General features: G+C 41.6%; 214 protein-coding genes, 1 tRNA gene, 3 pseudogenes and 1 CRISPR repeat array (1 of these 219 cut by a window edge). Of the genes and pseudogenes, 119 read left to right on the forward strand and 99 right to left on the reverse strand.

Annotation, left to right across the window (positions count from 1 at the left end; all coding sequences use genetic code 11):
• From WAE57_RS00005 to WAE57_RS00015, 3 genes are all read left to right on the forward strand, one after another.
• A partial coding sequence (locus WAE57_RS00005) for an FAD-binding protein (RefSeq protein ID WP_337707505.1) occupies positions 1-451 on the forward strand: 451 nt, incomplete at its 5' end.
• 576 nt (positions 452-1,027) lie between these two features.
• Complete coding sequence (gene gyrA / locus WAE57_RS00010; RefSeq protein WP_337707506.1) at positions 1,028-4,054, forward strand: DNA gyrase subunit A; 3,027 nt, start codon at positions 1,028-1,030, stop codon at positions 4,052-4,054.
• Positions 4,055-4,327: 273 nt separating this feature from the next.
• Positions 4,328-5,143 carry a hypothetical protein gene (locus WAE57_RS00015; RefSeq protein ID WP_337707507.1) on the forward strand — a complete coding sequence of 272 codons (816 nt, stop codon included), beginning with the start codon at positions 4,328-4,330 and terminating at the stop codon, positions 5,141-5,143.
• Between the two features lie 58 nt (positions 5,144-5,201).
• Here the strand turns inward: WAE57_RS00015 and gltP are convergent, their stop codons facing one another.
• The 5 genes from gltP to WAE57_RS00040 form a co-directional block, all read right to left on the reverse strand.
• On the reverse strand, positions 5,202-6,497 hold the full coding sequence (gene gltP / locus WAE57_RS00020) for a glutamate/aspartate:proton symporter GltP (protein ID WP_337707508.1): 1,296 nt from the start codon (positions 6,495-6,497) through the stop codon (positions 5,202-5,204).
• A 270-nt stretch (positions 6,498-6,767) separates the two neighbouring features.
• Positions 6,768-7,874 (reverse strand): ABC transporter permease, encoded by a 1,107-nt coding sequence (locus WAE57_RS00025; protein WP_337707509.1) that lies wholly within the window; start codon positions 7,872-7,874, stop codon positions 6,768-6,770.
• The gene (locus WAE57_RS00030; protein WP_337707510.1) at positions 7,871-9,001 is read right to left on the reverse strand and encodes an ABC transporter permease; all 1,131 of its coding nucleotides are present in this window, start codon (positions 8,999-9,001) and stop codon (positions 7,871-7,873) included. Before WAE57_RS00030 ends, WAE57_RS00025 begins: the two co-directional genes overlap by 4 nt.
• 2 nt (positions 9,002-9,003) lie before the next feature.
• On the reverse strand, positions 9,004-10,185 hold the full coding sequence (locus WAE57_RS00035; protein ID WP_337707511.1) for an efflux RND transporter periplasmic adaptor subunit: 1,182 nt from the start codon (positions 10,183-10,185) through the stop codon (positions 9,004-9,006).
• Between the two features lie 18 nt (positions 10,186-10,203).
• Positions 10,204-11,694: a TolC family protein gene (locus tag WAE57_RS00040; RefSeq protein ID WP_337707512.1), complete on the reverse strand. Its 1,491-nt coding sequence runs from the start codon at positions 11,692-11,694 to the stop codon at positions 10,204-10,206.
• A gap of 352 nt (positions 11,695-12,046) precedes the next feature.
• Here WAE57_RS00040 and serC point away from each other — a divergent pair, with 352 nt between their 5' ends.
• Both serC and WAE57_RS00050 read left to right on the forward strand, forming a co-directional pair.
• Positions 12,047-13,126 (forward strand): 3-phosphoserine/phosphohydroxythreonine transaminase, encoded by a 1,080-nt coding sequence (gene serC, locus WAE57_RS00045; RefSeq protein WP_337707513.1) that lies wholly within the window; start codon positions 12,047-12,049, stop codon positions 13,124-13,126.
• Positions 13,101-13,280 carry a hypothetical protein gene (locus WAE57_RS00050; RefSeq protein ID WP_337707695.1) on the forward strand — a complete coding sequence of 60 codons (180 nt, stop codon included), beginning with the start codon at positions 13,101-13,103 and terminating at the stop codon, positions 13,278-13,280. Before serC ends, WAE57_RS00050 begins: the two co-directional genes overlap by 26 nt.
• Positions 13,281-13,854: 574 nt before the next feature.
• Here WAE57_RS00050 and WAE57_RS00055 read toward each other — a convergent pair.
• Positions 13,855-14,784 (reverse strand): hypothetical protein, encoded by a 930-nt coding sequence (locus tag WAE57_RS00055; RefSeq protein ID WP_337707514.1) that lies wholly within the window; start codon positions 14,782-14,784, stop codon positions 13,855-13,857.
• 270 nt (positions 14,785-15,054) lie between these two features.
• Here WAE57_RS00055 and WAE57_RS00060 point away from each other — a divergent pair, with 270 nt between their 5' ends.
• Positions 15,055-15,525 carry a YaiI/YqxD family protein gene (locus tag WAE57_RS00060; RefSeq protein WP_337707515.1) on the forward strand — a complete coding sequence of 157 codons (471 nt, stop codon included), beginning with the start codon at positions 15,055-15,057 and terminating at the stop codon, positions 15,523-15,525.
• A 12-nt stretch (positions 15,526-15,537) separates the two neighbouring features.
• Positions 15,538-16,449, forward strand: a complete 912-nt coding sequence (locus WAE57_RS00065) for an EamA family transporter (protein WP_337707516.1) — start codon at positions 15,538-15,540, stop codon at positions 16,447-16,449.
• A gap of 5 nt (positions 16,450-16,454) precedes the next feature.
• On the opposite strand, the gene WAE57_RS00070 is transcribed toward WAE57_RS00065, so the two are convergent.
• The gene (locus WAE57_RS00070; protein ID WP_086175625.1) at positions 16,455-17,024 is read right to left on the reverse strand and encodes a PilZ domain-containing protein; all 570 of its coding nucleotides are present in this window, start codon (positions 17,022-17,024) and stop codon (positions 16,455-16,457) included.
• Positions 17,025-17,047: 23 nt separating this feature from the next.
• On the opposite strand from WAE57_RS00070, the gene WAE57_RS00075 reads away from it, so the two are divergent.
• The 3 genes from WAE57_RS00075 to WAE57_RS00085 all read left to right on the forward strand — a co-directional run bounded on the left by WAE57_RS00075 (position 17,048) and on the right by WAE57_RS00085 (position 21,773).
• The gene (locus WAE57_RS00075) at positions 17,048-18,283 is read left to right on the forward strand and encodes a lipoprotein-releasing ABC transporter permease subunit (RefSeq protein ID WP_301433725.1); all 1,236 of its coding nucleotides are present in this window, start codon (positions 17,048-17,050) and stop codon (positions 18,281-18,283) included.
• The gene (lolD, locus tag WAE57_RS00080) at positions 18,276-18,959 is read left to right on the forward strand and encodes a lipoprotein-releasing ABC transporter ATP-binding protein LolD (protein WP_337707517.1); all 684 of its coding nucleotides are present in this window, start codon (positions 18,276-18,278) and stop codon (positions 18,957-18,959) included. Before WAE57_RS00075 ends, lolD begins: the two co-directional genes overlap by 8 nt.
• A gap of 402 nt (positions 18,960-19,361) precedes the next feature.
• Entirely contained in the window at positions 19,362-21,773 is a 2,412-nt protein-coding gene (locus tag WAE57_RS00085) for a DNA internalization-related competence protein ComEC/Rec2 (RefSeq protein WP_337707518.1), read from the forward strand.
• A gap of 22 nt (positions 21,774-21,795) precedes the next feature.
• Here the strand turns inward: WAE57_RS00085 and WAE57_RS00090 are convergent, their stop codons facing one another.
• The gene (locus tag WAE57_RS00090; RefSeq protein ID WP_337707519.1) at positions 21,796-22,764 is read right to left on the reverse strand and encodes a lysophospholipid acyltransferase family protein; all 969 of its coding nucleotides are present in this window, start codon (positions 22,762-22,764) and stop codon (positions 21,796-21,798) included.
• Positions 22,765-22,895: 131 nt separating this feature from the next.
• Between WAE57_RS00090 and sppA the strand changes: the two genes are divergently transcribed.
• Complete coding sequence (gene sppA, locus WAE57_RS00095) at positions 22,896-23,921, forward strand: signal peptide peptidase SppA (protein ID WP_337707520.1); 1,026 nt, start codon at positions 22,896-22,898, stop codon at positions 23,919-23,921.
• Positions 23,918-24,721, forward strand: a complete 804-nt coding sequence (locus WAE57_RS00100; RefSeq protein ID WP_337707521.1) for an alpha/beta hydrolase — start codon at positions 23,918-23,920, stop codon at positions 24,719-24,721. Before sppA ends, WAE57_RS00100 begins: the two co-directional genes overlap by 4 nt.
• Positions 24,722-24,807: 86 nt before the next feature.
• Here WAE57_RS00100 and purN read toward each other — a convergent pair whose 3' ends face one another.
• Both purN and purM read right to left on the reverse strand, forming a co-directional pair.
• On the reverse strand, positions 24,808-25,437 hold the full coding sequence (gene purN / locus WAE57_RS00105; protein ID WP_337707522.1) for a phosphoribosylglycinamide formyltransferase: 630 nt from the start codon (positions 25,435-25,437) through the stop codon (positions 24,808-24,810).
• 9 nt (positions 25,438-25,446) lie between these two features.
• Positions 25,447-26,514 carry a phosphoribosylformylglycinamidine cyclo-ligase gene (gene purM / locus WAE57_RS00110; RefSeq protein WP_337707523.1) on the reverse strand — a complete coding sequence of 356 codons (1,068 nt, stop codon included), beginning with the start codon at positions 26,512-26,514 and terminating at the stop codon, positions 25,447-25,449.
• A gap of 134 nt (positions 26,515-26,648) precedes the next feature.
• Between purM and cxpE the strand changes: the two genes are divergently transcribed.
• The 4 genes from cxpE (at position 26,649) to WAE57_RS00130 (ending at position 32,945) form a co-directional block, all read left to right on the forward strand.
• Positions 26,649-27,875, forward strand: coding sequence for a chloramphenicol efflux transporter CxpE (gene cxpE, locus WAE57_RS00115; protein ID WP_337707524.1), 1,227 nt, complete (start codon positions 26,649-26,651; stop codon positions 27,873-27,875).
• 9 nt (positions 27,876-27,884) lie between these two features.
• Entirely contained in the window at positions 27,885-28,589 is a 705-nt protein-coding gene (gene hda / locus WAE57_RS00120; protein ID WP_086175617.1) for a DnaA regulatory inactivator Hda, read from the forward strand.
• 119 nt (positions 28,590-28,708) lie between these two features.
• Complete coding sequence (gene rbtA / locus WAE57_RS00125; RefSeq protein ID WP_337707525.1) at positions 28,709-30,523, forward strand: rhombotarget A; 1,815 nt, start codon at positions 28,709-28,711, stop codon at positions 30,521-30,523.
• 10 nt (positions 30,524-30,533) lie between these two features.
• Positions 30,534-32,945: a CSLREA domain-containing protein gene (locus WAE57_RS00130; RefSeq protein ID WP_337707526.1), complete on the forward strand. Its 2,412-nt coding sequence runs from the start codon at positions 30,534-30,536 to the stop codon at positions 32,943-32,945.
• 60 nt (positions 32,946-33,005) lie between these two features.
• On the opposite strand, the gene WAE57_RS00135 is transcribed toward WAE57_RS00130, so the two are convergent.
• The 5 genes from WAE57_RS00135 to WAE57_RS00155 all read right to left on the reverse strand — a co-directional run bounded on the left by WAE57_RS00135 (position 33,006) and on the right by WAE57_RS00155 (position 36,303).
• Entirely contained in the window at positions 33,006-33,410 is a 405-nt protein-coding gene (locus WAE57_RS00135; RefSeq protein ID WP_086175614.1) for a DUF3106 domain-containing protein, read from the reverse strand.
• Complete coding sequence (locus WAE57_RS00140) at positions 33,400-33,720, reverse strand: hypothetical protein (RefSeq protein ID WP_237786313.1); 321 nt, start codon at positions 33,718-33,720, stop codon at positions 33,400-33,402. The genes WAE57_RS00135 and WAE57_RS00140 overlap by 11 nt, the downstream gene beginning before the upstream one ends.
• Entirely contained in the window at positions 33,717-34,331 is a 615-nt protein-coding gene (locus tag WAE57_RS00145) for an RNA polymerase sigma factor (RefSeq protein WP_337707527.1), read from the reverse strand. The genes WAE57_RS00140 and WAE57_RS00145 overlap by 4 nt, the downstream gene beginning before the upstream one ends.
• 166 nt (positions 34,332-34,497) lie before the next feature.
• Entirely contained in the window at positions 34,498-35,274 is a 777-nt protein-coding gene (locus tag WAE57_RS00150) for an RNA methyltransferase (RefSeq protein ID WP_337707528.1), read from the reverse strand.
• A gap of 54 nt (positions 35,275-35,328) precedes the next feature.
• Positions 35,329-36,303 carry a class 1 fructose-bisphosphatase gene (locus tag WAE57_RS00155; protein WP_086175610.1) on the reverse strand — a complete coding sequence of 325 codons (975 nt, stop codon included), beginning with the start codon at positions 36,301-36,303 and terminating at the stop codon, positions 35,329-35,331.
• A 186-nt stretch (positions 36,304-36,489) separates the two neighbouring features.
• Between WAE57_RS00155 and WAE57_RS00160 the strand changes: the two genes are divergently transcribed.
• On the forward strand, positions 36,490-36,684 hold the full coding sequence (locus WAE57_RS00160) for an NF038105 family protein (protein WP_237786316.1): 195 nt from the start codon (positions 36,490-36,492) through the stop codon (positions 36,682-36,684).
• A gap of 38 nt (positions 36,685-36,722) precedes the next feature.
• On the opposite strand, the gene pal is transcribed toward WAE57_RS00160, so the two are convergent.
• The 7 genes from pal to WAE57_RS00195 form a co-directional block, all read right to left on the reverse strand.
• Positions 36,723-37,292, reverse strand: a complete 570-nt coding sequence (gene pal / locus WAE57_RS00165) for a peptidoglycan-associated lipoprotein Pal (RefSeq protein WP_337707529.1) — start codon at positions 37,290-37,292, stop codon at positions 36,723-36,725.
• Between the two features lie 47 nt (positions 37,293-37,339).
• Positions 37,340-38,623, reverse strand: a complete 1,284-nt coding sequence (gene tolB / locus WAE57_RS00170) for a Tol-Pal system beta propeller repeat protein TolB (protein ID WP_337707688.1) — start codon at positions 38,621-38,623, stop codon at positions 37,340-37,342.
• A 207-nt stretch (positions 38,624-38,830) separates the two neighbouring features.
• The gene (gene tolA, locus WAE57_RS00175; RefSeq protein WP_337707530.1) at positions 38,831-40,171 is read right to left on the reverse strand and encodes a cell envelope integrity protein TolA; all 1,341 of its coding nucleotides are present in this window, start codon (positions 40,169-40,171) and stop codon (positions 38,831-38,833) included.
• Positions 40,172-40,174: 3 nt separating this feature from the next.
• Positions 40,175-40,624, reverse strand: coding sequence for a protein TolR (tolR, locus tag WAE57_RS00180; RefSeq protein WP_237786318.1), 450 nt, complete (start codon positions 40,622-40,624; stop codon positions 40,175-40,177).
• Entirely contained in the window at positions 40,624-41,322 is a 699-nt protein-coding gene (gene tolQ, locus WAE57_RS00185) for a protein TolQ (RefSeq protein WP_086175604.1), read from the reverse strand. Before tolQ ends, tolR begins: the two co-directional genes overlap by 1 nt.
• A 25-nt stretch (positions 41,323-41,347) precedes the next feature.
• Positions 41,348-41,758 (reverse strand): tol-pal system-associated acyl-CoA thioesterase, encoded by a 411-nt coding sequence (gene ybgC / locus WAE57_RS00190; protein ID WP_086196177.1) that lies wholly within the window; start codon positions 41,756-41,758, stop codon positions 41,348-41,350.
• Between the two features lie 243 nt (positions 41,759-42,001).
• Positions 42,002-43,351 carry an amidohydrolase gene (locus tag WAE57_RS00195; RefSeq protein ID WP_337707532.1) on the reverse strand — a complete coding sequence of 450 codons (1,350 nt, stop codon included), beginning with the start codon at positions 43,349-43,351 and terminating at the stop codon, positions 42,002-42,004.
• Positions 43,352-43,664: 313 nt separating this feature from the next.
• Between WAE57_RS00195 and WAE57_RS00200 the strand changes: the two genes are divergently transcribed.
• A complete protein-coding gene (locus WAE57_RS00200; RefSeq protein ID WP_337707533.1) occupies positions 43,665-44,246 on the forward strand; it encodes a hypothetical protein in 582 nt (193 codons plus the stop codon).
• Positions 44,247-44,558: 312 nt separating this feature from the next.
• Here WAE57_RS00200 and ruvB read toward each other — a convergent pair whose 3' ends face one another.
• The 3 genes from ruvB to WAE57_RS00215 form a co-directional block, all read right to left on the reverse strand.
• Positions 44,559-45,560, reverse strand: coding sequence for a Holliday junction branch migration DNA helicase RuvB (gene ruvB, locus WAE57_RS00205; RefSeq protein WP_237786321.1), 1,002 nt, complete (start codon positions 45,558-45,560; stop codon positions 44,559-44,561).
• A gap of 247 nt (positions 45,561-45,807) precedes the next feature.
• Positions 45,808-46,410: a Holliday junction branch migration protein RuvA gene (gene ruvA / locus WAE57_RS00210; RefSeq protein ID WP_237786322.1), complete on the reverse strand. Its 603-nt coding sequence runs from the start codon at positions 46,408-46,410 to the stop codon at positions 45,808-45,810.
• A gap of 123 nt (positions 46,411-46,533) precedes the next feature.
• Positions 46,534-47,874, reverse strand: coding sequence for a deoxyguanosinetriphosphate triphosphohydrolase (locus WAE57_RS00215; RefSeq protein WP_337707534.1), 1,341 nt, complete (start codon positions 47,872-47,874; stop codon positions 46,534-46,536).
• Positions 47,875-48,322: 448 nt separating this feature from the next.
• Between WAE57_RS00215 and purL the strand changes: the two genes are divergently transcribed.
• Positions 48,323-52,156, forward strand: a complete 3,834-nt coding sequence (gene purL / locus WAE57_RS00220) for a phosphoribosylformylglycinamidine synthase (protein ID WP_337707535.1) — start codon at positions 48,323-48,325, stop codon at positions 52,154-52,156.
• Between the two features lie 212 nt (positions 52,157-52,368).
• The gene (locus tag WAE57_RS00225; RefSeq protein WP_269091506.1) at positions 52,369-52,500 is read left to right on the forward strand and encodes a KGW motif small protein; all 132 of its coding nucleotides are present in this window, start codon (positions 52,369-52,371) and stop codon (positions 52,498-52,500) included.
• Positions 52,501-52,732: 232 nt separating this feature from the next.
• Here the strand turns inward: WAE57_RS00225 and WAE57_RS00230 are convergent, their stop codons facing one another.
• A complete protein-coding gene (locus WAE57_RS00230) occupies positions 52,733-55,237 on the reverse strand; it encodes an acyl-CoA dehydrogenase (protein WP_337707536.1) in 2,505 nt (834 codons plus the stop codon).
• A 373-nt stretch (positions 55,238-55,610) separates the two neighbouring features.
• On the opposite strand from WAE57_RS00230, the gene WAE57_RS00235 reads away from it, so the two are divergent.
• Positions 55,611-55,928, forward strand: a complete 318-nt coding sequence (locus WAE57_RS00235) for a YqfO family protein (RefSeq protein ID WP_337707537.1) — start codon at positions 55,611-55,613, stop codon at positions 55,926-55,928.
• Between the two features lie 178 nt (positions 55,929-56,106).
• On the opposite strand, the gene WAE57_RS00240 is transcribed toward WAE57_RS00235, so the two are convergent.
• Entirely contained in the window at positions 56,107-56,874 is a 768-nt protein-coding gene (locus WAE57_RS00240) for a nitroreductase family protein (RefSeq protein ID WP_337707538.1), read from the reverse strand.
• A 104-nt stretch (positions 56,875-56,978) separates the two neighbouring features.
• Positions 56,979-57,779 carry an enoyl-CoA hydratase gene (locus WAE57_RS00245; protein WP_337707539.1) on the reverse strand — a complete coding sequence of 267 codons (801 nt, stop codon included), beginning with the start codon at positions 57,777-57,779 and terminating at the stop codon, positions 56,979-56,981.
• Between the two features lie 104 nt (positions 57,780-57,883).
• On the opposite strand from WAE57_RS00245, the gene WAE57_RS00250 reads away from it, so the two are divergent.
• The 4 genes and pseudogenes from WAE57_RS00250 to WAE57_RS00265 all read left to right on the forward strand — a co-directional run bounded on the left by WAE57_RS00250 (position 57,884) and on the right by WAE57_RS00265 (position 59,963).
• Positions 57,884-58,453: a nicotinate-nicotinamide nucleotide adenylyltransferase gene (locus tag WAE57_RS00250; protein ID WP_237786331.1), complete on the forward strand. Its 570-nt coding sequence runs from the start codon at positions 57,884-57,886 to the stop codon at positions 58,451-58,453.
• Between the two features lie 46 nt (positions 58,454-58,499).
• Positions 58,500-59,063 carry a YceI family protein gene (locus WAE57_RS00255; RefSeq protein ID WP_337707689.1) on the forward strand — a complete coding sequence of 188 codons (564 nt, stop codon included), beginning with the start codon at positions 58,500-58,502 and terminating at the stop codon, positions 59,061-59,063.
• Positions 59,064-59,111: 48 nt separating this feature from the next.
• Positions 59,112-59,327 (forward strand): annotated as a pseudogene (locus tag WAE57_RS00260) (nicotinamide-nucleotide adenylyltransferase); the annotation flags it as partial.
• A 57-nt stretch (positions 59,328-59,384) separates the two neighbouring features.
• Positions 59,385-59,963 (forward strand): YceI family protein, encoded by a 579-nt coding sequence (locus tag WAE57_RS00265; protein WP_337707540.1) that lies wholly within the window; start codon positions 59,385-59,387, stop codon positions 59,961-59,963.
• Between the two features lie 39 nt (positions 59,964-60,002).
• Here WAE57_RS00265 and WAE57_RS00270 read toward each other — a convergent pair whose 3' ends face one another.
• Entirely contained in the window at positions 60,003-60,899 is an 897-nt protein-coding gene (locus tag WAE57_RS00270) for a LysR family transcriptional regulator ArgP (protein WP_337707541.1), read from the reverse strand.
• A 118-nt stretch (positions 60,900-61,017) separates the two neighbouring features.
• Between WAE57_RS00270 and WAE57_RS00275 the strand changes: the two genes are divergently transcribed.
• Positions 61,018-61,617 carry a LysE/ArgO family amino acid transporter gene (locus WAE57_RS00275; RefSeq protein ID WP_337707542.1) on the forward strand — a complete coding sequence of 200 codons (600 nt, stop codon included), beginning with the start codon at positions 61,018-61,020 and terminating at the stop codon, positions 61,615-61,617.
• Positions 61,618-61,695: 78 nt separating this feature from the next.
• Here the strand turns inward: WAE57_RS00275 and WAE57_RS00280 are convergent, their stop codons facing one another.
• From WAE57_RS00280 to dapD, 5 genes are all read right to left on the reverse strand, one after another.
• Positions 61,696-62,154, reverse strand: a complete 459-nt coding sequence (locus tag WAE57_RS00280) for a peroxiredoxin (protein ID WP_337707543.1) — start codon at positions 62,152-62,154, stop codon at positions 61,696-61,698.
• A 154-nt stretch (positions 62,155-62,308) separates the two neighbouring features.
• Positions 62,309-62,722, reverse strand: a complete 414-nt coding sequence (locus WAE57_RS00285) for a hypothetical protein (RefSeq protein WP_086175586.1) — start codon at positions 62,720-62,722, stop codon at positions 62,309-62,311.
• Between the two features lie 13 nt (positions 62,723-62,735).
• Positions 62,736-63,407: a 7-cyano-7-deazaguanine synthase QueC gene (gene queC / locus WAE57_RS00290; protein WP_086175585.1), complete on the reverse strand. Its 672-nt coding sequence runs from the start codon at positions 63,405-63,407 to the stop codon at positions 62,736-62,738.
• A 45-nt stretch (positions 63,408-63,452) separates the two neighbouring features.
• Complete coding sequence (queE, locus tag WAE57_RS00295) at positions 63,453-64,163, reverse strand: 7-carboxy-7-deazaguanine synthase QueE (protein ID WP_237786337.1); 711 nt, start codon at positions 64,161-64,163, stop codon at positions 63,453-63,455.
• Positions 64,164-64,274: 111 nt separating this feature from the next.
• Positions 64,275-65,096 (reverse strand): 2,3,4,5-tetrahydropyridine-2,6-dicarboxylate N-succinyltransferase, encoded by an 822-nt coding sequence (dapD, locus tag WAE57_RS00300; protein WP_086175583.1) that lies wholly within the window; start codon positions 65,094-65,096, stop codon positions 64,275-64,277.
• Between the two features lie 298 nt (positions 65,097-65,394).
• Between dapD and carO the strand changes: the two genes are divergently transcribed.
• A complete protein-coding gene (gene carO, locus WAE57_RS00305; protein ID WP_337707544.1) occupies positions 65,395-66,150 on the forward strand; it encodes an ornithine uptake porin CarO in 756 nt (251 codons plus the stop codon).
• Between the two features lie 86 nt (positions 66,151-66,236).
• Here carO and WAE57_RS00310 read toward each other — a convergent pair whose 3' ends face one another.
• The 9 genes from WAE57_RS00310 to WAE57_RS00350 form a co-directional block, all read right to left on the reverse strand.
• Positions 66,237-66,620, reverse strand: coding sequence for a hypothetical protein (locus WAE57_RS00310; RefSeq protein WP_337707545.1), 384 nt, complete (start codon positions 66,618-66,620; stop codon positions 66,237-66,239).
• A complete protein-coding gene (locus WAE57_RS00315) occupies positions 66,605-66,931 on the reverse strand; it encodes a hypothetical protein (protein WP_337707546.1) in 327 nt (108 codons plus the stop codon). The genes WAE57_RS00310 and WAE57_RS00315 overlap by 16 nt, the downstream gene beginning before the upstream one ends.
• A 293-nt stretch (positions 66,932-67,224) precedes the next feature.
• The gene (locus WAE57_RS00320; RefSeq protein WP_237786339.1) at positions 67,225-68,148 is read right to left on the reverse strand and encodes a CysB family HTH-type transcriptional regulator; all 924 of its coding nucleotides are present in this window, start codon (positions 68,146-68,148) and stop codon (positions 67,225-67,227) included.
• 55 nt (positions 68,149-68,203) lie between these two features.
• Positions 68,204-69,265 (reverse strand): sulfate ABC transporter ATP-binding protein, encoded by a 1,062-nt coding sequence (locus tag WAE57_RS00325; RefSeq protein ID WP_237786340.1) that lies wholly within the window; start codon positions 69,263-69,265, stop codon positions 68,204-68,206.
• An 11-nt stretch (positions 69,266-69,276) separates the two neighbouring features.
• Positions 69,277-70,170, reverse strand: a complete 894-nt coding sequence (cysW, locus tag WAE57_RS00330) for a sulfate ABC transporter permease subunit CysW (protein WP_337707547.1) — start codon at positions 70,168-70,170, stop codon at positions 69,277-69,279.
• Positions 70,167-71,000 (reverse strand): sulfate ABC transporter permease subunit CysT, encoded by an 834-nt coding sequence (gene cysT / locus WAE57_RS00335; protein WP_237786341.1) that lies wholly within the window; start codon positions 70,998-71,000, stop codon positions 70,167-70,169. Before cysT ends, cysW begins: the two co-directional genes overlap by 4 nt.
• 85 nt (positions 71,001-71,085) lie before the next feature.
• Complete coding sequence (locus tag WAE57_RS00340; RefSeq protein ID WP_337707548.1) at positions 71,086-71,691, reverse strand: alpha/beta hydrolase; 606 nt, start codon at positions 71,689-71,691, stop codon at positions 71,086-71,088.
• A 27-nt stretch (positions 71,692-71,718) separates the two neighbouring features.
• The gene (locus WAE57_RS00345) at positions 71,719-72,732 is read right to left on the reverse strand and encodes a sulfate ABC transporter substrate-binding protein (RefSeq protein ID WP_337707549.1); all 1,014 of its coding nucleotides are present in this window, start codon (positions 72,730-72,732) and stop codon (positions 71,719-71,721) included.
• Between the two features lie 177 nt (positions 72,733-72,909).
• Positions 72,910-73,914 (reverse strand): sulfate ABC transporter substrate-binding protein, encoded by a 1,005-nt coding sequence (locus tag WAE57_RS00350; protein WP_237786344.1) that lies wholly within the window; start codon positions 73,912-73,914, stop codon positions 72,910-72,912.
• A gap of 167 nt (positions 73,915-74,081) precedes the next feature.
• Between WAE57_RS00350 and pabC the strand changes: the two genes are divergently transcribed.
• The 4 genes from pabC (at position 74,082) to WAE57_RS00370 (ending at position 77,049) form a co-directional block, all read left to right on the forward strand.
• Positions 74,082-74,894, forward strand: coding sequence for an aminodeoxychorismate lyase (pabC, locus tag WAE57_RS00355; RefSeq protein ID WP_337707550.1), 813 nt, complete (start codon positions 74,082-74,084; stop codon positions 74,892-74,894).
• A gap of 1 nt (position 74,895) precedes the next feature.
• Complete coding sequence (gene mltG, locus WAE57_RS00360; protein WP_337707551.1) at positions 74,896-75,942, forward strand: endolytic transglycosylase MltG; 1,047 nt, start codon at positions 74,896-74,898, stop codon at positions 75,940-75,942.
• A gap of 10 nt (positions 75,943-75,952) precedes the next feature.
• Positions 75,953-76,558 carry a dTMP kinase gene (gene tmk, locus WAE57_RS00365; RefSeq protein WP_337707552.1) on the forward strand — a complete coding sequence of 202 codons (606 nt, stop codon included), beginning with the start codon at positions 75,953-75,955 and terminating at the stop codon, positions 76,556-76,558.
• A gap of 74 nt (positions 76,559-76,632) precedes the next feature.
• Positions 76,633-77,049 (forward strand): PaaI family thioesterase, encoded by a 417-nt coding sequence (locus WAE57_RS00370; protein ID WP_337707553.1) that lies wholly within the window; start codon positions 76,633-76,635, stop codon positions 77,047-77,049.
• Positions 77,050-77,116: 67 nt separating this feature from the next.
• Here the strand turns inward: WAE57_RS00370 and nadB are convergent, their stop codons facing one another.
• A complete protein-coding gene (nadB, locus tag WAE57_RS00375; RefSeq protein WP_337707554.1) occupies positions 77,117-78,760 on the reverse strand; it encodes an L-aspartate oxidase in 1,644 nt (547 codons plus the stop codon).
• A gap of 226 nt (positions 78,761-78,986) precedes the next feature.
• On the opposite strand from nadB, the gene WAE57_RS00380 reads away from it, so the two are divergent.
• From WAE57_RS00380 to WAE57_RS00430, 11 genes are all read left to right on the forward strand, one after another.
• Positions 78,987-80,369 (forward strand): Do family serine endopeptidase, encoded by a 1,383-nt coding sequence (locus WAE57_RS00380; RefSeq protein ID WP_237786349.1) that lies wholly within the window; start codon positions 78,987-78,989, stop codon positions 80,367-80,369.
• Positions 80,370-80,504: 135 nt separating this feature from the next.
• Positions 80,505-80,966 carry a thioesterase family protein gene (locus WAE57_RS00385; RefSeq protein ID WP_237786350.1) on the forward strand — a complete coding sequence of 154 codons (462 nt, stop codon included), beginning with the start codon at positions 80,505-80,507 and terminating at the stop codon, positions 80,964-80,966.
• A 172-nt stretch (positions 80,967-81,138) separates the two neighbouring features.
• Complete coding sequence (gene lepA, locus WAE57_RS00390) at positions 81,139-82,956, forward strand: translation elongation factor 4 (RefSeq protein ID WP_237786351.1); 1,818 nt, start codon at positions 81,139-81,141, stop codon at positions 82,954-82,956.
• A gap of 20 nt (positions 82,957-82,976) precedes the next feature.
• The gene (lepB, locus tag WAE57_RS00395) at positions 82,977-83,804 is read left to right on the forward strand and encodes a signal peptidase I (protein ID WP_237786352.1); all 828 of its coding nucleotides are present in this window, start codon (positions 82,977-82,979) and stop codon (positions 83,802-83,804) included.
• Positions 83,805-83,826: 22 nt separating this feature from the next.
• Positions 83,827-84,201 carry a DUF4845 domain-containing protein gene (locus WAE57_RS00400; RefSeq protein ID WP_337707555.1) on the forward strand — a complete coding sequence of 125 codons (375 nt, stop codon included), beginning with the start codon at positions 83,827-83,829 and terminating at the stop codon, positions 84,199-84,201.
• Positions 84,173-84,871: a ribonuclease III gene (gene rnc / locus WAE57_RS00405; protein ID WP_337707556.1), complete on the forward strand. Its 699-nt coding sequence runs from the start codon at positions 84,173-84,175 to the stop codon at positions 84,869-84,871. Before WAE57_RS00400 ends, rnc begins: the two co-directional genes overlap by 29 nt.
• A complete protein-coding gene (era, locus tag WAE57_RS00410) occupies positions 84,871-85,899 on the forward strand; it encodes a GTPase Era (RefSeq protein WP_337707557.1) in 1,029 nt (342 codons plus the stop codon). Before rnc ends, era begins: the two co-directional genes overlap by 1 nt.
• A 23-nt stretch (positions 85,900-85,922) precedes the next feature.
• Positions 85,923-86,120: an NF038104 family lipoprotein gene (locus WAE57_RS00415; protein WP_337707558.1), complete on the forward strand. Its 198-nt coding sequence runs from the start codon at positions 85,923-85,925 to the stop codon at positions 86,118-86,120.
• A 12-nt stretch (positions 86,121-86,132) separates the two neighbouring features.
• Positions 86,133-86,843, forward strand: coding sequence for a DNA repair protein RecO (gene recO, locus WAE57_RS00420; RefSeq protein ID WP_337707559.1), 711 nt, complete (start codon positions 86,133-86,135; stop codon positions 86,841-86,843).
• A gap of 25 nt (positions 86,844-86,868) precedes the next feature.
• The gene (gene pdxJ, locus WAE57_RS00425) at positions 86,869-87,594 is read left to right on the forward strand and encodes a pyridoxine 5'-phosphate synthase (RefSeq protein WP_237786357.1); all 726 of its coding nucleotides are present in this window, start codon (positions 86,869-86,871) and stop codon (positions 87,592-87,594) included.
• A 12-nt stretch (positions 87,595-87,606) separates the two neighbouring features.
• On the forward strand, positions 87,607-88,260 hold the full coding sequence (locus WAE57_RS00430; protein ID WP_086175558.1) for a tRNA-(ms[2]io[6]A)-hydroxylase: 654 nt from the start codon (positions 87,607-87,609) through the stop codon (positions 88,258-88,260).
• Positions 88,261-88,404: 144 nt separating this feature from the next.
• Here the strand turns inward: WAE57_RS00430 and lipA are convergent, their stop codons facing one another.
• Positions 88,405-89,418, reverse strand: coding sequence for a lipoyl synthase (gene lipA / locus WAE57_RS00435; protein ID WP_337707560.1), 1,014 nt, complete (start codon positions 89,416-89,418; stop codon positions 88,405-88,407).
• Between the two features lie 209 nt (positions 89,419-89,627).
• Between lipA and sthA the strand changes: the two genes are divergently transcribed.
• Positions 89,628-91,043, forward strand: coding sequence for a Si-specific NAD(P)(+) transhydrogenase (sthA, locus tag WAE57_RS00440; protein ID WP_086175556.1), 1,416 nt, complete (start codon positions 89,628-89,630; stop codon positions 91,041-91,043).
• A 109-nt stretch (positions 91,044-91,152) separates the two neighbouring features.
• On the opposite strand, the gene WAE57_RS00445 is transcribed toward sthA, so the two are convergent.
• The 6 genes from WAE57_RS00445 to WAE57_RS00470 all read right to left on the reverse strand — a co-directional run bounded on the left by WAE57_RS00445 (position 91,153) and on the right by WAE57_RS00470 (position 97,087).
• Positions 91,153-91,482 carry a four-helix bundle copper-binding protein gene (locus WAE57_RS00445; protein ID WP_337707561.1) on the reverse strand — a complete coding sequence of 110 codons (330 nt, stop codon included), beginning with the start codon at positions 91,480-91,482 and terminating at the stop codon, positions 91,153-91,155.
• Between the two features lie 211 nt (positions 91,483-91,693).
• On the reverse strand, positions 91,694-92,917 hold the full coding sequence (chrA, locus tag WAE57_RS00450) for a chromate efflux transporter (RefSeq protein WP_337707562.1): 1,224 nt from the start codon (positions 92,915-92,917) through the stop codon (positions 91,694-91,696).
• Positions 92,918-93,356: 439 nt separating this feature from the next.
• Complete coding sequence (locus WAE57_RS00455) at positions 93,357-94,319, reverse strand: TauD/TfdA family dioxygenase (RefSeq protein ID WP_337707563.1); 963 nt, start codon at positions 94,317-94,319, stop codon at positions 93,357-93,359.
• Positions 94,320-94,508: 189 nt separating this feature from the next.
• Positions 94,509-94,643: a hypothetical protein gene (locus tag WAE57_RS00460; RefSeq protein WP_301432863.1), complete on the reverse strand. Its 135-nt coding sequence runs from the start codon at positions 94,641-94,643 to the stop codon at positions 94,509-94,511.
• Complete coding sequence (locus tag WAE57_RS00465) at positions 94,636-95,850, reverse strand: MFS transporter (protein ID WP_337707564.1); 1,215 nt, start codon at positions 95,848-95,850, stop codon at positions 94,636-94,638. Before WAE57_RS00465 ends, WAE57_RS00460 begins: the two co-directional genes overlap by 8 nt.
• A gap of 154 nt (positions 95,851-96,004) precedes the next feature.
• Positions 96,005-97,087 (reverse strand): OmpW family outer membrane protein, encoded by a 1,083-nt coding sequence (locus WAE57_RS00470; protein WP_337707565.1) that lies wholly within the window; start codon positions 97,085-97,087, stop codon positions 96,005-96,007.
• Between the two features lie 421 nt (positions 97,088-97,508).
• On the opposite strand from WAE57_RS00470, the gene WAE57_RS00475 reads away from it, so the two are divergent.
• A complete protein-coding gene (locus tag WAE57_RS00475; RefSeq protein WP_301432865.1) occupies positions 97,509-97,688 on the forward strand; it encodes a hypothetical protein in 180 nt (59 codons plus the stop codon).
• Between the two features lie 71 nt (positions 97,689-97,759).
• Here the strand turns inward: WAE57_RS00475 and WAE57_RS00480 are convergent, their stop codons facing one another.
• Together WAE57_RS00480 and WAE57_RS00485 are read right to left on the reverse strand one after the other, a co-directional pair.
• Positions 97,760-99,217: a sensor domain-containing diguanylate cyclase gene (locus tag WAE57_RS00480; protein ID WP_337707566.1), complete on the reverse strand. Its 1,458-nt coding sequence runs from the start codon at positions 99,215-99,217 to the stop codon at positions 97,760-97,762.
• A 194-nt stretch (positions 99,218-99,411) separates the two neighbouring features.
• The gene (locus tag WAE57_RS00485) at positions 99,412-100,200 is read right to left on the reverse strand and encodes a hypothetical protein (protein ID WP_337707690.1); all 789 of its coding nucleotides are present in this window, start codon (positions 100,198-100,200) and stop codon (positions 99,412-99,414) included.
• 182 nt (positions 100,201-100,382) lie between these two features.
• Here WAE57_RS00485 and uvrB point away from each other — a divergent pair, with 182 nt between their 5' ends.
• From uvrB to WAE57_RS00505, 4 genes are all read left to right on the forward strand, one after another.
• The gene (gene uvrB / locus WAE57_RS00490; RefSeq protein ID WP_337707567.1) at positions 100,383-102,407 is read left to right on the forward strand and encodes an excinuclease ABC subunit UvrB; all 2,025 of its coding nucleotides are present in this window, start codon (positions 100,383-100,385) and stop codon (positions 102,405-102,407) included.
• Positions 102,408-102,525: 118 nt separating this feature from the next.
• Positions 102,526-103,113, forward strand: a complete 588-nt coding sequence (locus WAE57_RS00495; RefSeq protein ID WP_337707568.1) for a lipocalin family protein — start codon at positions 102,526-102,528, stop codon at positions 103,111-103,113.
• A gap of 148 nt (positions 103,114-103,261) precedes the next feature.
• On the forward strand, positions 103,262-104,191 hold the full coding sequence (rarD, locus tag WAE57_RS00500; RefSeq protein ID WP_337707569.1) for an EamA family transporter RarD: 930 nt from the start codon (positions 103,262-103,264) through the stop codon (positions 104,189-104,191).
• 269 nt (positions 104,192-104,460) lie between these two features.
• Entirely contained in the window at positions 104,461-105,918 is a 1,458-nt protein-coding gene (locus WAE57_RS00505; protein WP_086175544.1) for a glyceraldehyde-3-phosphate dehydrogenase, read from the forward strand.
• 162 nt (positions 105,919-106,080) lie between these two features.
• On the opposite strand, the gene WAE57_RS00510 is transcribed toward WAE57_RS00505, so the two are convergent.
• Positions 106,081-106,932: an SDR family oxidoreductase gene (locus tag WAE57_RS00510; RefSeq protein WP_301432870.1), complete on the reverse strand. Its 852-nt coding sequence runs from the start codon at positions 106,930-106,932 to the stop codon at positions 106,081-106,083.
• A 118-nt stretch (positions 106,933-107,050) separates the two neighbouring features.
• On the opposite strand from WAE57_RS00510, the gene WAE57_RS00515 reads away from it, so the two are divergent.
• The 3 genes from WAE57_RS00515 to proB all read left to right on the forward strand — a co-directional run bounded on the left by WAE57_RS00515 (position 107,051) and on the right by proB (position 110,060).
• Entirely contained in the window at positions 107,051-107,425 is a 375-nt protein-coding gene (locus WAE57_RS00515; RefSeq protein WP_086175542.1) for a helix-turn-helix domain-containing protein, read from the forward strand.
• 257 nt (positions 107,426-107,682) lie between these two features.
• On the forward strand, positions 107,683-108,897 hold the full coding sequence (cgtA, locus tag WAE57_RS00520) for an Obg family GTPase CgtA (RefSeq protein ID WP_086175541.1): 1,215 nt from the start codon (positions 107,683-107,685) through the stop codon (positions 108,895-108,897).
• A gap of 29 nt (positions 108,898-108,926) precedes the next feature.
• Positions 108,927-110,060, forward strand: a complete 1,134-nt coding sequence (gene proB / locus WAE57_RS00525) for a glutamate 5-kinase (protein ID WP_301432872.1) — start codon at positions 108,927-108,929, stop codon at positions 110,058-110,060.
• Between the two features lie 59 nt (positions 110,061-110,119).
• On the opposite strand, the pseudogene WAE57_RS00530 reads toward proB, so the two are convergent.
• A pseudogene (locus WAE57_RS00530) lies at positions 110,120-110,464 on the reverse strand (phosphatase PAP2 family protein).
• 93 nt (positions 110,465-110,557) lie between these two features.
• Positions 110,558-111,262 (reverse strand): SIMPL domain-containing protein, encoded by a 705-nt coding sequence (locus tag WAE57_RS00535; protein WP_301432873.1) that lies wholly within the window; start codon positions 111,260-111,262, stop codon positions 110,558-110,560.
• A 479-nt stretch (positions 111,263-111,741) separates the two neighbouring features.
• On the opposite strand from WAE57_RS00535, the gene WAE57_RS00540 reads away from it, so the two are divergent.
• The 8 genes from WAE57_RS00540 (at position 111,742) to WAE57_RS00575 (ending at position 121,572) form a co-directional block, all read left to right on the forward strand.
• Entirely contained in the window at positions 111,742-113,115 is a 1,374-nt protein-coding gene (locus WAE57_RS00540; RefSeq protein WP_301432874.1) for a diaminobutyrate--2-oxoglutarate transaminase, read from the forward strand.
• Between the two features lies 1 nt (position 113,116).
• Positions 113,117-114,649 (forward strand): aspartate aminotransferase family protein, encoded by a 1,533-nt coding sequence (locus WAE57_RS00545; RefSeq protein WP_237786373.1) that lies wholly within the window; start codon positions 113,117-113,119, stop codon positions 114,647-114,649.
• A 370-nt stretch (positions 114,650-115,019) separates the two neighbouring features.
• The gene (locus WAE57_RS00550) at positions 115,020-116,045 is read left to right on the forward strand and encodes a substrate-binding domain-containing protein (protein ID WP_301435095.1); all 1,026 of its coding nucleotides are present in this window, start codon (positions 115,020-115,022) and stop codon (positions 116,043-116,045) included.
• 103 nt (positions 116,046-116,148) lie between these two features.
• Positions 116,149-117,528 carry a phosphate ABC transporter permease subunit PstC gene (gene pstC / locus WAE57_RS00555; RefSeq protein ID WP_337707570.1) on the forward strand — a complete coding sequence of 460 codons (1,380 nt, stop codon included), beginning with the start codon at positions 116,149-116,151 and terminating at the stop codon, positions 117,526-117,528.
• Positions 117,525-118,919: a phosphate ABC transporter permease PstA gene (pstA, locus tag WAE57_RS00560; protein ID WP_337707571.1), complete on the forward strand. Its 1,395-nt coding sequence runs from the start codon at positions 117,525-117,527 to the stop codon at positions 118,917-118,919. The genes pstC and pstA overlap by 4 nt, the downstream gene beginning before the upstream one ends.
• A gap of 13 nt (positions 118,920-118,932) precedes the next feature.
• Positions 118,933-119,859: a phosphate ABC transporter ATP-binding protein PstB gene (pstB, locus tag WAE57_RS00565; protein WP_237786376.1), complete on the forward strand. Its 927-nt coding sequence runs from the start codon at positions 118,933-118,935 to the stop codon at positions 119,857-119,859.
• A gap of 193 nt (positions 119,860-120,052) precedes the next feature.
• Positions 120,053-121,015 carry a protease SohB gene (gene sohB, locus WAE57_RS00570; protein WP_337707572.1) on the forward strand — a complete coding sequence of 321 codons (963 nt, stop codon included), beginning with the start codon at positions 120,053-120,055 and terminating at the stop codon, positions 121,013-121,015.
• Positions 121,016-121,125: 110 nt separating this feature from the next.
• Positions 121,126-121,572: a hypothetical protein gene (locus WAE57_RS00575; protein ID WP_237786378.1), complete on the forward strand. Its 447-nt coding sequence runs from the start codon at positions 121,126-121,128 to the stop codon at positions 121,570-121,572.
• A gap of 33 nt (positions 121,573-121,605) precedes the next feature.
• Here the strand turns inward: WAE57_RS00575 and WAE57_RS00580 are convergent, their stop codons facing one another.
• The 11 genes from WAE57_RS00580 to WAE57_RS00630 all read right to left on the reverse strand — a co-directional run bounded on the left by WAE57_RS00580 (position 121,606) and on the right by WAE57_RS00630 (position 131,104).
• Positions 121,606-122,238 (reverse strand): DUF2238 domain-containing protein, encoded by a 633-nt coding sequence (locus tag WAE57_RS00580; RefSeq protein WP_337707573.1) that lies wholly within the window; start codon positions 122,236-122,238, stop codon positions 121,606-121,608.
• A gap of 144 nt (positions 122,239-122,382) precedes the next feature.
• Positions 122,383-123,771, reverse strand: a complete 1,389-nt coding sequence (purB, locus tag WAE57_RS00585; RefSeq protein WP_337707574.1) for an adenylosuccinate lyase — start codon at positions 123,769-123,771, stop codon at positions 122,383-122,385.
• Positions 123,772-123,827: 56 nt separating this feature from the next.
• Positions 123,828-124,559, reverse strand: a complete 732-nt coding sequence (hflD, locus tag WAE57_RS00590; RefSeq protein WP_237786381.1) for a high frequency lysogenization protein HflD — start codon at positions 124,557-124,559, stop codon at positions 123,828-123,830.
• Positions 124,560-124,574: 15 nt separating this feature from the next.
• The gene (gene mnmA / locus WAE57_RS00595; RefSeq protein ID WP_337707575.1) at positions 124,575-125,708 is read right to left on the reverse strand and encodes a tRNA 2-thiouridine(34) synthase MnmA; all 1,134 of its coding nucleotides are present in this window, start codon (positions 125,706-125,708) and stop codon (positions 124,575-124,577) included.
• A gap of 4 nt (positions 125,709-125,712) precedes the next feature.
• Complete coding sequence (locus WAE57_RS00600; protein ID WP_337707576.1) at positions 125,713-126,198, reverse strand: NUDIX hydrolase; 486 nt, start codon at positions 126,196-126,198, stop codon at positions 125,713-125,715.
• Positions 126,199-126,540: 342 nt separating this feature from the next.
• Positions 126,541-127,092, reverse strand: a complete 552-nt coding sequence (locus WAE57_RS00605) for a hypothetical protein (protein ID WP_337707577.1) — start codon at positions 127,090-127,092, stop codon at positions 126,541-126,543.
• Positions 127,093-127,373: 281 nt separating this feature from the next.
• The gene (locus tag WAE57_RS00610) at positions 127,374-128,138 is read right to left on the reverse strand and encodes a DUF4262 domain-containing protein (RefSeq protein WP_337707578.1); all 765 of its coding nucleotides are present in this window, start codon (positions 128,136-128,138) and stop codon (positions 127,374-127,376) included.
• A 74-nt stretch (positions 128,139-128,212) separates the two neighbouring features.
• Positions 128,213-128,743, reverse strand: coding sequence for a gamma carbonic anhydrase family protein (locus tag WAE57_RS00615; protein WP_237788429.1), 531 nt, complete (start codon positions 128,741-128,743; stop codon positions 128,213-128,215).
• 97 nt (positions 128,744-128,840) lie between these two features.
• Positions 128,841-129,989: a D-alanyl-D-alanine carboxypeptidase PBP5/6 gene (gene dacC / locus WAE57_RS00620; protein ID WP_337707579.1), complete on the reverse strand. Its 1,149-nt coding sequence runs from the start codon at positions 129,987-129,989 to the stop codon at positions 128,841-128,843.
• 118 nt (positions 129,990-130,107) lie between these two features.
• Complete coding sequence (locus WAE57_RS00625; protein WP_237788443.1) at positions 130,108-130,443, reverse strand: hypothetical protein; 336 nt, start codon at positions 130,441-130,443, stop codon at positions 130,108-130,110.
• Between the two features lie 283 nt (positions 130,444-130,726).
• Positions 130,727-131,104 carry a hypothetical protein gene (locus tag WAE57_RS00630; protein WP_237788427.1) on the reverse strand — a complete coding sequence of 126 codons (378 nt, stop codon included), beginning with the start codon at positions 131,102-131,104 and terminating at the stop codon, positions 130,727-130,729.
• 110 nt (positions 131,105-131,214) lie between these two features.
• Between WAE57_RS00630 and surE the strand changes: the two genes are divergently transcribed.
• The 3 genes from surE to WAE57_RS00645 all read left to right on the forward strand — a co-directional run bounded on the left by surE (position 131,215) and on the right by WAE57_RS00645 (position 133,934).
• Positions 131,215-131,985: a 5'/3'-nucleotidase SurE gene (surE, locus tag WAE57_RS00635; RefSeq protein WP_237788426.1), complete on the forward strand. Its 771-nt coding sequence runs from the start codon at positions 131,215-131,217 to the stop codon at positions 131,983-131,985.
• A gap of 115 nt (positions 131,986-132,100) precedes the next feature.
• Positions 132,101-132,910, forward strand: coding sequence for a peptidoglycan DD-metalloendopeptidase family protein (locus WAE57_RS00640; protein WP_337707580.1), 810 nt, complete (start codon positions 132,101-132,103; stop codon positions 132,908-132,910).
• Positions 132,911-133,004: 94 nt separating this feature from the next.
• Positions 133,005-133,934 carry a LysR family transcriptional regulator gene (locus WAE57_RS00645; protein ID WP_337707581.1) on the forward strand — a complete coding sequence of 310 codons (930 nt, stop codon included), beginning with the start codon at positions 133,005-133,007 and terminating at the stop codon, positions 133,932-133,934.
• Positions 133,935-133,989: 55 nt separating this feature from the next.
• On the opposite strand, the gene WAE57_RS00650 is transcribed toward WAE57_RS00645, so the two are convergent.
• Positions 133,990-135,201, reverse strand: coding sequence for an aspartate aminotransferase family protein (locus WAE57_RS00650; protein WP_337707582.1), 1,212 nt, complete (start codon positions 135,199-135,201; stop codon positions 133,990-133,992).
• 163 nt (positions 135,202-135,364) lie between these two features.
• Between WAE57_RS00650 and grxD the strand changes: the two genes are divergently transcribed.
• Positions 135,365-135,706 carry a Grx4 family monothiol glutaredoxin gene (gene grxD, locus WAE57_RS00655; RefSeq protein WP_337707583.1) on the forward strand — a complete coding sequence of 114 codons (342 nt, stop codon included), beginning with the start codon at positions 135,365-135,367 and terminating at the stop codon, positions 135,704-135,706.
• 68 nt (positions 135,707-135,774) lie between these two features.
• On the opposite strand, the gene WAE57_RS00660 is transcribed toward grxD, so the two are convergent.
• Positions 135,775-138,426, reverse strand: a complete 2,652-nt coding sequence (locus WAE57_RS00660) for an ATP-binding protein (protein ID WP_337707584.1) — start codon at positions 138,424-138,426, stop codon at positions 135,775-135,777.
• Positions 138,427-138,610: 184 nt separating this feature from the next.
• Between WAE57_RS00660 and WAE57_RS00665 the strand changes: the two genes are divergently transcribed.
• From WAE57_RS00665 to rpmE, 5 genes are all read left to right on the forward strand, one after another.
• The gene (locus tag WAE57_RS00665) at positions 138,611-140,758 is read left to right on the forward strand and encodes an MFS transporter (RefSeq protein WP_337707585.1); all 2,148 of its coding nucleotides are present in this window, start codon (positions 138,611-138,613) and stop codon (positions 140,756-140,758) included.
• Between the two features lie 293 nt (positions 140,759-141,051).
• Positions 141,052-141,453 carry a lactoylglutathione lyase gene (gloA, locus tag WAE57_RS00670; protein ID WP_337707586.1) on the forward strand — a complete coding sequence of 134 codons (402 nt, stop codon included), beginning with the start codon at positions 141,052-141,054 and terminating at the stop codon, positions 141,451-141,453.
• A 225-nt stretch (positions 141,454-141,678) separates the two neighbouring features.
• On the forward strand, positions 141,679-142,650 hold the full coding sequence (locus WAE57_RS00675; RefSeq protein ID WP_337707587.1) for a bile acid:sodium symporter family protein: 972 nt from the start codon (positions 141,679-141,681) through the stop codon (positions 142,648-142,650).
• A 114-nt stretch (positions 142,651-142,764) separates the two neighbouring features.
• Complete coding sequence (locus WAE57_RS00680) at positions 142,765-143,253, forward strand: hypothetical protein (RefSeq protein WP_337707588.1); 489 nt, start codon at positions 142,765-142,767, stop codon at positions 143,251-143,253.
• A gap of 207 nt (positions 143,254-143,460) precedes the next feature.
• Positions 143,461-143,685 carry a 50S ribosomal protein L31 gene (gene rpmE / locus WAE57_RS00685; RefSeq protein ID WP_001200845.1) on the forward strand — a complete coding sequence of 75 codons (225 nt, stop codon included), beginning with the start codon at positions 143,461-143,463 and terminating at the stop codon, positions 143,683-143,685.
• An 87-nt stretch (positions 143,686-143,772) separates the two neighbouring features.
• On the opposite strand, the gene WAE57_RS00690 is transcribed toward rpmE, so the two are convergent.
• The 3 genes from WAE57_RS00690 to epmB are packed head-to-tail and all read right to left on the reverse strand — an operon-like array spanning position 143,773 to position 148,644.
• The gene (locus tag WAE57_RS00690; RefSeq protein WP_337707591.1) at positions 143,773-145,887 is read right to left on the reverse strand and encodes an EAL domain-containing protein; all 2,115 of its coding nucleotides are present in this window, start codon (positions 145,885-145,887) and stop codon (positions 143,773-143,775) included.
• The gene (locus WAE57_RS00695; RefSeq protein ID WP_337707592.1) at positions 145,869-147,614 is read right to left on the reverse strand and encodes a GTPase; all 1,746 of its coding nucleotides are present in this window, start codon (positions 147,612-147,614) and stop codon (positions 145,869-145,871) included. The genes WAE57_RS00690 and WAE57_RS00695 overlap by 19 nt, the downstream gene beginning before the upstream one ends.
• Positions 147,615-147,627: 13 nt before the next feature.
• Positions 147,628-148,644: an EF-P beta-lysylation protein EpmB gene (gene epmB / locus WAE57_RS00700; protein WP_337707593.1), complete on the reverse strand. Its 1,017-nt coding sequence runs from the start codon at positions 148,642-148,644 to the stop codon at positions 147,628-147,630.
• Between the two features lie 70 nt (positions 148,645-148,714).
• Between epmB and efp the strand changes: the two genes are divergently transcribed.
• The 8 genes from efp (at position 148,715) to WAE57_RS00740 (ending at position 157,158) form a co-directional block, all read left to right on the forward strand.
• Positions 148,715-149,284: an elongation factor P gene (efp, locus tag WAE57_RS00705; RefSeq protein ID WP_086175500.1), complete on the forward strand. Its 570-nt coding sequence runs from the start codon at positions 148,715-148,717 to the stop codon at positions 149,282-149,284.
• A 173-nt stretch (positions 149,285-149,457) separates the two neighbouring features.
• Positions 149,458-151,563 carry a carbon starvation CstA family protein gene (locus tag WAE57_RS00710; RefSeq protein ID WP_237788415.1) on the forward strand — a complete coding sequence of 702 codons (2,106 nt, stop codon included), beginning with the start codon at positions 149,458-149,460 and terminating at the stop codon, positions 151,561-151,563.
• Entirely contained in the window at positions 151,560-151,862 is a 303-nt protein-coding gene (locus tag WAE57_RS00715; protein WP_337707594.1) for a YbdD/YjiX family protein, read from the forward strand. Before WAE57_RS00710 ends, WAE57_RS00715 begins: the two co-directional genes overlap by 4 nt.
• Positions 151,863-152,015: 153 nt before the next feature.
• Positions 152,016-152,921, forward strand: a complete 906-nt coding sequence (locus WAE57_RS00720) for an AAA family ATPase (protein WP_337707691.1) — start codon at positions 152,016-152,018, stop codon at positions 152,919-152,921.
• Positions 152,922-152,945: 24 nt separating this feature from the next.
• Positions 152,946-153,851, forward strand: a complete 906-nt coding sequence (locus tag WAE57_RS00725; RefSeq protein WP_337707692.1) for a DUF58 domain-containing protein — start codon at positions 152,946-152,948, stop codon at positions 153,849-153,851.
• A gap of 3 nt (positions 153,852-153,854) precedes the next feature.
• Positions 153,855-155,864, forward strand: coding sequence for a DUF3488 and transglutaminase-like domain-containing protein (locus WAE57_RS00730; protein ID WP_337707595.1), 2,010 nt, complete (start codon positions 153,855-153,857; stop codon positions 155,862-155,864).
• 31 nt (positions 155,865-155,895) lie between these two features.
• A tRNA-Val gene (locus tag WAE57_RS00735) sits at positions 155,896-155,972 on the forward strand.
• A gap of 175 nt (positions 155,973-156,147) precedes the next feature.
• The gene (locus WAE57_RS00740; RefSeq protein WP_337707596.1) at positions 156,148-157,158 is read left to right on the forward strand and encodes a site-specific integrase; all 1,011 of its coding nucleotides are present in this window, start codon (positions 156,148-156,150) and stop codon (positions 157,156-157,158) included.
• A gap of 29 nt (positions 157,159-157,187) precedes the next feature.
• Here the strand turns inward: WAE57_RS00740 and WAE57_RS00745 are convergent, their stop codons facing one another.
• Genes WAE57_RS00745 through WAE57_RS00765 form a run of 5 tightly spaced genes read right to left on the reverse strand, consistent with a single transcriptional unit; the run spans position 157,188 to position 159,094 of the window.
• Positions 157,188-157,994, reverse strand: a complete 807-nt coding sequence (locus WAE57_RS00745) for an SPFH domain-containing protein (RefSeq protein WP_337707597.1) — start codon at positions 157,992-157,994, stop codon at positions 157,188-157,190.
• Positions 157,995-158,051: 57 nt separating this feature from the next.
• Complete coding sequence (locus WAE57_RS00750; protein ID WP_337707598.1) at positions 158,052-158,336, reverse strand: hypothetical protein; 285 nt, start codon at positions 158,334-158,336, stop codon at positions 158,052-158,054.
• Entirely contained in the window at positions 158,333-158,542 is a 210-nt protein-coding gene (locus WAE57_RS00755; RefSeq protein WP_337707599.1) for a hypothetical protein, read from the reverse strand. The genes WAE57_RS00750 and WAE57_RS00755 overlap by 4 nt, the downstream gene beginning before the upstream one ends.
• A complete protein-coding gene (locus WAE57_RS00760) occupies positions 158,535-158,945 on the reverse strand; it encodes a hypothetical protein (RefSeq protein WP_337707600.1) in 411 nt (136 codons plus the stop codon). Before WAE57_RS00760 ends, WAE57_RS00755 begins: the two co-directional genes overlap by 8 nt.
• Positions 158,942-159,094 carry a hypothetical protein gene (locus WAE57_RS00765; RefSeq protein WP_337707601.1) on the reverse strand — a complete coding sequence of 51 codons (153 nt, stop codon included), beginning with the start codon at positions 159,092-159,094 and terminating at the stop codon, positions 158,942-158,944. Before WAE57_RS00765 ends, WAE57_RS00760 begins: the two co-directional genes overlap by 4 nt.
• 6 nt (positions 159,095-159,100) lie before the next feature.
• A CRISPR array of direct repeats spans positions 159,101-159,549; the repeat unit is 28 nt; unit sequence GTTCACTGCCATATAGGCAGCTTAGAAA.
• A gap of 242 nt (positions 159,550-159,791) precedes the next feature.
• Between WAE57_RS00765 and WAE57_RS00770 the strand changes: the two genes are divergently transcribed.
• Complete coding sequence (locus WAE57_RS00770) at positions 159,792-160,250, forward strand: DUF2147 domain-containing protein (RefSeq protein WP_337707602.1); 459 nt, start codon at positions 159,792-159,794, stop codon at positions 160,248-160,250.
• Between the two features lie 564 nt (positions 160,251-160,814).
• Here the strand turns inward: WAE57_RS00770 and WAE57_RS00775 are convergent.
• Both WAE57_RS00775 and WAE57_RS00780 read right to left on the reverse strand, forming a co-directional pair.
• The gene (locus tag WAE57_RS00775; protein ID WP_337707603.1) at positions 160,815-161,285 is read right to left on the reverse strand and encodes a hypothetical protein; all 471 of its coding nucleotides are present in this window, start codon (positions 161,283-161,285) and stop codon (positions 160,815-160,817) included.
• An 83-nt stretch (positions 161,286-161,368) separates the two neighbouring features.
• On the reverse strand, positions 161,369-162,619 hold the full coding sequence (locus WAE57_RS00780) for a YncE family protein (RefSeq protein ID WP_337707604.1): 1,251 nt from the start codon (positions 162,617-162,619) through the stop codon (positions 161,369-161,371).
• A gap of 352 nt (positions 162,620-162,971) precedes the next feature.
• Between WAE57_RS00780 and WAE57_RS00785 the strand changes: the two genes are divergently transcribed.
• From WAE57_RS00785 to ahpF, 4 genes are all read left to right on the forward strand, one after another.
• On the forward strand, positions 162,972-163,760 hold the full coding sequence (locus WAE57_RS00785; RefSeq protein ID WP_337707605.1) for a tellurium resistance protein: 789 nt from the start codon (positions 162,972-162,974) through the stop codon (positions 163,758-163,760).
• Positions 163,761-163,780: 20 nt separating this feature from the next.
• Positions 163,781-164,914, forward strand: coding sequence for a toxic anion resistance protein (locus WAE57_RS00790; RefSeq protein WP_337707606.1), 1,134 nt, complete (start codon positions 163,781-163,783; stop codon positions 164,912-164,914).
• A gap of 41 nt (positions 164,915-164,955) precedes the next feature.
• The gene (locus WAE57_RS00795; RefSeq protein ID WP_337707607.1) at positions 164,956-165,873 is read left to right on the forward strand and encodes a hypothetical protein; all 918 of its coding nucleotides are present in this window, start codon (positions 164,956-164,958) and stop codon (positions 165,871-165,873) included.
• A gap of 252 nt (positions 165,874-166,125) precedes the next feature.
• Positions 166,126-167,691, forward strand: coding sequence for an alkyl hydroperoxide reductase subunit F (ahpF, locus tag WAE57_RS00800; protein WP_337707608.1), 1,566 nt, complete (start codon positions 166,126-166,128; stop codon positions 167,689-167,691).
• 236 nt (positions 167,692-167,927) lie between these two features.
• Here ahpF and WAE57_RS00805 read toward each other — a convergent pair whose 3' ends face one another.
• The 3 genes from WAE57_RS00805 to WAE57_RS00815 form a co-directional block, all read right to left on the reverse strand.
• A complete protein-coding gene (locus WAE57_RS00805) occupies positions 167,928-168,182 on the reverse strand; it encodes a YfhL family 4Fe-4S dicluster ferredoxin (protein ID WP_086176369.1) in 255 nt (84 codons plus the stop codon).
• 14 nt (positions 168,183-168,196) lie between these two features.
• The gene (gene yegQ, locus WAE57_RS00810; RefSeq protein ID WP_337707609.1) at positions 168,197-169,597 is read right to left on the reverse strand and encodes a tRNA 5-hydroxyuridine modification protein YegQ; all 1,401 of its coding nucleotides are present in this window, start codon (positions 169,595-169,597) and stop codon (positions 168,197-168,199) included.
• Positions 169,598-169,667: 70 nt separating this feature from the next.
• Positions 169,668-170,096, reverse strand: coding sequence for a Cd(II)/Pb(II)-responsive transcriptional regulator (locus WAE57_RS00815; RefSeq protein WP_337707610.1), 429 nt, complete (start codon positions 170,094-170,096; stop codon positions 169,668-169,670).
• A gap of 82 nt (positions 170,097-170,178) precedes the next feature.
• Between WAE57_RS00815 and WAE57_RS00820 the strand changes: the two genes are divergently transcribed.
• Positions 170,179-170,808: a cation transporter gene (locus WAE57_RS00820; RefSeq protein WP_337707611.1), complete on the forward strand. Its 630-nt coding sequence runs from the start codon at positions 170,179-170,181 to the stop codon at positions 170,806-170,808.
• A 44-nt stretch (positions 170,809-170,852) separates the two neighbouring features.
• Here the strand turns inward: WAE57_RS00820 and WAE57_RS00825 are convergent, their stop codons facing one another.
• Positions 170,853-171,641, reverse strand: coding sequence for a DUF2071 domain-containing protein (locus tag WAE57_RS00825; RefSeq protein ID WP_337707612.1), 789 nt, complete (start codon positions 171,639-171,641; stop codon positions 170,853-170,855).
• Between the two features lie 118 nt (positions 171,642-171,759).
• Positions 171,760-172,539, reverse strand: a complete 780-nt coding sequence (locus tag WAE57_RS00830) for a ferredoxin--NADP reductase (protein WP_086176364.1) — start codon at positions 172,537-172,539, stop codon at positions 171,760-171,762.
• Positions 172,540-172,644: 105 nt separating this feature from the next.
• Between WAE57_RS00830 and tsaA the strand changes: the two genes are divergently transcribed.
• Positions 172,645-173,355, forward strand: a complete 711-nt coding sequence (gene tsaA / locus WAE57_RS00835) for a tRNA (N6-threonylcarbamoyladenosine(37)-N6)-methyltransferase TrmO (RefSeq protein WP_337707613.1) — start codon at positions 172,645-172,647, stop codon at positions 173,353-173,355.
• 29 nt (positions 173,356-173,384) lie between these two features.
• On the opposite strand, the gene WAE57_RS00840 is transcribed toward tsaA, so the two are convergent.
• Entirely contained in the window at positions 173,385-174,632 is a 1,248-nt protein-coding gene (locus WAE57_RS00840; protein ID WP_337707614.1) for a DUF4010 domain-containing protein, read from the reverse strand.
• Between the two features lie 261 nt (positions 174,633-174,893).
• On the opposite strand from WAE57_RS00840, the gene WAE57_RS00845 reads away from it, so the two are divergent.
• From WAE57_RS00845 to WAE57_RS00860, 4 genes are all read left to right on the forward strand, one after another.
• The gene (locus tag WAE57_RS00845; protein WP_337707615.1) at positions 174,894-176,651 is read left to right on the forward strand and encodes a GspE/PulE family protein; all 1,758 of its coding nucleotides are present in this window, start codon (positions 174,894-174,896) and stop codon (positions 176,649-176,651) included.
• A 98-nt stretch (positions 176,652-176,749) separates the two neighbouring features.
• Entirely contained in the window at positions 176,750-177,112 is a 363-nt protein-coding gene (locus WAE57_RS00850) for a NirD/YgiW/YdeI family stress tolerance protein (RefSeq protein WP_337707616.1), read from the forward strand.
• Between the two features lie 121 nt (positions 177,113-177,233).
• Positions 177,234-177,893, forward strand: coding sequence for a response regulator transcription factor (locus WAE57_RS00855; RefSeq protein WP_337707617.1), 660 nt, complete (start codon positions 177,234-177,236; stop codon positions 177,891-177,893).
• A gap of 1 nt (position 177,894) precedes the next feature.
• Positions 177,895-179,238, forward strand: a complete 1,344-nt coding sequence (locus tag WAE57_RS00860; RefSeq protein ID WP_337707618.1) for a HAMP domain-containing sensor histidine kinase — start codon at positions 177,895-177,897, stop codon at positions 179,236-179,238.
• A 63-nt stretch (positions 179,239-179,301) separates the two neighbouring features.
• Here the strand turns inward: WAE57_RS00860 and WAE57_RS00865 are convergent, their stop codons facing one another.
• Positions 179,302-179,472, reverse strand: coding sequence for a hemin uptake protein HemP (locus WAE57_RS00865; RefSeq protein WP_086195624.1), 171 nt, complete (start codon positions 179,470-179,472; stop codon positions 179,302-179,304).
• Positions 179,473-179,610: 138 nt separating this feature from the next.
• On the opposite strand from WAE57_RS00865, the gene WAE57_RS00870 reads away from it, so the two are divergent.
• Positions 179,611-180,510, forward strand: coding sequence for a thiamine phosphate synthase (locus WAE57_RS00870; protein ID WP_337707620.1), 900 nt, complete (start codon positions 179,611-179,613; stop codon positions 180,508-180,510).
• A 78-nt stretch (positions 180,511-180,588) separates the two neighbouring features.
• Here WAE57_RS00870 and WAE57_RS00875 read toward each other — a convergent pair whose 3' ends face one another.
• Together WAE57_RS00875 and mrcB are read right to left on the reverse strand one after the other, a co-directional pair.
• Positions 180,589-181,158 carry a tetratricopeptide repeat protein gene (locus WAE57_RS00875; protein ID WP_337707621.1) on the reverse strand — a complete coding sequence of 190 codons (570 nt, stop codon included), beginning with the start codon at positions 181,156-181,158 and terminating at the stop codon, positions 180,589-180,591.
• A gap of 15 nt (positions 181,159-181,173) precedes the next feature.
• Entirely contained in the window at positions 181,174-183,567 is a 2,394-nt protein-coding gene (gene mrcB / locus WAE57_RS00880; RefSeq protein WP_337707693.1) for a penicillin-binding protein 1B, read from the reverse strand.
• 412 nt (positions 183,568-183,979) lie between these two features.
• On the opposite strand from mrcB, the gene WAE57_RS00885 reads away from it, so the two are divergent.
• Together WAE57_RS00885 and WAE57_RS00890 are read left to right on the forward strand one after the other, a co-directional pair.
• Positions 183,980-184,921 (forward strand): NAD(+) kinase, encoded by a 942-nt coding sequence (locus WAE57_RS00885; protein WP_237788058.1) that lies wholly within the window; start codon positions 183,980-183,982, stop codon positions 184,919-184,921.
• Between the two features lie 3 nt (positions 184,922-184,924).
• Positions 184,925-185,197 (forward strand): DUF1315 family protein, encoded by a 273-nt coding sequence (locus WAE57_RS00890; protein WP_086195677.1) that lies wholly within the window; start codon positions 184,925-184,927, stop codon positions 185,195-185,197.
• A gap of 319 nt (positions 185,198-185,516) precedes the next feature.
• Here the strand turns inward: WAE57_RS00890 and WAE57_RS00895 are convergent, their stop codons facing one another.
• Positions 185,517-186,521 (reverse strand): glycosyl transferase family protein, encoded by a 1,005-nt coding sequence (locus tag WAE57_RS00895; protein WP_337707622.1) that lies wholly within the window; start codon positions 186,519-186,521, stop codon positions 185,517-185,519.
• Between the two features lie 436 nt (positions 186,522-186,957).
• On the opposite strand from WAE57_RS00895, the gene WAE57_RS00900 reads away from it, so the two are divergent.
• Together WAE57_RS00900 and WAE57_RS00905 are read left to right on the forward strand one after the other, a co-directional pair.
• Positions 186,958-188,304, forward strand: coding sequence for a dicarboxylate/amino acid:cation symporter (locus WAE57_RS00900; RefSeq protein ID WP_337707623.1), 1,347 nt, complete (start codon positions 186,958-186,960; stop codon positions 188,302-188,304).
• 151 nt (positions 188,305-188,455) lie between these two features.
• On the forward strand, positions 188,456-189,598 hold the full coding sequence (locus WAE57_RS00905; protein ID WP_086176350.1) for an acyl-CoA dehydrogenase family protein: 1,143 nt from the start codon (positions 188,456-188,458) through the stop codon (positions 189,596-189,598).
• A gap of 92 nt (positions 189,599-189,690) precedes the next feature.
• Here WAE57_RS00905 and WAE57_RS00910 read toward each other — a convergent pair whose 3' ends face one another.
• Positions 189,691-190,209 carry a type 1 glutamine amidotransferase domain-containing protein gene (locus WAE57_RS00910; protein ID WP_237788062.1) on the reverse strand — a complete coding sequence of 173 codons (519 nt, stop codon included), beginning with the start codon at positions 190,207-190,209 and terminating at the stop codon, positions 189,691-189,693.
• A 759-nt stretch (positions 190,210-190,968) separates the two neighbouring features.
• On the opposite strand from WAE57_RS00910, the gene pheA reads away from it, so the two are divergent.
• From pheA to WAE57_RS00930, 4 genes are all read left to right on the forward strand, one after another.
• Positions 190,969-192,078 (forward strand): prephenate dehydratase, encoded by a 1,110-nt coding sequence (gene pheA, locus WAE57_RS00915; RefSeq protein WP_237788063.1) that lies wholly within the window; start codon positions 190,969-190,971, stop codon positions 192,076-192,078.
• A gap of 75 nt (positions 192,079-192,153) precedes the next feature.
• On the forward strand, positions 192,154-193,260 hold the full coding sequence (hisC, locus tag WAE57_RS00920) for a histidinol-phosphate transaminase (protein WP_337707624.1): 1,107 nt from the start codon (positions 192,154-192,156) through the stop codon (positions 193,258-193,260).
• Positions 193,261-193,263: 3 nt separating this feature from the next.
• Positions 193,264-195,510, forward strand: coding sequence for a bifunctional prephenate dehydrogenase/3-phosphoshikimate 1-carboxyvinyltransferase (locus WAE57_RS00925; RefSeq protein ID WP_337707625.1), 2,247 nt, complete (start codon positions 193,264-193,266; stop codon positions 195,508-195,510).
• A 109-nt stretch (positions 195,511-195,619) separates the two neighbouring features.
• Complete coding sequence (locus tag WAE57_RS00930) at positions 195,620-195,997, forward strand: hypothetical protein (RefSeq protein ID WP_337707626.1); 378 nt, start codon at positions 195,620-195,622, stop codon at positions 195,995-195,997.
• Positions 195,998-196,108: 111 nt separating this feature from the next.
• On the opposite strand, the gene WAE57_RS00935 is transcribed toward WAE57_RS00930, so the two are convergent.
• Positions 196,109-196,741: a CocE/NonD family hydrolase gene (locus tag WAE57_RS00935; protein WP_337707627.1), complete on the reverse strand. Its 633-nt coding sequence runs from the start codon at positions 196,739-196,741 to the stop codon at positions 196,109-196,111.
• A 125-nt stretch (positions 196,742-196,866) separates the two neighbouring features.
• Here WAE57_RS00935 and yaaA point away from each other — a divergent pair, with 125 nt between their 5' ends.
• The 5 genes from yaaA (at position 196,867) to WAE57_RS00960 (ending at position 201,251) form a co-directional block, all read left to right on the forward strand.
• A complete protein-coding gene (yaaA, locus tag WAE57_RS00940; RefSeq protein WP_337707628.1) occupies positions 196,867-197,649 on the forward strand; it encodes a peroxide stress protein YaaA in 783 nt (260 codons plus the stop codon).
• Positions 197,650-197,794: 145 nt separating this feature from the next.
• Entirely contained in the window at positions 197,795-198,025 is a 231-nt protein-coding gene (locus WAE57_RS00945) for a hypothetical protein (RefSeq protein WP_086176342.1), read from the forward strand.
• Positions 198,026-198,402: 377 nt separating this feature from the next.
• Positions 198,403-199,725 carry an NCS2 family permease gene (locus tag WAE57_RS00950; RefSeq protein ID WP_337707629.1) on the forward strand — a complete coding sequence of 441 codons (1,323 nt, stop codon included), beginning with the start codon at positions 198,403-198,405 and terminating at the stop codon, positions 199,723-199,725.
• A 79-nt stretch (positions 199,726-199,804) separates the two neighbouring features.
• Positions 199,805-200,806 carry an adenosine deaminase gene (locus WAE57_RS00955; RefSeq protein WP_337707630.1) on the forward strand — a complete coding sequence of 334 codons (1,002 nt, stop codon included), beginning with the start codon at positions 199,805-199,807 and terminating at the stop codon, positions 200,804-200,806.
• A gap of 85 nt (positions 200,807-200,891) precedes the next feature.
• Positions 200,892-201,251, forward strand: coding sequence for a hypothetical protein (locus WAE57_RS00960; RefSeq protein ID WP_337707632.1), 360 nt, complete (start codon positions 200,892-200,894; stop codon positions 201,249-201,251).
• 78 nt (positions 201,252-201,329) lie between these two features.
• Here the strand turns inward: WAE57_RS00960 and WAE57_RS00965 are convergent, their stop codons facing one another.
• Positions 201,330-201,884: a cytochrome b gene (locus WAE57_RS00965; protein ID WP_337707633.1), complete on the reverse strand. Its 555-nt coding sequence runs from the start codon at positions 201,882-201,884 to the stop codon at positions 201,330-201,332.
• A gap of 237 nt (positions 201,885-202,121) precedes the next feature.
• Between WAE57_RS00965 and WAE57_RS00970 the strand changes: the two genes are divergently transcribed.
• The gene (locus tag WAE57_RS00970) at positions 202,122-202,508 is read left to right on the forward strand and encodes a hypothetical protein (RefSeq protein WP_337707634.1); all 387 of its coding nucleotides are present in this window, start codon (positions 202,122-202,124) and stop codon (positions 202,506-202,508) included.
• A 75-nt stretch (positions 202,509-202,583) separates the two neighbouring features.
• Entirely contained in the window at positions 202,584-203,156 is a 573-nt protein-coding gene (gene rnhB / locus WAE57_RS00975; protein ID WP_086176377.1) for a ribonuclease HII, read from the forward strand.
• A gap of 63 nt (positions 203,157-203,219) precedes the next feature.
• Here the strand turns inward: rnhB and csrA are convergent, their stop codons facing one another.
• The 3 genes from csrA to alaS all read right to left on the reverse strand — a co-directional run bounded on the left by csrA (position 203,220) and on the right by alaS (position 207,770).
• The gene (gene csrA / locus WAE57_RS00980) at positions 203,220-203,483 is read right to left on the reverse strand and encodes a carbon storage regulator CsrA (protein ID WP_067723263.1); all 264 of its coding nucleotides are present in this window, start codon (positions 203,481-203,483) and stop codon (positions 203,220-203,222) included.
• A gap of 246 nt (positions 203,484-203,729) precedes the next feature.
• The gene (locus WAE57_RS00985) at positions 203,730-205,010 is read right to left on the reverse strand and encodes an aspartate kinase (RefSeq protein ID WP_086176336.1); all 1,281 of its coding nucleotides are present in this window, start codon (positions 205,008-205,010) and stop codon (positions 203,730-203,732) included.
• Between the two features lie 66 nt (positions 205,011-205,076).
• The gene (alaS, locus tag WAE57_RS00990) at positions 205,077-207,770 is read right to left on the reverse strand and encodes an alanine--tRNA ligase (RefSeq protein ID WP_337707635.1); all 2,694 of its coding nucleotides are present in this window, start codon (positions 207,768-207,770) and stop codon (positions 205,077-205,079) included.
• A 422-nt stretch (positions 207,771-208,192) separates the two neighbouring features.
• Here alaS and gap point away from each other — a divergent pair, with 422 nt between their 5' ends.
• Together gap and WAE57_RS01000 are read left to right on the forward strand one after the other, a co-directional pair.
• Positions 208,193-209,218: a type I glyceraldehyde-3-phosphate dehydrogenase gene (gene gap, locus WAE57_RS00995; protein WP_337707636.1), complete on the forward strand. Its 1,026-nt coding sequence runs from the start codon at positions 208,193-208,195 to the stop codon at positions 209,216-209,218.
• Positions 209,219-209,603: 385 nt separating this feature from the next.
• Positions 209,604-209,918, forward strand: coding sequence for a hypothetical protein (locus WAE57_RS01000; RefSeq protein WP_337707637.1), 315 nt, complete (start codon positions 209,604-209,606; stop codon positions 209,916-209,918).
• A 23-nt stretch (positions 209,919-209,941) separates the two neighbouring features.
• On the opposite strand, the pseudogene WAE57_RS01005 reads toward WAE57_RS01000, so the two are convergent.
• Positions 209,942-210,133: pseudogene (locus WAE57_RS01005) on the reverse strand (AzlD domain-containing protein); the annotation flags it as partial.
• A 250-nt stretch (positions 210,134-210,383) separates the two neighbouring features.
• On the opposite strand from WAE57_RS01005, the gene WAE57_RS01010 reads away from it, so the two are divergent.
• From WAE57_RS01010 to WAE57_RS01025, 4 genes are all read left to right on the forward strand, one after another.
• Positions 210,384-211,550: an ATP phosphoribosyltransferase regulatory subunit gene (locus WAE57_RS01010; protein ID WP_237788078.1), complete on the forward strand. Its 1,167-nt coding sequence runs from the start codon at positions 210,384-210,386 to the stop codon at positions 211,548-211,550.
• 70 nt (positions 211,551-211,620) lie between these two features.
• On the forward strand, positions 211,621-212,940 hold the full coding sequence (locus tag WAE57_RS01015) for an adenylosuccinate synthase (RefSeq protein ID WP_086176328.1): 1,320 nt from the start codon (positions 211,621-211,623) through the stop codon (positions 212,938-212,940).
• Positions 212,941-213,132: 192 nt separating this feature from the next.
• Positions 213,133-213,441: a hypothetical protein gene (locus WAE57_RS01020; RefSeq protein WP_237788080.1), complete on the forward strand. Its 309-nt coding sequence runs from the start codon at positions 213,133-213,135 to the stop codon at positions 213,439-213,441.
• Between the two features lie 113 nt (positions 213,442-213,554).
• Positions 213,555-214,331 carry a M48 family metallopeptidase gene (locus tag WAE57_RS01025; RefSeq protein ID WP_237788081.1) on the forward strand — a complete coding sequence of 259 codons (777 nt, stop codon included), beginning with the start codon at positions 213,555-213,557 and terminating at the stop codon, positions 214,329-214,331.
• Between the two features lie 230 nt (positions 214,332-214,561).
• On the opposite strand, the gene WAE57_RS01030 is transcribed toward WAE57_RS01025, so the two are convergent.
• Together WAE57_RS01030 and crp are read right to left on the reverse strand one after the other, a co-directional pair.
• On the reverse strand, positions 214,562-215,611 hold the full coding sequence (locus WAE57_RS01030) for an NADP(H)-dependent aldo-keto reductase (protein WP_337707639.1): 1,050 nt from the start codon (positions 215,609-215,611) through the stop codon (positions 214,562-214,564).
• Positions 215,612-215,799: 188 nt separating this feature from the next.
• Positions 215,800-216,507, reverse strand: coding sequence for a cAMP-activated global transcriptional regulator CRP (crp, locus tag WAE57_RS01035; RefSeq protein ID WP_237788083.1), 708 nt, complete (start codon positions 216,505-216,507; stop codon positions 215,800-215,802).
• Between the two features lie 147 nt (positions 216,508-216,654).
• Here crp and WAE57_RS01040 point away from each other — a divergent pair, with 147 nt between their 5' ends.
• From WAE57_RS01040 to WAE57_RS01050, 3 genes are all read left to right on the forward strand, one after another.
• Positions 216,655-217,077, forward strand: coding sequence for an OsmC family protein (locus WAE57_RS01040; protein WP_337707640.1), 423 nt, complete (start codon positions 216,655-216,657; stop codon positions 217,075-217,077).
• Between the two features lie 488 nt (positions 217,078-217,565).
• Positions 217,566-220,148, forward strand: coding sequence for an ATP-dependent chaperone ClpB (clpB, locus tag WAE57_RS01045; RefSeq protein WP_337707641.1), 2,583 nt, complete (start codon positions 217,566-217,568; stop codon positions 220,146-220,148).
• Positions 220,149-220,368: 220 nt separating this feature from the next.
• Positions 220,369-221,646: a hypothetical protein gene (locus WAE57_RS01050; protein ID WP_337707642.1), complete on the forward strand. Its 1,278-nt coding sequence runs from the start codon at positions 220,369-220,371 to the stop codon at positions 221,644-221,646.
• A 64-nt stretch (positions 221,647-221,710) separates the two neighbouring features.
• Here WAE57_RS01050 and rlmKL read toward each other — a convergent pair whose 3' ends face one another.
• Complete coding sequence (gene rlmKL, locus WAE57_RS01055) at positions 221,711-223,918, reverse strand: bifunctional 23S rRNA (guanine(2069)-N(7))-methyltransferase RlmK/23S rRNA (guanine(2445)-N(2))-methyltransferase RlmL (RefSeq protein WP_337707643.1); 2,208 nt, start codon at positions 223,916-223,918, stop codon at positions 221,711-221,713.
• A 234-nt stretch (positions 223,919-224,152) separates the two neighbouring features.
• On the opposite strand from rlmKL, the gene WAE57_RS01060 reads away from it, so the two are divergent.
• From WAE57_RS01060 to WAE57_RS01090, 7 genes are all read left to right on the forward strand, one after another.
• Positions 224,153-224,473, forward strand: coding sequence for a hypothetical protein (locus WAE57_RS01060; protein ID WP_337707644.1), 321 nt, complete (start codon positions 224,153-224,155; stop codon positions 224,471-224,473).
• Between the two features lie 155 nt (positions 224,474-224,628).
• Entirely contained in the window at positions 224,629-224,967 is a 339-nt protein-coding gene (locus WAE57_RS01065; RefSeq protein WP_237788089.1) for a hypothetical protein, read from the forward strand.
• 221 nt (positions 224,968-225,188) lie between these two features.
• On the forward strand, positions 225,189-226,205 hold the full coding sequence (locus WAE57_RS01070) for an aspartate carbamoyltransferase catalytic subunit (protein ID WP_337707645.1): 1,017 nt from the start codon (positions 225,189-225,191) through the stop codon (positions 226,203-226,205).
• Between the two features lie 9 nt (positions 226,206-226,214).
• The gene (locus tag WAE57_RS01075) at positions 226,215-227,450 is read left to right on the forward strand and encodes a dihydroorotase (protein WP_337707646.1); all 1,236 of its coding nucleotides are present in this window, start codon (positions 226,215-226,217) and stop codon (positions 227,448-227,450) included.
• Between the two features lie 160 nt (positions 227,451-227,610).
• On the forward strand, positions 227,611-229,098 hold the full coding sequence (locus WAE57_RS01080) for an OmpA family protein (RefSeq protein ID WP_337707647.1): 1,488 nt from the start codon (positions 227,611-227,613) through the stop codon (positions 229,096-229,098).
• A gap of 141 nt (positions 229,099-229,239) precedes the next feature.
• Entirely contained in the window at positions 229,240-230,022 is a 783-nt protein-coding gene (locus WAE57_RS01085) for a DUF2520 domain-containing protein (RefSeq protein ID WP_337707648.1), read from the forward strand.
• Positions 230,023-230,069: 47 nt separating this feature from the next.
• A protein-coding gene (locus tag WAE57_RS01090; RefSeq protein WP_337707649.1) for a class I SAM-dependent methyltransferase crosses the window boundary here: on the forward strand, positions 230,070-230,686 show its 5' portion. Its footprint extends 55 nt past the window's final position; 617 of the gene's 672 nt are visible here — the first part of the coding sequence; its start codon is at positions 230,070-230,072; its stop codon lies off the right edge, out of view.

The following is a 230,686-nucleotide window of genomic DNA, read 5'->3' on the forward strand; positions in this document are numbered from 1 at the left end:
GGCTGCTGTTGAAGCAGCTGCGTCACAAGGCGATGCTGGCATCTCTAAATTCGTTTCAGAAGAAATCGTTAAATCTGAACGTCCGGAATTAACCGCTGCACGCATCGTTGTTTCTGGTGGTCGTGGTGTGGGTTCAGGTGAAAACTATCACACTGTGCTTGATCCATTGGCTGATAAACTTGGTGCTGCGCAAGGTGCTTCACGTGCTGCAGTGGATGCTGGCTTCGTTCCTAACGACATGCAAGTGGGTCAAACGGGTAAAATCGTTGCGCCTGACCTGTACATCGCTGTAGGTATTTCTGGTGCGATCCAGCACTTGGCTGGTATGAAAGAATCTAAAGTGATCGTTGCGATCAACAAAGATGAAGAAGCGCCAATCAATGCAGTAGCTGACTACTGGTTAGTTGGTGACTTGAACACTGTAGTTCCGGAATTGGTTTCTAAAATCTAATTTCTGAACCCTGTTCGAAAAAAAAAACGCTCTTGCGCAAGCAGTTAAAGCAACGCTTTACTGCTTTGCTCAGGAGCGTTTTTTTATGCCTGGATGTTTGTAGCTCATTTATTTTTAGGGGGTGAATGTGGCCATTCTGACTCAAGAGATAGCATTTCAGGGGCAGCAAACAAATGTACATCTTTTATGGTTGTACAAGGTGATTCAGGTTTAATGCATTTGGACAGCTATGGTGGGACAGATTTAATCGATTTATATTTTTTTAAAGTCGAAAACCCAATTTTAACTGAATAAATAGCTTGAGAATTTAGGGTTAAAATTGGCCGTTGAACTCTAAATAAAATGAACTAAATCACATAAAATTCCGACAAATGAAAGTGCTGAAAAAATAAACGATAAATTATAGAAAATTAACAGGATTAACATACGTGATATGGCACAAAAACCACAGAATTTATGCTATAATTTACGGCTGTATTTAGACTTTAACTCAGCTTATTTTGAGTTAATTTTTTGCTAGATTGATTATATAAAACGAACAGTTTTAGCAATAGCTGTTTGTAATAAGGAGTATGCATGAGCGTATCGGAAATCCGACCGATTGCCATTGAGGATGAACTCAAAAGCTCATATCTCGACTATGCCATGAGCGTTATTGTTTCTCGTGCATTACCTGACGTGAGAGATGGCTTAAAGCCTGTTCATCGTCGTGTGCTTTTCGCTATGCACGAATTGGGCAACGACTACAATAAAGCATACAAAAAGTCAGCCCGTGTAGTCGGTGACGTGATCGGTAAATATCACCCGCATGGTGACTCTGCTGTGTATGAAACCATTGTTCGTATGGCTCAAGATTTTAGCTTGCGTTATCAATTGGTGGATGGTCAAGGTAACTTCGGTTCTGTCGATGGTGATAGCGCAGCAGCAATGCGTTATACCGAAGTCCGTATGCGTAAGCTCACCCATGAACTTTTGGCTGATCTGGAAAAAGACACAGTCGAGTGGGAAGACAACTACGACGGTTCTGAACGCATTCCACAAGTCATGCCTACACGTGTCCCTAACTTGCTGATTAACGGTGTAACCGGTATTGCAGTCGGTATGGCAACCAATATGGCACCGCATAACATGACTGAAGTTGTGAATGCATGTCTGGCTTATGCAAATAATCCCAATATCAGCATTGAAGGGTTGATGGAGCACATCTCTGGTCCAGATTTCCCTACCGGCGGTATTATTTATGGTAAATCAGGAATTGTAGATGCTTACCGTACCGGTAAAGGCCGTCTGCATATCCGTGGTAAATACCATATTGAAGAAGACCCGAAAAACGGCCGTAATACCATCGTATTCACAGAAATTCCTTATCAGGTCAATAAAGCAAAAACCATTGAGCGTATTGCCGAGTTGGTAAAAGAGAAAAAACTGGAAGGTATTTCTGAACTTCGTGATGAGTCTGACAAAGACGGCATGCGTATTGCAATTGACCTGAAGCGTGGTGAAAACGCTGAAGTGATTGTCAACAACCTGTTCTTGAATACCCAGTTAGAGAATTCATTCAGCATCAACATGGTCTGTCTGGACAACGGCCAGCCGAAGTTGATGAACCTGAAAGACATCATTGCTGCGTTTATTCGTCACCGTCAAGAAGTGGTAACCCGTCGTACCATGTTCGAACTGCGCAAAGCGCGTGAACGTGGTCATATCTTGGAAGGTTTGACTGTCGCACTTGCCAACATTGATGCCATCATTGAAACCATCAAGACTTCTGCCAACCCGGGTGAAGCGCGTGAGCGTTTACAGGCGGGTGAGTGGGCTGCGGGTGGCGTTGTTGCGTTGTTGGAAAAAGCAGGTTCGGTTTCTGTACGTCCAGACGAGATTGAAGGTGAAGATCCAAGCCGTCCGTTTGGTTTAGATGGCAATGTTTACCGTTTATCTCCAGCACAGGTTGGTGCAATTCTTGAATTGCGTTTACACCGTTTAACCGGTCTTGAACAAGACAAGTTACATGCTGAATATTCTGAAATCTTGGGTCAAATTGCTGAACTTACTGCAATTTTAAATGACTTCAATTTGTTGATGAATGTTATTCGTGAAGAGCTAGCCTTGATTCTGCAACAGTATGGCGATGCACGTCGTACCGCAATTGTTGAATCACGCATTGACTTCTCGCGTGAAGATCTGATTCCAGAAGAACAAGTCGTATTGACGGTTTCTAAAACAGGTTATGCGAAAACCCAGCCACTTTCTGACTACGCTGCACAGCGTCGCGGTGGTCGTGGTAAGTCTGCAACTTCAATGAAAGAAGATGATTATATCCAGCATCTGATCGTGACATCGAACCACGCAACGGTTCTATGCTTCACCGATGTCGGTAAAGTATATCGTCTGAAAGTATTTGAAGTACCGCAAGCATCACGTGGTGCAAAAGGTCGCCCAATGGTGAACCTGTTGCCGCTTGACGCAAACGAAACTATTACAGCGATTCTTCCGGTCATTGATGCACCGAAGAAATTTAAAGATCGTCTGGTGGATTTCAAGGCATTTGTGAAAGCCAATGCTGCGAAACTGCAAGAAAATGAAATCATCAATTCTCATTATGTTGAACTGGAAGCAGCGCTTGCTGAACTGGAAGATGGTGCAGATGACCTGTCGGACGCATTACGTATTCAGTTGAAACAGCTTGGTTTAGAGTTGTCGAGCACTGATCTGGATGATGACATCATCAATGACTTTGCACAGCAAGCTGAAGCAGTGCGTAAAAACTTCTATGTGTTTATGGCGACTGAATACGGTACGATTAAACGTGTAGAGCTTGAACAGTTCTCGAATGTGCGTTCAAACGGTTTACGTGCGATTGAATTGAATGGCGACGATACCTTGATTGGTGTGGCCATTACCGATGGCGAACAGCAAATCATGTTGTTCTCGAACGAAGGTAAAGCAATTCGTTTCGCAGAAACTGATGTCCGTTCAATGGGCCGTTCAGCGAAGGGTGTACGCGGTATGCGCGTGACCATTGGTGCAGCCGCACAACTGGAAGAAAACGACGAAGCTGATGTAGAGACTGATGATGAAGATGCTTCAGATTCAGCATTGATCAGCCGTATCGTTTCGTTGGTGGTTGTACCGGAAACTGGCGAAGTGTTATGTGCATGTGCCAACGGTTACGGTAAACGTACCCCGGTGGGCGAATTCCCGACCAAAAAACGTGGTGGTAAAGGTGTGATTGCAATTAAAACATCTGAACGTAACGGTGAATTGGTCGGTGCAGTCTCCATTGATGAAAGCAAAGAGCTGATGTTGATTTCTGATGGTGGTACGATGGTTCGTACCCGTGCTTCAGAAGTTGCTACCACAGGTCGTAATGCACAAGGTGTTCGCTTAATCCGTCTAGGTAACGAAGAGCTGCTCGTAGGTGTTGTTTCTGTTGAAGCTGTAGAAGAAGATGAGTTTATTGAAGCAGTGGAAGGCGAAGAAGTAGTTGCCTCTGAAACTTTAATTGATTCTGAAACTTTAATTGATTCTGAAACTTTGGTGGATGATGAAACTATTGCTGATGAAGCTGACACTGAATCAGATTTAAGAGATTCTGATGACTAAGTTTTGATATTAAAAAGAAGGGCGCTTAGGCGCTCTTTTTTTGTTTGTAATATATTGAAATAATTGATTAATTAGTAAGCGACATGTAGTGTCGCTAACCTATTGTGCTTCTCTATAAATTTAATAAAAATAATCACTTATTGTTTCTTATTAAAGAGTTTATATGAACGAAAATTTAGAGTACAAATTAATTCAAACTTGGGAGGAAATTAGTAATAGAGAAGCATTTCAAGAAAAGCTTGATATAAAAAAAGTGAAGATGCAAAAGGAAAAATGCAGCTCATAATTGCTCAATATCAATTGAAAGAAAAAGTAATATGTGGAATTAGTAGTTGTTGTACACCTCATAATTATGGCTATTTAGTAAGGTTAGAGGATGGAAATGAAATTATTATTGGAAATGTATGTGGGAAAAAATACTTTGGTGTTGAATTCACAAATCAGAAAAAAATAATTGATGTAAAAAGAGTTGAGTTTGAGAATTTTCAAAGACTAGAAGAAACCTATAAGAATTTGGCAGAAATGAAACAGAAGTATGAATCTGTAGTATTCGGTTACAACAGAAAATCATTTCATGTATTAAATAGAGAGATTCCAAAACTACTAGAGCATAACGAAGATATTAGTTATTGGATGATGAAGTTGTTAAAAAATGAATTAGGTACAAATGGAGAGATTTATGAAACTATATATAAAACCCAAAATGAAATAGATCTAGAAAAAGAGATCAAGGCAAATGGAGCTAATAATTATAATGGACATCATTATATAAGCCCCACAAAACAAATTATTGTTGATACGCTTGATGGTTATGATGTAGTAGCTAATTGGTACAAGTCTAGAGAGCTTTATCAGTATTTTGATCAAATTCTTAAGTTAATCAAACATCCAAACGAAATAGCAAATGCAAAAGAAGTCAAAAAAATTATTCGTGAGTTGCGTGGATATGATCAGAATATAATAGAGTTCAATGACTTTTGTAAGCGTGCTGATATCTTATTAAAGAAAGATAATTTACTAAAATTACTTCGAATCTTTAATGATCCTGATCATAAAGCTCAATTGCAAAAATGGGCTAATAAATTTTAGTGAATTGAATTTATAAATCAAAAAAGGAAGCCGAAGCTTCCTTTTTTGATTTTATAGATTATGCAGCTTCTTTCATTTCAATTTGATAATCTTTTTGCTTTTCAGCATCGAACTGGCCTTCCCATTTACTGATCACAAGCACAGCCAACGAGTTACCAATCACATTCAATACAGTACGTGCCATATCTAAAATACGGTCAATACCGGCAATAAATGCTAAACCTTCAAGCGGAATACCCACACTACCCAAAGTTGCCAACAGCACAACAAAAGACACGCCAGGAACGCCGGCAATACCTTTAGAAGTAATCATTAGGGTTAACACCAGAATGACTTGCTGGGTGATGCTCAAATCAATACCGTAAAGCTGTGCAATAAAGATGGCTGCAATACTTTGATATAAAGTCGAACCATCCAGGTTAAACGAATAACCGATTGGAATCACAAAACTGGTAATGGATTTAGGTGCACCATAAGCTTCCATTTTTTCCATAATACGCGGTAATACGGTTTCAGAGCTGGCGGTTGAATATGACAGAATCAGTTCATCTTTTAGAATTTTAATAATTTCCCAAATACTGAAACCACAGAATTTAGCAACCAGTCCTAAAATGACAAAGATGAAGAAGAAAATAGCACCATAAACCAAAACGGCCAACTTCACTAATGGAAGAAGCGAGCTAAAACCAAAGTTCGCAACGGTTACCGCAATCAGGCCAAATACACCAAAAGGTGCAAAAAGCATAATCATGTGCGTTACTTTGAACATGGTTTCAGAAACAGCATGCAATACATCAATGAGCGGTTTTCGGGTTTCTTTAGCTAAAGAGCCTAAACCTACACCAAAAATCACCGAGAAGAAGATGATTGGCAACATATGCCCATCAGTCAGTGATCCAAAAATATTGGAAGGGATCAAAGATAAAATGGTATTCACCAGACCATGAGAATGGCTACTCACTTCCTGTGTGGTTTGCTGATATTGAGAAATGTCAGTTTGCGTCAAACTCGACATATCAATACCGGCGCCCGGCTGGAACACATTGGCTGCAACCAGACCGACCAGAATGGCAACGGTGGTGATGACTTCAAAATAAACAATGGTTTTGAAACCGAGTTTACCCACATTTTGACCATGACTTGCATTGGCAATACCCAAAATAAGCATTGAAACGACAAGCGGAATAACGATCATCTTAATCAAATTAATAAAGATTGAACCCAAAGGACTCAGCAGATTATTAATCAGAGTTTCACGATATTCGGGAGAATAATGTAGAAAAGAGCCTACAAGCACACCTAAAATGAGCGCAATGACGATTTGCCAAGCAAGACTAATCTTAATCTTTTTCATGCTAAGCCCTTAAAATCAAATTTTTAATAAAAAAAGCTGCTATAACACTGTCGATATCACATCGGCATGTTACGGGGAGCGTGGGAATGAATCATATAAAAAATATTCATGAAATATGAACTGGGGGCTATTTTGCATCGATTAGTATATTCAATCTAACTTTTTTCTTCATAATTGATTTGAATGGTTAAAAAAAAACCAGTTTTAGTTTAAATAATAATCAAATTGTAAAGTTTTATTTAATAATCTTATAATGTCATACTTAAAAGATTATTTTTGAGCAGCTCTGGTCAGACGGAAATATCCCCATACCAGACAGATTCCGGCAAAAGTCACCAGATAAATCATTTTCGGAATGACCAGCTGGGTAGGCACGCCCATTTGGTTCAATTGAATAAACATCTGTATGCCTTGGGTGGAAGGCAAAATATTTCCCAACCATTGCATCCACTCAGGCATGGCTGCGTGTGGCCATGCTGTCCCTGATAGTAAAAATAGCGGAATGGAAGTAAAAACAATCACATGTCCTGCGCGTTCCGGCATATCCAGAAAAGATGCAATCATCAAGCTCAAGCCAATCACGCAACTTACAAATATAGGCACAGCAATCAACATACCGATGAAGTTGCCACCACGCGGATAATCATTCAGCCAAAAGGTAAATCCAAACAGGTATAAACAGCCCAGGAAGCCGATAGTCAAAATGGCACTGAATAATGCCCAGAATTCGGTTTGACTCGGTGTCCAGTTCTTTTCACGATAGCCTGCAATCAACATGCACAGGCCCAATAAGATGGTCTGATGGATAATCAGCGGTGCAACGGCAGGGAAAATATAACTGCCATAACCAGACAGAGTGTTGAATAAAGGAATTTGATGAACGGAAAGCGCAGGGGAGAAATGCGAAATATTGCCAAATTTCTGCGCCTGTTCGGCAAGCGCATGCTCAATAGAGGTCGCTAGACCCAAACCGATCTTTTGGGTTTTTAAAAAATTGGCCGCACTTAAATATAAACCGATGCCGCCCACTTCACCACGACGGATACTGCCGGATAAATTGTTCGGCAACAATAAAATAGCATCGGCCTGTTGCAGCTTGATCATCTGTTCCGCTTCGGCAAAATTACCTGTGACTGCCTTAATTTGTACATTCGGGCTTTTAGCCACTTCGCCAATAATGCTGGATGTCATCAGGCTTTGTTCTTCATCCACAATGATAATCGGCAAGGATTCGGCATGTTCTGCCTTGTAAGCTGTTGGATAGAAGAAACTATATACAAATACCGAGAGCACCAAAGTAGTCAAGATCGAGCTATTGGCGGCAATATCTTTAAAGGTTTTAAAATAAAAGTGTAGAAAGTTTTTGAGAGTTTTCATGCCTGTACTCCTTTTACATACTTTTTAAGAAAGAGATAGGCTGTACCCAGATAAAACAGGCAATAAACGGCTAAAACTGCAAGCGGTAGCATTGAAATGGATACGGGGCTACCTACCACCCATTGCTCCGTTTGTAACTTGGCATAAGGGGTATAGGGAATAATATTGGACCAAAATTGGGTGAATAAGGGTGCATTGTTCAGCGGTAAAGTCACGCCGGCAAAACTTAAAGAAGATCCGCCATAGACGGCAATAAAACCAAAACTTTTAGCCAGATTATGTGTGGCCAAAACCACGGTACTGCTGATAAAGGCATATGCGCTATAGAGAAGAAATTGTCCTAATAAAATAGGCCAGAGTTGTCCCTCTACAAACCAGCCACGAAATTCAATGAGCCAGAACATCCATAACCAGGTCCAGAAACTGAAAATCAGCACATAGGTCATATTCTTGGAAAGTAGGGCAAGCCATAAATTTTGACCATCGAGCCATGTTTTTGTCGTACCAAATTTCAATTCCTGTCCCACGGCAAAGGCCACGCAGCAACACAGTAATAGATGCAAAATCGCTGGAATCATGTACGGTTCTAAATAAAATTCATAACTTAAGCCCGGATTGAACAGTGGCGAAATTTTGACATTCGGCGTAGGTGCATTCAGATAAGGGATCTGGTTTTGCAAATAACTGTGTCCAGTAAAGTCGGCCAGTGCCTGCAAGGTGCTGAACAGCATGGCTGAAGAAATGCTATTGCCGACACTAAAATAACTTTGGTTATAGGCAATACTGATCTGGGCATCGTTGGTTTGTACCAGCCGTTGTTCTGCACCTTCGGGAATACTGATATAACCCCAAATTTTATTTTGATTCAGTAACTGTTCAACCTCATCCTGACTGCTGGAAATGCTGTTGATACTCAGGCTGTGATTCAGGTCGGCATGATGGACAATCGTCCGGCTCAGTTCACTGTGGTCCTGGTCAATAATAGCAATTGGCAGATGGCTGGGTTTGCCTTGGGCAAACATACTGGCGAACAGCACAATCATCAATGCCGGGGCAAGTGTGACCATACACAAGTCCCACTTATGCTTGAGCAAATAGCCAAGTTCACGCAGTATGCCATGCAGCATGATCAAGACTCTTTGATTTTAAACAGCACGCTCATGCCGACTTTTAAATCTGCAATCGGCTGGGCTGGAGTAAGCTGAATCTTGAAACTGCGAATATCATAACCACCAGTTTGACGCGTGGTTTTAATGGTGGCGAATTCACCTTCGGCATCAATCTTTTTGATCTTGAACAGGGCCTTTTTGTTCAATGCAGGAATAAAACCTTCAATCGATTTGGCCTGATAGACCTGTGCATACTGATCTTCACGAATATTTAGGCTGACCCAAAGATCATCATCCTGAAGCATACTGACCACAGGCACGCCCATAGCCACCAGTTCGGACACCTTGCCATAGGTTTTAGACACTGTGCCGTTGATCGGGGAAACCAGTTTGGTTTCGGCTTGCAGTGCATTGGCCTCTGCAACGGCGGCTTTGGCAATTTCCACCTGTGCATTTGCGGAGGACTTTTGTTCTGCTGTGCTGCCACGTTTGGCACGTGCATATTGCTGATAAGAAGCTTCGGTCATTTGCGCGGCAGATTGTGCGGCTGCATGCAGTTCATCACGGCGTTGACGTGAAATAACTCCTTCCTTAAACAGGTTGGCACCACGCTGATAGGTGGTTTGGGCTAAATCCTGCTGGACTTTCAGGCTTTGCCAGTTGGCATATAAACTGTCGATATTTTCCTGTTGTGAACCGCGGTCAGCTGTAGATTGCAACGCTTGAGCAGATTGCAGGCTGGCCAGAGCCTGTTGTTTTTTAGCTTCCACTTCCGGACTAAACAAGCGGACCAGTTGCTGGCCTTTAAGCACTTTCTGACCATCATGGATATACATTTCTTCAATGCGGCTCGGTACTTTGGTACTGATATGAATAGTTTCTGCTTCAACACGTCCTTGCAGCTCAACTTCCTTGGGCTGATAGCTTTTCCATAACCCAAATCCAATTAGGCCTAGAAGCAAGATCAGTATGATCAAGCCTGTAACTTTAATCAAGGCTGAGCATTTTGAATTTAAGGGCGTATCTTCAGGAGTTGGGGCTTGTTCTGAATAACTGAAAAATGCTGAATCTGTATGATTTGGCTGTTCTTGAGACTGCTCTACAGTATTCAATTCATTTTGCTGAGCTGAGGGATTGCTAGCAGCCTCTTCTGATGAGGTCTTTTCTGTATCTTGATCAGCTTTGTTTTGATCTTGAGTCATGTGGTTCCCCATCAAAAATTAACGAATATAACTGGTATTAGACTGACTGATGTAATTCTGGAATTGGTCAATCGAACCGTGGCTTTGTAATAAAGTGGCTAGAGACATGACATATTTATAGGCATTTAGCGCCATCTCACTTTTTAAAGCATTCAAGCTATTTTGTGCATCAATCACCTGGGTTGCCGTTCCCATATCTTCCTTAAAGGATAAAGTCTGAATACGCAAATTTTCCTGGGCAGCCTGGACATTTTGTTGCAGCAGTTGGTGGCTTTGCTGCGCAGCCGAAAGCTCATTGTAAGAGGTGTAAATAATATTTTCGACTTCCTGCTTGGTGCGCTCGGTTAACAGTTGCGATGCATAGCGTTGCAGTTCTGCAGCCTGAACATTTTTGTTTTTATCTATGCCGGAAAATAGGTTATAGCGTGCAACTACACCGACAATCCAGTTTTGCTTTTCATCTAGGCTGTATTCTCCAAAGGCAAACAGGTTGGGTTTTTTCGCTGCGCTTTGAGCTTTAACATTGGCATTGGCCAATTGGGTATCCATCTGCATTTTCTGGATCAGTGCAGATTGCTCCGGATAGCTTTTTAACAGCGCATTCAGGTTCTGATTTTGGCTGGAATTGACAAATAGGGGCGTGCTCAGTTCGGTAATCTGACTTTGCTGTAACAGGTTATTCAGCTGAAACAGGCTTGATCTTAAATTGGCTGCTGCATTTTGCGTACTACGTTCGGCATTGTTCTTTGCAACTTCAAACTGCATGCGCTGACCTTTGCTGATGAATCCCTGGCGTTCCAGTTTTAAGGCATTACCGTAATGGGTTTGCATGGCATTGAAATTGGACTGACTGGAGGCCAAAAGTTGCTTCTGCAATTGGGCATTAAAATAAGCCTGAATCAGTTCAAAGCGTTGTGTATCTTGCTGTTGCTTGCTATTCAATTGACTGCGCTGTGCCTTAATATCAGCCATTTCCTTGGCACTTGAGGTCAGGCCGCCGGTATATAAAGGCATTAATACTGAAACGGTAGGACGGATTACTTGATCTTCCAGTACTACATTGGCCGAGTCGGGAAATAAACCCATACCGCTATGAATGGTTTGATTAAGTCCTTGTTTTAAAGGATCAGAAATATTGGAAGGAAGGTTTTCTTGATTAATACGATCGTTGATGCCTTGAGAAAGCGTTTGTTCCAAATTGTTTTTAAAAGAATCCAGAGGAATATCGACTTCATTATGAAAGGCATAGGCACGCATATTTAAATCGACCCGGGGTAGACCTAAACCCTTGACCGCTTCAGCTTGTAATTGTGCGGATTGTTGTAAAGCCTGATTGGCCTGTGTGGTGTAAGAGTCTTTCAACAGGCTCTGTTCGGCCTGCACATAACTGATGCTTTCAGCAAAAACCTGCGCTGGGCCAAGCAGGCTGGCCGTACACACTCCAAGACGAAAACCATGTTGTATGAGGAGTGCAATTTTCTTGGCTTGTGCAGGTACATGCAGTGACATTGCTCAGATTCTCAATTTCTTTGTAACAATTATATTGCATAGATTGAATTGTATGTCTAATCAATAAGTTGTTGTATTGTTTAATATGCATTTGTATATCAATCACGTGATTAGATTTTTATTACCGCCTATTGTGGGAGCAATTTTGAAAAGATTAGAAATAAGATGCAGTTGCACCTTTAAGCCTACTGGCAGGGAATGCAAAAGGACTTATTAAAACCAATCTTTATTGAGATTTTGATTTTAAATGTCCGACAGCATTGAAATATTTTCAGGATAATTTACTGCAAGTACCGGCTATCTGTGGTTAAATGCCATCATTTTATTGTGTTTCACTCTGAAAGGAAAAATCATGCGCGCGTACAATTTCTGTGCTGGCCCTGCTGCATTACCGACTGCCGTTTTAGAAAAAGCTCAAGCTGAATTGCTCGATTGGCATGGCAAGGGTCTTTCGATCATGGAAATGAGTCACCGTAGCAGTGACTATGTGGCTGTGGCAGAAAAAGCAGAAGCAGATTTGCGCAAATTGATGAACATCCCTGAGAACTACAAAGTATTGTTCTTGCAAGGTGGTGCTTCATTACAATTCTCTGCCATTCCTTTGAACCTGTTGGGTAAAAACAACAAGGCTGATTATATTCATACCGGAATCTGGTCTGAAAAAGCGTTAAAAGAAGCACAACGTTATGGCGACATCAATGTTGTAGAAGCGGGTACAAGCATTAATGGTAAATTGGCGATTACTGAGCAAAGCACCTGGAACTTGTCTGACGATGCTGCTTATGTACATTATGCAGATAACGAAACCATCGGTGGCCTTCAGTTTGCAGGCATTCCTGAAGTGAACGCACCACTTGTATCTGATTTATCTTCAAGCATTCTTTCAGCACCAATTGATGTGTCTAAATTTGGTTTAATTTATGCCGGCGCTCAAAAGAATATTGGTCCTGCTGGCTTAACTTTAGTGATTGTGCGTGAAGACTTGCTTGATCAAGCGAAACCTGAAATTCCAAGCATTTTGAAATATTCTGCGCAAGCGAAGAATGATTCAATGGTGAATACGCCATCAACTTATGCTTGGTACTTGTCTGGTCTGGTATTTGAATGGTTACTTGAAAATGGTGGCGTGGATGCCATTCACAAAGTAAATCTTGAAAAAGCAAAATTACTTTATGGTTATATCGACTCTAGCGATTTCTATGCTAACCCGATTGCTGAACAAAACCGTTCAATCATGAATGTGCCATTTACCTTGGCCAATGCTGACTTGGATAAATTGTTCCTGAAAGAAGCTGAGCAAAACCATTTGCTTAACTTGGCAGGTCACCGTTCAGTGGGTGGTATGCGTGCAAGTATTTACAATGCTGTACCATTAGAAGGTGTACAGGCATTGGTGAACTTTATGGATGACTTTGCAAAACGCAACGGTTAAAGCCTTAAAGCTAAAAAGCCCATCACATGATGGGCTTTTTTATGTATTGAATAAATGTGCGGGTATTAAGATGAGCTTTGAAACAGGATTAAAGAATAAAGTGATGCAAAATATAGGCAGACATAAACATGCCCAGTACAAAAAACAGGCATGAGACAGTGTCTAATTCAAAGCTTTTACTCAGGTGATGCTCAACTGAGGGTATATTTTCTTCTTGCACGATTTTCATGGAAATTCTATTCCGATTTATTTATCGTTAATTTATATGGATAGTTTTTATTTTTATCATAAAAAATTGATTAAATAAAGTACTAAATAAAAATATGTAATTAAAATATTGAGTTTATCCGCTGGAATATCCGAGGTTTTGCCAGATTGTTGTCACTGCAAGCTTGTTGTGGAGAAAAGACTTAAAAAGTGTTCATAAAAATATAATAGCTGTAGTAGTTAGTTAAAATAAAATTTTGAATTTAAAATTGTGGATAAGTTATTTTAACTTGAATTTAAAATCGTTAAATATAATGTGTATCTGTGGATAAAATTTAATCAATTTGTGAGTAGAGATAATAAAATTTAGACTTCTTTTATAAATTCCTTTTATTTATCCCAGAGGGAGAAAAATAAAGAGGGGATGAATAATGATGAAAGAAGAGTATTAAAGAAATAAAAAAAGCAGTACCATAACCTGAGAGGATAATCCTGTTGTGGTGCTGCTATGGTTAGAAGATTTATTTTTTAGCGTAAATATTCACTTGAATCCATAAATTGCCTCGAATAAATTGACCAATCTGAAAGTCTTTATTCGCTTCATTCTTGGTTGCAATACGAATCAAGGTGGCTTCCTGATTTTCATCATGAATCAAGGCAACGTCATAAAGCGTATATTCCTGCTGCATAAATGACATGGAGGTTTTACCGACAATATTGCCTTGGAACCAGGCTTCATCTTCCTGCCCCATATTTTCACCATACAGATAGGCCACCATTCTGGAAAAATCGACGGTGACCGGTTCTTTGTCATCCTCCGATTTGGGTTCCCAGGCATCAATCTGTTCTTGTAAATTGGCAGGTGCCACGCCGTTATTGGCGGCAAGAATGTCATTCAAGGCACGGTGATGTTTAATGGATGCCGGATCATCCACCACCAGTTGCTCATGGTCGGAAACAGCTTCCAGTTCATAGGCCCAGGCATTGAGCTGTGCAAGATAAGGTTGATCTTTTTCATAATGGTCATGATTGACGCTATACAGCGTATCGAAGGCGTACACAATGGTATTGGCCCCCAAGTTTAGGCGCAGTACCGCCTGGGTGTTGGATTTACACGTAATAATCCGTTCAATGGTGGCATTTACTTTGTAGGGACTTTCAAAACTTGGAAAGGCTGTTTTGACCGCTTGGGGTTTGTTGTTTTCAACGGCAATGACCTGGGTCATTTGCACGGTTGCCTGTTTAGGCCCCTGAATAAGCCAGGCGGATGCGTCCATTTCGCATTCTTCTTTACATAAACCCATTGGCATCACTGGTGCATCAAGTGCCAGGCCTAACCACTTGGGCACATCGGTACATGGGTGATCTGTGAGCAGATTCCAATGTTCGACATGACTGCCAAAGTTCTGGTCTTCAATGGTGATCAGTTCTGGTCTATTTTGATTTTTCATATTCACAATTGATGTTGGGCTGTATTTATCTATTAAATCGAGGGTTATTGTTAAATTTCAAGTCAAGGGACTAAATTTAACCATTAAAGTCGTTAAAATAGAGTCAAAATCCTGTATCTGGATGCGATGAAGCCTGCAAATGTGTCATGGAAAGCATGACCATGTGAATTAAATCTAAAAACAGCAAATGAGCTGAATCAATTTAGCCATCCTCCTGTCGTATGGAATTTGCTAAACTACAGGCTATTCTTTTTTGACTATGGATGTGGTGTGCTGCCATTTAAACTTTGGGTCGATGCCGATGCATTGCCTAAAATCCTGCGTGAGGTGATCATTCGCGCTTCTGACCGTTATCAGCTGGAAGTCACTTTTGTCGCCAATCAAAATGTGGGTATTACCCCGTCAGTACGGATTAATTCCATTCAGGTGATGAGTGGCGCAGATGCTGCGGATAAAGAAATTATCGAGCGCATGAAAGAGCATGATATCGTCATGACCCAGGATATTCCCTTGGCTGCTCAAGTGATTGAAAAAGGGGGAATTGCCATTCATCCTCGTGGTGAAATCTATACCACTGCCAATGTAAAAGCACGTCTGCATTTACGTGATTTCATGGATTCTTTACGCGGAGCAGGTGTCAATACGGGTGGTCCACCCCCGATTTCTGAACGGGACAAGCGCGAATTTTCCAGTTCACTGGATCAAACCATCCAGAAACAGAAACGTAAAACTGCACTGTAATTTGAGTCCGTCATGCCGTCAAAAAGCAACATCATGTCCACATATGCCTTATTGGTGTTTATTTGGGCTACCACGCCACTGGCAATTGTCTGGAGTGTTTCGGACATCCATAGTTTGTGGGCGTTGGCACTGCGCTTTTTCATTGCCTTGCCTTTAGCATTGGGCTTGTTGGTGGTACTGAAAATCAAGTTACCGACCAATGCCATTTCCTTGCATAGTTATGTCGCTGGTGCCTGTAGTTTTATTGGTTCGCAAATCTTTACTTATTTGGCCACGGCCTATTTAAGCTCAGGCATTATTGCCTTGATGTTCGGTTTGGCACCGATTATGACTGGATTAATCGGTCGTTTTGTTTTTAACATTCATCTGCAACGGGTGCAGTGGCTGGGGATGTGCATTGCGGTCTTCGGATTGGGTATTATCTGTCTGGGTGGCAGTGAGCATCATGTCCAGCCCATGGGCATAGGGCTAATGCTGATCAGTGTTTTTGTCTATTGCGCATCCATTTTCTGGGTCAAAAAAGTCAATGCACCGCTAAAACCCATGGCTCAGGCAACCGGATCGATTCTGGTCTCTAGTTTGTTCGCACTGTGTATGCTGCCGTTTATCTGGCAGCATGCGCCAGATCATATGCCTAATACCAAGGCATTAATCGGTTTGTTTTATGCGGTGATTATGGCTTCACTATTGGCGATGTTCTGTTATTTCAAACTGGTACAGAATATTAAGGCAACCACCTTATCGTTGACCACTGTATTGACGCCTATGTTGGCCATGCTGTTTGGAGCACTGCTGAATGATGAAAAATTATCGGTGATGGTTTTTGTCGGCGCGTTTATTTTGTTGTTCGGCCTGTTTGTTTATTTTTACCGTGATCTTAAGGCGAGCCAAAATCTCGCCACCAAGATCAAGTCTAATCCCTAAATTTTTTAATCTTTAGGTTTGCTTACCGTAATACATTCAGCAAGCTTTACCCGGTCTTGTGGGTGTAAGGTAATAAAATAAGCCCCGGTACGGAATTTACCGTTCTCTTCTGCACGGCTATAGACTACCTGAGCAGTCGCGGCAATATGGAAAAAATTCTCAGGGTGGCTGAGCGTGACATGAATATACGTTCCTTCCTGAATAGGGCGCTCGCTAAAGAAGCTGAAACCTGTTTCGGAAAAATTAACATGTTCCGGTATTGGTAACATGGATTGTACAATTGCATCGTACAAAGAGCCGGTAATAAGGTTTAATTTTTGATTGAATAAGGATAATATTCTAGCAATTTGTTGATCTTTTTCAGTTAATTGTTCTAATTCGTAGTTTACTGCGTGATCAAATTGATCTAATTCTGCGAGTAGTAGAAAATAGCGGGGCAGCACAAAGTTAGGATCATAAGGGTCATTAAGCGCGACATCATCAGAAATAATCTGATAATTAACTCGCAAGGCAGCATCTATACGCGACATAACGCGGCGTTCCATATTGGCGCTTTGATGCTGTAAATTTTCCATAATTATTCCTCGGACTAAATGGTATGTTTAAACCAATCTCGCTGTACATAGGGTTGAGATATACTCGCGCACGGCGTAGTAACCACTTTATTTCTTTTATTGCTCTGGTTTCTATGATCGGTCTCACCTTAGGTGTGGCTGTATTAATTACAGTCTTATCCGTAATGAATGGCTTTGACCGGGAACTGAAAAACCGTGTATTGGGAATGATACCTCAAGCTACTGTTTCTTCAACACAAATATTAACAAATTGGCCAGAACTTGCAAAAAAAGTTCAACAGCATGAGCATGTCAGGGGTGTAGCGCCCTTTACCCAACTGCAGGGAATGCTGACTGCGCAAGGGCAAGTCGCAGGAATCATGGTCACAGGGATCGAACCCGAATACGAAAAGAAAGTTTCGATTATCCAAAATCATATGGTTGCAGGCAGTATTGACAGTCTGAAAAAAGGTGAATTCGGCATTGTTTTAGGTAAACAAATGACCGATTCACTGGGTTTGGGATTAAACGACAATATTACTTTGGTGCTGCCTGAAGCAACGCCATCTCCTGCTGGGGTTGTGCCACGCTTTAAGCGCTTTAAAATTGTCGGTATTTTCAGTATCGGAGCGGAAGTGGATTCCATGATGGGCTATATCGCCCTGAATGATGCTTCAACTTTATTGCGCTTACCTGATGGTGCCCAAGGGGTACGTTTAAAACTGGATGATATTTTCCGAGCGCCTGAAGTGGCTGATGATATTGTTAAGGATCTGCCAAACAATTTCTATGCATCAAACTGGACCTATACCCACGGTAATCTATTCAGCGCCATCCAGATGGAAAAAGCCATGGTGAGCTTGCTACTGTTCCTGATTGTACTGGTGGCTGTATTTAATATTGTATCGTCACTGGTGATGGTCGTCACCGACAAGAAATCCGACATCGCGATTTTGCGTACCTTGGGTGCTTCACCTGCAACCATTACCCGAATTTTTATGGTACAGGGTACTATCATTGGCGTGATCGGTACGGTTTCAGGTGCCATTCTGGGGATTATTTTTGCTTCAAGTATTAGCAATGTAATTGGCTGGTTGAATACCGCATTTGGATGGAACCTGTTTGATGCTTATTTCATTAATTATTTGCCGTCTTATTTACGTTGGCAAGATGTGCTGGTGATTGTGAGCCTGTCTTTAGTTTTAAGTTTCCTTGCCACGATTTATCCGGCATTACGTGCTGCAAAAACTCAACCAGCAGAGGCCTTACGTTATGAGTAATATTGTCCTCGAAGCCAAAAATATCTCGAAAAGCTTTACCGATGGCAAAACCACGGTCGAGGTGATTAAAAACTTGTCTTTACAGGTTAAAGCGGGTGAGTTTGTTTCTATTGTCGGTTCGAGCGGTTCCGGTAAAAGTACCTTGCTGCATGTGTTGGGTGGGCTGGATGGTCCAACAGAAGGACAGGTGTTTTTAAACGGCAAGCGCTTTGATACGTTGGGTGAAGCTGAACGCGGTTATTTACGTAATCAGCATCTGGGTTTCGTCTATCAATTCCATCATTTGTTGCCTGAATTTACTGCACTGGAAAATGTGGCCATGCCGCTAATGCTTCGTGCAGGCACTAACTACAAGCAATCTAAGGAGCAGGCAGAATACCTGCTCAATCGGGTGGGATTGTCGCACCGTATGACCCATAAACCCGGTGAGCTGTCTGGTGGTGAACGCCAGCGTGTGGCATTGGCACGTGCTTTGGTCGCAAAGCCAGAACTGATGCTGGCCGATGAACCGACAGGTAATTTGGACCGTAAAACGGCAGTGAAAATTTTTGAACTGCTTAGTGAATTACGCAATGAATTCAATATGGCGATGCTGATTGTGACCCATGATGAACAGCTGGCGCAGACTGCCGATTCTATTTTGCATATGCAGGATGGTGTCTGGATTGATGATTAAGGGTTTGTTGATATTTCATAAATGGTTTGCGTTGTAAGCTCCAATTAAACAATGAGATGTATACAGCGTAAAAAATGAAATGCAAAGAAGGGCGTATGTTTAAATTGGATGATAAGGTTTAAGATAATCTTCGCTTTCAACCCTTCGGGACGCGAGTATTTTTTGATGCTATATCGTTGTGAACTACTCATTTAGAATGACTAAATTTCGTATTCCACGCCTTGTATCATCTAAAAAATACTCGTCGTCGCAAACATAGACGAAGTGTCAACCAACCCTAGACGCTGATCGATAAATTAAAAAATCAATTGAAGCTCACTTCGGTGGGCTTTAATATTGCACAAAATAAAAAAATTATAATAACAATGATTCAAATGATCTGTATCGGCTGGGTGCTGGGCATTGCAACAATGGGGGAAAACTTTTCCACTGTTGCAGTTATGGCTTGTTCCCAGTATTGCTCTGTTTATCCTGACTTTGCTGTTAAAGCTGACAGTGCTCAAACATGTCCAGCGCTTGTATTTTGAGTTTTTACAGTTTTGCATCGCCTTCTCTCTGGGCATAACACTAGGCTATCACTATGCTGAACTTCAATTAAATGAGCGCTTGCAGTTTCGGGAACAACAGACTGAAGCGGTGGAGGTGATTGGCTATATTAAAAACCTGAATGAATTAGGCGATCATTCAATACAACAAAAAATCCAGATACTGAATCGGCATACAGAAGTGGTGCAATGGCAGGCATTTTTAAAAAATGCGGCAGATGCAGATTCATCTACCGTACTTGAATTAGGTCAATATTATCGTTTACATGGCCAGATTCTGCCAGCGCACAGCTATGCAACTGAAGGTGCTTTTGATCAAGAGCAATGGTATATCCAGCAAAATATCATGTCTGGATTTAGAGTTTCTGCAATAGAAAAGCTGTCACAACAGCAAGTAGCTGCTTTGGGCTATGGTAGACATCTTAGGCAACAAGGTTCTGTTTCCAATCAGATTCAACTCTGGGTCGAACAACAGCGTTTAGCATTGCGCAATTTTATCAATCAGCAGCCGGTGCAGCATAAAGGTTTAATGCTGGCTTTATTGACCGGGGATAAAAGTTTACTTGACTCTGAAACAGAACAGTTATTTCAGCGTTTTGGCATGAGTCATTTACTGGCGATCTCTGGACCGCATGTGCTGATTTTTGCTGTACTACTGTGTTGGAGCCTGCATCAGTTAATCAGCCGATATCGGCCGCAGATTTATTTAAAATGGCCCAAGCAATATCTGCTGATCTGGCCTTTTTGCGCGAGTGTAGCACTGTACTGTGCATTTGTCAGTTTTGAAATTCCGGCGTTAAGAACGCTGTTTAGCTGTATATTGATCAGTCTATTTATCTTATTCAAACAAAAGGTTCGACCGCTTAATATTTTGCTGTTCAGTGTATCTATTTTATTAATTTTTGATCCCTTCAGTATTTTATCGGCCGCATTTTGGCTGTCTTATGGTGCATGCTTTGTATTGTTACGCATTTATCAAACCGTTCAGCAGCAAAGTGGTACGGATGAGCTAAAGAGCAGAATTCAAAGCATCAAAATGCAGCTGAAACTTTTGATTGAATCACAGTGGAAAATATTTCTGGCTTTATTTCCCTTGATGATGCTGTTTTTTAAGCAGATTGCATGGATTACGCCACTGAGTAATCTGTTTGCCATTCCCTGGATTGGTCTGGTGATTGTGCCTTTAGATCTGCTTGCAGCGCTGTGCTATTTCATTGCTGAACCTTTGGGCAGTCTGGTTTTTCAACTCAATGACCTGGGTCTTGCAGCTTTGCTGTGGTTATTGCAACTTCTAGACTGGCTGTTTGCTCCGACATTACAGCCCATTGCCATGAATTTTGCTGTGTGGCTCAGTCTATGTTTAGGCTTAATGATTCTGTTTTTACCGCGAGCCGTGTTGCCTAAAGCCTGGGCGGTATTGTGTTTTATTCCTTTGATTACCCTGGATGCCAGTAAAAATGAGTTTGAATTAAATGTATTGGATGTAGGGCAAGGACAAGCAATTTTTATCCGCGATCAAGATCAGACCCTGATGATTGACATGGGAGGCAACTATGATGAGGCTAAATTTAGTATCGGCAAGCAAATCATTTTGCCCTTTTTATCGGTGAAGGGCGTGGATCAATTGGATCAACTGATTTTGACCCATCTCGATCTGGATCATTATGGCGCTTATCAGTCGATTAAACACGACTTGGCGATCAAGCAGGTCTATTCCAATGAACAAATTGAAATCCCGAGTTCAAGCCGGTTTGATTATTGCCGGCAGGGCCTGCAATGGCATTGGAAAAACCATGTGGATATGACCGTGTTGTCACCCAAAGCCGAGAATTTGGCCTATGCCAAAGCTGAGAAAAATGAAATGTCCTGTGTGATTTATTTACAGGTGAAAAATGCCCAACCTTATCAGAATTTTTTACTGATGGCAGATGCCGGCTGGCAAGCCGAATATCAAATTTTACAGGATTATCCTGATTTAAAAGTGGATGTACTGATTTTGGGGCATCATGGTAGTCAACATAGCTCGGCCTATGCTTTTTTAAAGCAATTAAAACCGAAACTTGCGATCGCATCGGCAGGATTTAATAATCGTTATGGACATCCAAGTAAAATGACATTGCAACGTTTACGGCAGCTGGATATTCCTTTATTGACCACAGTTCAGCAGGGCAGTATTCAATTTACTCAACAGTCCGATGGACAAATGCAATTACATTATGCACGCGAACACAGGCAATGGTTAAATCGTACAACGCCAAGGCTTCAATAAAATGCCCAATTCTAGCGCCTACTTATCCTTCCAAGCTAATTGTAGCTTGAGCTGCAGTCTCGGTACGGATTTTATCTACCAAGGCTAAAGCCTCTGTTTTATTGAGGTGATACAGTGCATTCAATTCGGGACTGGCTTTAAAGCGTTTATAGCTCCAATGGTAATGTTCAGGATAACGACGGATCAGGTTTTCGATGGCTTGAAAAATAATGCCTGTGCCTTGATTGGTATCAACGTTATAGATGCGTTCATCAATTGCTTCAATATATAAATCAAAACCTTGATCATCATTACGTAATGTATATAAAAATAACGTTTTGGCTTTGGTTTTTTGGATCAGTTTGGCACTTAAGTTACTGGTGGCCAAAGGCAGTCCAAAATAAGGAATCATTTCACCACCAACGTTTGGAGTATGGTCTGGCAAAATCACCGTCGTTCCACCTTGTTTTAAGGCCTTAAAAATCTGGCGAACGCCGGATTCATCGGTAGGTACTAAAGTTGCCTGTTCGCGGCTACGGGCATTACGGACAAACAGATCGGCCGCTTCATTTTTCACCGGTTTGTACATGATGGTCATTTTGGTAAATTGGGCAAGAAAGGCATTCATGATTTCCCAAGTACCAAAATGAGGAACAATTAAAACCACACCTTTATTTTCGGCAAGTGCATCCAGTAACAGCTGTTTGCCATGTACGTTGTGAATGCGTGCAAGATTGGCTTTATTGCTGGAGCCCCAGATACTGAAGAATTCAAAATAAGACATCAGTTCATTGCGAATGGCTTGAGCAGTAATTTTTTCCCGTTCTGTATCGCTCAGTTCAGGCAAGGCAATATTTAAATTCAGTCGAATGGTTTCTGAGGTTTTAGAAATTTTAAGAGCATTGACCAGACCAGCTAAACCACGAGCTATAAATCGAGAAATTTGAATAGGTTGTCGGCTAATAAACTGCAAAAGACGATAGGTTGTATTCTGGGAGCTTCGATCGGTCATTGTTGTATTGTCAATTGCATCATAAATGGAAAAGATAAATTTATTATAAGGGAAAACAGATAATTTAGACAGATTTACCCGGATCAGTGTATATAATGAGTGCAATTTAACTCAACAGTGGATCGTTTTCCATGTCCGATTGGCCGCCAAAACCAGAAAATGAAATTCAGAACACACAACATAATAGTCAAAATATATCTGGAAAAGAATGGCATATTTTAGAAAAAGCCGTTTTAGCTTCTGTAGAAGAACAGCGCCGTGCACGTCGTTGGGGAATCTTCTTTAAATGTCTAACTTTTGCTTATATTCTTTTTATTTTAGTACTACTGGCTAAAAGCTGTAGTACATCTACTGCAGATCCAACAGCAACCACCAGTTCTCATATTGCAGTGGTCGATATTATTGGCACTATTGCTGCAGATAAGCAATCCGTAAATAGTACCGATACAGTCAAAGCGCTAAAGAAAGCCTTTGAAAACAAGCAAAGCAAAGCCGTGGTTTTAAATATTAATTCACCAGGCGGTTCACCAGTTCAATCGGATGAAATCTGGCAGGAAATTCAATATTTGAAGAAAGCCCATAGCGATAAAAAACTGTATGCAATCATTGGTGATACTGGTGCCTCAGGGGCATATTATATTGCCTCTGCTGCCGATGAAATTATTGTTAATCCATCAAGCCTTGTGGGATCGATTGGTGTGATCATGCCGAATTATGGCGTGAATGGTTTAATGCAGAAATTAGGCGTTGAAGACCGCACCATGACTTCAGGTGAAAATAAAGCCATCTTGTCGATGACTCAGCCGGTGGATGCTGCGCAAAAAGCTCATGTGCAAGGGGTGCTGGATAATGTACATGAACACTTTATCAATGCCGTGAAACAGGGCCGTGGTAAAAAACTGAAATCGACTGATCCTGCAATATTCTCAGGTCTGTTCTGGACCGGTGAGCAAGCAGTGAAATTGGGCATTGCAGACCGTACTGGCAGTTTGAATAGCTTAAAACGAGAACTGAAGCTTGAAAAAGCAGTCAATTACACCATTGAATATAGTCCTTTCGATTCTGTACTCGGGCGTGTAGGCAGTTCAATGGGGCAGGGTTTTGCCAGCTCAATTTCACAGCAAGTCCAATCTGAACAAACAACAAAATTGCAATGAAACCAGTAATCCACTTTGCGCACGCCAATGGCGTGCCATCGAAGGTTTATCAAAAATTGTTTGATGGGCTGAAAGATGAATATGACATTATTTATGTACCATTGCTTGGGCCGGACAAGCGTTATCCCATAGACAATCACTGGAACAGTCTGACCAACCAAGTCATTGATAGCATTGTGCGCCAAGCCCAGGGCAGACCTGTGATTGGTTTGGGACATTCCTTGGGTTCAGTGCTGACTTTTCAAGCTGCACTGAAACGTCCGGAATTGTTTAGGCAAGTGATTATGCTCGACCCGCCACTGATCATGGGTAAAGAATCCTTGGTGTTACATTTTGCTAAACTTTTCAAGTTAAAAGCACTGGATAAAATGTCACCTGCCGAATTGTCCAAGCGTCGTCGTGATCATTGGGAGAGTCGTGAACAGGCGGCAGAGTTACTTAGACCCAAGGGTTTTTATCAAGACTTTGATGCTGATTGCTTTCAAGCCTATATCGATTATGCATTGACCGAAGATAAAGCTCGCGGTGGCGTAGAGCTGACCATTCCCAAGCAGGATGAAGTAGAGATCTTCCAGACTAATCCTTCGCTTTGGTGGTTGCCCCAATCCAAACCTAAGCTACCGGTACATCTGGTGGTGGCTGAAAAAGGGCCTTTTCTAGCACGCAAGTTTCCACAACAGGTGCAGAAGAAATTCGGTATTCCTTTTGAGGTATTTAAAGGCGGACATATGTTCCCTTTGGAACATCCAATAGACGTTGCAGAATTAATCAAGCAATTAATTCAACAGCAGTCGGCATAATTTCTCTGATTGTGAAATAAGAAAAATTGAAGCAATAAAAAACGCATCCGAGGATGCGTTTTTTATGAGATAAGAATCTTTAAAACTTACAGTTTACAGAATTGTACTGGTTCTTTCATTGCCTGACCGTGATACAGCACACCTTGCGCAGTATGCTGAATTGCTCCAGTACAAATCCATTCCACCACTTGTGGGTAGATCACATGCTCAAGCACATGCACACGATTTGCTAAAGAAACAGCATTATCATGCAAATTCACCTTCAGCACACCTTGCGCCAATGCCTGACCTGCATCCAGTTCAGCAGTAACATAATGAACCGTACAGCCATGCAGCACATCACCTGTGTTGAGTACACGTTGATGGGTATGCATGCCTTTATAGTAAGGCAGTAGGGAAGGGTGAATATTGAGCATTTTCCCTTCCCAGGCTTTGACAAACTTGGCACTTAAGATGCGCATGAAGCCTGCAAGAATCACCAGATCAACACCCCAATCCAGCAATTGTTGATGCATCACATCATCAAAGGCTTCACGATTTGGATATTGCTTATGTTCAATAACCGCAGTTTGAATCCCGGCTTTTGCAGCACGTTCCAAAGCATAAGCTTCAGGTTTATTGGAAATAACCCCGACAATTTGGCCTGAGAGATTGGCATCAATCAGGGCTTGCAGGTTACTTCCACTTCCTGAAACAAGGACAGCAATTTTAATCATGCGAAGTACTTATGCAAAAACCACACGGATTTTTTCGTCTGCACCTTCCACTGATTCAGCATTTTCTTGGATATGACCAATTTTCCAAGCTTTTTCGCCTTGAGCAGTTAAAACTTCAATGGTTTTTTCAGCATTAGCAGCGTCGACAGCAATGACCATGCCTACACCACAGTTGAATGCACGATACATCTCGAACTGTTCAACACCACCTTCTTTTTGAAGAAGTTTAAACAATTCTGGCCATTGCCATGAAGATTCGTTAATTACAGCTTGAGCACCATTTGGAAGTACGCGAGGTAAGTTACCTGGTAAACCGCCACCAGTGATGTGCGCCATGGCATGAACATCAACTTCTTTAAGCAATTGAAGAATAGATTTAACATAAATACGTGTTGGTTCCATTGCAGTGTCTGCTAATGGTCGACCATCCACGATTTGTGTTAAATCAACATTTTTTACATCAAAGATTTTACGAAGTAGAGAGTATCCGTTTGAATGAGCACCTGATGAAGCAACTCCAATCAAAACATCTCCAGCTTTAACTTTAGAGCCATCAATAATCTTGCTTTGCTCAACAACACCTACACAAAAGCCTGCTAGGTCATAGTCTTCGCCTTCATACATGCCTGGCATTTCAGCAGTTTCACCACCGACTAATGCACAGCCTGCAAGCTCACAACCTTTACCAATACCAGTCACTACGTTTGCTGCTACGTCAACATTCAGATGACCAGTTGCATAGTAATCAAGGAAGAATAATGGTTCAGCACCACATACAATAAGATCGTTGACACACATTGCAACTAGGTCCTGACCAATTGTGTCATGACGGTTCAAATTCAATGCCAAACGTAATTTTGTACCAACACCATCTGTGCCAGATACGAGAACAGGTTCTTCATAACCTTTAGGGATTTTACAAAGTGCACCGAAACCGCCTAGTCCGCCCATGACTTCAGGGCGAGAAGTACGTTTTGCGACAGATTTGATACGATCGACGAGTAAGTCGCCCGCCTCAATGTCGACACCTGCATCTTTATAGCTTAAACCAGTGTTAGGGGAAGTTGAGTTGCTCATAATGAAGTCTCCGCATTCGCGCCGCGATTATACCCGAATATACGAAACTCTTATGTTATTTATGCGCTAAAATGCTATCTTTATTAAAATATTTTACTGTCTAGAACAAATAAACCGAAAAAAGGCGAGTTTCTATGGTCGACCGCACTTCACGACGCATTTTTATACTTGCAGCAATCGCATTTATCCTTTGGGTTCTGTATTTGCTTAAACCGGTGGTATTGCCTTTCATAGGGGCATTTTTAATTGCTTATTTATTCAGTCCATTGGTGGATAAATTACATAAAATTGGCTTGCCAAGATGGCTAGCAATTAGTGTGGTTTTTATAGGGATTGGGGTCGTAGTGACTTGGGCAATGTGGTATCTGGCTCCATTGGTCTGGAAACAGCTGATGTATGCTAAAACCAGCATTCCCGCAGGCATTCACTGGGTGAACTATACCGTCCTGCCTTGGTTGTCTCATACATTTAACCTCGCACCGATGGAAATCGATACCGAGCAGATGTCCTTAGCAATTATGGACTATATTCAAACCAATTATAGCGCAGACAGTGTTCAAGCACTGGTGCTAAAAGTCGCCCAGTCTGGCCTGAATTTTATTCAAATTGGTGGAACCATCATATTAATTCCAATCATTGCCTTTTATTTTTTGCTGGATTGGGACCGCATGCTGGACAGTTTCCACAGATTGATTCCCCGCCCATATGAAAAGGCAACCTTAAATATTGTAAGTGAATGTCACAGTGTTTTAGGTGCTTTTGTCAAAGGTCAATTTCTGGTGATGCTTTTGCTTGGCGTGGTCTATGCAGGGGGCTTGCAAATGATTGGACTTGAAGTCGGTCTGATTATAGGCATGGTTGCAGGTCTAGCCAGTATTATTCCTTATCTGGGTTTTGCTGTGGGTATTATTGCGGCAGTTATTGCGACAATGTTCCAATTTGGACTGGACTGGATGCAATTGCTCTTGGTCGGTGTAGTATTTATGATCGGTCAGGCTGTTGAAGGGTATATTCTGCAACCTTTCTTATTGGGCGATAAAATTGGTCTGTCTCCTGTTGCTGTGGTGTTTGCTGTATTGGCTGGTGCCCAGCTTGCGGGTTTTTTGGGCATGTTGATTGCTTTGCCCGTAGCCGCAATTATTGTTGTACTGTTACGTCATGCGCGTGAGTGCTATGAAAAGAGTCGTATTTATGGGCAACCTCAAGTGGTGATACAGAATGCAGATATCGGATCGGTTTCAATTGAAAGCGAGCAGGTGAATGTTGATGTAGAGCTAAAAGATCAGCCTGTAAAAAATCTGCAAGATGCTGAAAAATCGAGTAAGATTGGATTGATAGATAATAAAGAATCTGAAGGTTAAAGCTCATATATGCGTCAACTGCAATTAGATATTGAACCTCAACTGGATGCCAGAATCAGCGATTTTTCTGGGCCGGGATGGGGACATGTTATTGATGCAGTTCGACAATTACATGCGGGTTTAATGAACCGCTTTTATGTATATGGTGGTGCAGGATCTGGCAAGAGCCATTTACTTTCTGCTATTTGTGATTCTTATCTGGAAATTGGCAAGTCAGCAATTCAGGTTTCACTGCTTGAATTGCTGGATGCACCCACTGAAGCGATTACTTCATTAGATCAATATGATCTGGTGGCATTAGATGATATTGAGGCGATTAGTGGTGTTCCACATTGGCAAAAAGCAGTCTTTCATTTAATTAATTACAATAATGAAGGCGGTGGGCAGTTGGTCTTTTCCTCCCGTGTGGCACCGATTGAATTAAAACTTGAACTGCCAGATTTACAGTCACGTTTGACCCAGGCAGTCAGTGTTAAAGTACCATCGGGAAGTTTATATGCTGACCGCTATGCATTGGTCACTTCAGTATTATCACGTCGTGGAATTCATATAGATCAACAAATTATCGATTATTTACTGGTGCATGGGCCTCATCAGACTTCTATTTTATTGCAAACTTTAGAACAACTGATTCAACTGTTAAAAGGTGAGAAGACCAAAATTAGTCATGCAAATTTGAGACAAATTTATGCCTTGATTGATGAATATCGGTAAACAATAAAAAATCTTGAGAAATTATTCAAGCTGTGACAAAGTACAGCAAAATAGTTCGATGTTGCAGGGAATGTGCAACTTAAGAATAAAAATATATAAAAGAATACAAGGAGAAAGGTATGCTCAAACGGAGCATAGGTATAGGGATGTTATGCGTTGCAGGACATGCTTATAGTGCCGATATTATCGTGAATACTACAGAAGATATTACCAAAGATGACAAGGAATGCTCATTACGTGAAGCAATAGAATACGTTAATCGGGGAATGCCTAAGGAAGGTTATGATGGTTGTGGTGGGGAAAATTCTACCTCATCAATTCTTTTGGAAAAGAAAGCTAATTATAAAATTACTTCAAAGTTACCTATTAAAGCCGAATTAACAATTAAAACCACTTATGAAACGAATGTGAATGAAGATGCTATTCCGGGTTTAAATAATGCAACTATTCAGATGACTGGGAAAGATCAAATCTTTTATATAGATGATGCCGATGCTGAGAAAAGATTTACTGTTAATTTAAAAGAAGTAAATTTAGCAGGTTGTACTGACCAAAATTGTGCTCAAAATGGCGGTTTAATTTATAACAATGAAAGCTTGTACTTAGATTATGTCAAATTATCAGGTGGTTATGCTGAACAAGGTGGTGCGATTTATAATGTAGCTATAAATACTGCTCATCCAGCATTTGCCAGTTATATAGAAATCAGTAATAGTTTAATCGTAAACAATCACGCAGATGAAGGTGGAATCATTTACAGTCAAAAGCCTGGGTTTAAAATTATGAACACAGTCTTTTCCGGGAATGAAACACGTTCTAATACTTCTGCGAATATTTATTCAGCTCAGCAACTTGAAGATGCAGAAATTGCTGCATTTCCATTAGTTAAATACACTATATCAAACAGTACTTTTTTTAAGAATATAGGTACTGTGGCGAATGTAATTGATGGTATGGGATTAAATAACTTAACGATTGTCGCAAATACTGCTGGTTTAATATTTAATGCATCGCGAGAAAAAGCTTATTTAAGTAATAGTATCCTTTTAGGAAACCCATACCCGGTTACTGGGGTGCGTTCAGACTGTCGTTTTAATAATGATCATAGTTTTTTATTAAATAATGTTGTTTCCCAAGATTGTGGTAGTGGGGCAGCAAATTATCAGAATGAATTTTGGACAGGTACTCAATTATTTGCAGAAAATGACATAGAAGGAAATTGTTTATCATTGAAAGATGATGATCAGTCAATTTTATGTCCATATAAACAGTCTGAAAATAGTTTCCTGGGTTATTTCCGTCCACGTATTTTACTTTCCTATTCAAGTCTTGCTAATTCTTTAATCGTGAATAAAGGGCGAGCACGAGTAACAAGTTCAGATGTATATATCGGATGCGAAGGTTCTGATCAACGTGGTAAAAGCAGAGATGTAGAAGCAGAAAATTGCGATCGTGGTGCTATTGAAATTGTTGTACCCGCCACAATTGGTTTGGTAGGTAAAGATTTGTTGATTGGGCAAGTTGCTAAAATTTCTATTGCCGATATGTTGGGAGATAGTGATCCTATACCCAAAGAAGAATGTGACAAAATTTACCCGGAAAATCAAACTGGTGAGCCATGGAAAGATGGATGTTTAATGATTGTGCAAACACAGACTCCTTCTAAAGGAAAACTCACCATTGATTTGGAGGGGAATCTGGTATATACCCCAAATGGTGCATGGCGTGGTGCTGATATTTTCACGATTCGAGTTGTAACTTCCTCTACTCGCTTTAATAAAAGTAAACCTTATATGGAAGTAAATGTACAAATTGTGCAGGAAGCTGAAAATAACATGGAAGATAAATCAGTTAAAACTTCCGGCGGTTCATTTGGAATTTTTAGCGTAATAGCGGTCTTTGGTTTATTTGGATTGCGTCGCTTTAAAAAATAAGGATATAGCCATGAAAAATTATAAGAAAGGATTACTATGCATAATGGTTTTGTCTGCGATGCCATTAATTGCAGCAGAGAATAAGACAATTTATGTGAATACATTTGATGATGAAGATAATATAAACTCTGATAAATGTTCATTGCGTGAGGCAGTTCAAGCTGCAAGTTTAAATAAAGCTTATGGTGGTTGTAGTGCTGGAAACACACTAAATGGTCAAAAAGATATTATTCAACTAGAAGCTGGAGAATATAAATTAGAAAAAGAAATTAGTCCCACAAGCCAAATCATTATACAAGGAAAATCTCCAGCAGATTGGGGTAAAAAGAGTCCTTTAACAAATGATTATCCACTTATGGGGAAATTAGTAAGTAAAATTAGCGGGCAAAATAAGACCCGTCTCTTTAATACGTTAGGAAGTGAATCTACATTAACACTTCTGGATGTAGAGCTAACAAAAGGCTATTCTAAAGGGGATGGGGGAGCTTTATATGTGGCTGGTCCATTATTTATGGATAATAGTGCAATTACAGCATCTAAATCAGAAAAAAGTGGTGGGGCAGTTTATTTTGTTGCGCAAAATTCTGAAAAGTCTCTATCACTTAATCACACTTTAGTAGAAGGAAATAACGCTATTACTGGCAGTGTTCTGGCTATGGACTGTACAGCAAATTTAATTAAAACCAAAGCTAAAATCAGTATTACCAATAGCAGTATTGTCAAAAATGGCAATTTGAATAATAGTTCAAGTACTTTAGATTTTTGTGGTTATGTTGTGGCAAATTTAAGTGCAAATACTATCGCAAAAAATATTGCTAGTAGTAGCAATAGTTCAATTATTAATAATGTAGACTCTACTGGGCATCCTTTAAGCTTATTATCCTCTTTGATTTTAAACAGTAATACGATAGTAGAAAACACAGCAAATAATATATTGTATTATGATGAAAATGGTAATAAAAATTTAAATTTTAATGTACTTGCTTATAATGTAGGAGAGTCTTGTAGTTATACAAGTGCTAAAAATATAGCTCTAAATAATATAGATATGACTGCAGTTAATAATGCAGTAGAATTAAATGGAGTGAGTAAATGTACTTTACCTGATCCGGCTAGCAATAATGGAAGCACAAGAAATATTGCCAATAATATCGACGTTTCAAACATTAGTATGACTTCAATATTATCAAGTTATCAGGAAGGTTCAGACTATAATTTGTATTTACCGTTATATTATCCAAAAGATAATAAAACAAATACTGATCTAGTGGATGTTTTAGCAACAGGGTGTAGTGAAGTTGATCAAAGAGCAATTGAACGTGTTACTAGTTCAACTTTAGTATTTAATCCTACGTTAACCAATAGCTGTGATATTGGTTCTGTAGAAATGATGCATCTTACTGCAGCCGATATTGGAGATTTAATTAATAGCTCAGCGGTAAAAACAATTGATGATTTACAAAAAGATATAGATTGGATAAAAGCCTTGATGAATAACAAGGATAGGGATCCCGATTATTCAATCATGGATAAGGATAATTTAAAGAAGGCAGAAGATTTACTTAAATATACAAAACAATATCAGGAATATCGTACTATTTATGTTGATCCTTTTAAGCTTGCACTACCAGATGAAGTAGAAGTTACAGGGGCTGGTGCTAGACAACTTAAAGCCCTAAATAGTGATAATTATGAAATAACTGCAGAAGCTCAAGGGGTAGGTGACCTTAATGGCTCACAAAGTGGTATAGATTTATCAAGTATTAAAGTTGATACAAATTTAAAATGTGAATGGAAGCCAGACCTAAAAAGAATCATTATGTACCGTTTAGATGGTAAAGAAACTGTAGCTTCAAAGGCAGAATATTGTAAGTATACGATTCTAAATAAAGCAACAGGTATTTCATCTTCAGGGATTTTACAGGCACGATTTACTAACATTGCACCTATTGCAAATGATGATACTTATTCTATTAGTCCAAGTTCTAACTTAGAAATTACTGTTAATCCTTTGGAAAATGATAGCGATGATGGAGATGGTTCAACAACTCATTTATCAACTGCTAAAAAATCATTTTATTCTGATAAAGAAATTGGTGAAATTCCGATTCATATTGAGAAATTACCAGCAGGCTTAACCTTAACTGCAGAACGACAAGGTCCTTGTCCTGGTAGTCATGCTGGCGAGATATGTTATGGTGGAAAATTACATTTCGCAGTTAAAAATAATTTAAGTCGATTTGATTATCCGGTGACTTATAAAATATATGATGCTGAGGAACTGGGATCAAATACTGCTACTATCTTTTTGATGAACACTGCTGAAAATACCAATACATCATCAGGTGGTGGTTCATTTGGAATTTATGGGATATTTGTTCTAGCAAGCTTAGGTTTATATCGACGTTATCGAATGAAATAATAAAAAGCCGCTGATTTCAGCGGCTTTTTTATGAGTTTAATCTTTTTCAATAATATCAAATTAATGATGGGTTACAGTTTGGGGCAAATATTTACTGATATATTCAGCGCGAATCAGAGGTCGTTCTTCGGGTGTAGCCTTTTGCATACGGATACCCAACTCTTTACGTTCTTGGCTGCTCATTTTTTGCCAGGTTTCACGCATTTTTTGTTTTTCTTGCTCTGGAAGCTGGGTAAACCAATCCATACGTTGCTGTAAGGTTGTGCCTTGTGCTTCAGGTATTTCTTTGAGTGATTGGTAGCGTTGAATAAGTGCGCGCTGTTCACTATCCGATAATGTATCCCAGGTTTCTGCTATTTGTGTGTCAGCATCTTTGGAAAAAATCCAAAAACGTTCGAAGCCAGCAAAGCTGGTTTGTAAAAATCCGAGAGCACAAAAAGCAAATGCTAATTTTTTAGCTGCCATGTGGAACCTTATCCTCACCTAAAACCATGAGCATCTCCAAATCTTCAACCATTTGCGGAGAGAGTTTCGGAGTCACCACAACCTGATTTTGAGGTTTTGTTGCCATTTCAATGGAATCTGGGAACACCACGAATCCTGCAATTGCAGCGGCAAGAGCAAAACCTGACATTTTCCAAAGTCCATAACGGGATGTTTCTCGCGCTTGAATTTCTTCAATCACATGATTCATCACAGCAGGTTTGGCTTTGTGATGTTGTGCGAGTCCATCGAGTTTGGAAGTAACTTGTTTTAAGAAATCATCTTGCTTCATTCTGATGACCCTCCACGATATGGATTCAAATGTGCTAAAGAAGCTCGGAGACCTTGAATAGCACGGTGATAATGGGTTTTTACACTCCCTTCACTGCATTCCATAATTTGTGCAGTCGTGTGTGTATCAAAACCTTCCCAAGCACGCAGCATAAAAGCTTGTTGCTGACGAACAGGAAGCTGAGCGATAGCTTCCTGTATTTCTTCGGCAGTTACGGCTTGATCAAGAAAATCGAATGGACTAGGTGTATTTTCATCAACAATATCATTCAGTTCGATATCGTCATCATCTAGGCTTACCTTTTTAAAAAAAGAAAAAGGTTGTGCTCGACGGACTTCTTTTCTACGCCAGTCTTGGAGTTTATGATTCAAAATGGTGTAAAACAGGGGATACCACTCATCGGTCGACTTATCGGCATATGCCTTATGCAAGGAAATAAATGCTTCCTGCACGAGATCCATTGCAATGCCTTGTTGACCTTGGGTTGCACTCTCCATCATGACTAAAGCACGTCCAGTCACATCCTGCATAAAAATTTTCAGGCGTTGCTCAGCCGTACTCTTCAGAGTACTCAAATTTTCCGACTGAGACTGTCTCGGTGCTGAATCCATAGAGATGGAAAATCCTGTCATTGGATACCCACCATTATTTCCATATTCATATACCTATAACGCTGGAAATAATGGTTTGGTTGACAAAAAAATTATTATTTTTCTAGTGTAATCTATTTTTAAACATTGACGAGGGATGTTTAAAATAAAGTAACGAATGAGACGTTTATAAACGTTGACGAACCATTTCAAAGAAGCAGACAGAACCGGCAATGGCAACGTTTAGAGACTCTTGTCCACCAGGTTGGGGAATCGAAACTGCCTGTGCATGTGCAAGGGCGTATTCAGAAACACCTTGACCTTCATTGCCTAAAATCCAGACACAGGATTTGGTTAAATCCTTGGAATATAAGCTCTCTGATTCATGTGAACTGGTCACGTAAACAGGAATCTTGAATTGATCCAAAATATCTTCAAGTGTCACATTTTCATAAGTGTGTAAGGAAAAATGTGCACCCATTCCGGCACGCAGTACCCGTGGCGACCACAGTGAAGCTGAACCTTTGGTACAGACAATTTGCTGAATACCTGCTGCAGCTGCAGAGCGGAGCAAAGTGCCGACATTGCCCGGATCTTGGATATTTTCCAGAATCAAGGTGTCAGCCGTGAAATCTAGGGCATGGCGTGAACTGGGTAAATCGACAATGGCAAGACAAGCAAGTGTGGTACCCAAGGTACTTAAATCCTTGTACAAGGATTCACTAATGACAAAGATTGCGCCCTGATATTGTTCAGCAATTCGGTCAAAATCAGGATGGTTTAAAGCCTGTTCGGTGGTAAAAATAGATTTGATTTTTCTATCTTCTGCTAACCAGGCCAAACACAAATGGGTACCTTCAAGTACGGTTTGACCTTGTTTTTTACGATATGAATTTTGCTCAATTAAGCCGCGTAAATGCTTAATTTTAGGATTATCTTTTGATTCTAGAAAAATAGTAGGCATGGGAGATCAAATCCACGGAAGCAAGTCATCAGGACTTACTTCCGCTATAAAAAATTAATTATGGTAGTGCGTTACGAGGTCAACTTCATTTTTAGAACCAATCACCACAGGTACACGTTGATGAAGTTCAGTCGGCTGAATCTCTAGAATACGTACACGACCAGTTGTAGATGCGCCGCCTGCCTGTTCCATCAGCATACTCATCGGGTTTGCTTCATACATTAAACGTAAACGGCCGGCTTTTTTCGGATCTTTAGTGTCATATGGGTACATAAAGATACCGCTACGGCAAAGAATGCGGTGGATATCACCCACCATACAAGCCACCCAACGCATGTTAAAGTCTTTTTCACGCGGGCCTGTTTTACCTGCAAGCAATTCTTCGATATAACGTTTTACCGGTGCTTCCCAGTGACGTTGATTCGATGCATTGATGGCATACTCTTTAGTATCGGCAGCTACAGTAATCGCATCTTTAGTGAGCAAGAATTCTTTGGTTTCAGGGTCGAAAGTAAAGAATACAACGCCAGCACCGACAGTAAGTGCCATCATGGTTGAGGGGCCATAGAGTACATAACCTGCTGCAACCTGGTTGGTACCTGCTTGCAAGAAGTCTTCAGCTTGTGTTACCGCATGTTTTGCAGGAAGAATTGAGAAAATAGTACCTACACACATGTTGATGTCGATGTTGCTAGAACCATCCAATGGATCAAACAATACAAGATATTTACCATTTTCTTGCGCAGGCGTGAATTCATCCAATTCTTCAGATGCTAAACCGCCAACTTCAGCATGTACTTTTAACGCATCAATTAAATAATCATTTGAAATAACGTCAAGTTTCTTTTGTTCTTCACCTTGAACATTTTCGTGTTGTGCACTACCTAGAACGCCAGCTAAAGCACCTTTTTGCAATAATTGATCGATGTCCTTACATGTATTACCAATCGTTTCAATAACTTGAGCCAGTTCAGGCGTTAGATTCCCGTTTTGTTGTTGTAAATATTGGGAAAGGCTGAGGTATGACATGACAGGAAAACTCCAATTAAAAAATGATAAAAAATTATCAAGAGAATATGGGCAACCATTTTAGATGAGAACGTAGCAAAAGAACAATTAAACTCGACTATTTGTCGTGATTTTACTCTTGTAAGTTCTGTAAAAAATGCTATGTTGAGGTCTATAGGTTATGGAAAACGTGATAGGAGCACAGTTATGACAACGCAAAAGTTTGATGCGACTCCAACGCCAAATGAAGCTATGAATTTAGAAGATATTTCTGCCGAAAAAGTGAAAGAAGCCTGGAAAGGTTATGAAGCGAAAGCGGAATATAAAAAATTCAACAAGCATGATCTGATAGAATCTATGCAAAGCCCGAAACAGGATTCCGAAGAATCTGAAAAAGCTTAAAAAAAGCGCTCAAGATTGAGCGCTTTTTTTGGAACCCCTTATTTTAATAAGGGAGGAACTGCTTCGTAGTTAAGTTCTACACGACGGTTCTCTTTCCATGCATTCTCATCATGACCTGCATTAATTGGCATTTCCTTACCATAGCTCACTGCTTCTAATTGAGTTGCAGCGACACCGTTGGTAATGAGGAAGCTTTCTACCGCTTTGGCGCGACGTTCACCCAAAGCCATGTTGTATTCGCGTGTTCCACGTTCATCAGTATGGCCAGTTAAAGCCACTTTAGAATTGGCATTGGCGACAAGGAATTGTGCATGTGCCTGAAGGGTTTGATAGTCGTCATTTGAAAGTTCACTGCTGTCATAGTCAAAGTGAACCACACGTTTCGCTAAAAATGCTTTATTTGCCGTAGTAACACCTTTAGATGACGCACCTGCCAGGTTTTGTGCATTCAAGGCTGCATCTTCACTTAGACCTTCAGTACTGACGGTAGTGGCTCCGCTCGGATTTTGTCCTGCCTGAATTTCAGCAGCAGGCTTGCGGCTGGCACATCCAGTCATCACCAATGCTGTAGCAAGAACAGGAAGTACTAATAATTGAACTGCTTTCATCTTTATCTCCATGATTATCATTACTTTAGATTAATAAAATTAAATTGTTATTTTGGTGCCCAAGCCGGTTCGCGAACCTCGCCCTGTTCACTTGGCAAGTTCATGCGGAAACGGCCATCCAATGACATGATGGACAATAAGCCACGGTTGCCTTCACGTGTGGCATAGACCACCATCTGACCATTTGGCGAGAAACTTGGTGACTCATCCAGACTGGTCGGGGTGAGGATATTGGTAATGCCGGTATTGATGTCCTGAATGGCAACCTTGTAGTTACTACCGCTTGGACGATGTACCAGTGCAACTTTTTTACCATCAGCACTTAAAGTACCACGTGCATTGAATGCACCGCGGAAAGTCAGGCGTTTACTTGTGCTATTTGCAAAATTATAGCTATAAATTTGCGGTGAACCGCCTCGGTCTGAGGTAAAAATAAAGGATTTACCATCTGGAGCGTAACGTGCTTCGGTATCGATCGCACTGTCATTGGTCATACGTTGTAGTTCACGCGTATCCAGGTTCATCTGATAAATTTCTGGATTGCCATGCAGGGAAGCAGTAAACAGCATGCTCTTGCCATCCGGCGAGAAACTTGGTGCACCATTCAAACCACGGAAGCTGGCCAGTTTTTCACGTTTTCCAGTCGCCAGGTCCTGTACATAAATGGCCGGGCGTTTGGTCTCAAATGAAACGTAGGCAATTTTTTTGGCATCTGGTGTCCAGGCCGGTGACAAGATCGGATCGCGTGAGGTCAAAATAGTTTTTGGCTGTTCACCATCGGTATCGGCAATTTGCAAGGTATAGCGCTGTTCAGGGGTTGCCGGGTTGCGCAGTACATAGGCAATACGTCCGCTAAAGTCCCCCGTAATACCCGTTAATGCCTGATAAATTGCATCACTAATCATGTGTCCAGCTTGGCGGATACGTGACGCAGGGACAGTCAATAATTCATTTAATAGATACTGCTGTTTTTCGATATCGTAGAGCTGGTAATGAACTTCAAAACTACCATTGTCGGTAGTTTTTACCGTACCGGTCACCACATAAGGTACACCGGCAGATTTCCAGGCTTCGGCATTTGGATTATTCATACTCGCTGTTGCAGGGAGATTCTTGGAAGCGCTGGAAAATTTGCCGGAACGGTTCAGGTCATTTTCGACAATAGGATAGATGCTTTGATCATTATTAAACGGAATAATGGCAATTTTTGGTGCTTCTTCTGGTGCTTTAGCAATTTCCAAATGCAATTGTGCATAAGACTGTGTCGCTAAAACTGGGCTTAAAGCTGTTAAAATGGTTAGGCAAAGTAGATGTTTACGCGTCATTTCCATCATCCGCTACGTACTCTAAAAGATGTAAATTATTGTGAATTTGCTTGTGTGACATAATGGCATGATTTTGAATGATTGGAAGCACATCATGAGGACTAAACTGTTATTAGACTGTGAAAAGTGAATAAAATTTCAGCTATTTTTTCAATTCCATAGTTTAAAGATCAAAAAAAACCGCATCAATCGAAAATTGATGCGATTTTAGCTTTATTTTGCTGTAAAGGTTGAAGTAAATGTTCTTGCTTCACGTCGTGCATCTGGGTCAGAAGGCATTGGGTAGGGAGCTGCTGCCCGAACAGCTGCTTCTACACTGGCTTTCATGTCTGGATCACTAGAGTTAACAATCACGGATTGAACCGAACCGCTATCACTTAAAGTAACGCGGGCAGTGGCTTTTTGACCTGATGAACCACTCGGAATATCCCACGCACGTTTGATTTTATTTTCAAAGTCACGTTTTGCAGTTGAGGCAATTTTCTTTGCTTCCGCTTTTTTGGTCGCGGCTTCTTCAGCAGCTTGTTTAGCAGATGATGCTTTGGCCTCTTTAGCTGCACGTTCACGCGCTTCTGCATCAGCTTTAGCTTTTGCAGCGGCATCTGCTTTGGCTTTGTTAGCAGCGTCAGTTTTAGCTTTATTGGCTGCATCGGCCTTAGCTTTTGCAGCGGCATCTGCTTTGGCTTTGTTAGCAGCGTCAGTTTTAGCTTTATTGGCTGCATCGGCCTTAGCTTTTGCAGCGGCATCAGCCTTGGCTTTATTCGCTGCATCGGTTTTCGCTTTTGCAGCCGCTTCAGCCTTGGCTTTATTTGCAGCATCAGTTTTGGCTTTTGCGGCCGCTTCAGCCTTGGCTTTATTTGCAGCATCAGTTTTGGCTTTTGCGGCGGCTTCAGCACGCTGTTTATCCGCTTCTGCCTTTCTTAAAGCATCCGCTTTTACTTTTTCTGCTTTCGCACGTTCAGCCTGATCTGCTTTACGTTTGGCATCTGCTTCCGCTTTTGCAGCAGCATCAGCTTTAGCTTGAGCCGCAGCTTTTACATTGGCTTTTTCGGCTGCCTCAGCTTGCGCTTTTAGTTTATTGGCCGCAGCAATTTTTGCATTTTCAACAGCTTGTTTTTCGGCTTTTTGCATGGCTTCAGCAGCGGCTTTGGCTTGCTCTGCTGCTTTATTTGTATCAGGTTTAGCTGGAGCTGGAGCTGGAGCTGGAGCTGGAGCTGGAGCTGGAGCTGGAGCTGGAGCTGGAGCTGGTGTTGGTGTTGGTGGGGCAACTGGTATTACAGGAGCGGGCTCAACACTTGGTTCTGCTGTTTGTTGAACCTGTTTTGCTACTTTTTCATGGGTAGTTTCTGCTGAATTGGTTTGTTCCACAGGTACGGGTTCAGCTGGCAATAAATCTTCAGGTTTAACTAAAACCGTCGTGATCTTTTTAGGAGGCTCAGGTGGTTTACTCATGCCTAAAAAAAGTAAGCCAGTCATTGCCACCACATGGACACCGATGGTAAATCCAAGCGCAATCGTTTTTTCTTTAGATTGTGGCTTTGTGAAATCTTTCATAAATTATTTTAATGGCTCAGTCAGTAAACCTACTTGAGTTAATCCTGCATCCTGTAGGGCAGACATGAGTTTCATGACTTCACCATAAGGACGAGATTCACTGCCGTTAATCAGTACGCTCATTTGTTTTTTCTGTTCTGACGCTTCACGTTGCGATTCAGTCAGCACGGCTTTTAATTCATCGAGTGTGAGCACATCATTACTATGTGATTTATCTTCAAGTTTAATGGTGCCATCTGATTCAAGCGTGACAATGGCAGGGCGGTCTTCGGCCTGCATGGGGGTGCCATTGGCTTGAGGCAAATCAACTTTTACACCGGTCGTAATCATGGGTGCAGTGACCATGAAAATCACCAGAAGCACCAGCATGACGTCGATATAAGGGACGACATTCATGTCACTTTTTAACGGTTTTTTGATACGCTCAAAGCGTCCGGAACGTTGAATCGCCATTAGTCATTTTCCTGTGTAGAACCCACAGTTTGACGTTGTAATAGCGCCACCATTTCTTCGGCAAACAAAGCACGGTCTGAATAGACAGCTTCACCTTTAGCAGTGAAATGGTTAAATGCCAAAACAGCCGGAATGGCTGCAAACAGACCAATAGCAGTGGCAATCAATGCTTCGGCAATACCCGGAGCAACAGTGGCCAGTGTTACCTGGTCAACATCTGCCAGACCAATAAAGGCATTCATAATGCCCCAAACGGTACCGAACAAGCCCACATAAGGCGCAACTGAACCAATACTTGCCAATACACCCAAACCTTGTTCCAGATTGCCCTGGTCACGGCTTAAGCCGACGCGTAACAGGCGTTCTGTACCTTCAATGCTTTGCTGTGCCGGTGCATTGCGTTTTGTCAGCTTTAAAAATTCACCCAAGCCCTGATAGAAGATATCTTCCAGACCGACACGTTTGGAATTGAGCTGGGCATTGTTGTAAAGAGTGTTTAATTCGGCACCCGACCAGAAGATTTTTTGGAAATGTTCATCATCTGCCTGGGCTTTTTTATAACTCATATGTAACTTGGCAATCAGATACCAACTGTATAATGATGCCAGAAGTAGCAGCAGCATTACCAGTTGAACGACAGGACTTGCTTGTAAAATAAGATCTGATACGTGTAGTGAAGATTCTAGTTGTGTTGCCATAGTTACAATGTGCCAATAAATTTTTTTAGTCTTGTCCTAACTCTTTCAGAATTAGTGTACGGATTTCTTCAGGAAGTCGTGTTGGACGCATGCCGTCTACACTGATACATGCCAACTCAACCTCACCAGATGCAAGCATGATTTCACCACGATAAATATTTTGTTGCAATACAAAAGATGTCGCTTTACACGAAACTACACTTGCAGTAACGGTAATCAGATCATCCATAAGGATAGGGCGTGAATATTTCACGTTAATTTTATGTACCACAAAGTTGTAATCTTTTTGGTGCCAGTAGTGGTCAACGCCTGAGGCACGCAACCATTCAGTACGCGTACGTTCCATAAAACGAATATGGTTTGCATGATAGACAATGCCGCCTGCATCAGTGTCTTCAATATATACACGAATGTTGAATTCGAATTTATTCGCCATGATGGTATCCCGCTTTATGATTCAATTTTGCATTTTGAGCTTGGCTTTTAGTAAATATGGCGTCTGTGAATGCGACGCTATTATTGCCAAGAGTCAAGCTGTGTAATGCGTTGCAGTTTAGCATCATGAAATTTGAGTCCAATGGCACAAGGTTTCAAATGGAATCTATTCTACAGGCAATCAACAAAACTTTGAGATATAAAAAAGTGAGCACAGGATGCTCACTTTTATAACAAATGTCATTTATTTTTTTGCAGTTTGGCTCTTTTTCCAGTCTGCCTGTACTTGTTCGGCAACCTTTGGATAATCCAGAATAAAGCGCACATGGCTTTCTACCCCGGTTTTTAAAGTCGCATTATCAACAATAAATAACGGGTTATGGTTAGGTGCGGCTTTGGCCATGTCCTGATCGGCAGGCGTTGCGCCTACAAAGACAAACAAAGACGGCATGAGCTGACCATAATAAGAAAAATCTTCACTGGCACTGGCATTGTTGTCCAGTACATGCAGTTTATCTTCTCCATTCACCTGAGCAAGTGTAGGCTGCATCAGCTTGGTTAAGGTTTTGTCATTGGTGGTCACAGGCGCATATGGCGCAATTTCCACTTTTGCAGTGACATCATTTGCAGCGGCATTATGCTCAATCATTTTCGGTAGGTCTTTTAATATTCCTTGGCGCACATCTTCATTATTGGAACGGATTGTACCCACCATATTGACTTGATCTGGAATAACGTTACCTGTTGTACCACCGTGAATGCTACCAATACTCACCACGCCCATACCTTTGGTCAAGTCCGCCTTCCTGCTGACTAAACTTTGCATATTGTTGATCATTTGCGAAGAAGCATAAATTGGATCACGACCAAGCCAAGGCATGGAACCATGTACCTGTTTACCATTTACTTGAATGCGTAAATGATCAGCACTGTTCAGAATCGCGCCATCTTTATATAAAATATTACCGCTTGGCATACCCGCCATCACGTGCATGCCGAAAATGACTTCCGGTTTAGGATTGTTCAATGCACCATCGGCAATCATTTTACGTGAACCGATTAAATGGCCTTGGCTAAAGTTATCGACATCGGCTCCGCCTTCTTCAGCAGGTTGGAATACGAATACCACGATGCCTGCAATTTTATCTTTATTCGCCGCTAGGGCTTTGGCTGCGCCCAATAACATGGCTATATGCGCATCATGACCACAGCCATGCATGACATGCGTTTCTGCACCTTGATACATGGCTTTGGCTTTACTTGCAAAAGGAAGTCCTGTTTTTTCTTCAATGGGTAATGCATCCATATCTGCACGGAGTGCCATGACTGGACCGGGTTTAGCGCCTTTCAGTACACCAATTACACCGGTTTTGGCATAACCTTTACGCACTTCAATGCCATAGGATTTCAACTCTTTTTGTACCAGCTCAGAAGTTTTGAATTCCATGTTGCCAAGTTCAGGATGCTGATGAATATGTTCCCGCAGCTTAATGGTGTGGGCTTCTACATTTTTAATGGAATCATCAATCCAGTCAGCAAGGCTGAGTTGGCTACAAAAGATAAATGGAAGGCAAAGGGAGATCTGCTTGTACATGTTCATATCTTGGGAGAACCTTAAGAGTTTGAAATAGTTAAAGTGACTTTTTAGAATTGCATATTGTTTTAAATTTAATCAAAACTCTGTAGGTATCTTAAATATACTTTTAAGGTATAATTTATTTTAGTGATTGGAATATAAGGTTTTTATTGATACTTTTACTTTGTAAATTTATGTATCTTACTTTGGAATTAGCTTTTATAAATTGTGGTTGTTGTAAAAGTTAATTTTCGGATCTGTGACCCCGAGATTTAATCCGATTCCATTTATTATTAAGTTATTACAGCATAACTAAACATACGAGATTTAGATGAGTCGCTTTTTGAAATACATAATTATTTTAGCCTTGGGGTTTGCACTGTGGAATTACTGGCTGAAACCGGATAAAGGTATTTCAGAGGCTGCTGATTATCAATCTGCTCAAGGAATCCATCAGTTTCAGGGGTATCGTATAAACAATCTGGAAGCTTATACGGGCGAGTTTCGGGTTTTATCAAGAGAAGACTATAGTTTTGGGCGAGAGGCGGAACTTAGTCCAGTTGATTTTGCTTTGGGATGGGGCAGCATGACCAATCCTGCTGTTTATAAGCAGTTGTCGATTAGTCAGAGCAACCGCTGGTATTACTGGCGTTATGAAAATGCTCCACCCATTCCAGTCAATGAAATTTCAACGCATAGTGCCAATACGCATTTAATTCCTGCCTCGAAACAGATTGCAAAGCAGCTGAAAGCTATTGATCAGGACGATTTGATTTATTTAAAAGGGCAATTGGTTGAAGTCACGGCTGCTGATGGCTGGAAGTGGCGCAGTTCTTTAAGTCGTGAAGATACAGGGAATGGTGCGTGTGAGTTGATGCTGGTAGAAGAGGTGAGGGTAATTTCTAAGTCTTAGATCTTTTTTAAGTACGGATATGATTTTGTAAGGAAAATAAGTTAATAGAACTAGGTTGTATGCACATCTTCAAATATTATACTTGGTTTATTTTTTATTTGCGTAAGGTTTACTTACTTTTGGCGGGACAAAAGTAATAAAATCCCTTTGTTGGATTGAAGGTATGTCCTGAGCCAGTTTTAAGCACTGCTTTAAAACGCGGCGCAATGGATGGCTAATGTGTGGCATCCCTGCCACACTCGTATATCCAAAGCTTCCTTAAAATAGGCTATGAAATACTAATGAACCTAAGCTGCCTTTTCAAATTACTTATCACTTCGGCTCTGGTGGTGTCATTCCAAACTGCAAATACGCCATATTAGTGGCAATACGACCACGTGCTGTACGCATGGTATAACCTTGCTGAATCAGATAAGGCTCAATTACATCTTCCAGAGTACCTGAATCTTCTGCCATTGCCGCTGCCAAAGCTTCCACACCGGCAGGCCCACCATCAAAACGTTCTAACAGCATGCTTAAGTAACGACGGTCTAATGTATCTAAGCCATCTTTATCGACATTCAACATGTCCAATGCACGTTGCGCCATATCCTGAGTGACTTCACCCGTACCTTTGACTTGAGCATAGTCACGCACGCGACGTAATAAACGGTTGGCAATACGTGGTGTACCACGTGCACGACGGGCAATTTCTTGTGCACCATCAGCGGTCATCGGAACGTCCATTAAGCTGGCTGAACGTGAAACAATGTGCGTCAGGTCTGCAACTGAATAAAATTCTAAACGCTGCACAATACCAAAACGGTCACGTAGCGGTGAGGTGAGCAAGCCTGCACGAGTTGTTGCTGCCACCAAGGTAAATGGCGGTAAATCCAGCTTAATGGAACGTGCACCGGGTCCTTCACCAATCATGATATCCAGCTGGTAATCTTCCATGGCCGGATAAAGAATTTCTTCAATCACTGGAGAAAGACGATGAATTTCATCAATAAATAAAACGTCGCCCTCTTCCAGATTGGTCAGCATGGCAGCCAGATCGCCGGCACGTTCCAGTACCGGGCCGGAAGTTGACTTTAAATTACCGCCCATCTCGCGGGCAATAATATTGGCCAGTGTGGTTTTACCTAAACCCGGTGGGCCAAAAATTAAAGTATGGTCGAGTGCTTCACCACGTCCGCGTGCGGCGCCAATAAAGATTTCCATTTGCTCGCGTACCACCGGTTGACCAATGTAGTCATCGAGGGAAGTGGGGCGAATGGCACGATCAAAATGATCTTCGGGTTTTTCAGAACCACTGATGAGACGGTCTTGCATATTAAGTCAGTTCTATTTTCGTGAATTCGATTGTCGCGTTATGGTCATACATAGCACATTTAGTTGCACGGCCGCGAATGATGAAAGATATTCACTGCTTTCGCGTAGGCGATGCCTTACTTTTGACAGGGCAAAAGTAACAAAACCCTTTGCAGAAATATGGCATGTCCATATGCCATATTTCTGCGGCAGCATCCATGCTGCCTTTCATTGCATCTATTTACACCTATAACTTCAAATTATGAGGTTATTTATTCATCGATTTTAATGCGGCGCGAATAATATCAGAGGCCTCGGTGAAGTCACCTTTGGCTGCATTCACCAGTTTCTGTGCTTCTAAAGGTTTATAACCTAAAGATTGCAAGGCAGCTTCGGCTTCAGCAACAGCCGAGTTACCACTAAACTGGATTTGCTGTGCTGATGCAGGATTATTGGCAGTGCCGGCAGACATCGCTTTAAAACGGTCACGCAGTTCAATCATCAAGCGTTCAGCGGTTTTCTTGCCTACACCCGGAACTTTCACCAAGCTGTTGATATCTTCATGTTCAACGGTATGAATCAGCATTTCTACACTTAAGGTCGATAAAATGCCGAGTGCCATTTTAGGCCCCACACCGTTGACTTTCAGCAGGGTACGGAAAATGATTTTCTCTTGAGCATTCAAGAAGCCATATAAAAGCTGAGCATCTTCACGAACGGCAAGATGCGTCCATAAGGTGACTTTTTGGCCTTTCTGTAACTGGCAAAATGTAGAAAGCGGAGTATCCACTTCATAGCCCACACCATTTACATTTAACAGTACTGTCGGTGCTTCTAAAGCCAGTACTTCACCAATGAGACATCCAATCATTTTGAGTTTTTCACTTATCTATCGTTGGTTGCATAGTAGTGAGCATTTGCATGAAAGGCAAAATGCACACGTCATAATTCTTTAAAATAAGCAGAAATTTCAGCCAAAATATCTGCAAAATCTTTATATCAAGCCTGCCTTATTGCCTTGTAGCTCTTGTGACAGGTTATAGGCCTGATGGTCAGAGAACTTCGAAATAATATCTAGCACCTGCATAATATTTTCATAGTGGTTACTTTGAAAATTCACCCCTGCACGCTGCAACATCGACATCAGGCGTTGTTCTTTAAAGCTCAGGGTTTTATGCGGTGTGGTCAGGGGAATAAAAGCATCTAAAATATTTTGCAGGCTTTGATGCGCAATAATTTCCAGTCCGGCCTTTTGCGGATGTTCAAAGATTTTTTCACGGGCCAGATTTTTTGCCCGTTCAATGCCGCGTTCAATATCTTGAGAGCAGTATTGCAATAAGCTACCTTTAAGTTGGCCTGACAAAATCTCATAGTGATGTCTGGCAAAGGCACTCGTGACTTCATCTACCAGTCGTTTCATCACACGACCACGTAAAGCGGCAATTTTTTGCTGCCATGTGGTGGTTGGCATAGACAGTTCTTGAGGTGTTCCATAATCAGCAATCAGGTCAAGGAAAATGGGTTCCACTTCTTCATAAGATAGCATGTTTAAAATAATGCCATCTTCCAGATCAATCAGGGCATAGCAGATATCATCTGCAGCTTCTAATAAATAGGTCAGTGGATGACGGCAATAATGATATTCACCCAACTGAATTAAACCCAGCTGTTCAGCAATTTGCTTCAAAATCTCTTTTTCGGACTGATAACAACCGAATTTTGCCCGCTGACTGGCCGGACGGTCGCCTTGTGAGGCAATTGTTTTAGACAGCCACGGATATTTAAGATAAGCGCCTAAAGTTGCATAGGTCAGGCGCATACCGCCATCATTTGGGTGGTAGTCAATTTTAGTCAGCAAACGTAAACCTTGGGCATTGCCTTCAAATTGACGTACATCGGCTTGTTCTTCAGGCGAGAGCTTTGCTAAAAAGTTGCCATGTGAAGCATCATCAAACCATTCGCGAATCGCATATTCACCGGCATGCCCAAAAGGTGGATTGCCAATATCATGCGCCAAACATGCGGCCTGAATAATGGCACCGACATCGGCAGGGGAAATCCAAACCGGGAGTTGATCTTTGATTTTTTCCGCGGCCAGCATGCCCAGGGAACGTCCAATACACGACACTTCAAGCGAATGGGTTAAACGGGTGTGAATGCCATCGTGTTGAGTTAGCGGGTGAACCTGGGTTTTACGGTTCAGCTGGCGGAAACTTTGTGAGAAGATAATGCGGTCATAATCTTTATGAAATGGGCTACGTGCCTGTTCTGAACTTTGTTTTTTGCTACCCATACGAACTGTCGAAAGCAGTTCTAACCAACGCATTTGTTCCATTTATCATTATTCAGTGAAGACCTGAATTCATCATGCCAAAAAAAAGTGCCACAGACTAGAGCAGCACGACATGATTTGTCTCGCTAATCAAATGCAGAACAAATCGTGCTCATTGCAGCTTATGCGGGTGAGTCGACAAGAGAGCATATAAGCAGATAAAAACAAGATTCAAACGTGATGCGGTAACTATAATTGAAAATAGGGATTCAGAATAAACTCAAGTCGTTGCGATAATATTTAGAAACAAGATATTAATGGCTCAAATTTAGATAAAATTCAAAAAAATTATCTGAAAAATAAAATATTCTTGCGTGTTCTTGAGTGAATTGATGGCACATTCGTGAATTTCTATCTAGCTGATTTTGCCAATACACAGTAGAATATGCGCTCTCTCTAAGTCACATTGGCGGTATGGTCCAAAAGACCTGCCCGTGGAGCCAAAATCAGCATGTTTATCGTGGCCGGTGCACCAGCACACTCTTCTTTTAAGAAAACTCAACTCTTAAACCGTCTCGCGTCAATGAGTTCTGTTCAATCAATTGAAAGTCAATGGATTTATCTGTTTGATCAAGCGCTCAACGAGCAGCAGCATCAATCTGCATTACAATTATTAAACGATGGTGCTTCTTTTGAAGTTCGCCAAGCGGCAAATGATGAAATTCAAATTTTAGTTACACCGCGTTTAGGAACAATCTCGCCGTGGTCTTCTAAAGCGACTGATATTTTTGCCAACTGTAATACCCCGATACACCGCCTAGAACGCGGTGTTTTGTTTACTTTAAAGGGTATTTCCGAAGTATCTGATGAAGTTAAACAAGTTTTGCATGACCGCATGACTGAAAGTGTGTTTCATCAAATTGAAGATGCTGCGGCATTATTCTCTGAGACTGCACCAAAGCCTTTAAATAGCATCGATATTTTAGGTCAGGGCAAACAAGCACTGGTTAAGGCCAACTCTGAATTTGGTTTTGCACTTTCTGATGAAGAAATTGATTATCTAACCGAAGCCTTTATCAAGATGGGTCGTAACCCGCATGACATCGAACTGATGATGTTTGCGCAAGCGAACTCAGAGCATTGCCGTCATAAAATCTTTGGTTCTGAATGGACAATCGATGGTGAAAAACAGCCATTGTCATTGTTCCAGATGATTAAAAATACCTATAAAGAATCTCCTACAGACGTTTTATCTGCCTATAAAGATAACGCTTCTGTAATCGTGGGCTTTGATACGCAGCGCTTCTATCCTAAAAAAGACGAAGCAACCGGTCACCACATTTATAAATACAAGAGCCAGGCCGCTCACATCTTAATGAAAGTGGAAACGCATAACCATCCAACAGCGATTGCACCATTTGCCGGTGCTGCGACTGGTTCAGGCGGTGAGATTCGTGACGAGGGTGCAACAGGGCGTGGTGGTAAACCAAAAGCAGGTTTAACCGGCTTTACTGTTTCAAACTTGAACATTCCAGGTTTTGAACAGCCGTGGGAAGAAAACTACGGCAAGCCATCACGTATGGCATCTCCACTTCAAATCATGATTGAAGGCCCATTGGGCGGTGCTGCATTTAACAACGAATTTGGTCGTCCAGCCTTAAATGGTTACTTCCGTACCTTCGAACAAAACGTAAATGGCGAAGTGAAAGGCTTCCATAAGCCAATCATGATTGCTGGTGGTTACGGTAACATCCGTCCTGACCATGTGGAAAAAGATGCGATTCAACCGGGCGATTTACTGATCGTGCTTGGTGGTCCAGCGATGCTGATCGGCTTAGGCGGTGGTGCTGCATCTTCAGTAGATAGCGGTAAGCTGGGTGAAAACCTGGACTTCGCTTCTGTACAGCGTGAAAATCCGGAAATGGAACGCCGTTGCCAGGAAGTGATTGATGCCTGCTGGCGCATGGAAGATTACAACCCGATCGTATCTGTACATGACGTGGGTGCGGGCGGTGTATCCAATGCGATGCCTGAGCTGGTCAACGATCATGAATTAGGTGCAGTCCTTAACCTGCGTAAGATTCCATCGCTTGAGCCAGGCATGTCTCCAATGGAGATCTGGTCGAACGAAGCGCAAGAACGTTATGTATTGGCAATTCGTCCAAGTTCTTTAAGCCTGTTTGAATCACTTTGTGCACGTGAGCGTTGTCCGTTTGCAGTGTTGGGTGAAGCGACTGAAGCTCGTCACTTAACCGTTGAAGATCCATTATTTGAAAACAAAGCCGTGGATATGCCAATGCAAGTGATGCTTGGCGGTACACCACGCATGAGCCGTTCATATGAAACGATTGAATGCAAAGGCGATGACTTTGATGCCACTCAAGTGGATTTGAAAGATGCGATTTTCCGTGTACTTAAAAACCCAACTGTTGCGTCTAAATCATTCTTGATCACTATCGGTGACCGCTCAATTACCGGTATGGTTGCGCGTGACCAGATGGTCGGTCGTTGGCAAGTTCCTGTAGCAGATGCTGCAGTCACTACAACCAGCCTGGTCGGTTACACAGGTGAAGCCATGGCGATGGGCGAACGTCCACCGGTTGCATTGCTCAATCCAGCGGCTTCTGCACGTTTGGCTGTAGCTGAATCAATCAGTAACATTATGTCTGCAAAAATCGACCAGATCAGCGACATTAAATTGTCTGCAAACTGGATGGCTGCAGCAGGTCAAAAAGGTGAAGACCAGGCGTTGTTCGAAGGTGTGAAAGCCATTGGTATGGAAATGTGTCCTGCTTTAGGAATTGCCATTCCTGTAGGTAAAGACTCATTGTCTATGCGTACCACCTGGAATGACGAAGGCGAAAATAAAGCAGTAACTTCTCCAATGTCAGGTGTAATCACTGCATTTGCTCCTGTGACTGACGTACGTCAAACATTGACTCCTGAACTGAAAAATGAAGATTCAGTACTGGTACGTATCGACTTGTCTAAAGGTCAGTTCCGTCTAGGTGGTTCGATCCTGGCTCAGGTGTATAAAGCCATTGGTTCAGTAACGCCTGATGTAGACAGCTTCGAAGATTTCAAAGCATTTTTTGCATTGGTGCAGGACTGGAACAACCGTGGCTTGATCAAGGCTTACCATGACATCGGTGATGGCGGCTTGTTAGCTACTGTTGCAGAAATGATGTTCGCTTCACGTCTGGGTGTGGCTTTAGAAGATCAATCTACTGCAAGCCTGTTCGCTGAAGAAATTGGTGCAGTTCTGCAAATCACTACTGCTGATTGGGAAGCGTTACAGGCAGAAATCGCTGAATCTTCACTTAAAGATGCAATCACTGTAGTAGGTAAAGTGAACAATACTGACCAATTGACTATCAATGGTCTGGTACTTGAACGTGCTGATCTACAAGTAGCATGGACTGAAGTTTCGCATCAAATCCAGCGTCTACGTGACAACGTGGAAACTGCGGATTCAGAGTTTGCCTTAATTACAGACAAGAATCACAAAGGTATTATCGCTCAGCCTACATTTGACTTGAACGAACCTGTAGAAGCACCGTATATCAATTCACGCCGTCCAAACATGGTGATTTTACGTGAACAAGGCGTAAACGGTCATGTGGAAATGGCTGCGGCATTTGACAAAGTTGGCTTCAACACTGTTGACGTACATATGAGCGACTTGCTTGCTGGTCGTATCAGCCTGGACGACTTTGAAGGTATTGTGGCTTGTGGCGGTTTCTCTTACGGTGACGTAATGGGCGCAGGTGGTGGTTGGGCTAAATCGGTTCTATTCAACCCTAAACTGCGTGACCAGTTCGAGAAATTCTTCCATCGTCAAGAAACCTTCTCTTTGGGTATCTGTAACGGTTGTCAAATGTTGTCACAATTGGCTCCACTGATTCCGGGTGCAGAAAACTGGCCGCGTTTCCACCGTAACACTTCTGAAGTGTTTGAAGCGCGTGCAGTCAACGTTCGTGTAGAGAAATCTCACTCGATCTTGTTAGACGGTATGGAAGGTTCGATTCTTCCAATCGCTGTAGCACACGGTGAAGGTCGTGTAGTTGCAACTGAAGACAAGATTGCTGCATTAAATGCAGGCAACCAAGTCAGCCTACGTTATGTAGATAGCTTGGGTAATGCTACACAGCAATATCCATTGAACCCGAACGGTTCACCAGAAGCGATTACCGGTGTGACTTCGAAAGACGGTCGTGCAACAATTATGATGCCGCACCCTGAACGTAACTTCCGTGCAATTCAGCATTCTTGGAAACCTGAAGAATGGACTGAAGATGGTGCATGGTTACGTATGTTCCGTAATGCTCGTAAGTTTATTGGTTAATATTTCCCGAATTTAAAAAGCCACCTTCGGGTGGCTTTTTTATTTTTAATTTTTTTAATTTTTATTTCTCCTGCTGGACTTGGTTTGGATTTTGCTTTTATATTGGTGTGAAAGATAATTTGTGTGTTTTATGCACAATGACGATGCAATATGGAAGAAAGATGGTTCACTAAATATAAGTTCAGAATTGAATCTCTAAGCGAGGTGACACAATGCTAAAAACTGCAACCTATACAAATGTTGATAAAGCGACTTTACGTAAGAAAGGCTGGATGTTTTTTATGGCAGTCGTAGGGTTACAAATGCTGTTTTTGATCGGTAGCTATTTGCTTCAAAGTTCTTAATTTTTAGATTGAAAAAGCCACCGTGAGGTGGTTTTTTTGTGCTGGCTATTTTAATAAAGTCATAGCTTCGCTGATTGTGCAAAGTTTTAATGAATAACGCGTAAGCAATGTTTTACTTTTGAAAGGTCAAAAGTAACAAAACCCTTTTATTTGGCAGAAGATACATCCTTGTATCTCTGCCAAATGTGCGACATCCATGTCGCTAGTCATGTGATTTAGTCTTTGAGAGTTCTTAAGGAGATAACGGTTCCTGCTGCTTCGGATCAGGCATAGGCGCCGTTTCTTCTTCCTTGTTATAAGGATTTTCCAGTGCTAATGGCTGCTCAAGTTCAGAATCAAATACATCAGTCAGCATACTGTCGTAACGTTTAGCATTATAGGTTGCCAATTTTGATGCTTCATCTTCAGTTATAAAACCGATTTCTACGGCATCTGCAAGACGTTCATCAAAAGTTAAGCCTTTAAATTGACCTTTAGATTCTGCTTTCTTGAATTTATCCCACAGTGGTTCTATTTCCAGCAACATGTTAAATGTTGATTCCATACGACCAGTCACATCATTTTCCGCAGTGGTGTAAAACACGTGTTTTTTCAATTCCTCGCGGAAAGCATTGTCCTGCATAATGATATCACCAGCCTGTTGTTTCAAAGCATCACTTGGTTTTTTCAAAGGTCGGCCCAACGGAAAACAGATAAATTTGATCAGACCGGCTGCCATACCTACCGGGAAGTTTTCAAACAAGCCATAGAATGCTTCTTGAGCATTGTAAAGTGATTTTTCCAGCGCCAGTTTGGCATGAACCTGTTCAGCCTCAGTTTTTTTGCCATGTTCATAATATTTAATTATCGCCGTGCTAATAAAAAGATTGGCATGAATATCGGCCAGGCGGCCGGACAGCATTTCTTTGCGCTTAATATCACCGGCGAGCAGTCCCAGACACATATCGGCAGTGACTGAAAAGTCGGCACTTAAACGGTTAATAATCTTGTAATAGGGACGGCTAAACTCATCTACACTTTTCGGTGCATCGGATGAGCCACCGATATATCCATAAGCGAATGCACGTGCAGTACGATTCAAAGTATAGCCTAAGTGTTTAAACAGCATATCGTTAAAAGTGGTCAGGGCAGTATCTTTATCCTTGGCTTGTAGCAATTGTAATTCCTCAAACAAATAAGGATGGCAGCGCATTGAACCCTGACCAAAAATCATTAGGGAACGACTTAAAATGTTTGCACCTTCCACGGTAATTGACACAGGTATGGTCTGATACATTAATGCCAGAAAATTGCGCGGACCCATTTGTACCGCACGACCGCCGACCACGTCCATGCCATGATTGACCACATGGCGCATGGTTTCAGTGGCGTAGTATTTGGCCATTGCTGTCATGACAGCAGGTTTGCCGCCCTGATTCAGTCCACAGGTGACTAGGTAACGAAAGGCTTCCAGCATATAAGTTTCGCTGGCAATATCACTGGTTGCCTCCTGTACACCTTCGAATTTACCGATAGAAATTTTGAATTGCTGGCGGATTTTGGCGAAAGCACCTACGTTTAGATAGGTCATTTCACTTGCGGCAGTGGATAGCGCAGGAAGGGAAATACCGCGACCTACTGCTAGACATTCCATGAGCATACGCCAGCCTTTGCCAATATTTTTTCTGCCTCCAATAATCCAGTCCAGTGGAATAAAGACATCTTTACCATCCACCGTTCCATTCATGAAGGGTACGCCCGGATTGTGTCTTGGCCCTACTTTTACACCCTCATGGCTGGCAGGAATCAGCGCACAGGTGATGCCATATTCCATTTTGCTTTTATCACCCAACAAACCTTCCGGATCGTACAGCTTAAAAGCCAAACCTATGACGGTGGCAATTGGGGCTAGGGTAATCCAGCGTTTGGAGAAATTCATTCGTAGGCCAAGTACTTGCCGACCATCAAACTCGCCATAACACACCACGCCGGTATCGGGAATGGAACCAGCATCTGAACCTGCCTCAGGGCTGGTGAGGCCAAAGCAGGGGATTTCTTTCCCTTTGGCCAAGCCCGGTAAATAACGGTTCTTTTGTTCTTCGGTTCCGTAATGAAGGAGTAACTCGCCCGGCCCTAAAGAGTTAGGCACCATACAACTGACCGCTGCTGTTAAGGAGCGCGAAGCGATTTTGCTCATAATGCGGCTTTGGGCAAATGAACTAAACTCGCGACCGCCGTATTCTTTGGGAATAATCAGGCCTAAAAAGCCATTGTCGCGAATATAAGTCCATGCTTCGGGAGGTAGGTCTTTATAATTATGGCGAATTTCCCAGTCATTCAGCATCGAGCATAATTGTTCTACTTCATGATCTAAAAAAGACTGTTCTTCTTCTGAAAGGGTGGGATAAGGATAACTTTCGAATTTAGACCAGTCGGGTGCGCCCATAAACAGGTCTTTTTCCCACCAGCTGGTACCTGCATCCAAAGCTTCGCGCTCAGTGGTGCTCATTGTCGGCATGGCATTGGCCAGCATCTTATAGGCAGGTTTGGTGATGAATGCCATTCGTAATGAATCAATCATCACAATTAAACTGATGAGGATGAGCGGAATACCAAAAATCAGCGACCAGGGACTGATAAATGTAGTAATGACAGCCACAATAATAGTTGTAATAGCACCGGTATTTCGACTCAATCCAAAAAAGAAGATGGCCCATACTGTAAAAAATTGAATAAGCAGACTGATGATGAATAGCATTTATTGTCTCCAGTTGCTTACACCAGTACAAAGCCAGAGAAACAGTAAAGGATATCTGGAAATCGCAAGATAACTTATTGCACTGTTTTATTAGAATGACTTTGGGTGTAATAAAAATATTGTTGTTAAGATCGGGAGGCGAATGAAAAACTTCTATCCCGAATTTATAAAATTAAATCTTGTTTTTAACATAGAGTGTTTTTTGAGTAGTGTAAAAGATTGAACTGTAAGATAAATGTCACGAAAAGTAAGGGAATATTGTATATGCAGGTGTTTAGATTTTCATTTTTTGTATGGCTTCATAAATAATGTAAAACGATTCATCGACATGAAGCCTTATTATAAGATTCAATTTATTTAAAGGATGAGTTGCATGCTGAAACTGATTTATTACGTCCCTGAATCTCATTTGGAATCGACAAAACTGGCAGTGTTTGCAGCAGGTGCAGGTGGAGTAGGCAATTATGAACACTGTGCCTGGCAGGTATTAGGTACAGGGCAATTTAAGCCGCTAAAAGGTGCAGATCCTTTTATTGGTGAGGTCGGAGAACTGGAACAGGTAGAGGAATGGCGGGTGGAAACCATTGTGCCTGAAAATCAAGCATCCAATGTGGCAAAAGCACTCAAGGCTAGCCATCCGTATGAAGAGCCTGCGTTTGAGTTTATTCAGATGGTGGATATAAATTATTGATGATATTTGATTGGTGAAAGGGTGACATGGATGTCACCCGCTAGCCAGAGGTTCAGGGATGAACCTTCTGGCTAGCAAAGATTTTGGTTACTTTGATCTTTCAAAGTAACGTAAATGCCTATGCAAATTTAAACTGAGTTATGACAGCATATGAGGCTGTGCCAATTGATTATTCAAATCAAACCTTTTGAACAAATAACTCACGATCAAAACGGTATTGCGGGAAGAACACGCCGTCTTTAGCCCGTTCACCGGCAGCAATCACCATCACAGGATATTCCTCATCATTGAGATTTAAAATTTTATTGACCATAGGCTCATCAAAACCTTCCATCATGCAACTGTCAAAACCATAAGCCCTTAAAGCCAAAACCAGATTTTCACAAGCTAAAGCTGTGGTTTTGCTTGCCCAAAGTTTTGCATCTGCCGGGTTAAAAGCAGTTACTGGCAATTGCTTATCCAGTGTACGTGCAATTTTGAAAGCAACTTTCTTAAAGTTACCCAGAGCATTGAAATAACCCGTTTTATAATTATATGGAATAAACTTGTAATACTTCTGCACAGCAGCAGGTGTTTCCGGAAATGGGAACTCGGAAATATTCATCTTTGCCATTTCATCAATACGGTCGGTACGTGCCACACAAACAATTAATTCCGAAGCTGTTTTTGCTGCAAGCTGGCTTAAACAGGCTTTGACCAGCTGTTTCTTTTTGGAAGAGTTCTGCACCACATAAAAAGTCCAAGGCTGTAAATTGGATGAGTTTGGGGCAAGCAAGGCAAGATCTAAACAGTCATCCAGTACTTCTGCAGGAATGGGTTTTTTCGTAAATTTACGTACAGAACGACGGCTTTGTACGACTTTTTTAAAGTTTTCAACATCAATATCTGTTGGGGCTGGCTCAAAATAACGTTTCTTTTCAGTTTGGGTTTCGCTTGATTGGGTCATCTTTGTTTACTCAGCTTTTAAAGCTTGAAATTTAGATCTATTAAAACGCATAAAGCCACCGAACAATGTCATTATTCAGTGGCTTTTCATTTAACTATAAAAAATTAGTTAAATTGTGCAAAATCTGGTTTACGCTTCTGCATAAATGCAGCAACAGCTTCAGCCATTTCAGGTGAAGATACACGCTTCATAAAGATTTCAGCTTCATCATCAATACAGCCAATAATTTCTTCAAGATTGTGCTTCATTAAGGCTTTGGTCTGTTTGATCGACGCTAGAGGAAGTGCAGCCAGAGTTTGTGCCTGTTTCAGTGCAGTAGCATAAACGTCATCTTCAATGCTATTTACAATTCCAGCACTCAAGGCTTTTTCGCTGTTAATTTTTTGTGCGGTGAATAGCAACTCTGCTGCTTTATGATAACCCGCTTGCTGGATTAACAGTTTGCTTGAAGCACCTTCAGGAGAAAGCCCAAGGCTGACAAATGGAATCTGGAACAGGGCAGTGTTATCACTATAGACCAGGTCAGCATGTAACAGAATCGTTACCCCAATGCCAATCGCTACACCGCGTACAGCGGCAATCAAAGGCTTGGAAAATTTTGCAGCTGATTTCAAAACCACGAATGGAGGTGCATCACCGGCTTTACCTGCAAGAGGGGTCTGGATAAACTTCATGAAATCCTGCATGTCGTTACCGGCACTGAAGTCGGCATCCGCACCACGCAAAATCACCACGCGAACCTCTTTATCCTGATCGGCTTCATCCAGTGCCTGGGCAATTTTTAGATACAGCTCGCCGTACAAGGCATTTTTAGCTTCAGGACGATTAATGGCTAAGGTAAGCACCCCATGCTCTAAATTCGCATTCAAATGTTGATGTGGTTGTTGAATACAGCTCAGTGTCATCGTACTATCCTTGCTTTAAAATTTAATTTGATTTTATGGCGTTTATTATGTCGCATATTTATTTTAGCGGCACAACTCACGAGTCATAAAAAATTTGAACCGTTATGAACTATACATTTGATTATCTGGTTTTCATTGGTCGCTTTCAGCCCTTTCATCTGGCACATATGCAAACCATTAAAATTGCATTGCAGCAAAGCCAGAATGTGATTCTGGCTTTGGGCTCGGCACAGAATGAACGCAATATTAAAAATCCATTTAGTGCTTCCGAGCGTGAACAGATGATTTTGTCCAACTTTTCAGAAGCAGATCAACAGCGGATCAAGTTTGTGCATGTGATTGATGTGTATGACGATCAAAAATGGCAACAACTGGTGCAATCTTTGGTAACTGGCGTAGTCGAGCCCGAAGCGAAAGTCGGATTAATTGGTCACTTTAAAGATGAATCTTCCTATTATCTGAAGCTGTTCCCGGAATGGCAGATGGTAGAACTGGACAGCCTGGTCGGGGCAATTTCAGCAACGCCACTACGTGAAGCTTATTATCGTGGTGAAATTATCGAATCGGCTTTTCCGCTCGGAACCAGCGAGTTTTTACATAAGTTTAAAAATACTGAGACTTATCAACAATTGGCACATAAGTTTGCAATGAACGATAAAACAAATCTGAGCTGAAGCTGTTTTAAGTATTGAGTTCATTTAATTGTTAGGCAGCAACATGATGAATCTATTCTTAAAAAATATTGTTTATGCAGGATGTCTCTCAGCTGTTTGTATGTCGGCAGTTTATGCCAAGAGCTGGAGCTTGACGCCAAAAAGTGATGTAGGCTTTAGCATTAACTCATTGGGCTTGACTGTAGTGAAGGGGAGTTTCCAGCAATTTAAGGCAACAATGCAGTTTGATCCGCAAACACTGCAACAGGCATCAACAGAATTTACCATGCAAGTCGATAGCCTGAATGTTTCCAAACCAGGTTTAAAAAATATGATTATGGGTGAGGACCTGTTTTATACCTCACGCTATAAAACAGTGAATTTTAAAAGTACCCAGTTTAAACCGCATGCTACCAACAGATATCGGATTCGGGGAAATCTAACCTTGCGTGGTGTCACCCGTCCAGTTGTGTTTGATACCATCTTAACGCCCAACAACAACAATCCAAATCTGCTCGATGTGAAATCAACTACCGTGATTAACCGCTCGGATTTTGGCATGAAAAAAGCGAGTACTGGTGTGGGTGAAAAGGTGAGTATTCATCTGATTGGGCAATGGAAAGCTATATAATTCAAATACATTTTTAATTGGACCATTTTAAGAAAATTGTCTTAAGATCTAAAATTCTTCCCGGAATGGGAGATGGTGGAACTTGATAACCAGATCGGCGCAATTTCAGCGACCCCGCTGCGTGAAGCCTATTATCGTGGTGAAATTATCGAATCTGTTTTTCTACTCGGAACCAGCAAGTTTTTACACAAATTTCAAAAAATGCCCATTTACCAACAATTGCAGGACAAATACCTGACCCAAGATAAAACCAATCTTGCATAATCTTCAGTAAGCTACTAGGTCGAGGCAAGCCATTGCAGCGATTCAGGAGTGGGTAAGATGAACCTCAACACAAGCTTGAAATGTATCTTCATTATGGGTGTCCTCAGCTTAAATATTAACGCGATCAACGCGTATGCCAATACCCAGCAGTGGTCGCTCACGCCAGCAACTTATGTCGGTTTTGATATCAAGTCGATGGGCTTTTCGATCGTAAAAGGCAAATTTGAGCAGGTTCAGTCCAGTATGAGCTTTGATCCCGCAGTCCCACAAAATGCCTCTGCCCAGTTTGTATTGAATGTGAATAGCTTGAGTCTGACAATGCCATCGCTCAGAAATTTAATTTTAGGTGAAGATTTCTTTTATGCTGAAAAATACCAGACCGCAACATTTACCAGTCATCAATTCATCGCTTTAGGCAATAATCACTACAGCATAAAAGGGGATTTATCCTTGCGTGGCGTGACCCAGCCGGTAGTTCTGGATACCCTTTTAAAACCCAATCCGACCAATCCCCAGCTGCTGGATGTTGAAGCTAAAACAGTGGTTAAACGCAGTGACTTTGGTATGAAAAAAGCATTCGGCGGCATAGGGGAAAAAGTCAATATTGAGGTCTTTGGCCAGTGGCAGCCCAAATAACGCAGCATATCCATCTGAAACCAGTTTTTGTGGATCGGGTTATTGCTCATTCATGTGATGTGGTGCATTTTCCAGCAAGTCTAGCGTCAATTGTTGTAATAGTGCAGATTGCTGCTTCCAGTGATGCCAATACAGTTTCATCTCGGTTTTGGCATCCGGAATCACTTCAATCAATTTTCCTGTTTGAAGATCATCACCCATTTGATATTGCGGTACTAAACCAAAGCCTAAACCCAAATGTACTGCTTCTACAAAGGCAGTCGAGGAGGGAATAAAATAATGCGGATAACTTTGCTGGTTCAGACCAAACAAGTTCAGGATCACCTGATGATGCATTAAATCTTTACCATTAAAAATAATGGCTGGAGCATGTCTTAAAGCATCGCGGTGAATTCCATCTTTAAACCACTTTTCTACAAAAGAAGCTGTTGCCACCATGTGGTAAGTCATCTGTCCCAAGTAATGCACTTCACAGCCTTTCATGGCAGTGGATTCTGTCGAGATGCAGGCATTGACCAAACCGGTTTCAAGCAGTTGATGGGTTTGGGTCTGGTCATCCAGAGACAGTTTTAGCGCAATCTTTTGCTCAATCAATGTGCTTTGCAGGACTTTAAGTAGCCAGGTCGATAAAGAGTCGGCATTGGTGGCAATACTGAATTGATGAAACTCATGCTGGCTGGATTGCCCCATGAACTGTTGTAACAGATTCTGTTCACGTAGGCGTTGATGCTGTAAATGTTCTAACAGCTTTTGACCGGCTTGCGTCACCCGGCAGGGACGTTCGCGCAGCAATAAAATCTTTCCCAAATCTTTTTCTAAAGCCTGCACCCGTAATGTGACCGCAGAAGCGGTAATACACAGCCGCTGTGCAGCTTCGTCAAAACTGCCGGATTCCGCAACGGCAAGAAAAGCTTCACAGGATTTACTTGAGAGCATGGTAATAACCTAAGAAAAATTTAGTAAGATTGATATTTTCTTAATCATACTTAATTTAGGCTTTGAGCTGGGATAATTCACTACAGGATTTTTGAATTATTTTTAAGATTTAGTACGTATGTTAAATAGTGCTTTACACGGTTTTGCCATGGCTTTAAGCCTGATTGTGGTGATTGGTGCACAAAATGCTTTTGTATTGAAACAAGGGATAAAACAGCAACATGTTTTTGCCATTTGCCTATGTTGTGCCTTGTCTGATGCAATATTGATTTCAGTAGGAGTACTGGGATTTTCAGAACTGGTTTTGTTGCATCCGGATTGGCTGAATATTGCCAAGTATTTGGGTGCGACTTTCCTGTTGATATATGGGGCACAACATTTTTATCAGGCCTGGAAAGGGGAGCAGCGTTTAGACCTTACTCAAGACGAAGTACCTTGTTTATGGAAGGTCCTGTTGATTTGTTTAGGCTTAACTTGGCTGAACCCACATGTGTACCTGGATACAGTGGTGTTACTCGGCTCAGTCTCGACCCAATATCCCAACACGCAACTGTATTTTGCCCTAGGGGCAATCAGTGCATCATTCCTGTTCTTTTTTAGCTTGGGCTATGCAGCACGTTATTTGCAACCGATGTTTCAACGCCCACAAGCCTGGAAAATACTGGATCTAATAATTGGCTGCGTGATGTGGTCTATTGTCATTTCCTTATTGAAATAAGTAGATGCACAACACAAAAGAAAAAGGCATGAGCAATACTATTTCTAGTTAAAATCATGCCTTTTTTATAGGGGGAAATTAAGCGGCTTGCAGAGCTTTCAAGTCTTCAAGCACTTGTTCTGCATGCCCTGCGGCTTTGACCTTACGGTATTCTTTTAGCAGTTCGCCGTTATGGAAAATAAAGGTTGAACGCTCAATACCCATGACTTTTTTGCCATACATATTTTTTTCTTTAATCACATCAAAAAGATTGCACAGAACTTCTTCTTTATCGCTAATCAGGTTAATGCTCAGATTTTGTTTTTCGGTAAAGTTTTGATGGGCTTTTACCGAGTCACGTGAAATACCCAGAATTGTAGTATTCAAGGCATCAAACTGGTCTTTCAGGCAGGAAAAACCGATCGCCTGTGTAGTACAGCCCGGGGTAGAATCTTTAGGATAAAAATACACAATCAGCCATTCGGTCGGTATTTCAGTCAGGTTAATTTCACCGCTTGTGGTTGGGAAGGTTTGATTGGGCAGCGTAATAGCAGACATGTGTGGATCCTTATAAAGTCGAATTTATCATATTGATCTTAAGTTTATGCTGACATGATAGCGAATTTAGTCCTGCTTATGCTGAAGTTGGGATATAAATTTCAACCATAAAAAAGCCTGCAACGATGCAGGCTTTTATTCAATCTAAATCAACTTATTTTTTAGGTTGTTGAGCAGATTTCATTGCTTCTTCAGTCAGGCTTTTAAGTTTTCCGGTCAATTGTGGGCCGAAACAAGCTTGTAAGTCTTTATTTTGTTTTTGTACAAAAGCTAAAGTCGCAGGGCTTTTCTTTTGGTTAATGGTACTTTGGATTTCCCATTTTTGTGCATTGGTTAAGCGACCATCGGCTTCAACTGCACAAGTACAGTATTTGCTTACTTCAGATGAGCTAAGTTTTTTACTTTTACCAGTTTCTTCTTTACAAACATTAATTAAAGCAGATTTTACATTAGTGCTTTTATAAGCTTCTTGAAGCTTATTTGTTTCAGCTGCATTTGAAGCAGTAGCCATTAATGCAACCGCAGAAACCAATGTAGAAAGAATAATGTTTGACTTCAAATTTTTCATGTACTGTACCCTGTTATGACGGTATATAACGTGTCGGATCGGCGATACCCGCATCAGCAAAACCTTGTTTACGTAAGCGGCAGCTATCGCATTTACCACAAGCACGTCCTTGGTCGTCTGCTTGGTAGCAAGACACCGTTTGACTATAGTCTACGCCATGTTCTATACCTAAGCGAATGATATTTCCTTTAGATAAATGTAACAAAGGTGTTTCAAATTTAAGAGGTTTTCCTTCTACACCCACCTTGGTTGCCAGGCGCGCCATGTTGGCAAAAGCCTCAATAAATTCAGGGCGACAGTCAGGATAACCTGAATAATCAACGGCATTAATCCCAATTACAATCGCTTCTGCACCAAAAACTTCCGCTGCAGCGAGCGCATAAGACAGAAATATGGTGTTACGTGCTGGAACATAAGTTACAGGAATACCTTCTTGTTCATGTTCCGGCACATCAATGCTGTGGTCTGTTAACGCAGAGCCGCCGAGGTTACCTAAATCAATATTAATGACACGATGTTCTACACCAGCACGTTGTGTTAATGCTCTAGCCGCATCCAGTTCAGTGGTGGAACGCTGACCATACATGAAACTTAAAGCAATACATTCATAACGTGCTTGCGCCCAAGCCAAACAGGTTGTTGAGTCTAAGCCGCCAGATAACAAAACTATGGCACGAGGGCGCATATTCAAATCTCCAAACAAATATAGGTATTCAAGAACAGAAATAAATTAACGACCAGTTTCATCATTCCAGAGCAATTTATGCAATTGTAACTGGAAACGAACAGGGAGATGGTCTTCTAAAATCCATTGTGCTAAATCACGGGCAAGTTGAGGCAAACGTACTGCACCTTTTTCCACCGCAAAAGCAGGCGAGAACCAAACGGTACTCACTTTATCGGCGAGTTGGTATTGTTCAACCTGCTGTTTTGACCATTCATAATCTTCCCGATTGCAAATCACGAACTTGATTTGGTCATGCTGGGTTAAATGATCGAGATTACTAAGCAAATTTCGTGCAACTTCACCGGAAGTCGGGGTTTTTAAATCGAGTACTTTAGAAACGCGCGGGTCGACTTTAGACACATCTAAAGCACCACTGGTCTCAAGTGAGACTTCACAGCCCAAGTCGGCTAAACGCTGCATCAAAGGCAGGGCGTTAGGCTGTGCCAGTGGTTCACCACCAGTCACACAAATATAAGGGGTTTTAAAATCGAGCGTGGTTTGAATAATATCTTCTAGTGATTGTCGCTCGCCACCTTCAAAAGAATAGGTGGTATCACAATAGGTGCAGCGTAAAGGACAACCGGTTAAACGAATAAAAACCGTAGGCAAACCCGCAGCATTGGCTTCACCTTGCAATGAATAAAAAATCTCCGTGATGCGTAAACCCGCAGACGGATCAGAAACAGGAATAGCGGAAGATCGAAGAGTATTCATAACAAAAAATTACCACACCAAAAAATGACAGAGCACAAAAACAAAAATCCCTACGATCATTGCTGACCGTAGAGATGAGGAGCGATCGCTCCGCAACAGACTTAAGAAATCTTAGTCTTCGCGTAATAAATCGTTCAAGCTGGTTTTTGCACGGGTTTTCGCATCTACTTTTTTCACGATGATTGCAGCATACAGGTTGCAAGTACCATCTTTAGATGGAAGGCTACCTGAAACCACAACCGAACCTGCAGGAACGCGGCCGTAATGGATTTCGCCAGTTTCACGGTCAAAGATTTTAGTTGATTGACCAATAAACACGCCCATAGAAATCACAGAACCTTCTTCTACGATTACGCCTTCAACGATTTCAGAACGTGCACCGATGAAGCAGTTGTCTTCAATAATGGTTGGATTCGCTTGAAGTGGTTCAAGAACACCACCAATACCCACGCCACCAGACAAGTGAACATTTTTACCAATTTGCGCACATGAACCTACAGTTGCCCATGTGTCAACCATGGTACCTTCATCCACATAAGCACCGATGTTCACGTATGAAGGCATCAATACCACGTTTTTCGCCTGGAAAGAACCTTTACGGGCAACAGCAGGTGGTACTACACGTACGCCTGCAGCTTTAAACTGTTCTTCAGTCCAATTAGAAAATTTAGTTTCTACCTTGTCGTAGAAACGAAGATCACCAGACTCGATTGGTTTGTTGTCATTTAATTTAAAAGATAACAAAACAGCTTTTTTAAGCCATTGGTGAACAACCCATTCACCGTCGATTTTTTCAGCCACACGAAGTGTACCGTTATCTAGGCCAGCAATAGCTTCTTCTACAGCGCTACGAATTTCAGCGGAGCAGTCTGCCGCAGTGAAATTTGCACGGTCTTCAAAAGCTTGTTCAATGATTGTTGAAAGCTGAGACATGATCTTCCATTTCCAAAAAAAATTTTCAAGATTTTACACTATATTGAGACAGAAATAGATGAAAAAGTGGCTTTGGATCGGAATTAATTATGAAAGAGGCGAAAAATAAGATAAAAAATCAGCGATGAATAGTAAGTAAACAAAAAATGATTTAATAATCAAAAGCAAACAGAAAATGTATCAAAAAATAACAAAAACTCAGCAAATTTCGAATAAAAGTTGAGCAATTAATATTTTATAGTTTTAATGATCAGAAAAGCACTAATGATGAAAATAGAAATTTTTGAGGAGATCTATCATGAAAACTTTAGCTACGATTTTAGCAGCATCTGTATTAACTGCTATTGCAGGAACAGCTATGGCAGCTGATGATGCAGTAGTGCAAGATGGCTATACATTTGAGCGTAACCAGCTTATTCCTACCGGTGTTCGTGCTGAAGTAGGGACAACTGGTTATGGTGGTGCCTTGCTTTGGACTGCAAACCCGTATGTCGGTTTAGCCCTAGGTTATAACGGCGGTGATATTTCTTGGACAGATGATGTATCAGTAAATGGTACAAAATATGACTTGGACATGGATAATAAGCTGGCTTATTTGAATGCAGAAATTCGTCCTTGGGGTGCAAGTACAAACCGTTGGGCACAAGGCTTATACATGGCTGCGGGTGTAGGTTATCTGGATAACCAATATGATTTACAAAAACGTATTGGAGATGGGGAAACCTTAAGCATTAACGGCAATAACTATCAATTAGCTGTTGCAGGTCAAGAAGGTAATGTACGTGGTCAAATGTCCTACGAAAACGACATTGCTCCTTATGTAGGCTTTGGTTTCGCACCAAAAATTAATAAGAACTGGGGATTATTTGGTGAAGTAGGTGCTTACTACACAGGTAACCCAAAGGTTCAATTAACACAAAATAATCTAGCACCAGTAGCAGGTAATACCATATCCGCTCAAGTTGCAGTAGATCAAGAAGCGAATGAAATCGCAAATGATGATAAATATCAATGGTTGCCAGTGGGTAAAGTAGGCGTAAGCTTCAACTGGTAATCAAAGATTGCCCCATTAAAAAAACGAGCTTCGGCTCGTTTTTTATTTTTTCAAAATTAAATTATGCAAAATTAAGCTGGTTTTAGTTAAAAGCGATAACCGACCTTAAGGCCATAAGCAATAGCTTTGTTATTGTTTACTGAAGATAACACGCCAAATAAATTGCCTGCACCTTCTTGATCAGTCTCAATTTTGGCTTTGTTTAGCTTGAAATATTTAATGCCACCAGCAATAAATAAATTAGACTGCACATTATAAAACCCGCCAACTCCAAAACTATAATAACCATCCGAAGGGCTTAAGGTAGAGGCTGGATTGCTAATACCTGAATCCATCCCTATATCTAGGGCCGATGTCCAGTGCTCATTGAAGATATGGGCAAGTCCCAAGGTGGCTGAAAGCTGATTTTTTTGATAATCCACCAAGTTGACCGGTGTAGCTTTACCCCGGCTCATCAGGGGAGAAACCATTTTAAAATTTTCCAATTGACCCAACGCAAAGAGGTATAGATAACATTGCGAGGCGTGATCCCGGATTGAAACTCGAGATTTAGCGACTGCGGTGTGTCGATGCTGATGTGCTGTGCAGAGCTTAAACTCAAGACTGGAATTGCAGGAATGGATGAAGTCTGCTCATAAAATTGTGGCGTATGTTGAATTTTAGAACGATAGGTGAGAGAGGTTTTTAGTGCATATTCAGGAATTTGATAGCTGATACCTGCCAACCAGCCCAAGGCCGAGTCTTTATCCATATTTGCAATATAATCAGCCTGTATTCCCATCGATTGCCCTGAAATTTTCAGTTGAGTGTCTAGGGTCTGATAACTTAAACCGCCATAAAAATTCCAAGCCGAATTGGGTTGATAGCCTAAAAGCGTGGTCAGATTGTGAGTGTCTATTTTAAAACGTACTGCATTGACTAAATTTACCGGGCTGCTGCTGACTGGTTCGAAGGCATAGCCTACATCTGTAACAAAGTGAATTATTTATTTGATTGATAAGTAAAATAATAAAAAATTTGAATTAAAATTAAAAAAAGGGATATTTAATATCCCTTTCTTAATCAATCAAATTTTTAATCTTCGGGATAAGCCAATTTTTTCAGTGCCTTGATATCTGCTTCTGGCGAGCAGAGTGAAATAAACTCATAGCCATAACCGCGCAACAAATGTCCTTTACGTACCGCAATCCAGGTGGTATTTACACCAAAGATATCGGTTGGAATCTGTTTAAGGCGATAATCCCGTTCTGCATCATAAGCGACATTGTTAACAATACCGACGCCCATATTCAATTCCACATAGGTTTTGATCACATCGGCATCCAGCGCTGACATCACAATATCAACATCAATGCCGGCATCTTCAAAAGCCTTGTCAATTTTAGAACGCCCTGTGAAACCGCCGTGGTAAGTAATAATCGGAAATTGTGCCAAATCTTCCAGCGAAATATCTGTTTTGTTGGCAAGTGCATGGTTTTGCGGTGTAATAATACTGTGTTGCCAATTATAGTAAGGTACGCTAGCCAGATTTTCTTCAGTGGTTAAAGATTCGGTGGCAATACCAATATCTGCTTCGCCTTGCAGCAACATTTCGGTAATTTCAACCGGACTGGCTTGTTGCAAAATCAAATGAACTTTCGGAAATTCTTTTTTGAACTGGTTGACAATCGGTGGCAACACATAACGCGCCTGGGTATGCGTGGTTGCAATGGTCAGGGTGCCTTCATCGACACGGTTAAAATCATCTGCAAGACGTTTGATATTGTCTGCATCCACCAGCATGCGTTCTACAATGCCCAGTAAAGATTGACCCGGTTCAGTCAGGCCCAGTAAACGTTTGCCTTTACGAATAAATAGTTGTACGCCCAGCTCATCTTCTAAATCTTTAATATGCTTACTTACTCCAGACTGTGAGGTATAAAGCGCCGCTGAAGCTTCAGTTAAATTAAAGTTCTGTCTAACGGTTTCTCGAATAATTCTTAATTGTTGGAAATTCATAATGCTGTATACCTTAAAAGGGATGGGGGCTGTTTTTGGCCCCATCTATTTGTTATTAAGCGACGTCATTGGCAAACAAATGCAATGCCGTTGGGCTTAACCACACTGTTTGATTTGGCTTAAATTGATGTAGTTTCGCTTCTTCCGAGTTAAGCGAAATTTCAATTAAATTGCCTTGGCGGTCTTGCAGCTCAGCAAGGACTTTGCCGGCAATCCATATTTCACGTAAGAAAGTGGCTTGAATGGCATTTTCTTGCGGAGCGGCATGAATACGCAGTTCGCTTGGACGCGCAAAGGCAATAATTTCACCTTGCGGCGCATCTTTGGCTTGTGGCAATTGCAGACGGTCATCACCAATCTGAATAATGCCTTGCTGGTGTTGGCCTTCGAATCGGTTGGCCTGACCCAGGAAGTCGAATACAAACGGGGTTGCCGGTTTTTCATAAACTTCACGCGGCGAACCGATTTGCTCGACATTTCCTTTGTTCATGACCACGATCTGGTCAGCAACTTCGAGTGCTTCTTCCTGGTCATGGGTGACGAAAATCGAGGTGATATGCAATTCATCATGCAGGGTACGTAACCAGCGACGCAATTCTTTACGCACTTTGGCATCCAGTGCACCAAAGGGTTCATCCAGCAATAATACGCGCGGTTCAACCGCCAATGCACGTGCTAAAGCAATACGCTGACGTTGACCCCCCGAGAGTTGTGCAGGATAACGGTCTGCCAAAAAGCCCAATTGAACCAGATCAAGTAAACGGGAAACACGTTTTTTAATTTCGGCTTCAGATGGTCGGGTAGAGCGCGGGCGCACACGTAAACCGAAGGCGATGTTGTCAAATACGGTCATATGACGGAACAGGGCATAGTGCTGGAATACAAAACCCACTTCACGTTCGCGCACGTGAACATTGGTTGCATCTTCACCTTCTAAAATGACCCGACCGCCATCAGCCGATTCCAGACCCGCAATAATACGCAGTAGAGTGGTTTTACCACAGCCTGAGGGACCGAGTAATGCTACCAACTGACCATCTGGAAAATCGAGTGAGATGTTTTTAAGTGCATGGAATGCACCAAAGTGTTTTTCAATATTTTTAACTTGAATACTCATGATGTCATTCCTTAAGAAACTGTTGAATCGTCATTACGTTTGTTTTGTCGTTCTTGGCGTATCTCTACCCATGTTTTTAAAATCAGGGTCACAATAGCCAGTAAAGCCAAGAGTGAGGACACGGCAAACGCAGCACTAAAGGTATATTCGTTGTAAAGGATTTCTACATGCAGCGGTAAGGTGTTAGTTTCACCACGAATGTGACCAGACACCACCGATACTGCACCGAATTCACCCATGGCACGGGCATTACACAGAATGACACCGTAAATCAGACCCCATTTAATATTGGGTAAGGTCACTTTCCAGAAAGTTTGCCAACCTGAAGCACCCAGTACAATTGCGGCTTCTTCTTCTTCTGTACCTTGTGCTTCCATTAACGGAATCAATTCACGAGCCACAAAAGGAACGGTAATAAAGATGGTCGCAAGCACAATGGCAGGAACGGCATACAAGATTTTAATGTCATGATCCATCAACCAGCCACCAAACCAGCCTTGGGTACCGAAAATCAGTACTAACATCATGCCGGCGATCACAGGTGAAACAGAGAAAGGTAAATCAATAATAGTGGTCAAAATGGATTTGCCACGGAAATTAAATTTCGCTACCGACCATGCAGCTGCTACACCAAACACCACGTTTAATGGAACGGCAATCACGGCTGTCAGTAAAGTCAGTTTCACCGCAGACAAGGTATCAGGATGCACCAGTGCCTGAAAATAAACCCCGACACCTTGTTTAAACGCTTCAACAAAGACCAGAATTAAAGGCAGAATCAAGCAGCTTAAAAAGAAAATCAGGGCAATGGTGATGAGCAGATAGCGAATCCAGGTGGGTTCACGGGTAGCATCGCGGGACTGCAATTTCTCGGCCAAAGCATTGCTGTTGGTGATTAAACTCATCGTGCAGTTCTCCCGGTACGTTTGCTTGCCCATGCTTGTAACAGGTTAATCAGGAACAAGATGGCAAAGGACAGTACCAGCATTACGACTGCAATGGTGGTTGCACCGGCATAGTCATATTCTTCCAGACGGGAAATAATCATCAGCGGCGCAATTTCAGTCTCGAAGGGCTGGTTACCGGCAATAAAGATGACCGAGCCGTATTCACCTACACCACGTGCAAATGCCAAGGCAAAACCGGTTAGTAGCGCAGGAAACAGAATCGGTAGAATGATTTTGCTGATAATCTGAAAACGGTTCGCACCCAATGCCGATGCTGCTTCTTCCAGTTCGGTTTCCAGATCACTTAAAACCGGTTGTACGGTACGGACTACAAATGGAATACCAATAAAAATCAAAGCCAGAGTAATCCCGATTGGGGTATATGCCACTTTAATGCCTAAAGGCTCTAAATACTGACCGATCCAGCCTGTAGGGGCATATAAAGATGTGAGTGCAATACCGGCAACGGCTGTAGGCAAGGCAAAAGGCAAATCGACCAAAGCATCCACAATACGCTTGCCAGGGAAGCTATAACGGACCAAGCACCACGCCAGCAGTAAACCAAAGACCACATTGACTAAGGCTGCAAGCAGGGCAGCACTAAAACTTAACTGCAAAGATTTTAAGATACGTTCTGAACTTAAAATTTCCCATAAACCGTCCCATCCAATTCCCAGTGATTTAATAAACACTGCCGAAAGTGGAATAAGCACGACTAATGACAAATACGCTAGGGTAAAGCCTAGAGAAAGACCAAATCCTGGCAGCACTCGGGATCGCTGCGACATGATGACTCCTCAAAAAGAGCGAATGCTGACTAATAAAGTCAGCGAAAATAAAAGTTTAAATCGGCACAAGCATAATTTGCAGGGTTCAAATTGCAAATTTAAAAAAGCACTTGTTATCATCAGTAAAATTGATGTGTTGCAACACATTTTCTGAAATCAAATAATCATAAATTTCAGGAAAAGATCCAAAACCGGAAGCAACATTAATATGTCCAACTTGACCCAGGTTAATTGGATTGAGTTTCCATGCTTTGGCCAGGAATTGCGCATCCTCAAAATTTAACCAGGGATCATTTTCACTAATCAGCATTGTGGTTGGTACAGCAATTTTAAGCTGATGAAAATAGCGTTGATAATCTTGCTGGCTATCTCGCGAAAAACCGGCTTCACCAAAACGGGCAGGATTGGCCGGTGCAACCAGAATCAAATTTTTAATTTTTTGATTTAATTCCGGATGCTGGGCTAAAGCTGCCACAGTGGTTAAACAACCAAAACTATGTGCAACAATCTGGACACTGCCTTGAATAGGCGCCACGGTCTTTACAAACTCGGCAATCCAGTTTTGTAACACCGGCGTGTTCCAGTCCTGTTGCTGCACACGCGAGCATGACATGAGTTGTCGTTGTAACCAAGACTGCCAGTGCGCAGATTCACTGTCACCTACACCCGGAACAATTACGGTATGAATCATGTCGATGCTCCTGTCTATCGAACGCTATTATTTTGCACTATTGGCTTTAACTATTTGGTCAAATACGCCGCCATTTTCAAAGTGCGCTTTTTGAACTTTGCTCCAGCCACCAAATTCTTGATTGATGGTGACCAGTTTTAATGGCTTAAATACTTTGCTGTATTGCGCCAGTGTTTGTGCGTTGCGTGGACGGTAGAAGTTTTCAGCCGCAATTTGCTGGCCGCGTGGCGAGTAAAGGAAATTTAAGTAGCCTTTGGCCAGATATTGGTTGCCTTTTTTCTCTGCATTTTTTTCGACAATCGCCACAGGTGGCTCAGCCAAAATTGAAAGAGAAGGGGTCACAATTTCAAACTTGCCCGGTTGTTCACGAAGGGCTAAGTGAGCTTCGTTTTCCCAGGCCAACAGCACATCACCAATGCCACGTTCTGCAAATGTTGTGGTTGAACCACGTGCGCCAGAATCGAGAACCTTGGTGTTTTTATAAATTTTACGCACAAATTCCTGTGCAGTTTTGTCATTGCCACCCGCCTGGTGTTTTGCCCAAGCCCATGCCGCTAAATAGTTCCAGCGTGCACCACCAGAAGTTTTAGGGTTTGGGGTAATAATGCCTACACCCGGTTTAACCAGATCGCCCCAATCTTTAATCTGTTTCGGGTTGCCTTTGCGTACTAAAAATACGATGGTAGAAGTATAGGGGGTTGAGTTTTGTGGAAGTTTCTTTTGCCAGTTGGCGGGTAAAAGTTTGGTTTTTCCCGCAATCACGTCAATGTCGGCAGAAAGTGCTAAAGTTACAACATCGGCATCCAGGCCATCAATGACCGCACGAGCTTGCTTACCTGAACCGCCGTGTGACTGTTTGAAGTTAATTTTCTGTCCAGTACGGCTTTCCCAGTATTTGCTGAAATCTTTATTCACGTTTTCATACAGTTCGCGTGTTGGATCGTATGAGACGTTAAGGAAATCTTTCGCTGCAGCACCCAGAGAAAAGGTGGAAACGACTGCTGCTAAAACCCCAAGTTTCAATTTTGCTGAAATGCTCATGCGAACCTCAATATTTTCAAATGTTTCATCACATGGATGCAGAATAGCGCTATTCTTTATGCATAAAAAATAATAAAAAATGAATTTTATATGAATAAAAAAGATAAATGGGGCTGGGTTCATAAAATAAGCACCAGTCTTATGAATAAAACTGATGCTTTGTTTACTTGATTGAGATTATTTGGTGTTATTGGCTTTTACGATCTGGTCAAATACACCGCCATTTTCAAAATGCTGCTTTTGAACTTTGGTCCAGCCGCCAAATTCTTTATTAATGGTGACCAGTTTCAATGGTTTGAATACGGATTTATGTTTTGCCAGTATTGCTGCATTGCGCGGACGGTAGAAGTTATTGGCAGCAATGGTTTGACCTGCAGGTGAATACAGATAGTTGAGATAAGCTTTGGCTAAATTCAGGTTGCCGTCTTTCTGTGCATTCTTCTCTACAATCGCCACAGGGGGTTCGGCCAAAATAGACAACGACGGTGTGATAATTTCGAACTTGCCCGGTTGTTCACGAATCGCTAAATGAGCTTCGTTTTCCCAGGCCAGCAATACATCTCCAATGCCACGTTCAGCAAATGTAGTGGTTGCACCACGTGCACCCGAGTCAAGTACTTTGGTGTTTTTATAGATTTGACGTACGAATTCCTGTGCTTTGGCATCGTTACCGCCTGGCTGATGTTTTGCCCAAGCCCATGCCGCCAGGTAGTTCCAGCGTGCACCGCCAGAAGTTTTAGGGTTTGGGGTAATAATGCCGACATTATTTTTCACTAAATCGCCCCAGTCTTTAATGCCTTTCGGATTACCTTTATGTACCAAAAATACGATGGTAGAAGTATAGGGTGTTGAATTATTCGGGAACTGTTTCTGCCAGTTTTTTGGCAGCAGATTCGAGTTTTCTGCAATGGCATCAATATCTGCTGCAAGTGCCAAGGTCACCACATCGGCACCCAGACCATCAATCACTGAACGTGCCTGTTTGCCAGAACCGCCGTGTGACTGTTTAAAATTAATATCTTGGCCGGTGGTTTTCTTCCAATATGCGCCAAACTCTTTGTTGTAGTTTTCATATAATTCACGCGTTGGATCATAGGAAACGTTTAAAAAGTCTTTTGCCAGTGCAGTAAAAGATGTTGCTGAAATAAGAGCTGCTAAAACCCCGATTTTTAGTGAGCGCATTTTGCTATCCTTTGAATTTGAATTATTAATGTTTCGTAACGGAGCCAAGCATAGCCTTATCTTTTTTGTTGAAAAAATAATAAGAAACGAATTTGATATGAATAAAAAAGCTATTAATTTAAGGCGGCTGTTCTTAAACTAAGTCATCATTTACAGGATATTTGCCTATGCCATGTTTTAAAAATGCACAGCAAATCAACGAAATTTCATTACTAGATCGTGCCTTCCATTATGGTGATGGTTGTTTTACCACTGCGCGTGTGCGACATGGCAAGATTGAACTTGAAAGCCTGCATCGGGCACGGCTACAGTTAAGTTGTGAACGGCTGATGTTGCAGGCAGATTTAAGCTGCATTGGAAAAACTTTGGCTCTACTGCAACAGCAGTTTCTTGAATTAAATGGCACATTAAAAATCATCATCAGTCGCGGTGAGGGACAACGTGGTTATAGCCTGCCTGATCATCCGGCAGATGTCTGGGTGTTTTTTTATCCCCAAGCAGTCGATGATTTTCACATTGAAAAAATTAAATCCGGTGTATTGCAACAAGCATTGGGGCTGAGCATGCCCAATCTGGTCGGTTTGAAAAGTCTGAACCGTCTGGAACAGGTATTGTTAAAACATGAAGCTGATCAGCACGGATGGGCAGAAGCTTTGGTGACCGATGTACAAGGCACTGTTGTTGAAGGCGTAAGCAGTAATTGTTTCATTCGTTTAAACAATACCTGGGTTACGCCAGAACTCCGTTATAATGGCGTGCATGGGGTGATGCGGGCCAAAATTTTGTCCCGGATGCAGCAGCAGGGCATTCATTGTGAACAGCGTTTTATTGAAATGGAAGATATTTCAAAATTTGAAAGCCTGTTTTTCTGTAATGCCTTAAGTCCCATGAAAGCTGTGACTGAACTTAACCGGCAACCGTTGAATATTCAGCCGTGTATTGAACTCTTTAATATCCTTCAATTGAATCAGATTCATTAATATGTCTAGCAAAAAGCAAAAATCGAAAAATAAAACTGCATCAGGATTTCCTTTAAAAGGCATCCTTATTTTAATTGCAGGTCTGACGGTATTATTTGCAGTCATCTTGGCTGCCAGCTTGTTCAAGTCGTATCCGGTGCAAGGTGAAAAGCAGATGCTGGCGATTGGAGATGGTGACAGTTATTCAGGCTTTATTGACCGTCTAGCTCAGCAAGATAAGGTTAGTTTTCCTATTATCTTGAAGCTTTATCAAAAAATCATGATTCATGACAGCATGAAAGCTGGTGTTTATGAAATTCGTCAAGGCATGTCGGTACGTGAAGTGCTGGAACTGGTCTCGAATGCTGAAAATGCACAGATGAACCGCATTCTGGTGATTGAAGGTACGACCTTTAAACAGTTAATTGAACTTCTAAAGAAAGATGATTTGGTCACTAAAGAAGTGTTGAATCTTCCGCAAGATCAAATGTTAAAAGCCTTGAATATTCCATTTAACCATCCTGAAGGGCTGTTTGCGCCAGATACCTATTTCTTTGCCAAAGGTGAAACCGATAAAAAGATTTTGACCGATCTATATAAACGTCAAATGAAGGCTTTGGATGCGGCATGGGCCAATCGTGCCAGCGGTTTACCTTATAAGGATAAATATGAAGCGCTGATTATGGCTTCAATTGTGGAAAAAGAAACCAGCCTGGATAGTGAGTTAAATCAGGTATCAGGAGTATTTATCCGTCGCTTGCAACAAGGCATGCGTCTGCAAACTGATCCAACCGTGATTTATGGCATGGGCGATCGTTATACAGGTAATATCACCCGCACCGATTTGCGTACGCCAACAGCTTATAATACTTATACCAACAATGGCTTACCGCCGACACCGATTGCTTTGCCAAGTCAAAAGGCGATTGAAGCCGCCATGCATCCAGATAACTCTAATAACGTTTATTTTGTTGCAACAGGGAATGGGGGGCATAAATTCACTAGTAATTTGCAAGACCATAATCGTGCTGTGCAAGAATATTTAACTGTAATTCGTTCAAAAAATTAAGGAGTGGGGGATGTTTATTAGTTTTGAAGGCACTGAAGGTGTCGGGAAAACCACACTCATTGGTAAAATTTATGATTATCTGCAACAGCAAGGTCATGAGGTTGTACTGACGCGTGAGCCGGGTGGTACGCCGATGGCAGAACAAATCCGTTCCCTGCTGTTGTCAGTCAACCATGAAGAAAGCATGTCGAATGACACAGAACTGCTTTTAATGTATGCGGCACGTGCACAGCATTTACAGCAGGTGATTGTTCCGGCATTGAAGGCAGGTAAAACAGTACTGTGTGACCGTTTTACCGATGCAAGTTTTGCTTATCAGTGTGCAGGGCGTGGCTTAAGCAAAGAAAAACTGGCTTTATTAAATGCAAATTTTGTTTCGCATATGCCTGATATCACTTTTTGGCTGGATGCGCCGACTGAGCTGGGGATGTCACGCGCACGTGCACGGGGTGCGCTAGATCGCTTTGAGCAGGAGAAAGCCACGTTCTTTGAGAAAGTACGTTCAGGCTATCAGCAGCTTTGGCAACAGCAGGGGGAACGGATTAAACGTCTGGATGCCACCCAAACACCAGAACAGGTATTCACTCAGGCACTCGCGTGTTTGCAATCGGTGTAGTCATCCCTAGCAATTGGGTTTAAATGAAAAATCTTCTATAGTGGCTAACATTATGGAAGATTTTTTTATAAACAATGAAAAGTAATAAAGTCGAAATTATTGAATTTTTGCAACGTGAATTTCCGCAAAGCCTGGAAAAATGTGAAATAGAAACAGTCACTGAAAAAGGAGCCACCATCTTATATCATGTGGATGAAGCCGATTTAAGACCGGGTGGAACGGTGTCTGGCCCGACCATGATGACCGCTGCTGATTATGCGCTTTATATTGCCATACTGGGTGAAATCGGTATTGTTGCCTTGGCTGTCACGACCAGTTTATCCATCAATTTTTTAAGAAAACCGACGGCAGCACAGGATATTCGTGCAGTTTGCCAATTAATGAAAGTGGGTAAGGCCCTCATTGTCGGTGATGTATGGTTATATTCCATCAATTTAGATGAACCCATTGCACATGCAGTGGGTACTTATTCCATCCCACCCCGACAATAAAGAGATATCATGCACATTGAAAAAGCCGAACAAAGATGTTCGGCTTTTTTATTTAGACTAGACGGGTTTAAGCATCTACATTGACCAACGGAGTTTCCACCTGGAAGTTGGGTGGAGTCAGTACCGTTTTACGCAATTCAGGCCCAAGCTCCGGATAATCCAGAGTGTAATGCAAACCGCGTGATTCCTTGCGTGCCATGGCACAGCGCACAATCATCTCTGAAACCAGTACCAGGTTACGCAGTTCAATCAGGTTTTTGCTGACATGGTAATCCTGATAATATTCAGTGATTTCACGCTTCAACATTTCGATACGATGTAAGGCACGTTGTAGACGTTTAGTCGTTCGTACAATCCCCACGTAGTTCCACATAGTCTGACGCAGTTCATCCCAGTTTTGCAGAATAACGACATTTTCATCCGGATTCATAACTTGGGAGTCATCCCAGCTTGGCGCATCAGGAGAAACATAATCCGGATTGAACAGGCTTTCTATATGTTTTGCTGCACTCATGCCGTAGACGAAACATTCTAAAAGTGAGTTACTGGCCATTCGGTTAGCACCATGTAAGCCGGTATAAGAAGTTTCACCAATGGCATATAAACCTTCGATGTCGGTCTGGCTATTTTCATCAACCACCACGCCGCCACAGGTATAGTGGGCTGCAGGAACCACTGGAATCATTTCTTTGGTAATGTCGATTCCTAGTTCAAGTAACCGTGCATAGAGGGTCGGGAAGTGCTCTTTAATAAACGCTTCATCTTTATGGGTAATGTCCAGCCAGACATGACGGATACCCAAACGCTTGATTTCATAGTCAATGGCACGTGCCACGATATCACGCGGTGCCAGTTCCGCACGTTCATCAAAACGCAGCATGAAACGTTCACCGTCAGGCAAGCGTAAATAAGCCCCTTCACCACGCATGGCTTCGGTAATTAAAAAGGAACGTGCTTGCGGATGATACAGGCAGGTTGGATGGAACTGGTTAAATTCCATATTGGCAACCCGGCAACCGGCACGATAGGCCATGGCAATACCATCACCAGTCGCAATATCCGGATTAGAGGTATACAGATAGGCTTTCATGGCCCCGCCACAGGCCAAGGCGGTAGAGGGTGCAAAGAAGGTATGGACTTTTTCAGTCTTTTCATCGAGCGCGTATAAGCCAAGGGCACGATTAGTTTGATCTTTCAGACCGAGTTTTTTTGAAGTAATTAAATCAATGGCAATATAGTTTTCAAAAATCGTGATGTTTTGCTTTTCACGGGCACGTTGCACCAGAGTGGTTGAAATGGCACGACCGGTCGCATCTGCAGCATGGATGATACGGCGCTGTGAATGTCCACCTTCACGGGTTAAATGCAGTTGTTCCTGTTCATCTAAGGTAAATTGCACGCCATGCTTTAACAGAAAATCGACCGAAGGTTTGCCGCCTTCTACAGTCTGCTTGACGGCTTCACGTTCGCATAACTGTGCACCTGCAATCATGGTGTCATCAATATGCTGTGCAATGGAATCGGTTTCATCTAAAACCGCAGCAACGCCGCCTTGCGCATAAAAAGTACTGGCTTCGGTGAGTGTCGATTTGGCCAAAACAGCAATATTGAAATGATCGGGTAATGATAAGGCCAGACTCAAACCTGCGCCACCACTACCCACAATGATCACGTCAAAATGATGTGTTGTATTTAAATTAGACATGTCCATCAGCTAATTCGAAAAAAGTTTGCTAATAACACCGCTTTTTTGATCAAAAGACAAGGGCTAATATGCTAATGTATGATGAGAAAAAGTAATAAAGCAACAAACTTTTAAGAAAGATTTAAGCTGTTGTTTATACAAATATAATCAAACATATTATTACCCAAGACAGATATATTTTATGCTAAATACTGTCTCTGCATACTTATAATGAATGGAGTGCATGCTTTATATGAACAATCGCGATATAAAAAAAGGAATGTATGCTGCTGTATTTACAATGGCGGCTATGCAAACACAAGCAGCTTCTTCGGTAGACTTTTCTAATCTGGTTGAACAAGTCAGTCCGGCGGTGGTCAGTGTAAATGTCGTCAAAAAAATGACTCAGGAAGAGCTGATCCAGCAACAGATCCCTGAAATTTTAAAACGTTTTTTTGGTAATCAAGTGATTGTTCCGCAGCAACAAAATCAGCAGGATAAAACAGCTTATGGCAGTGCATTCTTTATCAGTAAGGATGGTTATCTGTTAACCAATCATCATGTGATTGAAGATGCTTCTAAAGTAACTATTATGTTGAATGATCGCCGTGAAATTGATGCGACGGTGGTCGGAAGCGATGCACGTACCGATGTGGCATTACTAAAAGTCAATGGTTCCAATTTCCCTGAATTACGTACCGGTAATGTCGATCGGCTCAGAGTGGGAGAGCCGGTACTGGCCATTGGTTCACCTTTCGGTTTTGATTATTCTGCATCAGCAGGCATTGTCAGCGCGAAAATGCGTAACATGATGGGGGAAACCTCGGTGCCATTTATTCAAACCGATGTGGCTTTAAACCCGGGTAACTCAGGCGGTCCTTTGTTTAACCAGAATGGTGAAGTGGTTGGGGTAAACTCGCGGATTTTTAGTGGTACTGGCGGATATATGGGCCTATCGTTCTCCATTCCGATTGATGTAGCTATGGATGTGGCGGAGCAGCTGAAAAAGAATGGCAAGGTGACACGTTCTTATTTAGGTGTCATGTTGCAAGACATCGATCGTACCCTTGCAGAATCTTATAACCTGTCCAAACCTGAAGGCTCACTGGTCACTCAGGTTGCACCTAATTCCCCGGCAGCCAAAGCAGGCTTTAAGTCGGGCGATGTGATCTTGAAATATAATGGTTCACCCATTTCAAGAACTTCGGATTTGCTTAATTACTTAAACCGAACTACACCAAATCAAAACATTCAATTGCAAGTTTTACGCGATGATAAAACCCGTAATATCTCAGCAACACTCACCACTGCTCCAGATGATACCCCGGCGAAAGTGGAACAAGTTGCTGAACAAAAAGGTCCTGTTATAGGAGTTAGCATTCGTAACTTAACGGCTGCAGAACAAACGCAGTTGAATATTAAAGGTGGTATTTTGGTACAGGAAGTGAAGCGCGGGGGAATTGCTTCGCAATCACGTTTGATTGCAGGCGATATTATTACTCAAATCAATAATGAAACCATTTTGAATAGTAATGATTTTATTAAATCTGTGTCTGAATTGAAAAAAGGCTCAATTGCACGGGTTTCAATTATTCGTCAAGATCAGCGCGCAATTTTAGGCATGCGTATTGAATAATCTTAGACTATCAAATGAAAACCACTCTCTCGAGGAGTGGTTTTTTATATTTTGCAATTTTACTGCCATCCAAAATTACGTAGACTGTCTGGCCTTGAAGGTAATGTTTGCACAGCGTAAGGATCAGTGAAATAGATGAGCACAGTTTTTGATTTGGAAATCACCGTTCAAGCAAAAGATATTGACCGTTTGGGACATGTCAATAATGTGGTGTATATGCACTGGATGCAGGATGTAGCCACTGCACACATTGATGCCTTGGGTTTGGGCTTAAATGAATATCTGGAACTGAAACATGCCATGGTCGCAGTAGAGCATCATGTGCAATACCGTAAGGCGGCATTTGCAGGCGAAAAGATCATTCTGCGTACCTGGCTGGATGATATCAATGCCTTGTATTCTTTCCGCCAATATGTGTTTTACCGTCCGCACGACCAAGCGGTTCTGTTTATGGGAAATACGAAATGGGCCTGTGTGGAAATTGCTACTGGCCGACCAAAACGCATGTCTCCGACATTTATCCAAGCCTATCAGCCGATATCGGAACAGGTGAATCCTCTAGATTTTACCCAATACGATAAGATGGTTTCAAATTGAATAAATGAGTTCAATCCAGCTTTGCTTTGAAAATGACTGCACAAAGCGAAAAGGAACTCATTATTTAGAATACATTGAAAAATCCATCTGCTATAATCCTACGCAATTTCTATTCGGCTTTTGCCATGCATTAATTATTGGTTGCATGGCGTGTTTTTTCTCAAGGTAGCCCATGGCGCAAGCTAAAAAATCTGTTGATATTAAAAACATTCGTAACTTTTCGATTATTGCGCATATCGATCATGGTAAATCGACACTGGCAGATCGCTTTATTCAAACCTGTGGTGGTTTGCAAGATCGCGAAATGCAGGCTCAGGTTCTGGATTCTATGGAACTTGAACGTGAGCGCGGTATTACCATTAAAGCGGCATCGGTGACGTTGTACTATACGCATCCAAATGGTCAAGAATACCAATTAAACTTTATTGACACACCAGGACACGTGGACTTTTCCTACGAAGTATCACGTTCGCTTGCGGCATGTGAAGGCGCTCTTTTAGTTGTCGATGCTGCGCAAGGTGTTGAAGCACAGTCGGTCGCAAACTGTTATACCGCGATTGAGCAAGGCCTGGAAGTTTTGCCTGTACTTAACAAAATTGACTTGCCACAAGCTGAACCTGAGCGTGTGATTCAGGAAATTGAAGACATTATCGGGATTGAAGCGACTGAAGCACCAACCTGTTCAGCGAAAACAGGCCTCGGCATTGAAGGGGTGCTTGAAACTCTGGTCAATGTTATTCCTGCGCCTACTGGTGACCGTGATGCACCGCTACAAGCTTTGATTATTGACTCATGGTTCGATAATTATCTGGGCGTTGTGTCTTTGGTGCGTATCAAACAGGGGCGTGTGCGTAAAGGCGACAAAATGTTGATTAAGTCAACAGGTCAAGCGCACATCATTACCTCTGTAGGTATCTTCAATCCTAAACATACTGAAACAGGCATGCTTGAAGCTGGTGAAGTAGGCTTTATTATTGCAGGGATCAAAGATATTTTTGGTGCGCCAGTGGGCGATACCATTACGCTTGCGACTACACCAGACGTGGCAATCTTGCCTGGTTTTAAAAAGGTCAAACCGCAGGTCTATGCCGGTTTGTTCCCGATTGATTCAAGTGATTTTGAACCGTTCCGTGAAGCATTGCATAAGCTGCAAATCAACGACTCGGCATTATTCTTTGAACCAGAAAGTTCAGATGCTTTAGGTTTTGGTTTCCGCTGTGGCTTCCTGGGTATGCTGCATATGGAAATCGTACAAGAGCGTTTAGAGCGTGAGTACGATCTTGACCTCATTTCTTCTGCACCAACCGTAATTTATGAAGCGGTGATGAAGAATGGCGATACAGTTTATATCGACAGTCCATCAAAAATGCCTGATGGTTCAACGGTTGAAGATTTGCGTGAACCTATTGCTGAGTGTCATATCCTAGTACCACAAGAGTATCTAGGCAATGTGATGACTTTATGTGTAGAGCGCCGTGGTGTGCAAAAAGACATGAAGTTTATGGCGAATCAGGTTTCGATTACTTTTGAAATTCCAATGGCTGAAGTGGTCATGGATTTCTTTGATAAATTGAAATCATGTTCACGCGGTTTTGCATCACTCGATTATAACTTTGTCCGTTTTGAGAGTTCATCTCTGGTTAAGGTTGATGTGTTAATTAATGGTGAGAAAGTTGATGCTTTAGCAATGATTTGTCACCGTCAGGATGCACGTCATCGTGGTATTGCACTGGTTGAAAAAATGAAAGAGCTGATTCCGCGTCAAATGTTTGATGTGGCTATTCAGGCTGCGATTGGGGCGCAAATTATTGCCCGTTCTACTGTAAAAGCGATGCGTAAAAACGTATTGGCAAAATGTTATGGTGGTGACGTGTCGCGTAAGAAGAAACTTCTGTCGAAACAAAAAGAAGGTAAGAAACGTATGAAGCAGGTGGGGAGTGTTGAAATCCCACAAGAAGCGTTCCTTGCCGTATTAAAAGTAGAAAGATAATAAAAGAGGTCATTTAGCTCATGGATTTTGATTTTAATTTAATCCTTGTACCCGTCACACTGATTTTCTTTTTGGTGTGGCTACTGGATAAGTTTGTATTTAAACAAAGACAAACGCTAGGCAAGGGTAATGAAAATTTCATCATTACTTGGGCATATGACTTCTGGCCAGTTCTGGCAGTGGTTCTGGTGCTACGTTCATTCCTGTATGAACCATTTAATATTCCTTCCGATTCCATGGTTCCGACTTTAGAAACGGGTGATTTTATTTTGGTCAACAAATTTAACTATGGTATTCGCTTGCCAATTGTGAATACCAAAGTCATTGATGTGGGTGAACCAGAACGTGGTGACGTGATCGTGTTCCGTTATCCGCCACAACCGACCATCAGTTATATTAAACGTGTGGTCGGTTTGCCAGGTGATCACATTGTTTATGATCATGGACAACTGAGTATTAATGGACAAAAAGTGGCGAAAGTTCCGGTGGAATTTAGTCGCGAAAAAGATATTCTGGATACGCCTACTTCAATTTATCATCAAGAAACATTGGGTAAACACACATTTAAGATGCGTGAGCTTGAAGGTGTAAATGTTGCACGTCAGGCGCCATTTATTAACTATATTGAAAATGGTAAATATTCATCTGAAAATGGTTTATATTGGGAGGTAAAAGTTCCCAAAGGTCATTACTTCGCGATGGGGGATAATCGCGATCAAAGTGCTGACAGTCGTTTTTGGGGCTTTGTACCAGAGCAAAACCTAACAGGTCGTGCATTCTATAAGTGGATGCATAAAGAACCTGGATTTAAATTGCCGTCGTTTAATCGCAACGGTGTAATTGATTAAGCATGATTGGAAAAAATAACAAATGCGTAAAAATCAACAAGGGGCATCCTATATTGGAATTTTAATTACAGTGATTGGTTTTGCTTTTTTAGCAAAAATTGCAATTGCTGTTTGGGGGGCGTATTGGGATGATCGAGTAGTTGACAGCCAGATTATAGAACTGTTGCAAAGTAGCCCCGCCAATACTGCTCCTTCAAAATTCTCAGATCAGATGAATCAGCGTTTGGATATGAATAACGTTCGCGATCTTAGATTTAATGAAATTGCGAAAGTAGTGAATGTTGATGGTTTGCAAGTGAAAAAAGATTATGAGATAAGAAAGCCATTCTTGCTCAATATAGATTTAGTGTTAAAGTTCGAGAAAAGTTTTGATCAAAGGTCAACCCAAACTAAGTGATATGCGCTTAGTCCACCGTATCGGTTATCAGTTCAAACAGCCTGAATTATTGCAGCTTGCACTGACACACCGATCGGTTAGTCACAAAACTAACTATGAGCGTCTGGAGTTTCTAGGCGATTCATTGTTAGGGATGATCATTGCCCATTATTTGTATCAAGCCTACCCTCATGAAAATGAAGGGCGTTTAACGCGTATGCGTGCCACATTGGTTCGTCAAGAAGCATTAGGCAAAATTGCAAACGATTTGAAACTCGGCCCATGTTTAATTCTGAGCACGGGTGAGTTGAAATCGGGTGGACATCATCGGGAATCTATTCTTGCTGATACTGTAGAAGCGATTATTGGTGCAATTTATGTCGATTGTAATGATTTAAAAGTCTTACAAGACATCGTATTAAAGTGGTACACGCCATATTTAGACTATATCGAGCCTACAGACCAACTCAAAGATCCTAAATCACGCTTACAGGAATATTTACAGGCACGTAAAAAACCTCTCCCTGTTTACGATGTGGTGGATATTCAAGGTGATGCTCCCAATCAGCATTTCAAGGTGGAATGTATTATTGAGGGCTTGCCTGTGTTGTATGGTGAAGGTTCAAGTCGTCGCTTTGCTGAACAGGCAGTTGCGGCAGATATTTTAAAACAATTGGAGCAAAAGTCTTAATGACTACTCATTCCGATCACATCGATGCTGATCACGAGCCGCAAGAGAGCGGTAACGATTTAATTAATCAATTCTTTAGTTCACAAGGAACCACCATTCCTTCTGATTTTAAAAGTGGTTTTGTCGCTATTGTTGGACGCCCGAATGTGGGTAAATCTACATTGATGAACCATTTACTGGGTCAAAAACTTTCAATCACTTCACGTAAACCACAAACCACGCGTCATAAGATTGTCGGGATTGATAGCCGTGAAAAATCTCAGGCCGTATTCGTAGATACGCCGGGGATGCATAAGAAAGAAGTACGTGCCATCAATAAAATGATGAACCGTGCTGCACATTCGGCACTACGAGACGTCAATCTGGTACTGTTTGTGGTGGATGCGCAAAAGTGGACCCAAAATGATGAACTAGTTTTGGAAAAGCTGAAAAATGCTGAAATGCCGGTGATCCTGGTCATCAATAAGCTGGATACTTTTGAGAACAAAAATCAGGCGCTTCCATTAATTCAGGAACGTGCCAAGCTGATGAACTTTGCTGAGATTGTTCCTGTATCGGCTTTACGTGGTGCCAACCTTGAGCATTTGCGTAATACCATTGAAAAATATTTGCCGTTCCAGCCGCCACTTTATTCACTGGATCAAATCACCGACCGTTCAGAACGTTTCTTGGCTTCTGAAGTGATTCGTGAAAAAATCATGCGTCAGTTAGGTGAAGAGTTGCCTTATGATTTAACTGTGCAAATTGAGTCATTCAAGACTGAAGAAGCGACTATTAATACGAAAACTGGTCGTCCGAAAGCAGCCTGTACCTATATCGATGCGACTATTTTTGTTGATCGTCCAGGGCAAAAGGCGATCGTGATTGGTGAAAAAGGTTCAAAATTGAAGAAAATCGGGATGGATGCGCGTGCCGATATGGAAAAAATGTTCGAACAGAAAATCATGCTGACGCTTTGGGTGAAAGTCAAAGGCGGATGGTCTGATGATGAACGTGCATTAAAAAGCTTAGGTTATAGCGATATCTAAGTTTACACTTGAAAGGAACTGTAATGATTAAAGTGCTGTCTGTAGTCGCCTGTATGTTGTTTCTGCAAGGCTGTATTTATAAGGTAGTTACGGTTCCTGTCAAAGTGGCTTATAAAACCACTAAAGGCGTAGTCAAAGGTACCGCTGCCGTTGTGGGGGCAGTCATTCCAGATGGGGATGATGAAGAAAGTGATACTGATAATAAAAAGAACAAAGACTAGATTTAATTTGTCATGCGCAATGAACTCTTGCATGGTTATTTAATCCATCATCGTAAATACCGGGAGCGCAGTCACATTGTGCATCTGTTTACCCAAGAGTATGGCCGCATTGATGGAATCTTAAGGCAAACTCCACCTCCGCAATATCAACCCATTTGCTTGCAGGCTTCGGGTAAATCTGATCTTAAAAATTTTACCAAGCTGGAAATTGTCAATCAGCCGGTTTTTTTCTTTGGAGATGCCTTCTTTTCTGGCTTCTATTTGAATGAAATTATCCTTCGGTTATGTCCGGTCGAAGTAGAAATGCCGCAAACCTTTGTGCAATACCATCAAACTTTACAACAGCTTCAGCAGTTGGCACAGCATGAACAGCCCAATCTTTTTTTAAGGCAAATTTTGCGACAGTTTGAACATGTCCTGCTGGAAGAGTTAGGCTATGCACTGGATTTTACAGTGGATGCTCATCAACAGGAAATTCAGGAAAACCAGCATTATATATTCCAACTTAACGATGGTTTTATTGCCACCGCACAACAATCACGTTCGACTTTATTGGGACAGCAAATTCTGTCGATGCGTGAATATGAAAAAGGTAGGGATTTTAATCCTGAGCAGTTACAATTATTGTCACAACTGTATCGGCAAATGATCACCTCTCTTTTGGGAGACCGACCGCTGAAAAGCCGTCAATTGTGGATTCAAAATACTCAATCTCAATCTTAATTTAGAACCTAGTTAGGAAATTGTTATGGCTGCATTGCTTGGTGTAAATATTGATCATGTGGCGACATTGCGACAGGCGCGCGGAACCACTTATCCAGACCCGGTCAATGCTGCACTGATTTGTGAACAGGCGGGTGCAGAAGGCATTACCCTGCATTTACGTGAAGATCGTCGCCACATTCAGGATGACGATGTCCGCCGCATGCGTCCAGTACTAAAAACGCACATGAATCTGGAAATGGCAGTGACTCCTGAAATGGTTGAATTTGCCAAAGAAATCAAGCCGCATCATGTCTGTTTTGTGCCAGAAAAACGTCAGGAAGTGACCACTGAAGGTGGTCTGGATGTAGTCGGCCATTTTGAAGATGTCAAAGCCGCAACTCAGGCCTTGTCTGCCATTGGTTGTGACGTTTCGTTATTTATTGATGCCGACTTTGCCCAGATTGATGCAGCAGTGGCTTGTGGTGCTCCAACCATCGAGTTACATACAGGTGCCTATGCCGATGCCGAAACTGAAGAAACTCAGCAGCATGAATTAGAACGCATTGTCAAAGGTGCAGAATACGCGGCGTCTAAAGGTTTAGTGGTCAATGCAGGGCATGGTCTGAACCTTGAAAATGTCACCCCGATTGCCGCCATTCCGCAAATTCATGAACTCAATATCGGTCATTCTATTATTGCCGATGCTGTATTTGTCGGTTTAGCTCAAGCGGTTCAACAAATGAAAGCTGTCATTAAATCAGCAAGATAAGTTTTTAGAATTATGTCGTTAATAAATTATGATGATCTTATGAAGCCCGTTTTGGGCTTCTTGGGATGTGAAACGCCAAAAGCATGGTTAGATGAAGCCATGAATAACCTCGAGTTACTCATGCAAGATCATGCCAATTGTGAAAAAAAAGCAGCAGGTACGGCCATGAACCTGATGTTTCGCTACACCTTCTTTACCGATTTACAGGTCAAGTTGGCACAGTTGGTGCGTGAAGAAATGCTGCACTATGAACAAGTACTTGAACTGATGACCAAGCGCGGTCAGGAGTGGCAATCGATTAGTGCCGGTCGTTATGCAGGTGGCTTGCGTAAAGAAGTACGCACGTATGAGCCTGAAGCTTTAATCGACATTATGATTATTGGTGCTTTTGTTGAAGCACGCTCATGTGAGCGTTTTTATGCGCTTGCACCGCTTGTAGATGAAGATTTGGGTAAATACTACCGCTATTTGCTGAAGTCTGAATCGCGGCATTTTGAGGATTATTTGGCTTTGGCATTGGATGTTGCTCAAACCTCGAAGTTAAAAAATCCTAAAGAAGATATTCAGCAGCGTATTGCACACTTTCGTGAAGTTGAAAAAAACCTGATTTTAAGTCCGGATGATTTATTCCGCTTTCATAGCGGTGTACCTAATAAAGCGGCTTAATGGTTTTTCTGTTTTAAAAATCCTCTATTTGAATAGAGGATTTTTTTATCTCTTTGGACTAATAAAAAGAGATAAACAAAAATACCAATCTAAATGGATTAGATTGGCATCATTCAATCATACTAAATTTATATTCAAGATAAATTAAGCTTCAATGGTTTGTACTGCAATTTTCTTTGCTGGATCAGTTTTACGGCGTACTGCTGGTACAGGTTCGCCGTAGTATTGACGGTCTGCAAAGTAGCTTGAACGTACCATCGGGGCAGCCCAAATATTTTTGAAACCGAGTTTTTGGCCATGTGCGGTGTAACGTTCGAATTCTTCAGGTGTTACAAAGCGGTCAATCGGCGCATGCTCTTTAGAAGGTTGCAAATACTGGCCAATGGTCACATAGTCCACGCCATGTGCATGCAAGTCATCCAGCAGTGCAATCACTTCTTCTTCAGTTTCACCAATACCGACCATCAAGCCACATTTGGTTGGAACATCTGGGCAATATTCTTTAAACATTTTCAGCAGGTTTAAAGAGTGCTGGTAATCTGAACCTGGACGCATGGCTTTGTATAAACGCGGCACAGTTTCAATATTGTGGTTAAAAACGTCCGGTGGGCATTCAGTCATAATGCGAAGTGCCACATCCATACGGCCACGAAAATCGGGAACCAGAATTTCTAATAATGTTTTTGGGCTTAAGCTGCGAGCTTCTTTAATACAATCAACGAAATGCTGTGCACCGCCATCTCTTAAATCATCACGGTCAACTGAGGTAATCACGGCATATTTTAAACCCAAGTTGGCAATGGTTTCTGCCATGTGACGAGGTTCGTCAGGGTCAAGTGCGTTTGGACGGCCATGGGCCACGTCGCAGAAAGGGCAGCGACGGGTACAGATATCACCCATAATCATAAAGGTTGCCGTACCGCCACCAAAACATTCTGGCAAGTTCGGACAGGCAGCTTCTTCACATACTGTATGCAGTTTTTGTGCACGCAGGGTGGTTTTGATGCGTTGAACTTCATCTGGAGCCGCCATTTTCACACGAATCCAATCCGGTTTACGTGGCGTTTCGACCGTAGGTACAACTTTTACAGGAATACGAGCGACTTTCTCTGCGCCACGAAGTTTGACACCCTGTTCAGGTTTACGGTTTTCAGACATATTCAACTTTTCCACTGTTTTTTGACGGGGGAGATACTAGATATATTAGTGGTTTTATTATAACGGACTTGAATCTAAATGGGGCAAAAACGATATTCATTTAATAAATGTAGTCATCACTTAATATATGTGAGGTAAATACAGCAAATTGCTACTAATTACGTCATAATATAATGAAGATAGATCAGGATTAAATATAGGAGCGTTGAATGCCACGTAAGAAAGAGGTCGTTAGTGGAACTTTCGTCAAGTACGATGCGGTAGTTCTCGGTTCAGGCCCTGCGGGTGAAGGCGCGGCAATGAAACTTGCCAAATCTGGCAAGCGTGTTGCAATTATTGATGTGCGTGAACAGTTAGGTGGTAACTGTACACATGTAGGCACCATTCCAAGTAAAGCATTGCGTCAGACCGTATCAAGCATTTTGCGTTATCAGCGTGACCCGATGTTCCAAAAAGTGGGCGACTGGAAACAGTTCACCATGAAACAGGTGCTGCGTAATGCACATAAAGTAATTCAACAACAGGTTGAAACGCACTCCCGTTTCTATGACCGCAATAAAATTGATATTTATCACGGTCGTGCGTACATCCAAGATAAAAATACCGTATTGATATTCAGCCCTGAAGGCGTAACAGAAACGATCGTTTTTCAGCAATTGGTGATTGCGACGGGTTCACGTCCATACCGTCCAGCGGCGCTTGATTTTAATCATCCACGTGTCTTTGATTCAGACAAAATTTTGGATCTGGATTTCTCCATCCAAAAAATCATCATCTATGGTGCTGGTGTAATTGGTTGTGAATATGCATCCATTTTCATTGGTCTGGACCATAAAGTCGATTTGATCAATACCCAGCCTAAATTGCTCAGCTACCTGGATGATGAAATTTCTGATGCCTTGTCTTACCGTTTACGTGAGCAGGGTGTATTGATTCGTCATAATGAACAACTAGATCATCTGGAAACATTTGATGATCATGTGGTGATGTATTTACAAAGCGGCAAGAAAATTAAAGCTGATGCCATTTTGTGGTGTAATGGCCGTTCGGGAAATACTGACGGTTTAGGTCTGGAAAATGTGGGTATTACACCAAACAGTCGTGGTCAGCTCACAGTGAATGATCAGTACCAGACTGAAGTGGAAAATATCTACGCTGCCGGTGACGTGATTGGTTGGCCATCATTGGCTTCTGCTGCATATGACCAGGGTCGTTGCGCTGGTTCAAACATGAGTGGTGAAGAGAATGTTAAACCTGTAACGGATATTCCGACAGGTATTTACACCATTCCGGAAATTTCTTCAATTGGTAAGACTGAACAGCAGTTGACTGAAGAAAAAATTCCTTATGAAGTTGGGCAGGCATCTTTCCGTCATTTGGCACGTGCACAAATTACCGGTGATACCGTGGGTGAATTGAAAATTTTATTCCACCGTGACACTCTGGAAATTTTAGGTGTGCATTGTTTTGGTAATAATGCCTCAGAGATTATCCACATTGGTCAAGCCGTGATGAACAGTCCAAACAATACCATCAAGTATTTTGTTGAAACCACGTTCAACTATCCGACCATGGCGGAAGCATACCGTGTAGCAACATTAAATGGTATGAACCGTTTGTTCTAAGATTTTTTAAATTTTAGATAGAAAACCCGTGAGTGAATACTTGCGGGTTTTTTGTTTATGGGGAGGAATAAAAACATCATGCTTGGGTAGGGGTGATTATATCTTGATTCTAGGCAGCCATCTTTCGGCACTCAGCAGCACAGCGACGGCAGGCTTCAGCACATTGCTGACAATGTTCATGCTTATGATGACCGCATTCTTCTACACAATATTCGCAAGCCTGAGCACAAAGCTCACAGATTTCTTTTAGAAAAGGAGATTGCTTTTGTTGCATGCGGGCACAGAGCTGACAGATATCCGCACAGTCCAAACAACGTTGTATACATTCCCGCATCATCTCCAGCTCCTGTTCTTTTAAACAGGAGCTGGCACAGTGGGTACAGGCTAGGGAGCAAGTCATGCAAGCCTGAACGCAATCCGAAAACTGGATCTCATTCATCCTTTTCTCCTTTATACGCATATTGTTATTGCAATTTTTTAATACGCTAAGCAGAAAAAGGAAAATACACTAGTGATATTCAGTGAGTAAAAGTAAAAAGTGTCCTGTTTCAGTAAGATCTAGCTCAGAATATAAAATTGATTCTGCCTGGACATATGATGGGTGATTGGAATTCTAAATGCAAAAAAAGCATGCTTGTTTACATGATTGTTTAATAGAAAGAATGGTTCAAGATAAGCAGCACAGCATAATAAACCAAGAAACTGCCAATAATGCTGAGCCAGACTGGAATTTTGCTTTTAAGTAATGCAATGACACCAATAACAAAAACAATATCTAAGCCAGAGAGTAAATATTTTTGCCCCATCTGCACCACCAGACACAATAACAAGCCAACCACTGCGGCATTAATTCCTGCCAAAGCATGATATAAGCGCGGCAATTGCATTAAACGTGACCAGTAGGGTAAAGCACCAAATATGAGTAAAAAAGAAGGTAAAAAAATCACCACGGTGGCAAAAGCCGCGTTCAATACAGTAGATGAACTTAAGGGCAATAATGCACCTAAATAACTGGCAAAACTAAATAAGGGTCCCGGCATCAGCTGGGCAATAGCATAGCCCAAGTCAAAATGCTGGTTCGAGATTAAACCAGTAGCAACAAAATCTTGCTGTAAAAACGGCAAGATAATATGACCACCCCCAAAGACTAAAGATGCGGTACGGTATAAACCTGAAAAAGTTTCTAACCAGAGACTAGGGAAAAAATGTTGTAATGGTGGTACCAATACAAAAGGTAAGGCAAATAAAATAAGCCAGAGATAAGCAAAAGATTTTTTAGCTGTGATTGATTCCTTGGCAACAGGTTTAAGCGTATTTTGTTGCGGGAAATAATGGTGATAAATCAGTCCTGCGAATGCCCCGAATAGGATGGCTAAAACCTGATTGATTCCTAGCGGTACAACATAAACCAGTAATCCGGCCAAAAACATCAAGAGATATTGCCATTTGGCTTTACAAAAAGTAGTCAACATTTGCCAAAAAGCCCATGCCACCACACTAAACACAATCAGCTGAATCACATGAAAAAAATCGGCAGAAAAATAGTTGGAAAATTGAATTCCGATCATTGCGGCAAGGGTCATGAGCAGGGCGGACGGTAAAGTAAAGCCGAGCCATGCCAGCAGCGCACCAGGATAACCTTTCAGCTGATAGCCAATCGCGATGCCCATTTGACTACTGGTGGGCCCGGGTAAAATTTGTGCCAAGGCCAAGAGATGGGCATATTGCTGTTCATCCAGATATTTAAGTTGTTGCACAAAACGCTGATAAAAAAACACCAGATGAGCTGCTGGGCCGCCAAATGCCGTACAGCCTAATTTAAGGAATATTTTAAATAAACTGAAATTTGACAAGATGGGAACAGAGGGCAACATAATGATCCAAAAAATATTTGAGTTTTAGCCGGAGCAAGATTAACAGGCCAGATTTAATTTGTTATGTATTTTTCCTACAATACATATTTCTAGCATGAAAAAGCCCATTTCAAGTGATTACTTTTGATGGGCTTTTATTTTTTAATTTAACCTGGAAATATTTAAATAAAATGACCATCTTGAAAATAATCAACGATTTTATGGGTTTGTGTACGCTATGAAAGGATCGTAGACTCAACAATCGCTGCATTCCATGATACAGCAGTTAAAATCAACAGCCTTTTTCAGTCAATGTATGAGAGCCGAACAGTAAAAAAGCAGCATCATGGCTACACCTGGATTTACGATTTTGCGCATTCGTAAATCTAGTGGCCATGATGCTGTGGAGTAATCTTATGAGGTATTGTTTATTGTTATTATTTCAGATCGATGACATTGATTAATAAGGTCGACCGCCTGCCAGACTGATGCGTTTCAGTAAACGGCGCTGATCGGATGGGAAGGGACGACGAGAGTGTAGCGTGGCCTGGTTATCCCAGAATACGATATCGCCTGGTTCCCATTGATGTTCATAGCGGAATTCAGGTTTTAACAGATGTTCGCGCAATGAAGCAATCAATTCACTGCCAGCCTGATCATCATAATTGACCAGTTCCACCTCGGAATGGGTATTTAACCAAAGTGCTTTACGACCACTCTCAGGATGGGTGCGCACCAGTGGATGTGGGTAGGCATGACCAATAATCGGTTGATCTTTAAAACGATATAAAGGACTGCTGCCATAACCATTACTGTCATTGTCTTTAAGGTGTTGTCGACGGACAAAGGGGTTATAGGTAATCAGTTGTAATTGATCGATATGCTGTTTGGTTGTTTCTTCTAAAGCGTCATAAGCCTTGATGGTATTAAACCAGGATGTTTGTCCGCCATCCTTTGGTAATTCAATGGCATATAGCAATGAACCAAAAGAAGGTTGTGGCGTCCATTGGTGATCAGCATGTGGTGAAAGCTCACCATAGCCGGTGTAATCACCCTGTCCCACAGCATTGGAAACAGGAACGACATCGGGTGGTGTGCCGGTATCTGTTTGGGTGGCAAGTACAGGATTATCTGCACTTGGGTGGAAAATGGAACCAAAATAGCTGGCAAAGGCCAAATACTGTAAATCATCCAGATGCTGATTTTTGAAAATCAAAATGAGATGTTCGGCCAGTGCCTGTTTTAGACGGTAAATAGTTTCACCTGCTTGGGCTTTACGCGCATCCAGGCCAAAAATTACAGCGCCTAAAGCTTCACCCTCTAAGGGCACAATAGTAATGTCCCCCGGGTTTTGAAATTGCTCTGCCTGATGCCAGCGCGGTGCATCATGAATGGCTTGTGAAAGTTGGGTTAATGCGGTCATTGTTATTGCTCAGACTGTTTTTTGTTACCACTCAATCTAAGAAAAAATGCACTGGCTGAAAAATCAGAAATTATTCTAAGTTTATGAAAAAACGCATAAATTTAACTAATATGTTGAAAATACAGCTTTTAATAAAAACTGTATTTTTTAGTGTAAAAATAGCTGTTGCTGTGTTTAAAAATCAGCAGTTTAGTGGGCACAGAAAGCTTGATTGAAATACTCAAACAGTTCAGGTGTCTTGAGCCATAAGAAGATTGCCAAGGTGAATAAAAGCAATAAGGCAGCTATAATCGCCAGTCTTAGTCCAAGGGTAGAATCAGTCATGAATGACATGCTCCTCATTGACAAAGAAATGCACCAATACACCAAATATGCTCAGTAGAATGGAAAAAATCCACACCATATTGTAGTCACCGGTGATGTCATGATTGACACCACCCAGCCATCCGCCAAAGAAGGAACCGACTTGGTGGGTAAAAAATACAATGCCGCTTAACATGCTGAGGTATTTTATCCCAAACATATTGGCCACAATACCATTGGTTAGCGGTACGGTAGATAACCACAATAAACCCATGATGATGCCGAAGCTGTAAATTGTCCAGGTACTCAAAGGCAGCAATAAAAAGCCAATAATGGCAATGCCACGTAGGCCATATAAGCCCATGAGCAAATAAGGTTTTGAATATTTTCCACCCAGCCAGCCTGCGGTATAGGTGCCGACAATATTAAATAAACCGACCAAGGCCAGGAAAATCGTGCCTGTGGTGGCATCAAAACCATGATCAATCAGATAACCCGGTAAATGAATACCAATAAACACCACCTGAAAACCACAGACAAAAAAGCCTAAAGACAGGAACCAGAACGGTTTGTGATTTCTGACAATCACCAGAATTTCTTTGACGCTTAATGCGGATTTATTGGCTTGGGCAAGAGCATGAGGGGCTACATACATCGGTGCCTTGAGTAGCCATGCCAGAGGAATGATCAGAGCTATCAGAATGGCACTGACGATTAATGCTGCTGACCAGCCTACACTTTGTAAAAGGAGCAAGGTGGACGGCAGCATAATAAATTGGCCAAAAGAACCTGCTGCACTGGCAATGCCCATGGCAAGACTGCGCTTTTCCGGATGTGCGGCACGCCCCACGGCAGAAAGCAGCACAGGAAAAGAAGTCGCAGAAAGCGCCAGGCCCAGAATTAAACCGACACTTAGATTCAGCAGCAAGCCACTTGAGCTGACCGCCATCAGCAACAGGCCCAGGGTATAGAGCGCGCCCCCAACCGCAACCACAATTTTACTGCCATATTTATCGGCAAAAGCACCGGTAATCGGTTGTACCGCACCCCAAATCAGGTTTTGCATGGCGATAGCAAGACTAAAAATATTATGTCCCCAGCCAAATTCATGGCTCATGGGAACAAGATACAAGCCAAATGCATGACGAACACCCAATGACAAAGCCAGAATAATGGCACTTCCAATTAACATATAAATCAGAGGTTTGGAAAAACGGGTGTCTGACATAATTCATCCATGCGGGGTTGTGTTGTGGCTATGTTATTCGATTATAAAGAGCGAGGCGATTAAATAAAATTTAAACAAAAGATAAAATTAAGTTATAGAAAGTTTTATAAATACAAAAAAGACGACATAAAGCCGCCTTTTGATGATTGAAAATTTAGAAACGCATACCGATCCCTGCATAAGCCAGTATCGGGTTGACTTCAATATCTGCTTTAGAGGTAATTAATTTACCCAGCCTGTCATCAGATACGGTAATGGTGGTTTCATTTTTAAGATGTGCATAAGACACTGAACCCACCGCAAACCAGCGCTCATTAAAATCATAGGTGAAACCGACAGTGGCAATTGGAGCAAAAGCGTCGGTGGCTTCGAGGTCTACTTTAGGATTGGCTTTACTTGGTTTGCCTTCCAGTGAAGCTCCGGCATTGCCTTGTTTGATATTGGCAATCATATGACCAGCTGCAATCAAATCCTGTTCAGTACGCGGATTAATTTCCAGTTCATTAAAGTAAGCATACATCACCCCTAAACCGACATAAGGGCGGAACTTATTGATACCAGTTTTACCAAAGTGATATTGGAATTCAAAGGCAGGCGTCCAGGCACGTGCCGACGCAGCAGGCCCATGGGCTTCTAAATCGGTAATAAAAATATCATTTTGCAGATCAATATTGAGGAATTCTAAAGGCAAGTTGCCAATTTGCGGTGTTGCCACAGCAGAGAAGGGCGCATAAATTTTTCCTTTGCCCTGTAAGTCCACTTTGGGGGGAATGCCTGCCTTCATTTCAAAAGAAACATGATCGGTAAAGAAGTAATTGGTCATGATCCCCAGTGTAGTGACATCATCTGCCTCCAGACCTGTACCCGGATTGTTCCATTGTTCTAAACCCTGAATCTTTGAACTTCCGCTCAGTCCACTACTGAGTTGACCACCACTAAGATAGCCTAATCCTTTTAATGCTGCCGCGAGTGCAGTTTGATTCATCTTTGGATTGAGATTGTTGAGTACGGTATCGACTTGAATATCACCATTCTTGGCGACTTCACCATTTTTAACCGTAGTATTGACCTGAAAAGGCTGAGCTTTACCTTGAGGCATAACATGCAGTGCACCTACAGAAACAGCAAAGCGTTTAAAGCCATCCCCATCTTTTAAACTAAAATAAGGGGAATCGGCATGGCTCAGGGCAGGTAAGGCAGCAATAGACGACATCATACAAAGTAATGTTTTTTTCATTCAGGGACTCCATGTCCATGTTGCGTTTATTCGTTTTATTCGTTCACTTTTCTTATTCTATGTTTAGAGAAAAATCATTCTGTTATTAAAAAACATTAATCTGGTAGTATTCATGTAAAAATTTAGCTGTTTTGTTTCAATAACATGGAGAAAAATAATTTTATGTAACATGTTATTTTTACTGTTTGATGAGGTTTTAGCGAGTTGAAAATAAACTAGAAGTGAGAAGATATTTATATATTTTTAACGCATTTATAGCGGTGATATGAGGGTTCCAGGTGATCAATTGTTGTTACTATGCGGTGAAAAATAGCGGATTGCTGGCATGAATAAAGTGCTTGCGCAATGAGCTAAAATCCAATCCTCGCACTGCGAGGTATTTTTCCGTACAATATGTCGCAGAAATCCTTGAGTGAATCATATGAGCACCCAAAATACTCCCAAGAAAAAGCCCCCTGTGAATTTGCCTTTTCCAATTAAAAAGGCAGATGAAAATTCTTCCGATGAAGTATTAGAAGATTTACGCCCTAAACCCCAGCGCTATGCTGATCGTACCTGGATGCCGCCACGTGGTACGCGCCGATCTATGGGCAAGCGTTAAGTTGTTCATATAAAAAAACCATGGTCTGACCATGGTTTTTTTATTGCCGTATAACCCTGTGTTTTGAATGTTTAACTCGAGCTAGAACGCTGGCTGCGTCTATCATGGTTCTGATAGTAATTCTTTTTCTGACGATACATGTCCAGGTCAGCACGCTTAAGCATATCTTCAATCCGTTCGTGCTCAAAATTTGTCGCATGACCTATAGACAGGCTGATCGGCTGATTGGCATAAAATTGATTATCGACCAATAAAAGCTCATGCAGACTTTGCAAACAATTTTGTAAGGCGGCTTCATCTGCACCCGGTAAAAGGACTACAAACTCATCTCCGCCAATGCGTGAAGCTGAATAGCGGGTATGCTGAATCAGCTGGGTAAGAATGTTACCCATACGCCGTAATAGACTGTCACCTGCATCATGTCCCTCGCTGTCATTCAGCTGTTTTAATCCATTTAAATCCATAAAAATACACGAGACTGGACGTAATAGATTGCGTTCAAGCCGGTTCAGTTCTGCCACATAAAAAGAACGGTTGTACAGTTTGGTGAGTACATCGTGTTTGCCTAAATATTCCAGATAATGTTCAGCCTTTTTGCGTGCCGTAATATCAGTCAGGGCAACCTGTACAATGCTCCAGTCATCCAGATAATCTGGAAATACTGTAAATTGCAGCAGCACATGGCGAATGCTGCCATCAATCGCGTAATTGACCGCTTCACGTTGATGATGCAGATGACCGTTCCACAATTCAATCAATTGTTCCCGAAAAGTTCGAACCATTTCCTCAGCAAAAACAATATGAAGATTTTTTAATAAAATATCTTTGCTCGGGGCACCAAACAGGTCGAGTGTGGCTTGATTGACATCAATGACTTTAATTTCCTTGATGCATTCAATGACAAATTCATTATGCACATCCAGAAAAGTTGCAAAATCTTCAATGCCTAATTTACGTAATTGATCCAATTTAATTTTAATACGACTGAAATCTTCTATCCAAAGTGAGGTTGGAGAATAAGTAAAGCGTGCCTCTGCCATATGACGGCTTCGTTCTTCCCTACGGCAGGCTTCAGTGTAATGAGTGATATCTTCTGTGGTAATTAATACCAAGGATAAATCCTGTTCATGTTGCGGCAGTACAAGGCCTTTGAGCTGGATATCCAGGCGCTTTCCAGTCAAGGTATAGTTTACTGCGGGATTGGAAAAACGGATTTCACCATTCCACAACGCAACAAGTTCGTGGATATGGGTTTTTGTCATGTCTTCTTTAAAGACTAATTGCAGGCTTTGCGATAAATGTTCAAAGTCTTGGGCTTGATAAAGTTCAAGGGTTTTAGAATTGACCTTTAATAATTTAATTTTTTTTGCGCATTCAAGAATACGCGATTCATCTTCTTGCAGGAAACTGAACAGATCTTGCACGCCCTGACTACGCCAAAGATCAAATTGTTTTTTGATTTCACTATAGTCTTCCAGCCACATGGCAACGGGAGAGAGTTCAAAAAAGGGGGAGTTCAGGATGTCCATTCAAGACGCTCATTATTTTTTAGAATTTAAGTATCAAGTATATGATGTAAAAAATGATTTTAAAATAATATGATAAGTAAAATAATATGTATTTTTAATGAGCAGGGTGTCTCAAAATAAAAAAAGTAAGGCTGATAAAAAAGCCAATTCAGGAATTGGCTTTTATGATCGGTTCTATGAAATAGGATTAAAGCTTAGCGGCTGGCTCTACGGGCCTTGTTTTCTGGCTTGGGCGGAGAAATTTCACGTTCACCTTGCCAGACATCCATAAAGTCTTTTTCATTGATATTGTAGAGTTCAAGCAAGGCCAGAATGACTCCGCCAAACATCATTGAACCTTCTGAATGCTCTTGCCAGTCAAAAATCTTGCCGTTTAGCCCATGCAAAATGTCTGAAATTTCAAAACTACGATCACGGCCATTGCTATCGGTTGGGTAGATTTGGGTATTGAGAATAATACGGGCGGCACTTTTTTCATTTTCTGACAAATCTAAACAGGCAGTAATATCTTCATCTGGAGAGGAAAAAATAACCTCATCAGTAAATACCGTTCTGAGAAAATGTCGGGTCAGTTTGGGTAAGGCTCTTTCTACAAAAGGGCGGAAAGAAATGGGAAAAATCACATTATGCGAAATACCTTTGAACATGGGTGCAATTTCTTCGGTTTTATAGCCGGCAATGCCGCAACCCACCGAGGTAATGAAATAGGTCATTTTCGGATGGTTTTTGGTATAAATTTTAAAGTCATCTATATAGTGCTGAATTTGCGACAAGGGCATTTGTTGCAAATGCTCATTCATGGTCGGAATGGCATAGCTTTGACCCGACCAGCCACGTCCTACGCCTTGCATTGCACCAAAATGTTGCAGGGCAGTACGCGCAGCCCCACCTGCATGGTTTCCTGCCATGTTGCTGCCAAAAACAAAAACGCTATCTTCCGGTAGATTTTTGACAATACTTTCGTCATGGTAATGGTAAGTCATAGGCTTTATTGTGATCACGATGCTTTGTTTCATGTTGCTATTGAATGCGCATGCGGTCAAGACAAAAATGCTGCAATTTTCTCAATATAAGGACAGCACTAAATATCGGAACATTGATATTGAATGTTGAGCTTTAACCCTCATATTATTCAAACTGCATTATTGTATAGAAGCTGAAAAATATGTCGGATAGTCATCAACCTTTTGAATTAGTGACCAGCTATCAGCCCGCGGGTGATCAGCCACAAGCCATTGAAAAATTAGTCAAGGGCATTCAAAAAGGCTATCACGACCAGCTGTTGTTAGGAGTAACCGGTTCGGGTAAAACCTATACCATGGCCAATGTGATTTCCCAGTTACAGCGTCCAACCATCGTCATGGCGCATAACAAGACTTTGGCTGCACAGCTGTATGGCGAGTTCAAGTCATTTTTCCCGAATAATGCGGTTGAATATTTTGTCAGTTATTATGACTATTATCAGCCTGAAGCTTATGTGCCTTCTTCCGATACCTTTATTGAAAAAGACTCCGCCATTAATGATCATATTGACCAGATGCGGCTTTCGGCAACACGGTCATTACTAGAACGTCGTGATGCCATTATCGTGGCTTCGGTTTCTGCCATTTATGGTCTGGGTGATCCGAATGCCTACATGAGCATGTTGCTGCATATTGTGCAGGGTGACCGGATCAGCCGTGATGACATCATTCGCCGTCTGGTGGAAATGCAATATACCCGTAACGAGCTGGAGTTCTTGCGCGGTACCTACCGTATCCGCGGCGAAATTATTGATATTTTCCCGGCCGAGTCGGATCAGGATGCCATTCGGATTGAACTTTTTGATGATGAAGTTGATTCCATTCGCTGGTTTGATCCTTTAACCGGAAAAATGGTGCGTAAAGTACCACGGGTCACGATTTATCCTAAAAGTCATTATGTCACTCCAAAAGACAATCTGACCCGTGCTATTGGCACCATTCGCGAAGAACTTCAGGAGCGTTTAGGTTTCTTTCGGGCCAATGACAAATTGCTGGAAGCACAGCGTATTGAACAGCGTACCCGCTATGATCTGGAAATGATGCAACAATTGGGCTATACCAACGGTATCGAAAACTATTCACGTCATTTGTCCGGCCGTCCGGCAGGCGAGGCACCACCGACTTTATTTGATTATATTCCCGATGATGCCTTGCTGATTATCGATGAATCGCATGTCACCGTTCCGCAAATCGGTGCCATGTATAAGGGCGACCGTTCGCGTAAGGAAAATCTGGTCAATTATGGTTTCCGTTTACCGAGTGCGCTGGATAACCGTCCCATGCAGTTTGAAGAATGGGAACGTATTATTCCATCAACGATTTATGTCAGTGCAACACCGGCAAAATATGAACTGGAAAAATCGGAACAAATTGCCGAACAGGTGGTTCGTCCAACTGGGCTGTTGGATCCTGAAATTGAAATTCGCCCAGTGCTGACTCAGGTGGATGACGTGCTGTCGGAAATCAATATCCGTAAGGAACTGGATGAACGTGTTCTGGTCACGACCTTGACCAAACGGATGGCGGAAGACTTAACCTCGTATTTGAAAGAATACGGCGTTAAGGTGGCTTATCTGCATTCAGACATTGATACCGTAGAACGTACCAAAATTATTCATGAGCTGCGTAGCGGTGTGCATGACGTACTGGTCGGTATTAACCTGCTGCGGGAGGGTCTGGATATGCCGGAAGTGTCACTGGTGGCAATTCTGGATGCCGATAAAGAAGGTTTCTTGCGTTCGGAGCGTTCACTGATTCAAACCATTGGTCGTGCCGCGCGTAATGTGAAAGGTAAAGCGATTTTGTATGCCGACCGGATCACTGATTCCATGCAAAAGGCGATTGATGAAACTGATCGGCGCCGTGCCAAACAGATTGAGTTTAATACCCTGCATGGTATTACACCACGAAGTACCAAGCGTCAGAATAACCAGGATATTGATACTGGTGAAGTACTGAATGATGATCAAATTGACGAGAAAATTTCGGATCAGGCCCGTGCTTTAAGTGCCGATGAACGCCACATTTTGGCAGACCCTAAATTGCTAGCAAAACATTTGTCCAAACTGGAAAAAGAGATGCTCAAAGCCTCGAAAGAATTGCAGTTTGAACAGGCAGCGCGACTACGTGACGAGATTGTCCGCTTGAAAGCTCAAATGCTCAGTTAGTTGGATGATTTTTATTGCAAAATCATTACATAACGCTACAGTATGGTTGGGTTGGAGTCGTTATTTTTAAATGTATAAGCATTTTAAGAATTTAAAATTTTGACTGAAAGGTATTTTTATGACATCCAATAATCTTCCAAAAGCAAGTTATAAACTGGCGAAAATTGCTGTGGGTGGAGCAGTATTGCTCGGTCTGGGTATGGCTACCATGGCCTATGCACAAACCAAGCCATTACAAACAGTGGAAAAGCTCGAGCTGGATAAATATCTGGGTGTCTGGTATGAAGTGGCACGTAAACCTTTATATTTCCAGAACAAGTGTGATCGTGATGTCACTGCGACTTATACCTTGAACGAGAATGGCAATGTTGCTGTAGACAACCGATGTTACAGCAAAGATGGCAGCCTAAACCAGTCTATTGGTGAGGCTTTTGTGCAAAATGCACCGTTTAATAGCAAATTAAAAGTGAGTTTCTTGCCTGATGCAATTCGCTGGTTGCCTGTGGGTCGTGGCGATTATTGGGTGCTTAAAATAGATGACGATTATCAAACTGTATTAGTCGGTGAGCCGCGACGCAAATACATGTGGGTATTGTCACGTAGCCCGCAACCCGATCAGGCAGTTGTCAACGAATATTTGGAATATGCCAAGTCGGTGGGTTATGACGTGGGCGATGTGATTCATACCAAGCAGACAATGAAATAGCAGACTGAATATTTAATAAAAGTTCAAAACCATGCTTAGGCATGGTTTTTTATTTGCTACTATAGCCTGACTTAAAAAAGATGAATGATCCATTATTCTGGGATCATTCGGTATGCGCATGAAATGGATAATATCCTTGAGGTAAAAGATGTATAAAGGCTTGGCTTTGTCGATATTGGCATCTGTTACTTTTGGGGTGTTGTATTTTTATAGCCAGTTTCTGAAACCCTTTGATAGCGAACAAACTTTTGCCTGGCGGATGCTGGTGACGCTGCCTTTTTTAACCCTGTTTATGTACTGGTCTGGGGATTTGCAGCATATTTCCCAGATTTTTAAACGTATTGTTAAACAGCCTGTATTGTTGATCTGGCTGATTTTTAGTTCCATTTTGTGTACCACACAGTTATGGCTGTTTCTGTGGGGGCCCATCAATGGCCGTGGCTTGCAAGTTTCACTCGGTTATTTCTTATTGCCTTTGGTGATGGTGCTGGTCGGTTGTGTACTTTATAAAGAAAAACTATCGAAATGGCAGCTGGCAGCTGTGATCTTGGCCATTTTAGGGGTAGGACATGAAATCTGGCGTATCGGCAGTATCGCCTGGGAAACGGTTTATGTCGCTTTAGCTTACCCCTTATATTTCTTTTTACGCCGTGTCTTTAAAACGGATCATCTGGGTGGTTTCTGGTGGGATTTATGCCTCATTTTGCCGGTGGCTTTTTATTTGGGCTTTATTCACAGTGACACCTTGGGTGTGATGGGATCTTTTCCTCATCTGATCTGGGCCATTATCGGTTTGGGCTTTTTAAGCGCACTTGGACTGGGCAGTTATATTTTGGCCAGCCGTTATCTGCCTTTTGTAATTTTTGGCTTACTCAGTTATCTGGAACCGGTGCTTTTGGCCTTTGCTTCAATTGTGCTGGGTGAGCGGGTTGAAGCAGGGGAATGGCTAACGTATATTCCCATCTGGATTGCCGTTTTATTGTTGGTGGTAGAAGGTACAATTCATATCACCAAACAAAAGCGTAAACAGCAGGCGCTGAATCAAAATGTAGAAAACTATCAGGATCGTTTGAAATAGACTCCATTGGGTAAATTGAATAAAAACTTAGGTTGTTTGATTAAACAACATGTAACAAAAAAGTTTTTAAAACCGCAAAAATTGCGGTTTTAAAATTTCAAAAGCAAAATCATTATAATAATTACAACTATTTTGTAAATTTATAGTGAATATATCGTAAAAAGCGCATTGAAAATTCAGCTTTCGATTCAAAGTTGCTGATAATTCCTTTACAATTGCCGGGTTTTGAAATTTATGCCTAGATATACAATTAATTAGAGGACGTATCTGTGAGCAAAGACACTATCATCGCCCTACATGCAGAGCACCAAGGTCGCTGGAAAAACCGTGAAGAAATCGCGGAACGTATGATTGCACTTATTGGTCAATTATATCGTGAAAAAAATATCGTGACTTCTGTATACGGTCGTTCTTTAGTTAACCGTTCAGTAATCCAAATTTTAAAAGCTCATCGCCGTACACGTGTGATGGATGTTGAGCTTTCAGTGGTTCACACTTTCCCGATTTTAGAAGCTTTAGCTAAAATTGAAAATATTGGTTCAGCAGAAATTGATCTAGGTAAACTTGCTGTTGAATTCAAAGAAAAAGGCGGCGATGTAGACGCTTTTGTTGCTGATGCAGTGAAATCTTTAGCAGGTAGTGCGAAGGCTGTAGAAGGCAAAGATGTTGTTCTTTACGGTTTTGGTCGTATCGGTCGTATTCTTGCTCGTTTAATCATTGGCCAATCAGGTTTGGGTCGTGGTTTAAACCTTAAAGCAATTGTAGTGCGTAAATCATCTGATGGCGATTTGGAAAAACGTGCTTCATTGTTGCGTCGTGATTCAATTCACGGTCCGTTCCAAGGTACAATCTCAGTTGATGAAGAAAACGAAGCAATCATTGCAAACGGTAACTTCATTAAAGTGATCTATGCATCTAGCCCAGCTGAAGTGGATTACACTGCTTATGGTATTAACAATGCATTGGTGATTGATAACACGGGTAAATGGCGTGATGCAGAAGGTCTTGCTCAACATCTTCAATGCCCAGGCGCTGCACGTGTAATCTTGACTGCTCCTGGTAAAGGTGACATGAAGAACGTTGTATTTGGTGTGAACCAAGCCGACATTCTTGATGAAGACACCATCATCTCTGCTGCAAGCTGTACAACGAACGCCATCACTCCGACACTTAAAGTGTTAGAAGACAAATACAAAGTGCTGAATGGTCACGTTGAAACAGTTCACTCATTCACGAATGACCAGAACTTGATCGACAATTACCATAAAGCTGACCGTCGTGGCCGTGCTGCGACTTTGAACATGGTTATTACTGAAACTGGTGCTGCTAAAGCTGTTGCTAAAGCGCTTCCTGCACTTAAAGGTAAGTTGACTGGTAACTCTGTACGTGTTCCTACTCCAAACGTATCACTTGCTATTCTTAACTTAACGCTTGAGAAAGAAGTAGATCGTGAAGAAGTGAATGAATACATTCGTCAAATCTCGATCAACTCAAACCTTCAAGGTCAAATCGGTTATACCAACTCGACTGAAGTTGTATCTTCTGACTTTATCGGTTCACGTACTGCAGGTGTATTTGATGCGCAAGCAACAATCACTTCAGGCAACCGTTTAACTTGCTACGTTTGGTACGATAACGAAGTGGGTTATAGCTGCCAGGTATTACGTATTGCGGAACAAATGGGCGGCGTAAGCTATCCTAAGATTCCTACTGAAACAAATGCATAATTTGTAAAGTAGTACGAAAAAGAGCCTTATTTGAGGCTCTTTTTTTTGCATTGAAAAAAATTGGCAGATGGTTTTCTTTGTTGAAGATTTATAAGGTCTCTCGACATCACTATAAAAATCCCCCTGAGCATACAGAGGGATAAAGATAAAGTGCAGTGAAATTTAAAGCATTGCCTTAACTGAGGCTTGTATTGGCGTTGTTGGATGGTTGAGCAGCTGTTCCAAATCTTTGCGATCGCTAAACATTGCACCTTTTGCGGTTTGTACATCTGCATCTACAATCACTTCGACCAAGCCTGAGGGCAAACCAGCCTGAATCAGGGCTTGTGTGTATTCTTCAGCACTGAGGTTTTGGTAGTTCACCGTTTTACCCGAGGTTACCGAAATATAGCCCGCTAAATCCGCAAGGCTAAAACTGCTTGAGCCTGCAAGTTCATAGGTTTTGTTTTCATGCTCTGAACTTGTTAATACTTTGGCTGCTGCCTCTGCATAGTCTGCCCGAGCTGCGGAACTGATTAAACCATTTTGTGCTGCGCCGAATAAAGTTCCGGTTTCAATAGTATGGGCTAAGCCAGCCAGGTAGTTTTCGCTATACCAGTTATTGCGTAAAAAAGTATAGTTTATACCGCTCGCCTTAATCAGGCTTTCGGTTTCACGGTGTTCCTGTGCTAAACCTAAAGGAGAAGTATCTGCATTGAGTAGACTGGTATAGGCAATATAAGGAATGTCTGCTTGTTTCGCTGCTTCAATCACGGCTTGATGCTGTGGGGTGCGACGGCCAATCTCATTGGCTGAAATCAGTAAAAGTTTATCAATGCCATGTAAAGCCGGTTCTAATGTTTCTGGCTGATCATAATCAAAATGACGCACTTCAACCCCTTGATCTGTCAAAGCCTGGGCTTTGGAGGGTGTACGAACCAAGGCGACAATATTTTGTGCAGCGGTATTTTTTAATAAAAACTCAATGACGAGTTGACCAAGCTGACCTGTTGCGCCTGTGACTGCAATTTTCATAACATGAACCTCTGAATGTTGCTGAATAAATGTACTTGATGGCTAAATCTTAATCTGTTAACTTACTAAATGTAAGTACGTACCAAAAAGTAAGCCTATTACTCCCAGGAGAGAATTGATGACAGCCTACGCAACCAGTAAATTATTAGGTCAAGTTTTATCCACAGCATGTCCATCACGAGAAATATTGGAACATCTGGCGAACAAATGGTCGGTATTGGTTTTACGCTGTTTAAGTGATGGGGTACATCGTTTTAGTGAGCTGAAACAGCGCATTGAAGGGGTGAGTGAAAAGATGCTGTCGCAGACGCTGAAAATGCTGGAACAGGATGGTTTTATTTTACGTACGGTCTATCCAGTGGTACCACCCAAAGTGGAATATCAGTTGACCATTTTAGGTTCGCAAGCTGCAGAAAAAATGAATTATCTGATTGGCTGGATTGAAAAAAGTTTGCCTGAGATTCTGGAGAATCAGCAACGCGTGGCAAAATAAGTTAACTGGGGTTTTGGCTAGGCTGCTGTCAATGAAATTGCGATGCCCGATATTTAATTTGGGTGATCTCAATAGTAACGATCACTCAATTTTATAAATGCTCTGATGCTCCTCAATTTTATCTATAGAGTTAAGCTATTCTTCCAGAAAAACAATAAGCTGAACGAAATTTATAGTATTGCTGAATAATTCTATTCGAGAAATCCTTTAAAATATGGCAGAATATGGGGTTTTAAAGTTTTTAGAGGATTGGCAGCATGCGCTTTGTTGATGAAGCAGTCATTACCGTAGAGGCTGGCGACGGTGGCAATGGCGTAGCCAGTTTTCGCCGTGAAAAGTTCGTACCATTTGGTGGTCCAGATGGTGGTGATGGTGGTCGTGGCGGCAGCATTTATATTCAAGCCGACGACAATACAAGCACCCTTGTAGATTATCGTTATACACGTAAATTCCGTGCAGAACGTGCAAAAAATGGTCGCGGTGCAAACTGTGCAGGCCGTGGCGGTGAAGACACCGTATTATTGGTTCCAGTTGGAACCACCATTGTAGATACAGAATCTGGCGATATTATCGGTGACTTGGTCTCTAATGGCCAGCGTGTAATGGTGGCAGCAGGTGGTGAAGGTGGTTTGGGTAATACTCACTTCAAATCTTCTACCAACCGTTCACCGCGTAAATGTACCCACGGCGCCAAAGGTGAATACCGTGAAGTACGTTTAGAACTTAAAGTATTGGCGGATGTTGGCTTGCTAGGGATGCCTAACGCAGGTAAATCGACCTTTATTCGTGCAGTTTCTGCTGCAAAACCAAAAGTTGCAGATTATCCATTTACCACCATGGTGCCTAACCTGGGTGTAGTGGATGCCGATAGCCATCGCTCATTCGTGATGGCAGATATTCCAGGACTGATTGAAGGTGCCTCTGAAGGTGCGGGTCTGGGTATTCGTTTCTTAAAACATTTGGCACGTACCCGTATTTTGTTGCACATTGTCGATGTTCAGCCGATTGACGGTTCAGACCCTGCGCACAATGCAAAAGCAATTTTGAATGAGTTGAAAAAATTCTCCCCAACACTTTCCAAATTGCCAGTGGTACTGGTGCTGAACAAGGTTGACCAGTTGGCCGAAGACACTCGTGAAGAATGGTGTAACCATCTGCTTGAAGAAATGCAGTGGAATGGTCCAGTCTTTAAAACTTCGGGCCTTATGTCTGAAGGAACTAAAGATGTTGTGTATTACCTGATGGATGAAATCGAGAAACAGCGTGAACTCGAAGCTGAAGATCCAGAATACGCAGCACAATTAAAAGCATTCCGTGACCAGCTTGAAGCTGAAACACGTGAACAAACCATCGCAGCAAAAGAAGCGTATCGCGAGATGCGTCGTCAACAACGTCTTGCCGGTATTTTGGGTGATGACGATGATGATGAAGACGGTGATGATGGTGAAATGGAAGTGTACTACGTACGTTAAGCTCTGAAATATGAGTAACTGAGGACAAGATGATAGAAGTGGTAGATGGGCAACGTCAGCTCAAGGCTTGTAAACGAATCGTTGTTAAAATCGGATCATCTTTACTCACAGCAAACGGAACAGGGTTAGATCTGGATGCAATTTCGCATTGGGCGAAACAGATTGCAGATCTGCACAATGCAGGACATGAGATTATTCTGGTGTCTTCCGGTGCTGTGGCTGAAGGTATGGTGCGAATGAAACTTGAGAATCGACCCACCGATCTACCCAGTCTTCAGGCCTGTGCTGCCATTGGTCAAATGGGGCTGATTCAAACCTGGTCGAGTGTTTTGGAAAATCATTCCATTCAAACTGCTCAGGTTTTATTGACCCACGATGACCTGGCAGACCGACGTCGCTATCTCAATTCATGTGATGCCTTGCAGAATTTGATTGACTGGCACGTGATTCCGGTGATCAATGAAAATGACACGGTATCCACAGATGAAATCCGCTTTGGTGATAACGATACTTTAGCTGCTATGGTGGCAGGTCAGGTGCATGCCGATTTGCTGATTATCCTGACTGATCAGCAAGGCATGTTTGATTCAGATCCACGTTCTAATCCAAATGCCAAACTGTTCCATACCGTGCGTGCATTGGATGAGAGCCTGTTTGACATGGCAGGCGGTGGCGGCAAGTTTGGTCGTGGTGGTATGCTGACCAAAGTCCGTGCGGCGCGTTTGGCGGCAAAATCGGGTTGTCCAACGCTGATTGCCAGTGGTGAAAGTGACAATGTGCTTGCTCGCTTAATGTCGGGTGAATTGTTAGGAACCTTGTTTATTACTGACAATGACCGTATTACTGCACATCAGCAATGGTTGGCGGCACATCTACAAACGGCTGGCCGTTTGGTGCTGGATGATGGCGCAGTCAAAGCGATTAAAGAAAACCATCGCAGTTTGCTTCCAGTGGGGGTAAAAGCGGTGGAAGGTCACTTTGAGCGTGGTGATGTGGTGGAGTGCGTGGATCAAGAAGGTCATCGCATTGCTGTCGGTCGTGTCAACTTCAGTTCGCGTTCAGCTGAAATCGTAAAAGGTTTGGCATCTGATAAAGTGCATCAGGTTTTGGGTGAAGCACGTTCACTTGAGATGATTCATCGCAATCATATGGCGATCTATTAAGTTTTATAGATTCAAAAATCCCGCTTTAGAGCGGGATTTTTTATATGCTTTTAAGGGGTTTATTTCATTAAATTTCGCTGAATTAGCGGACTGAATAATTTTTGATACATCCACATCACCCAAGCCAGTAGTTTTGCCTAGTAGTGATTCCATAATTTTAAACCAGCAAGATTCACAGCCCACGACAAAATAAAGGCACCGGCCATATCAACCGGGAAATGTACACCCACATAAACCCGTGACCATGCCACCAGCCAGGCAACTGCCAGCAAAAATCTGCCAATATCCCGTCGTGGGGAAAAATAATAGGCAAAGGCAATACTGCTAAAAATGGTCATGTGACAGTGAGGGGAGATAAAACCCGAAAGATGGGATGATTTTACAAGAAAAATAAAATGAAACATTCGACAGGATTGTCGCTATATTGTTGTAATTAGCCTATTTAGCGCATAAAAAAACCGTGTATGTACACGGTTTTTATTTAAATCAGCATTTGATTATTTAAACTGAATTGAACCATTGGCATTCACAGTAATTTTTGATTCGCCAGCAGCAACATTTTGCGCATCGGCGGCTTCAGCACCTGCAAATTTCGCCATGTTGGCACGCATCATCACCGGTTGTGGATAATAGTTATTGGTATTCAGATTTAAATTGACCAATTGATAACCTGATTTATTCCATGCCGAAGTCAACATTTGTGCACGTTGCTGAAAGTTTTTAGAGGCTTCCACCATCAATTCATTTTCAACATTTTTACGTTTTGTATCGGAAACTGTAAATTCGATCGACTGGGTCTGGAAGTTTTGCTGCAATTCGCTGATCAACTGGCTAACGGCTTTAAAGTCGGTACTTTCTAAACGAATTTCTGCCCGACCACGCCATTCTTTCAATTTTTGGCTGTCATTGTCATAAACAGGATAAGTGCTTTGAGCACCCGTTTCGACTTTTACTTGCGGATATTTTTTTGATGCTGCTATGGCTTGGTTCATTAATTGTGTGATGAGTGCAGAAAGTTCGGCTGGCTGTTTCTTGCTTCTTTCAATATATAAAACCGCATGCATTTCATCATTGGAAATTTGACGTGTTGCTTCAGCTTGCACATTGACTAAATTATAATTCAGCTGTTCTGTGGGCTGCGCAAAGGTAGCTGTTGAAAGTAGGCTAGTAAGCACCAGAGAGGAGAGAGTTAAATATCGCATTATTTTTACCTGTTTTTTTGTAAAGAAAGGTTCAGCTTTTAGTATGCATGGTATCGCTACTTCATGAGGATTTTTTGTAGACTTTGTGTCAAGATTGTAAATGGTTTGATCGATCTTACAAAAAAGGCCTTTCAAATAAAATATTTAAAAATTAATCACTTAGATTAATTTAACTTGAGCGGTTACGTTCATTCAATCTTTTGCATAAAAAAAGTATAAAAATAAGGTTTTCTTTAACCTGTCACACTGTAAGATGATAATTCAATCTAAGATTTGGCTTGATATATTTTTTTCGATCGGTTTTGGACAGATAAAGTTATAAAACTTGTTTATTTTATTGAAAAATTCTGTATCATCCGCCGTTTAGTTATGATGTAAAAAATCAAGTCGTCAAACTAGATTCTATAAAGCACCGAGTCAAAGGACCACAAGTCACCCGACTTATTTCTTTCAACCCATATCAGAGATGGTAATTCGATATGAGCGTTTCTTCTGTAAATCCTGCCACTAAGTCTACTAACGAATACTATTTGACTCGCCAAAGCCAGATGGAATCCAATGTTCGTAGCTATCCACGTAAATTGCCGTTAGCGATAGCAAAAGCCTTAGGTTGTTGGGTTACTGATGTTGAAGGTACAGAGTACCTCGATTGTTTAGCTGGGGCAGGAACATTGGCTTTGGGCCATAATCATCCTGCGGTAATTCAAAGTATTCAGGACACTCTTGCGAGTGGTTTGCCATTACATACTTTAGATTTAACGACACCTTTAAAAGATGCATTTACTGAAGCATTACTTGAACAGCTCCCTGGTGGGAAGGAAGAGTATTGCCTACAGTTCTGTGGCCCGTCTGGTGCAGACGGTACAGAAGCAGCAATTAAATTAGCAAAAACCTATACCGGTCGTAGCTCAGTGATCAGCTTCTCAGGTGGCTATCACGGTATGACTCACGGTTCTTTGGCCATGACAGGTAACCTGTCTGCGAAGAATGCTGTGAATGGCTTAATGCCAGGCGTACAGTTTATGCCATATCCGCATGAATACCGTTGCCCATTGGGTATCGGTGGTGAAGCGGGTGTTGATGCCTTGACTTATTATTTCGAAAACTTCATTGAAGATGTAGAAAGTGGTGTAACCAAGCCAGCAGCGGTGATTCTTGAAGCGATTCAAGGTGAAGGTGGCGTGGTGACTGCACCTGTAAAATGGTTGAAAAAAATCCGTGAAGTGACTGAAAAACACAACATTGTGTTGATTCTTGACGAAGTTCAAGCAGGCTTTGCGCGTTCAGGCAAAATGTTTGCATTCGAACACGCAGGTATTGAACCTGATGTGGTTGTAATGTCTAAAGCAGTAGGTGGTAGCTTGCCGCTTGCAGTACTCGGTATTAAGCGTAAGTTTGATGCTTGGCAGCCAGCGGGTCACACCGGTACTTTCCGTGGTAATCAGTTGGCAATGGGTACAGGTCTTGCGACCATCAAAACCATCAAAGAACAAAACTTGGCACAAAATGCGCAAGAGCGTGGTGATTTCTTACAAGCTGAATTGAAAAAATTAGCTGTTGAATTCCCATGTATTGGTAACGTGCGTGGCCGTGGTTTGATGATTGGTGTTGAAATTGTTGATGAACGTCAAAAAGCAGATCATATGGGTGCTTTCCCTGGTGATTCTCAATTGGCAGCAGCAATCCAGGCCGCATGTTTTGACAACAAATTGTTGTTAGAAAAAGGTGGTCGTAACGGTACGGTCATTCGTTTACTTTGCCCGCTTATCATCAATCAAGCTGAATGTGAAGAAGTGATCGTTCGCTTTAAGAAAGCACTTGCTGAAGCACTAGTTGCAACTCGAGGCGCGTAACATGGTTGATTTTGCAGAACATCGTAAAGCGTTATTCTGCAATGATGCACAATCTATTGCTGACTATCAGTCGGCAATGGATGAAGCGGTAAAAGCCGTTTCAGCATGGTTGCAAAACGACAAAATGTATACCGGCGGTAGCATTAAAGAGCTCCGTAACGCAATTGCGTTTCATCCTTCAAAAGAAGGCATGGGTTTACATAAATCTCTTGAGCGTATGGTTGAGCTTTTCTTAAATAAAAGCTTGAAAGTGCATCATCCACACTCGTTAGCACATTTGCATTGCCCGACCATGGTGGCTAGTCAAATTGCAGAAGTGTTGATTAATGCAACCAACCAGTCAATGGACTCATGGGATCAAAGCCCGGCAGGTTCTTTGATGGAAGTGCAGCTGATTGACTGGCTACGTCAAAAAGTCGGCTACGGGTCAGGTCAGGCTGGTGTATTCACCTCTGGTGGTACGCAATCTAACTTGATGGGTGTACTGCTTGCACGTGATGCCTGCATCGCGAAAAACTGGAAAGACGAAAACGGCAATCCGTGGTCGGTTCAGCGCGATGGTATCCCTGCAGATGCTATGCGTAATGTCAAAGTCATTTGTTCTGAAAATGCACACTTCTCTGTGCAAAAGAACATGGCGATGATGGGTATGGGCTTCCAGTCTGTGGTCACTGTTCCTGTGAATGAAAATGCACAGATGGACGTAGACGCACTGGAAAAAACCATGGCTCACCTTCAGGCTGAAGGCAAAATCGTGGCATGTGTGGTGGCAACCGCAGGTACGACCGATGCGGGTGCGATCGATCCATTAAAAGCGATTCGTGACATCACCAACAAGTATGGCGCGTGGATGCATATCGATGCGGCATGGGGTGGTGCATTGATTCTGTCAAATGACTATCGTTCTATGCTTGATGGTATTGAATTGTCTGATTCTGTGACACTCGATTTCCACAAACATTACTTCCAGACTATTTCTTGTGGCGCGTTTTTGTTGAAAGACGAAGCGAACTACCGTTTCATGCATTATGAAGCTGAGTACTTAAACTCTGCTTATGATGAAGAACATGGTGTGCCGAATCTGGTGTCTAAGTCATTACAAACCACACGTCGTTTTGATGCGTTGAAATTGTGGATGACAGTTGAAGCATTGGGTGAAGAGCTTTATGGTTCGATGATCGACCATGGTGTGAAGTTGACGCGTGAAGTGGCTGACTACATCAATGCAACTGCTGGTTTAGAGATGCTGGTTGATCCACAATTTGCTTCTGTATTGTTCCGTGTGGTACCAGCAGGCTATCCAGCTGAATTGTTAGATACATTAAACCAGAACGTTGCAGACGAGTTGTTTGCACGTGGTGAAGCGAATATTGGTGTAACTAAAGTGGGCGATGTTCAATCATTGAAAATGACCACTTTAAGCCCGGTAGCAACACTTGAAAACGTGAAGAACTTGCTTGCACTTGTGCTTGCAGAAGCTGACCGTATTAAAGATGCGATTGCTGATGGTACATATACACCTGCGATTGATTAATCGATGTAGTTGTATTGAGTATTGAAAAAAGGAGATCAATGGATCTCCTTTTTTTTTGTATATATTTTCAATTTCAGGATTTTCTAAAAAAACATACAGGGTTTAGATCATATAAAAATGACAGATATAAGAATTATTACAAATTAGCCGTTAAACAGCTTATTTTTATTATCATTGAAAGAATCTTTTACATATTGAATTTAAAGGAAAATTTTATAAATCAAAGTTGATAGAACAATTATCATCAAAGCGTCACAATGCTGTAACTTCTTTGTCATATTCTAAAATCAAAATGCAATGGACGAAATAAGTACAAAACTGAATAAAAAGTGGCGTACTTCAAAATTGCATCTAATGAAGAGAGAAAAGAATGCGCTTAAATCACATCGCACTTGCTTTAGCAGTTTCAGGGGCAGCTGTAGCAACCACAGCAAATGCAGCTCGTGACACTATTCAAATCGCTGGTTCTTCAACCGTTTTACCATACGCAAGTATTGTAGCTGAAGAGTTTGGCAATACTTTCCCGCAGTTTAAAACACCAGTTGTTGGTTCAGGTGGTACTTCAGGCGGTCTGAAACAATTCTGTCAGGGTGTAGGTGATAATACCATCGACATCGCCAATGCATCGCGCAAGATTAAAGATTCTGAATTGGCTGCATGTAAAAAAGCCGGTGTGAATCAGGTGATTGAAGTTAAAGTAGGTTATGACGGTATTGTATTCGCATCTAATGCGAAGAAGGCGACCTATAAATTACGTCCACAACATGTATTTGCAGCACTGGCAGCAGAATTACCATCTAACGGTAAATTGGTAGCCAACCCTTATACACGTTGGAACCAGATTGATAAAGCATTGCCTAATGAACCGATTACTTTGGTGATTCCAGCTTCTAACCATGGTACGCGTGAAGTGTTCCAGGAAAAAATGGTTGAAGCCGGTTGTGAATCTTATGATTATTTCAAAAAATTAGACAAAGATGCACAGAAGAAAGCATGCGCTAATTTCCGTAAAGACGGTAAAGTGATTGAAATCGCAGGTGATTATACTGAAACGCTGGCTCGCTTAAAAACTTCTCCAAGTGCAATTGGGGTATTTGGTTTAGGTTTCTATGACCAGAACCGTGACAAATTGCGTGTGGCTAGCGTGAACAATGTAACGCCATCAGAGAAAACCATTCTGAATGGTTCTTATCCTGTATCACGTCCATTGTTCTTCTATGTGAAAGGTGAACACCTTAAATCAATCAAAGGTTTACAACAGTACTCTGAATACTTCATCAATAAAAAAGTATCTGGTAAAGGTTCTAAGCTAGAAAAAGCTGGTCTAATTTCAATGTCTGATAAAGAACGTGCAAAAGTTCTTGCAGCATTAAAAGCTGGTAAAGCGGTTAAGTAATCGTAATGAAAGAAGCTGGTGCTAGGATGATTCCTAGCACCAGCATTTTTGCACTGACAAGGATTTTTCAAAACATGAAAATTGAAAAAATGCCGGAGAATACATGAATCTGCTACTCATAGGTGTGTTATTGGCCTTGATTGCCGTAGCTTATCAAATCGGATTATCTAAAAGCCGTAAGCTGGCAGGTAAGGGAAATAATACTGCGAATCTGCACTCTCGTCCGGGATATTATGGTGCATTGGTGGCTTTATGGTGTGGTATCCCTGCGCTTTTAATTTTACTTGTTTGGAACATTGTCGAACCGAATATCTTGCGGCATGTGGTATTAAATAATGTTCCTGCAAATATTGCAGCCACATTAGATAGCGCCGGAGTGGAAGTTTTAATTGACCGGGTGCAAGCCATTGCTTCTGGTTTTGGAGTGAGTGACCAGGCAGCTGCTTATGAAATTGCAGCAGCACAACAGTTAGCTAAAATTGAAACTATTAGTAATTTTGCTAAATTTGCAGTGGTGATCTGTGCGGCTTTAGTTGGGCTGGTTTGGGCGAAAAAACATGTATCCCAGCAATATCGTGCACGTAACCAGGTCGAAAAAACCATCAATATTGCGTTGGCTTTGTGTTCAGGCGTGGCGATTTTAACCACGATTGGCATTGTTATGTCGATGTTCAGCGAAGCTATGCGCTTCTTTAGTTTCGTCAGTCCATTCGATTTCTTCTTTGGCACCGAATGGAACCCGGGTTTCAGTACAACAGGTAATGCTGAAGGAAGTTATGGTTTGCTACCCTTGCTATGGGGTACGTTCATGGTCAGCGGTATTGCTTTGTTGGTCGCAGTACCAGTGGGGCTGATGATTGCGATCTATTTAGCTGAATATGCATCATCGGGCTTTCGCTCTTGGGTCAAGCCGACGATCGAAGTTTTGGCAGGTATTCCCACCATTGTATATGGTGTTTTTGCCATGATGGTGATGGGCCCATTCTTCAAGATGCTGGGAGATAATATAGGCCTGGAAATTAATGCAACAAGTGCATTAACCGCTGGTTTTGTAATGGGGATTATGATTATCCCATTTGTGTCTTCCTTGTCGGATGACATCATTACCCAGGTGCCTCGTGCATTGCGTGATGGTTCTCTAGGCTTAGGTGCCACTAAATCGGAAACCATTCGTCAGGTGGTCTTACCCGCCGCGTTACCAGGGATTACCGGTGCGTTCCTGTTAGCTGTTTCACGTGCAGTTGGTGAAACCATGATTGTGGTTCTGGCCGCAGGTAATAGTCCATTACTGCATGCCAATCCGCTAGAAGCTGTGTCAACTGTGACCGTGACGATTGTGAAACAATTAACCGGCGATACTGACTTTGCCAGCCCGCAAGCATTGGTGGCATTTGCGTTGGGTCTTACGTTATTCGTGATTACCCTAGGTTTGAACATCATCGCACTTTACATTGTGCGTAAATACCGCGAGCAATACGAATGAGTACATCCAATACATCTCCTATGGATCAAAAAGACTTTGATCCTCAAGAAGCGGCTAACATGCGTACAGAACGTAAGGATAGAATTTCAAAAACTTTGGCAAAGCGCCATCGTAAGGAAAAAACCTTCCGTTTAGCTGGTCTGTCTGCAGTTGTGGTTGGCTTATTTTTTGTTGCTTTGCTGTTTGGTAGTATTCTATCGAAAGGTTTACCTGCATTCTGGCAGGCGAGCATCACTGTTCCGGTTTATTTTGATCCACATTTGATTAATGCCGGACCACAGCCAACCCAAAAAACCAATGAAAGCCCAGCGCAATATCAGACACGGTATGTCGAATGGCAAACCCAAATGGGTATGGTGGATTGGGATGCCTTAATCGTGAATGGCATGATTGCCAAAGATCCAAGCCTTGAAGCTCAACGTGACTACCTCAACAGTATTTACACCAGCTCAGAAGCTTACCGTTTACGTGATATGGTGTTTGCCGATCCAGCTTTGATTGGTCAAAAGAAAGAAATGACTTTCTTGGCTGATGCAAACGTGGATGTCTGGATGAGTGGTAAAATTGACCGTTCTCTACCAGATGAACAGCAACAATTGGATACTGAAACACGTAAGCTTGTAGATGATCTGCAAGCGAAAGATATTCTTGAAAGAAAATTCAATACCAATATCTTTACCAATCCAGACTCACGTAGTTCGCCTGCAACTTCAGGGTTGGCGGGTGCGTTCATGGGCTCATTATTCATGATGTTGATTGTCATCTTGATTTCGATTCCAATCGGGGTAGCAAGTGCGATCTATCTAGAAGAATTTGCACCAAAAAATATCTGGACCGATATTATTGAAGTAAACATTAACAACCTTGCAGCTGTACCTTCCATTGTATTTGGTTTGCTTGGTGCTGCAATTTTTATCGGCTGGATGCATTTACCATTATCCGCTCCAGTGGTCGGTGGTTTGGTATTGAGTTTATTGACGCTGCCAACGGTTATCATTACCACTCGTGCTTCACTTAAAGCAGTACCACCTTCGATTCGTCAGGCGGCATTGGGGTTAGGTGCTTCCAAAGTGCAAACGGTATTCCATCATGTTTTACCTTTAGCACTTCCAGGGATCATGACTGGTGCTATTATTGGTGTCGCTCATGCGCTGGGTGAAACTGCACCTCTACTATTGATTGGTATGAGCGCATTCGTTGCGAGCATTCCGGCAACACCATTAGATCAGGCAACTGCGTTACCAGTACAGATTTACTTGTGGCAAGGTAATGAATTGCGTAACTTCTTTGAAGGACGTACTGCTGCTGCCATTATTGTGTTACTTGCACTGTTGATTGGATTAAATAGCCTTGCAATTTGGTTACGTAAAAAATTCGAAGTGCGTTGGTAATTGAGGACAATATATGAATACTGTAACCGCTACATCAAAAACAAATTCCTTAGAACAGGATGAATCCGTGAATCCAGAACAGAAACAGTTTACCGCTCCTGAAGTAGACAAAAAATCTCAGGGTACTGCATTTGTTTCTCAATTCGATACGCATACTTCTAGCAAAAAAGAAAATGAGACCTCTAATGTTAAATTGAGCACTTCAGATGTCCATGTTTACTATGGCGAAGCAGAAGCCATTAAAGGTATTGACATCAATATCTATGAAAATGAAGTGATTGCCTTTATCGGTCCATCGGGATGTGGTAAGTCAACCTTCCTGCGTACCTTAAACCGTATGAACGACACCATTGATAGCTGTCGCGTGACCGGTAAGGTGATGCTGGATAATCAGGATATCTATGACCCGAATCTTGATGTGGTTTTACTGCGTGCACAAGTCGGTATGGTATTCCAGAAACCGAACCCATTCCCGAAATCAATTTTTGATAACGTGGCGTATGGCCCTAAACTGCATGGTTTGGCGCGCGATAAATACGACCTGGAAGAAATTGTGGAAAATAGCCTGCATAAAGCAGGGCTGTGGGATGAAGTCAAAGACCGTTTAAACCAGCCGGGTACAGGTCTTTCAGGTGGTCAGCAGCAGCGTTTATGTATTGCGCGTACCATTGCGGTGAGTCCGGAAGTGATTTTGATGGATGAACCTTGTTCTGCACTGGATCCGATTGCAACGGCGAAGATTGAAGAGCTGATTTCAGAGCTTTCAACTCAATATACCATTGCCATTGTCACTCACTCGATGCAACAGGCAGCACGTGTATCAGACCGTACCGCCTATTTCCATTTGGGTGACTTGATCGAAGTCAATTCAACTGAAAAAGTCTTCACTCAGCCGGATCATCAATTGACGGAAGCTTATATTACCGGTCGCTTTGGTTAATCTTTATGTGTATAAAAAAAGGGCCGTCAGGCTCTTTTTTTATCGTTATGCTGAAGTATGGATTTATACAGCTAGAGCTATTTTATTGTCGTTTTTAATCAATGATAATTATTTGCAAAATATAAATTGAATTTTTGCATCAATGCCCACATCTAATTCAATATAAATATGAATTAAATGAGCTTATATCTGTATGTTATTTCACAACCCTAAATTGCCTGCTGAAATCCGAATCAGCCATTTAAATGTCCGTGTAAATGAACAGCGTAAAAAAATTGCACAAGTTACCGCATCTAAATTTGAACTATTGCAATTGACTCAACAGCTTTCCAAAGAAGCACGTTTACGTAAAAAAAATAATCAAAAAATTTATGTACTCGACTTTAAAGGTGATACTGCTGCATCTGCAGTAGAAAATCTACGTGAAGAAATTACCCTGATCTTGTCCACTGCAAAAGCAGGCCGTGACCGCGTAGTGGTTCGTTTGGAAAGTCCGGGTGGCATGGTACATGGTTATGGTCTGGCTGCGGCACAACTGGTGCGTTTGCGTGATGCTGGTTTTAACCTGACCATTTGTGTCGATAAGGTTGCAGCCAGTGGCGGCTATATGATGGCGTGTATTGCCAATGAAATTGTCTCTGCACCTTTTGCTGTGGTCGGTTCAATTGGCGTGGTTGCGCAAGTGCCGAACTTTAACCGCTTGCTCAAAGAAAAGCACATCGACTTTGAACTTTATACTGCAGGTCAGTTTAAACGTACCGTGACCATGTTTGGTGAAAATACCGCAGAAGGTAAAGCCAAGTTTGAAGAAGAGTTGCAACAAACCCATGAACTGTTTAAGCACTTTGTTGAAAAATACCGCCCGCAACTGAATATTGAAAAAGTGGCAACCGGGGAGCATTGGTATGGTAAAGATGCGCTTGAATTGAACTTGGTCGATCAGTTAAAAACCTCTGATGAATATCTGTTGGGTTTATTGGCACAGCATGATGTATATGTGATTGAAACTCGCCGTAAACCAACTTTAGGTGAGAAACTGGGTTTACAGGCAGCTCAAATGGCTGATGGTTTAGTACCTGCAGTCATGAATAAAATCATGGAAACTTTAGCGAGTAGCAACTCAAGTTTAGTGCAAATGCGTGATCCGAAACTTTAATCATAAAGTTTGATTATGCTTTTTAAAGCACACTTCGGTGTGCTTTTTTTAGCTATATTAAATACTTATGCTAGTATTATTTCATAACTACTTGATTGTTTATCTATAAAATGGCGACGTTTCTTATTGTTTTGGGGTTAATGTGCATTGTCGGATTGCCAGTCTATGCCATTCTTTACATTGTTCCTAAGGTCAAGCCAGATGATTGGAAAGCGGGTGCTCCATTTTTATTGATGCTTCCTGGATTTTTAATTTTTGGCTATGGACTGCATTTAAATAATAATAAGTCGATAACAGTGTCAACTGCTTGTGGTACGGTGCAGTATTATAAAAAATATTCTACAGGTGGACGTCATAGCAGGCATGAAAGTTTTGAGCGAATTACGCTACAACTAGATGATTCTCAATATTTCCGCCATTTTCGGTTTGTTGAAAACTTGGCGCGTAAGAATAAAGACGATCATATTTGTTTTGAATTTCATGATCGTCAGAAAAATTCACAGTTATCCGAATCGATAATTTTAAAATGGATGGAGCCGACCCTAATTCAGCAATAAAAAAATTGATGTAGAAGCTTTGTTATTTCGGTATTAGCTAGGTTTGGACGTTTTCATTAAGCAGATCACGCCAGAAATAATCGCGCCAATGGTTGCAAGCAGCATATCTTTATGTGCATCCCATATATCTCCCTGCTGCCCATTATAATTTTCTGCTTCCTCTGGGGATAAACCAATGGCAATCCACCATTCAAGCCATTCATAAATTAAACTGGTGGCCATAATAAACTGCACCACCAATAAAAACAGCATGAAAGGTTTAGCCTCAGGCAGCCATACATGAAACAGCCGCAGTAGCACAGGGAAGAGCAGTACACCACAGGCAAGATGCACCAAACGGTCATACATATTGCGTGACCAGCCCATTGATTGATTAAGGTCAAAATTAAACAGCTGAATGAGCAATTCGTTATAGGGCACATAGGAATACAGGTAATGTGCCCCTACAATATGAATCAGTAAAAAAACCAGATAAAGCGCAAAACTGTAAAAACTCAGGCCAATTTTCTTTTGGGTAAGCAATAACAGCACAAACATAAACACTGTACCTGCTTGATGCATTAAATATGCTTCAAATTCTAAAGGACGAATACTGGCGATGATTACCGCAATCGCCATAACTGCAAGTGCAAGCCAGTGTTTGATGTTCAATTGATATTCAATCATTATTTCTTGTATTGGCAAAGTTTTATGGGGAGTGCTGAAATTTTATCAATGGCTTATGTGGTTACAAACATAGATGAATTATCAACAGATTCTATTCTAATAAAAAAGCGAAGCCGAAGCTTCGCTTTTTAGATTTATTTCGAATTAAATTTTAGAAATTAAATCTTTAACCTGTTTCGCTTGAGTTGAAGCATTACCTGTATAAGTTGCAGGTGTCATTGTCGCAAGACGTGCACGTTCAGCAGCAGGAACAGCTTCAAGTTCGTTACCGTTTACGAAATCAACCATCATCTCACGAGTCATTGCTTGACCACGAGTCAGGGCTTTTAATTTTTCGTATGGCTTTTCAACTGCATAACGACGCATTACAGTTTGAATTGGCTCTGCAAGAACTTCTTGAGCATGGTCAAGATCTTCAAGAATGCGTGCAGCATTCAGTTCAAGTTTACCAATACCTTTAGAGCAAGCTTCAAAAGCGATCAAGCTTTGTGCAAAACCAACACCCATGTTACGAAGCACAGTCGAGTCGGTTAAGTCACGTTGCCAGCGAGATACAGGAAGTTTTTCGCCTAAGTGTGCAAGTACCGCGTTTGCAATACCCAAGTTACCTTCTGAGTTTTCGAAGTCGATTGGGTTTACTTTGTGCGGCATAGTTGAAGAACCAACTTCGCCTTCTTTCAAACGTTGTTTGAAGAAACCAAGAGAGATATAACCCCAAACGTCACGGTTAAAGTCGATCAGGATGGTGTTGAAACGACGTAAGGCATCAAAAAGTTCCGCCATGTAGTCATGTGGTTCGATTTGAGTGGTGTACGGGTTGAACTGTAAACCTAAAGATTCAACAAATGCTTGTGAATGCGCAGGCCAGTTGATTTCTGGGTAAGCAGAGTAGTGAGCGTTGTAGTTACCTACCGCACCGTTGATTTTACCTAGAAGCTCAACTTGTTTGAACTGTTTGATTTGGCGAGCTAAACGGTAAGCCACGTTCGCCATTTCTTTACCCAAAGTTGTTGGGCTTGCAGTTTGACCGTGAGTACGAGACAACATTGGTTGTTCAGCGTGTTGTTCAGCCAATGCAACGATTGAATCGATGATTTGTTGCATAGCTGCAACTAAAACTTCACGACCATTTTTCAACATTAATGCATGAGACAAGTTGTTGATGTCTTCAGATGTACAAGCAAAGTGAATGAACTCACCGGCATTTTTAAGTTCATCAATGTGAGCAATTTGTTCTTTCAGGAAGTACTCAACCGCTTTTACATCGTGGTTGGTGGTACGTTCAATTTCTTTAATACGGTTTGCATTGTCTTCAGAGAAGTTAGCCACAATTGCATCAAGCGCTGCATTGGTTTCTGCGCTAAACGCTGGAACTTCAGTGATTTCTGGACGGTTTGCAAGCGCTTGTAACCAACGCACTTCAACAGTCACACGAGCATGGATTAAACCAAACTCAGAGAGGAAAGGACGTAGAGCATCACATTTGCTAGCGTAACGTCCATCTAATGGAGAAAGTGCGGTTAAAGCGTTCATAGCGATTCCTTAAACTTTGGAATTAAACGTAAAACAGAAAGCTCGAACAACATCAGTTAAACCACCTGATACTGTAAACGAGCAAGATCTTGAATATCTTGGAGCAGCTTACGCTTACTGAAAATCATACCCCATGAGCTACCACCCAACTGACGCCATAAGTGCGCCAGTTGCAGGCCAGTAAACAGGGAAGCGCGAATTCGGTTGGTATGGGCACTATCTTTAAAAGCTTCGGCATTGCCCTTGACCATAATCCGCGGATTAATTTGTCCCGCGGTGTCGATATAGGTTTGGGCAAGGTTGGCAATAATGCTGGGATGCAGATAGTTATTATCGAAAAAAGACAGCTGTTTTAGAATTTTTTGTTGAGATTGTTCAATGATTTCAACAAATTTGGGAGTGCTATAGACTTTTTTCTCTAACTGTAACAATGCCATGGCATAGCTCATCGGCAGTTTGGCGTTAGAGAGTTTGGGTAAGCGAGATTTAGGAGAGCTATTAAAGGGCTGGGTAATACTGCTTTCTAAGGTTTTTAAACCGAGGGAAATATCGGCAAGTTGATTAAAGAAGTCTAAGGTTTGACAGGATTCATTGGCGGTAGGGCGGATGTTCAGGCTGGCTTTAATCAGTTGCTCCAGATAGAAGCTCCCATTTTCGCCAATACTCTGCTGTCCAGACATGGCCGTCATATGGGTCAGCTGTGTCGATTGAAACACAGCTGCCAACGCCAAAGCACGGTTCTGACGTACATTCAAAGTCTGAGGCTGTTGAAAGGGTAACTCAGCCATGCCTGTCGCTTCCTTTTAAATAAAATCAGGTTTAGGGGCATTGGTATGATGAATCACACCACCACCTAAACAAACTTCATCTGCGTAGAACACTACACTTTGTCCTGGAGTCACCGCACGTTGCGGTTCATCAAATTCAACGCGTACACCATTTGGCATATCGCTGTCTTTATAAATGATACAACCTTGATCGGGCTGGCGATAACGGGTTTTGGCGGTACAGCGGAAACCTGTTTCCAGAATATCCTGCTCACCCGCCACCCAGTCAATCGCTTCACTCCAAAGTATAGTACTTTGCATCAGTGGATGTTCATGACCCTGACCAATCACCAGGCGGTTGTTTTCAATATCTTTATAAAGCACAAACCAGGCACCTTCGGCTGCGCCTTTAAGGCCACCCAAACCGATACCACCGCGTTGACCGAGCGTATAGTACATTAAGCCGTGATGTTCACCAACCTCTTTACCGTTATCCAGCAGGATTTTTCCGGGTTGGGCAGGTAAATATTGCTTTAAGAAGTCATTAAAACGACGTTCACCAATAAAACAGATCCCGGTTGAGTCTTTTTTCTTTGCAGTCGCTAAACCCAGTTCTTCAGCAATACGACGAACTTCAGGTTTTTCAATTTCACCCACAGGGAACAAGGTCTTGTTAATTTCACGACCATGGACTGCATGCAGGAAATAAGTTTGGTCTTTGTTATTGTCAAATCCGCGGAGTAAAGGTGCGTATTGTTCACCACGCGAATTGGTTTTAGTTTCACCGCGACGGCAATAATGACCGGTGGCAATAAAGTCTGCACCCAGATGAATTGCATGATCTAAAAAGGCACGGAATTTGATTTCTTTATTACATAAAATGTCTGGGTTTGGTGTACGGCCAGCCGCATATTCCTGTAAGAAATGCTCAAATACACGATCCCAATATTCCATGGCAAAATTGGCGGTATGCAGTTTAATGCCAATCTTGTCACAAACGGCTTGGGCATCGGCTAGATCTTCCATTGCCGTGCAGTATTCCGTGCCATCATCTTCTTCCCAGTTCTTCATGAAAAGCCCTTCAACCTGATAACCCTGTTGAAGAAGAAGTGCTGCAGAAACAGAAGAATCTACACCACCAGACATACCGACGATGACACGTTGTTGCATAGGATTAAGCATCCAAAGTTGTAAATAGGGGAGAATTTTGGTGCTCATAAACGAGCGATAAAGGATATTTTTGACCAGATAGGGCATCTTCGACGGCTTTAATGACCAAGGGACTGCGTGCACGACCAGTTTCGAGCAATTCACCCAGCGTCATCCATTGTGGGCCGACAATGCCTTTGTCCAGTCCAGCTTCTGGAAAGTATTCCAGTACATGTGCTAAAAAGCAAAATCTAAAATAGGTGCGGTCTGGAAACATGGGCGGGGTATAGGTATAGATGCCAAGCAGGGAATCTACTGCTATGGCATGTCCTGTTTCTTCCATGGTTTCACGAATAGCCGCTTGAATGAGGGTTTCCCCACACTCGACATGACCCGCAGGCTGATTGAACACGGTATGTGTTACGCCTTCCGTATATTCTTCAACAAAAAGGAATTTACCGTTTTTTTCGACAACGGTGGCTACGGTAACGTGAGCTGTCCAAGCGGTCATTGAAAAGCACCAAGGAATAAAAGGGCTATTCTACAAAATTTAGGGCGTGGTGGCTATGCGGTAGGAGTTTTTCTTTGATTGTTTAAAAAAATGTTTATGACTTTATATTGCTGTTAAAAAATTATAATTATTGAATTTTAATTCTATTGGCTCAAACGTTATTAATATGAGCTTATCAAAATTGTGGAACAGTGCTTAAATAATGAGCGTGGAACATGATAAATCATTAAAAAAGCCCAGATCGGTAGATCTGGGCTTTTTATTACACGTTAAGAATATGATTTAAAAGGAATAAAAAAATAGGATTTCGTATAAGGTGTATTATGTTAATTTTATAAATACTTAATAGCGATACTTATCTCTCGCCTGTCTTAGTAATTCACTTTTAATCGTGTCATATGTTTCTACTAAAGCTACATGTTTTTCATGAAACTCATAAAAATCAGCTATCACTTGATCATCTGGACTAAAATACGTGGTAGTAAAGGTCGTATCATCATTAATACAATAATAAAGCATTTCATCATTTTGATTGTAATATAGACCTTTTGAAAAAGGTTTTTCTTTCGATGATGGTTTATAGATCATCCAGCTTATTTTTTTAAATTCACCATTTATGCTTTTATAATCAGTACAACCAGATCTTTTATCTGATCTTTGATTTGCATCAGTATGAAACACATCTCTGTACGCAATAGCCTCATAATTATTTCCTATGAATAAAACAAATTGAGAAGTGCCTTTTGATTCACTAAATTCGTTCATGTCATCCAAAATTAAATTATTGTCTTGGTCATAATAAGATTCTCGAATTAGTTTGCCTTTAGAATCTTTAAAACATATATATTTTAAAGGATCTTCTTGAGTTGCTTCGCAAATTTGTACTGTTATCATAATTATTACATCGCATAATCAGGTTTTGTAGGTGCAGGTATTTTTTCCATATAGCCACTTTAGCTGTTTCAGGACAACCAGCAAAAAGAGCATCAATAATCTTTTGATTTAATAGTTATCTCTTTATTTAACATAAAATCTCTTATACGAAATTTAAGTGTAAGCCCCAAATAGAAATGTCCGGTTTCTCCAAAGTAAAAATGTCCGCTTTTAGAATATGTACTTTTCCTTTTTCGTCAATGGACTGGCTTTCTTGAGGATACTGTTTTTTAAAAACTTACTTAGTCATCCTCCAATTCAGTAATCACCCATTCATCACCGATAAATTTCCGATCAGCCGCTTGGCCATATTGCAGATCAAACATTTCATTCAAAGTCGGATCTCGATCAATCAAATGCTTTAAGCCAATCAGCTTATAATCATCATCAACTAAAGGTTCTTCAGTTAAAAATTGCCAATCGCCATTTTTTTCATGAAGCACTGTTAATATTGGCTGTTGTGACTCAATCCATTGTCTTGTTGTGAATATACCTAGATTGGTGGGCTCCCGAAATTTAAAATTCATATTACGGTCGAGTAAAGGTTGATCATATAAAAATTCTGCTTGAAAACCCGCTTCCCATGGAAACTTATCGTTGCGATCTGTCCATATCAGTTGAAGTGCAGGGAATTCGCCATTTGTATAATAACTTTGAGCAATCCCAAAATAATTATTCATATTTTCAGCATCAACTTTAATAAATTGACAGCGACTATCTTTAAAAAAGATATCTGAATATTCATGCTCTAATTGAATCACTTCACCGCTTTGAATCACTTCAGCAATGTGATTGAGGATGGTGTGACAGAGTTTTGCAGACAAGCCGAAACAAATAATTTCAGGATGCTCATAACTTTGGTAAAGACCAATGCTATAGCTAAAAGGTGGTGAATAATCAGTGTGATCAATCGACATCACCTGCAAGCCGAATTTTTCGATATTTATTTTTGTTCGCTTTAATAATTCACTTCGATCAGGGCATTGATGATCTTCTGTATATTGCATAGGAATTCATTATTGATATTTTTAACATCCTAAAATACAGAAGATTCAATCGAGGGACAAACCTGATTTTGGGATTATTTATAATTCCCAGAAACCTTCACATAATTCTGTGCTGAATAGGGCAAAAACGCCATTTCCTTTTCAGTCAGAGGACGGGCTTTTTTCGCAGGACTACCAACATACAACCAGCCACTTTCCAGAACTTTTCCGGGTGGAACAAGCGTACCTGCACCAATCATCACATCATCTGGAATTACGACATCATCCAGAATAATGCTGTTGATGCCGATCAAAACACGGTTGCCAATAGTACAACCATGTAAAGTTACATGATGGCCAATGGTGACATCCTCGCCAATAATCAGTGGCGAGCCTTCGGGTTTATCCGCCTTTTTATGGCTGACATGTAGCATGGCATGATCCTGAACATTGGAGTTCTTGCCAATACGGATATGATTCACATCGCCACGAATCACGGCAAAAGGCCATACCGAAACATTTTCCGCTAAACTGACTTCACCAATCACTATGGACATCTCATCAACGTAGCAAGTGGCATCAATTTTAGGATGCTGATTTAAATAAGGGCGAATGTTCTTTTTCATATCGGGTATGCAGTGCTCAAGGTTTGTAGGAATTATAAAATAAAAAAGCATCCAAACCGAGGTAGGGATGCTTTGGTCTAATTTAAAAAAACTAAACTTAGAACAAGTTAGCGAAGAATTGTTTAATGTGGTCGATCATTTTTGCAAAGAAACCCGCTTCTTCAACGGCCTGAAGGGCAACAAGTGGTTTTTCAGCAATCACTTTACCATTTAAAGTGGCAACATATTTACCGACCACTTGACCTTTTTTAAGTGGTGCAGTCAGTTTAGGTTGTACAACCAATTGAGTTTTAATGGCATTGGCTTCGCCTTTAGGCATGGTCACGTTAAAGTTTTCAGGTAGGCCAATTTGAACATCATTACTTTTACCGTACCAAACTTTTGATTTAGCCAAAACCTGGTTTGCAGGTTGAACTTTTACGGTTTCAAAGCTTGCATAACCCCAAGCTAAAAGTTCACGTGTTTGTGATGCACGCTCGTTCATACTTGGTGCACCAAAAATCACTGAAATTAAACGCATTGGACCACGTTTAGCTGAAGTCGTTAAGCAATAACCGGCTTCTTCAGTATGACCTGTTTTTAAACCATCCACACTTGGGTCGGTATAAAGTAATGCATTACGGTTACCTTGCTTAATACCGTTAAAAGTGAATTCTTTTTCAGAATAGATTGGATAGTACTTTGAGCTGTCATGAATGATATGTTGCGCAAGAGTCGCCATATCTTTAGCAGTAGAGTAGTGACCTTCAGCAGGCATACCTGTTGCATTGATAAAGCTGGTATTGGTCATGCCAATACGTTTTGCTTCTTCATTCATCATGTGGGCAAAAGTGCCTTCATTGCCGGCAATATGTTCTGCCATGGCTTTAGATGCATCATTACCCGACTGAATGATAATTCCGCGTAGCATTTCCAAGGCTGTTGCAGTGCCGTTCAGTGGTACATACATACATGATTCTGTACTGCTACCACGACACCACGCAGATTCGTTCATACGAACTTTTTCATTTTCAGTGAGATCGCCACTCAATAACTTTTGTTCGACGAGGTAACTGGTCATCATCTTGGTCATTGAAGCAGGAGCAAGTTTTTCATTTTCATTTTTTGATGCGAGGATTTGCCCTGTCTCATAATCCATTAAAACATAAGATTTATTATTGAGTTCTGGTGGTGCAGATAAGACAGTTGCTGCGTATGTGAAGCTCGGCAATAGTAATAATGCAGCAAGGGCGCTTTTGTGGGTCATTCTGGGTGGTTCCAATATCTTAATAATAAGCACAAAGAGCTTTGCATTTTAGGACAAAGCAAAGCTGACTTCTATGGGGGAAATCAGCTTATTTCAAAAGTATTGTAACCAATTTGTGTTATTTGCTATATGTGGTGAGTTCCTGGCAAATTTCCAGGTTTTTTGCGTCTCCCGCTTTTTTCGCATCTGTGCGTGCTTCAGTTAAAATAGACTTAAATTTTTTCTCTTTACTGAGTTTGGCCAGGCTGGAAACTGCATTTTTTTCTGCCGGTAAATATTCTTGGGCCAGCTTTGCATAACCTTGTTCAAATTTAGCCTGATCTTTCACTAATCCTGGGCATACTTCTGAAAGTACATAAATAGCTGCCAGTTCCTGCTGGGTGACTTTTTGTAGCGGAGTAACTTCAATATTTTCATCTTTTTGCGTGGCTGCATGGGTCACAGAAAGTGTCATGAGTACAGTAGTGAATAGACCGAAACAAGCAGATTTGAATAGAGATAATTTCATTGAAACAGACCTAAATTATTTATAAACATCACAATAAAAATAAGCTTAACCATATTTTTGGTAATTGTAAGTACACAAATGTATTGAAGCTGTTGAAAATGATGCTAATCCTCAAAAACTTGCAGATAAGAAAGGATTAAAAAAGCATAAAGAACAGTCTTCTTTATGCCTATCATCATTATAAGATACTTCTTAATATTTTAAGTATCTTATATAAAGTCAGAGCGATTTATTCAGGCTGATAAGCCAGGACTTCTTCGCAAACCGATTTTTGTTCATCATTACTGGTTTCTTTTGCAGCCTGACGGGCCTCATTCAGTACAGATTTATATTCTGAATCTGCCTGAATTTTATCAAAAGTCATCGATTTGTCTGAATAATCTTGCAGATAAGACTGAATCAAGAGCTGAATTTTTTGATCAAATTTTGCATTTTTCCCTATAATTGCCGGGCATACTTCAGTCATCACTTGAGTTGAAGCAAGATCTTCTTTCACAATCGTATTGGCTTCTTCCTGAGATAAGCCTTCATTGGCTAAAACAGTGGAAGATAACAATGCCGCAATGCCGAACCCTAATAAGCCACGAAATGATAAAGTTTTAATCATTTTAAAGTCACACTTTTTGAATAAATGTTGAGCGTCAAATATATATAATTTTCTATATAATTCAATCAAATGTTGTGATTAGTCATTTTTAACCATTACGAGATATTTAAGTGAATATATTAATTGCCAATGATGATGGTGTTTTTGCTCCCGGGCTTCAGGCATTGGCTCAAGCCTTGGCTCCCCTTGGTCGTGTGGTTATTGTTGCTCCTGAAAGTGAACGCAGTGGTTTTTCCAGTGCCCTTACTTTAGACCGTCCCTTACGACCGATTCAGATTGCAGCCGATGTTTGGGCAGTCAATGGAACACCTGCAGATTGTGTCTATCTGTCCATGAATGGTTTATTCGATTTTGAATTTGATCTGGTGGTCAGCGGAATTAATAGCGGGGCAAATCTGGGCGATGATGTGCTTTATTCAGGAACTGTCGGCGCAGCATTTGAGGGGCGGCTAATGAAACAGCCTGCCATTGCTGTATCTATGGCTGGGCCAAATGTACGTTCTTATGACAGTCCGAACGATTATGCAGTCGCAGCACAATGGGTGCATGATTTTATTGCTCAGGGTTTGCCAGCGTTACCACCACGCCATATTTTTAATGTGAATATTCCAGATATATCTGAATTGCAAGGTTCAAAAATTACTTATCAGGGACGTCGTAGTCAATCTAAGCCCATCACTAGTCATGTAGACCCACGTGGACGTCAAGTGTACTGGATTGGCCTGTCAGGTGAGGCTGTGGCTGAACCTAAAAAGGGTTTAACTGAAATAGAGTCGGACTTTTTTGCTGTGGCAAATGGTTATGTCAGTATTACTCCGATTCAAATGGATGCCACAAATTATGAGATTTTGCACACATTACATGCACAGTTTTCTAAATAGTGCCGAATAGTGTTATAACTTTGTGAAAAAGCAGAATTGAACATATTTTTCAGGTACTTTTTTGCTAATCTTAACGTAAATCAATAAATACATTTATGTGTAAAGAGGAAGATTAATGCACTTGGTGTCACAATATCGCTTATTTGCTGCGCCTACAGCATTGTTGAAGACCATTGTGTTGTCTACAGCTGTTGTTTCAATTGCTATTTTGAGTGGCTGTGCGTCAAAACCGCAAATTCAAAATGCAACACGTTATATGACTGCACCGGATTACTATACGGTTCGTTCGGGGGATACCTTAAGCGGGATCGCTGCACGTTATGGTTTAAGTTATCTTAGCGTTGCCGGGATGAACGATATAGATGTCCCGTACCGTATTTATGTCGGGCAATCTTTACGTTTAAAAAATTCCGGATCACGCCGTACCACAACAACACAAGCCGTGGCACAAGCTGCACCTATTCAGCGTCAAACAGTTCAACTGCCGACTACACCGGCTAAAACCACTGCTCCAGTAACCACCACGACTGCACCTGTGGCATCCTCTAAGGTTTCTGCCTTGCGCTGGGTAAAACCAAGTAATGGGGCAGTCATTGCAAACTTTAATGTTGCTGCAAATGTGAAGGGTATTCGCTATAGCGGTAATACTGGCGATGCAATTTTTGCTGCTGCGGATGGGCAAGTGGTGTATGCAGCAGATGGTTTGAAAGAATATGGTAATTTAATTCTGATCAAACATATCGATGGTTACATTACTGCTTATGCTCATAATAGCAAAATGAATGTGAGTAGCGGTCAGAATGTGACAGCAGGACAGAAAATTGCTGAAATGGGTTCAACAGGCACCAATCGCACCATGCTCGAGTTTCAGGTACGCCTAAATGGCAAACCAATCAATCCGACTAATGTTTTACCAATAAATTAAATTTTTCAAATACAAAAAATAAATTTCACCGTATAATACAATGAGTTGCTTTTATCAAAAAGATAAGAGCACTCATAAGTTCAGAGGGAAATTTATGTTAGATCAACTTCGAGCAATGGGTGTATTTGCTTGTGTTGTTGAAAAAAGCTCGTTTAGCGGTGCTGCACGTGAGTTAGGAATCACCACCAGTGCCGTGAGTCAGCAAATTCGTTCATTAGAAAATGAAATGGAAGTTACACTTCTACATCGATCTACTAGAAAATTAAGTCTGACTGAAGCTGGACAAGCTTTTTTCCACAGCTGTCAAGAAATGCTTGCCGCTGCTGAGCGTGGGAAAATCCGTATCAACGAGTTGCGTGATGACTTGGTGGGGGATTTACGCATTGCCACAACCCCGGAACTTGGTGCTAATCATGTGATTCCTGCATTGTCTCACTGGATGCAGGCACATCGTCGGCTCGCTGTACATATAGAAGCACATAATCAATACACCGATTTAATCGAGGGTCGTATTGATATTGCCTTACACATGAGTCCAAAAATCGAAGATCATAATTTGAATGTCGTGCCACTGGCTCTGGTGGAGCAGGTTTTAGTGGCGTCACCGAGTTATTTGAATCAGTCTGCGCCTGTGTCAAGACCTGAAGATCTAAACCATCATGATCTGATTCCGGTCAATATTATGAAAAATTATCAGCATTTTTCATTTCAACACGCAGGGCTGGGCGAAACAGTAAATCTGGAAATGAAATCACGTTTCAGTACCAATAACGTTTTGGTTGCGAAATCTTTATGTTTGCAAGGGCATGGTATTGCACGAATTTTATATCTGGATGCAAAAAAAGACTTAGTCAATGGCTCTCTGATGGAAGTTTTACCCGAGTGGAAACTATCTCATTTCACTTTATATGCCGTCACGGCAAAAAAAGATCAGCAACCAACGCAAGTTCATCGTTGTTTGGATGCCTTAAAACAATACTTCAGCCAATTACCGGGTGGAAGAATTTATCAAGTAGCTTTATAACATGAGCGAATAAAAAAGCCGCATAGAGCGGCTTTTTTATTCGGGATTAAAATAATTAAGCTAAATAAGCCTTGATCATTTTAACCAAACGCTCAATCAATTGATCAGCCTGTTGTTGGCTAATGTTGAGTGGCGGTAATAAACGGATTACAGAACCTGCAGTCACATTGATAATTAAATGATATTCATCACGTGCCACATTGACCAATTCGCCACACGCTTTTGGCAACTCAATACCAATCATCAGACCAAAACCACGAACGCTAACGTTTCGATCAGCCAGTTGCTGGGTTAACTGCTCAACGATATAACTTCCCATTTTTGCGGCATTTTCAACCAGATTTTCTTTTTGAATGGTATCAATAACCGTATAAACCACACGTGAACCCAGGGCAGTACCACTATAAGTTGAACCATGGTTGCCGGCAGTTAAAACACCAACGCCACGGCCTTGAGTCATCACGGCACCAATCGGGAAGCCATTACCTAAACCTTTGGCAGTGGTGAGTACATCTGGAACAATATTGGTATGTTGGTAAGCAAAGTATTTACCGGTACGGCCATTACCTGTTTGAACTTCGTCCAGCATCATCAACCAGTTATGTTGATTACAGATTTGACGAATGTCTTCAAGATAGCTAAAGCCTTGAGGTGCAGTATTTACACCACCTTCACCCTGAATTGGTTCAACCAGAATTGCCACGATGTCTGGGTGGTTGATGGCAGCTTCTTCAATCGCTTCAATGTCGCCAAATGGCACACGAATAAAACCTTCTACCAAAGGTGCAAAACCTTCCTGAACTTTTTTGTTACCGGTCGCGGAAAGAGTCGCCAGGGTACGGCCATGGAAAGAATGATCTGCGACAATGATTTTTGGGGTCTTAATACCTTGCATATGGCCAAATTTACGGGCAATTTTAATTGCACCTTCATTTGATTCTGCACCACTATTCGAGAAGAAAATTTCTTCCATGCCGGAAACTTCAGCAAGTTTTTGTGCAGCAGCTATTTGCCAAGGCACTTCAAAAATGTTGCTGGTATGAATCAGGGTAGCTGCCTGTTCGGCAATCGCTTCAGTCACCGCTGGGTGTGAATGACCCAAACCACATACAGCAATCCCTGTTAATGCATCTAGGTATTCAGTACCATCTTCAGTATAAAGATAAGAACCTCGTCCTCGGACAAAGCTGATCGGCTGACGGCCAAATACTGGCATCAAATGAGATGGTTGATCAGTTTGCACAGGAGCAAGGGTAATATTATTCATGACTAACTCTTATCTGTTAGGAGGAAAAAATAAAAGTTTATATAAGCAAAATCCAGGGCAGATTAAAAGCCCAAATGTAAATAAAAATGGAATTATTGCTTTAGACATACTGTTTCCTCCAGTTTTGGGTATAATGCGAGGCAGATTAGTTGAGGATTTATCAATGACTGAACAAGCACGCGATACTGAAGCGTTAATTCGTGACCAAATTGCTAAACATGCAGTGTTACTTTACATGAAAGGTACACCACAATTTCCACAATGTGGTTTCTCTGCACGTGCGGTAGAAGCTCTCAGTCAAATTGGTCGTCCATTTGCTTATGTAAACATTTTGGAAAATCCAGATATTCGTGCAACTTTACCGAAAATTGCAAATTGGCCTACATTCCCACAATTGTGGATCAATGGCGAATTAATCGGTGGTAGCGATATCATGCTCGATATGTTCCAAAAAGGTGAGTTAAAACCTTTGGTAGAACAGTACAGCCCAGCGCCTGAAGCTTAATTCAGTGTGATGATGTTGTATGAAAAAAAGCGCCTTGAAGGGGCGCTTTTTTTATGTCTCAGAAAATGTCAGACATCTTCGGGGTTGCTGTCTTGATTATGCGCTACAGCTTCAACGGATGTTGCTGTTTCAGCTTCATTAGAAGTTGTCTCAGTTACCGCTTCAGCTTTGGCCTTTTTTTTGTCTTTCTTCTTTTTTTTCTTTTTCTTTGGTTCTTCTTCAAGTTCGGCACCATCTTCCAGCGCCTGCCAATATTCTAATTGTTCCATGACTGCCGCAAAGATAGAACCTTTACTGTAACGACCTTTTTTATTCAGTGTCCCCACAGGACGTGCCATTAACAGTTCAAGAGCCTGGTCAATGGTTGCAATGGCATGAATATGGAACTGACCTTTGGCTACCGCTTCAATCACATCATGGCGTAACATCAGGTGTTCCATATTTTGGCGTGGAATAATCACCCCTTGTTTTCCAGTCAAGCCTTGTAACTTGCAGGCATCATAGAAACCTTCAATTTTGGCATTGACCCCGCCAATCGGTTGAACCTGACCCAATTGGTTCATGGAGCCGGTAATGGCCCAGGACTGGTCAATAGGTAACTGGCTAATCGCAGAAATAAGCGCAGAAAGTTCAGCTACGGTTGCACTGTCACCATCGATTTGGCCATAACTTTGTTCAAAGGCGAGGGCAGCCGAGAAATGCAGCATTTGTTCGCGGCCAAAGTGAGCTTTCAGGAAGCTCGACATCAGTAATACGCCTTTGGCATGCAATGAGCCGCCCAATTCGACACTACGTTCGATATCCAGAATATCACCGCCGCCCTGATACACCGATGCCGTTAAACGTGAAGGTAAGCCAAATTCAACATCGGCATATTGAATTACCGACAGGGCATTGATCTGACCTAAACGGTGACCTTTGGTCTCGATTAACTGTGTGCCACGGGTTAAATCTTGCCAGTACAATTCACGTAAATAACCTAAACGATATTTGCGATGATCAAGCGCGGTATTGATATGCTTTTCTGAAACGGATTTATCACCGGCTTGGGCGGCATGATGATGCGCTTCCCGGATTAGATCACCCAAAGTGAGGGCATGTAATGACAAGGAACTTTGGTCTTCAGCCTGGCGGCTTGAATCGGTAAGTAATGCAGCCAGCGCAGAGCGGTCAAAAGGCAATAGTTTATCGGCCTGAACATAGTCCGCAATCAATTGCATATAGGCTTGTTCATTAATGTCATTACGTTGTAATGTGTCGGTGAAATCGGCGCGAATTTTAAACACGCTGCCGAGTTCAGGTTCCAGTTCTAAAATTTCATAATAAATTTCAGGTTCTGCAAGCAAAATCACTTTAATATTTAATGGAATCGCCTGTGGTTCTATAGAGATGCTGCCGGTTAAGGTCAGCATATGTTCCAGCGAGGACAGCTTTAATTTTCCAGATTTCAATGCACGTTTTAAACCTTGCCATGCATAAGGCTGTTCCAGCAGTTGTTCAGCTTCGAGTATCAGAAAACCGCCATTGGCTCTATGCAGTGAACCCGGACGAATCAGGGTAAAGTCAGTGGTGATGGTGCCATTTTGGGTAAGCTGTTCCACATGACCCAATAAGTTGTAGTGGGTAGGGAAATCTTCAAAAATGACTGGTGCACCGCTATTCGGCTTATAGGTAACAATGATATTGGCTTGATAGCGTGAGGGCACACGGCTGAAGCTTCCTGGAGAAAAGTCATCTTCTTCTTGCTCAAGAATAATTTCTACATTATTGATAATATCTTCAGCATAATATTGCAGATATTCAGTCAGTCCATCGACATCGGGATATTTGTTCTGAATTACGTCAATGCGCGGCATCACTACCTGTTTGGCAATGTCACGGTTCAAGTGTTGCACCTGATCCCGTGCATCATCTTCCAAATCACCTAAATGTAGACCCAAACGCTCCAGTTTTTTATTCATGTAGCGAATGTTGGAGGCAATTTCTGCGCGCTGTTTGCTATTTAGGGCATTAATGTCTTCTTTAGACATTTCCTGATATTCATTGTCTTTCAGATGAACCGGTACGAAGCAGTGCTCGTCATCTTGTGAAATCAGTTTTAAATCAAAATCTGCACCTTCTTTGGTCAGTTTGACCAAGGCCGTTTGTTGTTCATCGCCAGTTTGCTCGCGAATCATTTCAATACGGTTGTGATAGGTTTCAGCAGTAAAGCGTCGTTCCAGCTGTTTTAAAATGGTTTGCCAGGTTTGATGTAGCAAAGCCTGAAATTTAGGGCCTTGTCCCGCAGGAAGTTCAAGTGCAATTGGCTGACGGGGAAACTTGAAATTATTGACATAGACCCAGTCATTTGGCGTTTGCATAGTCTTGGCATGCTGTTGCAGCAAACGCTTGATCATGGTGCGTTTACCTAAGCCTGCCGTACCTACTGCAAAAATATTATAGCCTGAGTAAGGCAAGGCGATACCGGCCTCAACAGAGGCACGTGCGCGGTCTTGCCCAAGAAAGTCATTGAGCGGTTTTATTCTTCGTGTTGACGCAGGAATTTTTTCAAGATTAGGCGTGTGCGTCAGTTGCTTGGGTTTAAGCTGGGTTTTGGTCAGGGTGTTTTGAATTTCCGGTTGATCGAATGCTGAAATTAAGCTGCTTTGTATAGGGGCTGGTTGATTTACTGTAATGGTTGCAGATAATGTGGAATTCATTTGATCGAGTTTTTGGGGCACTGTTTAAATCCAAAACTAAAATATTGCAATAGAGATTTAAAGGTATACAGGTTTAGTTGAAAAATTCAAGCAGGCAGCTCGTTTTTATCGATAAAATAAAATAATGATTTCATAATTATTGTTGAAACTGAACCTATTAAGCGTTTGAATAGCAGCATTCAGTTTTGCAGAAAAAAACAACGCAATGACAACACAATCTACAGGGTGGAAATCTGCCTTTACTGCTTTTCTCGATCGTCGTGCACTGATCATGCTGTTTTTAGGTTTTTCAGCAGGTATACCCATTCTTTTGATCTTTTCCAGTTTGTCGTTATGGCTGGGTGAAGCGGGCATTGAAAAAAGCGCAGTGACATTTTTTAGCTGGGCAGCCCTGGGTTATTCATTCAAGTTTGTCTGGGCGCCTTTGGTAGATGAATTGCCGGTGCCATTCTTGACCAAGCTACTGGGGCGACGTCGGGCCTGGTTGCTGATTGCGCAAGTTTTAATTATCAGTGCCATCTGCATTATGGCTTTTTCTAATCCGGCACTCGGTCAGGGTTATTTGTATCAGATGGCCGTAGGGGCGGTGTTACTGGGTTTCTCTGCAGCGACTCAAGATATTGTGATTGATGCCTATCGTATTGAGCTTGCAGAAACTGAAATGCAAACCGTGCTTGCCTCTACTTATAATGCAGGTTATCGCATCGGGATGATTGTGGCCGGTGCAGGTGCGCTGTTCCTTGCAGCATCACTGGGAACAGCCAAGGGAAACTATATTTATAACGCCTGGAAAATCACATATCTGGTTATGGCTGCAGTCATGCTGGTCGGAATCATGACTACTTTAGTGATTCGTGAACCGCGGGTTGAGCGTACTTATAAAGATTATAAACGTAGCGATTATTATCGCCTGGTGGCAGTGTTTTTTGTGGCCGTAATTGGCTTTGTCGTGAGCTATATTTTTTCTGGAAATTTAACGGAATCTGTTAAGGCACAATTTGAAATTACCGATTCATTGTTATTGTTCTGCTTTGAAACATTACGTTTTATAGGATCTGCTGCGGTAGCCGTATTGCTAGGCACATTATTGGTGAAAATGGGTGCGGTCAATAAGCATATGGCTGTTGAAACCTGGATCAATCCAATTGCCGATTTCTTTAAACGTTATGGCGTAAAGCTTGCTTTGGTCTTGTTATTGCTCATCGGTTTTTATCGCATCTCGGATATTATTGCCGGGGTCATCTCCAATGTGTTTTATCAGGATTTAAACTTTAGCAAAGAGCAGATTGCGGAAGCGGTAAAAATTTATGGGGTGATTTTTAGTCTGGTCGGTGGTTTCTTGGGTGGTTTGCTGGCACAGCGTATGAACATTATGAAACTGATGTTTGTCGGTGCAGTTCTGGCTAGCTCAACCAACCTGATCTTTATCGGTTTGGTCAAATCAGGCCAGCCGACCCATGATGTTCAAGTCATGGTCGGTCAGCACAAGTATCAGGTTCAATCGGATGAAGTGGGTTACTGGAAGTTAAATGTACCAAATCAGGTTTTGGCACAAGCTAATGCGGTACAGGTTACAACTCAATATCAGGATGGTACACAAGCTCCAGTTGTCACCACTGTGCCGTATTTAAAACTTGATGCTACACAAACCGGATTACAAATTCTGCCGGTGACTAGCGATAATGTGATTACTTCGCATGAAAAAGAAAACAGTCTGGTGGTGCGTGGTCAGTATTTTGGACCTGCATTATCTGAAACGCAAAAAATTGTCTTGCATTTAGATGAGCAGAAATTTGATGCCAATCTGGACAAAACTGGGGTACTTAGCGCGGCCATTCCAGCAGCAAGCCTGGCAAATTCAGCATCGAAACAGCTTGTGGCAGAAGTGCTAGACAATGATAAAGTCATTTTAAGTACACAGCATCGCTATACGGTCGATATGAACTCAAGCATAGCCAAAGGTCTGGATGTCGATGTTCAGCCTTTAGCTGCAGTCAATGCTCAATCAACTGATGATGTTGAAATTAGCGGCAAGGTGATTAAACCTTATAGTTCACTGTGGTTATATTTTGCCATTATTGTCGATAACCTGGCCTCTGGCTTGGCGGGTGCAGCCTTCATCGCATTTTTGTCCAGTTTAACCAGCGTATCTTTCACCGCAGTGCAATATGCCATTTTTAGTTCACTGATGACTTTAACGCCGAAGATTTTAGGTGGCTATTCAGGTACCATCGTGACCAATATTGGTTATCCGAATTTCTTCCTGATGACCACACTGATTGGTATTCCAATTTTAATATTGGTAGTTTGGGTCGCGAAGTTATTGCGTGAACATCAGCAACAGTCCAACTAAGCTCACATTTTAAAACTGTATCAATAACTCATTTTATTTAGAAGATGAAATGGGTTTTTTCTTTGGACGAAAGTCGAGGCAAGCGTTCAGTATTACTTATTAAATAGCCTAAGCAGAGAATAAGCTATCATCATGGTAAATCGTGATTTCAGTTTTGTATTGATTTAAAAAATGTATAAACACTGAGGGAAAGTAGAACAATAAGTAATAGCAATAGCTAGATTGTTAAATTGAATTCTTCACGCTAAATCCCTATAGTATCTGTAAAAATTGAAAACTCAGGAAAATGAATCATGCGCATGCTGCATACCATGTTACGTGTAGGCAATCTGGAACAATCTTTAAAGTTCTATACTGAAGTACTCGGTATGACTTTGCTTCGTAAACGCGATTATGAAGAAGGTCGATTCACTTTAGCTTTTGTGGGTTATGGTGATGAAGCAAATCATACAGTCTTGGAACTGACACATAACTGGGACACTTCAAGTTATGACTTAGGCAATGCTTATGGCCATATTGCTATCGCTGTAGATGATGCCTACAAAGCCTGTGAAGAGATCAAGGCACGTGGTGGTAAGGTGGTGCGTGAAGCAGGGCCAATGAAAGGCGGTGTAACGGTTATTGCTTTTGTTGAAGATCCGGATGGTTACAAAATCGAGCTGATTCAGCAAGATGCCAATGCGCGTAATAACTAATAGACCTCTTTCATAATTATTAACACCCTCTTTATTTTTCTCCCATAGGGAGAAATAAAAGGAATTTATGAAAGAAGGCTCATCATAAAGTGATATAGATAAACAAAATATTCAACATTGAGTTGAAAAACTGGCTTTATTTATTCAGCCCAGTAAGATGAAACTTTACCTTTAGGTAAATTCACTTATTGGGTTTTTTATTATCTAAAACTACAGGATGTCACCATGTTGAAACTATTGGCATTGGATCGCTTTACTATTTTGCTGGTCGTCATGGTAATTTTGGCCAGCATTGTTCCAGTATACGGTTTCGCTGCCGATGCTTTTGGAATAATTACCACCCTAGCGATTGCAATCCTGTTTTTTTTGCACGGTGCAAAGCTTTCTAGAGAAGCCGTAGTGCAAGGTATGCTGCACTGGAAATTTCATGTGGTGGTCTTTGCATTTACCTTTGCATTATTTCCTGCACTGGGACTGCTGGCTCAACCTGTTTTATTACCGTTATTAGGTAAGGAGCTGTACTGGGGCTTTTTGTTTATGTGTTTCTTGCCCTCCACAGTACAATCCTCCATTGCATTTACCTCAGTGGCAAAAGGTAATGTAGCCAGTGCAGTTTGTAGTGCTTCATTTTCCAATATCGTCGGCATGTTCATTACCCCAGTATTGGTCAGTGTGTTTATTTTAGGTCAGTCACAACACGGCTTTAATCCAACGTCCTCGATTATCCAAATTACCTTATTGCTGCTGCTTCCTTTTATTTTGGGACAAATGCTCAGACCTTATGTTTATCCCTTAATGCTGAAAAAGCCAGGAATAGTCAAAGCATTTGACCAGGGGACTATTCTTATGGTGGTCTATGCTGCTTTTAGTGGGGCAGTGGTGGCAGGATTGTGGCAAGAAGTGAGCTGGCAAACGCTACTGGTTTTGACTGTAGCTTGCTCGATATTTTTGACTATGATCATGCTGCTGGCTTTGCACATTCCAAAATGGTTGGGTTTTAACCGTGAAGATCAAATCGCGATGTTTTTTTGTAGTTCCAAAAAGACATTGGCTAGTGGGGTACCGATGGCACAAATCCTGTTTATTGGCCAGCCCTTGGGTATGATTGTTCTGCCGATTATGATTTTCCATCAAATTCAGCTCATGGTCTGTGGTGTGGTTGCAAATTATTGGTCGAAACAAAAAATTGAAAATTAATACAAGCAGAAAACTGATTCAAACAGAAAACTTTAAAGTTAAAATTGGAGTTTTCTGTTTTGAAAAGATGATAAAAAATTTATATTAAAAGAAACAATGAATTCAAAGGATAAAATGAAAATTACAAAAATTATGGTATTTTGTGCGGTCTTTCTCAGTAATTATTGCCTTGCCCGAGAAGATTTAACAATTCATACAAATCGGGATATTTTTGAAAAAATGTATTTAATTACAATGCAGCCGATGCTGAATTATTGTAGAGAAACACAACCTCAACTTAATTTAGAGCTGGAAACTGCTTATGCAATTGTAAGCGTAAAACTGCTTAAAGCCGTAAGAACAGCTAAGCTGGAAGGGTTGAGTCCTATTCAGAAAAAAGAAATGGATCAACCAGTTGATGCAAATTTTAAAAATGCGCTTAAAGTCATGCTTTCAGCGATGGATCAATCGATGAGAAGGGTGGATTCAAAAATATATTGTCCCTATTTGATTTCTAAGCTGAATGCATTTGATGAAGCCGAATTTATATCTGCAGTTGAAGCTCAATACCGAGCTTATATTGAACGGGCAAAACAGTTTAATATTTCAACTAAGAAAGAATGACCTATTTATTAATATGAGGCTTTCAGATATACTCTTGCCCACTTGTTGTGCTTAGCTCTGACGGTATCCGTCTCGGTGGGCCAAAAGAATGGTCTGTTGTGGTGTTGGTCTAGCTTTTTTCTGGATTAAGCTTATTCCTCATGAATCATGAGAGTGATCAATTTGCGATGACAGCATAAGCCTTTCTTAACTTAGGAGTAATCGACGATGCGCGCCGATATTCACCCAAAATATGAAAAATTAGTTGCTACTTGTTCATGTGGTAACGTAATCGAAACTCGTTCAGCGCTTGGTAAAGAGACTATTTACCTAGACGTATGTTCAGCATGCCACCCATTCTATACTGGTAAACAAAAGAATGTGGACACTGGCGGCCGTATCGACAAATTCAAACAACGTTTTGCTGGTATGTCACGTTCTATCAAACGTTAATACCCAAAATGAAAAAAACGGGCTTCTTGCCCGTTTTTTTATGTCTGTCATTTCATCAATGACGCTATGACAGACGTTGTACAAGACCTATTGGTCTTGTACATCAATCAAATGATCCAGTTTTTTCTGGAAATAATCACCCTGAATAAAACGTGCATCCACATTCCATGCATTTGCAAACAGAGTCATGTCATTGAGGTCACGTAGCATGATTTCGCCAGGTTTGATTTCTTGGAAAGAGCTCAACTTTTCCTGTAATTCCTGCATAGTTTTTTCTGTCTTCAACATTTTGGTCAAATTCTGATGTAAAGTTAAACAATTCACATCAAGTTGACGTAACATCGACTCACTATAAATGGTATTCCCAAAGTCTCGAAGGGAGACCTCAGCACCAAATTGGCGCAATTGGGCAATATGCTTTTGGGTATCTGAAATATTTTGGCTAATATCTTCTTCTGAGAATTGTAAAATTAACGGATGCTTCAATTTACTGCGGACAATAGTAATGAGTTTCGAAATAAATTCAGGGAAGGTTCGGTCGTGTAAGAGCACTGCTTTATTCAAATTCACGATCAATTTTGCTTCAGGATATTGAGTAATGAAATTATGGAGTTGTTTACATGACTCCACTAATATCCAGCGATCCAGTTTAATGGATAATTCAGGATCTTCTGCGAGTTCTCTTAAACCAGCTAAATCTTTCCAGGCATTTTCATAAATAAAGCCGCTGGTCACTTCATAAGTATATAAATTGGTGTCTTGCTTGTCATAAAGTTGCTGATATTTAAGGTGGATTTCACCGCGATCCAAACTTTGTTGCAAGGCTCTGAGTAGGGTTGCTTCAGGTGAACTAGGGGCTGCCTTAATTTCTGGGTGCTGAAGTTCAATGCTTGGAATGTCTAATGGTGCATCCAATACAAGTGATGGAGTTGGTTGATTTTCCGGTAAGGCAGTTTTATAAGCTGAAGCTATAAATTGTTCAAAATATTTTTCATCGCGTATTTCAGAATCTAACAGTGTATAACCAATTCTCAGATTAAGCGGATAAGAGGTTTGACTGATTGACAATAATTGCGGTTTTTTTAGCGAGCTTAAACCTATAAGTTTGGATTCAAGTTTGGCTTTGGACTCGGCTTGGAACAGACCGACATAAATCCCTGAACTCATTTCAAATAAAGGCACATGGGTTTGTTCTTTTAAAAATTCTTTAACCGTGCTGAAATAATTTTTAAAAGTATCCCATTCACCTTCAAAAATGCTGTCAGGGCAGGAGGTCAAAGAGAACAGAACCAGTGCATTAATGTCAGAAGGCTGTTGATTAATTGTGCGATTAATCAACTGATAAGTATTAGGCTTTTGAGCATCGGCTGTTGCTGATGTGGTCTGAGCTGATGGTGAAGATTCAGTATCAATGGTAATTTGTAAAGCATCTTCTTCATCTGTAGAGGGTAAAAACTCAATTTTCAGCGGATTTGGAATAGATACCTGATTATTCAGGCTATTGATCTCAAAATGCCCTAAATCAAACTGACCTTGGGAAATTTTTTTAAAGCGCAGTTTAAAGTCATTTAAATCTTTAGGCTGAAGCAGATCCAGTAAGGGGAGGCCCACAATTTCATCTTCATCTTTGAGGCCAAAAAGTGCTAAATATTCGAGGTTTGCCTGAACATGAATACCTTCCTGAATTAGTGCAATGGCCTTGTTGCTTTCTTGTACCAAAGACTGAGCATGGGTTTGAGCCGTTTCTAGCTCTTCCATGAGATGTTGTTGAGTTAGGATTAAACGACTTAATGAAAGTGCACGTAAAAGACCAAGGTAAAAACGATCTGGATAATCCAGATTCAGAATGTCATAGACCCCTTTACGAATATAGCCTGCGTATTGATCGGCCTGATAATCATCAGGTTTGAGCAGGATCATAGGCAAGTTGGGTTGATTTGATAAGCGAATCAGGCTCAAAGCCTGTTCATATTTTAAGTCGTAAGCACGGCCAAAAATAACCAGATCCCAGGTATGGTGTAATTGTTTTTCGAAATTTTGTAAATCATCAAGCAAAGTTGCATGTACCACATGTTCACTCGATGTTAAAAGATCACGGATTTGATTAAAACGTATTTGATTATCATCGATAATGAGTAAACGTGTTTCAGTACGTTTTAACTTTTTAGACAATAATGGATTTCTCACTTCAATGCTTCCCATAAATCGTGATTCTTAATTTCATTCGTTTGCTTATTAATAAAGTTTTTGATCAGAATTTCTTGTTGCTCATTCAGCAACTCGAATTCAAAACGAATAAAACTTTGTGTAATGATTTGAGCTTTAGTTAAATAAATTTTTATTTCTTCTTGTCCTAAACGTAGATGAATCGTTTGTTTTTCTCTAAACATGTGTGAACCAGACACCACCAGGCTGGTTGATACATCATCCAGTTGGGTGGACTGAACAATCAGGGCTGGTTGGTAATTATTGCTATGACGATCTGTTTTGACCATAACAGCACAAGGAAATAAATTTTGTGCCAGTACTTCTAGTCCCAGTTCCAGGCTCTTGGCAGTTGACTGCTTGATCCAGCGGACTACACCACCACGCCAAGGACTATGGGTGTTTTCCTGAATTAAAATAAATTCGCCAGTTTTTAAATTCGCAGGCGCAGCGCCATTCCATTTAATTCTGTAACCATTAACACTGATGTCCAGAACTTCTGCTGGATAAATTTGTTTGGCTTCTCGGTCTAAAGTTTTTGCTGTGCTGATTTCAGCAGGAATATTCGAATTCATCGAATTGATAAAGCTGCTTTCATTGTGGAACTGATAATTGGTATCTAGATCTAGAGTCTCATGAAAGTTTTTACCTTTAGACAGGTAGAAATGTGCCACTGAAAGACTAAAACAGATTTGTAACTGTGCAGAATATTCATAACGTTCATGACGACGCTCAGTATTGGTTGTAAGCAGGTTGTGAATATGAAAATGCAGTGCCGGTGTTAAGAACAGCTTTTCATTACGCGATAGATAACCTGACTTTTTGGTTTGAGTTTCAGAGAGGTGATCTAATAAATTTTGTGTTGAAATATAGATGGTCGGTTTATAAAGACTGGATTGATTGGTATTAAAAACCGGTGGGTAGTCTTTATTGGTATCGACAATATAACGAGAAAGCGTGGTTTCTTTAGGTAACACATGCACCAGTTTTGCCCAGTCAAAACTGCATAAATACAAGCCCTGCATTTCCGAAGGCCGGATTTGATGGGTATTTAGAATTTCCAGCAATACCAGTTGTGAATAAGCCTGAGTAATGGTCTGTAAAGGATGTTGCGTATCCAGTATCTGGTTAATATTGGTTTGATAAAAATTATTTTTCATTGCACATTCAATCAGCTGATGTGCAATTAACCATTGTCCAAATAAAGGCGTGCTGTATAACAGGTGTTGTTGATAGAGCAATAAAGAGAGTTGCTGCAAGGCATAATACGTAGAAACGATTCTTGCGGTTTGCAAACTTTTCTTTTGATTGAATGCAAAGATAGAAAACTTTTGGATGCTAAGCTGTGTGTTGCAGCGTTTTGAAATATCGATATAAATTTTGGCAAAATGACTGCGTAGCAGGATCGCAAGATCAATGATCTGGTCACTACGATCATTGGTAATGAGTCCCTGATTGAAAAAATGCTTTTCCAGACTGCCTAAAACATTATCAATGGTGGGATGCAGGATTTGAACCAAGTCAAAACGCAACATTTCAGGACATTTAAGTTCTGATATTTCCAGCAATGCATTGAAAAGTTCTTTGGAAGAATTCCCCAATTGAAGAATGGATAAATTGGATACCCAGTCTTGCAACCCCTTGGTATTGGTTGGGCAGAAGCTTAATTTTTCCAACTTTAACTCTGTTGGTGTTTGGAAGATATCTGAATTACTCATAAGCATCGTTATTATTAACTCAAAAAGTTGAAACTCCAAAAAGCGGTGTTTTATTTTTTTCGCCCGCGATTTCCCTAACGAGTTTAGGAACCAAATATCCTGGCAGGTTCTCTAAAACCTCTTCATATATACGATTAATTTCTTCAGGACTTAAGTCAAAATGATGGGCACCTTTTACTTTATCTAATACATGTAAATAGTATGGCATCACACCCGCCTCAAACAGACGGTAACTTAAATCCACTAAAACCTGCGCAGAATTATTAACCCCATTTAATAAAACCGCTTGATTGAGCACGGTAATTTGATGTTGAACCAATATGGAAAGTTTGGCGCAAGTAAAATCATCAAGCTCAGCAGCATGATTTGAGTGTACCACTAGAATAATGCGCAGCCTACTGTTTTTTAATAGGGAAATTAGCTCTTCATCGACACGGTTGGGGATTACGATAGGAACCCGTGAATGAATTCTCAAAAATTTAATTTGCGGCACTGACTCAAGACGTTCAATCCACAGGGCAAGTTTCCGGTTAGACAAAGTAAGTGGATCACCACCGCTCAAAATCACTTCGTTTATATCTGGTTGTTTTTGAATATATTGCTTAATATTTAACCAGTCTTCGTTTTTAGGCAGGTTTTCCTGATAAGGAAAATGACGGCGGAAACAATAGCGACAGTGAACGGCGCAAGCACCAGTCAAAGTGAGTAAAAAGCGCGATTTGTATTTATGTAATACACCAGGTTGTTGATTGGCCTGTTCTTCCCCTAAAGGATCAGTTATAAAACCAGGATGATCTTCAAGTTCCAGATGATGGGGTAATACTTGTAATAGCAGGGGATCAAGCGGGTTGCTAATGCTCATTTTTCCGACGAATGCACGCGGAACACGTAATTTAAACTGTTCAGAAGCAAGGATTGCCCCTGATAATAATTGATCAGGCGAGAGTTGAAGCGCATCAAGCAACTCTAAAGGATCTGTAATTAGGTCACTCAGTTGAGATTGCCAGTTTTGCTCTTGATACAAATAGTTTATCATGCCACGTGTTAAAAATAATGCTAGTCTAGCATTAATAGATTTAAGTTAGTAAGTTTGGAGTGAGCCTTTCATGGCCAATTATTCTACAAATGACTTTAAGCAAGGTCTTAAAGTAATGCTTGACGGCAATCCATGTTCAATCATGGAAAATGAATACGTAAAACCTGGTAAGGGTCAAGCATTCAACCGTGTAAAACTTCGTAACCTTAAAACGGGTAAAGTTTTAGAAAAGACATTCAAATCGAATGAAACACTTGAAGGTGCCGACATCGTAGAAGTAGAAATGAACTACTTGTATAACGATGGTGAAATGTGGAACTTCATGGATCCTGAAACTTTTGAACAGATCACTGCAGACAAAACTGCAATGGGTGATGCTGCAAAATGGTTAAAAGACGATTCTAACGAACTTTGCACAATTATGTTGTTCAATGGCGTGCCATTGTCAGTAAGTGCGCCAAACTTCGTGGTATTGAAAATCGTTGAAACTGATCCAGGCGTACGTGGTGATACTTCTGGCGGCGGCGGTAAACCAGCTAAACTCGAAACTGGTGCAGTTGTTCGTGTACCATTATTCGTGCAGCAAGAAGAAAGCGTTCGTGTAGACACTCGTACTGGTGACTATTTAGAACGTGCATAATGGTTTTAAAATAGACTATTATCGAAAGGGATGATGAAAATCATCCCTTTTTTTATGCCAAAGTATTACATGAAAAGCAAAGTATGAGGAGTACAGTCGCAAAGCAAGAAACAGCAATTATACCGAACAATAAAAATGAACGCTGATTTATGCATTAGATATGAGGGCTTTACATGGAAACAATTCAACCGAAGTTAACCCTAACTTCAAAAATAGTGTGGCTTCTAGTCGCGATTTTAGGCGCGGTATCATTCGGGATACTCGCAATCAGCAGAGGAGAACATGTTAATGCAGTCTGGCTCGTTCTGGCTGCCATCTGTGTATATAGCATTGCTTATCGCTTCTACAGTTTATTTATTGCCAATAAAGTTTTTGAACTCAATGCACGACGATTAACTCCAGCGCATCGTTTAGCCGATGGTCTGGATTATGTTCCCACTAATAAATATGTCCTGTTTGGTCACCACTTTGCAGCCATTGCAGGTGCCGGGCCTTTAGTGGGGCCAATTCTTGCCGCGCAAATGGGTTATCTGCCTGGCACCATCTGGTTGTTGGTGGGTGTGGTTCTTGCAGGTGCTGTACAAGACTTTTTGGTATTGTTTATTTCGACCCGCCGTGATGGACGATCACTGGGTGAAATGGCAAAGCAGGAGCTAGGTTCCTTTGCTGGTGTGATCGTGATGCTGGGTGCGCTTGGTGTTATGGTGATCATTTTGGCGGTATTGGCATTGGTGGTGGTAAAAGCCTTAACCAATAGTCCATGGGGAGTGTTCAGTATTTCAGCAACCATTCCAATTGCATTATTTATGGGCGTATATATGCGTTATATCCGTCCAGGTAAAATTGCCGAAGTTTCAATTATCGGTTTTGTGCTGATGATGATGGCGATTGTCTATGGCGGTAATGTTGCGGCTGATCCTTACTGGGGACCGATCTTTACACTGTCTGGTACGCAACTGACTTGGTGTTTAATCACTTACGGTTTCGTTGCTTCAGTCTTGCCGGTCTGGTTGCTGCTTGCGCCACGCGACTATCTTTCTACTTTCTTGAAGATTGGTGTGATTGCCGGTCTTGCAGTCGGGATCATGGTGGCATTACCTGAAATGAAAATGCCTGCGGTAACGCATTTCATTGATGGTACGGGTCCTGTATTTGCAGGCTCAATGTTCCCATTCTTGTTCATTACCATTGCCTGCGGTGCTATTTCAGGCTTCCATGCCTTGGTTTCTTCGGGAACGACACCAAAACTCATTGAAAATGAAGTCGATATCCGTGTCATTGGTTACGGCGGTATGTTGATGGAATCTTTCGTTGCTGTCATGGCGATGATTTGTGCCACCATTCTTGAGCCGGGAGTCTATTTCGCAATTAATGCACCTGCTGCCGTATTAGGCACCACGGTTGAAAGTGCTGCTGAAGCGGTGCGTACTTTGGGCTTTGTGGTGACCCCTGAAGCATTGACTTTACTTGCTCAGGAAGTAGGTGAAAGCTCGATTCTTTCGCGTACCGGTGGTGCGCCAACATTTGCGATTGGTATGGCGCACATTATTACGGAAATTTTCAATAACCGTTCCATGATGGCGTTCTGGTATCACTTCGCGATTCTGTTTGAAGCCTTATTCATTTTAACTGCGGTAGATGCCGGTACTCGTGCTTGCCGTTTCATGGTTCAGGATACGGTGGGTATTGTGATCCCTGCGTTGAAACAATCGCACAATTTCTTTGGTAATCTGTTTGGAACCGCCGTAGCTGTTGCAGGTTGGGGGTTCTTTGTTTATCAAGGTGTGATTGACCCACTTGGCGGTATCAATAGCCTATGGCCTTTATTTGGTATTGGTAACCAAATGCTTGCTGCAATGGCCCTGATTTTGGGTACTGTCATCTTGTTCAAAATGAAGAAAGAGAAATATGTTTGGATCACTATTTTTCCAACCATATTCTTATTTATTACCTGTATGACGGCAGGTTGGCAAAAAATCTTCCATGAAAATCCAAAAATTGGTTTCCTGGCACAAGCCAACCGATTCTCTGATGCAATTGCGCGTAATGAAATTTTAAAACCAGCCAAAGACATCGCTGAAATGCAAACGATTGTATTCTCGAATCAAATCAATGCTGTACTTTGCGGTTTCTTTATGATTGTGGCGATTGTGATGGTGTTTGCTGCCATTGGTGTGATTCGTCGTGCATTGGCAGATCCTAATCCAAGTGTGCATGAGTCAGAAGCTATTTACAGTGATGAGATTAGCCCAAATGAAGTGGCAGGAGAGGTGAAATGAGTCTAAAAGATCAAATTCGCCAGAAACTGGCCGTGGGTAAAATCATTAAACTCACTGTGCTGGCGCAGCCGAAAAAGTTTTTGATGCTGAATGGGATTAAAACCATTCAGATTATTTGGCAACGTCTACAGCAAAGCTTTCGCCTGATGGTCGGTGTGCCGGATTATCAGACTTATCTGGAGCATATGCAAAAGAATCATCCGGACTTGGTCGCAATGGATGCCAAAACATTTTACCGTCACTGCGTGGATGTACGTTATCCAAGCGCGGGCGGTGGAATGAAAAAATGCCCTTGCTAACGTGATGAATCATTTGTCAGAAATCTTTTGATTTGTTTGGAAAAACTACAAAACGGTGTATGTTAAACATGCACCGTTTTTTATTGAGGAAAGAGTGTGATTTGGGGTACGAATAAAGTTCAAAAACAAGAACTCACGCCAGCGCAGCAAGAGCTGAATTTTCAGGTGGAAGCTTATGCTGCAAAAATTCAGGCATTTCAGGCTCAAATCAATAGCATTATTCTGGATAAACAACAGCAAACCAAACTGGCTTTAAGCTGTTTGCTGGCCGGTGGACATGTGCTGTTTGAAGATTTGCCCGGACTGGGTAAAACCACATTATCCAGTGCCTTGTCGCATATTGCCGGATTGAAGTTTCAGCGTATTCAGTTTACCAATGACATGCTGGCCAGTGATGTGATTGGGGTGAATATGTTTAATCAAAAAGAACATCAGTTTGAGTTTAAGCGCGGACCCATTTTTACCCAAATCTTGCTGGCCGATGAAATTAACCGCTGCAGTCCCAAAACTCAAAGTGCTTTGCTGGAAGCGATGGAAGAAGGGCTGGTGACGGTCGATGGGGTACGCTATGACTTGCCGCAGCCTTTTTGGGTGATTGCTACACAAAATCCGTTGTTCCAGAGTGGTACTTATAGCTTGCCCGAATCCCAGCTTGACCGTTTTTTGATGCGATTGTCACTGGGCTATCCATCGCGTTCAGCAGAAAAACTGTTATTACAGCAAGATTCCCGTTATGCCTTGATTGCCACATTGCAACACGTCTTTAATGAACATGAAATTTTAGCCATTCAACAGCTGGTGACGCAGATTTATATTGCCGATGTGGTGCTGGAATATTTGCTGGATCTGGCGACTGAAACCCGCAAAAGCCCGCATGGTTTATCCACCCGTGGATTACTGGCATTGAAAAAAGCAGCGCAAGCGCATGCCCTTATCGAACAGCGTGGTTATGTAACGCCAGATGACGTACAGGCGGTGTTTGCTGCTGTGGTGTCGCATCGTATTGGCCTAAGCGAAGCAGAAACCTTGCAGCTGATGCAGCAAGTCAATGTCAGCTAAAGGGTGATTTACTTGACTAAAATTTTGACCCAGCCGTGGCAAAAATGGTTAGCGAAACGCTTTCAGTTTAAAAAAATCAAACAGCTCTCGCAAAAAGATATTCTGATTTTTATCTATCAGCAGGGCTATCTGTATCTGGTGTTGATCTTGCTGACCTTTATTGCCGGGATAAATTATGCCAATAATCTGATTTTGGGTTTTTGCTTTCTGGTCAGTGCCATTTTATGTATCAGCTTTTATTTAACCTTCAAGCAGTTGCATGGGCTCAAGGTTGAAGTTTCTGTCAATGAAGTCGGGCAGGCAGGACAGCAACTGGATTTGCAATTACATTTTCAGCAAGCACAAAAGCAGCCGCGTTATTTGTGGGTTAAAACCAGTCAGCACCTGGAAAAAATCTTCATTTCAGAATTGAAGCAAAATATGACCTTGTCTTTTTTTACTGAAAAAAGAGGGCAATTTGATTATCAAACCCTGCAGGTATATTCGGTTTATCCCTTTGGACTGGTACGTGCCTGGACCTATTTTTATTTAAAAGAATATTCATGGGTGGCCCCTAAAGCGGCTTTTTATCCTGCAGAAAACAAGCAGCATCAGCACAGTTTTGAGCCGGATATGGATGAATTCCGTGAACTGCGTAATTTCAAGGCGGGAGATAGCTTACAAGCTGTATCATGGAAGCAGGCCGCACGCGGCCAAGGTTTATATATCAAGGTATTTGAACAGCACAATGAGCAGCCGAATATTGAAATTCATTATCAGAATATGCCGAGTACTCAGCATGAAGAAAAATTAAGTCTCATGATGGGCTTAATTGAACAATGCGAGCAAATACAGTGTGCATATGCAGTCTTTTTACCACAGGCTGAATTGGCTGTAGGCCTCGGTGAAAGTCAGTTATTACAGGCCAAAAAACTTTTGGCGCAGGCTTAAATCATGATTCATGCACAGATCAGAACCTCGATGCTGATGACCCTGTCGTTGATACTGATGACACAGGTTCTTTTTAATCCTCCGGTATTGAGCCTGATTTTTGCCCTCATTATCCTGTGCTTATTTTATAGTTTAAAAGATCAGTCCAAGGCCTTATCTAGAATATGGACCTTTGTGCTAACTTTCTTTGCTCTGGCGACCATTTATTTTAACTATCAAACTTTTATTGGCATAGATGCGGGCGTTGCCATTTTATCGACTTTTTTATTTGCCAAGGCCTTGGAAAGCAAGAATAAACGCGATGTGATTATCCTGTTTAATTTTGCCATGTTTGTCAGTGCCAGTTCATTCCTGTTTAGCCAGTCCATTTGGATGGCACTGATGGTGCTATTATGTTTACTCAGCTGCCTGATCGGGCTGTATCGGTTACAGACTCATGAATTTAAACAACTGCAAAATCAGTCCAGCGCATGGCAAAGTGATGCAAAACATGTGGGAAAATTGCTGATTCTGGCTCTGCCTTTTTTTATCTTGCTGTTTGTGTTTTTCCCGCGGTTACCGCCGCTTTGGGCGATTCCGGTTCCGGTACAAAAAAGTGTTACTGGAATGAGTGACAGCATGTCACCAGGTGATATTGCCGAGCTGTCACAGTCGACCAGTCTGGCGTTCCGAATTATTGGCAATATGAAGCAATTGCCAAGCCGTAATGAGCTGTATTGGCGAGCCATGGTTTTAGATCAGTATGATGGCAGAACCTGGACCAGCAGTTTTGTGAATGAACAGTTGGTCGTAAATCAAGATGTTCAGAAAAGTAAATACAGTTTTGATTATCATTATTTAGCGGCTGATCCTCATGTCATGTGGGTGATGGGCTTAGAGAAATCACGACCATTACAGCAGAACTATCAATTAAAACAGGATGGTCGTATTACGCCGGTGCGAGAAATTTTGCAGAATCAGCCGATTGCATTGCAGTGGCTGGGGAATGCTCATACGCAACAAGAGGCCTTGTACACAACAAGGTTATTGCAACAAATCAATACCAAAATACCAGAGCGCTTAGATGAGCAATCACGCCAGTTTGCATTAGAGATGTTTAGGCAGAGTGGACAGCAACCTGAACGTTATATAAGCAATATTTTGCAGTGGTACAAGAGTCATGACTTCGCCTATACCTTAAATCCCGGATTATTGGGGGAAAACCGGATCGATGAATTCTTGTTTCAATCACGGCGTGGTTTTTGCGAGCATTATGCCTCGAGTTTTGCCCTGTTAATGCGTTATGTCGGAATTCCTGCACGTGTTGTGATTGGCTATCAGGGTGGCCAGCTTGCACCGGATCGTTCCAGTTGGGAAGTACGCCAGCTCGATGCGCATGCATGGACAGAGGTACTCTTAAATGGTAAATGGCAAAGAATTGATCCTACTGCGATTATTGCACCGCAGCGGATAGATGGTGGAATGCAAAATTATATTGAAAGTGATCGCAGTGTTTTGGGCAATAAAGAGCAAAAGTGGAGATACCGCCAATTTGCAGTGATGAAAAACATGCGAATCTGGAGTGATTATGCGAGTTATCAATGGCAAAGCAAGGTTGTGGGTTATGATGCCGAAAAGCAGCAAGGCTGGTTGTCAAAGTTAGGTATTAAAAGCGCTTATGCCAGTAGCATCATTATGCTATTGAGCATTCTATTGGTGGTGGTAGTTTATTTTATCTGGATTTTTTATCGAAATAATCAGTCTGTTTCTGCCTATGAGCGTGCCATTCAACAATTTTCCAAACAATTGGAACTTAGTTTGCGCAAGCAGCCTGCGGAAACCTTTTATAGCTGGATGCTTCGTTTGGCTGAACGAACAGAACAGGATCAACAACAGATATTTGCGCAAACGGCACAGCATTATCAGCAACAACAATATTCATTCCTGCAAAATCATCAGCAAATAAAACAATTTAGAGGAATGCTTAAAACTTGTGCAGATACGTTAAAAAAGAACAGAAAGCACTTGTCTTAAAAAATAAAAATGAATATTATTCACAGCACTTAGGTGTATAGCTCAGTTGGTTAGAGCGCTACGTTGACATCGTAGAGGTCAGCAGTTCGAGTCTGCTTATACCTACCAATATTCTAAACGTTATGTTATAAGGGTTTTAAGCGAAAACAGTAGCTTAAAGCCCTTTTTTGTTGTCTTAAATAAAGTCTACCCTTAACAGCACTATCTTTATAATCGTTACTTTTTGCCGATAATGCAGTTTAATTTAGACCAAGATTAGACCAAGATTTTTGAGTTTAGACCAATGAAATTACCTAAGCCGATCAAGCGCGGTGAAAGCTATCGAATAAAAATTATGATTGCGGGGAAAACATATTCTGCAACCAGAGATACCGTAAAAGAATGCGAGCAGTGGGCGGCGCAAAAATTACTTGAGTCAAAGGCAAATCAGCTGGCTGAAGATCAAGGGATAAAACAACATTACCCATTCAAAACACTTTTTCATAAATACTATGATGAACAGGGCCGGAAGCTTCGCGGATCAAAATACGTCAAAGAACAATTAGGCCCATTTGATGAGAAATTTGGTGCACTGGCAGATATGTCCATTCATGACATTACACCAAAGCATTTAACAGCCTGGCGTAATAAGCGATTAAAAGAAGTTGGTGAAAATACAGTACTGCGTGAAATTGCGCTGTACTCATCAGTTTTTAGCTACGCCGTAAAGGAACTATTCCTGCTTGAGACTAATCCGTGGATGGGTATTAAGAAACCGGCGAAGCCTAAAGCACGTAATCGCCGTATCCGTGATGATGAGATTGATTTAATTATTGAAGGGTTAGGGTATAGGCATGGTCAGGTGCCAACACTTCCCGAGCATTATGTTGCCTGGGCATTTTTATTCGCATTAGAAACAGCGATGCGCCGTGGTGAAATTCTGGGTATTACAATGTCGGAGATTTATGATCGGCATGTGCATTTACCAAAAACCAAAAATGGTGATGCTCGTAATGTACCGCTGACGAAAAAGGCTTTGGCTTTACTGGATCTAATCGATCATGAAGGGGATAAGTTGATTCCACAGTCTGAGAATGCCTTCCGGTTAATGTGGGAGCGTAGAAAGGAGAAGGTGGGGTTGGCAGATATTCATTTCCACGACACGCGCCATGAGGCTATTACCCGGTTTGTGAATAACCAAAAATTACCGGTAGAAGTTCCAGCCAAAGTAACCGGCCATAAAAATATTAAAGTCCTGGTGAATACTTATTACAACCCGGATGTTGAAGATATTGCGGATATGATGGATGCATAATGATTAAAGCCCCGGGATGGGGCTTTAATTTATTTCACTTGGCCAATTGCGGTAAATTTATCTGGAACAATAACCATCGTATTTAAGGTTCCTTTTTCAGCTGCTTTCAATAGTGCTTCGGCTTTAGTTTTTTCAGCTTCAGCACGAAGGAGATCAACGTATTTTTCAGAGGCGTTTTCAGCAAGTACTTTTTTAATTTCAGTTTCAACACGTGCGGTTTCTAATTCATTTTGCTTTGTCTTTAAAGCATTTTGAGAATTAACAATTGCTAATGATGAATCTAAAATAGATTTAGGTGGTGAAACTTTTAAAATGTTAATTTCATTAACTTTAACAAACTTATCTTTGCCTTGAGCTTTTAATTTAGCATTAATACTATTTTTGATTTCAGTTTCTATGACTGCTCGATTATCATTCACCGCTAAAGCTTTATATTTACTCACAACATCATTGATTGCCGAGTTTGCAACGTACTGCACATACTGACCTAGTAAATACACATCACCATCATCTGTAATGATGTGCTGTGCTTTTTCTGTCTTATACGCGATTGCAGCATTTGATGGCACAATCCCGTAATTCACTTTTAGTTGAAAATCTTGCATTGGAATCTTTTCAACTACAATAGGTTGAGATTCAACATTAAGCACAAGATTTCGCTTTGATACTTTGATTACATCACCAATCACAGTTTGATGTAATCCTTGCCCCAGTACGGTATCTTCAATTTCACCGCTGAACGTTTGACGAATACCAACATCTGCATCAGTGATGCGCGTAAAGCTTGCTGGTATAATAATTAAAGCTAGGATAATTGCGACTATGATTGTGCCCACTATACCAGCAGTTTTATATGACTTTTTTTTGCATGTTTACCCCTTTATAAAAAATGATTAATTCTTTCTACTGCGTCCGCGTTTTGCCACAGGCCGGGCAGTCAAAATCAAATTTGCCTGCTCTGGATCGTAAAGGCATTTTCCACGAGTGCCTTTGTTGATCTCTGCACAGCGATCTCGGACCGCATCAACACTAATGCCATACTGCTGAGCCAATTCAGAAGCGGATACCAATTTTGGGCTTACATCCTTGATCGATACGATCTTTGCACCGCCAACCTCAGAGCCTACAAATAGCTGAGGCGCTTCACCGTATACGGTGATTTGAAAAACTCCCATCATGACACCTCCCGCAAACTTTTCAAAACCTCAAAAGGCAACTTTACATTCACATTCGGCTCATCATTTCGCATCCAAAAATCAACAGCGATATAATAAAGCGCAGATACCTGATCAGCAGTAAGCGTTTTGACTGTGCCGGTTTTACTGATTACATGCGAAGCTAAGTCTTCAGCAAAGTCTTTTGCGATTTCTAGAATTTCACTCATTGACTGGCTCCTTTATAAATGCCCTAAATGCATTATGAACCTCTATAACATCACTCTCTTCTAGATAAATGCCGATGTTAGTAAAGATTGCATGATCTTCATCGTCATCAAGCCACTTTCCAGTTGCAATACCATTTGGTTTTTTAGGGTTAAACCACCAATAATTGATTGGACTAGTTGGTTGTTCCTGTAAAGGCGCTGGAACTTTAATTCCATTAATTAAAATAAAAGAAGGTTTTATTCTGAATTTAACAACTCGTCCGTGGTGATTTGGCTCACCTAAAAGACAGCCAACTTTAAAGCGGGTGTCTTTATCAAAACTTAGCCATGTATCATCTTCATGATCAAAGTACTGAACACTTTTACCTTCTTCAACAGCAACAATTGCTTGAATCCCATTCATCCCTTTTGCTCCTGTGCTTCGCCTAATTTAATCCCACCTTCTTCTGGATATTCAGCAACCCAAGCATATAAGCCAGCACCTTCAAAGCCTGATTTACACTTCTGGATAGTTACTTCAGTGTCCAGATTGTCTGGATCTTCATAACACATGAAATTAGTGATGTACTTATAGGCAGCTTAGAAAGCTGTAACATCTTTTGTAAAAGTTAGATTGAAGTTCACTGCCATATAGGCAGCTTAGAAAATGCAAACGCCAGTCGTCCTGGTTGATGAAGGGTTCACTGCCATATAGGCAGCTTAGAAAGTACCCCCAGCATTAATAACATTCGCTGTATTGTTCACTGCCATATAGGCAGCTTAGAAAATCGGGGTAATAAATTCTCCCATGATTTTAATGTTCACTGCCATATAGGCAGCTTAGAAAACCAAAAATTACGACTAAGGCTAAAGTAATCGGTTCACTGCCATATAGGCAGCTTAGAAAGAAATAAGTCAGTCCCGCCGATTATTAGCAAAGTTCACTGCCATATAGGCAGCTTAGAAATGATTTGATACAAATACCCGGGTGCCGACCGCAGTTCACTGCCATATAGGCAGCTTAGAAATCATAGGGATGGGCTTGGTAGTGTTACTTCGTTATTAAATGTCATGGTTTTCTTTAATCCTAGCTTAATAGTAATTGAACGTTGTAAAAATGATGATATCTTTGATTAATTATTGAAATAGCTATCAAATATATATTTAATTTTAATGAAATTAATGTCTTAATAGAAAAATAATTGTTATACTCTCGCCAATTTTGAGCACAGCTGTGCTTATTTACTTCTTTGAATTGTAAATACTTTTTATGAACCGTAAGTTTTTTGGTGCTACTGCATTATTTTTTTGGCTAATCAATCCATTAGCTGCTATGCCATTTGACCCGTTAATCGGGACTTGGAAAGTTATTGATGATCGTACTGGTTATTATGTTTCAGACATCGTGATTCGTAAGAATTCTAAAACACAACAGTATAGTGCTGTCATTACTAAAAACCGATCTTTACCTGGTGTTGCAAGTTCTGAAGTATGTAGTAAATGCCAAGGTGAACTGAAGAATCAGCCAATTTTTGGAATGGAAGCTCTTAAAGGTCTTGTTGCTGATGCTACCAATAAACAATTTAACAAGGGTCTTTGGATTAATACGCAGGATGGGCGTGTATATGATATTGATGCCAGTTTAAACGCTGCTGGAGACCAAATGAAAGTCTATGGTAAAGCCAAAAGTGCCAATGTAACTAGCATCATGACTTGGAAGAAGCTCTGATATAGTTCTCAAGTGATTATTTTTTGGTAAATAAATTATAAGTAAGAATAAGCAAAAGAAACCCATCACAGGGATGGGTTTTGGGAATTAGTGCTACTTAGTTATTACAGGTCTCGTCTTTGTATGAAACCTTGAGTAAATATTAATCAGCTAATATTTCAAAAATAAGAAACCCACCGAAGTGGGTCTGTGCGATCGAATACTATCCGTAGTATTAGGGTGTGAAGATAGACCTATAAGATGACATTATTGTTTAGGTTTGCTTTATAAATAACCATGTGGATTATTTTTTCTTGAAATAAAAAGTGATCAGCAATATCACGATAATAATGAGAATTACTGCAATAACAGCTCTTTCTATGTTGGTCTCCTGCAAATCACATGCGAATATTTCAGCATTGAATATTGTCTTTTTTCTTATAGTAGTCCAAAGCTATGTCCAGATGTTCACTGCCATATAGGCAGCTTAAAAGAGGTACGATTTTGGAGCTTACGTCTTAACAGTTCATTGCCAGGCATAGCTCAAGATTACATTTAAAACCCTTCAGAAAACTTCCTTCATTTTTATATCGAACTGCGCTTAAGTTGTTCTAACTCTATAATATTTTGATCAATCTGATGTTCCATTACAGGTAAAATCTGCTTTAAGAACTGGCAATATGAAATGGCCTCATCCGCAGTAACCGTACCTGTTTTGACCAGCTGTTTTTGCTGCTCCAACATTTGGCTCACCTGACGTAAATCGGGTTGCTGTCCATGACTCAAAGCATCGCTAATTGCTGCGAAATCTTGATACAGTCGGTCACGTTGTTGAATTAATTCAGCCTGATTGGATACCGCCACTGGATTGGCTTGAGCTGGTGCGCTAAGGACTGCTTTTTTTTCTAAAGTAGTTTCAGTTGGAATTGGTTTTTCTTTCGGTTTTGCTGTATTTGGTAGAGTTGGGGAGAGCGGTTTAAATAGATAAACCATAATGATGAGTAACAAGGTCACAATAAAGCCGATAATAAGACCAAGTCGTATGCTGCGATTCATGCCAGGAATCCTGCTCTTGCATTTAAATTAAAAGCAGACCCAATCTTAAGATCAGGTCTGTACGATTTATAACAAATAAACAGTTAAGGTGTTGACCAGCCCGCAGGTGCATAACCGATCCGAACACGTTGAGGATGATTTCCTACAGGAACACTCATTACTTTTTCACCCGTTGCAAAATCAATGACGGTAACCACATCATTGGCGCTCTCTGAAATCACACAACTTTTTCCATCCGAACTTTGTGTCGCCCAGTAGGGTTTGCCTGCAGCTATCAGCTTGCCAGCTTTCAATGTTGAACGGTCGACAATGGTTGCATAGTCATCCATAGTGCCTGCCACACATAATTTCTCACCATCAGCACTGATTGATAATCCATGATGACGGGAGTCATTTACATATTTTGTCCGGTCAGAGGGAATGGTAGAGCTGCCCGGTAATTGGCCAATGCGAGTGATTTTATCCTGATTCAGGTCATACTCGATCAAGCCATTAAAAAATGAAACTTGCGCATAAATTTTAGATTCATCCTTACTAAACACGACTGGACGCACAGCATTGGATAAATCTTTACGACCTACCGCATCCAGGGCAGGACGGAAATCAATCGTTTTGATTACTTTATACGTGTTGGCATCAGCAATAGTGAGCAACCGTTTACCCTTGGTAAAATCTTGCCATGCAGCATCCATAGATGTTTCCACATTACCAATGGCTGAGTTTAGAATCTTTGTGCCACCGTTAAAGAAAATATTCTCATGCGGTTTGTCGCCTGTTGCAAAGCGTCCCAATTCCTTACCCGTATTGATATCCAGCACCTGAACCACATTGCCCGAAGAAGCCGATACGGCTAAGCGTTGACCATCTGGAGAAACTGCCATATGGTCGGCACGGAAGCCTTCTACAGGAGTACGCCAGTTGATCTTGCCAGTCGCAATATTAATAGAAATGACATCGGCAAAACTTGGACGAGATGCAACTATCGACTGACCATCTGGCGTAGAGTACATATCATCTACAAGCTGATCATGACCTTCGCCAGCGCTGGTCTGAATATAAGTATAGGCAATCAGTTTAACGGGATTGAGGTGGATTTCCAGCAAGCGCTCTTTACGATCAGGAATCATATTAATAACACCGATCTTACCAAAATTACCCGATGGACGAATGACTGTTACCGTTCCATCCCAGTTGTTGCCAACAAAAAATACTTGCTGACTATTCGCCGGGACAGGCATTACCGATGTTGCAGCGTTGCTATGCAGAGAGGTGAATGCGATTGATGTAAATAACGCATTTACGCTCCATTTGAGGAAAATATTTTTGTTTTTCATATCATTTTTCTCCGATTCAGATCCATGAAATCGATTTTTTATTTGAATTTTCATTACTGTCTAATACTCCTGTATTAGCTGAGCCATAGATTAAAGAATTCACCAGTCAAATCATGAATAATCCGATAAAATACGTGCCAGAATTGACCATCAATGAAGTTGTTATTTTATAAACATTGAATAATCAATTAATTGGTAGAGTAGGATGGATTATTTTTCCGACAGAATGTCGAATCCATATTTTTATTTTTTTGTTACATCTTTGATTTAAATGTCGAAAATTGCAAAACGCTACATGATATTTTGTACAGAAGCCGTACTATAAAAATGATTTTGTTGAGTTTGCAATATTATGTCTCAGATAGATGTTCTGGTTGCTTTGGCCGATATTGAGGTAAATCAGGCTGAGCTGATCTCTATTCAGCGCAATGATTTGATCCCTTTGCTGCAGGATCAATATCGCCTGAATCATTATGCCGATTCTGTGATTCAGGCCCAGTCGGTTTTATTAAACGGGGTAGATCCACACCTGACCCGGCAATTAAGTAGCACTATAGAGCAGCTGATTCAGGCCTTGGCCGATTCAAAAAAATATTTAACCCGCCGTAAGTTTAATGCCTGGCAAAAGTGGTTGGGGGTTGATCTGGAATATGGTTCGGGGCAGGTTGAGTATTATAAAAACCTAGATCAATTACTCAATCGGGCCAATCATTTAAGTCAAAAATTACAGATTGAGATTCAAAAGTCGCAGGCACGCTTTCAGCAATTGCTTGGGCATCGCGAGCAAATGGCGAAATACATTCTGGCTGCGCAAGAATTTTTGCTGGAATATCCAAATTTCGTCAAGAATCAGCATCCTCTGGATAATTTTTCAGAAAGATTATCGAAAAAGATCAATTCATTACAAACCTTGCAGGCCAGTAATGATATTGCAATTACACAGATGCAATTATCTCAGCAACTTTCTTTTGCTTTGCTGGACCGGTTTAAAGAAGCACAGCAAGTACTGATTCCGGCTTGGCAATATCATGTTAAACAAAGCAATCAAAGCGGTTCGGGCATTGAACTGGAAAAGCTGGATCATAGCCGGGAGACTTTGATTAAAACTTTAAGAAAATCGTTAGAGAAACCTATACATTAATGATCATATTCAGGTGAAGCATGACTGATTTTAAACCTCAAGATTTACCCGCTGAAATTACTCCAGACGTGGTTCAGCAAAAATTTCAGCTACTGAATTTAAAAGAAATTGGCTTGCAGGATTCTGACTTTAATGAAGTGATGAATGCACATCAGGAACTGGCTGAAATGAGCCATAACGCAGTGGCTGAATATGGGAAAAATATTGCGACAAAAACTTCGGGTTATACCGATGAGCTGCTGAACCTTGTACAAAATAAAGAACTGGATAGCACCGGTCAAAAATTGAATCAGGTGGTGCAGGTTGCCCAGCAGTTAAATAGCAGCAGTATTTTAAACAAGAAAAAGAGCAGCGGTTTCTTCGGGGGCTTGATCAGTAAAATGAAAGGAGCCAAGCAAAGTTTCAATCAGCATTTTAATAGCACCAAAGAACAGATTGATGTATTGGTCAAGGAAATTGAAACTTCCCAATCGGGGTTAAAAGCCCGTGTCGACACTTTGGATAAAATGTTTCAGGGGGTGCAGGAGGAATATAAACAGTTGGGAATTTATATTGCTGCCGGAAAGCTGAAAGAGCAGGAAATCCAGCAGCAAATTGTGGCTTTAAGCAGCCAAACCCAAGATCAGCCAACGGTGCAAAAGATTTATGACCTGAATCATCTGGCCAATAATCTAGAAAAACGGGTCAGTGATTTGCAGGTTTTACAGCAGTCTGCCATGCAAACCTTACCGATGATCCGGATTATTCAGTCCAATAACCTGATGCTGGTGGATAAGTTCTATGCGATTAAAAACATTACCTTACCGGCATGGAAAAACCAGATCAGTCTGGCCATTTCCCTGAATGAGCAGAAAAACAGTGTACAGCTGGCCAATAGCATTGATGACGCGACCAATGATCTGTTACGCCGTAATGCCGACCTGCTGCATCAAAATTCGGTGGCTACGGCCAAAGCCAACCAGCGCTCAGTGATTGATATTGAAACACTTGAACATGTACAAAATACCCTCATTAAAACAGTAAATGATGTGATTCAGGTGCAAAAAGAGGGTATGCAGAAACGTGCTGAAGCCACGACACGCTTACGTGCCTTGCAGGAAAATCTGAATCATCTGGTGATTGAATCCAGTCGCAGTGAGGTCAATCCATCTTAACCCTATACTTAAGTTCATTGTCTGACTTCAGGAGAAACCGTTTGCCCCGCTTAGATGAATATGCTGTAAATCCGCAACAGATTGAATCGGGTGTGGTGGTGCTGAAGAAACGCCAACGCAATGTGATGTTATTGGCGATGACCAGCAGCACCATTTTTCTGGCATCTGTGGTGGCGCTATTTTTACAGCATGATTTTGTCTATAGTTTTTTTGGGATTAGCACTGAGTTAAAGCAATTACATATGCCCATGAGTGTAGATGCAAATCTGGCCGAACTGGGTCAGCATACGGATTATTTTAACAATCTGTTGTCGTGGTTTGGCTGGCTGATTCTGAAGCTGTTCGTGTCTTTTGTCGGGGCATTTTTTGTCATTCATTTTTTGAAAAAAATCCGTTTCTTTTATATTCGCTTTCAATCTTTTATTTTGAAGTTTGTCGGCTGGATCATTGCTTTTGTTGTGCTGTGGTCAGGCCTGACTTATCTGCAATATGATTTAAATAATGATGACCGTGATGTTTATGCCAAAGCTATTCAATATGATAAAAATATTCAGCAGAGTGAATTGGCCCAGTATTTACAGCAATCTGATGTAGATGCATCAGTAAAAGCCTATTTGCTGGCACAAACGGCACTGCTACATAAACCTGTCGATAAAGATAGCGCTATTCCTCAAGTCTTGGCGTTGGTCAAAGCGGAAAAAACAGATCCAAATTTTATTGAATATGGCTTTAAACCCGAACAGTTATGGACCATGCAGCATCAGTTATATAGCAAAACTTTGACCCCGATGGCTGAAAGTGTGTCCAAGCAGGTGCAACAAGCTGAACAAATGAGTGTGGTGGCGAAATTTTTTATCATTGTAATTTCGGTTCTATTTGCAATTTTAAGCTTGGTTTTATTTTTCTTGGCGCAGCACTTAAAAGCAAGAATAATCAGGGTGGAACAGCGTATCCATTGATAAAAATGAAATTTTATCAAGATAAAATTCAAAAGCCCCGTATAGGGCTTTTTTACTGTTTTGTGATCTTGTTGAATCGTTGAAGTGAATTTAATGAAATTGCAAGGGTAATCAATTACTTAAGTTTAAATAAATTCCTTATTAATCTGATATTTCGATTATAATTATAAAAACAAACTGTTTTACCTATATTTTAGATTTTATTATTATTCTCTCATCAAATAAATATTTACTCCTTTGGAGACGTTAGCCATGTTAGATCAAAATACTTCAGCCCAACTTAAAACCTTACTGCAACGTCTGGAAAGTCCGATTGAATTGGTCGCGACTTTGGACGGTTCGGACAAGTCCGACAAGATCCAGGAACTGGTGACTGAAATTGCCACGTTGTCAGACCAGGTGACTGCACGCTTCGATGGCACGAACAGCCGTGCACCAAGCTTTGGTGTGGCCAAAGCCGGTGAACAACCTCGCGTCAATTTTGCCGGACTTCCGATGGGACATGAATTTACCTCTTTGATTCTGGCGTTGTTGCAGGTTTCGGGTTATGCCCCAAAAGTCTCGGATGAAGTGCTGGCACAAATTAAGGGTCTGAACCTGACTGCTGACTTTGAAGTGTTTGTCTCTTTAAGCTGCCATAACTGTCCGGACGTGGTGCAGGCCCTGAACCTGATTGCGATCAACAATCCGGGCACAACGGCTACCATGATTGACGGGGCGTTCTTCCAGGACGAAGTGGAACAGCGCAAGATAATGGCCGTGCCGATGCTGTTCCAGGACGGCAACCATATCGGTCAGGGTCGTATGACTTTGGAAGAAATCATTGCCAAACTGGACACCAATTCTGCAGCCAAAGATGCCGAGAAGCTGAATGCCAAAGACGCGTTTGATGTGCTGGTGATTGGCGGCGGCCCTGCAGGCAACACCGCAGCGATCTATGCAGCCCGTAAAGGCATCAATACCGGGATCGTGGCGGAACGTTTTGGCGGTCAGGTGATGGATACCATGGACATTGAAAACTTCACTTCGGTGAAGAAAACCCAGGGTCCAAAATTTGCTGCCGAAATGGAAGCACATGTGCGTGAGTACGGCGTCGACATCATGAACCTGCAAAAGGTTTCAGCGATCAAGGGTGCCGATGAAACTGAAAATGGTCTGGTGGAAGTGACATTAGAGAATGGTGCCAAACTGGAATCCAAAACCATCATTCTATCGACTGGTGCACGCTGGAGAGAGATGAACGTTCCGGGTGAGCAGGAATACAAGACCCGTGGGGTAGCCTACTGCCCACACTGTGACGGTCCATTGTTCAAAGGCAAACGTGTTGCAGTCATCGGTGGCGGTAACTCGGGTGTAGAAGCAGCGATTGACCTGGCCGGGATTGTGGAGCATGTAACTTTGGTGGAATTTGATACCAAATTGCGTGCCGATCAGGTCTTACAAGACAAGCTTAACAGCTTGCCCAACACCACCGTGATCAAGAATGCGCTGTCTACCGAAGTGGTGGGTGACGGTTCACAGGTGACTGCACTGAAATACAAGAACCGTGCTACCGATGAAGAGCATATGCTTGAACTGGCCGGAATCTTTGTACAGATCGGTTTGTTGCCAAACACTGATTTCCTGAAAGAAACTGCTGTTGAACTGACCAATCGTGGCGAGATTGTGATTAACGAGCGCAACGAAACCAACGTGAAGGGTGTGTTTGCTGCCGGTGACTGTACCACCGTGCCATACAAGCAGATCATTATTGCCACCGGTGAAGGAGCCAAGGCATCGCTATCTGCCTTTGATTACATTATCCGTTCGGGACAGTAACTAAAAAAGCCAAAGTGGCTATGTACATTGACATAGACACTTTGGCTTTAGTTCCCCAAGTTTTTGTTTTACCCTGTTTATAGGAACTCAGCATGCTAACTCTGGGTTCCTTTTTTTATTATGACCATTTCCATGGTTATTCTGTTCTTCTGCATTTTTTGTTTTGCTTTTTTATTGTTCTTTCCCCAAGCTTTTTAAATTTAATTAAGCAAGTCATATGCCATTTTCAAATATTTTTAAGATTTGAATAAATTCAAGCTCTTAAACTTCTGCATCAATTGTTCTTGCGTTTCCACATGTTCAGGATGCGGAATAATGCACTCAATTGGACACACGGCTATACAGGTTTGGTGCTCATAAAAGCCGACACATTCTGTACAGCGCTTCACATCAATTTCATACACTTTATCACCCTCATAAATGGCCTCATTCGGACATTCAGGCAAACACATATCGCAGTTGATACATTTATCGGTAATCAGTAAAGCCATCCTGATCTCTCAAACTAGATGGCTTGATAAGCCAAAGAAGATGCTGAAATATCTGCCGTTGAATTCGGCAAGTTGCGAATCAGCAGGGCATAGTTCATGTCAACATCTGCAGGGACAGGAATATCCACGACATAGCCTGAACCTTTGGCGTCTTCAATTAGATTACCTTTTTTATCTTTCATTTCTGTTAAAGTAAAAGTGATATTGCCTGAAGTGGTCATCAGCTCAAGCGAGTCACCCACCACAAAACGGTTTTTTACCTCAATCTTGATATAGTCACCGTTACGCTCTAATACTTCACCGACAAATTGCTGATGGTCAAAACGTGATGAACCTGTTTCATAGTTTTGATATTCAGTATGTACATGACGACGCAGGAAACCTTCCGTATAACCACGATTCGCCAAGCCTTCCAGCTGAGTCATCAGGGATGGATCAAACGGTTTGCCCTCTAGCGCATCATCAATCGCTTTACGGTAAATCTGGGCAGTACGCGCGCAGTAGAAATACGATTTAGTACGACCTTCAATTTTTAGGGAATGAATGCCCATTTTCGCTAAACGGTCGACATGCTGTACCGCTCGCAAGTCTTTGGAATTCATGAAGTAGGTGCCATGTTCGTCTTCTTCGGCTGCAAACATGTCTTCTTCATTGCGTTGTAATAAAACCGGCTCGCCAAATTGGTGTTGTTCTAGGGCATGTTGCTCATCGGCATCTTGGTTTTTGCAGCATGCTGATGATTCTTCAATTTGTTGAACTGGAATCACATCTCCAGTTTCATCTTCAGCTGCTTCGTGAATTTTATAATCCCAACGACAGGCGTTGGTGCATGCGCCTTGATTGGCATCACGTTTATTCATATAACCAGAAAGCAGGCAACGACCGGAATAAGCCATACATAATGCACCATGCACGAAAACTTCAATTTCCATGTCAGGAACATTATTTTTAATTTCTTCAATTTCTTCGATTGAAAGTTCGCGTGACAGAATGACGCGAGTCAGACCCATATTTTTCCAGAATTTGACCGTTGCCCAGTTCACTGCATTGGCTTGTACTGATAAATGTACTGCCACATGCGGGAAGTGTTCACGCACCATCATAATCAGGCCTGGGTCAGACATAATCAGTGCATCTGGATTCATGGCAACCACGGGTTCCAAGTCACGAATGAAGTTTTTTAACTTGGAGTTATGCGGTTGAATATTCACGACCACATAGAATTTTTTGCCTAAAGCATGAGCCTCTTCAATGCCAATTTTTAAATTGTCATGATCAAAAGCATTGTTACGCACACGTAAGCTATAACGTGGCTGACCTGCATATACGGCATCTGCACCATAGGCAAAGGCGTAGCGCATGTTTTTTAAAGAGCCGGCAGGAGAGAGAAGTTCAGTAACGTGAGTAATGCTCATGAAAAAATAAAGGCATATAAAAGATATGGCTTAATTGTATGGATTTAAAAATTAGATTCAACCCAGTAAATTAGTTGGATATTTCCTTATTTTCGGCTTCGAGTTGTTTTAAAATCTGGCAACTGTCAATGGTTTTGGTGCTACTGCAAGAGGCACGTAGCTGGATGAGCTGTTGTTGAAATTTTTGTAATTCTATAATTTTATCAGTGACTTGTTCAATATGTTGTTCAATCAGCTGATTCACTGCATGGCAGCTTTGCGAGGGCTGCTGTTCTAGTTCAAGCAATGCTTCAATTTCGCTGAGTGAAATATCGAGAGTTCGACAGCGTTTAATAAACATCAGTCGTTTGAATGTATTTTCATCATAATAGCGATAATTATTGTCGCCACGAAAGCTGGGTTGGAGCAGCTTCTTTTTCTCATAAAAACGGATCGTGTCCGTGCTGAGCTGAGTCTTATTGGCTAATTCTTTAATTAAATAATATTTAGGCGTATTCATACTTGACCTTGGAGTTACTCCATAGTTTTGAATAACAATAATACAAACAAGGTTTTAAATAAAGTCATAGAGGTAGTGAAAAATGGCATGTACTTGCAGTCATGAACCTGCACCGCAAAAGCCACATAGTAAATTTCGGACTGCTTTGTGGATTGCGCTCATTATTAATATTGTGATGTTTATTGTGGAATTGATTGGGGGAGCATATGCCCATTCCTCTGCACTTTGGGCAGATGCACTCGATTTCTTTGGTGATGCGGTGAATTATGGCATCTCACTTGCCATATTGGGCGCAAGCCTATACTGGCGTGCTACAGTGGCATTGTTAAAAGGCGTGACCATGGCACTGTTTGGTTTTGTGGTCATTGCAAAAGCACTCTATGCCTATGTACAAGGCATTCCGCCCGAAGCCATGACCATGGGGGCAATTGGTCTGCTTGCTTTAATTGCCAATGTCACTGCGGCAGTGGTTTTATATGCCTTCCGTGATGGTGACTCAAATATGCAGTCGGTCTGGCTGTGTAGCCGTAATGATGCGATTGGCAATGTCGCGGTGGTTTTAGCTGCGGTGGGTGTCTTTGGTACAGGAAGCATGTGGCCGGATATTGGGGTGGCAGTGATTATGGCGAGTTTAGGTTTAAGCGGTGGCTATCAGGTGATGAAGAAAGCGCTACAGGAGCGTGAAACCTATAAAAATATTGAACAGGTTTAATCGTATCAATAAAAAAGAGGGCTGAAAAAGTCCTCTTTTTAAAATCATCCCAGCACTGTGGGCGGTAAATAAATCGTAAACTCATTTACCGGTTCAATGAGCACGCTATAGGGTTGCAATTGATCTTCAAAGCACACCAAGTTCATGCGTGCCAAAAGTTCAAAACGTGCATGATGCAATTTTGCTGGCCTAGGCTGCAAACGGTCATGCCAAACGCGGTAAGTACCTAATTTACCGTCCCGACGATGATAAAAGCCGGCTAAAGGATGGGTTAAATACACTAAATGCGTTTCTAAATCTGGAAAGCCTGGGTATGTCCAGCCGTCATCTGCGGATTGCGTCAAATGCAATTCGGCGCTGGCCCATTCAGACTGGGTCTGCATTTTATATTGGCTGTAAAAGCCTTCGCTGTCCTGCTGGCAATCAAAATCAAAAACCGCAGGATGCCAAGGCAATTGCCATAAATAGCGCGGTACAATCAACGTCCACGAATCTAAAGTTGTGCCAATAAACCAGACACAGCGTTCCTGCGTTTCCTGTTCAATAACATAAACGCGGTAATTGGTTTGTCCCATTTGAAATTTTGGAAATGGATAAACTGCAGAAGTAAAATCAACGTCAATAAAAGGAACCACGGACATCAGTGCCTTTTCTTGTCCTTGATATTGAACGGTATCAAGCTTAAAACGTGGTGGAATAAGGTCTTTAAAACGGATCGGGTCAATTGCATAGGTGATAATTGAAAAATGCTGCAGTTTGCATTGCACATCAATGCCTTTAGGCTCTGGACGCGGATGTAGAAAATCTTGAAATTTTAAATATTGAAAGTTCATTACTTTAATAATCAATCATTTTTTTATTATTTTGATCTTATCCAAATGTTTGAAATGAGTAAATAAAAAACCGAGGCATTAACCTCGGTCTTTAAAATGCGATATCTGCTATAGCATCTTATTTTTCAACGAATGCACGTTCAATCACGTAGTCGCCAAGTACACCCATTTTTGGAGATTCTTTCAAACCGTGTTGATCTAAAAGTGCAGCAACGTCATCCAGGAATGCCGGGCTGCCGCAAAGCATTGCACGGTCAGTTTCTGGGTTGAAACGTGGCAAACCAATTTTCTCGAATAATTGACCAGATTCAATCGCAGTGGTTACACGGCCTTGAGTATGGAATTCTTCACGCGTTACTGTTGGGTAATAGACTAATTTCTCTTTAGCACCTAGTTCACCGAAGAATTCATGGTTTGGAATTTCGTTTTCGATCAGGTCTTGGTAAGCCAATTCTGAAATGAAACGAGTACCGTGAACGACGATGATTTTTTCAAAACGTTCGTAAGTTTCTGGGTCACGAATCACAGAAAGGAAAGGCGCAAGACCGGTACCCGAAGAAAGAAGGTACAAGTTTTTACCTGGGTTTAAATCGTCAAGAACCAAAGTGCCTGTCGGTTTACGTGATACCAGAATGTCGTCGCCAACTTTTACTTTTTGTAGAATAGAAGTTAAAGGACCATCTGGCACTTTAATAGAGAAAAACTCTAGTTCTTCTTCATAGTTAGCACTTGCAATTGAATAAGCGCGCATTAAAGGCTTACCATTCACTTCAAGACCGATCATCACAAATTGTCCGTTTTTAAAACGCAATGCAGTGTCACGAGTGGTTTTAAACGAGAATAAAGTGTCATTCCAGTGGTGGACGTGAGTAATCTTTTCGACGTTGAAAGCAGCCATTAAAGGTCTCAATAAGTTATCAAATTAGAACAGCTTACTATTCTAATCTAAAAACATTCTCGATAAACTGAATATATTTAATTGAACTTATCAGAAAAAGTGATTATGACTGAGCTTAAAATGCCAATAATCGGGTATATGAAATCGCCCTATAAGGAAAAATTTGGCATTCCACGACAACCCAATTTGGTACAGGTTGAGTCCTATATTGAAATGGTGGAACCTTATAATGATTTGCTGGCATTTGAGGGGATCGAGGAATTTAGTCATCTCTGGTTGTTGTGGCAGTTTCATGACAATAAAAATCAGCAGCAAAGTCAAAAGTTTAGACCACAAGTACGGCCGCCACGTTTGGGTGGCAATAAAAAAATTGGCGTCTTTGCCACCCGCAGTATGTACCGTCCATCACCCGTTGGTTTATCTGTGGTTCAGCTGAAAGCAGTGAAGAAAGTGGGCAAGTCTGTACGTGTTTATGTGATGGGCAGCGACCTTCTGGATGGCACGCCTATAGTCGATATTAAACCTTATATTCAATATTCAGATGCTGTAATCACGGCGCAAAGTGGCTATGCACAGGATGAGCCTGAACGAATGACGGTTATTTGGACAGAAGGTGCTGAGCAGAAAAAGCAGACTTTACTCAAGCACAATAAACTGACAGTGCAAATTGTAAATGAACTGGAACAGGTGCTGGCTTTAGATCCGCGTCCAGCTTATCAGGAAGATGCAGAGCGGGTATATGGCATGCTGTTTTCGGCAATCAATGTCAAATTTAAAGTGACTGAAAGAGGGGTCGAAATTCAGGAGCTGGAATAGTTGTTATACCAAGGACTATTTGCTCAAGGTCAAGCTTGTACCATCCACCACAGTACCGCAATTAAAACCAGCATATGCAGAATTTGTACCGGAGCAAAATAAAGTGCAAATTTTAATCCTCCGCTTATGGCTGCATTAATGGATTTAGAAACGGCATGGGCAGCCAGACCTAACATCATTGCATAGAGTAAACTGGTATTTGTAGGTTCACCTTGAACAACTACAGCGGCCGCAGCGGCATGAATTTCAAACAATGAAGCCAAGAGTGTACCTGCAATTAAACCAGCATCACCGAGTAGGAGTTCAAGTCCATAAACTCCTGCCTGAATCAAGGTTAAAGTAACCGCAATGATGACCGCTTCTTTTAAGCTAAACATTGGACTATCTTCCGGTTCTGTTTCTTCGACAGGTTCCGCTTTATGTAAAAGCCAGTAAGCACAAAGCGCTAAAATTGCGATGGCAATGAGCGAGGGAAGTATCAGCAGTTTTAGCCAGGTTAAAGACACACCGCCGACCACAATGAATAGCAGCACTAAAGTTGAAATGCATGACATCAGTGCTGCACCGGCATTGGAACGGGCATCGACTTCACCATTACGTACTTGCAAACCTAAATGTGCAATGGTTGCGGTACTGGAAACAAATCCGGAAGCGATTGAAGAAAGCATGAGTGCTTTCTTGCTTGAAAGTAAACGTTTGGCAATATGTGCCAATGCTTGAACAACCAGTATAATGGTCAGCAGTTTTAAAATAATATGCGGGTTGAGAACTGAGCCCCATAACGGGGTATTGGGAGTAAGCGGTAAGCCAATTAAAATCAGGGCCAGTAAAAATAAGCCATCTCTAAATTCTGCTCCGGTAATCCATTTTCCTGCAAAGCCATGAATCGAATGTTTCATCATTAAAATAACGGTCAGCACAACGGATAAACTTGCCGCCAGTGTGATATTCCAGATACATAATGCCCCAATAAAATAGGTCATGACAAAAGCCAGTTCTGTAGTGACCCCGGGATCTTGCAACTGGTTCTTCAGTGAAAAAATCCCGATACCGCCTACAATTAGCGCACCCATCACGCCAAAAATATGGCCAAAAGCAAAACACAGTGCACCCAATAAGGCACAAATGGTAAATGAACGAACTCCGGCAAAGCTGTGCTGATTTTCACGTTGCTTGCTACGCTCACGTTCCAGGCCAATCAGCAAGCCACAGCCTAATGCCGCTGCCATAATCATCAGCAATTCTTGAAAGGATGTCGTTTGCAGGGACAGATTCATTATATTATTCACAGGGTTCATTTACTCGATTGGGCATCTGCAAGTATGGTGGTTATTTCAGCAACACATGAAGCATTATTGGCCATAAATGGATGAAAGTAAAAGCATCTTGACGGGAAAACACGTTATAGTTTTGCTATAAACAATCTACAAAATAGCTTTTGGGGGGGAATGGTCGGGGGATACTGTTTTTCTAAAAGCGATTTAAGTCAGATGAAATTTAGTTTGTTATAGTGTGGGTTGATTTTGGGGCTTAGAACAATGAATTTTAATTTTGAAATGGATACATCCTGGTGTCTGGAACAACTACAAAAAGATGGACGTATTACCGAACGTAACAAGCTGCTGATCCAAACCACACACCGTCAACGTGAGCAACTGAAATGGCATCCCTTGCAGTGGATCGCACATTTTAATCTGGTCGATCAGGCGCATCCACAATCGACCTTAACCTTAAACCGTTTGTGTCAGTGGATTGCAGACAAAGCCAATATTCCTTTTTATATCATTGACCCGTTAAAAGCAGATGTGCAGGCACTGACCAGTGTCATGTCGCAAGAATTTGCCGTGCGTAATAAAATTCTGGCGGTTGAAATTCAGGCGGATCAAGTGCTAATCGCGACCGATCAACCGTTTAAAACGGAATGGGTGGCCAATCTTCAACATACGATTGCCCCGAAAAAAATTCAGCGTGTACTATTAAGCCCAGATCAGTTGCAGCGCTATCTGGTGGAATATTATCAGGTCAGCCGTGCGGTTAACTCATCGCAAAAATCCAGTGCCTATGACCGTGATAACAAAGGTGTAGAAGCACTGTTGCAACTGGGCGATACGCAAAATCCGGATGCCAATGATCAACATATTGTCAAGCTGGTGGACTGGGTATTGCAGTTCGCTTTTGAGCAGGGGGCCAGTGATATTCATCTGGAGCCGCGTAAAGACACCGGTAAAGTGCGTTTCCGAATTGATGGGGTGTTGCATACCATTTATAAAATGCCCGCCAATACCCTGACCGCCGTGATCTCGCGGATTAAGATTTTGGGTCGCATGAATGTGGCGGAAAAACGTAAACCGCAAGATGGCCGCTTAAAAACCCGTACGCCTAAAGGACAGGAAACAGAGTTGCGTCTATCCACTTTACCCACTGCCTTTGGTGAAAAAATGGTGATGCGTATTTTTGATCCTGAAGTATTGGTGCGCAGTTTTCAGCAGCTCGGTTTTGAAGGCGGGTTACTGAATGATTGGCAGGCTTTAACTGCACATAGTCACGGCATTATTTTAGTCACTGGGCCGACCGGTTCAGGTAAAACCACGACGCTATATTCTTCGCTTAAACAGCTGGCAACAGAACAGGTCAATGTCTGTACCATTGAAGATCCGATCGAGATGCTGGAACCGAGCTTTAACCAGATGCAGGTGAATCAGGGCATCGATTTAGGTTTTGCCGATGGGGTACGTGCCCTGATGCGTCAAGACCCGGATATTATTATGGTGGGTGAGATTCGTGATCAGGATACCGCCAATATGGCCATTCAGGCCGCATTAACCGGTCACCTGGTGTTATCAACCTTACATACCAATGATGCACCATCGAGTCTGACCCGACTGCATGACCTGGGTGTGCAGCCATTTTTAACGTCAGCCACGATTTTAGGTGTGCTGGCACAGCGTCTGGTACGTAAACTTTGCCCGCATTGCAAACAAGAAAGCTTTATTAATGAGCAGGAATGGAAGCATTTAACCTTTGATTATACGATTGACATGCCAAACTTCGTATTTCAGGCAGTGGGTTGTGAAGAATGTCGCCATACCGGCTATAAAGGGCGTGTCGGCATTTATGAGTTTATGCCTTTAAGCCTTGCGACCAAACAACTGATTGGTGCAGATGCGACTTTAAACCAGCTGCGTGATCAGGCCAAGAAAGAGGGGATTGAGCCGCTACGCATCGCAGGGGCGCGCAAAGTGCTGGCAGGGATGACCACTTTGGAAGAAGTGTTACGCGTTGTTCCACTGAATTGAAATACTGTTTGAAAATGAAGCTACCTTAAGATTCACCTCATCTTGATTTGTTTTAATCATGCTATCGAAATGAGCAACAACTTAATGAGGGTTTGAGCATGAACATGATTTCTAAAGCAGCTTTAATAACCGCCTTGGTCGGTGCAACAACATTCGCCGTGGCAAATACTGCGGTAAATCAAGCTGCAATTGCACCACAAAAAGCCACTACGGTTAAACAGGCTTTAACTTTAAAAGATGACAGCAAGGTACAGCTTAAAGGCTATGTGGTAAAAGCAGTCGGGGATGAAAAATACCAGTTCCGTGATAATACCGGCACCATGACGGTCGAGATTGACGATGAGTTATGGCAAGGTAAACCCGTAAATGCCAAAACTCCGGTGACCATCATCGGTGAAGTCGACATCGATTACAAACCGGCTAAACGCGTTGAAATTGATGTGGATACCATCCGGTTCTAAGTAATTTTTTTAGATTCCTCCCTAAAACCACATGAGACATTCATGTGGTTTTTTCATTCTGGCATCTTTTTAAAGCATGCTATCTTAAAAGTAGAACATGCCAAATAGCTGAGAACTACACATGCGAATCTTACTGGCAGAAGATGATGTCTCCCAAGCAGAAAGCATCAAAACATGGTTGGAAATGGATGGCTATAATATTGACTGGGTGGAACGCGGCGATCATGCCATTTTAGCCCTAGAGCAACACCAGTATGATTGTGTCCTGCTCGATCGCGGGCTACCCAAAGCCAGTGGCGATGACATTCTTACAGCTTTACGTGCGCATCAGCAACAAACCCCTGTAATTTTTATTACCGCGCGGGACACTATTCATGACCGTGTTGAAGGGCTGGATTTGGGTGCCAATGATTATCTGGTCAAGCCCTTTAGTCTGGAAGAACTTTCTGCGCGTGTCCGTTCGCAGTTACGGCAACATCAAAGCAGTGCTGGACAATATCTGCGCTATGCAAATTTAGTCCTCGATCCACAGGCCAAAACGCTTATTCAGGATGGAAAGACCATCAACCTAACCGCCAAAGAATTTCAGATTTTACATAAATTAATGCAAAAGCCGGAGCATGTAATTACCCGTGAACAGCTGGAAGAATCACTTTATGCCTGGGGCGATGAAATAGAAAGCAATGCCATAGAAGTGTTTATCTATCAATTGCGTAAAAAGATTGGCAGCCAGTATATCAAGACCCTTCGTGGTTTGGGCTATCGCATGAGTCAGGGTTAGTATGTCAAAAGCCATTTCTCTACAAACCAGGTTAATCAAGACCTCATTATTCAGTTCCATGTTGGCTGGGGTTTTGGCCTTGCTGCTTTTTGTGGGGATTTCCCTGTACCAGACCATGCAGCTGCAAGACCAGATCATGGATGAAATTGCAGATATGCTGTTGATTTCAGATGTAAGTACGAGTTCAGGACAACAGGTCGATGAACTCAGTGATGAATTTGAGATTCAATACCAGTTAAAAGATCAGAAACAGGTGCTGAGCGAATCAGAAAATTTCCATTTGGACCATCTGTCTTCAACATTCAAAAGTAATGCCGATGAAGGTTATGATTTGATTTGGCACGATCAGCAGTTGTGGCGTATCTATACCTCGCAAAATCCTGAACTGAATACATCGGTATTGCTATTGCAGCCGATGGGAGAGCGCTTTAAAGCTTTGGCTCAAAATGTCATGGGCTATGGCCTGATTTTAATTGTGCTCTGGTTCATTCAGTGGCTGATTTTACACTTTGCCGTGAAACGCCAATTTAAAGTCATTCATCAACTGTCCAGAGAAATTTCAGCTAAAAGTGCGGATGATCTCGCACCGATTCAGCAGCCAGTACCTGAATTAAAAGAATTACAGCCGATGGTATGGCAGCTGAACCAGTTATTGCAGCGGCTTGAACAATCTCTGGTGGCAGAACAGCGCTTTACTGCGGATGCCTCGCATGAATTACGTTCACCCTTATCGGCTATTCAAATGCGTTTGCAGGTACTGAAACGTAAATATCCGGAACTCGACCAAGATTTGGCGAGTATTCAAAATGATGTCAGCCGTGGTACACAGGTGTTAGAAAATTTGCTGTTACTGGCACGACTGGATCCGGCCCATACGGGTCAATTGCCCAAGTCTGAAATGGATATGAACAGGGTGATCAATGAGGTCTTGCAAGCCTTGCAACCCTTTGCAGCCGAGAAAAATATTCAAATCCAGACACAATTCGCCGAAAATCTGGTGATTACTGGAAATGACAAACTCATTTTCAGTTGCCTGCGCAATCTGCTGGACAATGCCATCCGTTATGCCGGGCAAAATGGTCATGTATGGATTGAGATGCAGCACAAGCAATCATACATCAGCATCGTGATTGAAGATGATGGACAAGCTGTGACAGAAGAGGTTTTACAACGACTGGGTGAGCGCTTTTATCGGGCATTGGGTACTAAAACGCAAGGTTCAGGATTGGGGTTGTCGATTTGTAAAAAGATTATTGAATTACATGCCGGTGAAATTCATTTTTCTCGGTCGGCACATGGTGGATTAAAAGTTGAACTGCAATTTCCATTGCATATCCAGCGTTAAAAAGCAGTATGTTTGCGCTCATACTGCTTGTTTCCACGTTTATTATTGTTGAGTGAATTATTTTTATTTGGTCAGAATAAGACGATTGTTACGGGTTAAACGTAGACGGTATTCTTCTCCGGCATGCATAATCCGGATTTCTCGTCCAAGAGCAAACAGGTTGTTCGAGTGCAACATGGGAAGTGAGTGAGCTGCATCGTTATTACGGGTAAATAGGCTAAATGGTGCGTTCATTCCGTCGATTCCGTGGTATGTATTAAATTATTTAAATGATAATCATTATCAAATAATTCTGTCAATTAATTATTTAAGATTTTATAAAAAACTTAAATTTGCTTACACTCTGTAATATTTCATGCTGAGGAACAGGGAATGTTTAAACCCATCATTGATGTTGCCATTGCAATTTTACTGCATCAGAACAATGTGCTGGTCGGCTGGCGTGAAGCGAAACAGCATCAGGGCAATAAACATGAATTTCCGGGAGGAAAAGTGGAGGAGGGTGAAACGCCTTTGGAGGCATGCCGCCGTGAAATTTATGAAGAAGTGGGAATTGGTCTGCATGACTGGCATGCCTTTGATGTGATTGTTCATGAATATGATGATGTAATTGTCAAGCTGCATTTATTTCATGCCATTGTACCGAATGCTTTATTGAATGAAATTCAACAGCCGTGGAGCTGGTACAGTCGTGAAGACTTGTTGAATCTAAATTTCCCTAAAGCCAATCAAGCTATAATTCAGCGCCTGTATTGGCCTCATCAGATTAAAATTTCAGCGCAGCTGGATGATCTGGCGCAATTAAAACAGAATCAGTTGTTATATTGGCGTGTGGAGGGAACTCAGCAGCAGCTCACGGAACTGGCTGGGCGCAGTGTGGAGCATTTGCCTCGGCTCATTGTCAATATCAATATTTTTGAACAATTAAGCTCGATTCAACAGCAGGCCATTTCTGCCATTCATTTAAAACAGTCACAACTGATGGCTCTAAAGCCGGGTGATTTAAGCATTGGAAAGCGTTACATTGCGGCATGTCACGATCTGGCTTCCATGCAACAGGCACAGCAGGTGGGTTGTGATGCTATTTTGCTGAGTCCGGTATTACCGACCGCCACCCATCCAGAGGTTGTAGCATTGGGCTGGGAACAGTTTAAGGCCTGGGTTTCACAGGTCGATATACCGGTTTTTGCCTTGGGTGGTATGCAAGCCGGTGATTTTGCTACTGCAAAAGAACAGGGCGCATATGGCATTGCAGGGATGCGATTTTTATAAAACAGGATCAAATTTTATAAAAACAGAATCAGAGAATGTATTGAACCGTGATTATTTTGTCGCAATACATTCTGGCTTTTATAAGCTGTTCAGGGCTTTTTGCGCTTGTTGAATGGTTTTTTGATCTTTTTGCTGTTGTGCGGCTTTTAAAATGACCTGCCAAAGCTGTTTCTTCATGGCATTGGTTTGTGCATAACTGAGCCCGCGTTGTGCCAGTGCTTCAGCATTTGCCGGCTGATTTTTTTTATTGGCAATCAAGGCCAGATACAAGAAAGTTTCAGCAGATTGTGGCGCGAGACGCTGTGCCTGCAATGCTGCAGCCTCTGCTTCATTCCATTGTCTTTGCTGATAGGCCTGCTGGACTTTTTGCATGAGTTTTTGAAATGCAGGAAGTTTGCGGCCATCTTCAAACTGCTGTTTGCGCTGTTGAGCAGGAATGATCACCTGCATCTTTTTACGTTGAATTTCTTCACGTTCATAACGCGTGATGACCACGCCTGAAGGTGTTTTAATGTCCTGCTTTTCTGTAGGAACAGGTTTTGCTGGCTGCTTGTTTTCATCGGGCGTAGGCAGGCTTTGACAGCCCACCAAACCGATCAAGCCCAGAGCGATCAGACACTGTTTATGCTGCTTAAATTGCCCATTCATGCTCAATTATCACCCTTAATTGTTATAACTACCGCTTGAAATGACCGGATTCGTTGAACCATCGTTCTGTGTTTCAGTATCACTTTCACGAATATAGTTTCCAATACTATCGTTTTGATCGGCAGGCGTCTGATTGTTTTCAGTATCAGGATTGGAAGCAGGTTCTACCTGATAACTCGGTAAACCGCAGGTAGTGGCCTGACGTGGCATATTACTGCGAAGTAACGGAATGTACATCGCACCTTCACAGCCTTGTGCTGATAGATGACCCGTCGAACGGTCAATCCATTGCCATTGCACACTGTCAGTTTGACGCAAGTTAACCGGTTTTTGCCGCAACTGTTTCATGACATTAATCCACACTGGCAATGCGCCTGAAGAACCGGTTAGGCCAGTCACCTTGTTATTATCCAGACCCAGCCAGACCACGCTGACATAATTGCCTGAATAGCCTGCAAACCAAGAGTCGCGGGTATCATTGGTGGTACCCGATTTGCCTGCCAGTTTTAAATCAGCAGGGAAAGCGCTATAAGCTGCACGCCCAGTACCCGAGCTCATGACCTGTTGCAGACCATAATTCAGAATATAAGCTGCAGATGGATCAATGGTTTTTTGTACCGTTAAACCATAACGGTCGAGCAGGCGGCCGTTAGCATCCACCACAGAACGAATGGACTTGATTGGATATTTGAAACCACCGGTTGCAAAGTTTCCGTAAATACTCATCACTTCCATCGGCGACATATCAATTGCACCTAGAAAGATGGATGGATAGCTTGGAATATCAGACGTCACCCCAAATTTTTTCAGGTGATTGCTAAAGGTCGAAATACCGAATTCTTGACCCAAACGCACGGCTGCAAGGTTGTAAGAGTTTGCCAGTGCTTCGGACATAGGAACAATGCCGTGTTCACCACCACTGTAATTTTTAGGAGTCCAGTTTTTGCCTTCGCTATAAACATTCATGGCACTGTCTTCAACTGGTGTTGCCCAGTTATAACGTCCAGATTCAATCGCACTTAAATAAATCACCGGTTTAAGCAAGGAACCGACCTGACGTTTTGCATCCAGGGCACGGTTAAAGCCGGTAAAGTCCTGGGTAGAACCCACAGCTGCAACCAGTTCACCATTTTCAGGATGCGAGATTAAAACTGCACCTTGCAAATCTCTGAGGTTTTTTGGATTGGCATTGGTCAAACGGGAAACAGAGGCTTTAAATGCTTCCTGTACTTTGGTTTGGGCAATCGGATCTAGCGAGGTAAAGATTTTTAGACCTTGATTGGTCAGATCGCTTTCCTGATATTCAGTACGCAACTGTCGACGTACAATATCCATGAAATCCGGGAAACGGGCAGGCCCTAGGGTTGGTTTGGCAATAACATTCAGTGGGCGTGCAACTTCTTGCTCAAACTGAGCTTGAGTCAGGTATCCCATCACCAGCATATTGTGCAACACAATATCACGGCGTTTTTTTGCACCTTCGGGATTTTTCCAGGGATTAAACAGCGAAGGCCCTTGCACCAGACCGACTAAATACGCCTGTTGAGCAATATTGAGTTCACGTAGCGGCAAGCCAAAATAAAACTGTGAAGCCAGACCATAGCCGTTAATGGAATAATTGCCGTTTTGTCCCAGATTCACTTCATTTAAATAAGCTTCCAGAATTTCATCTTTATCGTAATGAAGCTCAATCAGCATCGCCATCAGGGCTTCATTGACCTTACGTTTTAAGGTTTTTTCCGGGCTTAAATAGAAATTCTTGACCAGCTGCTGGGTCAGGGTTGAACCGCCCTGACGTTTACCACCGGTGACGTTGCTGACTAAAGCACGTGCTGTACCACGTATCGATATCCCATGATGATGATAAAAGTTACGGTCTTCGGTAGAGATCAGTGCTTCAATAAGCGGTTTAGGCACACTCTTGAGCTTAATCAACACGCGATCTTCATTGTGTTGCGGATAAATTCCGCCAATCAGTAAAGGTTCTAAACGCGCAATGCCGGTAGATGAAGGCTTGGTGGCACTGACTTCACTAATCTGATTACCGCTAAACGTAACCTTTAACACCTGCTCCGGTTCAACGCTGTCACCAAAGTCGAAGCCACGGGTATGCACATAGAGAGCATCGCCGGAGCTTACATAACTGCCGGAGTGGGCATAGCTGTCAGAACTTTTATAACCCAGAAGTTTAAGCTCTTGAGAGAAGTCTGCCTGGTTAACCGGTGCATTGGTATAAACTTCTAAAGGACGAGCAAAAACTTTTGCCGGAATATCCCAGCGCTGTCCTTCAAATTTATTGCGTACAATATTATCCATTCGGATTAAATAGATACTAAAAACTAAGAAGACACCAATGACTAATATTGAAAAAATAAGGGCCAGTAAACCGATACCGCGTTCAGACTTCATCAATTATTATAAGATCCAAATAAATTGTGCTAATCATGCGAAGCTTTTCATTTTTTTGCAATAATTAATCTGTGAATGAAGATAAAATATAACAATAAAGTGCACAAAATATTTGGAATGAGTCTTTGATTTTATAAAAGATATTATTTTTAGCTCTAAAACGGTATTTGCGAATTATCTGTCAATTTTTAAGCAAGTTAACAGGCTTAAGTCATGCCAGGTCTGCGGATGAAAATGATCTTGCAGATCGGGTGACTTTTATCATAAAAAATCATCCGGATTTTAGTGGTTGATTGCATGCAAAGTGAACCGATCTGGATGACAGGCTAAAAACCTGGCTGAGTCTTTGAATTTGTTAGATTGTTAGTGTAATCAGCAGTTAAAGTTTTTTAAAATGAACAGGGTTAATGCTATGATAGGCAGGAATCGTAGCGGAGCGATGACCCAGGTGCAAATTTCACATAAAACTTTTCGGAACATTGGATTAATAGGGCGTCCAGATAAATCCTCCGTCGTGGAAACTTTAAGTCTTATTCATGACCATCTTTTAAGTTTAGGTTTACATCCTGTTTTTGATTCAGAAACAGCAGCTTTAGTCCCTTATAATAATACTCAAACCGTGAGCCGCAGTTTACTGGGTGAAGTGGTTGATCTGGTCATTGTAGTGGGTGGTGATGGTTCTTTGCTGCATGCTGCACGTGCCCTGGTGCGACACAATACACCTGTGATTGGGGTAAACCGTGGTCGTTTGGGCTTTTTAACCGATATTAAGCCGACCGAGGTTATTTTTAAGCTGGATCAGGTGCTCAAAGGCGAGTTTCAGCTCGACCGCCGTTTCTTGCTGGAAATGGAAATCCGTTCCAAAGGCGAAAGTATTTATGATGCGATTGCCTTGAATGATGTGGTTTTGCATTCGGGCAAGTCGGTGCATATGATTGATTTTGAACTGAATATTGATGGTCAATATGTCTATCGTCAGCATAGTGATGGTTTGATTGTTTCGACACCTACCGGTTCTACCGCTTATGCGCTTTCTGGTGGCGGGCCGATTGTCCATCCAAGTATGGATGCCATCTCTTTGGTGCCCATGCACCCACATACCTTGTCTTCCCGTCCAATTGTGGTCGGTGGGCATAGTGAAATTAAGATTATCATTCGTGAAAACCGTGTATTGCCAATGGTCAGTGCCGATGGTCAACACAGTGTTTCACTCAGTGTTGGGGATAGTTTGCATATCCGCAAACATCCATTTAAATTGAATCTCCTTCATCCACCTGGCTATGATTTCTATATTGCTTGCCGTACCAAGCTGGGCTGGAACCAAGATTTTGACTCTTTTCAACAGCAGGATTAAATGATGAATATTGAACAAATGCTGGCCGTACTCGATCCTGAAATTGTTGCGCGTTTAAAGACAGCAGTGGAAATTGGTAAATGGCCGAATGGCGTAGCACTTACGCAAGAGCAACGTCAAATCTGTATGCAAGCGGTTTATGCTTGGGAAATAAAAAATTTGCCTGAAACTGAACGCAGTGGCTATATTGACCGCGGCACCAAAGAAGAAGATGAACACTGCGATTCACATGACCCGCAGCAAGACGAAGAATTCAAGCCGATTCGTTTTGTTTAAATATTTATTTGTAATAAAAAAAGACACTGCGGTGTCTTTTTTTATATTTTAATTTTTTGAAAGGTACGACGGATGTCTTACCGATAAACCTCAATTTATAGAAGCTCATCTTGTTACTTTGGATAAGCCCTGAGAAGTATTACTTCGTAAGGCCAAAGTCACCTTGCGAACACTAGAAACATATTTCAAGTGTTCTCATCGCAAAACTCGTTCCATACTATCATTTGATGAATGTTTCGCAGAACCATTTTTATCAAATGGAGTCTTGCCTCAAACAATTGCGAATGGCTTTGTCACGTATCATCTATTCTGCATTAAATTAGATTTTAGACTTGCGATTTAGCCATAGCTCTTTGGCTTTTAACATTGCCTCATCATAAGAAGCACATGCCCCCATCGTGTATAAAGCAATTCCCATGGTTTCCGTGACTGCAACTTCACCATATTCATGATGCTGTTTGCCTTCCCATACCGCTTTAAATATAGCCAAGTCTAGCTCTTCTTCAACAGGACTACGGTTTTCAGTCAATTTCGCTAATTCATGTTCGTACAGCTCGCCATTTTTAATCCCGCAGATTAAGGTTTTGGCATCTGGATTCCGTTCAAATTCACCACCTTCACCCTTAATCACCGCACTATTTTGATAGCCCAGTTTAAATGCCGCTTGCTGGTGTGAAGCACGGTAAGCCGGATGGAAAATAGCCTGCACTGTAGCTTTGGCATTAAAAGGATTAATTAAACGGGCTAAAGTATGAATAGGTGAGCGCAAGCCCATCACATTACGTAAAGAAATCAGATCGCTCAAAATAGGTGAAATCGCTGCTAAGGGTATATAAGCAAAATTGCGTTGCTGTAACTGCTGTTCCACATTGCTGTCATTCTGGCAAATTGGATAACCAAGATATTCCAGAACCTGTTCGGTATAAAGGCGGTTAATGGTATGTCCAGATGCGCCATGCATCACGACTTTATAGCCATGCTGGGCCAAGGTCAGTGCTGCCAATAAAAACCAGGGATAATGCTTACGTTTTCCGGCATAAGACGACCAGTCCAGATCCACATCTAAGGCTTTGAAATTCAATTGATCACGGGTGGCCTGTACAAAACCGGCCAGCTCATCTACAGATTCTTCTTTAACACGAAGTAGCATTAAGAAAGCACCTAGCTGAACATCCAGCACTTCATCCTTTAAGATCATGCTGAACGCTTGATAGGCTTCGTCAAAACTCAGCGAACGGGCACCGTTTTTTCCTTTGCCTATAATACGGACATATTGTGCGAAAGGATGTTCAGCATCTTTGTAGATATTTCTTTTGGTTTGCATAAGGAGTATTTCTTGGCAACGGAAAATGGGATGGATAATAGTTTATAAAGATAAGGTAAATATTTCAGCCTAATTTAAATAAAAGTAACTTTAGTTGTTTCGACTAATGTCTAATGAGTAGTGATGCTATTTTAAACAAACTTAACAATATAGACCGCATCAACAAATAAAAATTAGGTAAAATTTAACATTAGGTAAAATTATGTAGATTTGCTTATCAGTATGTGTAACCGAATAGGTGGATTTTTTATAAATTCAATTCATTCGTGATGATAAGTTTATGATTTTTTTGTTTTATATCCCAGTATTTGAGCTTACTCAATACTTTTTGTATGTTCTTTTGTGATGAATACAAAAGGATTAAAGGCTGTGTATTCGTAAGAATAGGCAAAAACTGAATATTTCTAGTGCTGGAAATATCTAAAGAAGTAATGTTATGGCTAAAAAACCAATTTATAAGTCACTTTATTTTCAAGTGATTGTTGCCATCATTTTAGGTGTGATTGTTGGGCATTTTTACCCAAGTTCATCTGTAATCGTTGACGGCGTTAGGCAAAGTGTTCCAGGCTTGGGCGAGCAATTAAAACCATTAGGTGATGCCTTCATTAAGCTCATCAAAATGATTATTGCACCGGTGATTTTCTGTACTGTGGTTAGCGGTATCGCAGGTATGGAAAGCATGAAATCTGTGGGTAAAACAGGTGGTATCGCACTGCTTTATTTTGAGGTTGTCTCAACACTTGCATTAATTATCGGTTTGCTGGTGATTAATATTGCAAAACCGGGTGTTGGCATGAACATTGATCCTGCATCTTTAGATACTTCAGGTATCGCTAAGTATGTGGAATCCGGTGCTTCACAATCGACCGTTGATTTCTTTATGAACATCATCCCGAATACGGTGGTGGGTGCCTTTGCCGAAGGTGAAATTCTTCAAGTCCTTTTATTCGCATTACTGTTTGGTTTCGCGTTACATAAATTGGGCGATGCAGGTAAACCGGTCCTTAAATTCATCGATCAAATTTCGCATGTATTCTTTAACATCGTAAATATGATCATGAAACTTGCGCCTATCGGTGCGTTCGGTGCGATGGCATTTACGATTGGTAAATATGGTATTGGTTCACTTGCTCAGTTAGCTCAACTCATCATCTGTTTTTATATTACCTGTTTGCTGTTTATCTTCATTGTATTGGGCAGTATTGCACGTTTCAGTGGTTTTAGTATCCTGAAAATGATTCGTATGATTCGTGAAGAACTCCTGATTGTACTGGGTACATCATCTTCTGAATCCGTACTTCCACGCATGTTGAAAAAACTGGAAATTGTCGGGTGTGAGAAGTCCGTTGTGGGTCTGGTGATTCCTACCGGTTATTCATTTAACCTGGATGGTACTTCAATCTATTTAACCATGGCTGCAATCTTCATTGCACAGGCAACTAATACTCAGCTTGATTTAGCACATGAAATTACACTTTTAGCGGTGTTGTTGATCTCTTCTAAAGGTGCAGCAGGTGTAACAGGTTCTGGTTTTATTGTCATGGCGGCAACATTGTCTGCTGTAGGAAATATCCCTGTAGCAGGTCTGGCATTGATTCTGGGTATTGATCGCTTTATGTCTGAAGCACGTGCCTTGACGAATCTGGTCGGTAACTCATTGGCGACCATTGTCGTTGCAAAATGGGTGGGTCAATTAGATACAGTTAAATTAAATGAAGCATTAAACAATCCGGAAATGGTTGACCAAAAAATGCTGGAAGAAGCGGCTCAAACACACGTTTAACCAATGCAGATTTAAAAAAGGAAGCTAAGGCTTCCTTTTTTATTGACCCTAAAGTCATAAAATATAAAGCTTATACGACATGACAGATACTTATAAAGTGAATAGCATGAGCAAGGGACAGAACTACAACAACTCAATATAAGGATGCTATATGTTGGCTTATGATGCTGATTTAGAATTATTCCGCGACAATTTCAAACGCTTTATGAATGAGCATATTGCTCCACATTATGAACAATGGGAACATGAAGGCATTATGCCGCGTTCAGTCTGGAATTTGCTGGGTGAAAACGGTTTCCTGTGTGTGGATGTACCTGAAGAATATGGTGGTTATGGCGTTCCAACCCATTATTCACTGATGCTGGTGGAAGAATCTGCCCGTGCTGGATTTAGCGCGCTATCCACCGGTATTTCCTGTCACTCTGAAATTGCGGCACCGTATATTTTGCATATTGGCACGGAAGAACAAAAGCAGTACTGGTTACCCAAAATGGTGACGGGGGAAGTGGTGGGTGCAATTGGTATGACTGAACCAGGCGCAGGTTCGGATTTGCAGGCCATGCGTACCAATGCCATTTTGCAGGGAGATCACTATCTGCTGAATGGTTCCAAAACCTTTATCTCCAATGGTCAACATGCTGACCTGGTGGTACTGGCGGCTAAAACTGATCCGCAAGCACGGGCAAAAGGCGTGTCTTTATTGCTTTTAGATACGCATCTGGACGGTTTTAAAAAGGGCACCAACCTCAACAAAATTGGTTTGCATTCACAAGATACTTCAGAACTGTTCTTCGATAATATCAAGGTGCCTAAAGATCAGTTGCTAGGGCAGGCGGGGCAGGGTTTTGCCTATTTAATGCAAGAATTGCCACGTGAACGTACTGCCATTGCTGCAACGGCGATTGGCGCCATTCGTGGTTCAATTGATGTCACTATTGCTTATGTCAAAGAACGTCAGGCTTTTGGTCAGCCGATTAGCCAGTTCCAAAATACCCGTTTTGTTTTGGCACAGGCAAAAATAGATGAACAGGCGACTGCTGCATTTTATAACCAGAACGTTGAATTATATATGCAGGGTAAACTGGATGTGGAAACAGCTGCAGCCTTAAAAAGTTTTGCAACCGACATGCAGATGAAAATAGCGGATAACTTGTTACAGCTGTTTGGTGGTTATGGCTATATGACAGAATATCCAATTTCACGTTTCTTTGTAGATGCCCGTATTCAGCGAATTTACGGTGGGACCAATGAAATTATGAAAGAGATTGTGGCGCGTAGTTTATTGGGCCGTTAATGATGGCATTGAAATGCAAAGCATGAAATAAAAGAAGTCGAAAAAGAACACCCTGAAAGCTGGATACCAAGTCTGACTTTAAAGGGTGTTTTTTATTGACTCAACACCATTAAACTTTCTTCAATAAAAGCGGGTAAATCATCCGGTGAGCGCGATGAGATATACAGATTATTATCATTCACCACACCGACATCGTAATATACCGCACCGGCATTAACCAGATCCTTGGCGAGTGTTTTAATGGTGGTCATTAAACGGCCTTTAACCACTTTGGCAGAAATCAGTAGTTGCGGACCGTGACAGATACTCAAAATGGGTTTTTGAGCATTGGCAAATTTACGCACAAAATCCACGAAACGGTCATCGCCACGGAGTCGTTCGGGAGAATAGCCACCCGGAATGAGCAAGGCATCAAAATCCTGCACCGACACATCATCTATACTTTGGTCAATAGTGACGGCCGATTTTCGCTTATGACCATAGACAATGTTACCTGCTTTATTTTCAATATTTAAAATACTATGGCGTGCTGCACGAAAGGCTTGCACGGGTTCTGAGTATTCGACATCTTCAAAATCATGGGTCACTAGAACGGCGATTCTTTTGGACATTATTGTTCTCCGAATTGCTTTGTTCACAGACTATAAATTAAACATTAAACTTTTGTGATGGAGTTTGGTAAAGGACTCTTGCATCTGTAAAATATCTGTAAGTTTAGCTAGATGAGTGTTTTCAAGTATTTGTAAATATTAAAAAATTAAACTAAAAACTTTTGTTTCTACATGTGTCAAATGGTCAGCATGCAGAATTTTTCCGATGATGGGTTTTGTCAATTATTTCAAAATGGCTGTGGATTTTTAAACTTTGTATGCGCTCAGATGGACTTGATCACGTTTTGTGACGTTATTCATTGCGAGATGAAAAGCTATCGTGGCTATCCATGTTTGAAGCAACTCCTGAATCTGTTTATCTACAATACCGATCACTGTTGCTTGCAGAAATTGAAGATACTCGACCAGAATCGCTTAATCTAATCTTTTAAAACAAGAAAAAATGGTTAAAAATAACTCAGTATTAAGCGTTTTTAACGATGAGCTTATTTGCAAATACCAATAAATTTATTCAATGAAATGACATAAAATTGCGAGCCAGATTGCTGAATTACAGATGTATAGCCGTGGTGTCTTTTTTAGCGAATTGGCAAAAGCTCAGCAATTTAAAATACTCAGGGCAAAAACATGAGGAATAAATTGCTGATTAAATCAACTGTATGTTTTTAAGACTGAATCAATCAAAGTCTTATTGCGTAACATTTGAAAGCTAACTATTGTTATACTGTTTGCATAACGTTTTTGAAGGGCAACATAACAATGATCAACGACGATCAAAACACAACGACTTCTCTTGACCTTGCTCAAATCCGTGAGGATATTGACTCTGTAGATCAACAGATTCAACAGCTTATTAATCGACGAGCAAAATTGGCTGAAGCTGTCGCAAAGGCAAAATTTGCTGCTGAAGAGAATCCTTTGTTTTACCGTCCTGAACGTGAAGCACAAGTTTTACGCAATGTTATGCAGCGTAATGAAGGGCCATTGTCTGATTTGACCATGGCGCGTTTATTCCGTGAAATCATGTCTGCGTGTCTGGCATTGGAAGCTCCACAAAGTATTGCTTTCTTAGGTCCAGTCGGTACTTATACCCATTCAGCAGTACTGAAACATTTTGGTCAGGATGCGATTGTCCGTCCGCTTCCTACCATTGATGAAGTGTTCCGTGAAGTCGAAGCCGGCAGTGCGCATTATGGTTTGGTGCCTGTGGAAAACTCATCTGAAGGTGTGGTGAACCATACTTTAGACTGTTTCAAATCTTCGCACTTAAACGTGATCGGTGAAGTGGAGCTGCGCATTCATCACCAGTTCCTGGTGTCATCCAATACCCGTAAAGACAGCATTAAACAGATTTATGCCCATCAGCAAACCTTGGCGCAATGCCGAAAATGGTTAGATGCTCATTATCCAGGCGTGGAACGTGTTGCCTTAAGTTCTAATGCCGAAGCTGCACGCCGTATTCGCAATGAATGGCATTCCGCAGCGATTGCGTCAGAAGTGGCTGCCAATATTTATGATCTGGAAATCCTGCACAGCAATATTGAAGATAATCCGGAAAATACTACCCGTTTCTTGGTGATTGGCCGTGAAAAAGTGCCGCCAAGTGGCAATGATAAAACTTCATTGCTGATTTCCGCACATGACCGTGCCGGTGCTTTACTGGAAATTTTGGCTCCATTTGCCAAACATAACATCAGTCTAACCAGTATTGAAACTCGTCCTGCATTGCCTGAAAAATGGGCCTATGTTTTCTTCATTGACTTAGAAGGTCATGTTGATCAGGACAATGTCAAAGCGGCAATTGAAGAAATTCGTCCTTTGGTGAAAGAAGTTCGTGTATTGGGTTCATATCCGATCGCAGTTTTATAAATCACTCTGGTGATCGGCTTGATTTTTTAATTTTAGGCTGATCCCTTTTATCACTTGAAATAGCGGAAGAGTAACATGTCGTTTGTCCCTGCCAATGAAGGCATCTCAAAGTTAAAGCCTTATCAACCAGGTAAACCTATTAGTGAACTTGAGCGTGAGTTAGGGATTACTGATATTGTCAAATTAGCCTCAAATGAAAATCCTTTAGGTTGTTCTGAAAAAGTCAAACAGGCTGTGGCGGCTGAATTGGCAGAAATTGGTCGCTATCCAGATGGTGGCGGTTTTATCTTAAAAGACCAGATTCAGGCACAATTTGATGTAACTGCTGACCGTATTACTTTGGGTAATGGGTCAAATGACTTGCTGGAAATGTTTGCCCGTGCATTCGTTTCAGAGAAAGACTCGGTGATTTATAGCCAGCATGCTTTTGCCGTATATGCTTTGGTGACTCAAGCGATTAATGCAGAAGCCATTGAAGTACCGGCCAAAGGTTTTGCTCACGATCTGGATGCCATGGCAGCAGCAATTAAAGACAATACCAAATTAGTGTTTATTGCCAATCCAAATAACCCGACGGGAACCTGGTTTGAAGAAGCTGAATTTGAAGCCTTCATGCAAAAAGTACCGGCAAATGTCATTGTCGTTCTGGACGAAGCTTATGTGGAATATTTCCCGGAAAACTTCAACAGCCTGAAATTCCTGGAGCAATATCCAAATATTATTGTCAGCCGTACTTTGTCTAAATGTTATGGTCTGGCTGCACTGCGTGTTGGTTTTGCCTTGGCATCGGCAGAAGTGACAGATTACCTGAACCGTATTCGTCAGCCGTTTAACGTCAATCATCTTGCTATGGTCGCTGCGGTTGCAGCACTCAAGGATGAAGACTTTATCGAGCAATCGCGTGTGGTGAACAAGGCGGGTATGGCTCAACTGGAAGCTGGTTTTAAAGCGCTGGGTTTAAACTATGTGCCTTCACGTGCCAACTTTATTTTGGTCGATGTACAGGCTGATCCTGCTCAGACCTTCAATGCCTTGTTAAAAGAAGGCGTGATTGTACGTCCTGTGGGTATTGCAAATCATCTGCGTGTATCGATTGGTACAGAAGCGGAAAATGCTAAATTCCTGACAGCACTGGCGAAAGTACTTGATTTAGCGCCTGATGCGGTAGAGGAAAAAGCTTAAGCCATGTCTCAGCCACTGTTTGAAAAAGTTGCCTTTATTGGACTTGGACTGATTGGCTCAAGTCTGGCTCGTGTCATCATTGCGGAAAAACTGGCAAAGCAAATTGTTGCATCCACACGTTCACAGAAAACGCTGGATGATGCAAAAGCGCTTGGACTGATTCAAGAGGGCTATAGCAATCCCGTAGAAGCGGTGCAAGGTGCAGATCTGGTGGTTTTGGCTTTACCTGTGCGGGCAACGCAAAAGGTGTTAGAAACCATCAAGCCTTATCTGTCAGAGAACACCATCATTACCGATGTGGGCAGTACCAAAGGCAATGTGGTGGATGCAGCCAAAGCCGTATATGGTGAAAACCTGCCGGCAGGTTTTGTTCCGGGTCATCCGATTGCGGGTGCGGAACATACTGGCGTGCATGCAGGTAAAGTCGATTTGTTTGCCAATCACAAAGTCATTTTGACGCCCTTACCAAGCAGTGCTGACTGGGCTGTGGATAAACTGGTTCAACTGTGGCAAGCTGCCAAGGCAGAAGTGATTTGCATGGATGTGGACAAGCACGATGAAGTGCTGGCCCATACCAGTCATCTTCCGCATTTGATGGCTTTTAACTTGGTTGAGCAACTGGCCAACCGGGAAGATAATCTGGATATTTTCCGTTATGCCGCTGGGGGCTTTCGTGATTTTTCCCGAATCGCAGCCAGTGATCCACAGATGTGGCATGACATCTTTTTTGCCAATAAAAAAGCCATTTTAAATGCAGTAGATGGTTTTGAGCAGCAACTGACTCAAATCCGCAAACTCATTGAAAATGAAGATTCCAACGCATTGATCGGATTGCTTGAACATGCTCAAGCGGCTCGTCAGCATTTTAATCATATGCTCGCTAAAAAACCTTTGATGGAGAACGATAAAGTGACACAACAATTTACCATTTTGCCAGGTGATAAGACATTTAAAGGTAAATTTACCGTGCCAGGTGACAAATCTGTGTCACATCGCTCCATCATGTTTGGTGCGATTGCTGAAGGAACCACGCATGTTACTGGTTTTCTGGAAGGTGAAGATGCATTAGCGACACTTCAAGCATTCCGTGATATGGGTGTAAGTATTGAAGGGCCTAAAAATGGTGAGGTAACTATTCATGGCGTAGGTATGCATGGCTTAAAAGCACCTGCAAGTGCCTTGTATATGGGTAACTCGGGTACTTCCATGCGTCTGCTTTCAGGCATGTTGTCTGCACAGCAGTTTGATTCAGTCATGACCGGTGATGCCTCATTGTCTAAACGTCCAATGGAACGTATTGCCAAACCTTTACGTGAAATGGGAGCACAGATTCAGACTACAGGTGAGCGCGGTACGCCACCTGTTTCCATTACCGGCAATCAAAAGCTCAAAGGTATTCATTATGACTTACCTATGGCATCGGCTCAGGTAAAATCAGGTATTTTATTGGCAGGCCTTTGGGCTGAAGGTGAAACGGTGGTGACTGAACCTGAACCGACCCGTGACCACTCCGAACGTATGCTGCGTGCTTTTGGTTATGAAGTGAAAACCGAAGGCAACCGCATTTCACTGCAAGGTGGCGGTAAGTTGGTGGGTACTGACATTCAGGTACCATCCGATATTTCATCTGCAGCATTCTTTATGGTGGGTGCTGCCATTACCGAAGGTTCAGATGTAACTCTGGAAGCAGTGGGGATTAACCCGACGCGTACTGGCGTGATTGAAATCCTGAAACAGATGGGTGCAGATTTAACCGTTGAAAACGAACGCATTGCAGGTGGTGAACCGATTGCAGACATTTGTATTCGCGGTACACGTACCTTACAAGGTATTCATATGCCGGAAGATCAGGTCCCATTAGCCATTGATGAATTCCCGGCTTTATTTATTGCTGCAGCTTGTGCTGAAGGTCAAACCATTTTGACTGGAGCTGCAGAGCTTCGTGTAAAAGAATCAGACCGTATTCAAGTGATGGCAGATGGCTTGAAAACTATGGGCATTGACTGTACGCCAACCGATGATGGCATCATTATTGAAGGTAAGGGTAAATCTGGGGATTGGTCTGCAATTTTCACAGGTGGTGAAATTGAATCGCATCATGACCACCGTATTGCCATGAGTTTTTCCATGGCGGGCTTGCGTACTTGCGGCGAAATTAAAATTATTGGCACCGAAACTGTAGCAACCAGTTTCCCAACTTTCACCGAGTTGGCCAATCAAGCTGGTTTAGCCATTCAAGTCAGTGAATAATTAGTCTAATTTTGTGTATTTGTTAAACAACAGCCAAGCTTTTGCTTGGCTGTTTTGCTTTTATTGCTTATGCTAAAACCATACAACAATAATGTCTTTGGATACACAGATGAGAAAATTACAATTTACTGCAAACTGTGAAAAGCATAATCATGTGTCACAGCAATCGAATGACTGTCATGTGACTCAGGAATATGTTGCGGATCTTTTGTCTAAAGAACTGGGTCAATATGGTTTTCAGACCTTGTCGCAAAGTGGTGATCAGGTTGCTGTAAGTGTAGACAATCAATCCTTGCCTTTATCTGTCACTTGTCAGAGTCATGATGCAGAAGGGCATTTAGTTTGTGAGATCACCTCGTACCCAGATGAAGATCAGGATTGGCTAGAACGAATTACTGAACAAAGCTTATTAAACCAATTGGCTCAAGCAGTAGAAAATACCTTAAAAGAAGATGAATCTTTTAGTGGGTTTGAGTGGAAAAGCTAAATATTTTTAATGAATAAATGAATGAAAAAGGAGGCAATCAGCCTCCTTTTTCATTTTTATAACGTTTGAGCGTAGCAGCTAAAAAGTATCCTCCAGAGAGGGTATTTTGACTTAAGGGTTGATGAGGAAACGAGAAATAGCCACACGCAATTGCTTTAAATAGCCCGTAAAGAAGTGATTGGCACCTGGTAAAACAGTAATTAAATGGCGTTGTGGTTTAGCCCATTGGATGAGATCAGATAACAGGGTTACATCATCTGCTTCACCATGAATAAATAAAATATCACCCTTAATATGTGGGGTTACATAGTGGCGAACACCTGCAACTGTTGTGGTCGGTAAACCACATAAAATGGTCTGTACAGGTTGTTGTTCAACAGGAAGCAAAGCATAGCATTTGGTCATTACATTCGCGCCAAAACTAAAGCCAGCTGCATAAAATGGCAGGTTTGAGTGTTTGCTATGTGCGTATTGAATCACGTTCAAAGTATCTTTGGTTTCACCATTGCCTTCGTCATGTACTCCAGCACTTTGACCAGAACCGCGAAAACTTGGACGATAGACGACATAACCGCGCTCAAGAAACATCTGAGCAAGCAGCGCTGGCACTTTATGCTGTGGAGTACCGCCTTGTAAGGGGTGGGGGTGACATACAACCGCGAATCCTTTCACTTCCCCTTGAGGATAATCAACAAAAATTTCCAGTTGACCTGCAGGGCCTTGCATGAAAATTTGCTCGGACATGTAACTACCGATAAATAACAGGGAGAATAGGATATTTTAGCGATAATGTTCATTTAAAACACGAATTGGAAATAAAATAACGCTACTGTTATAGTTTGTTTACTTATTCTTTAATCCGGTTGTCCATGCTCGCCTTAATTTCACCTGCCAAGACTTTAGACTATGAATCTGCACTTCCAACAGATATCTATACCTTGCCAAGATTGCTGGAACATTCACAAGAACTTATCGATGTGAGTCGTCATCTTTCTGCTACAGATATTGCCAATTTAATGAGTGTAAGTGAAAAAATTGCCAAGTTAAATGTCGAGCGTTTTAATGATTGGCAACCGGAACTGAATTTTTCTAATGCACGGCAGGCATTGTTTGCCTTTAAGGGCGATGTATATACAGGTTTAGATGCCTATGCTCTTGGTGAGCAAGATATTGCGTATGCACAGCAGCATTTGCGTATGTTGTCTGGACTTTATGGTTTGCTACGTCCTTTGGACTTGATGATGCCGTATCGTCTGGAAATGGGCACCAAACTCAAAAATTTACGTGGTCATAATCTATATGAATTTTGGGGTGAACATATTACCCATTTAATCAATGCTGATTTAGAGCAGGCGAATTCGGAGCTATTGGTGAATATTGCTTCGGATGAATATTACAAGTCGGTAAAACCAAGCAAAATTAAGGCGCAAATTATTAAGCCAGTGTTTCTGGACCAGAAAAATGGCAAATATAAAGTGATCAGTTTTTATGCCAAAAAAGCACGTGGTTTGATGGCACGTTTTATCATTGAAAACCAACCAGAACGTACTGAGGATTTAAAATCATTTAATATGAATGGTTACTATTTTGATGCGGATAGTTCGCTAAAAGGTGAACTGGTCTTTAAACGTGATGAACAGCAAGCCGCCTAAATGATTCAATAAGTAAAAAAAATCCCGATGAATTTTCGGGATTTTTTATAAAAAATAAATATAATTTTGGATATTTTTTGCAATATGTTTTGTGTATTCTTTTGTTTAGTATTAGATAAAGTTTTTTGAATAATAAAATTTTGTTATGAAAAAATTATTGATTCCTATCTTTATTTTTGCAGTATTTATGCTGGGGTGTGTGGTTTATCACGACAATCAAATGAAAAAAAGACAGGAAGTAGATCAATTGATTCAGGATGCTCATCAGTCATTGAAGATAGTGAATAGCAATCCGAATAATGCTGCTTTAGGCTCGGTTGAAATTGTAGATATAGATTCTTCAGAGCTTTCGCAGGTAAAATACAAGCAGTTCTAGCGATTGAATTTTTACTGTATGTTTGATAAATATTAACAAATTATTGAAATTTAATTAAAAATAAATTTTAGAAACAATAAAAAAGCATTGTGTTATAATTTGCCAAGATTTTAATTGAATCATTATATTTATATTGTAAGTGTTTGATTCTTTTTATCTAACTAGGCTGCATAAAAGTTATGCGGCTTTTTTGTTTACAGTTTCTGTCATTTGGCTATTTAATCGCCAGTGAAAACTTGTGCAAAATACTTGTTTTTGAATGGAAATATTGGCATATCCATTGCTTGGACATCTATAAACTTAATGATGATTTGAGAAACGGATCATTAATTTTATAGCGTGCTCACGGCATAAAGTTTACTTACAGGGGTAAAGTCATGACGACTCCTAATCCATCTTCAGAGAATATGCTGGAACGCTTATTTAAGCTTAGCGAAAACAAAACCAGTTTTCGTACAGAGGTTCTTGCAGGTGTAACCACTTTCTTAACCATGTGTTACATCATTATTGTCAATCCAATGATTTTATCCGAAACCGGTATGGATCATGGGGCTGTCTTTGTTGCAACCTGTCTTGCAGCCGCAATTGGCTGTTTGGTGATGGGACTTGTTGCGAATTATCCGATTGCACTTGCACCGGGTATGGGCCTGAATGCTTACTTTACCTATTCCGTTTGTATGGGCATGGGTATACCTTGGCAAACGGCACTGGCTGCCGTGTTTGTCTCGGGGCTGGTGTTTATTGCAATCAGCATGTTCAAAATCCGTGAAGCGATTGTTAATGCCATTCCTATGTCGCTGAAATTTGCGATTGGCGGGGGCATTGGCTTGTTCCTTGCTCTGATTGCATTAAAGAATTCAGGCATTATTGTCGACAATCCGGCCACCCTTGTAGGCTTGGGTGACTTGAAACAACCGACAGTATTGCTGACCTTGCTGGGCTTTCTGATGATTGTGGTGATGCATCATTTTAAAGTCCGTGGTGCCATTATTATCAGTATTCTGGTCATTACCGCTATTGCTACAGCAATGGGCTTGAACGAGTTTAAGGGTGTGGTGGGTGCCATTCCATCGATTGCTCCAACCTTCCTGCAAATGGACTTCCAGGGCTTATTCACTCCTAGCTTGGTGGGTGTTATCTTTGTGTTCTTCTTGGTCGATTTGTTTGACTCAACAGGTACCTTGGTGGGTGTTTCGCATCGTGCCGGCCTGTTAAAAGATGGAAAATTACCACGGTTGAAAAAAGCACTTTTTGCGGATTCAACTGCAATTGTTGCAGGTGCAGCTTTGGGTACATCTTCAACAACGCCTTATATTGAATCGTCTGCTGGTGTTGCTGCAGGTGGCCGTACCGGTTTGACCGCTGTAGTCGTTGCTGTGTTATTTGTGCTGTGTTTATTTCTGGCACCTTTAGCGCAATCGGTTCCAGGTTTTGCTACAGCGCCAGCATTGTTGTTCGTTGGTGTGTTAATGATTCAAGGTATCGTCAACATTGAATGGGATGATATTACTGAAGCCGTTCCTGCTTTTTTAACCATCGTCTGCATGCCATTTACCTATTCAATTGCCGATGGTATTGCGATGGGCTTTATCAGCTACGCATTAATCAAGCTTTTAACAGGTAAAGCGAAAACTGTACCTTACATGGTTTGGATTGTTGCTGCACTTTGGGCATTGAAATTTGCTGTATTTGGCGGCTAATTCACCCCATCCAGAATAGGGTGTAAACTTAGTTTGCACCCTTTTTTATTTTTAGAGAAAGGTTTTATAAGGATAAGATATGAATCAAATCGAGCTTATTCAAGCGATGCCAAAGGCAGAGTTACACGTACATATTGAAGGTACTTTTGAGCCTGAGCTTATGTTCGAGATTGCTCAACGCAATCATATTGATATTCCGTATAAATCTGTTGAGGAAGTCAAACAGGCGTATAACTTCCACAATTTACAGTCTTTCCTCGACATCTATTATGCCGGTGCCAATGTACTGATTCATGAACAGGATTTTTATGATCTGGCTTGGGCATACTTTGAAAAATGTGCTGCCGATAACGTGGTGCATAGCGAAATGTTCTTCGATCCACAAACCCATACCGATCGCGGTATTGCTTTTGCAACGGTGATTAATGGTTTGCAGCGTGCCTGTGATGATGCACAAAGTAAATTGGGTATTAGCTCGCATTTGATTATGTGCTTCTTGCGTCATTTAAGCGAAGAAGCTGCATTTGAAACTTTAGAGCAAGCACTACCCTATAAAGATCAAATTATTGGGGTAGGGTTGGATTCAAGTGAAGTCGGCCATCCACCGGCTAAATTTGAACGCGTGTTTGCCAAAGCGCGTGAAGCAGGTTTCTTGGTGGTTGCGCATGCCGGTGAAGAAGGACCTGCTGAATATGTATGGCAAGCTTTGGATCTGCTGCATGTGAACCGCGTGGACCATGGGGTACGCTCTGAAGAAGACCCAAAACTGATGCAACGTTTAATTGCCGAAAAAATGCCGTTAACCGTTTGTCCTTTAAGTAATTTAAAGCTTTGTGTGGTAGAGGATATGGCACAGCACAATATCCGTCGTCTATTGCAACAAGGCGTACATGTTACGGTCAATTCAGATGATCCTTCATATTTTGGTGGATACATGAATGATAATTTCATTGCGATTACCCAAGCGCTGGATTTAACCAATGCGGAGCTTAAGCAGTTGGCTAAAAACTCGTTTGAAGCCTCCTTTATTTCTGATGCGGAAAAACAAAAATGGGCTCAAGAAATTGATGCCTTGGTGTAATTGAGTCTCCTCAAGTTTGATCTTGATTCAGCCGGTTCATTTATGGGTCGGTTGAATGCTAAGGTGTTAAAAATTAGGTTCTAATGTGAAAAAGAGTTTTTGCTGGATATTTGCTATCTGTTTATTGATTGGTTCGGTATCGGTTTTTGCAACGAATAAAAATCAGTCATTAACTCAGAAAATGTTGAAACCTGTAATTGAGCAAGGTTGCAAAAGTGAATTAAATGATTCAAAAATCTGGCAATCAGCAGCTTTATTTATGAGTACAGAACGGCAAAATTCGGCACAAAAACAAATCTGTGGTTGCGTGGGCGAACATGCCTTGCAGGATATTTCAGCCAAAGAATTGGCTATGGCATCCATGAGTGAGTCGGCAAAAAATAGCCTGATTAAACAGGCGGTGATGAATAGTGTGAAAGGCTGTGCTCAAGACGCTTTGAAATAATGGATCGCTCTCAATTTAACTATAAAAAAACCGCATTGGTGTGTCACGAATGCGGTTTTTTTATTGGGCATGAGCAGATTATTTTGCTTGGCGGGTCATGCTGCGCAAGACATTATCTTTATCAATAAAATGATGTTTTAATGCTGCTGCAATATGACCGATGACAAGTAAACCTGCGAACCAGGACAAATAAATGTGTACAGGTTTAACAATGGCTAACAGGTCAGGGTCTTCTTGTACCAAGCGTGGAATTTCAAATAAATATAAAACTGGTGCCGGATGTCCCGCACTCCAGCTAAACAAACAGCCGGTAATCGGTAGTGCCAGTAGCATTATGTATAGGGCTAAATGACCCAGATGTGCCAAGACTTTCATAAAAGGTGACATGCTGTCGGGCAGTACCGGAACAGGGTGGGTATAGCGCCAAAAAATACGAATCAGGACCAGAAAGATAATGGTGGTGGCGATGTTCTTATGTAAGCTAATGACCTGACCTTTAAAGCTGCCATCGACCTCATAACTTAAAAAATTTCCGCTATAAAAACCAATGCCCCATGCGGCAATAAAAATAGCAGCCATGAGCCAATGCAGCATTTGCGCTGTACGCGTATAGTATTGTGATGTGTTGTTCATGTTATTTATACCAATATACCCACATGTCATTTTAAAAGTCTGCGTATGCTAATCAAATAACACATTATTAAAAATGATGAATATAGAACGAAGCGTATATTTCTTGCAACACTGGGGAATTGCGTGTTTTTCAATCAAGCAAGATGAGTGGGGAAAATTCAGTTGAAATATACATTTCTTCCTTGGTTAAGTTTCGGCAAAATATGTGCAACAAATTTTATACCCAGGGATTAAGCTGTGAAAAAATTAATTACAGTACTTGCACCTCTCGCTTTGGTTTTAACTGCTTGTGTAGCAACGGATACAACTACAGGCACAACATCTACTACGCAATCAGCAACTCAGCAGCTCGGTACTGCTGCAATTAAAATTGCAATTAATGCGAAATGTACTACTGAGTTGAATACTATTCCTGCTTGGCAGAATGCAACGAAATTAATGACTGCAACTCAAAAGCAAAATATTCAGACTGAAATTTGTGGTTGTGTTAGTGACAAAGCACCACAAAGTGTAACAGCAGTCGATTTGGCTACAGCTGCAATTGATCCGGCAGCGCGCAATACCATTGTTTCAAATGCAGTGACTAAAACTATTAATGCTTGTGTTGCTGAAGCTGTGAAATAATACAGATTAAATTCGTGTTAAAATTAAAAGAGGCTGATGTTATTCAGCCTCTTTTTTTTTGTAGGTAAAGCGTTGATGAAAATTGCGGGTGTAGATGAAGCAGGGCGTGGTCCCTTGGTTGGTTCGGTGGTTGCGGCTGCGGTTATTTTAGATCCCAATAATCCGATTGAAGGTTTAAATGACTCTAAAAAACTTAGCGAAAAAAAGCGTGAAAAATTATTTATAGAAATACAAGAGAAAGCCTTGGCCTGGGCTATTGCTGAAGCCAGTCATGAAGAAATAGATGAGATCAATATTCTACAGGCATCTTTATTGGCTATGCGTCGTGCTGTAGAAGCTTTGCAGCTTCAGCCAGAGCATGTACTGGTTGATGGTAATAAAGTCCCACAAGGCTTAGCGATGAGCTGTGATGCGGTGGTGGGTGGGGATGCCCTGCATGCAGAAATTTCTGCAGCCAGTATTCTGGCAAAAGTAACCCGTGACCGTGAAATGGTGGTGCTGGATCAGCAATATCCGCACTTTGGTTTTGCCAAACACAAGGGTTATCCAACCAAAGCCCATTTTGAAGCCATTGCTGAACATGGTGTGATTGATCAGCATCGCCGTAGTTATGCACCGGTTAAAAAGGCTTTGGCCTTGCTGGAATAGAAATAACCCGTAGATAAATTTAAAGCGGCTATATAGCCGCTTTATTAGAACAATCTTTAATGTTTAACGATTAAAGTCATTCTGGGTATTCTGTGGGAAATTATCTTCTTCAAAAGAAGGCTGATAATCCTGATCAAGGTGTTGCAGGTGTTCGTGCATAGCGCGCTCATGTTGAATTCGTTGATAAATTTCTTCACGATGAACAGATACTTCTTTTGGAGCATTTACGCCAATACGAACCTGATTACCTTTTACGCCAAGCACAGTTACACTGACTTGATCCCCAATCATTAATGTTTCACCGACACGTCGGGTTAGAATCAGCATGTTTATCTCCTTGCAAAACGCTAAACGTGCAATTGATTTTAAATTTTAAAAAACACAACCTTATACAAACAAAATATTAACAGAATGAATCCCTCAAAAGTTTAACAGGATACATTTCATTAATATTTTAAAATCCTCGGTTTCAAATATAACAGAGCCACTATAAAAAAAACTATAGTGGCTCTGTTCTTTTTGTCGTATTTCGCAAATTTTGTTCAACAATGATCAGAAATTTGCTACTACAAATTAAGCACGCGCGCTTGATTCGCCAGATTCACGGTCTAAACCGAAAGCCGTGTGAAGAGTGCGCACAGCAAGTTCTAAATAATTTTCTTCAATGATCACAGAAATTTTGATTTCTGAAGTTGAAATCATCAAGATGTTAATGCCTTCTTCAGCTAGAGCAGTAAACATTTTGCTTGCCACGCCAGCATGTGAGCGCATACCTACACCCACGATAGATACTTTAACGATGTCTGAACGAGTCGCAACTTCACGTGCACCAATTTCTTTCGCAGTTTGCTCCAGAATTGTTTTTGCTTTAGTGAACTCACCACGGTTGACCGTGAAAGTGAAGTCAGTGGTACCATCTTCTTCCACATTCTGGATGATCATGTCGACTTCGATATTCGCTGCACCGATTGGCGCCAGGATTTTGGATGCAATGCCGGGTAGGTCAGGCACACCCAAGATAGTCAATTTTGCTTCGTCACGGTTAAACGCGATACCAGAGATAATTGGCTGTTCCATGTTGTCTTCCAATTCAGTAGTAATAAGAGTTCCGACGTTGTTTTTGAAGTCTTCGTCAAATGCGCCATCATCGTCGTTATCGAAGCTTGATAGTACGCGTAAAGGCACCTGATATTTACCGGCAAATTCAACTGAACGGATTTGCAGGACTTTCGAACCAAGTGATGCCATTTCCAGCATTTCTTCAAAAGAAATGCGATCCACTTTTTTCGCTTTTGGTGCAACACGTGGGTCGGTGGTATAAACCCCATCCACGTCTGTATAAATTTGGCATTCATCTGCTTTGAGCGCAGCTGCAAGTGCCACACCAGAAGTATCTGAACCGCCACGACCTAAAGTCGTTGTGTTGCCAAATTCGTCAAAACCTTGGAAACCGGCAACAACAAGTACACGGCCAGCATCTAGGTTTTCAGTTAATACGTCAGTATCAATCGATTCAATGCGGGCTTTGTTAAATGCGCTGTCGGTTTTAATGCCAACCTGGCGACCAGTGAGTGATTTTGCTTCTACTCCAATAGAGTTAAGCGCCATCGCTAACATAGAAATCGTAACCTGTTCACCTGTAGACACCATCTGGTCTAATTCGCGTGGATCAGGGGTTTCGGTAATGGCCTTCGCTAAAGCAAGCAGGCGATTGGTTTCGCCACTCATTGCTGATACAACAACCACTACCTTGTGGCCGTGGTCATGCCAGCGCTTTACACGACGAGCAACATTTAAAATGCGCTCGGGAGTACCCATTGAGGTACCGCCATATTTTTGAACGATTAATGCCATAGTTGTTCCATAAAAGCCATGATCCTGAATTACCTTTTCAGGATCAGTTACACAAAAAGTGAAGTTTTATTTTGCTTCAAGCCAAGCAGTCAAATCTGCCATCACTGTTGCAAACTTCTCGTTAAGTGGCGCGCCACCTTGTGCCAAGTCAGGTTTACCACCACCTTTACCACCCAGCTCGGTAGCCAAGTGTTTGATGATGTCACCTGCTTTAATATTTGCAGTAAAGTCTTTTGCTACAGAAGCAAGAAGGCTAACTTTGTCGCCCTCTACAGCTGCAAGAACAATCACTGCGTTGTCTAATTTAGACTTCACACCGTCATGCAGGTTACGAAGCGATTTTGCATCCATACCTTGAACAGTGGTAATAAGTGTTGAACGACCAGCAACAGTTTGAACTTGGCTTAAAAGTTCAGCTGCCTGGAAGTTCGCCAATTTTTGGTTCAACTGATCAATCTGTTTTTGCAATTGATGTGCAGTTTCAACAGTTGCTTCAACTTTTTCAATAGTTTGATCTTTTTGTGCTTTTAACACGCTGTTGATGTGCTGAATATCGCTATCTGCTTTTTGTACGACTTCAACCGCGTTAGTGCCGGTTACCGCTTCAATACGACGTACACCTGCTGCAACACCACCTTCAGAAGTGATTTTAAACAGACCGATATCACCGGTGCGTTTAACGTGAATACCGCCACAGAGTTCGATCGAGAAGTTTTTCTCATCCTTGATTGAACCCATAGAAAGTACACGAACTTCGTCACCGTATTTTTCACCGAACAACATCATCGCGCCTTTTTCTTTGGCAGCTTCAATGTCTAAAAGTTCAGTAGAAACAGCAGTATTGGCAATCACTTCACGGTTTACAATACGTTCAACTTGTTGCAGCTGTTCGAAAGTCACCGGTTGGTCATTGGCAAAGTCAAAACGTAAGATGTCAGAGGTAACTAATGAGCCTTTTTGTTGTACATGTGCACCGAGCACTTGGCGAAGGGCAGCATGCAACAAGTGAGTTGCAGAGTGGTTGCGTGCTGTTGCTTCACGAATGTCTGCTTTTACAATAGCTTCCACAGATTGAGTGGCTTTTAAGCTACCCATGGTCACGATACCTTGGTGAACAAAAGCGCCACCAGACTTCTTGGTATCCTGAATTTCGAAGATACCGGTATCGTTTTTGAAGATCCCTGTATCACCGATTTGACCACCGCTTTCTGCATAGAAAGGCGTTTGGTTCAATACGATCAGTGCTTCGTCGCCTTCATGAACTTCTTCAACCTGTTCGCCATCTTTGTAGATTGCAACAATCTGGCCTTGAGCTTGAGTGGCTTCATAACCTTCAAACTGGGTTTCACCTTCAACTTTTACAATGCTGTTGTAGTCGATGGCAAATTTACCTGCATCACGTGCCCGTTGACGTTGTGCAGCCATTTCAACTTCAAAACCAGCTTCATCAATGGTTAATTCACGTTCACGTGCGATGTCAGCAGTCAAGTCAGTTGGGAAGCCGTAAGTGTCGTACAGTTTGAATACTGTTGCGCCAGGAATCACTGAACCTTTCAGATTTGTTAATTCGCCTTCAAGCAATTTCAAACCTTGCTCTAAAGTTTTAGCAAATTGTTCTTCTTCTTTAAGAAGCTGTGCTTCGATGCGTGCCTGGTTAACTGCAAGTTCAGGATATGCAGCACCCATGACATCAATCAAAGGTTGCAACATTTTGTAGAAGAATGAACCAGTCGCACCCAGTTTGTTACCGTGACGAACTGCACGGCGGATGATACGACGTAATACATAACCACGGCCTTCGTTAGAAGGGTTCACGCCATCTGCAATCAGGAAGCAGCATGAACGTGCATGGTCGGCAACTACTTTAAGTGAAGCAGGGTATTCAACTGGTTTGTTTGCAGCTTTTGCAGCAGCTTCAATTTCAGTGGTATCTAGACCAATGATTTCAGCAGCAGCTTTTAATAAATGTTGGAACAGGTCGATTTCGTAGTTTGAGTTTACGTGTTGTAAAACTGCAGAAATACGTTCCAGGCCCATACCTGTATCTACAGATGGTGCTGGAAGGGGGTGAAGCACGCCATCAGCAGTACGGTTGAACTGCATGAATACGTTGTTCCAGATTTCAATGAAACGGTCGCCATCTTCTTCAGGAGTACCCGGTAAGCCACCCCAAATGTGGTCGCCATGGTCAAAGAAGATTTCAGAACATGGACCACAAGGACCCGTATCACCCATTGCCCAGAAATTGTCTGATGCGTATTGACCGCCTTTGTTATCGCCAATGCGGATAATGCGGCTGGCATCTAGACCAATTTCTTTATTCCAGATGTCAAATGCTTCATCATCTGTGTGATAAACAGTTGCGTATAATTTATCTTTAGGAAGCGCTAACCATTTGTCGCCAGTTAAGAAATCCCAGGCAAATTTGATGGCATCACGCTTGAAGTAGTCACCAAAAGAGAAGTTACCTAACATTTCAAAAAAGGTATGGTGACGTGCAGTATAACCGACGTTGTCTAAGTCGTTGTGTTTACCACCGGCACGTACACATTTTTGTGAAGATGTTGCGCGAACATAATCACGTTTTTCAAGACCGAGGAAGCAGTCTTTGAACTGGTTCATACCAGCGTTAGTGAACAATAATGTTGGGTCGTTGGCAGGAACCAGAGAACTCGACGCGACACGTGTATGCCCTTGCGATTCAAAATAGCTTAAAAAAGCTTCGCGAATTTCAGCTGATGTCATAAAACGAGTACTCACAACCAAGTCACTCCATAAATCTTGTATTTGGCTAATAGCATGTCAAGCAAGTCTTACTTTTATAAAGCTGGCTTGAGATACTGGCTTAAAATTTTAAAACGCTAAAGTATAACGGAAAAAGCCGCATGCACCAATCACTTTCAGGCGAATTAATCACAATTCTATTTAAGCTGTATTTAGGTTTCTTGCATTCAATTTATAAGCTAAATGCAGGTATAGGCATAAGATATAAAATAAATGAAAAGTGAAGTAAATATTTTGAAGTAGCTTGGTCTTAATAAAATTTGAGGCAAAATAAGCAGGCTGAAACCCTTATTGCTTAGATATTTCATAAATACACCAGCAGAAATGGTATCGGTATCTGGTTAAAATCCATTAACATAGAGCGGTGTTTACATCTACCCAAGAGTTAAGGATATCTAATGCAACGAGTAGCCATTAATGGTTTCGGGCGAATTGGTCGCAATGTATTACGGGCTTGGTTTGAAAATCCTAAAGATTTTCATTTTGATATCGTGGCCATTAACGATATTGCAGATGTAGAGACGCTGGTTCACTTATTCAAATACGACAGCACGCATGGCCGCTTTAAGGGCAAGGTCGAAGTGCTTTTGCAAGATGAGCAGATTTTTTTGCATATTTCCGCAGGTCTGGCGCAATTAAAAGTACAGGTTTTTAGCCAGCAACAGCCTGAAAGCCTGCCTTGGAATGATTTGAATATTGACGTGGTGCTGGAGTGTACCGGTTTATTCCGTTCGCGTGCAGCAGCAACACGGCATATTAGCGCAGGGGCAAAACGGGTCATTATTGGCGCTGCACCATTTGATAGTGTGGATGCGGCCATTGTGTATGGGGTAAACCATCACGAAGTCAAAGCCACAGACCGGATTATTTCCAGTGTATCCTGCACCACGCAAGCCCTGGTTCCTCTAGTTAAAATTATTGATGATGCTTTTGGAATTGATACGGCACTGATGACAGAAATTCATGCGGTTACGGCAGATCAGTCGGTGCTGGATCATGCGCACCGCGATTTACGCCGTGCCCGTGCTTCAGGTCACAATATTATCCCTACTACATCTTCGGCACTGGCTGCGTTAAAACGAGTGATGCCGAAAATGGAAGAGCGGATAGATGGATATTCCATACGGGTACCGACTATCAATGTGGCAGCTATCGACCTTACTTTTGTTGCACAGTCGCATATTACCGCCCACAAAATTAATGAGATTTTAATCAAGTCGGCACGTCAGGAATATGCGGAAATTATGGATGTCACTGATGAACCGGTGGTTTCATCCGATTTTAATCATTCGCCTTATTCGTTGATTGTGGATTTGAGCCAAACCATGGTGGTTGGACATCAGGCCAAAGTTTTTGCCTGGTATGACAACGAATGGGGGTATGCGAATCGCTTGCTGGATTTATGTGAGTCATTTACCCGATAAATGATCCATGCCTTTATTTAAAGATGATTGTGAGTGAGATGAGTTTTTTCATCTTGCTGCTTTGGAAATTGATCGAATTGCATAGCGTGCGGTTGTAAATAGCGAGACCTGTAACTCAATTATTATCAATTTGTTCGAATGGTTGATTTATTGTTGAGTAAAGATCTTGCCTTGAGTAGGATGAATAGACTGCTATGAAGTTCCATGTGTTAGAAATAACAGTGGATTAGCGGCTCAACGTCGACTCATAATAATGCTTATAATAAATACAATCCCAGCACGGTTAATTTTATATTCTATTTGAAAATTATAAGCTTTTTAAAACTTAATTTTATCGATTCACGGTAAAGATACGCCATGAATCAATAACACGGGTAGCGCATCTATGTTGATATTTATATGGGGATTTATTTTCCTTTTAGCCATAGCAGTGATTTTTTTGATTTGGGCACAATTTACCAATCAAGGTGCTGCCCTCAGTGAAATTCAGTTGAATCAACAATTGGAAACAAAAGTGATTCATCTGGAAGAAAATCTTAAAAAAACCCTGGAAATTATGCAGGATCTGGCCAAGAAAATGCATATTCAGCAAGAAGTGATTGAGAAGACCGCGACTAAACTGAGTCAGGTTGAATCACAAAATGCTGAATTGGTCGGGATATTGGCAAAAGCCAGTTCTACGGATAAACCCTTGCTATAGCTATAATTTCTTACGAATTTACTTTATATCAGCAGCATTCTTAAAACTGCGGCAGATGCCATGCTTATGGCCACTGTAGGCAATAAAGAAAAATGCGATGCTGCAATCAGGGTAATGACTATTGCAATCATATCGGTAGGGTTGTCTTTAACAAAATACGGTGCAATGACCGAGATTAGCACGCAGCCCGGCACAACCTGCATAATTTGGCGTTGCAGTAACAGAATTATTCTATATTTCAGAAAATTCATGGTCACCACCGAATTTGCATGCCAGCTCATCAATCGGTAATGATTCTGGTTATTCAGTTTTCAACCGCTATTAATTAGTTGGTAAAAATCGAACAAATCTGCAAAAAGTCATGTGCACTGCTAAAGTGATCGTGCTAGACTAGGAGAAATCGGGTGTGCTCCCGATTTTTTTATGCGGATTACTTCCGCGCTGACAAGTATTTAGGTTTACAACATGCCCATTTCAGAGACATGGTTATTACCTGATGGTGTAGCTGATGTATTACCAGAACAAGCGCAAGTAATTGAAGCTTTGCGCCGTGAAGCATTAGATTTCCTCGCATCTCGAGGTTATCAGCTGGTGTACACGCCATTTATCGAATACATCGAATCTCTTTCTTCTCTCTCAGAATCGAATCAAGATTTAGACTTAGCCACTTTTAAAGTAATCGACCAACTTTCTGGTCGTTTGCTTGGTGTGCGTGCCGATATGACACCGCAAGTGGCCCGTATCGATGCGCATGTACATCCAGTCGAAGGCGTAGCGCGTTATTGCTATGCTGGCACGGTTTTACACACCAAACCTCAAGGTTTTAATACCACGCGTGCACCGCTGCAATTGGGTGCGGAACTTTTTGGTTCAGACAGTATTGATGCTGACGTCGAAATGATTGACGTGATGCTCAACTTATTAAAAACTGCAAGCTTTGTGGATGGTATCCATCTGGATTTAGGTCATGTCGGCTTATTCCGTAGTCTGGTTAAACATGCTGGTTTAACCAAAGCGGAAGAAAGTCAGCTTTCGGATCTTTATCAACGCAAAGCATTGCCTGAACTGGCTGAATTTACACAAGAATTAAAATTTGGTGCAGATTTTTACGCATTAGGTCGTTATTCAAGTGATTTGGATGCATTAGAAGCCAACCTGAATGCTGAAATTATTGCAGACCCGGCATTTAAACAGGCATTTGATGCAGTAAAAACCACACGATCTGAAATTCAGGCACGCTGGCCAAACTTACATATTGGTATTGATGTTGTAGAACTTCGTTCATATCACTACCACACTGGTTTAATGTATGCGGTATATGCGCCGAACCGTGCAGCACCACTGGCTCAAGGTGGTCGTTATGACGGTATTGGTGAACACTTTGGTCGTGCACGTCCTGCAACGGGCTTCTCTTGTGACTTGTATGCACTCAGTGCAGGCCAGTTTCAGAAGGTTCAGAAGGTTGTTGCACCTAAAGGTACAGACAAAGCATTGCTTGACGCGATTGCAGCTGTGCGTGCACAAGGCTTAAGTGTTATTCAGTTATTAGGTAATGATGATTTAAACTCAATTCCGTTTGCGACTCACCAATTGGTGAATGCTGCGGGCGAGTGGACTGTCGAAAAAATTTAATCGCTAGATGGTGTGTTCATGTCACGCCATTTAGTTTTCTATTTTAACAGCATGATGTAATGAGGCTATTATGGGCAAGAATGTTGTGGTACTTGGTACCCAATGGGGCGACGAAGGCAAAGGCAAGATCGTCGACCTGCTCACAGATCAAGCGGCAGCGGTAGTTCGTTATCAAGGCGGACACAACGCAGGCCATACTCTTGTGGTTGGTGGTAAGAAAACTGTATTACACCTCATTCCATCTGGTATTTTACGTGAAAACGTACTTTGCTTAATTGGTAACGGTGTTGTTCTTTCACCTGAAGCTTTAATCAAAGAGATGGACATTCTTGAAAAAGAAGGCGTGCCAGTACGTGAACGTTTACGTATTTCTCCAAACTGTCCATTAATTCTTCCACACCACATCGCGCTTGACCAAGCACGTGAAATCAAACGTGGTAATGCGAAAATCGGTACGACTGGTCGTGGTATCGGTCCTGCCTACGAAGATAAAGTTGCACGTCGCGCAATTCGTGTTGCTGACCTTGTACGTGGTGGTGAACATCTTAAAGCTCAACTTGAAGAGCTGCTTGAATACCACAACTTCCAGTTGACTCAATTCTTCGGCGTTGAAGCAGTTAACGTTGAAGATGTTCTTGCACTATGCGACGAATGGCGCAAAGTTGTAGCACCTATGGTAATCGACGTGACTGGCGAACTTCACGCATACCGTAAAGCCGGCAAAAAAATCATGTTTGAAGGCGCGCAAGGTTCACTTCTTGACGTTGATCACGGTACATACCCGTATGTAACATCTTCAAACACAACTGCTGGTGGCGTAAGCTCTGGTTCTGGTCTTGGTCCATTGCACCTTGACTATGTATTGGGTATTACTAAAGCGTACACAACTCGTGTAGGTGCTGGTCCATTCCCAACTGAACTTGTATACGATGCTGCTAACGATGTTGGTGATGCAATCGGTAAACACCTTGGTACTGTTGGTTCAGAATTTGGTGCGTCTACTGGTCGTCAACGTCGTTGTGGTTGGTTCGATGCTGAAATTTTACGCCGTTCTGTAGAAGTAAACTCACTTTCTGGTATTTGCTTAACTAAACTTGACGTTCTTGACGGTTTGGAAGAAGTGAAAATCTGTGTAGGTTACGAAGCAGCTGATTCTGGTTGTGTAGGTTCTTCTGATGCGCTTGCATTCGAAACTTTAAAACCGATCTATGAAACTATGCCAGGCTGGTCTGAGTCTACTTTCGGTGCTAAATCACTAGATCAATTGCCACAAGCTGCAATTAATTATGTGAAACGTCTTGAGCAATTGATTGAATGTCCAATCGACATCATTTCAACTGGTCCAGACCGTGAAGAAACGATCGTTCTTCGCCACCCATTTGATGCTTAATTTCAAGCATTAAATTGATTGAAAAGCCTCGCTATATGCGGGGCTTTTTTATGGAATTTGATTTGAAAAATATAAAATAGAAGGGGCATGGAGATAATTTTCGCCAGACTAAAGTTGCATCCGTGCATACTGTTTAATTTAGGGGCTCTTGTTAGAATAAAAAAATATAAAATAAATCTAAGGTTATGCATGATGCATAAAAATATATCAGCAACGATGTTTTATTCATTACTGTTTGCAATGGGTGGGGCTCCGACCATTGCCATGCTGGTGATACAGGCACAAACTCAAGATCCTCAAATTATTAATGCAGCATTTATTGGATTAAGCGTCATTATTGCGTGTATTTTGGTTCCGATTGTACTGATCCAAAATGCAATTTTATTTTTGAAGCGTAAAAACGAGCAACTGGAACAGAAAATTAAACCATTTTGCCAGATATATTTGGGACTGAATATTTTATGTCTAATTTATTGGCTTAGTTTTCAATTTCTTAAATAAGCCTGTTTACATAAATGATATGATTGTGGAGAGAATATTAATTTAAAGATTATTTACTATTCCATATAATCTTTAGAAAAGAGATATCTATTTTTAAGGTGGAGATTATTATAATGAACAGCAAGCTGATGTTAAGTTTGTGTGCAGCTAGTGTAATCACTTTCTCGGGTTGTACTACTGTAGCAGATATGGCTGGGGCAGATTCATCCACATTAAATGTGACGGCTGCACAAGGCTTTAATAAAACTGTTCAGGAAGCAAACGCAAATAAAACCTTGGATACGTCATCATCTACGTATAAACGCATCAATTCGGTATTTTTACGTCTAAAACCTTATGGTGACCAAATTAACCAGACAGGTCAGAAGTTTGACTGGCAACTGGCAGTTCTAAAGTCAGATCAAATTAATGCATATGTAGCACCAGGCGGTAAGGTCGTGTTTTATACCGGTATCGTGAATAAACTCAACCTGACTGATGCAGAAATTGCTGCGGTGATGGGTCACGAGATGGTGCATGCTTTAGAAGAGCATTCTAAACAGAAAATTGGTGCACAGGCGTTAACGGATTTGGCTTTAAATATTGGTCTAGGCTATGCGGGTAATAACGTAGGACAGCTCGGTGCTGCAGCAGCACAGTTAGGTGCACAGGTGGGTGTGGGCTTGCCATATTCACGCAGTCTTGAAAGCCGTGCTGACCAAGGTGGTTTAATGCTCATGGCGCGTGCAGGTTATAATCCGCAAGCGGCAATTACGCTTTGGGAAAAAATGAACAAGTTGGAAGGTGCAGGTGGTGCATCATTCTTGTCGACTCACCCTTCAAATGCACAGCGTATTGATGCAATGCGTAAAAACTTGCCAGCAGCTCAAGCAGTTTATAACAAACGTTAATTGTTTGTAGCTCATTAAAAAAGGATGCTTAGTGCATCCTTTTTTAATTTTTGTACCCTCTCCCTATGGGATGAGCATCCTCAGAATATATTCTGAGTGCGCAAGAGGTGAGGGCATTAAAGGTTATGAGGTTATAAGAAATAAAGAAGTTATTTTTTCCTTTAAAATAGGGTAAAAACTTTTTTACTTCAATTTCCTAATTTCATTTTAAAGCAGTGCTTAAAATGAAATTAGGGTGCTGGATTAGGTTGTTTACGATGAATATCTTCAATACCCTGTAAAACTTCTGCCGATAAATCAATATCAAAGGCCTGAATATTTTCTTTAAGCTGATCCAGATTGGTTGCGCCAATAATGGTGCTGGTGACAAAGAACTGCTGCTTAATAAATGCCAATGCCAGTTGGGTCAGGCTGAGTCCATGCCGTTCTGCAAGTTGGGCATACTGTTCGGTTGCCCATTCACTTTCAGCATTGCTATAACGGCTGAAGCGGGAAAATAAAGTCACGCGCGCATTTGCAGGGCGAGCGCCATGACGGAATTTTCCGGTCAAATAACCGAAAGCTAAAGGTGAGTAAGCCAGTAGTCCGACATTCTCATAGTGGGCAATTTCAGACATGCCAATTTCATAAGTCCGGTTGAGCAGGCTATACGGATTTTGCACACTGACAAATTTTTCCAGGCCTAATTTTTCTGCCAGATGTAAAAACTTTAAAGTGCCCCATGGAGTTTCATTGGACAGCCCAATAGAACGAATACGTCCTTTTTTAATTTCATCACTTAAGGCGCTTAAGGTTTCTTCTAACGCGGTAACTTCCTGCTCATTTTGGGCTTCCGCATTACCATAACCCAGTTTGCCAAAGAAGTTGGTTGGACGTTGGGGCCAATGTAGTTGATACAGGTCGATATAATCGCTTTGCAGGCGTTTTAAGGAACCATCAATAGCAGAAGCAATCTCCGGTGCAGTAAAGCGCGTTTGCCCGTCACGAATGTGACTGCCACCTTGTGAAGGGCCAGCAATTTTTGATGCAATAAACAGTTTTTCACGTTGGCCGCGCTGTGCAATCCAGTTCCCTAGTATGGTCTCAGTTGCACCCTGGGTTTCAGGTTTTGGTGGTACGGGATACATTTCTGCAGTATCCCAAAAAAACAAACCCTGATCTAAAGCATATTCAAGTTGTTGGAAAGCCTCTGCTTGGGTATTTTGTTCACCAAAGGTCATGGTGCCTAAACAAATTTCAGGAACCAGAATCCCGGTGTTTGCTAAAGGTTTGAGTTGCATGCAGATCCATCCTTAATTTTTTATCATGAGGTTTTAAAATAGCTCATAAGGCTAACTTATTTTTTTCGCAGTGTTAAATCATCAATAGTATTAACCTTGTCATAAAATTTAAAAAAGACCGGTCTAAAAATACAGGCATAAAAAAAAGCAAATCCTAAGATTTGCTTTTATCTTGTATGGCATAAAACTTATTCTTCGTCATCGAGGTCATCTAAAGATGTTTCGGCATCCGCAGTTGCAACATCGAAAATCAGGATGGCTTTACCATCGGTCTGGATCATGCCTTGTTCTTCTAGTGTTTTTAAAACACGACCGACCATTTCACGCGAGCATCCTACAATACGACCAATTTCTTGACGGGTAATACGGATTTGACGCCCATTTGGTAAAATCATGGCTTCTGGTTGAGAAGAAAGATCGATCAGACAACGCGCAATACGACCCGATACGTCAATAAATGCCAGGTCAGTCACTTTGCGTGTCGTATTTTTTAAGCGACGAACCAGTTGGGCAAATACGGCATAGCTCAGATCTGGATATTGCTTGCTTAATTCGTGGAAGTTTTCATAGGTAATTTCAGCAATCTCACATACGTCACGTGTGCGTACTTCTGCGGTACGTTGTGGATTTGCTTCAAATAGGCCCATTTCCCCAAAAAAGTCCCCAGCATTCAAATAAGCAACCACAATTTCACGCTCATCATCTTCACGTAAAATAATGGAAACTGAACCTTTTAAAATCAAATAAAGCGATTTTGATTCTGAGCCTGCATCTACAATGGCAGTTCGTTTTGGATAGCGGTTAATATAAGCACGTTTTAATAATGCCTTCACAGACTCAGGTAATTGGCCGGGTGAAAGAGCATCGGTACTCAGTTGTGAAAAGTTTGAAGTCATGCTAACGGTTCCGAATATGGATAATTAATAGATCGCACAAGACCTAAAATGAACTTGTCACATAGAAGAGCTGAAATTCCTTATCAACTCAATTTATGTTAGTGTACAGGTACATCGTAAATTTATAGTTTTTTTCAGGTAGTTGCAATGCAAACAAGCGTTCATTGGCTAGAGAATGTTGCTTTTGAAGCAAAATCGGAAAGTGGTCACCAAATCGTAATGGATGGGGCCGAGGCCTATGGTGGTGAAAACCGTGGACCACGTCCCATGGAGTTGATATTAATGGGACTTGGTGGCTGTGCTTCCTTTGATATTGTGACTATTTTAAAGAAATCTCGCCAAGATGTGACGGATGTTGTATGTCAGTTAAAAGCTGAGCGTGCTGACAGCATTCCTGCGGTATTTACCAAAATCCATTTACACTTTGTGGTGACCGGTAAAGCCGTGAAAGAAAAACAGGTCGCTAAAGCAGTTGAACTTTCAGCTGAAAAATACTGTTCTGCAAGCAAAATGTTATCAGACGGTGGGGTAGAAATTACCCACGATTTTGAAATTATTGAAACAGCATAATAAAAATCTAGATGGCAATTCATTGGTGAATTGCCATTTTTAATCAAACATACAAAACTCATATTGTTGAATATAAAGAAGTTCAGACTTAATTCTTGTCTGGATTAAAAATTTACCTGATTTTATTGTCTGGTTTCTATTTGATTTCAATTTCGCATCTAGATTTTTATCCTTAACATTTAATTGTCATCTGATCTCATTTTTAAGCAGTACGCATCTAGCCAAAATACATCTCAAGATTTTTTCTCCTGAATCTAATCTCTTCGGGTCTTATCTAAATACATTTTGAATAAATTTTTATAAAGAAGCAGTCTAAATTGACTTGAAAAAAATAGCCCAAATACCCATATTATAATTAAGGTTTACTTTTTTAACTTAATTATATTAGTTGTTGAAAATTAAAATATTTTTTAAGAAATTTTATTGAAAAATATCAAACCATTCCCATCTATTATCCAAGTACAAAATTTGTTGTGAGGAAAATAAGAATGCGTTTTGAAAAATTTACAAACCGCTTGCAGCAAGCTTTATCAGATGCTCAATCCTTGGCCATGGGTAAAGACCATACCGCAATATCAGGTATTCATATTTTATCGGTGCTCTTAGAAGAACCGGCCAATATCAGCTTGTTACAACAAGCCGGGGCAAATCTGCGTGATCTTCAAACTAAATTGCAGCAAGCGCTTCAAGATGCACCGACCATTGCCAATCCTACTGGAGACATTAACCTAAACCCCGAAGCAGTACGCGCATTAAATCTGGCGGACAGCTATGCACAAAAAGCTGGGGATGAGTTTCTGTCTACCGATTGGGTGCTGTTAGCCTTAGCAGAAACCGGGGCAACCAAAACTTTATTAAATAATGTAGGCCTAACCACTGAAGGCTTACGCAAAGCAATTGAAAATATTCGAGGCGGCGAACAAGTCATGAGTAATACCCACGAAGATCAACGTGATTCACTCAATAAATACACCATTGATTTAACTGAACGTGCCCTGAATGGCAAGCTCGATCCTGTGATAGGCCGCGATGAAGAAATCCGTCGTACCATTCAGGTGTTGTCACGCCGTACCAAAAACAACCCGGTTCTGATTGGTGAGCCAGGGGTGGGTAAAACTGCGATTGTAGAAGGCTTGGCACAGCGTATTGTTAATAATGAAGTGCCGGAAGGTTTGAAAGGTAAACGGGTTCTATCTTTGGACTTGGGTTCATTGTTGGCCGGTGCAAAATATCGTGGTGAGTTTGAAGAGCGTTTAAAAGCAGTGCTCAAAGATTTGGCCAAATATGAAGGGCAAATCATTCTGTTCATTGATGAATTGCATACGCTGGTGGGTGCAGGTAAAGGCGATGGTGCCATGGACGCCGGCAACATGTTGAAACCTGCATTGGCTCGTGGTGAGCTGCGCTGTGTGGGTGCGACAACACTGGATGAATATCGTCAATATATTGAAAAAGATGCTGCATTGGAACGCCGTTTCCAGAAGGTACTGGTTGATGAACCAAGCGTTGAAGATACCATTGCGATTTTGCGTGGCTTGAAAGAAAAGTACGCCACCCATCATGGGGTGCAAATTCTGGATTCGGCCATTATTGCGGCTGCGAAGATGTCGCATCGTTATATTACCGATCGTCAATTGCCGGATAAGGCCATTGACCTGATTGATGAAGCAGCTTCGCGGATCAAAATGGAAATTGACTCAAAACCTGAGCCACTCGACCGTTTGGACCGCCGTTTGATTCAGCTAAAAATGCAACTGGAAGCAGTCAAACAGGATGCAGATTCAGTCAGTAAGGCTGAAGTGACCCATCTGGAAAAACAGATTGAGGAAGTTCAGCGTGAATATAATGATCTGGAAGAAGTGTGGCGTGCCGAAAAAGCTTTGGTTCAAGGTACCAGTCAGGCTCAAACCGAATTGGACAAAGCACGTACCGCTTTTGAAAAAGCCCAACGTGAAGGTGACTTGGCTGAAGCCAGCCGTTTGCAATATGGCGTCATTCCCGAGCTGCAAAAACGTCTGGATGCAGAAGAAGTTGCTGAAGAAAATAACGAAGAGCCTAAACTGATTCGTACCAAAGTCACTGAAAATGAAATTGCTGAAGTGGTCAGTGCTGCAACCGGTATCCCTGTCGCTAAAATGCTGCAAGGTGAACGCGAGAAACTGCTAAATATGGAAGAATTCTTGCATAACCGTGTCGTGGGGCAAGATGAAGCCGTAGTGGCTGTATCGAATGCAGTGCGTCGTTCTCGTGCAGGCTTGTCTGACCCAAACCGTCCTAGTGGCTCATTCCTGTTCTTGGGTCCTACCGGGGTGGGTAAAACTGAATTGACCAAAGCATTGGCTAATTTCCTGTTCGACAGTGATGATGCCATGGTACGTATCGATATGAGCGAGTTCATGGAGAAACATTCCGTCAGCCGTCTGGTGGGTGCACCTCCGGGATACGTGGGCTATGAAGAAGGAGGGATCTTGACTGAAGCAGTACGCCGTAAACCTTATAGTGTGGTGCTGTTTGATGAGGTCGAGAAAGCCCATCCAGATGTATTTAACATCTTGCTGCAAGTGCTGGATGATGGCCGTTTGACCGACTCGCAGGGTCGTGTGGTGGACTTCAAAAATACGGTCATTGTGTTGACTTCAAACCTCGGTTCACAGGATGTACGTGAACTGGGTGAACACGCAACTGATGATGAAGTTCGTACGGTGGTGATGAGCGCGGTATCTCAACACTTCCGTCCGGAATTCATTAACCGTATTGATGAGTTGGTGGTATTCCATTCACTGAAAAAAGCCCAAATTCGTGGTATTGCCGATATTCAGCTAGATCGTTTACGTGCACGTTTAAGCGAAAAAGATATGCGACTTTCAGTGGATGATAGTGCATTTGATCAGTTGATTGATGCCGGTTTTGACCCTGTGTATGGTGCTCGTCCATTAAAGCGTGCTATCCAGCAACAAGTAGAAAATACATTGGCGCAAAAAATCCTGAGTGGTGATTTTCTGCCAGGAGATACCATTTTCGTGAAAGGGGAAAATGGTCATCTTGAATTTGAAAAAATGAAATTAAGTTAATTTGCTGTAAATAGAAAAAAACCTGGCTTCGGCCGGGTTTTTTTACGCCTGACAATTTCAGTCGAAAAAGTGAAAATTTGGGTAAAAAATTGACATAATTTCTAATGTTTTTGTGATTCTTTATGCATATAAGTTATTAATATGCAAAATAATTATCTTTTATTAAAAAATTTACTTATACTTTTCTTTAATAAAAACACATAAATCTAGAGCAGATACTATGTCAAAATTAACTTGGGGTCTGGGAAGCATTGTGGTATTGGCAACAGCGGTCATAGGAGGGAATTTATATGCAGACAAAAGTTTAACTTCCTATTATCAACAGCATCAAAAATCAAATTTCATGTCGATTCAGTATAAAAATTTTAATATGGGTGCGATGCAGGGTTCTGCTGACTGGACGGCCGAATTTACTCTTGATCCCTGTAAGCCTAAAGATATCCTGATGATTAGCGGGCAAGATGAAATCAAGCGCAGCTGGAATGGCTATCAGATTCAATCAAAAATCTCCCTAAAACAAGGTGATGCAACCTTCCAACGCTTACTGAAGCAACCGTTAACAGTTCAAACAAAAATTGATTGGTTGGGAAGAATGCACACTTCACTCGTCACTCCGGTGTATGAGAAAAATGATGCAGATATACAAACTCGCATTGATCCCATGACTTTTACAATCCTTGCCAAATCAAAAGATGACCAATTCGATGTGTTGAATGTAAAATTTCAAATTCCGAATATGACGGTGAATGATAAATTGGGCCATGTACAGATGCGTGATTTAGAGTTTGAGACCAATCAGGGCTTAAATTCTGTTTTGGATGAAGGGAAAACTCGATTAAATATTGCTTCAATTCAGCGTACGGATAGAAATGTACAGCAGTTTGGCAGTGGTGAATTAAAAGGCTTTGCTTTGCGGGTAAATACTCAGCTCGATAAAACCAAGGTTGCTTTTGATACTCAGGTCAAAATTGATGAAATGACCATGTATAAAACTCCTAGTTTTCATGATTTTGAAATGAACTTTAAGCTGGCTGCTCTTAATCGACAAAAAGTGCAGAATTTTTTTGATTTATTGGAAAAAAGTAGTGCAGCATGTATAGCAAAAGAAGAACTCAATCAGGATGTGGTAAGCAGTTTCCTGGCGATTGTAAATGACGGTTTTGCTTTTGAATCGCAGAACAATCAAATTAAGGTGGGAGATGGATATGCCAAGGCGAGCCTGACGGGCAAGGTGATGCCAGGTCATCAAACATCTTTTGAAAGCTTGTTCAAAATGGCACCGAATCTGGTCGAATATCAGGCGAATGTTGAATATGATAAACAAATTATGAAAACGATCATGAAGAATTATTTGCAACAGGGCGGTAAAACCTTATCTGATCAAGAACTTGAGCAAATGCTGAATGGTATGCAGCAGTCGCTGCAAGCTAAACGGGAGGGCGATATCCTCAAGGTTGGCATTGAATATAAATACGGTGAAAAGAAATTTTTAAATTAACATATGTAAAAACAAAGGCTGCCAGATAGGCAGCCTTTTTAGTTAGTGCAGTATCTAAAATATATTAGCCATTTTGTGGATGCTGGATTTTCCAGGCACGGTGAATCTTGGTATTACGCTTGAAGTCCGGGCCAATGGTTTCATTGGTAATTTCCTGAACATCAAAGAATGCCAGAATTTCCTCATCCATCTCAAAACCACGGTAGTTGTTGGAGAAGTACAAGGTACCTTCCGTGGTTAAGCGGTTCATGGCACGTTTAAGGAGTGACAGGTGGTCACGTTGCACATCGAATGTGCCATAAAACTTTTTCGAATTGGAGAAAGTTGGCGGATCGATAAAGATTAGGTCATATTGTTCATGGCCTTCTTTCAACCATTCAAAACAGTCGCTGGCAAAGAACTGATGCTGTTCATCGGCATGATCTACCGTTAAACCATTCAAGACAAAGTTTTCTTTAGACCAGTTTAAGTAGGTATTGGATAAATCGACACTGGTAGTACTTGCAGCACCACCTAAAGCGGCATGTAAACTCGCAGTTGAGGTGTAACTGTATAAATTCAGGAAGTGCTTGCCTTTGGCTTCAGCCGCAATACGTAAACGCATTTGACGATGGTCAAGGAACAGCCCGGTATCCAGATAGTCTGTCAGGTTCACTAAAATCTTGGCTTTGCCTTCTTGCACAATAAAGCGTTTAGAGGCGGTACTTTGTTTGGTGTACTGGCTTTTACCTTCCTGACGGGCACGTGTCTTAATAAAGATCGCATCACGGCCTAAACCAGTTACCGAACGAATGGCCTGCAACGCGAGATTAAAACGCTTTTTGGCTTTTTCCGGATCGATGGTTTTTGGTGGCGCATATTCTTGTACGTGCAAGCGATCGCCGTATAAATCCACTGCAACATTAAAATCTGGCAAATCGGCATCGTATAAACGCAAGCAGTAGATATTTTCTTTCACTGCCCATTTTTTCAGGTTTTGCATGTTCTTTTGCAAACGGTTGGTAAAGTCCTGCGCACCTTCAATTGGCTCGAACTGCTGTGGCTGCCAATGTGCTAAAAATGGTTCTGACACAGCAGCCGGTTTGATGATGCCGAAACGCACGTAAATAGGCAATTTACCATTCATCAAACGTAGAATTTGTGGCTCATTAAAGGCCAGTACATCGGCTTGTTCAACCTGTGCAGCAATTACGGCTGCATATTGATTCGGGAAGTTCTTTTGCAACAGGGCAGACAAGCCTAAATATAAAGCACGGTTCGATGCTTTATCGCCTAAACGCTCACCATAAGGCGGGTTAGTCACAATAAATGAGGTTTTGCCTTCAGCTTTGAAATCTGGCCAATCAGCCAAGGTACGCTCTTCAATTTTGATATGGTCAAGCAATGCTTCAAAGCCTGCAGCAATAATATTCTGTTTGGTGGCTTTCACTGCTTCCCAGTCGGCATCATAAGCATAGAACTGCGGTAAAGGCTGCTCTAAAGCTGCTTTATAACGTTCTGCTGCTTCAGCTTTAATCGACATCCATAATTCATGGTCATGTCCATTCCAGCCATTGAAGCCAAAGCGACGTACCAGACCTGGCGCACGGTCAGTCAGCATCATCAGTGATTCAATGATAAAAGTCCCTGAACCACACATTGGATCCAAAATAATATCGGGATTACGTTTTTTTAATTGGGCTTTTTGCAGAATGGCTGCTGCGAGGTTTTCTTTAATCGGCGCATCGGTCATGTAATGACGATAGCCACGTTTATGTAAAGAGTCACCAGATAAATCCAGGCAATAAGTATGCGCAGTTTTGCCAGCAAGCACATAGAGGGTAATTTCTGGCTGTTTGATGTCGATGCTTGGACGTTTGCCCACCGCTTCCATAAAGGAATCCACCACACCATCTTTTACCCGTAAAGTTGCGAATTGTGTATTGACCTTAATTTCACGTTCTACATGTAAACGAATGGCAAATGTACTTTGTGGTGCGAAAATGAGCGACCAGTCAAAGTTGATTGCACCTTCATAGAGCTCTTCTGCCACATCACGTGCGTCATGGGTAAATTCAAGTTCATGAACATGAATAGGGGTTAAGACACGTGAAGCTAAACGCGACCACATGCAAACACGGTATGCATCTGCCAATGTGCCTTTGAAAATCAAACGACCCGGTAACTGTTCAATATTTTGAACACCTAAACCTTCAATTTCCTCGCGGAGTAAGGTTTCAAGTCCATCTGCACAGGTGACCCAGTAATTGCTTAAACGTGAAGAGGTATTCATAAAATAGAGAGACCGAAAAAATAAAATAAAAACTTGTATAAGTTTAACTTATTTTAGTGCTGAAAAATTTTTATATTTTGAAAACTTCAAGCAACTTAGGTCAGTGTATTAATTATAAAAAGCTCTAAATGTTGGAATAAAAAGCCAATTAAAAATTCAGGGGATATGTAAAATTACACTGGGCTTAAAAATGAATTTTAAAATTTAATCAATGGATTTTATGTAGGGTAAAGTATGAATATTACAGCAAGAAAGGATGATATTTTTTCAGTTGCGACATTGTTGTATGCACGCTTAAGGAAAGTGAATAGCCGGGTTATTGATGTCATGTATTTAATGCAGGATCGTTCCTATGCACATTATGTGGTCACACTTGCACTTGAGACAAAAGATCCAGAACTTGCGGGCTATGTGGAACGTCTGCGAGCTCTTTTAGACTTGCAAGAAGATCATGAGCTTATAAATGGAGAAGACCAACAGATTCTTCTTTCGAAGGAAAATAACACCAATAAAAAAGCTCTTGACGAAGGTCATGTAAGTTTTAGCCTATTCTAAAATAGAATAAAAACATAATTTTAAGAGAGCTCATATGTTAAATCATATGAGCTTTTTTTATATTGGTACAGATATTGCTACATAGCCCAGTGAGGCAGCTTGATCAAGGAGAGTGCTTGATGCCTCGCTTTCTTTTTTAGAGACGGGAATGACAAATGTCAGAAAGTGTAATCATTACAAATGAAGTTTTTTCAGTGGCAACTCTCATTTATGCACGGTTAAGACGGGTATCCGGGCGCGTGATTGATGCAAGCTATCTTACAGAGAACGTCGAATATGCCGAACATGTGATGGCAATGGCGAAACAAACACAAGACCCTGAATTACTTCGCCTGGTTGAACGTTTGACTAAAGTGCTGGGATTAAAAATTGATGAAGAGCCGATAAATGAAATTCAGTTCACGCAACATGAAGGCTTAATTTCGGTTGAACCCACTCAAGAAGACATAGAGCGTGCACAAGGGGTCAACCGCTACATTGGTGCTTTACGCTAGTTGCCTAAGGTAACTCGGAACCAGGCTGAGTTACCTGTTTTTATTTTAAAATCAGATGGCTAAATCATTGAATGGTTAAATTATGTTATTGAAAAATTAAATAGGAATTATATTTTTATTTCAAATACCGAGCTGCTTTTTAGACAAGTAAGATCAAGCTGAACTATTTAAATCGATTAAACTCTGTATAATACGTTGACTTAACGTATAAGGAATCTCTTATGCACTTGGCGGCATTGCATACTCCGAGCCAGATTCAACTCAACCAAGATGGTAACTTAAAACATTTCCTCACCATCGAAGGCCTTTCTAAAGAAACCCTCACAAAAATATTGGACACTGCGCAGTCCTTTTTTAATGACCAAAATCAGCTGATTACCAATAACCTGCTTGAAGGCCGTACGGTAATGAATCTGTTTTTTGAAAACTCTACCCGTACCCGCACCACTTTTGAGGCAGCTGCAAAGCGTCTTTCCGCCAATGTGTTGAACATTGATATTGCCCGTTCAAGTACCTCCAAAGGTGAAACGCTTCGCGACACGCTGTGGAACCTGGAAGCGATGGCAACGGACATTTTTGTGGTACGTCATTCATCTTCAGGTGCGCCGCATTTTATTGCCAAAGATGTCTGTCCCAATGTAGCCATTATTAATGCCGGCGATGGTCGTCATGCACATCCGACTCAAGCCATGCTGGATATGCTGACCATTCGCCGTGAAACCAAAAAGAATTTTGAAGATATCAGCATTGCCATTATTGGCGACATCAAGCATTCTCGCGTTGCGCGTTCTGATGTTGCGGCATTGCAAACATTAGGTTGTAAAGATATCCGTGTGATTGCGCCCAATACCTTGCTGCCTTATGGTTTTGCTGAATACGGTGAAGATGTTCGCCTATTTAACAACATGGAAGATGGCATTAAAGATTGTGACGTGATCATCACACTGCGTATTCAAAATGAACGTATTGATTCCCCAGCACTCTCTTCCCAAGCTGAATTCTACAAAATGTACGGTTTGAACAAAGAGCGTCTGGCTTTGGCTAAACCGGATTGCATCGTGATGCATCCAGGCCCAATGAACCGTGGTGTAGAAATTGATTCCAGCATTGCTGATGGAACACAATCGGTGATTCTGCATCAGGTGACTAACGGTATTGCGGTACGTATGGCGGTGTTGGCACTGGCAATGCAAGGTCAGTTGCAAGAAAAAGCTTTGTTAGAAGCGATTGCGGGATAAGGGAAAGTCATGAGTATAGTAAAAATTGAAAATGTACGTGTCTTAGACCCAATCAAAAAAACCGACAGCGTACAAACGGTTTATCTTGAAAATGGCAAGCTGGTTGCTGAAACTGCCAACGTGACTGAAACGATTGACGGGCAAGGCAAATGGCTGATGCCCACCATGGTGGATCTGTGCGCGCGTTTACGTGAACCGGGTCAGCAACAGCACGGGACCTTGAAGTCTGAAGGAAAGGCGGCACGTGAAAACGGTATTTTGCATGTGTTTACTCCGCCAGACTCAAAACCCATTGTTCAAGACAATGGTGCCTTAATCCATGGTCTGGTTGAAAAAGCCATGCTGGATGGCGGCATCTATCTACAGGTGATTGGCGCGCAAACTCAAGGTTTGAAAGGACATCAACCTGCCAATATGGCTGGCCTGAAAAAAGGCGGCTGTACTGCGGTTTCCAATGCCAATGCGCCATTTGCCAACGATGATGTGGTGATTCGTACCCTTGAATATGCTGCAGGTCTAAACATGACCGTGGTGTTCTATGCAGAAGAACCACAAATTGCCAAAGATGGTTGTGTGCATGAAGGCTTTATCGCTTCACGTCAGGGCCTGCCAATGATTCCTGCTTTGGCAGAAACTGTGGCCATTGCAAAATATCTGCTCATGATTGAAGCCACAGGTGTGCGTGCCCACTTTGGCTTGTTGTCATGTGGTGCTTCTGTTGAATTGATCCGCATTGCAAAAGAAAAAGGTTTGCCAGTAACTTGCGATGTTGCCATGCACCAATTACATCTAACCGATCAGCTGATTGATGGTTTTAATTCATTGGCGCATGTACGTCCTCCTTTACGTTCCGAGCAAGACAAGAACTTGCTGCGTCAAGGTGTGAAAGACGGTGTAATTGATGCAATTACCACTCACCATGAACCACTCAGCAGCTCTGCGAAAATGGCGCCATTTGCTGAAACTCAACCGGGTTTTACTGCATTTGATACATTTGTACCTTTTGGTATTCAACTGATTAATGAAGGTTTGTTTGAACCTTTAGAATGGGTGGAGAAAGTCACGCTTGCACCGGCAAAAGTAGCCAACATGTTGGAACGCTGGACTGAAGAAGCGGGTTGGGCATTGGTTGATCCTGAACTTGAATGGACAGTCAGTAAAGAGAGCATTATCTCTCAAGGCAAAAATACGCCACTAATTAACCAGAAAGTGGTTGGTAAAGTGATTAAAACTTTTGCGGCTTAAACAATTAGATTGTTTTTAGAATTTAAGAAAGTCAGCTTCGGCTGGCTTTTTTTTGTTCAAAAATAAAATAGTATTCAAATAATACAATTTATTACACTGTTTAAAAAATGAGCTAATAGACTAAAAAAGGTGGCTAAAAAGAAAATAAGAGGAATAAAGAATGAACATGAATTTGATAGATTTATTAAAGCAGAAAGTATCTGCAATGGTTCTGGAGGGAGAAGCTACCCATCTAAGTGAAAAAAATCAGGCACTCAGCAGTTTTTTTCCTATTCTGTTATCCATCTTAAAATCTAAACCCGATCTTATTACCAATTTACAGCATCAATTAAATCCGCGACTGGGTGATATCTTCAACATTAACCCCACTTTAAAGCAGGAGTTTTTGCAACAGATTTCCGGCACGGTGCCGACCGAAACAATCGAATCAACTCTCAATCGTGCTATAGCACCCACCTTGGGTGTACTGGAAGATGAGGCTGGATCTTCCGAGCCCAGTGCCATCATACATCTGATTGAAACCCAATGGCCTGCGGTAACGAGTGCCTTGCCGCATTGGGCTCCCGCACTACTCAGTGCTTTGGGGATAAATACTGCATCAGGGCAAACTTTACATCAAGCGCCCTCCGTTGATCCTTATCGGGTACCCGAGGAAAAAAGGAAATCAGGTTTTTTAATTCCCTTGATTGTTTTCCTTATTTTAGCTGCACTATTGGCATTTATTTTTAAGTCGTGTTCAGATAAGCAGGAAACCGCTACTGCCAGTGGAATACCTGCCACAAGTGCAAGTAGTGAGCCTGCAAAATTGCAACTGAGTACCGGTTCTACCGGTGATTTAACCAGCTGTCAGCTCTATTCTGGCAATGCAAATTACATTGATATTCTGCAAAATGAAATTAAACAGATTTTTAATCATCCTATCGGTTGCGGCGTAGAAAATAATGCGCGTTATCACTCGGAATTTATCGATCAGGATGTGATTCCAAGTGTATTGAAGCTGGTTAAGGGTGTGCCAAATGCTTCATTAACCTGGATGGGTGACCAGCTCTCTATTCAGACTGCTAATCCAGCTGATGCTGAACAGCTTGCAGCTAAAATTCGTCCCCTGGTAAAAAATATGACTGTACTGACTCCGGCTGGAATGGAGAGTGTATCAGCAGCTGTAGATACCAATACGGCGATTACTGCAGGCAATAGCAATGCAGAAAAAGCATTGAAAGAAATTAATCCAGATCAGATTCGTGCGCTAGATATTGCTACGGCATTGAATTTGCAGATTATTAATTTTTCGACATCAAGTGCAGAAATCCCTGATGCCAATAAATCGATTTTAGAACAGGCGGCTGCGCTGATTAAGCGGGCACCGCAAGTACATTTAACCGTAAAAGGTCATACCGATGCATCTGGAAATGCTCAAGTCAATAAAGCCTTATCGCAAAAGCGTGCGCAGACGATAGTGGATTATCTGGTTAAACACGGTGTAGATCCAGCTCAGTTACAAGCAGTGGGCTATGGTTCGGAACAACCTGTAGCGGATAATGCAACGCCTGAAGGCCAGTTTAAAAATCGCCGGATTGAGTTTGAGGTGCTAAATACCGAAACAGGCGTGGTGCGTGAAGTGGATGAGCAGGGTGTCAATAAACAGTAAGGGAGTGAAGTAAGAAATAGCTCCTATTTAAAAACAGTAGGCTTAACAATACTTGTTGAATAGTAATTAAATAAAAGGATGAATTGATTCGTCCTTTTATTATTGGCATGCTTGTGTTGAATTGTAAAACGTGAACTTGCTATGCGAATTAGTTTTATTGGTGCGGGGCGGGTGGCTCATCATCTTGCTGCTGTTCTAAGCCAAAATCATCAAATTGTGCAGATTTATAGCCGAACTTTAGCACATGCCCAGACTTTGGCTGTTCAGGTATCTGCAAGGGCTACGACCAATATTGCAGAACTTGAACCGGATGTGGATTTGGTGATCATTGCAGTGAGTGATCAGGCCATTGCTGAGGTCATTCAAAAGGTACATGCACAATTGGCAGATATTTTGATTGTACACACCTCGGGCAGTACCGATATTCAAGTTCTGGCACGGGTTCATACACGTGCCGGAGTGTTTTATCCTTTACAGACATTTAGCTTGCAACGTGAAGTGGATTGGCAGGCAACGCCCTTGCTTGTGGAGGCAAGCCAGTCGCATGATCTGGAGCGATTGACCCATTTAGCAAATAGCCTAAGTTCACGTGTTTATGCCTATACATCGGCACAGCGTTTAAGTTTACATCTGGCGGCAGTGTTTGCCTGTAATTTTAGCAATTATTGTTATGACATGGCGAAGCAGATTGTCGATGCCAAGCAGGTAGATTTCTCGCTGCTTTATCCGTTGATTTTGGAAACAGCGCATAAAGCTGTACAGCATGACCCTAAACAAGTACAGACAGGGCCTGCAATGCGAGGGGATAAAAATATCTTGAATATGCATCAGCAGATGTTAGATGATGTTGATCGGGAAGATTTGAAAAATGTGTATCAGTTGCTGAGTCAACAGATTCTGCAAACGCATCAGGCTAAAGCGTGACTCAAACTTAAATAGATTTAGCTCATGTATTACAAAAGGAGAGGTGTATGGCCAAGGATTTTAAAAGTCAGTATGTTGTGGATGGCTATGATGAACATATCCGGAAATTAATTCCCGGCTATGAAGTTGTACATCAACAGATCAGGGCTTTATTAAAAACGTATGTAGATGAATATGCGCATGTGCTGATTGTCGGTTGTGGAACAGGCTATGAGCTGGGGCATCTGGTCCAATCGTTCCCTGACTGGACCTTTACTGCAACCGAGTTGTCGGAAACCATGCTGGATAAAGCCAAACATCATATTCATGCCTTAAATGCATCGCATCGGGTGGAGTTTGTATTGGGCAATCTGGATCAGTTAAAAACAGGCCAATTTTATGATGCGGCACTTTCTATTCTGGTTACGCATTTTGTGGACTATGCAGATAAGCCCCAATTCTTTAAAGCCATTTCTTCGCATTTAAAATCTCAAGGAATATTCATAACTTTTGACTTGACCAGAATCAAGTCCGAGCAGGGGTTGCAAGCACTCAAATATCTATGTGAGGCAAACGGCTTAACTACTTCGCAGGCTGCGGCAATGGTGGATCGTTTAGACGATGACTTTTATCCACTCTCGGAACAGGAAACATTTGAACAACTCAAAGGCTGTGGTTTTGATTC

Source organism: Acinetobacter sp. NS-4 (genome assembly GCF_037402435.1).
GTDB lineage: Bacteria > Pseudomonadota > Gammaproteobacteria > Pseudomonadales > Moraxellaceae > Acinetobacter.

Bases quoted from the DNA above. Each gene is read 5' to 3' on its own strand.
- tolA (WP_337707530.1), bottom strand. From the start codon at position 40,171: ATGAAAGATTTCACAAAGCCACAATCTAAAGAAAAAACGATTGCGCTT.
- csrA (WP_067723263.1), bottom strand. From the start codon at position 203,483: ATGCTGATTCTAACCCGACGTGTCGGTGAAACATTAATGATTGGGGAT.
- WAE57_RS00480 (WP_337707566.1), bottom strand. From the start codon at position 99,217: ATGGACATCCTGAACTCCCCCTTTTTTGAACTCTCTCCCGTTGCCATG.
- WAE57_RS00885 (WP_237788058.1), top strand. From the start codon at position 183,980: ATGATAGGCAGGAATCGTAGCGGAGCGATGACCCAGGTGCAAATTTCA.
- WAE57_RS00805 (WP_086176369.1), bottom strand. From the start codon at position 168,182: ATGGCTTTACTGATTACCGATAAATGTATCAACTGCGATATGTGTTTG.
- WAE57_RS01015 (WP_086176328.1), top strand. From the start codon at position 211,621: ATGGGCAAGAATGTTGTGGTACTTGGTACCCAATGGGGCGACGAAGGC.
- WAE57_RS01065 (WP_237788089.1), top strand. From the start codon at position 224,629: ATGTCAGAAAGTGTAATCATTACAAATGAAGTTTTTTCAGTGGCAACT.
- WAE57_RS00350 (WP_237786344.1), bottom strand. From the start codon at position 73,914: ATGCGCTCACTAAAAATCGGGGTTTTAGCAGCTCTTATTTCAGCAACA.
- WAE57_RS00860 (WP_337707618.1), top strand. From the start codon at position 177,895: ATGTCAAAAGCCATTTCTCTACAAACCAGGTTAATCAAGACCTCATTA.
- WAE57_RS00155 (WP_086175610.1), bottom strand. From the start codon at position 36,303: ATGTCATACCTCAGCCTTTCCCAATATTTACAACAACAAAACGGGAAT.
- WAE57_RS01070 (WP_337707645.1), top strand. From the start codon at position 225,189: ATGCACTTGGCGGCATTGCATACTCCGAGCCAGATTCAACTCAACCAA.
- yegQ (WP_337707609.1), bottom strand. From the start codon at position 169,597: ATGAGCATTACTCACGTTACTGAACTTCTCTCTCCTGCCGGCTCTTTA.
- hda (WP_086175617.1), top strand. From the start codon at position 27,885: ATGCGTCAACTGCAATTAGATATTGAACCTCAACTGGATGCCAGAATC.
- WAE57_RS00715 (WP_337707594.1), top strand. From the start codon at position 151,560: ATGAGTCTAAAAGATCAAATTCGCCAGAAACTGGCCGTGGGTAAAATC.
- WAE57_RS00850 (WP_337707616.1), top strand. From the start codon at position 176,750: ATGAACATGATTTCTAAAGCAGCTTTAATAACCGCCTTGGTCGGTGCA.
- WAE57_RS00945 (WP_086176342.1), top strand. From the start codon at position 197,795: ATGAAAAAATTATTGATTCCTATCTTTATTTTTGCAGTATTTATGCTG.
- WAE57_RS00840 (WP_337707614.1), bottom strand. From the start codon at position 174,632: ATGAATCTGTCCCTGCAAACGACATCCTTTCAAGAATTGCTGATGATT.
- tolB (WP_337707688.1), bottom strand. From the start codon at position 38,623: ATGGAAATGACGCGTAAACATCTACTTTGCCTAACCATTTTAACAGCT.
- WAE57_RS00475 (WP_301432865.1), top strand. From the start codon at position 97,509: ATGAGCACCCAAAATACTCCCAAGAAAAAGCCCCCTGTGAATTTGCCT.
- tolR (WP_237786318.1), bottom strand. From the start codon at position 40,624: ATGGCGATTCAACGTTCCGGACGCTTTGAGCGTATCAAAAAACCGTTA.
- crp (WP_237788083.1), bottom strand. From the start codon at position 216,507: ATGACTTCAAACTTTTCACAACTGAGTACCGATGCTCTTTCACCCGGC.
- WAE57_RS00955 (WP_337707630.1), top strand. From the start codon at position 199,805: ATGAATCAAATCGAGCTTATTCAAGCGATGCCAAAGGCAGAGTTACAC.
- WAE57_RS00285 (WP_086175586.1), bottom strand. From the start codon at position 62,722: ATGAAAAATTTGAAGTCAAACATTATTCTTTCTACATTGGTTTCTGCG.
- cgtA (WP_086175541.1), top strand. From the start codon at position 107,683: ATGCGCTTTGTTGATGAAGCAGTCATTACCGTAGAGGCTGGCGACGGT.
- WAE57_RS01025 (WP_237788081.1), top strand. From the start codon at position 213,555: ATGAACAGCAAGCTGATGTTAAGTTTGTGTGCAGCTAGTGTAATCACT.
- WAE57_RS00270 (WP_337707541.1), bottom strand. From the start codon at position 60,899: ATGCTCTCAAGTAAATCCTGTGAAGCTTTTCTTGCCGTTGCGGAATCC.
- pstC (WP_337707570.1), top strand. From the start codon at position 116,149: ATGAATCTGCTACTCATAGGTGTGTTATTGGCCTTGATTGCCGTAGCT.
- WAE57_RS00830 (WP_086176364.1), bottom strand. From the start codon at position 172,539: ATGGCTGCTTTCAACGTCGAAAAGATTACTCACGTCCACCACTGGAAT.
- WAE57_RS00280 (WP_337707543.1), bottom strand. From the start codon at position 62,154: ATGTCTGCTATTACGCTGCCCAATCAAACCTTCCCAACCACAAGCGGT.
- cxpE (WP_337707524.1), top strand. From the start codon at position 26,649: ATGGTCGACCGCACTTCACGACGCATTTTTATACTTGCAGCAATCGCA.
- ruvA (WP_237786322.1), bottom strand. From the start codon at position 46,410: ATGATTGGATGTCTCATTGGTGAAGTACTGGCTTTAGAAGCACCGACA.
- WAE57_RS00070 (WP_086175625.1), bottom strand. From the start codon at position 17,024: ATGGAAAATTTACAGCATCAAAGCGCCAATATGGAACGCCGCGTTATG.
- WAE57_RS00255 (WP_337707689.1), top strand. From the start codon at position 58,500: ATGAATCTATTCTTAAAAAATATTGTTTATGCAGGATGTCTCTCAGCT.
- WAE57_RS00225 (WP_269091506.1), top strand. From the start codon at position 52,369: ATGCTAAAAACTGCAACCTATACAAATGTTGATAAAGCGACTTTACGT.
- WAE57_RS00485 (WP_337707690.1), bottom strand. From the start codon at position 100,200: ATGACTTACCATTACCATGACGAAAGTATTGTCAAAAATCTACCGGAA.
- purL (WP_337707535.1), top strand. From the start codon at position 48,323: ATGTTTATCGTGGCCGGTGCACCAGCACACTCTTCTTTTAAGAAAACT.
- pstB (WP_237786376.1), top strand. From the start codon at position 118,933: ATGAATACTGTAACCGCTACATCAAAAACAAATTCCTTAGAACAGGAT.
- WAE57_RS00640 (WP_337707580.1), top strand. From the start codon at position 132,101: ATGCACTTGGTGTCACAATATCGCTTATTTGCTGCGCCTACAGCATTG.
- hflD (WP_237786381.1), bottom strand. From the start codon at position 124,559: ATGGCTGAGTTACCCTTTCAACAGCCTCAGACTTTGAATGTACGTCAG.
- cysT (WP_237786341.1), bottom strand. From the start codon at position 71,000: ATGTCGCAGCGATCCCGAGTGCTGCCAGGATTTGGTCTTTCTCTAGGC.
- carO (WP_337707544.1), top strand. From the start codon at position 65,395: ATGAAAACTTTAGCTACGATTTTAGCAGCATCTGTATTAACTGCTATT.
- queC (WP_086175585.1), bottom strand. From the start codon at position 63,407: ATGCGCCCTCGTGCCATAGTTTTGTTATCTGGCGGCTTAGACTCAACA.
- WAE57_RS01050 (WP_337707642.1), top strand. From the start codon at position 220,369: ATGTCAAAATTAACTTGGGGTCTGGGAAGCATTGTGGTATTGGCAACA.
- WAE57_RS00845 (WP_337707615.1), top strand. From the start codon at position 174,894: ATGAATTTTAATTTTGAAATGGATACATCCTGGTGTCTGGAACAACTA.
- WAE57_RS00150 (WP_337707528.1), bottom strand. From the start codon at position 35,274: ATGCCTACTATTTTTCTAGAATCAAAAGATAATCCTAAAATTAAGCAT.
- WAE57_RS00935 (WP_337707627.1), bottom strand. From the start codon at position 196,741: ATGTCCGAGCAAATTTTCATGCAAGGCCCTGCAGGTCAACTGGAAATT.
- chrA (WP_337707562.1), bottom strand. From the start codon at position 92,917: ATGTTGCCCTCTGTTCCCATCTTGTCAAATTTCAGTTTATTTAAAATA.
- WAE57_RS01060 (WP_337707644.1), top strand. From the start codon at position 224,153: ATGAATATTACAGCAAGAAAGGATGATATTTTTTCAGTTGCGACATTG.
- dapD (WP_086175583.1), bottom strand. From the start codon at position 65,096: ATGTCTCAGCTTTCAACAATCATTGAACAAGCTTTTGAAGACCGTGCA.
- dacC (WP_337707579.1), bottom strand. From the start codon at position 129,989: ATGACCCACAAAAGCGCCCTTGCTGCATTATTACTATTGCCGAGCTTC.
- WAE57_RS00040 (WP_337707512.1), bottom strand. From the start codon at position 11,694: ATGTCACTGCATGTACCTGCACAAGCCAAGAAAATTGCACTCCTCATA.
- WAE57_RS00950 (WP_337707629.1), top strand. From the start codon at position 198,403: ATGACGACTCCTAATCCATCTTCAGAGAATATGCTGGAACGCTTATTT.
- WAE57_RS00765 (WP_337707601.1), bottom strand. From the start codon at position 159,094: ATGTGTTATGAAGATCCAGACAATCTGGACACTGAAGTAACTATCCAG.
- WAE57_RS00495 (WP_337707568.1), top strand. From the start codon at position 102,526: ATGACATCCAATAATCTTCCAAAAGCAAGTTATAAACTGGCGAAAATT.
- WAE57_RS00865 (WP_086195624.1), bottom strand. From the start codon at position 179,472: ATGAACGCACCATTTAGCCTATTTACCCGTAATAACGATGCAGCTCAC.
- WAE57_RS00320 (WP_237786339.1), bottom strand. From the start codon at position 68,148: ATGAATTTCCAACAATTAAGAATTATTCGAGAAACCGTTAGACAGAAC.
- WAE57_RS00925 (WP_337707625.1), top strand. From the start codon at position 193,264: ATGTCTCAGCCACTGTTTGAAAAAGTTGCCTTTATTGGACTTGGACTG.
- WAE57_RS00340 (WP_337707548.1), bottom strand. From the start codon at position 71,691: ATGATTCATACCGTAATTGTTCCGGGTGTAGGTGACAGTGAATCTGCG.
- pabC (WP_337707550.1), top strand. From the start codon at position 74,082: ATGCCATGTTTTAAAAATGCACAGCAAATCAACGAAATTTCATTACTA.
- pheA (WP_237788063.1), top strand. From the start codon at position 190,969: ATGATCAACGACGATCAAAACACAACGACTTCTCTTGACCTTGCTCAA.
- WAE57_RS00910 (WP_237788062.1), bottom strand. From the start codon at position 190,209: ATGTCCAAAAGAATCGCCGTTCTAGTGACCCATGATTTTGAAGATGTC.
- WAE57_RS00275 (WP_337707542.1), top strand. From the start codon at position 61,018: ATGTTAAATAGTGCTTTACACGGTTTTGCCATGGCTTTAAGCCTGATT.
- WAE57_RS00030 (WP_337707510.1), bottom strand. From the start codon at position 9,001: ATGCTGCATGGCATACTGCGTGAACTTGGCTATTTGCTCAAGCATAAG.
- WAE57_RS01080 (WP_337707647.1), top strand. From the start codon at position 227,611: ATGAACATGAATTTGATAGATTTATTAAAGCAGAAAGTATCTGCAATG.
- rbtA (WP_337707525.1), top strand. From the start codon at position 28,709: ATGCTCAAACGGAGCATAGGTATAGGGATGTTATGCGTTGCAGGACAT.
- gltP (WP_337707508.1), bottom strand. From the start codon at position 6,497: ATGAAAAAGATTAAGATTAGTCTTGCTTGGCAAATCGTCATTGCGCTC.
- WAE57_RS00315 (WP_337707546.1), bottom strand. From the start codon at position 66,931: ATGGGAATACAGGCTGATTATATTGCAAATATGGATAAAGACTCGGCC.
- WAE57_RS00755 (WP_337707599.1), bottom strand. From the start codon at position 158,542: ATGAGTGAAATTCTAGAAATCGCAAAAGACTTTGCTGAAGACTTAGCT.
- clpB (WP_337707641.1), top strand. From the start codon at position 217,566: ATGCGTTTTGAAAAATTTACAAACCGCTTGCAGCAAGCTTTATCAGAT.
- gloA (WP_337707586.1), top strand. From the start codon at position 141,052: ATGCGCATGCTGCATACCATGTTACGTGTAGGCAATCTGGAACAATCT.
- WAE57_RS00415 (WP_337707558.1), top strand. From the start codon at position 85,923: ATGATTAAAGTGCTGTCTGTAGTCGCCTGTATGTTGTTTCTGCAAGGC.
- WAE57_RS00550 (WP_301435095.1), top strand. From the start codon at position 115,020: ATGCGCTTAAATCACATCGCACTTGCTTTAGCAGTTTCAGGGGCAGCT.
- grxD (WP_337707583.1), top strand. From the start codon at position 135,365: ATGACTGAACAAGCACGCGATACTGAAGCGTTAATTCGTGACCAAATT.
- proB (WP_301432872.1), top strand. From the start codon at position 108,927: ATGATAGAAGTGGTAGATGGGCAACGTCAGCTCAAGGCTTGTAAACGA.
- WAE57_RS00900 (WP_337707623.1), top strand. From the start codon at position 186,958: ATGGCTAAAAAACCAATTTATAAGTCACTTTATTTTCAAGTGATTGTT.
- lepA (WP_237786351.1), top strand. From the start codon at position 81,139: ATGGCGCAAGCTAAAAAATCTGTTGATATTAAAAACATTCGTAACTTT.
- WAE57_RS00600 (WP_337707576.1), bottom strand. From the start codon at position 126,198: ATGACCGCTTGGACAGCTCACGTTACCGTAGCCACCGTTGTCGAAAAA.
- WAE57_RS00455 (WP_337707563.1), bottom strand. From the start codon at position 94,319: ATGACCGCATTAACCCAACTTTCACAAGCCATTCATGATGCACCGCGC.
- WAE57_RS01010 (WP_237788078.1), top strand. From the start codon at position 210,384: ATGCCCATTTCAGAGACATGGTTATTACCTGATGGTGTAGCTGATGTA.
- WAE57_RS00400 (WP_337707555.1), top strand. From the start codon at position 83,827: ATGCGTAAAAATCAACAAGGGGCATCCTATATTGGAATTTTAATTACA.
- WAE57_RS00460 (WP_301432863.1), bottom strand. From the start codon at position 94,643: ATGACTGATTCTACCCTTGGACTAAGACTGGCGATTATAGCTGCCTTA.
- tsaA (WP_337707613.1), top strand. From the start codon at position 172,645: ATGACTGAGCTTAAAATGCCAATAATCGGGTATATGAAATCGCCCTAT.
- WAE57_RS00240 (WP_337707538.1), bottom strand. From the start codon at position 56,874: ATGACCCAATCAAGCGAAACCCAAACTGAAAAGAAACGTTATTTTGAG.
- WAE57_RS00430 (WP_086175558.1), top strand. From the start codon at position 87,607: ATGTCGTTAATAAATTATGATGATCTTATGAAGCCCGTTTTGGGCTTC.
- WAE57_RS00025 (WP_337707509.1), bottom strand. From the start codon at position 7,874: ATGAAAACTCTCAAAAACTTTCTACACTTTTATTTTAAAACCTTTAAA.
- WAE57_RS00140 (WP_237786313.1), bottom strand. From the start codon at position 33,720: ATGAAGCAAGATGATTTCTTAAAACAAGTTACTTCCAAACTCGATGGA.
- WAE57_RS00015 (WP_337707507.1), top strand. From the start codon at position 4,328: ATGCAGCTCATAATTGCTCAATATCAATTGAAAGAAAAAGTAATATGT.
- efp (WP_086175500.1), top strand. From the start codon at position 148,715: ATGGCCAATTATTCTACAAATGACTTTAAGCAAGGTCTTAAAGTAATG.
- WAE57_RS00575 (WP_237786378.1), top strand. From the start codon at position 121,126: ATGGCGACGTTTCTTATTGTTTTGGGGTTAATGTGCATTGTCGGATTG.
- mrcB (WP_337707693.1), bottom strand. From the start codon at position 183,567: ATGAAGTCTGAACGCGGTATCGGTTTACTGGCCCTTATTTTTTCAATA.
- rnhB (WP_086176377.1), top strand. From the start codon at position 202,584: ATGAAAATTGCGGGTGTAGATGAAGCAGGGCGTGGTCCCTTGGTTGGT.
- WAE57_RS00630 (WP_237788427.1), bottom strand. From the start codon at position 131,104: ATGATTAAAACTTTATCATTTCGTGGCTTATTAGGGTTCGGCATTGCG.
- WAE57_RS00370 (WP_337707553.1), top strand. From the start codon at position 76,633: ATGAAAAGTAATAAAGTCGAAATTATTGAATTTTTGCAACGTGAATTT.
- queE (WP_237786337.1), bottom strand. From the start codon at position 64,163: ATGAATACTCTTCGATCTTCCGCTATTCCTGTTTCTGATCCGTCTGCG.
- pstA (WP_337707571.1), top strand. From the start codon at position 117,525: ATGAGTACATCCAATACATCTCCTATGGATCAAAAAGACTTTGATCCT.
- WAE57_RS00820 (WP_337707611.1), top strand. From the start codon at position 170,179: ATGGCATGTACTTGCAGTCATGAACCTGCACCGCAAAAGCCACATAGT.
- WAE57_RS00770 (WP_337707602.1), top strand. From the start codon at position 159,792: ATGAACCGTAAGTTTTTTGGTGCTACTGCATTATTTTTTTGGCTAATC.
- sppA (WP_337707520.1), top strand. From the start codon at position 22,896: ATGTCCGATTGGCCGCCAAAACCAGAAAATGAAATTCAGAACACACAA.
- WAE57_RS00065 (WP_337707516.1), top strand. From the start codon at position 15,538: ATGCCGTCAAAAAGCAACATCATGTCCACATATGCCTTATTGGTGTTT.
- pal (WP_337707529.1), bottom strand. From the start codon at position 37,292: ATGAAAGCAGTTCAATTATTAGTACTTCCTGTTCTTGCTACAGCATTG.
- ahpF (WP_337707608.1), top strand. From the start codon at position 166,126: ATGTTAGATCAAAATACTTCAGCCCAACTTAAAACCTTACTGCAACGT.
- WAE57_RS00470 (WP_337707565.1), bottom strand. From the start codon at position 97,087: ATGAAAAAAACATTACTTTGTATGATGTCGTCTATTGCTGCCTTACCT.
- purM (WP_337707523.1), bottom strand. From the start codon at position 26,514: ATGAGCAACTCAACTTCCCCTAACACTGGTTTAAGCTATAAAGATGCA.
- rarD (WP_337707569.1), top strand. From the start codon at position 103,262: ATGTATAAAGGCTTGGCTTTGTCGATATTGGCATCTGTTACTTTTGGG.
- WAE57_RS00100 (WP_337707521.1), top strand. From the start codon at position 23,918: ATGAAACCAGTAATCCACTTTGCGCACGCCAATGGCGTGCCATCGAAG.
- WAE57_RS00135 (WP_086175614.1), bottom strand. From the start codon at position 33,410: ATGGCAGCTAAAAAATTAGCATTTGCTTTTTGTGCTCTCGGATTTTTA.
- WAE57_RS00250 (WP_237786331.1), top strand. From the start codon at position 57,884: ATGAACTATACATTTGATTATCTGGTTTTCATTGGTCGCTTTCAGCCC.
- hisC (WP_337707624.1), top strand. From the start codon at position 192,154: ATGTCGTTTGTCCCTGCCAATGAAGGCATCTCAAAGTTAAAGCCTTAT.
- WAE57_RS00380 (WP_237786349.1), top strand. From the start codon at position 78,987: ATGAACAATCGCGATATAAAAAAAGGAATGTATGCTGCTGTATTTACA.
- tolQ (WP_086175604.1), bottom strand. From the start codon at position 41,322: ATGGCAACACAACTAGAATCTTCACTACACGTATCAGATCTTATTTTA.
- mltG (WP_337707551.1), top strand. From the start codon at position 74,896: ATGTCTAGCAAAAAGCAAAAATCGAAAAATAAAACTGCATCAGGATTT.
- WAE57_RS00610 (WP_337707578.1), bottom strand. From the start codon at position 128,138: ATGCAATATACAGAAGATCATCAATGCCCTGATCGAAGTGAATTATTA.
- uvrB (WP_337707567.1), top strand. From the start codon at position 100,383: ATGTCGGATAGTCATCAACCTTTTGAATTAGTGACCAGCTATCAGCCC.
- cysW (WP_337707547.1), bottom strand. From the start codon at position 70,170: ATGAGTTTAATCACCAACAGCAATGCTTTGGCCGAGAAATTGCAGTCC.
- WAE57_RS00825 (WP_337707612.1), bottom strand. From the start codon at position 171,641: ATGAACTTTCAATATTTAAAATTTCAAGATTTTCTACATCCGCGTCCA.
- yaaA (WP_337707628.1), top strand. From the start codon at position 196,867: ATGCTCGCCTTAATTTCACCTGCCAAGACTTTAGACTATGAATCTGCA.
- WAE57_RS00730 (WP_337707595.1), top strand. From the start codon at position 153,855: ATGATTCATGCACAGATCAGAACCTCGATGCTGATGACCCTGTCGTTG.
- WAE57_RS00625 (WP_237788443.1), bottom strand. From the start codon at position 130,443: ATGACACTTTCTGTGACCCATGCAGCCACGCAAAAAGATGAAAATATT.
- lipA (WP_337707560.1), bottom strand. From the start codon at position 89,418: ATGTCTGAAAACCGTAAACCTGAACAGGGTGTCAAACTTCGTGGCGCA.
- WAE57_RS00855 (WP_337707617.1), top strand. From the start codon at position 177,234: ATGCGAATCTTACTGGCAGAAGATGATGTCTCCCAAGCAGAAAGCATC.
- WAE57_RS01030 (WP_337707639.1), bottom strand. From the start codon at position 215,611: ATGCAACTCAAACCTTTAGCAAACACCGGGATTCTGGTTCCTGAAATT.
- WAE57_RS00605 (WP_337707577.1), bottom strand. From the start codon at position 127,092: ATGATAACAGTACAAATTTGCGAAGCAACTCAAGAAGATCCTTTAAAA.
- WAE57_RS00465 (WP_337707564.1), bottom strand. From the start codon at position 95,850: ATGTCAGACACCCGTTTTTCCAAACCTCTGATTTATATGTTAATTGGA.
- purN (WP_337707522.1), bottom strand. From the start codon at position 25,437: ATGATTAAAATTGCTGTCCTTGTTTCAGGAAGTGGAAGTAACCTGCAA.
- WAE57_RS01075 (WP_337707646.1), top strand. From the start codon at position 226,215: ATGAGTATAGTAAAAATTGAAAATGTACGTGTCTTAGACCCAATCAAA.
- WAE57_RS00780 (WP_337707604.1), bottom strand. From the start codon at position 162,619: ATGAAAAACAAAAATATTTTCCTCAAATGGAGCGTAAATGCGTTATTT.
- WAE57_RS00200 (WP_337707533.1), top strand. From the start codon at position 43,665: ATGAGTCGCTTTTTGAAATACATAATTATTTTAGCCTTGGGGTTTGCA.
- WAE57_RS00785 (WP_337707605.1), top strand. From the start codon at position 162,972: ATGTCTCAGATAGATGTTCTGGTTGCTTTGGCCGATATTGAGGTAAAT.
- gyrA (WP_337707506.1), top strand. From the start codon at position 1,028: ATGAGCGTATCGGAAATCCGACCGATTGCCATTGAGGATGAACTCAAA.
- WAE57_RS00075 (WP_301433725.1), top strand. From the start codon at position 17,048: ATGTTTAAACCAATCTCGCTGTACATAGGGTTGAGATATACTCGCGCA.
- WAE57_RS00695 (WP_337707592.1), bottom strand. From the start codon at position 147,614: ATGCTTATGAGTAATTCAGATATCTTCCAAACACCAACAGAGTTAAAG.
- pdxJ (WP_237786357.1), top strand. From the start codon at position 86,869: ATGGCTGCATTGCTTGGTGTAAATATTGATCATGTGGCGACATTGCGA.
- WAE57_RS00690 (WP_337707591.1), bottom strand. From the start codon at position 145,887: ATGGGAAGCATTGAAGTGAGAAATCCATTATTGTCTAAAAAGTTAAAA.
- WAE57_RS00790 (WP_337707606.1), top strand. From the start codon at position 163,781: ATGACTGATTTTAAACCTCAAGATTTACCCGCTGAAATTACTCCAGAC.
- WAE57_RS00345 (WP_337707549.1), bottom strand. From the start codon at position 72,732: ATGAGCATTTCAGCAAAATTGAAACTTGGGGTTTTAGCAGCAGTCGTT.
- WAE57_RS00545 (WP_237786373.1), top strand. From the start codon at position 113,117: ATGGTTGATTTTGCAGAACATCGTAAAGCGTTATTCTGCAATGATGCA.
- WAE57_RS00665 (WP_337707585.1), top strand. From the start codon at position 138,611: ATGACAACACAATCTACAGGGTGGAAATCTGCCTTTACTGCTTTTCTC.
- WAE57_RS00710 (WP_237788415.1), top strand. From the start codon at position 149,458: ATGGAAACAATTCAACCGAAGTTAACCCTAACTTCAAAAATAGTGTGG.
- WAE57_RS00760 (WP_337707600.1), bottom strand. From the start codon at position 158,945: ATGAATGGGATTCAAGCAATTGTTGCTGTTGAAGAAGGTAAAAGTGTT.
- WAE57_RS00680 (WP_337707588.1), top strand. From the start codon at position 142,765: ATGAAAATTACAAAAATTATGGTATTTTGTGCGGTCTTTCTCAGTAAT.
- sthA (WP_086175556.1), top strand. From the start codon at position 89,628: ATGCCACGTAAGAAAGAGGTCGTTAGTGGAACTTTCGTCAAGTACGAT.
- WAE57_RS00615 (WP_237788429.1), bottom strand. From the start codon at position 128,743: ATGAAAAAGAACATTCGCCCTTATTTAAATCAGCATCCTAAAATTGAT.
- WAE57_RS00740 (WP_337707596.1), top strand. From the start codon at position 156,148: ATGAAATTACCTAAGCCGATCAAGCGCGGTGAAAGCTATCGAATAAAA.
- WAE57_RS00215 (WP_337707534.1), bottom strand. From the start codon at position 47,874: ATGGAACAAATGCGTTGGTTAGAACTGCTTTCGACAGTTCGTATGGGT.
- WAE57_RS00775 (WP_337707603.1), bottom strand. From the start codon at position 161,285: ATGAATCGCAGCATACGACTTGGTCTTATTATCGGCTTTATTGTGACC.
- WAE57_RS00130 (WP_337707526.1), top strand. From the start codon at position 30,534: ATGAAAAATTATAAGAAAGGATTACTATGCATAATGGTTTTGTCTGCG.
- gap (WP_337707636.1), top strand. From the start codon at position 208,193: ATGCAACGAGTAGCCATTAATGGTTTCGGGCGAATTGGTCGCAATGTA.
- WAE57_RS00385 (WP_237786350.1), top strand. From the start codon at position 80,505: ATGAGCACAGTTTTTGATTTGGAAATCACCGTTCAAGCAAAAGATATT.
- WAE57_RS00540 (WP_301432874.1), top strand. From the start codon at position 111,742: ATGAGCGTTTCTTCTGTAAATCCTGCCACTAAGTCTACTAACGAATAC.
- WAE57_RS01085 (WP_337707648.1), top strand. From the start codon at position 229,240: ATGCGAATTAGTTTTATTGGTGCGGGGCGGGTGGCTCATCATCTTGCT.
- WAE57_RS00815 (WP_337707610.1), bottom strand. From the start codon at position 170,096: ATGAATACGCCTAAATATTATTTAATTAAAGAATTAGCCAATAAGACT.
- WAE57_RS00235 (WP_337707537.1), top strand. From the start codon at position 55,611: ATGCTGAAACTGATTTATTACGTCCCTGAATCTCATTTGGAATCGACA.
- WAE57_RS00055 (WP_337707514.1), bottom strand. From the start codon at position 14,784: ATGAAAAATCAAAATAGACCAGAACTGATCACCATTGAAGACCAGAAC.
- epmB (WP_337707593.1), bottom strand. From the start codon at position 148,644: ATGATAAACTATTTGTATCAAGAGCAAAACTGGCAATCTCAACTGAGT.
- lepB (WP_237786352.1), top strand. From the start codon at position 82,977: ATGGATTTTGATTTTAATTTAATCCTTGTACCCGTCACACTGATTTTC.
- WAE57_RS00325 (WP_237786340.1), bottom strand. From the start codon at position 69,265: ATGAGTATTCAAGTTAAAAATATTGAAAAACACTTTGGTGCATTCCAT.
- ybgC (WP_086196177.1), bottom strand. From the start codon at position 41,758: ATGGCGAATAAATTCGAATTCAACATTCGTGTATATATTGAAGACACT.
- rpmE (WP_001200845.1), top strand. From the start codon at position 143,461: ATGCGCGCCGATATTCACCCAAAATATGAAAAATTAGTTGCTACTTGT.
- WAE57_RS00035 (WP_337707511.1), bottom strand. From the start codon at position 10,185: ATGACTCAAGATCAAAACAAAGCTGATCAAGATACAGAAAAGACCTCA.
- WAE57_RS00310 (WP_337707545.1), bottom strand. From the start codon at position 66,620: ATGGTTTCTCCCCTGATGAGCCGGGGTAAAGCTACACCGGTCAACTTG.
- tmk (WP_337707552.1), top strand. From the start codon at position 75,953: ATGTTTATTAGTTTTGAAGGCACTGAAGGTGTCGGGAAAACCACACTC.
- WAE57_RS00650 (WP_337707582.1), bottom strand. From the start codon at position 135,201: ATGAATAATATTACCCTTGCTCCTGTGCAAACTGATCAACCATCTCAT.
- WAE57_RS00265 (WP_337707540.1), top strand. From the start codon at position 59,385: ATGAACCTCAACACAAGCTTGAAATGTATCTTCATTATGGGTGTCCTC.
- WAE57_RS00050 (WP_337707695.1), top strand. From the start codon at position 13,101: ATGACTTTGCAAAACGCAACGGTTAAAGCCTTAAAGCTAAAAAGCCCA.
- WAE57_RS01020 (WP_237788080.1), top strand. From the start codon at position 213,133: ATGCATAAAAATATATCAGCAACGATGTTTTATTCATTACTGTTTGCA.
- WAE57_RS00230 (WP_337707536.1), bottom strand. From the start codon at position 55,237: ATGCTATTCATCATCAGTCTGCTTATTCAATTTTTTACAGTATGGGCC.
- WAE57_RS01040 (WP_337707640.1), top strand. From the start codon at position 216,655: ATGCAAACAAGCGTTCATTGGCTAGAGAATGTTGCTTTTGAAGCAAAA.
- WAE57_RS00445 (WP_337707561.1), bottom strand. From the start codon at position 91,482: ATGAATGAGATCCAGTTTTCGGATTGCGTTCAGGCTTGCATGACTTGC.
- WAE57_RS00965 (WP_337707633.1), bottom strand. From the start codon at position 201,884: ATGAACAACACATCACAATACTATACGCGTACAGCGCAAATGCTGCAT.
- WAE57_RS00195 (WP_337707532.1), bottom strand. From the start codon at position 43,351: ATGTACAAGCAGATCTCCCTTTGCCTTCCATTTATCTTTTGTAGCCAA.
- WAE57_RS00930 (WP_337707626.1), top strand. From the start codon at position 195,620: ATGAGAAAATTACAATTTACTGCAAACTGTGAAAAGCATAATCATGTG.
- WAE57_RS00510 (WP_301432870.1), bottom strand. From the start codon at position 106,932: ATGAAAATTGCAGTCACAGGCGCAACAGGTCAGCTTGGTCAACTCGTC.
- WAE57_RS00145 (WP_337707527.1), bottom strand. From the start codon at position 34,331: ATGGATTCAGCACCGAGACAGTCTCAGTCGGAAAATTTGAGTACTCTG.
- purB (WP_337707574.1), bottom strand. From the start codon at position 123,771: ATGAACGCTTTAACCGCACTTTCTCCATTAGATGGACGTTACGCTAGC.
- sohB (WP_337707572.1), top strand. From the start codon at position 120,053: ATGTTATTTCACAACCCTAAATTGCCTGCTGAAATCCGAATCAGCCAT.
- WAE57_RS00535 (WP_301432873.1), bottom strand. From the start codon at position 111,262: ATGCGATATTTAACTCTCTCCTCTCTGGTGCTTACTAGCCTACTTTCA.
- WAE57_RS00160 (WP_237786316.1), top strand. From the start codon at position 36,490: ATGACAACGCAAAAGTTTGATGCGACTCCAACGCCAAATGAAGCTATG.
- serC (WP_337707513.1), top strand. From the start codon at position 12,047: ATGCGCGCGTACAATTTCTGTGCTGGCCCTGCTGCATTACCGACTGCC.
- ruvB (WP_237786321.1), bottom strand. From the start codon at position 45,560: ATGCAAGACCGTCTCATCAGTGGTTCTGAAAAACCCGAAGATCATTTT.
- WAE57_RS00895 (WP_337707622.1), bottom strand. From the start codon at position 186,521: ATGCAAACCAAAAGAAATATCTACAAAGATGCTGAACATCCTTTCGCA.
- WAE57_RS00245 (WP_337707539.1), bottom strand. From the start codon at position 57,779: ATGACACTGAGCTGTATTCAACAACCACATCAACATTTGAATGCGAAT.
- recO (WP_337707559.1), top strand. From the start codon at position 86,133: ATGCGCAATGAACTCTTGCATGGTTATTTAATCCATCATCGTAAATAC.
- nadB (WP_337707554.1), bottom strand. From the start codon at position 78,760: ATGGACATGTCTAATTTAAATACAACACATCATTTTGACGTGATCATT.
- WAE57_RS00870 (WP_337707620.1), top strand. From the start codon at position 179,611: ATGTTTAAACCCATCATTGATGTTGCCATTGCAATTTTACTGCATCAG.
- WAE57_RS00890 (WP_086195677.1), top strand. From the start codon at position 184,925: ATGAATATTGAACAAATGCTGGCCGTACTCGATCCTGAAATTGTTGCG.
- WAE57_RS01000 (WP_337707637.1), top strand. From the start codon at position 209,604: ATGTTGATATTTATATGGGGATTTATTTTCCTTTTAGCCATAGCAGTG.
- WAE57_RS00645 (WP_337707581.1), top strand. From the start codon at position 133,005: ATGTTAGATCAACTTCGAGCAATGGGTGTATTTGCTTGTGTTGTTGAA.
- WAE57_RS00750 (WP_337707598.1), bottom strand. From the start codon at position 158,336: ATGATGGGAGTTTTTCAAATCACCGTATACGGTGAAGCGCCTCAGCTA.
- WAE57_RS00580 (WP_337707573.1), bottom strand. From the start codon at position 122,238: ATGATTGAATATCAATTGAACATCAAACACTGGCTTGCACTTGCAGTT.
- WAE57_RS00875 (WP_337707621.1), bottom strand. From the start codon at position 181,158: ATGAATGGGCAATTTAAGCAGCATAAACAGTGTCTGATCGCTCTGGGC.
- WAE57_RS00515 (WP_086175542.1), top strand. From the start codon at position 107,051: ATGACAGCCTACGCAACCAGTAAATTATTAGGTCAAGTTTTATCCACA.
- WAE57_RS00905 (WP_086176350.1), top strand. From the start codon at position 188,456: ATGTTGGCTTATGATGCTGATTTAGAATTATTCCGCGACAATTTCAAA.
- WAE57_RS00985 (WP_086176336.1), bottom strand. From the start codon at position 205,010: ATGGCATTAATCGTTCAAAAATATGGCGGTACCTCAATGGGTACTCCC.
- WAE57_RS00090 (WP_337707519.1), bottom strand. From the start codon at position 22,764: ATGACCGATCGAAGCTCCCAGAATACAACCTATCGTCTTTTGCAGTTT.
- mnmA (WP_337707575.1), bottom strand. From the start codon at position 125,708: ATGCAACAACGTGTCATCGTCGGTATGTCTGGTGGTGTAGATTCTTCT.
- WAE57_RS00675 (WP_337707587.1), top strand. From the start codon at position 141,679: ATGTTGAAACTATTGGCATTGGATCGCTTTACTATTTTGCTGGTCGTC.
- era (WP_337707557.1), top strand. From the start codon at position 84,871: ATGACTACTCATTCCGATCACATCGATGCTGATCACGAGCCGCAAGAG.
- rlmKL (WP_337707643.1), bottom strand. From the start codon at position 223,918: ATGAATACCTCTTCACGTTTAAGCAATTACTGGGTCACCTGTGCAGAT.
- lolD (WP_337707517.1), top strand. From the start codon at position 18,276: ATGAGTAATATTGTCCTCGAAGCCAAAAATATCTCGAAAAGCTTTACC.